A 230,686-nucleotide genomic window follows, 5' to 3' on the forward strand; every position below is an offset into this window, starting at 1 on the left:
ATCGATTCCCCGGGTTCAGGCGACAGCTGGCGACTGCTTGCTTCGGTCTGCCGCTCGTTCGTGAAACCTGCGAAATGACTTCTCCCCCAACCACCCTCATCGGCTGCATTGAGTCCGGCGATCTGGAACAGCAGTGCGTGTTGCTGTTGCAGTCCCTCCGCAAATTCGGGGGATCCATGTCGTCGGTTCCAGTCCGGCTGTACCGATGTCGTGGTGGCCATCCGTTGAACCGAGGGATCGTCGACACGCTGTTGTCGCTGGGTGCGGAGGTTTTCGACCGGCCGAAAGCCAACCCCTATCCGTGGTGGCCGCACTACAACAAATCCGCCGCGATGCGGATGGCCGTCGAGGAGGTGGACACGGAGTACCTCACCTTTTTGGACAGCGACATTCTGATCTCCGGTGATTTCTCGGACGTCGTTCCCGAGGACGCCGACTTCGCGGCTTGCCCGGAGGCGGTGATCGTCGCTACCACCGGGCCGGACCACGAGAATGAACCTTACTGGATCGCCTGTTCCGAACGGATGGGCATCGGTCTGGATCGTCTGGGGTGGGTCGACAGCGTGCCCGAAGGCGTCCGCATCCGTCGCTACTGGAATTCGGGCGTGTTCAGCTTGCGGCGTGAATCGAGAATTGCTTTCGATTGGGACCAAGCATGCCGGCAGTTGCATGAATCTCAGATTGCTTCGCCTCGCTACCGTGCATTCTTTACCGATCAAGTCGCTCTGGCTTTTGCGGTCAGCCAAACAGACCGGACGAAAACGCTTCCGATTGAATTGAATTGCCAGGTCAACACGCTCAATCGTGATTTCACTGATCCGAGCGCTATCCCGAACGCGATCATCGTTCACTATCACAAGTCGATGCGACCGGAAGGGTTCCAACAGTTGCTCGAAGACCTGAGCGGCAATTCGCAGCCTCTGGCGTCCATGGTGCAACAACATGGCCCCCTCCGTTCGGCGCCCCGCACCCTGCATCACCGGATCCGCGATCGATGGGTTCGAAAAACCCGTTCAATCCGGAAGAACCGCTTTTTTGAAAGATTGGCGTCGGCAAAGACGGTCTGAGCTGCGATGCGTGTGAATTTTCTCTCCCCGCCGCCCAATCTGTTCGGCGGTGAACGTGTGATCGCAATCTACACGCGCGAACTGGTTCGATTGGGACATCAAGTCGAAATCGTCTGCTGCCGTCCCGAGCAACGTTCACTACGCGGCAAGGTCAGTTCTCTGGTTCGCACCGGACATTGGCCGAAACCCAAGTCGATCGGTCCCTCACACTACGAAAACTACGGCGTTCCCTATCACGTCATCGACCACGACGGTCCAATCGTCGACCAGGACCTTTCAGACGCGGACGCCGTGGTGGCGACCTTTTGGAAAACCGCCGAGTGGGCCGCAAAGCTGTCTCCCAGCAAGGGACAAAAATACTATTGCGTCCAACATGATGAAGGGACGATTCATGGACCGCAGGCGGATCAAACCTACGATTTGGCTCTGCAACACATCTACGTTTCCCAATGGATTGCCAACCGAGTTCGTCAGCGTCACCCCGGTGCCAATGGCATCGTGATTCCCAACGCGATCGATGTGGATGACTTTGATCCTGGACCTCGTTCTCGTCCGCCCAAGCCGCGTGTCGGCGTGATGTATTCCGCGGACTTTGAGAAGAAGGGAACCGACGTGGCGCTTGCCGCCGTCGGCGAAGCCAGAAAACGCCTTCCGGATTTGGAGCTGGTCGCCTATGGAACCCAACCACCGTCAAGCGATGATCAACCCATCATCGATCAATACCTGATCCGTCCCGATGCAGAGCAGCTGGCACAGATGTACGCATCTTGCTCCGCATGGCTGTTTCCAAGTCGGTTTGAAGGCTTCGGACTTCCGATCCTGGAGGCCATGGCAAGTCGCACTCCCGTGATCGGGACGCCGACCGGTGCCGCACCTGAACTGATCGCTGGCGGTGGAGGAATCCTGGTCCCGATGAAGAATGTCGGGGCAATGTCCGATGCGATTTGCCGGGTTCATGCATTCGAGGGCGCCCAGTGGCGGCAGATGTCGGAAGCTGCCTTCGAAACGGCTCGATCCCACCGCTGGAGCGACGCTGCGCAGCGGTTCGAGGACTTTTTGCAAACGCATCATCCAGCCTCAACCACCAGCTTGACGGCATGACCAGCCTCTCTGAACCGGCGACGCACGCAGATTCGATCAGCACCAGCCCAACCCGGCTGCGGATGCTGGTTGTGATGATCAATTACCGCACCGCAGAATTGACGATCGACTCGCTGCGCAGCATCGCCGATGACCCCGATCGCCCGGGCATCCGCGTCGTCGTGGTTGACAATGCGTCCGGTGATGACTCCGCCGACCGGATCGAACAGGCGATCGAACGGGAAGACTGGCAGTCGTGGTGCCAGCTGGTCCGATCTGAGACCAACGGCGGGTTCTCGGCTGGTAACAACTTCGGAATACAGCGGGCTGACGCGGAGGCATACCTGCTTCTCAACAGCGACACCTTGGTCCGCCCCGGTGCTTTTCGGACCTTGCTTGAAACGATGGAGCAATCGCCCGAGGCTGGGCTGGTCAGCCCCAGGTTGGAATGGCCCGACGGCACACCGCAAGTGAGTTGCTTTCGATTCTTTCGGCCGTCAACCGAACTGATTCGTTCCGCGGTGACCGGACCGGTAACGCGTTTGTTCTCGGGCTCGGATGTCCCCTGGCCGACCGATGAGAACGGTGGACACCAGCCATGCAATCCCGACTGGACCAGCTTCGCGTGTGTCCTGATTCGTCGTTCAGTGATCGAAGACGTCGGACTGATGGATGACGGATACTTCATGTACTACGACGACGTTGACTATTGTCGCTTGGCAAAAGACAAAGGGTGGACGGTCGCTCATTGTCCCGGCGCGCACGTCGTCCACCTCCGCGGCGGGTCATCCTCGGTGAAAAGCTTGAAACAAAAGCGTCAACGGCGACCCCGCTACTACTTCGCCGCCCGCACCCGGTACTATGCCAAACACTTTGGACGGTTGGGTCTGTTGCGTGCGAATCTGTATTGGACGCTGGGTTTTTTGATTGCGAACTCGCGCCGCGTGCTGGGAGGACGTCGCTCGCCGCACTGTGTCGCAGAATGGCGGGACATATGGACCAATTTCTTGCATCCGATGACGGGGCGACATCGATGAATCACCATCCCGATTTCATCATCATCGGCGGCATGAAGTGCATGACCAGCACGCTGCATTCGCAGTTGGAATCGCGATCGGGATTCTGCATGTCGGAGCCGAAGGAGCCTTGCTATTTCAGCGATGATCCTGTCTTTCAACTCGGCCCCGAATGGTACTCCCAGTGTTGGAGTTCGCCAAATCCGGGAGACCTGCTGGGCGAGTCGTCGACGCACTACACAAAACTTCCCACCTACCCCCAGACCATCGAACGGATCCGACAGACTTGCCCCGATGTCAAATTGATTTACGTCATGCGGCATCCCATCGACCGACTTGTCTCGCAGTACGTGCACGAGTGGACCGTGGGGCAAGTGACCGACCCGATCGATCGCGCGATCGAAACGTTTCCCGAGCTGATTCAGTACAGTCGATACGAATATCAAATCGCTCCGTTCATCGAAGCCTTCGGTCCGACTCAGGTGTTACCGATCTTTTTTGACCGGCTACGCCGGCATCCCGAATCTGAACTGCAACGGATCTTTGCATTCTTGCGAGCCCCCGGGGTGCCGATTTGGCGCCGCGATCTGCCATCGCAAAACATCGGTCACGAACGGATGCGCACCAGTCCGTGGAGAGATCGTATCGTGTATGCGCCGGGAATTAGCTGGGTTCGCAAGTCATTGATTCCCCGTCCGGTTCGCGAACGCGTCAAGGCGCTGTGGCGGCTGCGCGATCGCCCGAAACTGAGCGAAGATTCGGTTGCCAAGCTGACCGAGATTTTCAATCATGACTTGGATCTGCTTTCGCAGCGGCTGGGCATTGACCCTGCGCTGACTTGCCGGAACTTTGAACGTACCGCCGAGTTGGATCTTCCGCTCGGGTTCTGTGATGGTGACGGATTGACGGAGCCCGCAAGCGGGACTGCGGTATCCGATCGCATCTCTGACTCCACCTGGGATTCCAAATGACACCGTTCTTTGTTCTCGGCTCGGTGCGTTCAGGAACAACGCTGCTGCGTTTGATGTTGGATCATCATCCCCGCCTGCGCTGCTTCGGTGAATTCGAGTACGCGATCGATCTGCTGGACGATCCAAACACCTGGCCATCGGGTGAACGCTTCGCCGAATGGCTTTCGACGGAAAGGCGGTTCGTTGCAAGCGGGCTTTCGGTCGATCCTTCATCCGACTATCCCACCATCGCCCGCGGAATGTTCGATGCGATGATCAGTCAGAGTGACGATCAACCGCTGGTTGCCGGCGGAGCCTCGGTCCATCGACATTTTCAACGTTTGAGTCGGCTCTGGCCCGATGCCAAATTCGTTTACTTGTATCGGGACGGTCGCGATGTCGCTCGATCTTGCATGCAGATGGGATGGGCAGGCAACGTTTGGTCCGGTGCCAGCTTCTGGGAACAAGCCGAACAAGACTGGGAACGATTCCGCAGCGTCCTCCGGGACGATCAATGGATTGAAGTCCGCAACGAGTCCCTGGTCATTGATACGCCGGGTGAACTTGCCCGGATTTGTGAGTTCCTGGGGACTCAATACGATCCGGACATGCTGAGCTACGCGGACGAGACCACTTATTCTCTGCCAGACCCCGGTTTGGTCCACCAATGGCGCAAGAAGCTGACGCGTCAGGAACTGCAGCTGCTGGAGGCCCGGATCGGAGCCAAATTACGCGCCCGTGGCTATGAATCGAGTGAGGTGCCCCCGTTGACGACCGGGGCGCTGACGCGAACGCGGTTGCGAATTCAGAATGCAGCCGGCAAACACCGATTTCGGATCAAACGCTACGGTGTGCGATTGTGGGCAAAAGAACTGGTTGCCCGAAAACTGCATCTGACTGCGGTGGCAAAGTCCGCAAAGCGCGAAACGCAAGCAATCACAGTCAAGTACCTGAAGTAGTGCTCCGGACTTTGTTGGAACCTTCCGCCGAAACGATGCGCGCCCCCCATGAACCGGAATTGGTTCAGGATCGAGCCGTGCAACCTGATTTGGGAAAGCTGCCGCCTCTGCAGGACGCACCGAAGCGCGTCGGCGTCTTGCTGACGGAGTTTCCTAACCAGACATCCGTGGCAATGTGGCGTGTGGCGGTTGCGATGCGCCAGCTGGGCCGCACCGTGTCTGTGGTCTCGACCCGGCGCAATGACCAGCCGGGAAAATTCGACCGAACCTTCGGCCAGGATATCTCCGACGCCTTCTATGCCTGGCCACCACAGATTGGTTCCGCGCTCTCTTGTTGCCTTTCGCAACCCGGAAAAGTGGTCCAATGCCTTCGCTACATAGCATCGCTGCGCGACGAGCCGATCCGCGGCCGGCTAAAGCTGGTCTTGATGATTCTGGGAAGCGCTTCCTTGTCACGTTTCTGTCGACAGCGCGACATCCAACACCTGGTGGTCCACTCGATGGCCAATGCCGCCCACCTGGTGACGATGGCAAAGTTGCTCGGCGGACCGCGTTTTAGCCTGCGATTGGGAGGCGATCTGGAGGTGTACGGCGGAGACCATCCTCAGAAAACGCAACACGCGGATTTGATCATCGCAGCGGCGGAAAACAATCGCCAGCAAGTGATTCAAGAGCTGAAGATTTCGCCCGATCGGGTCATGCAATCCTCGCTGGGTGTCGATACCCAGCGATTCACCCCACCCGCGGATCGCGCCGCGCTGCAGACGCCGGTCCGGTTGCTGACCGTCGCTCGGCTGAACAAAACCAAAGGCCACGCCTTCGCAATCGAAGCCATCGCGCTGCTCCGTGATCGCGGGATCGAGTGCAGCTACACCCTGTACGGTGAGGGGCCCTACCGCTCTGCGATCGAAGATCAAATACGCTCGTTGGATCTCCAGCAACAAGTCAAACTGGCAGGTGTCGCAGACGAAGCGACCGTGATCGAATCGCTTCGGCAGGCGGATCTCTTCTTGTTGCCCAGTGTCGGACTGGGCGAAGCGACTCCTGTTTCGGTGCTTGAAGCAATGTCGTGTGGGCTTCCCGCCATCGTCTCCAGAATTGGTGGCACGCCCGACATCATCGATTCATGGCACGACGGTGTGATCGTGCCCCAAGCCGATTCGACCGCCATTGCCGAGTCAATCGAACGACTGGTGAGCGATCCGGCTTTGCATACACAGATGGCGGATGCAGCGCGACAACGGGCCGTGAACTCGTTTGATAGCCGGCAAGTCGCGGCGAAGCTACTGCATCGAATCGCTTCCGTTTCAGACGCCGATCGCCCTTCCCAAGATTCATCGCCAGTTCAATGAACGTTGGCGTGATCGCAATCGCCCGCAACGAGGGCCAGCGGCTGAAGGATTCTCTCCATTCGGTCGTTGGGGCGGTGCCCAAAGAAAGCATCGTTTACGTCGATTCCGGATCGTCCGACGGCAGCGTCGAATTCGCGCGCTCACTTGGCGTTCACGTCGTTGAATTGGATCGGACGGTACCGTTTACTGCCGCACGGGCGCGAAACGCCGGCTTCGAACGGCTTTTATCGGCGTGCCCCGGGGTTGAATATGTGCAGTTCCTGGATGGTGATTGCGTTCTGCGTCCCGACTGGATCGACCGCGCCGTCACGGCGATGGACGCGGATGACCGATTGGCGGTGGTTTGCGGTCGGCGTCGCGAATTGCATCCGGGTGAATCGATCTACAATTCTTTGATCGATCGCGAATGGGACACCCCCGTCGGGCCGGCCGATGCCTGCGGCGGCGACGCCTTGTTTCGCCGTTCGGCGGTGGAGGCGGCGGGCGGTTATGACGCAACCATCATCGCGGGTGAAGAACCCGAACTTTGCTTTCGCCTTAGACAAGCCGGCTGGAAGGTCCAGCGGCTGGATGCCGAAATGACGCTCCATGACGCGGCGTTGACTCGATTCGGTCAGTGGTGGAAGCGTTCCAAGCGATTCGGACATGCCGCGGCCGAAGCGTTGCAGCGGTATGGAAGCCGGGCGGAATCTCTTCCCGGACGGCAGGTCCGCGGGATTGTGGTCTGGGGAGGCGTCCTGCCGGCCCTGTTATTGATCTTCATCGCTCTCGCTTGCTTGGGAGTGGTCTCGCCGTTGGTTCCCGTTGCCATCGTGGCGGTCTATCTGTTGCAGTGGGCGCGGCTGACCCGGCAATTCTCTGCGGAGGACAACATCGGGTTTGCGCTGCGAAGGGCCGCGTTGATGCTGGCATGCAAACCCGCTGAATTCCGTGGGTTGATCCAATACTGGTCCAACCGCATCCTTCGTCGCCGGCACACCTTGATTGAATACAAGCGGATCACCGATCCCGTCCGCCCCCGGGGGGCTGCTGATGTCGAGTGACGGTAATAACCGGTCTGGATCGATTGCGTACCTGACGAACCAGTATCCCATGACGTCCCACAGTTTCATTCGACGCGAGATCGCCGCGTTGGAAGAACGGGGAACCAGAATCGTGCGATACTCCGTCCGCTCCACAACGGGTTCCTTGCTGGACCCCCGAGACCGAGCGGAAAGCGAGCGCACGGATTCGATCTTGGATCATCCGGGCGGAATGCTTGGCTCTGCCCTGACGACGCTGCTCGGCAAACCGCTTCGGACGTTTCGGGCATTGGCTCTCGCGATCCGTTTGGGAAAACGGTCCCGCACGGGAGTGCTGAAACATCTGATCTACCTGGCCGAAGCCTGTTGGTTCGCCAACCATGCCCGCCGGCAGGGTGTCGATCATGTCCACGTCCACTTCGGCACCAACTCGGCAACCGTCGCACTGCTTTCAAAAGTGCTGGGCGGTCCCCGGTACAGCATGACCTGTCACGGCCCGGAAGAGTTTGACTACCCGCTCGAGATCGCGCTGCGGGAGAAGATTCATGAGGCCCGCTTTGTTGTCGGCGTCTCCAGCTTCGGTCGAAGCCAGCTGTACCGCTGGTGCGATCACGAGGAATGGCCCAAGATCGGCGTGGTCCACTGCGGGCTGGACGACCACTATTTGAACGATGACACGCGTCGCCCCTACCACGATCGGCGTTTCGTTTGCCTGGGACGATTGTGTGAACAGAAGGGCCAGATCCTGCTTGTCCAGGCTGTCGGAGCGCTTCGTCGCCGCGGCGTGGCTGTCGAGCTGGTGTTGGTGGGCGACGGCGAAATGCGTCCGCAAATCGAAAAACTGATCCGTGACGAAGGGCTTCACGATTCCGTTCAGATCACCGGGTGGCAGAATGGGGATCAGGTCAGCGAGTGGCTGCAAGATTGTCGCGCGATGGTCCTGCCCAGCTTTGCGGAGGGGCTACCAGTTGCGATCATGGAGGCGTTGGCATTGCGACGGCCCGTCATCTCGACCTACATCGCGGGGATCCCTGAGCTGGTCGATGCTTCCTGTGGTTGGCTCGTTCCGGCTGGGTCAATCGAGGCCCTCGGCGATGCCCTCCACGATTGTCTCAGTCGGCGCGAGGACGAATTGGAACGCATGGGGAACGTTGGTGCGGAGCGTGTTCGTCGGCGACATGACGTCCGAAAGGAAGCGAGAACACTGTCGTCCCTGCTTGGTCTGAGTGCGGAATCCGACCGACCTGCTCTCGAGCCGGCCAAATGACCACGGTCGTGATCATGATGGTTTGGTTGGTCGCCTTAGCCGTCTCGCTTCCTTTGCTGGTCGTGACGGTCCAATGTGTGTTGGCGATGCTTCCGGGACGGTCGTTGCCGAGGGGCGAACGCGATTCAATCGGTGTCCTGATTCCGGCACACAACGAAGCCGGTGCCATCCAGAGAACCGTTCAAAACATTCGCGAACAAATGCTGGCCGATGATCGCCTGCTGGTGATCGCCGACAACTGCTCCGACAATACCGCGCCACTCGCTGGCGAAGCGGGAGCGGAGGTGATCGAGAGAAACGACCCGGACCGGCGGGGCAAGGGATTTGCATTGGATGCAGGAATTCGAGCTCTCGCCGGCTCACCGCCTGGTACGGTGATCATTGTCGACGCGGACTGCCAAGTTGGAAGCGATGCATTGGATCGTCTCGCGCGCAGCGTGACCGCGACCGGCCGTCCGGTACAGGCTCGTTATTTGATGCGGATGCCCGCCGACAGCAGCCCAGAATCCGCGGTGTCGGTATTCGCATTTCTGGTGAAGAATTGGGTGCGTGCCCGAGCGATGCAGCGACTGAACCTGCCGATCCTGTTGACCGGGACGGGAATGGCTTTCCCCTGGACGGTCATTGAGAAAGCTCCGTTGGCCTCGGGGGAGATCGTTGAGGACTTGGCACTCGGACTGTTGCTGACTCGACGCGGATCCGCTCCAAGCTTTTGCGAGGAGGCTCACGTCTGGAGCGAGTTGCCGGTTGGAGCCGCCGCGGCCATTGAACAGCGGACGCGGTGGGAACATGGCTACCTTGCATGCATGATCCGCGAGATCCCTCGCCTGCTCCGCGATGCCGTCGTCCGTCTCAAGCCCCATTTGGCGTTGGTCGCCATTGATTTGATGGTGCCGCCGCTGTCACTGCTCGCAATCGTTTCGCTTCTCGGCTGGGCAATCACGGGTGCGTTGTTCATCTGGGCCGGAACGTCTGCCCCGTTTTGGATTCTCACCACGATTGGATTTGCGGCGGTCCTCAGCATCTTGATGGCCTATTTCCGATTCGGAAAGCACATCGTTTCCGTGGAAAGTCTTCGACGAACCCCCGGCTACGTGCTTGGGAAACTGGGAATTTACCGACGGCTATTTGGTCGCCGTCAGACGCACTGGGTCCGAACACAACGGGAAGCGGAGCGACACGGCGAAGGTGAACTTTGAACGGTCAAAATCCGCCCCCGACCGCACACGCCCCCAGGGCATTTGAATCGAAATCGATGACACGCGTTTTATTGATTGCCGAAGCGTGCAACCCGCAAATGGTCAGCGTCCCGTTGGTCGGCTGGTCGCATGTCGACGCGGTGCGAAAGCTGCCGGATATTGATGCGTTGATCGTGACGCAGGTCCGTAATCGGGAAGCACTCCTGCAAGCAGGACTTCGCGAGGACACCGATTTCGTCGCCATCGACTCGGAAAGAATTGCCAAACCGGCGTGGAAAGCCGCCTCGCTCTTACGCGGAGGTTCAAACAAGGGTTGGACGACGGTGACGGCGATCGCAACACTCACCTATCCGTACTTTGAGAATCTGATTTGGAAGCGTTTTGGGTCGCAGATTCAGGACGGATCGTTTGATCTGGTGCATCGCGTCACTCCGCTTTCGCCGACGGCACCCAGCCGATTGGCCCATCGTTGCAGACGCGCGAAGGTGCCATTCGTGCTGGGCCCGCTGAATGGCGGCGTTCCGTGGCCAAAACAATTTGATGCGGCGCGGCGCCGGGAACGAGAATGGTTGTCCTACGTCCGCAGCGGTTACAAGTTGCTTCCCGGCTACCGACAAACACGTCGCGACGCGGCCGCTTTGATGATTGGATCGCAAGACACCTGGCAACAGGTCCCGCAGGAGTATCGCGAAAAATGCGTTTACATTCCGGAAAACGGCATCGATCCGGATCGATTTAGCGGTCGCAGGAACCGTCAAGCGGAGCAACCGTTGCGTTTGGTGTTCCTGGGCCGGTTGGTACCTTACAAGGGCGCCGACATGGTGATCGAAGCTGCTGCCGATTTGATTCGCAGCGAACAGGCCGTCTTGACCATCGTCGGCGACGGGCCAGAACGCGAGACCCTGGAACGACAGGCAGAGATGCTAGGAATCGGAAATGGGGTCCGATTTGTCGGCCGCGTGCCCCACGAAGCCGTCCAACAGCATTTGATCGAATCGGATCTGTTCGTGTTCCCAAGCATTCGAGAGTTTGGGGGCGCCGTCGCGTTGGAAGCCATGGCCGTGGGCTTGGTTCCGCTGGTCGTTCGGTACGGCGGTTTGGCGGAACTTGTCACGGACCAAACGGGTTTCACCGTCGAGATCGGATCCCGACAGGAGATCATCCAGCAACTCCGACCGGTGCTGGAGCGGGTCGCGGCGGATCCTTCCTTGATCGAAACACGTTCACAAGCTGCTCACCAACGTGCGATGGAATGGTTTTCCTGGGAGGCGAAAGCGCGCCAGGTCCGGGAAGTCTATCGCTGGGTGCTGGGACAGCGGTCGGAAAAACCCGACTGGGGCATGCCGTTTCCGGATGTGGAAAACGTCTCGTCGCCGAAAGCGGTCCGACAGCAAGCATGATCGTCTGTTGCGGTCCGTTACTATCATCCGACGATTCCGGCACAGCGCGGACATCGGTTGGCGTAGGGGGATAGCGTGTCGGCCCTGATGATCGACGAAATCTCCTTGGTAACGGCGGCCTGGATCGCCTGGATCCTGCTGGGCATCGTCTGGTTTTTCACGATGCGTGCCAGCTTGGCGGTCCCCGTTTGTGTCTGCGGAGCGATGGTGTTTCTGCCAAACCTTTCGACCGGGTTGGTGGTCGCCCCGCAATTCTTGGACTTCGAACTGACCAAACCCCATGCCGGATCCCTGGCAGTTCTTCTGGGGTCGGGATGTCGTGCGTTGTGGAACCTGCTGGATTCGGACCACACACCCGAACCGCGTCGAACGGTTGTAAAGTCTTCCTGGCTGTTCGACCTGCCCATGGTTGCCTGGGTGTTAATGCCCATGGTCACCGCGTGGCACAACGGTTCCCCGTTCGGTTCCACCGGAGTTGCTTTCTCAATCGACCACGCGTTGCACTGGGGGGTTCCGTACGCGAGTGCTCGACTGACATTTCGCGACTTCCGATCTCAAATCGATCTGCTGATGGTGATCGCCGGACTGGGCGTTCTGCTGGTCCCGATGTGCTTGTACGAGATGATTGTCGGACCGGAGCGGTACCTGCAAGTGCTGCTGTTCGGTGCCGACGTCCCATCGGAGGGACACGCCTGGCGACTGGGTGGTTGGCGTCCTCACGTCATGTTCGGCAACGGGATCCGCTTGGGGCGATGGATGTGCGTCGCGACGTTGGCTTGTTTGACGCTCTGCCTGACGTTGAATCGTTACCGGCTAAGATTCCTGGGCGAGTCATTTGATCTGGGCACCAGGAGTGGCTGGATCGCCTTGGTACTACTTGCGCCAACCACGCTGCTGTGTCGGTCATTCAGCTGGATCTATTTGGGCTTTGCGGGGGCACCCATCCTGCTGGCCACTCGACGACTTCCTCGGTTGGTCGGCGTTCTGCTTCTGTGCGCAATACCGATAGCGAGCTACGGCGTGATGGCAATCCGATTGATGGATGCCGTTGACGTGCAACCGATCCTGTCCACGGTCGAACGAGCCAATCAGCGGATCGCCAAATCATGGGCGTTTCGATTGCAGAGCGAACGGGTCTACATCGATATGACACTGGACTCGCCCTACCGTTGGTTCGGTTCAAACACGCTGCCGAACCGCAACAAGTATCCGTACTACAGCGACCAGCGTTACATGATGGCCCTGCGGAACTTCGGCCTGGTCGGACTTGGGACCTGGTCACTCACCCTGATTGCACCGTTTGTGGGCGGCGTGATTGCTTTGCTTCGCATCCCGCCCGGTGAAGGAGCGCACCAGTGCGTGCTTTCCTACTTCTTGCTGATCGTTGCGCTCGTCTTCTGGGATTGCTTACTGAATGCGTTCGTCAATCCCGTCTTCTACCTGTCCGCGGGACTGCTGGTGTCTGCCTACGCCAGCAGCTTTGTCCGGGCCCGCTAGAAATCCGCGGCTAACGCCACGCACCTCACGCAAAGTCTCGCTGTCCAGCGGGTACATCGTGCGTCGGCGCGGCGAGTAACGCCCCGCTGTTTCTAGCGCTGGTTCTCTTCTCCAGCCCGCTTCGTTCGTTGCAAAATGATCGCCAAGCCGACCACGCCGATCAGTGCGGCGGTCGCCAGGACGATCGGCAACAGCGCTAGGTCACCTTCCAAGCCCGCAGCGTGTTGATGCGGCAGAACACTCGAATGCGCGGAAGCCGTGGCGGGACAGAGGCAGGCCATGACGACGGAAAGTCCTGTCGCGGTGCGGCTGATTCGATTGGACGGCGATGAAGTGGCGGATGGCTTCATGGTGCGATGATCTAAGCGATGTTGAGGTGATGTTGGATGGGACGCCCAGGTGCACTATACAGCATCCCCGTCACCTTGATCAGTCCGCTTGAACCTCTCGGGAAGGTTGATTCGCAACGCCTTTCACGGCCGGCTCCGAAACCGACGGGCCCGGTGGTCCGTCCAATTCTGATGGACGTCCTGCGATCTGGCGAAGGATTCGTTGAGCCGCCATCGCGGCGCCGCAGCCATTGTCGATATTCATCACCATGATGCCGGAAGCGCAACTGGCCAACATTCCATGCAGTGCCGCGTGGCCTCCGGCGGCAACGCCATAGCCCACACTGGTTGGGACCGCAATGATTGGTTGCGGCATCAACCCACCCAGGACGGACGCCAAGGCACCTTCAAATCCCGCGCAACAGATCAAGACGTTGCAAGCGGTCAGGGCATCCCGATGGGCCATCAGACGGTGTATCCCCGCCACGCCGCAATCCCCAAATTCTCGAGTCTGGCAACCCAGGAACCGTAGCGTTACAAGCGACTCCTTTGCGACCGACGCGTCCGAACTACCCGCGTACACGACGCCGATCAAACCGGCGATCGGCGACTTGGGACGCTGCATGCGCAGCAGGGTGCGGGCAACCGGATCGTACTCACCTTCGATTCCCCGCACCTGCTCGGCTTGGCAACGGGTGATCAACAGATTGACGCCCCGGGATTCGTACTGACGCGATATTTCCTGGAGCTGCGTCGCAGACTTACTCTCGCCATACACGATTTCCGGCACGCCGATCCGAGCGTCACGGCCAAAATCCAAGTCGATATCGTGCATCTCAGTTCGACGCCTTGCCGATCTCGCGGTTGAGCTTGCCGGAAACGAAGCCTTCCGGATCCAGCATCGCTGCGGTGAATCCGAGACCCAGCAGCTTCCGGTGAATTTCGGACCAGCACGCGACCAAGTCGCCCATTCGGGTGCTGGGGACTTCGACACTTGCCGCCGTTCCCTGATGTCGAACGCGACAAATCGGGAATCCCGCCGCGGCCAAGACATCTTCCGCAGCTTCAATACGCGCGAGCTTTTCCGGCGTGACCGGTTGGCCGTACGGAATTCGAGAACTCAAACAGGGACTGGCCGGTTTGTCCCACACCTCTAGCCCGTGCTCTCGGGCAAGTTCACGAATCAATCTTTTGCCGATCCCGCATTCCAGCAATGGGTGTCGGACCGCCGCTTGCTCGGCGGCCAACAATCCGGGACGGTAATCGCCTCGATCGTCCAAGTTGGCTCCGCTGCAAATCCAAACGTCGCGCGGGATCTCCACCAATTTCGAGATCAAGGTTTGGTAGAGCGTCTTCTTGCAGTGGAAGCATCGGTCCGGCGAATTCCGGACGTAAGACGGGTCTTGAATCTCCTGAGTTTCCAGAATTTGCAAGGGGATACCGTGCTCTGCACAGAATCGCTCCGCAATCTGCAAGTCACTCCTCTTCAGGCTAGGCGAATCGGCAACCCAAGCGGTGCAGCGCCCCGGTCCCAACACCCGCCGCGACCAAAACGCCACCAACGCCGAGTCGACGCCGCCAGAGAATGCGACGGCCGCCTCCGGACAGCGGTCAAACCACCGGTCCAAACGTGCGCAGGCTTCGCGTCGATCTTGCGAAGGGATCGTGAGTGACAGGACAACCGGGTTCGACACGGCAGCAACGTTTGGAAGGGAACACGCCGACAATCCGGCGGCAAGCGGGGCGAGGCACGCCCACAGAGAGCATCTCACACACCCAAAAAATGTCAACCAATCCGGCGTCTTATCAAGTCAGTCGTTATTCGTCGAATTTCCCGGGTGGCACCGCTGCCATCGATCCAATTGGTGGATGGCACCATCTGTAGACTGGTGGGTGGCACCATTCGACTGCACCATTCGTCTCTCGCGATTTCCTCTGCCCAACGGATGACCAAGCTCAATCCCTATTCGCCTCCGCGGCAGGTTGAATCGGCCGCGCCGCCGGTCCCGGAAACCTCGGTGGTTCCACCCTATCGGGGACTGGCACTCTGCTTCCTGGCGGCTTCCGTCGTCTTCTCGCTCACCTACACCTGGGTCGATGAAGTCACCGCCAAGACATCCAATGGAGCCTGGCCGATGCTGTTCATCACCTGCTTCTTCGCGGTGCTGGCCGGCTTTTCCACCCGTGATCGCATCATCGCGCCACTGACCTGTTTCGCCGGCGTCATGTCGGGGGACGTTTTGGCCGGCTTGATCCGCGGATGGGCCTACGCGCAATTGCACCTTTGCGTCCCCTTAGCGACCGCGTTTTCCGTCCCGGCGCTGGCATCGGCGATCATCGCTCACATGATGGAGCGAAAGCGTCACCAAGCGTCCAAGTGACGGTGAGCGATACGCTAAACTGTCCGCATCAACACTTGCTGCCCGGCCCCTCATCCCGCCGTCCGATCGGAAATCCGCCCCACCCCGAAACCCTTATGAATAACTTTCTCCGACCACTTTCACATCGACGTGCTCGATGGCTGCTGGTGTTGTTCCTGATCGTCTCATGGCAGGGCAGAGTTCTGCCCGCCGCACCTGCCGTTCGCAATGTGGAGGGTTGGACCGTACGCATTGACCCGGAACTGTTGGCCGACATGCCAATGGCAGAGCGTTGCCTGAAAGCACTTGCCAATCATCTGCAACGCGTCACCTACATCCTGCCGGACTCGAAAGTCGAGCAACTTCGAGACTTCCCTATCTGGATTGACCGGCACAACGAACGCTTGGGCGCGATGCAGTACCACCCGAGCGAAGATTGGTTGCGAAACAACGGTCACGATCCGGCGTTGGCAAAACACATTCACATCCCGCGCGCCGCTGACTTGCTGGATCGTCGGACTTGGGAAAAACATCCTTATTGCATCCTTCACGAGCTGGCGCACGCCTACCACGACCAGGTACTGGGATTTGATGACCCAGAAATCATGCAGCTGTTTGATCAGGCAAAGGCGCGTGGAGGATACGAGGATGTCTTGCTGTTCGATGGCCGCAATGTTCCACACTACGCCCTGACCAACCACAAGGAATACTTTGCGGAGTCGACGGAAGCTTTTTTGGGGGTCAATGATTTTTATCCATTCGTCCGAGCCGAACTGCAGAAGCATGATCCCAGGATGCACGCGCATCTGGTCAAGCTTTGGAGCGATCCCGCACTACCGACGGAATCCGCCGAAACACGCGAGCAATCCGTCGATCAGTTGCTGCGCGATGCGATTACGGACGGGCAGATGGCTGGCGCGGTGGTGATGATGTCCCGGAAAGACAAGGTCATTTTCTCCACCGCCGTCGGGGACGCCCAGACCGTTCCGGTCCGCCGGCCGATGCGTCCCGACACGGTGTTCGACCTTGCCAGCCTGACCAAACCGGTCGCGACCGCGACATCCATCATGTGCTTGGTCGATCGTGGCCTGGTGGACTTGGACGCGCCGGTCGCCAACTACCTGCCAGAATTTGCGACGAATGGAAAAGAGTCCATCACCGTGAAAGACCTGTTGCTGCATCGCGGCGGTTTGATTGCCGACAATTCGCTTTCCGACTACGTCCCCGACGCGCAACAAGCCTGGGAAAACCTTTGCAAAACAAAACCCTTGGCGGATCCCGGTCAACGCTTCATTTACTCCGATGTCGGATTCATCGTGCTGGGAAAACTGGTTGAAAAGGTCAGCGGTCAACCGTTGCAACAGTTCGCCGATGAACAGATTTTTGAACCTTTGGGAATGCAGGAAACGGGATACCTGCCGGAGGAGTCGTTACGGGACCGGGCTGCAACGACCGAAGAAGTTGACGGACGCTGGTTGACCGGCAAGGTTCACGATCCCCGCTCCGCCAGAATGGGCGGCGTGGCGGGTCACGCGGGACTTTTTTCCACCGCGGAAGACTTGCTTCGCTACGGACAAGCGATGTGTCATCAAGGTCAGTGGGAAGGAACACGGGTCTTTTCCGTGCAGACGTATCGGACAATGGTCGCGCCGCGCGACGTCCCGAGGGGCCAACGCGCGTTGGGCTGGGATGTCGAATCCCCCTACTCCTCGAACCGACCGCAACAATTTTCCCAAACCGCCTTTGGACATGGCGGCTTCACGGGGACCGTCCTGTGGATTGACCCACAGCAGGACTTGGTGTTCGTGTTCCTGAGCAACCGGCTGCATCCGGACGGAAAAGGCAGCGTGAACCGTCTGGCCGCCAAAGTCGCCGACGCGATCCTTCAAAACGATTCCGCCGACAAGTAGCAAGACTCAGTTCGGCGTGCAATCTTCGTCGGCAGGGCGCAGGTTGACCGCTCCCCGGCGCGTCTGCTCCCCATCTGGCGCCCTCCACCTGGCCCCACCCCAGCTGGCCCTACCCCAGCTAGCACTGTTCGGTCACTCGATCGTGACCGATTCTACGCCCTCTTCGAAGTAATAGTCCTGATTCGGCTTGCTCTTCGATTCATGTCGCCCGCAACCGACGGCGCGATTGTTCCGGAGGGTGATCTCATGCGGAAAGACGCCTTCCCAAAACAGGTCCGACGCATGTTGACTGACCACGGCGTGGCTGTAGCAGTTTTCAAAATCGTTGTCTTCGATCAGCGCATCCGATGCGTTCATTTTCACACCGCTCCCGCGCGTCCCGATGAAGCGGTTGTCGCGGATCACTGAACCGCTGGAGGTACGATCACGGTTGACGACCAGCGTTCCCGGCTGGATGGCCTGGACCGATTCGGTGAAGAGCAACTCGTGCCGTTTTCCTGACAATTCCGTCGTGGGCATGGAAAGCGTCCAAGCGCGATCTCCGATCGGTTCGAAGGTGTCGGTCGAGAACACCACGTCATCGCCGACGTCTCCCCACTTGCTGATCGATCCCGGTCGATCGACCGGTCCAACAATCATTCGATTACCTGATACCTCCTCCACCATCCAGAAGCGAGAATTCAGATTAACTTTATCATCACCGCTGAACTCGATCGTGCAGTTTGAAATCGTGATGCCGCCGCCACTGTGATTGACATGGATTCCGTCACTGGCCACGGCCATCACCGCATCGTCGTGCGGAAGCATTGCGACGCGGTCGATGGTCAAACCTTCGTCGACTTCTCCGACGATGCCCATCCCCGGAATGTTGACCAAGACCAATTCCGAAAGCGTGATGTTGCGACAACGCTTTTCGGCATCCAGCTTGATTGCGTGCCCCTGATTGTTCTCGTGCTGCAGAATCACCCGCTGTCCGTCCGGCCAGTCAGGAAAGGGGCCTCCACGATAAACAAATGCGTGCTTTCCTCGATCGTATCGCCATTGCACGTCTTTACCGCGATTGACAAAGATCTCGCGGTACAGCTCGCCAGCTGCGGGGACCGTTCCCACCGTCACCAATTTCTCCACCGGAACGTCGTGGTCGGTGATCACAAAACAACGTCGCCGCTTGTCGAACTCCGCCCGCGAGGCCAGACGGCCGGCACCAACAATTGTTCCGTTTCGAATCGTCAAGGATTCACAATCGTCGATCAAGATTCCCAGCGATACCTGATCAAACTCGATGGTCGATCCGTTCAGATCCACCTCACAGTTCCGCAGGCCTTCCATTTTGATATGTCGAGCACCTGTTCGGCGAGGACGGACAGGAATCAGGGCATTTTCGGGAAATCGTACCGTCGCGCCGCTCTGACCTGACGCCTCCTCAAGTGCGTCCTTTACGACGTCGTGATAGTTGTCCGTGTCGGTCAGTGGCACGTCGATGACCGGTCCATCGGATGCGGCCGCGAAGCCATTCTGTTCATCCAACAGGTTTTTCATCTCGCGAAACTCATCGCTGACGGGAACCCCGTCGGCGGAGGATGGTGGCTGCACCGCTTGGCCGACCGTCGTCACACACCAAATCGCAACCAAACACACCAGGCGACCGTTTGCCCCAATCAGACTGGACCCCATCAATTCACCACTGGATAAAGAGAACCATGGAGCCCAACGATGGCGATGCGTCGGCCGCCGATCCCAGATTTCATCTCCCAGGAACACATCGAGCCACGCATTGTCATTCGCTTCCTCGCAACGCAACCGACCGAAGGTTGGCGCGGGCCCCGAACAGCGTCATTCCTACGAGGCGAAGGATTGGGCATCAAGTGAACGTTTGCAGTCTGAACAAAACTGCGGCGTGCCCACGGCAACGCAATCTTGCCAGTGACGCAGCGAACCAGACTCTCGGGCGCGACCGCTGAAGTGAGATCGACGTGACGGACAGCGCCAATTCCCGTGAGCCACGTGGAGCTCGCCGCGGGTTCCCTCGCCTCAACCGGCGGCGAGCGTCTTGCCGCTTATGGCACTGCAAATCTCAGTAAAGAGTAGCTACGCTCGCCAGAGCGTGGCTTTCCGCCGGGAAGCGCCACTTTGCGTGAGCCGCGTGGCGCTAGCCGCGGGTTCTGACGCCTCAACCGGCGGCTTGCGCCTTGTCGCTTATGGCACTGCAAATCACGGCGTTGTCGATTGAAAATGGTGCTGTCCGGCTAACGCCACCACCCAAATGATCGTCCCACCGTCAAACCGGCCCACGTCGCGGCACGTGATCGGACATTGCTAGGGGCGAGAGCTTGGTTCGAGCGGCAGGTCCTCTCGATGCAGGACGCCAACCATCCGCTGCACGATTTTCGGATGCTTTGCGGCGACGTCGTTGGTTTCCCCCACGTCTTGGCTGAGGTCGTACAGTCGAAAATCAGGCTGTCCGTTTCGATCCTTTCGATAGCGCACCAGCTTCCATTTTCCCATCCGGACGCCAAGCGAAGTGTCTCCCTCCTGACTTGCCCAATACAGGTATTCATGTTCTTTCTGGGCGTCGGTGTTTCCCAATAATGTCGGCAGGTAAGAAAGTCCGTCCAGACCGGTCGGCGGATCGATTCCGGCGACGTCGCAGGCGGTTGGAAAAAAATCCCAGAACGCGCTCGCATGATCCGAGACAGATGCGGCAGCGATCTTGTTCGGCCAGCGGGCGATCATCGGCACTCGAATCCCCCCCTCATGCATCGATCGCTTGTATCCGGTCAGCGGACCGTTGGAATCAAAGAATTCGTGGTCATGTTTCCCTTCGCGATGCGGACCATTATCGGAGGTGAAGAGGACCAGGGTCCGGTTATCGATCTTCAGCTCCCCCAACAGCGCAAACAAGCGGCCGACATCGGCATCCATGCGAGTGATCATCGCGGCAAAACCCTTCTCGGGGTTCGGCCAATCCCGGTCCGCATAAATTCCATAGTCCGGGACCTCCATGCCGTCATTGAGTACCCGACCGCCCTCGTTGTTGGCGTGGGGAATGGTCCAGTGGATGTGCAGCAAAAATGGCCGCTCGTGGTGACGTCGAATAAAACCGAACGCCGCCTCGGTCAGCTTGTCGTGTGAGTAGGTCACACGCTCCTTCGAAACGCGTCCCCTGGCGTTCGGGGCCTCCATCAACACGTTACCGTCCAGAAAGTCCTGCCGCCGATTCTCCCACAAGTACGGTGGGTAATAGTTGTGCGCATTGCTTTGGTTCATGTAGCCGTACCAGAAATCGAATCCGTTGCGGTTCGGATGGCCTTCGTTGTCGATTTCCGACGGCGCGTCAACGTTGCCCAAAGCCCACTTGCCGACACCGCCCGTCGCGTATCCAGCTTCCTGCAACCGCTTGGCCACGGTCAGTTCCGTTCCGGTGAACGATCGCGGTCGGTTGCCCATCAGCCCGGTATGGCCAACGTGCAACCCCGTCCAGAGAACCAAACGGGACGGACGGCAGACGGTATGTCCGGCGTAGTGATCGGTAAAACGCATCCCTTCGCTTGCCATGCGATCCAAATGGGGCGTTTGAATCGTCTCCTGGCCGTAGCACCCCAGGTCTCCGTAACCCAGGTCGTCCACCATGATGTAAATGATGTTGGTTTGGTCCGCGGCGTCGGCCACAAGCATGCCGGTTGGGGCAAGGATGAACAGTGCGGCCAGCGCGAAGGTCGATAGCGAGGGGAGTTTCATCGGTGCGGGGGACGGTGGGAGAAGCGGGATGGAAAGCACGCGATTCTAACGCTTCCGATAAGCGTGGGGGTGCGGTCGGGGAGCGACGACCAACGGCGACGGTGTTGCTCGGCCGCCGCCGCATTTGGCTCGCTTGCCCTGAATCCAGGCCTGAGCCGGCCACCACCTGTACTCGTCTGCTGCCCCTTCGGCATGCTGCCCCTGCGGCATGCTGCCGGATGGCTCCGCCAATTCCCGACCTGGTCCTGCGGATTCTGCACGACGTCCCAGGCGACGGCGTCGCTCAGGAAGTCAGGAAGAGCGTTCGCGATACTGTTCGCGTGCCTCGGCGTAGGATTGCGCATCCGGCAAGGTTTCAGACTCCGGCGACTCCGAACTCCACAACTGCTCCAGATAGGGACGACACCAACCGCACCCCGTTCCCGCCCCGAAGCAATCCGACAATTGCGATACGGCCCGTGGGCGGCGGGTGCGAATGAACTGCACCAACTTGCGTCGACGCACCCCAAAGCAAAGGCAAACGATTTGATCGTCGTTCATGATGGCCCGTGAGAACCGATCAAGTGCGTGGCGATTCGGCACGCGTCGAAATAGTCAGGGATCTGCAGCCGTTCATCCGCGGTGTGAATGTTTTGCTGTCCGCACCCGACGGTGACGGCGTTGATTCCGTGCTGGGCCAGCCAATTCGCATCCAAGCCTCCGCCGGCCAACTTCTGGTAGGGTTCTCGCCCCAACCCGCGGATGGCATCCTCCAGAGCGTCGACCGAAGGATCGCCCTCCGGCAACCGGAACGCCTCGTAATCCACGTGCGAACGGAACTGACATTCACCGCCAAGGCCTTCGGCGTTCTGTACCGAGGCGGCAGCGGATTCGAATGCGGATCGCAATTCCGACACGATCTTGGTACGCATCGCCGGGTCGTGACTCCTTGCTTCGGCGCGCATCACGACCGCGGGCGTGATCACGTTGGTTGCTTCACCGCCTTGGATGACACCGACGTTGGCCGTCCCCACTCCTTGCTCTTTTTCGACTCGCCCAAGCCAACCTCGCGCATCCAGATCGGCAATGGCCCGCGCCGCCATCACGATCGCGCTGGCCCCGTTTTCCGGTGCCACACCGGCGTGGGCGGGGATGCCGGTCAGCGTGATTTCCATCCGCTCACCACCGATTGCACCGATGGTGACTTTCTCAACGGGACCACCGTCGAAGTTGAACGCGCGGTCAACCTTGCCGATTCGGCTGACATCCAAGTGCCGTGCCCCTTCCAGACCGACCTCTTCCTGGATGAAGAAGGCCAGTACGGCGGGCGGCAGCGAGTCTCCGCCGTGACGCAGCCGAGCAATCGCGGCGGTCAGAATCGCCGCACATCCGCTGCGGTCGTCGGCCCCCAGGCCGGTTGCACCGCGGCTGCGAACCTGATCGCCATCAACGTAGGGTTCCGATCCGAGACAAATCGGGACGGTGTCCATGTGCGCGCTCAGCAGCGTCCGCGGGCCGTCTCCGGATCCTGGAAGATGGACGATCAGGTTACCGCAGTTGCCGGCAATCCGCGTTCGCCGCTCCGCCCCGTCGAACTGCAGATGATCTGGATCCAGGCCGGCATCGACCAGTCGATGCACGATTTCATCGGCGACGTCCTTCTCCTCGCCACTCCGGCCGCGGATCGCCGTGAGCGCCAAATATCGTTCCAGGGCTTCGGATTCGTCGACTTCGAAATTCTTCATCGGAACGTTAAACTGCAGGATCGAAAAGAGGTCCGGGGGGCGACGCGGGGCCGCATCGGAACGGATGTTTAAGATTACGACGTTTCGCCTGGCGTTGTCGAGTCCGCCCCCCGCCGTTTCCCGCCCTCGCCACGAGTCCGCTCCGCTCGACCGGTAGGTCCTCGGTCGCCCTTCCCATTTAACCGCATCTGATCGCTCGTGAGTCTTCCCGTCATTGGATCGTCGACCGCCGCAGACGCCGCCCCTCGGCCCGCGGGAAAACGCCACTTGCTGGATTGTTCGCTGGAACAGTTGCAACAATGGCTGGTCGACCAGGGGCAACCCAAGTTTCGTGCCAAACAGATCTTCGGATGGGTGTACGAAAAACGCCAGCCAGATTTTCAGCAGATGAGTGACCTGCCGAAAGGGTTGCGGGATCTGCTGGAGCAGCATTTCGACGTCTTCCTGGCCAGCGAAGCTGCCGTTCAGACCAGCCGGGACGGGACGGACAAACTGCTGGTGCGGTTGGCCGATGGTGGCGAAGTCGAGTGCGTTCTGCTGCGAGATGGGAACCGGCGAAGTATCTGCGTCAGCAGCCAAGTGGGCTGCGCGATGGGATGTGTGTTCTGCGCCAGTGGTTTGGACGGCGTCGACCGCAACCTGACCCGGGGCGAGATTGTCGAGCAGATGCTGCGGCTGCAGGCGCGGCTCGGCGAAGGCGAACGGCTGAGCCATATCGTGATGATGGGAATGGGCGAACCGCTGGCCAATTTGCAGAACGTCCTGGGGGCATTGGACGCGGCAAAAAGCCAAGAGGGATTGGGGATCAGCCCCCGCCGCATCACGATCAGCACCGTTGGACTGCCGCCGGCCATCGATCGGCTGGCGGCCAACGGAGTCCCCTACAATTTGGCGGTCAGCCTGCATGCCCCAAACGAGGCGCTGCGGGACCAATTGGTCCCGGTCAATCGCAAGATCGGTATCGATGCCGTGTTGGACGCCGCCGATCGCTACTTCGACGCCAGCGGAAGGCGATTGACTTTCGAGTACGTGCTGTTGGGCGACGTCAACGATCGTCCCGAGCACGCCCGCCAACTGGTCCAACGATTGCGCAAGCGGACCGCGATGTTGAACGTCATTCCCTACAACCCGGTTGCGGGGCTGTCCTACCAGACGCCGACCAAGTCGGCGATTCAAGAGTTCCGTCAGATCTTGGAGTCCGGCGGAGTGAATGTGAAGTTCCGGCAACGCAAGGGTGATGAAATCGATGCCGCCTGCGGCCAGCTGAGACGAAACCGCAAACCGGACTCGGAATCGTCACCAACCGGCTGAATCCATCCGGCAGGGACTTTACGCGGTTTCCGCTCGCGGGGTGAAGCCCAAGCGGTCGATCGCGTTCTTGGCGACCGGATGCTTCATGAACGCATCCCAAACGCTCTCGCGCATCAGGTTCTCGGCCATCAGCAGGCTGATCCCGGTGTCGATCCCCACCACGTCGGGACCGATCCATCCGGTCGCCGGGTTGAACGCGTTGGTGAACCCGTAGCGTCCGAAAATCGCGTAACCGTACATTTCAAATTGGTGACGCAGCGTTTGCAACGCCAGCTTGGGAACCATCGGCAACGCGCCGGCCGCAGCGCTGGGCACGACCGTCCCATCCATCCCGCGTGCCGGTTCAAAACAACCGTCCCGGTAGGGGCCGCCCCAGTCGCGATAGCCGCTGGCGCTGTCACTGCTGGTCACGCCCCACAGAGATTGGTCGTAGTGGCCGAATCGGTCCGGGTATCGCTGTCCCAAACCTTTCAGGTATTCGATGTGCGCCCGATGCGCGAGCACGGAGTTTTGCCACGGATCAAAATCGTCCGGCAGCACCCAACGGCGAAAATCGAAAAAGGCGTGTGAGTACTGGTGAACAAACAGCGGAGCGTAGGTCACAAACGGTTGACCGTTGCAATGCAACGTCTCCGAACGGTTCCAGGCGTACCAACATGCGGGGTCAATCGGCGAACGACGAGCACCAATGGCAATCAGTAGCATCACCATCAGCTCGCTGTAGCGATCCCAACGCGATGACAAAAATCCGTCTTCCGGCGTCCACCCCATCGACAACGTGTCAGATCCGTTCAGCATCCACTGCCAGTCAATCCGATCGATCAATTGATCCGCCAGCTCCGCGATCCGGCCGCCAAAGACCGACCCGGCAACCATCGCGCCGGCGGCAGCAAGAGCCGTGTCGATCGAGGAAGCTTCGCTACGCCAACTTCGACGTCCCGTGCGCCGATCGACGAAGTGATAGAGAAAACCACGTTCGTGTTGAACCTTGTCCACCAACGTCCGTAACAATCGCTCGCAGCGTCGCCCAGCATCCTCAGGCGACTCCCAACCGTTTTGCATCCCAACCGCGTAGGCAGCCAACCCGAATCCACACGAAGCAGAACTGGCAACCCGATAACGGTCCGCAATTTTTCCGTTGCCAGAATCCTTGAGGGGCGCACGGTCCGGGATCAGACCCGACACGCCATCGGCGGCCTCACAGAAGAAGCGGTAGCAACGCTCCTGCATCAAGTTCAACAACCGCGACTCCGCGTCGCCTGGTCCATCTGACAACAAACCATCCACCTGTTTCGATACCAAAACACGCCCGGTGGCATCCTCTCGGTCCCCCGCCATCGAAGCTTGATCCGGACGGCCCCGTAGAGCAAATGTCGCGCCCGCACCGGCGAGCGATGACAAGAGGAAGTGGCGGCGATGCATCCGGACTCTTTCCGTGTGCGAGGCGAGGGAACGATGCCGGGCCTTTGGAACGACGTGCGTCCGTTCGGTTCCGGCGGATGGAAGGCAGTTCGATGGGGCGGGGGGATCGGCGCAGCGAATTCGCGATGCGTCGCGGTAAAGCGACCGCGGTGCAACCACAACTCGCGAATTGCCGACCGATTGCGGAATATAGCCCGCCTCTAGAGACACCAAAAGGCCATCATCCTTCCTATACGCTCAGTTCGGTGCGTCGGTTCCCGGCAACCGCAGTGCTGCAGCCAGCCCCGCAACCAAACTCTAGCCCGCACTACGGTATCCCTCGCGAAAAACGACGCCGCCCCCCGCTTCTGAGCCATGCCCCGCCTGCCACACGGCCGCGACGAAGTTCCGCACGTCGCTGCTGCGGAACTGCTGTCGCTGTTGGTAATGGGTCGCGCTAATTGCTGGGCCGCACGTGGAAACGATCCTTCGACCAACACCGAACTCGGGTGGGGTTGCAACCACCGCAGACTGATGGCCGGGCGCACGCGACGGACGTCGGCGAGCAGAGAAAGGACATCGACCGTTGCAATCGATGGAAGGACCGCGGCCGATCCGGTGGTGCACGAAAACCGTCCTCTCCTGAACGATCTTCGAGCAGGCGCGAAACGGCAGGATTGGGCCTGTCATGGTCCCGCGAAAAAAGATCACGAAATCCAAACATCGCTAGGGGCGGATTGCGATCCAAAAATCCGCGGCAGCGACTGATGTCGTGCCCGCTAGCTTTTTCATGTTGATCCGATCCGTCGACAGATGCCGACGGATCCTTATGGTTCGATCAGTCGGCACACCGATTGCCAATTGCGCTTCCGCTGTGCAGAGCTCGACGATCATCAGCGAGTTTGCTCGGTCTCTTCTCTTCGTTGTTTCTTTTCACAACCTGTACCCAGTTGAAACACATGAACACGCAAAACGATTTGCAAACCATTGCCGACACGGATGTGGCCGTCAGTGTGAACGCCTTACCGGAATCGGTTTGGCGCTTACCTGAAATGAAACGTGTGGAGATGGGTCATCCCATCGAACTTCGGCTGATGGGGCCATTGCGAATGGAATGGTACGCGGACCAATGGAAGATGATGGCGGAACGCTTGCGGCGTGTCTTCTCTCCAAGCGGCGTCCTAACGCTGACTCGAGACGCAACCACCGACTGAAGATCGTTTCCGTTTTCGTCCAATCAATTCCGCGCGTTGCACTGCGCGTGGACCGAACATCTGTTGTAAACCCCGTCGATCGGACCTTCGCGTAAGCTCCGACCGTCGATGGAGAATCTACCGATGCGCGCAGAACGTGTCTTTGTCTTTGCCGTTACCCTAACCGTCTCCGTCGCCGCGTTGATGATGTATCAATGCGTGTTGCGAGCGGATAGCCTGGTCAGTCCGATGGAGTGGGTGTCTGCCGTCTTGTTCGCGATCCTCGCGGTGTGGCTGTCCTTTTCGCTGGCCATTGCGATTCTCGGGTTCGTGTCATTGTTCCGCGACCGAATCACGATTCAAAAACAGGAACGGTTACCCAATATCGCTCCGCCGGATCCAAACAAGCGGACCAGCGTCTTGGTGCCGATCTACAACGAGTCGACCAGCGACGTGTTCGCGGGCGTGGAGGCGATGTATCGGTCGTTGGCGGCGACGGGCATGAGTGACCGATTCGATTTCTTTGTCCTCAGCGACTCCCGCGAAATCTCGATCTGGTTGGCCGAAGAGGCAGCCTGGAAGAAGTTGGTCGCCCGATTACGGCGTGAGTTTCCCGAAAGCCGGTGCGGAGTTCATTACCGTCACCGCAGTAACAATGTGGCTCGCAAAGCCGGGAATATCTCGGAGTTCTGTCGCAAGTGGGGCAGCCACTACGACTACATGATTGTCCTGGACGCCGACTCGCTGGTCGAAGGCGAGACGATGCTGGCGATGGTCCGCCGAATGGACCGTGACGATCGGTTGGGGATCTACCAGGTGCCGCCGGTTCCGATCGGACGGGATTCTCTGCTGGCCAGGATCCAGCAATTCTCAAGCGACGTCTATGGCCCGATCTTCACGGCCGGGTTTTCTCGGTTTTCCGGCCCGGACGCGAACTACTTTGGTCACAACGCCATCCTCCGAATGGCGCCATTCATCAAGCATTGCGAACTTCCCCGATTGCCGGGTGAAGCGCCGCTGGGAGGTGAAATCCTCAGCCACGACTTCGTCGAAGCCGCCTTGATGTCGCGGGCCGGTTACAAAGTCGAAATCGCGGACTCCCTGGGCGGCAGCTACGAGGAATGTCCGACGACGCTAGGAGATTTCGCGAAACGCGACCAAAGGTGGTGCCAAGGCAATCTTCAACATGCCTTCCTGTTGATCAGCGAAGGTTTCCGTCCGCTCAGCCGACTTCATTTCTTGACCGGAGTGCTTAGCTACTGCGCATCACCCATTTGGATCTTGTTCCTGGCCACGACCCTGGTGATTGCGTTCGGCACTGAGGCAATCGGTCAGCCCTGGCCCGACTATGGTCTCGCATTGTTTGTCGCAACCATGGTGGTGCTGGCCACGCCGAAACTACTGGCTCTGGCGATTTGCTGTCTCGACCGACCGGCGATGCGGCAACGAGGCGGGTTCTTTGCGGTTCTCACCGGAGCCGTCACCGAAACGTTGATCTCCATCCTGATGTCTCCCATCATGGCGCTGCACCACACGCGTTTTGTCGGTTCGAACCTGGCCGGCTTCAGCGTGTCGTGGGATGCCCAACAACGCGGAGAACATGGAATCACCTGGCGCCAGGCGTTCGCCGAATCGCGTCCCGCCCTGTGGGTGGCCGCCGGGCTGACCCTCTTGCTGTCCATCGGGGCACCGCATCTGCTTCCCTGGTTCGCTCCCATCCTATTGGGGTTGTGGTTCGCACCGGCGCTGACCGTGTTGATGGGAAGTGCAGCGGTTGGCAGGCGTCTGAGACGTTGGAACGTTTTGCGAACGCAATTCGAAACGTCTCCACCGGCAATTCAGCGACTGCGCGATGAAATCTTTGACCGAATGAATCACGACTCGGCCGTGCAACCAGAGACGGCTTTGACCTTTGAATCCGTCATCCGCAGTCACGACTGGATCGATTTTCACGCGGGATTGCTGCAATCGACCGAGACTTCATCTCCGGCCGACGACCAAGCAAGGCGAATCGCGAATTCCATTCGGTTGATCGGCCCGATTGAAGACATTCCGCCGACCATCCAATTTCAATTGCTGTCAGACCACGAATTACTACTGTCCATCCGAAATTAGCCTCGCGTCAGCCGCGTAGCACCAAGCTCTGTCTGAATGCGAGCAGCTACGCTCGCCAGAGCGTGGCTTTCCGACGTCGGGCGACGGCTTTGATCAGGTTGACCGTTGAATCGCGGTCGGGGGCAGCCGACGCAAGCTTCAAAGACCGAACAGCGGTGTCAATTTGGACTCCAGGTAGTCCATCAGATGGTCCGCGGAGAGTTCGTCGCCGGTGGCGTTCTTGATCAACTCCGCTCCGCTGTAACAGCGTCCATGTCGGTGAACACGCTCGCACAACCAATGCAGCAGGCGTTCAAACTCGCCGCGGGAAAAGTCGTGTTCCAAATCCGGCATGTCGGTCACCGCGGCCGCATACAATTGTGCCGCAGCCAGATTTCCCAGCGTGTATGTCGGAAAGTAGCCAAACAATCCCGCACTCCAGTGCACATCCTGGAGCACTCCTTCGGCATCGTTGCTGGGCTGAATCCCAAGACAGCGTTGATACTGTTCATTCCACGCCATCGGAAGCTCGTCCACCGACAAGTCACCGGAGATCAGTGCCTGTTCCAGTTCGAACCGGATCAAGATGTGCAGGTTGTAAGTTGCTTCATCCGCTTCCACGCGAATCATGCTGGGACGCACGTGATTGACCGCAAAGTACAACTCGTCCAGCGAGACCTCATCCAGTGCGTCCGGGAACGCGGATTTGGCCGACGGATAAAGCCACTTCCAAAACGGCAGGCTTCGCCCGACCTGATTCTCCCACAATCGTGATTGCGATTCGTGGATCCCCAACGACACGTAGCTGCCCGGTGGAAGACCGAACCAATCGTCGCGGAGCCCCTGCTCGTACATTCCGTGACCGGCTTCGTGTAACGTGCCGAAGAATCCCCCCGGGAACCAATTGGCTTCGTATCGGGTCAGGATCCGACAGTCCTGGGGACCCAAGGTGGTGCAAAACGGATGACTGGTTTCGTCCAAGCGTCCCCGGTCAAAATCAAATCCGACCGCGTGGGCGATTTGCGCACTGAATCGGCGTTGAGCATCGATGGGGTATTCGCGGCTGAGAAGTTCGACGCGCGGCTGCCGAGGCGCGTCGGTGATCCGTGTGATCAAGTCGGTCAGTCGCTGTTTCAAGTCGGCGAAGACCGGCGTCAAGGCAGCGACTGAGGCCCCCGGTTCGTACTCGTCCATCAACGCTTCGTAAGCACTGGAGGATGTTCCCTCGGCCAAACGCTGTCCGACATCGCGTTTGAGCGTGATGATCTGTTCCAGGGCGCCGCGAAAATCTCCGAATCGATCGTTCTTTCGCGCCGCATCCCAGGCTTGTTGACCTCGCACGGTTGCCACGCTCAACCGCGCAACCAGATCGACCGGCAGCCGGCTGTCCCGACACCAGTCGCGATGCAACTCCCGGATGGTGGTGCTGATGTCACCATGCGGGTCCTCGTCGTCCAACTGGTCCTTCAGCGTCGCCAGAGCTTCGCCGTAAGCGGCGCCCGTCTTCAACGCATGCGCTGCCGACCGCAATTCTGCCACCTGGTCGGCGCGGTACTCTCCCGCTGCAGCGGGCATGCCCGTGCGTTCGTCCCACTCCAATGCATCGGCGGATGAGGTGTACAGCGCCGCTTGACGCATTCGCTGGCAAACAGTTTCAAAAGTGGTCAGATCAACGGTCATTGCATCGAAGTGGGTGAAGTCCCAAGGAGGTCACGCGGAAACGGTCTCCGCACCGATCAAGTTGTTGGCCGAAAAACCGGCTATCCCGCGGCCGGCGCCGCGTTCCTTTCCGCGCGTTCATCGGTCGTCCCGGTTGCATCATCATCCGGCGAAGCCATCGAATCCACTCGGTCGCGGGATTCAAGTTCATGGTTCAAGATTTCCAGCAACGTCTGTAAGAACACGACGACCATCGGCCCGATCAAGATTCCGATCGGGCCGAATACGGGGACACCGCCGAGCACGCTGAGCAGAGCAATCAACGGATGCAATTGAGAGTGGCCGTGCAGAATGTAGGCCTTGATCACGTTGTCGATCGACGAAACGACAACCGCTCCGTAAATGGCCAACAGAATCGCGACACCGTAGCGTTGTTCGACGGCGCCAATGTAGACCGCGCAGGGGAGCCAAACCGAGGCCGCCCCGAGAAAAGGAATCAACGCCATCACGGTGGTGATCATGAACAGCAAGATGATGGACTGCAGGCCGCACAGATAAAACGCAATGGTCGCGAGCAGACCCTGAATCACCGCGCTGAGCACACTTGCCAGCACCACCGCCCGACTCGTTTTCTCAAATTCACCCAACAGTCTCAATTCATAAGCATCATCCAGCGGGCTCAAACGCATCAGCGTTCGAATCATCGCGGGTCCATCGACCAGGAAAAAATAGATCGAAATGACCATGATCAGCATCCCGATCAGCAGCTGAACCAGGAACTGACCCGTGGCACTGGTGAAATTGACAAAGCGCGGTTGCAGGTATTCACGCACCGCCCGCACCGTCAACGCCACATCGCGTTCGCTGGGATTGGTCAATAGCTTCGCTTGCGTTCGAAAGGATCCGCCCAACTTGGCGTTGATCCAGGCTCCAATGGCTGCCGAAGCCACCACCGACTTCCGGTGAAACTCTTCCTCAATGGCGATCCGGTCGACCGGAGTTTCAGACTGCTTGGAGTCGCTCAACTCTTGCGCAATCTCCCGGAACTGGCTCAGCTGTTCCATGGCAGCCTCGCGCTCGTCATCGGCCGTGACGGCGCCGTCGACATTGCGATCCAGAAAAACGATCAACTCCCTCGCCTCGGCAATCTCCAACAACACGGTGTTGGGATTCTTCACGTCATCAAGCTTCGCGATCAACTCGTCCAGCCGGCGAAAACGATCTGCATGTGGCAGGTTCAGCCCCAATTGAACGCGTCCTCGGTCCAGTGCCGACTTCAAATCATTCAAGTCGGTGCGACTGACCAGCCCGGTCAGTTGACCGATCGCGATGGACACCAACAGTCCCACGGGGACCAGGACAATCGCCAGAATCACACCGGTTGTCCCAGCGGCAGCCAGAGATCGCCGGCCCTTCAAGCGTTTGAGGAACCATTCGTTGACCGGACGAAAAATCACCACCAACGCTGCCGCCATGAACAGGGGAATGAAAAACCCCACCATGACTTTGTAGAACAAGAGCCCAACGACCAGAATCCCCACCAGCAGCATGATCACCGAAGTGATCCGCGAGAGGGACGGCAACTTGCCGGCGAACAATGGGCTGGCGGACACCGGGCTGGCGGACATCGTTTCGTCCGTGGCGGAGTCTCCCGGAGTCGTTCCGTTCGGTTCCGCAGAAGAGTTGGCAGACCCCGATTCCGCCTCGGATACCGGATCGGAAGCAGAGGATGAGTCCGATTCACCTGGAGTTTGGGACGACACTGGTTTCACACCACCGGACTTCTTGCTGCGTTTTCGCCGTGACATGTTGGGCAGTCTACCACCGACCGGTGTGGTTGTCCGAGGCCACGATTTGTCTCGCTTCGTCGCTGATTCCGTACGCCAGGTTGGGCTCGTTGAGCTCCAAAAACACGGTGTACTTTTGGTGCACCGCGTCGCTGTAGACGACAGGAGCTCGAGTCAGACGCATGAAGTGTGTGGGGCGTCCGTTCCAGCGTTTGGTAAACACTCCGGCATCCAGCGAGGGCTCGCGCTGCAGACCGTAGTGCGCGACCATCAACCCGGCGAATCGCGACGGATCTCCGGTAAATCCGTGAATGGTCAGGCGTTGCAGGCGGCCCGACTTGTCAAAATAGTAAGTCAGGGTGCCGGCGAGGTCGTCCGCCCGAATTCCGGTCACGATCGGGACCCGCATGCCTTCCAGTTCCAAATTGGCCAGGACGGTGCTGACCCGCGAGAACCGTTGGATCACCCAATCCGCCGTGATGTCGAACCGCAGGACTTCCCCCAGATCTCCGACGTGGTATCCGCTTAGCGTGGGCATGGCGTTTGGGTCGGCCGGGATCGCCCCAAGTTTTCGCGCCAAATTCTCATCGTAGCGATAGCGTTCCGGATCCAACCGGCGCAACTGCTCCACCTCGTACAACGCATGATGTGCGTAGTCGTCGCCAGTGGCCGGCGGCAAGGCGGCGGACGGCTCAACCGTTGCATCCCCACTGAATACGGAACTGACCTGGGAAACGGCATTGCGCCCCATCTCCGTCTCCGTGGCCACGTAGGGCCCCAAAGCGGTCGCAGCGATCAATCCGGTGATACGAATCGGATAGGTATTCATGGTCGACATTCTCTCGATCTCGAGGGGCACACTAGGTCCTATTTCGGAGCGCGCTTCCACGAAACTTTTCCGATCCCTACGGATTAACGATCGGGAGCAACCTAGCGATCGCACCGCCAGGCAATCTGTCGGCCAACTCAGAAATCAACGACGCGTGTTGACCGGCGCGTTGACGCAGTTCCGCAACGGCTCACCCAACAGCCCCCGCAGGACTTCCTGGGCGCCCTTGGTTCGGAACTCGGCGCATCCTTCTTCGCAATAGAAGGCGGTGTGGGGATTCAGCAACAAGCGATCGTGGGCCGGATGCGTCGGATCGCGCCAAGCCGCCAGGACCGGGCTGTCAGGCTCCGGCGGTTCCTGCTCCAGCACATCGATGGCTGCACCGGCCAAGTGGCCTTCACCGAGCGCGGCAATGACGGCCGCCGTATCGACCACGCCGCCCCGCGAAGTGTTCACCAGAATGGAACCCCACGGCATTTCACGGATCTGCGGTCCGCCGATCATCCCCCGTGTTTCAGCGGTCAGGGGGCAATGCAAACTGAGGATGTGTGAGGCGGAAAGCAATTCTTCCAGCCGATCAAAGCGCTCGACCCCGAGCGCTTTATCGATGCCGTCCGGCAGGTAGGGATCATAGAAAGCGACGTCCATCCCGAAAGACTTTGCCCGCAGCGCCGCGGCGGTACCAATGCGTCCACACCCGATGATCCCGAATCGCCGACCGCGAAGCCGCCACAGAGGGGCCGCTTGATCGACGTTCCAATCCCCAACACCCCGCTTCAACCTGCTGTTCAGAAAGTGTGATCCTCGCGCCAATGAGATCGCCATGGAAACTGCCGAGTCCGCGACTTCTTCGGTCCCGTAATCAGGAACATTGCAAACGGGAATGCCTTGAAGGCGAGCCGCTTCAATATCGACTCCGTCGTATCCGACCCCCGGCCGGACGATCACACGACAACGCTCCAGACGTTTGATGGTTGCATCGGTGAAACGAAAGTAGTGGTAAACCATCACCGCATCGGCATCTTCCACCTTTCCCTGCAACTCCGACTCCGACATCGCTTGCAAAGCCACCACGTCGGCAACGCCGTCCAACACCGACCGTTCGTATTCCAGTGGTTCGGTGATCAAGTCGGTGATGACCACTTTGAAACGAGGACTTGTCATTGCCGTCGGTTTCCGCCGGTAACAGGGGAGAAGCTTGCCGCCAAGATCCGCCGAACCCGCTCCAAGCGCCCTGTCCGGTGCGGATCGAAAAGGGCGCTTGCCAAAATCACGCCAACAGGTCGCGGATGACCCGACCATGCACGTCGGTCAACCGAAAATCGCGTCCGGCATATCGGTACGTCAACCGTTCGTGATCGAAGCCCAGCAGATGAAGCATCGTCGCATGCAGGTCGTGCACTGAAACCGGATTCTCCACCGCCCGAAAACCGAACTCGTCGGTTGCGCCGTACACGGTGCCTCCGCGGATACCGCCCCCGGCCAGCCACAGGGAGAATCCCCAGTGGTTGTGATCGCGTCCCTGCGAGGCGCCGGCACCGTTTTGTCCCAATTCAACCGACGGCGTTCGCCCGAATTCCCCGGTACACAGGACCAGCGTTTGGTCCAAAAGTCCGCGGGACTTGAGATCCATGATCAGTGCCGCCAATCCCTGGTCGCACTCTCCGGCGACGCGACGGTGTTCGTTCGCGATGTTGGCATGGCTATCCCAAGGCTGCCCACCACCGTGCCAGGTTTGTACGAAACGCACGCCACGCTCGACCAACCGCCGAGCAATCAAGAGCTGACGGTTTTGCGGTCCGTCGCCGTAGAGTTTCAGAATCGATTCGGGTTCCTGGCTGACGTCGAACGCGTCGGTCGCTTCGACCTGCATCCGGTAGGCCAGCTCAAACGAACGCAAACGCGCCTCCAACGCCGCTTCCCCGGGCCGGTCGGCGAGATGCCGCGCATTGAGCTGCTGTAAGAATTCAAACTGTTGCCGCTGCTGATCCTCCGGCATTCGCCCATTGCGGACGTTTCGAATCAACTGAGTCGGATCCTGCTGGGACGTGTCGACGTGGGTTCCCTGGTAGACGCCGGGTAAAAACGCCGATCTCCAATTGGCGGCGCCCCCGACCGGCATGCCACCGGGACACAGGGCAACGAACCCAGGAAGGTTTTCATTCTCACTGCCCATCCCCCACGTCAGCCAGGAACCGAAGCTGGGCCGGACCAGTCGCTGGTCGCCGCTGTTCATCAGCATCAGCGACATCTCATGGTTCGGCAATTCGGCGTGCATCGATCGCACGACGGCCATTTCATCGACACACTGGGACAGATGGGGAAACAGATCACTGACCGGAATCCCGCTTTCCCCGTGTTGCTTGAATTGAAAGGGGGACGGCAGCGCCACGCCCGTTCGCCGCTCGGTTTGCAGATTGTCAAACGGCAGCATTTGTCCGCCCCGGCGCGTCAATTCGGGTTTCGGATCGAACGTGTCGACCTGGGACATTCCGCCGTTTAGAAAAACATGGATGACATGTTTGGCACGGCTCGGAAAATGGGGTTCGACCCCAGCAAAACTTTGGCGCGATAACAGATCAGCCAGGGCCAGAGAGCCGAATCCCATGCCGCAACGTTGCAGGAAGTCCCGCCGGCCGAACGAAACCGGATCCGCCGCGCGAGCAGCACCTTGCCGATGATCCATCGCCGACGGATCGGGCATCGGACCAGCGTTTCGGACTTCGTGGTTCACGTTGCGATTCCTTGATCAATCAGTAAAAACAAATTCGTTGGACGCCAACAACACGTGGGCCAACTGCTGCCAGCCCGCGTCAACCTGCCCGCCCGAGTCAATCTGGTCGTCCCCGCCGGCGATCGAGTTGGCCGCCCGAACGAACTGCAAAGACGACTCCAATTCCTGATCGGTTGGACGCCGAGAGTAAGCCCGTCGGTACATCCACCGAACCCTTTCGGCCGGTTCGGATGCGACCTCTCGTGATGCCAAGACCGCGAATGCGGCCGCCCGATCTTGAATGAATTCGGAATTCAACGCAAAGAGTGTTTGCTGCGGAACGACGGTTTCGGGCCGCTTGGCGGTGCAAGCACTGGCATTGGCACCATCGAACGTGCTGGTCAAGCTGGACGGAACGTCTCGATTGATAAACCCATACACACTCCGTCGCGGTACCGTCGGCCGGGCCAGAAAGTCAAACGGACGTCCACCCGTCGCCGTCGTGTCCAGTTCCCCGGAAACGGCCAACATCGCATCCCGCATCGCTTCCAAATCAAGCCGTCGTCGCGGCATCCGCCACAAAGATCGATTGTCAGGATCGTTGGAGCGAGCGGCAGGTCTCTCCATCGCCGCCTGACGGTAGGCGCGAGACAGCAAAATGCGCCGGTGCAACGACTTGATCGACCAACCGTCTTCCACCAAAGCGTTTGCCAGGTGATCGAGCAGCTTCGGGTGCGTGGGAGACTGTCCGCGTGTTCCAAAATCATCCGGGGTTCGAACCAGTCCTCGTCCGAAATGGTGCAGCCACACCCAATTGACGATCACGCGGCGCGTCAACGGGTTGGACGGATCCGTGATCGCATTGGCAAGTGCCAGCCGCCGCCGACCGGCGGGGAATGCTGGCGGATTCCCGGACGCCAGCACCGTCAAGAAATGAGGCTCAACCGGATCTCCGCGATCCACCGGATTGCCTCGGCGGAACACATGGAAGGCTCCCGGATGCTCTTGTTCACTCAACAACATCGGCCGGGGCGGCGAAGCTGGATGGGTCAAATGCAGGTTTTCGATCGCTCCTTCTTTCCCACCCAGGCTGTCACGGACCGTGCGATTGAGAAGCCGGGCGGCGAGCTCGTCCGGCATCACGGTCGGTGTCCCCGGCGAATACAAGTGACGCCGCAGTTGGGAATCGATGGCACTATTGATCGTGGCGTGCCGCTGATCCTGATCGGTCACGATTTCTCCATCCACCGCGGCTTCTTCGGAGGCGGCCAACAGAGATTTCAACCATTCCCGGTGGACGTCGGCGAACAAATGTCCGTACCCAGCAGCCAACTCGGCGAGGTTCTTTGGGGCTCGGTCCTCCAGCATTTGCAAGACCCGCGGATTCCAGCGCGGCGCCACGGTCCCCAACTCCCAAACCTTGGCGAAAGTCGCAGGATCGCCATTCTGCTCTCGCATCCGCTGCAGCAACTCCTGGCACGCTTTGCCGAAGTCCCCCGATTCCACCTCTCGCAATTGCACCCACGGACCAAACACAGGATCCTCCGAAGGCATCTCCAACAGATACTCCCGCCAGCGATTGAGCACGCGGGGCCGTTGGTCATCCGTCCGGTATGACAAAAAGGCGGAAGAGAGGTCCTGTTCGGTGGCCCCCTCGGCAATTTCAGTCAAGTACATTCCCACCTGCATGCGCAGTCGACTTGCCATCACGGCCGTCTGGTCCCGGCGTGAATCCTCGAAGCGAGTCCGGCGGAGTTCCAATTCGTTCCGATACTGTTCGTATTCCGGCGTCGCCGGCGGCGGCCCCAAAAGAGGCGGCTGTTCCGGCCGTTGGCTGCTGGCAAACGTTGCATACAGCGCGTAGTAGTCTGCCGTCGGAATCGGATCGTACTTGTGGTCATGACATCGGGCACATGCCACCGTCAGCCCCATCAAGCCTCGCGTCACCACATCGATCTGGTCATCGATCACATCGTGGGGGTTTCGGTACTGCATCCCGATCGTCAGGAAACCGAGCGCCGCCAAGGCGGGATCGTGCTCATCCAAGCCCAACTGGTCGGCCGCCAACTGTTCACGAATGAATTGATCGTAAGGCAGATCCTGGTTGAACGCTTGAATGACGTAGTCGCGATACGTGTACGAGTAGGGAAACTTGGTGAACCCGATCGCACTACCGCCATGCGTATCGGCGTAACGAGCCAGATCCAACCAATGACGTCCCCACCTCTCGCCGTAGCGGGGCGAATCAAGCAGCCGATCGATCAGCTTGGAATAAGCCTCTGGAGATTCGTCGCGGACGAATTCCTGGACTTCTTCCCAACGCGGTGGCAATCCGGTCAGGTCAAACGTGACACGCCGGATCAAGGTTTGTCGGCTGACCGTTTCACTGGGCGTCAGGGACTGTGCTTCCAGACCGGCTTGGACAAAGTCGTCAATCGTCGATTCTTCCGAATCGCGAATCGGCGTGAACGCCCAATGAGTGTCATAGTTCGCCCCTTGGCCAACCCATCTTCGCAACAACGCAATCTGATCGTCCGACAAACGCTTCTCCGACTCCGGCGGAGGCATCCGCAACTGGTCGTCATCGGACTCGATTCGTTCAATCAGCGTGCTGGCCTGCGGGTCGCCGGCGACGACGACCTCCTGGAGAGAGTCACCCGATTGATCGAGCCGCAATCCGGCCTGCCGCTGGCTTTCGTCCGGACCGTGACAGTGCAGACAGTGCTCCGCAAAGATCGGTCGGATTTGGTCGTTGTAGCGAATCGGTTCGTCGCCGATCGGATCGGCCGCAGCCACACCGGCGGAAACACCGATCATGAACATAGCGACGACGGCACCCTGCAAACCGATCTGGCCAAGTCTGCCAAGCTGAATCTCGAAGGCCGCGCGGACCAGACGTGAGGCGTTGCAGCGCGGTGAAATCCGTGCCATGCGGTGCTGGGCGCGAGCGTTCAAAGTGCTTGTTCTGGGCAGACGCATCATGGGCTCAACGATGGCCGGTTGCAGTCGTGCCGGTGCGGGCACGCGCTGGTTTGCGAGCCTCTGGGACTTTGGACTTCAAGGCCGAAGATGCCAGAGACAAATCGCGGTGCCGGCTTTGGCGGGGTGGGGAACGTCATTCGAGGGCGGGAACTGCATTCTAACCTTCCGGAACGGCCCGTTCGCAACAACCCACCGGTTCGATTTCCAGATTCACATTTTTCAGCCTGGTCTTCGCAGCAATTGACGCCGATCACGCCCCCGATCCCTCCCTAACGCCGTGTTACACTGACCGCCCGTCATCAATGCCAAATGCGCGGAACGCCTTCTGCCCCGTGCACCCGCCCCCAGTCGGTCATCACCGACCTTCACGTCTCTGCATGAAACCTCCAAGTCTCTGCATTAAGCTGACCATGGAATCACCCTACCGCTGCGCGTCGTCGTTTCGTGACGCGGCCTGCCGTGCTCCTTCTCAGACCACACGTCCAATCTTGGTTCGCACCAATCGCGCGACGGTCGTGCTTTGGATGGTCCTGTCGGCGTTTGCGGTGATCGGCATTGCGCCCGCAATGGGCTCATCCGAGCGTCCCAACATCGTGTTCATCATGGCCGACGATCTCGGCTGGGCCGACGTCGCGTTTCACGGCGGCAACGCCCCCACGCCCAATCTGGATCGACTTGCCGAACAGAATCTGGAACTGCGTCAGCACTACGTCGCGCCGGTTTGCAGTCCCACGCGAACCGGTTTGCTGACCGGTCGTTGCTGGAGCCGCTTTGGTATCACGACCCCGACCAATTCCCAGGCGTTGCCGGAAGAAACCGTCACGCTGCCGCGGGCGCTCAGCAGCGTCGGATATGACACCTGTTTGATTGGCAAATGGCACCTGGGTTCATTGCCCAAATGGGGCCCGGGGCATTTCGGTTTTGACCATTCGTATGGCTCCCTGGCGGGCGGAGTCAGCCCCTGGAATCATCGTTACAAGAAAGGTCCTTACAGTGTGACCTGGCACCGCGACGAAGAACTGATCGAGGAATCAGGCCACGTCACGGACCTGTTGACGAACGAAGCGGTGCGGTGGATTCAGTCACGCGGCGATTCCCCTTTCTTTCTTTACGTTCCATACACTGCGATTCATCTGCCCCTAAAAGAACCGACGGTCTGGTTGAACCAAGTGCCGGAGGCAATTGAAGGCGACGTGGCGAGGCACTATGCCGCCAGCATCATGCACCTGGATGACGCAGTGGGGCAGATTCTTGCCGCCCTGAACGAAAAAGGAGTTCGCGAGCGGACACTGGTCGTCTTCACCAGCGACAACGGCGGCAGCACCGTGGAGAACAACGACTCAAAGTACCCCGACGATGATTGCCCCAGCGGTCGATTGACCGGAGACAACCACCCGTTGCGTGGCGGGAAAGGCGACGTGTACGAAGGAGGCACGCGGGTGCCGACGATCGTCTCGTGGCCCGGCCGCATCCGCCGCGGACACGTCGACGACCCTGTACAAATCATCGATTGGATGCCCACCTTCTGTGCCCTGGCGGGTTTTCAGCCGGAGTCAACGCTGCGTTGGGATGGAACCGATCTGTCGGCGTGGTTGCTTGAAGCGGAACCGATACCAACCCGTTCGATCTACACCGCCGGCCCCCGATGGCGCTCGGTTTCCTTGCGACACGGACCGTGGAAACTGATCGAAACGCAGAACGGCAAAACGACAACTCATCAGTTGTACAATCTTGGCGTCGATCCGACGGAGTCGAGCGATCTGGCATCCGAGGATCCAGCAACGCTCCGCCAGATGCTGGAACGATTGCGGCATGCCCAGCAAAAAGACCGCGATTCGGTCGTGGAATAAACCGGCCCCGAGTTGGCCTCCTGCTTTCCCTTCCCCACTGAATAGAGACGATCACCATGCGAAAACGAGCCCTCCTTCCGTCCCTCGTCGTGATGCTGTTGATGGCGTCCGGCTTTTTTAGCGACCGTGCGGCCGCACAGGAACTTCCGTTTGTCCACCCGCTGTTCAGTGATCACATGGTATTGCAGCGGGATCTGAAGACACCGGTTTGGGGCTGGGCACACCCCGGCCAAAAGGTCACCGTTTCCGTTGCAGATCGTTCGGGCACGGCGGAAGCGGATTCATCCGGGCGTTGGATGGCCTGGCTGGAGCCGTTGCCCGCGGGAGGACCGCACGAGCTAACGGTGACCGGGCCGCAATCGGTCACGATCAGCGACGTGCTGGTCGGAGACGTCTGGATCTGTTCGGGTCAATCCAACATGGAATGGCCGCTCGCTGCGGCGAACGATGCCCAGCAGGAGATCGCCGCCGCGCATCATCCCAAGCTGCGGCTGTTCAGCGTTCCCAAACGAATCTCCGCCGAACCGCAACAGACCGTTGCTGCCCGCTGGACGACGTGCACTCCCGAGACCGCGCGCGGTTTCAGCGCGGTGGGCTATTTCTTTGGCCGTGATCTTCAGCGTGAATTGGAAGTGCCGATCGGATTGGTTCACGCGTCCTGGGGTGGCACGGTGGCAGAAGCGTGGACCAGCGCGGGGTCGCTGCGAACCATGGACGACTTTGCCCCGGTCGTCGAATCGTTTCAACAACAGGCGGCGGCCAAGCGATCCGGAGAGAACGGCTTTGAAGCCATGATGGAACGTTGGTGGAAGGACAACGATCCGGGAACCCGCGAGAACTGGCAAGACGGTGCAGACGAATCGGAGGAATGGTCTTCGATGGAACTGCCGGGCAATTGGGAAGACCGCGGGCTTTCGAACTACGACGGCGTGGTCTGGTTTCAAAAAGAGTTCTCCGTCCCGGAGCAGGCTGCCGGAAAGCCAGCCGTTGTCCACCTGGGGCCAATCGACGACCGTGATACGACCTGGGTCAACGGGCATCGCGTCGGCGGGCAAGCGGAATGGATGCGTGGCCGCGATTATCAAATCCCCGCGGAGTACCTGAAGGCGGGACGCAATGTGATTTCCATTCGTGTCTTGGATACCGGCGGCGGAGGAGGCTTGTACGGGAATCCTGACCAGATGTCCGTGCAGGTTGAAGGCCAAACCTCGATCCCGCTGGCCGGGGCCTGGAAGTACCAGGCGACGACTCCATTGGCCAAAGCCAAACCGACGCCCCAGCCACTGAACTCCAATCCGAACGTGGTCACCGTGTTGTACAACGGCATGATCGCGCCCTTGGAGCCGTTGGCAGTGAAAGGCGCGATTTGGTACCAGGGCGAATCCAATGCGGGGCGGCCGGTGCAGTACCGAACGCTGTTGCCCACTCTGATTGGTGATTGGCGTGAAAAGTTTACGTCGGACCAATTCACGTTTCTGATCGTGGAATTGGCAAACTTCATGGCCGTGCAAACGCAACCGGTCGAATCAGGTTGGGCGATGCTTCGCGAAGCCCAACAGATGACGGCCAAGAACGATCCGCATGCCGGGATCGCATCGGCAATTGACATCGGCGAAGCCAATGACATACACCCCCGAAACAAACAGGAGGTGGGCCGGCGACTGGCTTTATCAGCGCTGAAGATCGCCTACGATCGCGACCTGGTATCGCGCGGTCCGGAATTCGTCTCCGCCACCTTTGACCCGGGCCAGGCGACCCTGCGTTTCGAGCACGTCGGAGAGGGGTTGATGGCCAAGGGCGGAGAACTGAAAGGCTTTGCGATTGCCGGAGACGACAAGCAATTTGTCTGGGGAAATGCGAAAATCGAAGGCGACACGGTCGTCGTGAGCGCTCCCGAGGTCAAACAACCCACCGCAGTGCGATACAGCTGGGCGAACAATCCGATTGGCACGCTTTACAATCGCGCCGGATTACCCGCCTCACCGTTCCGCACCGACGAAGATTAGATCGACGGCGCCGCTTTGCATTGAATAGCTTGTCGATCGCGGATTCCGTGTAGCTGCCGTCGCCAGACAGTGGCTGACGCGCCGCTCCCACGCCTCGGAGCGTCTTGCCGGGCGTTTTGAACAATCGAAAGGGGGCGGGAACGAACCTCGCCCCCGCAATTGTTTCCCTCCCCCACTCGCTCGGACGTCGAGATTCGATTCGAATGTCGGCATCCCAACCCGTTTGCCGCCGCGCCGGAAGCGTGTGCGATGGAGAGTCAATCAATGAAGTCTGCTGCCGTGGTCAATTATGCGCCGGAAAAGGGATCGGTCGAGATCCGGGAGTTTGAACGGCCGGAGATTGGATCTGACGATGTATTGCTGGAAGTCGCCAACGTCGGCGTCTGTGGCAGTGATTTGCATCAATGGACCGCCGATCATTCCTGGCCGGTCAACTACCCCGTTGTCCTGGGGCATGAATTTGGCGGCACCATTGTCGAACTCGGCCGAGACGTCCAAGGTTGGAAAGAGGGAGACCGCGTGGTCAGTGAGACCGCGGCAATCATTGACCCCCAGAATCCGATGACTCGACGCGGTCTGTACAACCTGGATCCGACTCGCAAGGGATTCGGGTACGGGGTGGACGGAGCCATGACGCGATTCGTTCGAGTGCCGGAGCGAATCCTTCATCGCGTCCCTGATGAGTTGCCCTTTGAACGCGCCTGCCTGACCGAACCGTGCTGCGTCGCCTACAACGCCGTCGTTCGCAACGCACGGATCGAACCCGGTGACCGTGTGGTTGTGCTCGGTCCGGGTACCATCGGGATTCTGTGTGCTGCGATGGCAAGGCTGTGCGGTGCAGAAGTCGCACTGGTCGGACTTCCGTCCGATGCCCGACGACTGGATATCGCCAAGCAATACGGTTGTGAAGGCATCATCGGGGATGCCAAGCCATGGGCGTTGCAGCGTGACGGTCTGGGATGTGACGGCGTGATCGATGCTGCGGGCGCGAGCGCGACACTTAAAATTGCGATCGACTTGGTGCGTCCGGCCGGATGGATTAGCAAAGTCGGTTGGGGGCCACAACCCCTGGGATTTAACTTAGATCCATTGGTGCAGAAGAACGTCACGCTGCAGGGAAGCTTCAGCCACAATTGGCCCATCTGGGAGCGTGTGCTGGCGCTGCTTGCCAGCGGAGCATTAGACGTCCGTCCGATCATCGGGGGTGTTTGGCAGATTGAACAGTGGCACGACGCCTTCGAAAAAATGCATCAAGGCGAGGTCGTTAAATCGGTGCTGACTCCGGTCTGATCCTTCATCTGACAACGGCACCAGGCAATGGCGATCACGCCGGTCGCCACTCTCCCCGATCACCCTCCACACGCAAGTTCTGACCATGCCACGACTGGCCGCATTTCCCAAAGCCTACATGCAGGCGCTGTGCAAAGACGGCAGCATGACTTTGTCCCAGTGGTTTGATCTGGCTGAGACCTTGGACATCGATGGATTGGAATTCTACGCCGGCTTCCTGGAAATGCGCGACGAGTCGAATTGGCCTGGGTTCCGCCGCCAGGTTGAAGACCGCGGGATGGTCATCCCGATGCTTTGCTGCAGTCCCGATTTCACGCATCCGGACCGCTCGTTCCGCGAATCGGAGATCGAAAAGCAGAAGGGCTGGATCCGGATGACGCATGCGTTGGGCGGTCGCTATTGCCGCGTGTTGAGCGGACAGCGGCGTCCGGAGTTGAGCACCACCGAAGGCGTCCGATTGGCCGCCGAAAGCATCCAGTCGTGTTTGCCGTTCGCGGCGGAACACGACGTGACACTGATTTTGGAAAACCACTACAAAGACGATTTTTGGGAGTACCCCGAATTTGCTCAAAAGATCGACGTCTTCTGCGATTTGGTCGCGGCCATCGATGATCCCAATTTCGGCGTCAATTACGATCCGAGCAACGCTTTCCTGGCCGGCGATGACCCGCTGGAACTGCTGCGGCGGGTATCGGACCGAGTCGTCACGATGCATGCCAGTGATCGGTACCTGTTGGAAGGAACGCTGGAGGACCTGCGACGCGAAGAAGGCGGATCGGTCGGCTACGCAAAACGGCTCAGCCACGGCGAGATCGGCAAAGGACTCAATGACTACGATGCCATCTTCAGTGAACTGCACAGCAAAGGGTTTGACGGCTGGATCAGCATCGAAGACGGTGTGGAAGGGATTGATCAACTGCGTCGCAGCGTGCTGTTCCTCCGCCGCAAAATTGCCGAACACTTTCCGCCGGCCGGCTTTGAAGACGCTTGAACCGTACCGAATGATTCGCTTCGTCTAGGCCCGCTTCGCTTCCCCATTTTCTATCATCTAACGATCACCGCATTGCATCGAAGGAAAACCTGATGTCACCTATTTCGACCCGTCGCGTCCTGTTTCATGTGGTCGCTTTCGCCTTGACGGTCGGCAGCGTCCCGACGGCCCAAGCTGAAGACTGGACTCAATGGCGCGGCGCCCACCGGGACAATCGTTCGCCGGAGACCGGGTTGTTCGGTCAATGGAAAGCAGGCGGCCCGCCGCTGGTTTGGACCGCAGAGGGTCTGGGCGGTGGGTATGCCAGCGTGTCCGTGGTCGGCAATCGCATTTACACGACCGGCAACTTTGACGACAACCAATCGGTGATCGCCATCGATGCAACCGATGGCAGCGTGCTGTGGAAGCAACCGGTGACCAGCGGAGCTCCCAAACACGGATACGAAGGAAGCCGATCGACGCCGACGATCGACCAGGATCGACTGTACGTTGTCACCAGCGACGGACGAATTGTTTGTCTAAACACCGCGGACGGATCCGAACGCTGGAGCCGAGACTTCGACGATTGGAATGGCAAAATGATGAGCGTCTGGGGATTCAGCGAATCACCGCTGGTCGACGGAGAGCGTGTCCTCTGTACCCCCGGAGGCCCCCAGGCGTTGATGGTTTGCTTGGACAAGTTGACCGGTCAAGAGATTTGGAAGGCCAGCTTGAAGTCCGAAGACACGCAGGATGACTTGAAGGCCGGTGCGGGCTATTCGTCAGCGGTGATCTCCAATGGCGGAGGCGTCAAACAATACGTGCAGCTGGTCGGAAAAGGCCTGATCGGTGTGCGCGCCGACGACGGGCAAATCCTGTGGCGCTACAGTCGCGTCGCCAACACCACCGCCAATATCCCAACGCCCATCGTCGACGGTGACTTCGTTTTCACCAGCACCGCCTACGGCACCGGATCTGCCCTGCTGAAATTGGCCGCCGATGGCCGGGGCGGCGTGACCGCCAATGAAGTTTACTGGTTGGACGCGGGCGAATTGCAAAACAAGCACGGCGGGATGACCCTGGTCGACGGCTACATCTACTGCGGTCATGGCAACGGAAACGGGTTGCCGATCTGTGTCGAAATGGCGACCGGGAAGACGGCTTGGGGACCGGAACGCGCCGAGGGAAAGGGTGAAACCAGCATGGTTTACGCCGACGGTCATCTGGTGATGCGCCGCCAAGACGGAACAATTATGCTGGTCGAAGCGACACCTCGCGGGTTTACGTTGGTTCAATCCTTCAAGCCGGAGTTCCAAGACAAGGAAAGTTGGGCCCACCCGGTTATTGCCAATGGCCGATTGTATCTGCGAGAGCAGGCCAAGTTGATGTGTTATGATGTGAAGTGAGGGGCGGCTCTCCCCCACGCCCGCCTTCCCGCTCCCTGTCCCACCTGTGCGAATTCCCCGGACCGCGAGCGGATTGCCGACTCGCGACCACCCGCCGATGAACGATTTCCCCCACCACCGACTTTCTTTCGGACGTCCAGTCACCGGTCCCTCCACGGCCGCGGCGGACCGCTTGGCGCAGCCGTCGGTTCGCTGCAAACGGCTGGCCACGTCGGTGCTGTTTGGGCTAGCGGTTGTACTCGCGGTCGGTCTGGCAGTCGGCGTGAGCAGTCCAGACGCCGATGCCCAGGAACCGAGTTCGCAAGGATCGAGCACCGCAACGCAGCAATCGTCCGACGCGACAGCAGACCAGGCCGAATCAAGAACGCCGCAGACGTCCAATTTCGTCGCCAATGTGGCCCCGTTTCTCGCCACGCACTGCCTGGATTGTCATTCCGAGGGTGGTGCCGAAGGCGGTGTGGCGTTGGACAAGTACGAAGACTCGGCCAACGTGCAATCGGATTACGAGTTCTGGGAAAAGGTGATTCGGCTGATCAACGCCCATCAGATGCCGCCGGCCGATCATCCGCAGCCCAGCGCTGACGAAGTGGCCAGCGTCTCGTCCGCGATCGAGGCCGAGTTGGCCACGTTTGATTGCGGTGCCGAGAGTCACCCTGGCCGAGTGAGCATCCAACGGCTGAACAAAGCCGAATACGACAACACCATCCGAGACCTGGTTGGTCTGGATCTACAGCTCGCCAAAGACTTCCCCTCCGACGACGTTGGCAACGGCTTTGACAACATCGGGAGCGTCCTGACGATCCCGCCGATCTTGTTGGAAAAATACTTGGACGCCGCCACCGTGGTGGCCGATCGCGTGATTGAGAATGAATCGGCTCGCGCGATGGTCTTCCCCTACACCCCGGCCTCGGATGAGGAGCGAGTTGAAACCGCACAGCGCAACGTTCGGTCCTTTGCCGAGCGGGCGTATCGCCGACCTCTGAAGGAAGAGGAGTCTGACCGTCTGTTACAAATCATGCGTTTGGCCTGGCAACGAGACCTTGGCGAGGAAGAGATTCTGAAAACCGTGGTGGCAGCAATCCTGTCGAACCCGAATTTCATTTTCCGCGTCGAACAGGATCCGTCGCCCGAGGACGAAGACGGCATTCGGGCCTTGGACGGCTACGAACTGGCGTCTCGGCTGTCCTACTTTCTGTGGAGCAGCATGCCGGACCAGCGGCTGTTCGAATTGGCCGCTAGCGGAGAGCTGACCCGTCACGAAGTTCTGGCTGCGGAAGCCAAGCGGATGCTGGCCGATCCAAAATCGCAGGCATTGGTCGACAACTTTGCCGGTCAATGGTTGCAGCTTCGTGACGTGTCACGGTTGATGCCGGATCCGAACAAGTTTCCCGACTTTGACGGAGAACTGCGGGCGGCGATGCGTCGCGAGACCGAGCTGTTCTTCCAAACGATGATTCAGGAAGATCGCAGCGTGCTGGAGTTTTTGGACGCCGATTTCACCTTCGTCAACGAACGGCTTGCCCGGCACTACGGGATCCCGGAAGTTGCGGGAGAGGATTTTCAACGCGTTCCGTTGGCCGATGGGCGTCGGGGTGTACTGACGCACGCGAGCATCCTGATGTTGACCTCCAACCCCACCCGCACTTCACCGGTCAAACGCGGCAAATGGATTTTGGAGAACATCCTGGCGGAACCGCCGCCGCCGCCGCCGGCAAACGTGCCGGAGTTGGAAGAGGGAACGGAAACCCTGGGCACGTTGCGAGAACAGATGGAGCAACACCGGGCGAATGAATCCTGTGCCGTTTGCCACCGGACGATGGACGCACTGGGCTTCGGTCTAGAATCTTTCGATGCGATCGGTGCCTGGCGTGCGAAAGACGGCGAATTTGACATCGACACGTCGGGCGAACTGCCGGGCGGTCGTCAATTCGACGGGGCGGCGGATTTGATGCGGATTCTGCTAGATGAAAAGAAGGACCAGTTCTGTCGCTGCTTGTCAGAAAAGATGTTGACGTACGCACTCGGACGTGGGTTGCGATCGTATGACCGCTGCACTGTCAAGGATTGTGTGGCGACGCTGAGAGCACAGGACTATCGATTCTCCGCATTGGTGACAGCGATTGTGACCAGTGACCCGTTCACGTTAAGAGAACTTGCGAGGGAAGAATGAGTATCCAAACCAGCCGACGGACCCGCCGAACCGTGCTCCGAGGGCTGGGCGTCTCACTGGCGTTGCCCTGGATGGAATCGCTTGCCCCGCGCGCGATCGCCGGCGCCGCGACGCCCTCCGCACCGCCACGGCGGATGGCCTTCATGTTCGTCCCCAACGGGGTCCATCTTCCCGATTGGACGCCGCATCGCGAAGGCTATGGATTCGACCTGCCGCATATTCTTTCGCCCCTGGCCTCGGTCCAGGACGACGTGATGGTCCTAAGTGGACTGACCCACGACAAGGGTCGGGCCAACGGTGACGGTGCCGGTGACCACGCCCGCAGCGCTTCGGTGTTCCTGACCGGGGCTCAACCACGCAAAACGGCCGGAGAGAATATCCGGTCGGGGGTGTCTGTCGATCAGGTCGCCGCTCAAGCGGCCGGGGCCGCCACCCGTTTCGCTTCGCTGGAGCTTGGCTGTGAAGCCGGGCGTAGCGCCGGTAACTGCGACAGTGGCTACAGCTGTGCCTACTCCTCCAACATCTCATGGTCATCCGAATCAACACCGGTCGGAAAGGAAACGAACCCTCGACTGGTCTTTGAGCGTCTGTTCGGTGACGGCACGCCCAGAAAACATGACAAGCATGCCGCCGCTCGCGAGGAGATGAAAAAGAGCATCCTGGATTTCATTTCCGATGACGCCCGAAAATTGCAGAACCAGTTGGGACGTAACGACCAGCAAAAGCTGGACGAATTCCTTTACGGGGTCCGCGAAGTCGAGCGCCGGATCGAGCGCAGCGACGAGGACCCGAAAATCTCCGTGGACGTCGAGTATCCAATTCCCAAGGGTACCCCTAGCGACTACGCAGAGCACATTCGGCTGATGTGCGACATGATGGTGTTGGCGTTTCAGACCGATCGGACGCGAATTGCGACTTGCATGTTCGCCGACGCCGGCAGCAATCGCAGTTATCGACACATCGATGTTCCGGACGGACACCACGACCTTTCCCATCACCGCGGTGATGCCGCCAAGCATGCGAAGATTCGCGAAATCAACCGCTTTCACGTCGCCCAGCTGGCCTACTTCCTGCAACGGCTGAAGGCGACGCCCGAGGGCAACGGCACCCTGTTGGACCACTCGATGATTTGCTATGGCAGTGCGATCAGTGATGGCGATCGTCACAACAACGAGAACCTGCCGGTGTTGCTAGCCGGCCACGGCGGCGGATCGTTGGACATGGGACGTCACGTCCGCGTCCGCTCCGAGACGCCGATGTGCAACCTTTTCCTGTCGATGCTGGACCGGTTCGGGACCCCGGTCGATTTCGTCGGCGACAGCACCGGACGAATTTCGGAGTTGCAGATCTGATGCGAGCGCGATTCGTTCTGGCTCTCTCCCTCTGTCTAACCACCGTCGATTTTGCTCCCGCGGACGATCCCCCCGAAACCACAATCGAATCTCTGGCGGCGGATCTAGAGAGCGTCGAATTGGAAACCCGCCGCGACGCGGCTTACTCGTTGGCAAAGCTGGGTCCTGATTCGCGACCGGCCCTGGACGCGTTGATTCACGGGCTGGCCGATCGTGACGAGCAGGTTTGGATGCAATCCGCCATGGCGATTGCCCGGATTGGCCCCGGAGCCGACTCGGCAATCAATTCGCTGATCGAAAATCTGGCTGACAGAGATGAACAACGACGCTACCGGGCGGCGTGGGTGCTTTCCCGCATCGGTTCGGCTTCCATCGATCCTCTGATTTCCGCCGCCCAGGACGAGTCCACGCAACGACGCGTTGCGGCGTTGGATGCGATGGGCTGGATGGCCGACGACTCCCGCCGAGTGATCCCCACGCTAGCGGCCGCACTGAATGACGATCAGGACGAAATCCGCCAGCAGGCCGCGCGATCATTGGTTCGGTTGGGCGAGTCCGCTTGTGACGTGCTTGCGACAGCCCTCACCAATGACGACTCGCAAGTCAAAACGATCGCCGCAGAAGGGTTGGCGAATTGTGGGCCGCTGTCTGAATCGACGCGGCAGACCTTGTTGGAAATGACCGCGGACGAAGATCCCAACCTGCGAGCGGCTTCGCTCACGGCGCTGGCTGGCTCTGGAATCTCTGAAGCACGGCTGGTCGATTTGTTGACCACAGCGGTTGCCGACTCGCAGCACCAGGTCCGCAGCGCGGCGATCGCGTCCTTGCATCGCTTGGGACCGAATGCTTCCATCGCGATGAACCGCCTGCGGAAAATGCTGTCCGATCCAGATTCAAGCATTAGATCCGGAGCGGCGTTCGCCCTCGGTTCGCTGGGCGCGGGAGCCCTCCCCGCCAGCGATGCGCTGATTGAAGCGTTGAAAAAGGAATCGTCACCGAATTCGGAGGTCGCGCGGGCGCTCGGACGAATCGGACCGGGCGTCGTTCCCGCGTTGCTTCGCGCTGCGGCGGATCCCGAACAATCCGCCGACCGGTTGGCGGTCGCTTTGGCGAACATCGGTCCGCTCGCGACCGAGCCACTGATCGACGCATTGCGCGATGCGTCAACGGAAGCGAGGGTCAGTGCCGCCCAGGCTCTGGCGGAGATGTCTCCGGTACCGGCCGACGCGTTGCCCGAACTGGTGAAATGTCTTGACGATCCCTCTCCGGAACTTCGCCGCGCGAGTCTGGTCGCGATGGGTCGCGTGCGTGTCGTGCCCGACGCGACCACGGTGCGGTTGGCCAAGCTGGTCGAGGACGCCGACGACCGGGTCCGTTCGGCCGCTGTGTTCGCGGTCGCCACCCACGGGCCCGCCGATACGACCCTGCCGATGTTGATTCGGGCGCTCGAAGACGACAGCCCGAAGGTGCGTCGTCGCGCGATCGATGGTTTGCAGGCTCTCGGCGAAGCCGCTGCCCGGGCGGTGAAACCTCTCCGCGTCGCTTTGAAAGATTCGGATCCAGGCGTTCGGCAAAGTGCCGCCGGCACGCTTGGTAGCCTGGGGGACGCTGCGGAGGACGCTTCCGACGATCTGCTGAACTTGCTTTCCGATCCCGAAATTGAAGTTCGAATATCGGCCGCAACGTCACTGGGGCAGATCGGGACACATTCGCCGGAGATCTGCCAGGCACTGGGCGAGCTGCTGGACGACCAGGAAGAACTCGTCTTGATGGCCGCTTTGGGGTCGTTGTCTGAAATTGGTCCTGACGCGGCGGACAGCGTGCCAACCGTTTTGCCCTTGCTCCGTGATCCCCGCCCTTCGGTTCGCTCGGCCGCGGTGAAGTGCCTGGCTCGGATCGAATCGGATCGGTCAAAGTCGGTCACGCACTTGATCACCGCGCTCGAGGACGAGGACTGGACCGTGCGACGGGACGCGGCCGGAGCTCTCGGGGAACTCGGATCAGACGCGCGTGCAGCGGTTCCGACGTTGTTCGAATTGCTGGCTAGCGAACAGGACGAAGATGCCGCGCGCGGGGCGTTGCGCTCCATCGACGATGCCGGACCGGAGGCTGTGCCGGTGCTGATCGACGGTTTGCAATCCGAAGACCGCCGGCGTCGTTATTACGCCTTGTTCTTGTTGGGAAAGGTCGGTCCAGATGCCAAAGAGGCCCTTCCAATTCTGAAACGGTTGCGTGACGAAACCGATAGTGAACGTTTCCGCGGCTCTTACCAGCGGGCCATCGACGCGATCGAAAAATGATCGCAGAGTCGATCGAATCGGCCGCGGATGGTTCGCGCGGAAAGTCGGTCAAGAGACTTGACGATCCAGCGTCAGCGATCGTGCCCGATCAAGGTGAAAGATCGGCCAGCGATTCGATCGGATGCGCCGGCCAAACGTGCGTGTCGGAATAGCCGCCGCCGGTCAGTAGCTGCCGGCGGTGGGCGTCGAAAAACAGACAGGCGTGATTGTCCTTGGCAACCTCCAACGCGCCCATTTCTCGACCACTTTCCACGTCCCAAAATCGCATGGTGGCATCGTCGGCAATGGTCACCAGCGTCCGATCGTCGTCGATGAATTGACAATCTTCCACACGCGCCCGGTGCCCGCGGTACCGTCGAATCGGATCCCCACCGATCAGGCTTGGGTCGGAGTGGCGCAAAGTCACCAGACCGTCTTGGTGTGCCACGGCCAGGATTCGGCCGTTGTTCGAGTACGCGATCGCCGGGGACATCTCCGCATGCATGCAAGGCACGCGGGTGATCAGCTCATGGTTCGTCGCATCAAACAACAGGATCTCTTGAAAGGTCGTGACCGCCAGTGTCTGACCGTCCGGTGACAGCACGAAGCGATGTGCCCCTTCCCGCGGCAGCAGCATTGTTTGCTGGAGCGTCCAGTCTTCCGTTTCGAAGGCGAGAATCCGATCATTGAACAACGTCCACAAGATCGTCCCCTCGGCGTTGAACAGCACCGATGCGATGTTTTTCTCGGCGTAGTCCGTGGGAATGGATCGCGTCTGTTTGGTGTTGTCCATCGAAACCACCACCAGCTCACCTCCGGAACCGGCCACCAGGACGCGGTCATCCGGCGACACCGCAAACGCGTTGGAATGATGGCGTTGGACGCTGGCCAGAGTTTTGCTCTGCAACGTTCTCAGATTCAATCGGTCCAATTGCCCACCGTCTCGGCGGAGGTACAACACGTCGGCGTTGGAAGCCGGCTGAACCATCGCAACGGCGGACGGTGAAACCGTGCGTTGTCGGTCACGAATCTGGGCTAAATCCCATCGTTTGGCGGTTCCGTCCTCCGATGCCGCGAGCAGCCAGTCATCGGTAAACCGCACACTCGTCAAACGCCGGCCACTGGTCACGATCACAACGGGATCGGGAAATGCGTCTTTTTCAATCTGCTTCCAGTTCAGACCCCGCAGGTTCCAGTAGTACAACAGTCCACAATCGCATCCCAAAGCAATCTGGTCACCGGCGGCCGACATCGCGACGCAGCGTACACGCCCCCGGGTCTGATTCCAAAAGTATTCCGCATGACCGGTTTTCACATTGACCAACGCAAAGTCGTCGCCGCTAACGGCAACGGCTTTGTCTCCGCTGGCGGAAATCGCGAACGTATCGAGGGAGAACCGAAGATCCAATCGCTCGACTTCCTCCAGCGACGGGACGGCCCAACGTGCCAGGTACTGTCGATGATCACGTCCGTGAATGATTCGCAACACCGCAAAGAGCTGCTCACCGTCAGCCGAAAAAGCCAACGATTCATTCCTGGACCCGGTCGGGATGGTCCCCAGCAGTTTGCCATCGGCGGCATGCACATGAACGTCGTGATACCGCGATCCGGTCGCGACCCAACGTCCGTCCGGTGAATGAGCGATGGACTCGACCGTGTCGTTGTGCCAGGCCAGTTGGTGGACACACTCTCCCGTCTCCACATCGCGCGTCACGACGGCATTGATGCCGACCAACGGCTTGGGGCTGATCGTGAAGGAAGTCCCGTCAGGCGAAATATCCATTCCATCCAGACAGCCGGCAAAGGGCAGCACGTCCACCGATTCGCCTGTGTCGGGATTCCAGCGACGGACGGTCCCGTCGCTGCCCACCGTGACGATTTCGTTCCGGGACGACGAATAGCGAACCTCGTTGACCGGGCCTTCGTGTCCGACCATCTCAACCGCCTCAGGCGGCCGAACCAGGTGATACAACAACCACCAGCCGGTTCGGCGCCGATCCTCACCGCCAGCCCACGGAAGCTGCTGCGCAAGGAACTGCTGCGCGATATCGAAATCTCGGTCGTGGTACGCGTCGAACGCGTCGGCAATGTCGGCCAGATACAGCTGGTTCATTGACACCCAGTTGGTTTGATCCAGCTCCGCGAGCGCCTGTCGCTCGGCTTGGGTGGCACGTTCCGTCTTGACCAACAGCTGCGCAAGCCGGTTATTCATCGCAGCCATCTGGCGGCCGTACAGAAACTGTAGCGAAATCACGCTACTGATCAGGAACACGGTCCCCAGCAAACTGACCAACGTCCGCCGCGGGTGCCGGGCGACCCAGCGCACCACGCGATCCGCCGCACCCGGCAATCGTGCATGAATCGGGACACCGGCAGCGAAGCGGCGCAAGTCTTCGGCCATTTCGTGAGCGGTTTCGTATCGATCGGCGGGCGAATATGCCATCGCCTTCAGGATGATCGCCTCCAACGATCTGGGAATGTCGTGACGGATCCGCGATGGCGGCGTGACCTGCCCCGCCGCGATTTCCAGCAAGACGCGAAAACGATCACCCTGGTAAGGACGCCGCAATGTGACCCACTCGTACAGGGTCGCGCCGAGGGAATAGATATCGGTGTGGTGATCAACCTTGTCGACCGAACCGGTCGCCTGTTCGGGACTCATGTAGTTCGGTGTCCCGATGATCTGGCTGGTTTTGGTCAACACCGTCTGTGTGTCGGTTGCGGATGCCAAACCGAAATCCGTCAACCACAGTTTGCCAGAAACGTCGATCATCAAATTCGACGGTTTGACGTCCCGATGGACAACTCCCCGGCTGTGCGCGTGGTGCAACGCCTCGGCAATCGTCGCGATTCCCGAAGCGATCTCCGTCAAGCGTTGGTAGCGGTCCGCCTTGGCGTCGACATGGAACGCCAGTTCCTGATCATCGGCGTCGCTGTTTTCGCGGCCCGGAGCTGTGACAACCGTGGCGACCGAAATCTCCGCGTCCTTTCTCCACTTGCGAATCCGCTCGGACAGCGACCGCCCCTCAATGCGTTTCATCGCCAGGTAAGGCGTTCCGTCGTGGGTGCCATAGTCACAAAGCGGAACAATGTTCTGGTGATCCAACGATCGAATCGTTTCAGATTCCCGGCGAAACCGTTGGCGGATATCGGGTTCATTCGCAGCGGCGGCGTTAAGAATCTTCAGCGCAACCGTTTCTTGGGCTCCTTCGACCGCGGCTTCGTAGACAATCGACATGCCCCCCTGGCCGATGCGTCGGACGATCTGATAAGGCCCGATCCGTGTCCCCTCGGGATGCGAGTCGCTATCGGAATCCGATCCCGTTTGGGACGGAGTGAGCTCAAACTGAAAATCCATCGAATCATCCGCGCCCCGGTCAGTCTCCTGAGACTCGAATTCGGAGGAACCAGGTCCCCGAAGATCGGGCGAGATTTCGGCGCCGCCGGGGTCATCTTCCTGGCGTTCCAGATCGGGGCGTTCCCGTTCGGGGCCATCGGTTTCGGGGCGATCCAACTGGTGGCGCTGCATGTGCTGTGGGTCGGCACGGTGAATTGGCGTATCCGCCAATTCGCTCTCCCGGTGCGATTGCCGGTAGGACTCCACAAACCTCAAGAATGCGTCGCGATGTTCTGGAAATTTCGAAACCATCGCCTGGGGCACCACGTGTTTGCCATGGTGCTCCGACTCCAGAAACCCGGCAATCAGTTCATCAAGCGTCGTCGAATGCTGCTTCTTCATCGGTCGGTCCAATCAAGCCTCACTTAGACGAGGGCGATCGGTCGATTCGTCGAACGTTCTCAAAGGTGCCAATCAGAGAAATCGGGGCGGTGCCACTGTACGATGAATGCGGTCGTCATGAGAGATAAGAATGACAAGTTCGCGCTCGATTTGCCGCTGCGGATTCCCGATGGCGACCAGATCCGGCGCAGCCCCGCGATTGAGCACCTGCGATCTTATCGGATCCGCCTGAATGCGGCCTCTGACTCGAGCGTTCAGCCTACTACTGTACAGATAATTCCACCGGAGAAAATGAAAAAAACTGGAATCGGCCGCCATCCAAGGTTTCGCCGGCCCGGTTGGGCGAGTGAAACCGAGATGCCGTGAATCCGTTCAAAAATTTGTGCCGTTACGCACACAGGTGTAAACTGCATCATCCCACCCGGACGCCCGCCCCCTGCCCCTTTCAGAGCGTCCACCCAAAAGCCACTACGTGGCAATGAGGCAACCACGTCCGCCGTTAAGCGTCGCACGTCCCGCTTCACCCCCGCCCGCACTGCTGCCCCACACACATGACTCGAACGTCCACCAGCCGCTGGTGCCAGCCCGCGAACCGGAAAGCGATGCTAGCGAACGCGTCGATCATTCTGTGCGTCGCGGCTGTGGTTGCACTGGACACCTTCCGGGTCGATGCGGGCGAACCACCGATCGAACTTTCCGAGCGGGAATTCTTTGAACGTGAAATCCGGCCCCTGCTGGTCGAACACTGCGATGCCTGCCACAACCAGCAGGAGCAGCGTGGGGGGCTTCGCTTGGACGTTCGACAAGGCTGGGCCACTGGCGGCGATTCCGGTCCTGCGATCGTTCCGGGTGATCCGGAGTCCAGTTTGCTCATCCGAGCGGTTCGCTACGGCGATCCTCATTTGCAAATGCCGCCGGATGGAAGGCTGTCTCCGGACACCGTGGCCACGCTGGAACGCTGGGTGACCCGAGGTGCTCCGGATCCGCGTTCTTCAGAAGTCAGCGAGCCGATTGGTGAGACCGACGCCTCTGCAATCACGCGGAGCAAATCGTTCTGGTCCTTTCAACCGCTTTCCAGTCCGCCGGTCCCGACCAACCGCGATTCGTCATGGCCGACGACGCCCGTCGACCAATTCATCCTCAAGCAGTTGCAGGACCGAGGCCTTGCTCCAGCGCGCGCGGCGGACAAGCGGACGTTGATTCGCCGGGTCACCTTCGACCTGACGGGACTGCCCCCGACATCCAGTGAGGTCGAAGCTTTTGTTGCCGACCGATCTGAGCGCGCCTACGACAAGGTGGTCCACCGGCTGCTTTGCTCGCCCTCTTACGGCGAGCGTTGGGGCCGGCATTGGCTGGACGTGGCCCGCTATGCCGACTCCAACGGATTGGATGAAAACCTGGCGTACGGCAATGCCTGGCGTTATCGCGATTATGTGATCTCTTCGTTCAACGAGGACAAACCGTTCGACCAATTCTTGATCGAGCAGATCGCCGGGGACCTGCTGCCGCGAGCCGATCGGGAAACGCGGACCGCGACGGGCTTTCTGGCGTTGGGCGCCAAGGTGCTTGCCGAACCAGATCGCGAAAAGCTGGTGATGGACACCATCGACGAACAGATCGACACGACCGGAAAAGCATTCTTGGGAATGACGCTTGGCTGCGCCCGCTGCCACGACCACAAATTCGATCCGATCCGGCAACAAGACTACTACGCACTGGCTGCGATTTTTAAAAGCACCAAGACGTTTGGTGATACCAACCAAGGCGCCATCCGACACTGGTTCGAACATTCATTTGCGACCGACCAGGAGCGTCAGAAGATCAAAGAAGTCGATGACCGCATCGCGCAAGCCCAACGCGCCGCGACGGCATTCAAGAATCAATCCATGTCCGACGTGCGACAGCAGGCGGTGGAGCGAGCCGCTCAGTATCTGGGCGCAGCGGCCCGTTTCGAGCCTTCGACATCGCTTTCCCAAGTGGCGACGATTGCCAAACGCGATGGGCTGCATCCACGCATCCTGCATCATTGTCGACTTCATCTGCAATACCGTGAAAAGGATCCGATCGTTGCGAAGTGGCGAGCACTTGCCGCGACGATGTCACCGGAACAGTTGGAATCCTATTTCACAAACCTCTTTCGCATTGCCCGGCAGGAGCCTGACGACCGCCAACGGGCGGAGCAAGAAACCGAACCCGCGGCGCCGAAGGAAAAGGCTCGAACCGACCCGAATGACTCCCCTCCCGACTTCGATTCGCAACTGATCGCCCAGGCCCACGCCGCATTGAAAGATCCATCGGGGCTGATCAGCGTGCCGCCGCAGCCCGAACACGCGTTCGCCCCCGAAACGCTTGCCGAGTACAACCGTTTGATGGAGAAGGCGCGACTGATCGAGAGCGGAGCGCCGGATGAAACCGCTGCCATGGGCGTTTCTGACGCATCGGTCTTTGAGGAATTGCCGGTTCATATCCGCGGCAGCCATCACAATTTGGGCGCTCCGGTTCGCCGTGCGTTCCCCCAAGTGATGCGCACCTCCGCCGTACCGCCGGTGTTGCCGCGTGGTCAAAGTGGCCGGCTGCAACTGGCGCGCTGGATGGCCGATAGCCGACACCCGTTGACCGCAAGGGTGTACGTCAATCGGATCTGGGGTTGGCACTTCGGAAACGCTATCGTGCGGACCACTGAGAATTTTGGGAAATTGGGCGACCGTCCCAGTCACCCCGAACTTTTGGATTGGCTGACACGTTTCTTTATCGAATCCGGGTGGTCGACCAAGGAACTCCACCGCGTGATTGTGCTCTCAAGCACCTATCGGATGCAGAGTCGTTCGGATCTTGAGGAAGCGGCCGAGTCGTTCGATCCGGAGAACCGTCTGCTTTGGAAATTCCCACGTCGACGATTGGATGCGGAACAGCTTCGCGATGCGTTGCTGATGGTCTCCGGCCGTTTGGACCGTACCCCGGGTGGAAAGTCCGTCCCGTTGCGAAATCGCCAGTTCGTCTTCAACCACACCTCGGTCGACCACACGAAGTACGACAGCCTGCGCCGCGCTGTCTATCTGCCGGTGATCCGCAACAACCTGTATCCGTTCTTTCGGCAGTTTGACTTTCCCGATCCGACGATGCCCACCGGTCGTCGGGCCGAAACGGTGGTCGCCCCACAGTCCCTGCTGATGATGAACGATCCGCTGGTACTGGACGCGGCCCAGGGATTGGCCGAACACATTCTTCGCGCGGCCCCCACCGATGAAGCCCGAATTGCGGCGGTCTACCGCAGAACACTGTCGCGGGAACCCGAAGCGGACGAGATCGAACAGGCCAACCAATTCTTGGACGATGTGGTCTCACTCGAACCGACAGCACGCTGGACGTTGTTTTGCCAGGCGTTGTTGATTAGCAACGAATTCCTGTACCTGAGATGAATCACGTGAGCGGATCTCAAGTTTCCTCCGATCAACGGCTGTTGGCGGCGCAACACCGTCGCCAGATGTTGAAGACGTCGGCGCTAGGATTTGGACAGTTGGCGTTCTCGGCATTGCTTCGTGATAGCGTGGCGGCGGAGCCCTCAGCGGCGGGCCGCGAGAACCCGTTGGCGGCCAAGCCCGCTCACTTTCCGGCCCGGGCCAAGCGGATTCTGTTCCTGTTCATGAAGGGGGGGCCCTCGCACGTTGACACGTTTGACCCCAAGCCGGCGTTGGATCGGTACGACGGAAAACCACCACCGTTCGCCCTTCCGGAAGTGACCTTTGCGAAGCAGGGGCATCTGTTGAAATCGCCCTGGAAATTCAAGCAATACGGCCAGTCGGGATTGCCTGTCAGCGACCTGTTCCCACATACCGCTCGCCACGCCGACGACCTCTGCATCCTGCGTTCGGTTCACGGAACCAACCCCGCGCATGGCGGAGCGTCATTGAAACTGCACACCGGCTCGGATCAGTTTGTTCGTCCCAGCCTCGGTGCCTGGCTGACATACGGGCTTGGCAGCGAGAATGAGAACCTGCCAGCGTTTGTCACGATCTGTCCCACCCTGGCGCACGGCGGCGTCAACAATTGGGGCGCCGCGTTCCTGCCGGCTCATTGCCAGGGGACGCCCATTGGGAACGCCAGCCTGGACTCCAAGCAGGCCAAGGTCAAACATGTTCGCAATCCGCGATTTCCCGCCGACGTGCAACGAAAGCAGCTGGACCTGCTGAAACGGATGAACCAGGACGACCTGAAACGGACGGGGCCGGACCCGACGCTGCAGGCCCGCTTGGATTCCTTTGAGTTGGCTTTCCGGATGCAAACGTCGATCCCACAGTTGCAGGACCTGAACCGAGAAACTGAATCGACGCGACGCGCCTATGGTGTTGATGATCCGGTGACCGAGGACTTCGGACGGCAATGTTTGATGGCGCGGCGATTCCTGGAAGCCGGTGTGCGGTTCGTCCAGGTGACGCACAGCGACAGTGAAGTTCAATGGGACCAGCACTCCAATCTGTACCGCGGTCACACCAAGAACGCAGCCGAAGTCGACAAACCCATTGCCGGATTGCTTCAAGATCTGAAGGAACGCGGACTACTTGATGAAACACTGGTGCTGTGGGGCGGAGAGTTCGGCCGCACGCCGACCGCTCAGGGCAACAACGGGCGCGACCACAATCCTCACGGTTTCACTCTGTGGATGGCGGGCGGCGGTGTCAAAGCCGGCTACGCTTACGGCGCGACCGACGAATTCGGGTATTACGCCGTCGAGAACAAAATGCACGTTCACGACCTGCATGCGACGATTCTGCACCTGATGGGCATCGATCATCGTCAGCTGACCTACCGTCACGCCGGACGGGACTTTCGCTTGACGGACGTGGCCGGCGTGGTCGCGGAAGAGATACTCGCTTGATCGGCCGTCGCAACGCTCTCGGCCGGATTCACGTGCGGAAGATTTGGAACTGCTGATGCGGCTTCGTACCGCGTCCGAAACGGAGCGCGGGCAACGCGTCAAACTTTGCTGCCACCTGCTGAGCCTGGGCAGGATTGCACGCTCCCGGGTGCACCAGCAACAGATAGCGGCATCGCAAGGTTTCGCCGCGCGTCAATTCGATGCCCGAGTGCCGTGAAAGCGACGGACCGATCCATCCGTCATCGCGGACGTGCCAACTTGCCGCGGAGTCCGAACCGTGACCGGGGTTCTCCGCGTGGTCGATCAGTGTCAAACCTTCGATCACTGCCTGGCCCTGCGCATCGGTTCCGATCGGTCCGCTGTAGTCGACCCAACGGTTGGGGCGTCCAAAGAGTTGCTGTTCGCCCTGTCGACCGTCCGCACCGGTGATCGTTCCCTGACCAAACACGACCGACAGCGTTTTCGCGACGCGGAGCCCCAGAATGCCGAAATTGCTTTGACGAAATTCGACTCCCTCAGCGTCGGACCGAAAATCACTCTGCAGTTCAAGCGTCCAGGCGTCCGGGCTTCCATCGACCGACAGCTGAGAATCGGAATCGCCGGGCCGGATCGTTGCAAACACATCCTGTGTCAACAAAGGCGACGGATCATGGCCGTCCCGCCAAACCAACCGAAATGCCACCGTGGCCGACGCATCGTCTTCTTCAATCGCGTGCCATTGTGTCTGTTCAATCACCGCATCGGTGTTCTCTGACCAGAAGTCAATCCCCAACAAATCGTGATGGGCAAACCAGAACGAACGGTGGTGATCATGGTTGGGCGCGCCGGGATGCCCCATCCGAGTCAGACTGACGTTTCCCGGCCCGTTGATCGGATAAAAGTAGGGTCGCGGCACATCACTGGGGAAATGCCAGCGAGTCCGCTCGTTTCCATCGATCAACAGTTGGAACTGCCGCCCTGGGAGCGGCAAGATCTGGCATCGGGTCATGGGACGCAGATGTTGCGACGGCTGCGCAGTTTGGTTTTTGTCGGCCATGATGTTCACTGGGGGTTCGCTACGGCTGCTCCGGTTTCAAGGCAACTTTTCCGTCTTTGGCAACCGGATAAAGTGCCTGATGAGATTCCAATTGATCCGCCAGCCGCCCCATCATCCGCCGAAGCTGCTCGGGCTCCGATTCGGACAGGTCCTCGGACTCGAAGGGATCATTCGCCAGATTGAACAGTTGGTAGTGCGAACCGCCGGACTGCTGAGAAGGGAAATAGTGGTAGATAACCTTCCAGTCGCCGTCGCGATAACAGGTGAAATAATCGCTGCGATGCGGCGAATGCGGGTAGTGCATCAAAAAGGTTTCGGGTCTCTCCGGATCGCTTTGACCGATCAACAAACGCTGCAGTTCTCGACCGTCCACCGGGTGGGTCTCCGGAGCGTCGGCGCCCGCGACACGGATGATCGTCGGAAACAAATCGTGGACGGCGGCGATTTGCGTCTGAAGCGCCCCGGCGGGAATCGGCAGATCCCTTTGGTTTGGATTTTCGGGGGACGGCTTTGCCCAGGCTGCGATGAACGGCACTCGCATCCCGCCTTCGTAGTGAGCCCCCTTCTTGCCGCGCAACGGCGCAGCACACGCGACTTCGTGCGGCCCGCCCAGGGGCGCGTCGGACCCGTTGTCCCCCAGAAACAGAATCAGGGTGTTTTCAGCGACACCCAAACGTTCCAGATGATCCATCAAATCCCCCAATGATTTGTCCATGCCTTCGATCAGCGTCGCAAAGGCCTGGGCATTCGCAGACAGACCGGAGTCCGCGTAGTGCGTGGCAAATCGGGGATCCGATTGGAATGGCGCGTGAACGGCGTAGTGGGCCATGTACAAATAGAACGGCTGTTCCGCCTGGACGCACCGGTCAAGCCGTTCCTGGGCTTCCAGCGTCAAAGCCTCGGTCAGAAAGGTTTCCGTTCCGTGGTATTTCTGCAGGTGGGGGACGGCGTGGTGGCTGCGACGGCTGTGCAAACCGTATCCCTCCTTCGCGTAATAGCTTCCCGGTGCCCCGAACGAGGCCCCCGCGACGTTGATGTCAAACCCGAGATTGATCGGATCCGCCCCCTCGGTGTCCGTCGGACCGAAATGCCCTTTCCCCACGTGGATGGTTTGGTAGCCGGCCTGTTGCAGCAGCTTCGGTAGTGTGACGCTGTCACCGCGAAGTCCTTCCCAATTCCAGTTCGGCGGTCCCATCGGCCCGCGATTGTTCTGACGCGGATTGATCCAGTTGGTCGCGCCGTGACGCGCCGCATTCTGCCCCGTCATGATGGAGATACGCGTCGGCGAACAAACACTCATCGCGTAAAACTGATTGAACCGGATTCCCTGCTCAGCCAGACGTCGCATGTTCGGAGTCCGGTAAAGTTCGTTGAGCGGGTAAGCCTTTGGCTGCCCCTGGTCATCGGTCAAGAAAGGGACGGAAGTGTCCATCACTCCCATGTCGTCGACAAGGAAGACGACGATATTAGGCCGCTCGGATGAAGCACCCGACACTGACGCAGCGGCGGCGATCACCGCGAGGAACCAACATGCAAAGGCAGCGAAACGGGCGGTCATCGGCAAATTCCCTGGGATCCGGTGGTGTTTGACGCGTTCTTCAGCGTCGGCGGGCATTTTGAGGTGGGGTGGAACGCAGGCGAGCATTGTAGTCCTTTCCCTGGGCACCTCGCAGGCCGCCGTTTCCCGGGGGGAATCCCTGGTGTTGGCTACTTGGGGCGGTCGAGAACGTTTGCTGCGATTCCAGCGATGCGATTCCCTTGTCCAAATTCGCGATCTGCGTTAGCTTTCTTGGGACTTTCCCCCGCGAAACTCGACGCCCCCGCCGCAATCTTTGTTGCGGCACCGACACGCCCCATTACCGTCCTCCCGTGATGCCGATTGCTTCTGATCTCCGTGGCTCCCAAGTCGGTCCCCCATAGCACCGAAATACATTCCGCGGTCGAGAAGGCATTCGACCGGAAGCGAGATTTGGTTCGCGACGTCGGCCGTCGCCAACCTGCTCGTTCCCGCCAGGAGCTCGTGGCTTAATATCACCCTCCCTCCGCGAGGGTCGCGGAGGAGCCCCGCGACGACGCGGGGAGGGCACGACCGTCGCGAATGATTTCAGCTGGTTGTCGAAGACACCCTCCCCAAAGGCTCGTGCCTCGCCTTTGAACCTCCCGGAGGGAGGGTGATTTTTGAAACGCAAGTCTTTTACTGACTCGGAAAGCTGCATGACCTCGAAGCGGAAGCGTGAGGTGACTTTTGTCGATACCAATGCCGTAGGCGGCGGCTGCCACCGGGTGCGGGCCTCGCAGATTTCCGACGAGCAGATTTCCAATGATCTTCCACACTTCGTCCTTATCGTTATCGAATGAACACTGCCAAGCTGGATTCGCACGTCGAACAGGAACGCAAACGCCGGCGGACCTTCGCCATCATTTCGCACCCCGATGCCGGGAAGACCACGCTGACCGAAAAGCTGTTGCTGTTCGGCGGATCGATTGAAATCGCAGGCGCTGTTCGGGGCCGCAAAAGCCAACGCACCGCCACCTCCGACTGGATGGACTTGGAGAAGCAACGTGGGATCTCGGTCAGCTCGACGGTGCTGACGTTTGAGTACGACGATTGTCAAATCAATTTGCTGGACACTCCCGGGCACCACGACTTTAGCGAGGACACCTATCGCACTTTGATGGCAGCCGATGCCGCCGTCATGGTCATTGACCTGGCAAAGGGGATCGAAGCCCAGACGGAGAAGTTGTTTCGCGTTTGCGCGCTCCGCAAAATTCCGGTGCTGACATTCGTCAACAAGGTGGATCGTCCGGGACGCGACCGGCTGGAGATCCTGGAGGAGATTGAGCGGAAGTTTTCGATTGAGGCAGTGCCCCAGAACTGGCCGCTGGGATCGGGCCGCGATTTCTCGGGCGTGGTGGATTTGGAAAGCGATCGGATCCATGTCTTTGATCCGAACACGCAGGCACGCCGACTGGGGTCCATCGAAACCGATTGGCAAGCGGTTCGCAATCATGTCGCGGGCGATCAGCTGCTGCGGAATGACGCCGGCGAACCGCTGGTGCTGAACGGATTGACCCCCGAATTGGTCGACGAAGTCCACGAAGAAGTGGAACTGGTGCGGATGGCCGGGGCAACGCTGGAGGCGGACCGTTTCTTGCGTGGCGAGCAGACTCCGGTGTATTTCGGCAGCGCCCTGACTGACTTTGGTGTGGAACACTTCTTGAAGGGCTTTATTGATCTTTGCCCGCCTCCCGGAAACCGGCTCAGCAACATCGGTCCGGTTCCCGCTGGTCGCAAGGACTTTTCGGGGTTCGTCTTCAAGATCCAAGCCAACCTGGATCCACGGCATCGCGACCGCGTTGCCTTCATGCGGATCAGCTCGGGGAAGTTTGAACGCGACATGGAAGTGACCGTTGCCCGCAGCGGAAAGCGATTGCGGCTTCCGCGGGCGCTCCGAATCTTCGGACAGGAACGCGAGACCGTTGACTTGGCCTATCCCGGCGACATCATCGGCGTGGTGTGCCCCGGCGAGTTTCGGTTGGGCGACACGCTGTGCGAGGGCGATCCGGTTCACTACGAACCGCTGCCCCAATTCTCACCGGAGTTCTTTGCGGTGCTGGAATGTCCCGACACCTCGCGTCGCAAGCAATTCGATCGCGGGATCGAACAACTAGTCGAAGAAGGAGCGATCCAGATGTTTCACGATGCCCGATCGACGCGACGTGAAATGATTCTGGCGGCGGTCGGTGAATTGCAATTCGATGTCGTCAAGTTCCGTTTGGAATCGGAATACAACACATCGACCAACATTCAGTGGCGGCCCTACAAAATGGCCCGCTGGTTCAACCTGTCCGAAGAAGAGAAGGGCCAGCTGAAGCTGCCGTTTTCGTCAAAGATCGTTCGCGATCAGTTCGGGCACGACGCCGTGCTTCTGCAGTCCGAATGGCACGCGCAAACCATTCAGAGGGACAATCCCGGCATTGAGTTCCACGCCATCCGAGTTTCGCCGTTCGAGGGTCAGTCCCAAACGTCGTCTTCGACCGAAGCAGCGCTCTAGTGCCCGGTTCGGTCGACGGGCCGTCAACGTTCGGAAGGCGGAGCCTTCCGTCCAGCCGGTTCCAAGGCGGGAGCCTTGGAACCAGGGGTCATGGAGCTGCCGTCGCCAGACGGCGGATGAGCTTCGTATCCCCGCGACCTTGTCGATCGGAAACTGACCTTCGACAGGCGGGAGCCTTCCGTCCAGCCGGTTCCAAGGCGGAGCCTTGGAACCAGGGGTCACGTCGCTGCCGTCGCCAGACGGCGGACAGCCACGCTCTGGCGAGCGTTGCTACGTCGAATGAGGGACGTCCGGTGGGATGCTGTTCTGGACCCTTAACGGCGTCGATAGATCTGGATCTCGTCAAATCGACCTTCGTATTCCTGCGCCGTCCGTTGAATGGTTCCCCGGACGATAGGACCGCGTCCCATTTTACTGACCATTCGATTGCGCCCGTGCACCTTGGCGATCTTTCCCAGATGAACATACTCATCGTCTTTGCCATGCGTCGCGAACACGACCACGTCGTCGTCACCGAGCGACTCGAGGGTGTCAAGCTCATCCCACTCAACGGCGGCAAGCGGATAGGTCTCCAAACGATAAAAGTATTCTTGCAGCAAAACGCGGGCAGGATTCTGCATGTTCGTGAACGCGACCGCCCGCGGATTGATGAAATCAGCCCGTGAAAGCCCGATCACGTCGCCAATTGCGAAGCTGGCGCAATTAAAGGTCGTTTGCTCTTCAGGACGACTCGGATCGGTGTGCCAGCGGTTTCCCGGCGAGAGCACTTGTCGAACCAAGTCGGTTTCTTCATCAGCGCCGAGGTATTGCTGCCGTTCGACTTCGCCCACAAGCTCCACGGGAGGACGGATGACGACACATTCATCTTCACCAAAGCGAAACAACCTCCGCCCGGAAACACCGATCGGAGTCGGGATCGGAGCCAATGTCTCCGGTACCGGATACCTCCGCTGGCGACCGGCGATGGCGCTGTTTACGGCCAACACGACAAAGACGATCATTCCCAAAAAGGCGAACCGACGCCCGCCGAAATGTCGTTTCCAACCCCTGATGGTCATAGCTTCTCCTGTTGACGCAGCAATGATGAAAGAATTCTCAGATACAGTTGGGCATCCTCTGCGTCCTGAGCCAACGCAGCGTCGTTCGGAGATCGATCCGTCAGAACTTTTGCCGAGAACGCAAACCGTTCGGCGACTTGCATGGCTTCTGCGTAGAGCTTGAGTTCGATCCCGAGTTCGGCGAGCGCTTTCAGCTCCAACATCATCGACTTGTGGTAGTCGAAATCCTGGGTGAGCGCCGGCTGTTGCAACGCGCCCACCGCGATGTGGTACTCGTGTTTTGCCGCGTCCAAGTCTCCGCGTGTCAGCTCCACATAGATGATCTGGGTGTGGGCATTTAACCACAGGGAGTAAAGATCGATCGCATGGGGATCTGCTTGCAAACAAGCAGCAAACAGATCACGAGATTGTCGATAGTACTCGCCCGCGTCTTCAAGTTCCCCAAGCGCCTGACAGCCATGCCCCAACCGTCGTGCGGCATACGCCTTCGCAAGTTGCGTCGCCGGATCGACACTCGGCTGTTGGACGTACAGACGATCGTAAGCCTGAAAGGTATCCAACAGCTCTCGATGGGATGCCAGATTCGATGCGTCCTCTTGCAGCTGTGACTCGACGACGCGAAAAAGCGAGTCCAGCTGTTGTGTCACCAACAGACCATTGTCGAACGATTCCTGGCCGGCATCCGGTTCGCTAACCATCGGCTTGGCGAACAAGCCAATCATGGCACCCAGCAGGATGCCCGCGCAGAGCGGAAGCAGCCAGCGGCCGACCACGAGGGAAGCCGCCGGCGCTTGCATCATCGACGGCGCATCGGGTTGATGCAGGGTGATGGCGGAAGAACCATCAGTGCATTTCGGACGGGGGCGCCGCCTCGCCGCCATTAATCCGGCCATCCTGGGGGCGAACCTCGAAATGCAAATTCCATCAAATCAAGCTCAAGTGCAGGTTGGACGAATCAATCCCCGTTTCGGACATGCGCCCCCGGGCGTCGATGCGGTGTCAATCACGGACGAAGGCCGCAAGCTTGGACGTGCGTCTAGCACGTGAACCCCAAGCGAAACTTCGCGAGCACTCCCCCGGGCGACGCAATGAGAGGGAAATGGAACTCGCGTTGATAAAAACCCCGCAGCTGACCAACGGGGTCCGGTGAAAACCGGAAGAATCCAAAGTTTTCTAGGGATGTCCCCGGCTACCGCAAATGGGTGCTCGGAACGCCCTGCGTCGCACCAGGGTTTGCCGGGGAAGGTGTCGTGACGCTCGCCAGAGCGTGGCTGTCCGCCCTCTGGCGACGGCAGCTACAGGGGAGAATGACAGGTTTCAGACAGCGTGCCACCGGACCTCCCCAATTCGACGTAGCCACGCTCGCCCAGAGCGTGGCTGTCCGCCGTCTGGCGACGGCAGCTACGGGAGGGATGGACGTCCACGCCGTCTGGCGACGGCAGCGACGGGTGGAATTACTCGGAAACGTCTAATGCAAGGCAGAGAACGTTCTCGTCGCCCCGGATCAACATTCGATTTCCGACGACGATTGGGGCGGCCCAACAGTAGTAGCTCAGTCGGTCACGGAAATCGTATTCCGCCACCACATCCAACCGCTCGGGGGTGGGGCGAACAATTTGCATTCGCCCCTTTTCATCCCAAACCACCAGGTGATCTCCCGCCAGGGTCACCGAAGTACGAATGCGACGCTCGTCGTTCCAGGCGACTTCTCCCGTATCCCAGCGGACGCAGCGGAAGTCACTGTCCGGGTTGTTTCGTCCGCTGCAGCCGTACAGATAGCCGTCAATGAGAATCGGCGTGGACCAGTGACAACGCATCGCCTGGTTCCGCCGCGGTTTGCCGGCGTCCTCCCAAATCCTTTGCACGCCGTCCAATGTGACTTGCAACAACGCGCCCCCGATGTCATAGCACTCGCTGATAAACACCTGGTCTCCCCGAACAACCGGCATCATGGCGTTGACACTTTCCAGCAAGTCAGCCCGGTGTCGGTGTTCCCAAAGTACCTTGCCCTGTTCGGGATCGATCGCCAGCAGATGGTTTCGGGCGAACATCAGGACGACCGTCTGCGATCCGATTTGCAGCGTCCGGGGGCTACTGTAGCTAGCCAGATCCTGCCCGCACCGCCAAACCTCCTTGCCACTGTCGCGGTCAAAGGCGATCACTGCGGATCCGTTGGGGATCACACGATCCAATCTTCCCGGAGCGATGGCCTGGTCTTCCGGCGGACTGCCACCCACCTGCACGATCACCTTGTCCTCGTGAATCAACGGTGAAGATCCGACACCGAAAAAGTTTTGCACGACGCCGTAACGCTCGTTGGTGTCGACGCTCCATTCCAGCTTGCCATCCTCCACGCGCCGACAGCAGAGGACGCCGTCGACCCCCATGGTGAAGACCTTGTCTCCGGCGACAGTGGGCGTGCCTCGCGGACCGGCTTCGTATCCGTACAGATCACGGTAATCGAACGGTTGTTGGACCGACCACAACGGCTGACCGGACTGTAAATCGAAGGCTCGCAACCGTTGCACGCGGCCCTCGTCCGAGTCGGCCGCATCGAAATGAAAGTAGCGGCCCTCAGCAACACTTCCCAGCCCGTAGCCGGGCCCCACCGGAATGGTCCACACGGCCTTGGGACGCTGCGACCAATCGAATCGCAGCGGACCGCAGTCGCCCACGCCATCGAAACGCACATTCAGCAAACGAGGCCATTGGAATTCCCCTTTGGCCATCGGCGCCGCCGCGGCGTCTTGCGTCGAGTTCGATGCTTCGGCAGGTTCTGGTACGGATTGTGCGGTACAGGATGTTGCGCTGAGCAGCAGGTAGGCGGCAACCATGACCGAACTTCGACGGACGAATAACTGTCGGAGACTCATGATGAAATCGTGGGGATTGCAAGCGGTTAGATGAAACTGTCGTCTAATGTACCAACCGGTACACTGAAGCGTTGCCCAGCGGCGGTTGCCGACTCAAACGACTCAAACGAGAACCCAGGGAATGAGTGATTTGTACGTCAGCCAGAAGCTGACGATTCCGGCCAACGAACTCAACACCACCGCCAGCCGCAGCAGCGGTCCGGGCGGACAGAACGTCAACAAGGTCAACTCCAAGATCACCCTCCGCTGGTCACCTCATGAAAGTGCGGTCATTGATCCGGCCTGGCGAGACCGTTTCGTTGAACGGTTCGCCAATCGGATCAACCGCGAAGGCGAACTGGTGCTGCACAGTGACCGTTTTCGCGACCAGGCGCAGAACCTGTCGGACGTTCGGTATCGGTTGACGGAAATGCTGTTGGAAGTCCGACGCCCCCCCAAGCGGCGCAAGAAAACGCGTCCGACGAAAGGCAGCCTGCGACGTCGGCGGGAAGCGAAGACGCAGCTGAGTCAAAAGAAGCAGCGGCGACGAGAGCGCTTTGACGCCTGAGAGTCGCTCGGCTGATTGCACCACCGGGTACGTCCGGGGTGCCGTCACGGCGGCAGGACGAGCCGGAAACAGCATCCCACGCCATCGGGCGGATCCAGAATCTTGATCTCACCGCCGTGTTCTCGCATGATCTTCGCGCTGACCGGCAATCCCAAGCCGGTCCCGCGGGCGCCTTTGTTGGACTCGAACAACGAAAAGATCTTCTCACGATCTTCCGCCGAGACGCCTCGACCGTTGTCGATCACGTCGACAAACCATCCCAGATCCTGCCGATAGCCGGTATGGACGTCGACTTTGGGCGAAGGGGCCTCGCGAACTTGATCGGCCGGAGCATCGGAATCTTGGTCGCGAGATTCAGAAACGGCATCGATCGCGTTGGTCACCAGATTCAAGATGGCCTGATGCAGCGCATCGGGATCGAAATGCGCCGTCGGCAGGTCCGGGTCGGACCGGAAGGACAGTTCCACGCCGGACTCAGCAGCGCGCGTCGCCATCAATTCCACAACGTCTTCGGTGGTCTCGGTCAAATCGGAATCGACTTTCTGGGGCTCCCGTTCTTTAGAAAACGTGAGCATGTCCAATACCAAGTTGGAGATTCGTTCTTGGTTTCGGTCCACCATCCCCCATCCGCGCCGCACGGCGTCGGTGTCGTTTCGCTTCAAACCGGATTCGATCAAATAGCTTCCGCCGCGAATCCCCTGCAAGATATTCTTGATGTGATGTGACAGGGTTGCGATCGTTTGCCCCATCGCCGCCAAGCGTTCGCTCTGCAACAACGCGGAGTAGTAAAACGTGTCTTCGATTGCCAAAGCCGCCTGATGGCCGATGGCCGTGATCAACCGCAGGTGTTCATCGGTAAAACGATGACTCTTGCCGCGGCGAACCATTTGACCGGGCGACGTGTAGGTGTCGATGTAAAGTGCGCCCACGATGTCGTACCGCCCCTGCAGCGGAACGCACAACGCCTCGCGGACACCGCCCTGGACGATCGACGCCGCCGCATCAAATCGCGCATCGTCCGTCGCGTCACTGGTCCGAACGCCCTCGGCACGCTGCAGCACGTATTCCAGAATGGTGTGGCTGATGCTGATCGGACTCTCCGGCTTCGAATCGTCGGCATCGGCCGGGGCGGACTGGCGGTCGCAACGCGCCGCGGGCCGCAACTGGTTGGTTTCATTGTCCCGCAGCATGATGCAACCACGATCGGCATCGACCCAGTCGAACACCAACCGCAGCACCCGGTTCAGCAATTCGCCCAGGTCATCGGTACGGCCGACGGCCAACGCGGTCAGGTACATGACCTCCAGCGACCGATCGCTGTCGGTAAGCGTCTTCAGCGGGGAGTCGGCGAGGACGGACGAGGCTTCGAAAGCATCCGACGGCAGCGACAAGGCCGTTTTTCTGGGGGACGCGTCTTCGTCCTCGGAATCCCCGGTACCGGTACCGGTACCGGGCAACACCGGACGTTGGGATAGACTTCCCGAGTGAGAAATGGGACGTGCCAGGGAGGACACGATCCGGCTGGCTTCACCGCCGGTGGTCTGGCGAACGATGTCGACGCCGTGGGCCGCTTCGATGGCGGTCGGTTGTCCGGTTCCGGTGAAGATCAACAGGGTCCCGCCGATCTCGATCCGGTCGCCGCTGGCCAACAGTTTTTCGGCGACTTCCACCCCATTGATCTGCGTGCCGTTGCTACTGGACAAGTCCACGAACAGACATTCCCCGTTGTCGTGGACCCGGATTTCCGCGTGACTCCGCGACGCTTCGCTATCGAGTAGCTGGACGTCGTTCTGCGTGTCACGTCCGATGCGCACGACGGGACCGCCGAGCACAAAGTGCTTGCCCTGATCTCTCCCCCGAACGACATATAATGAAGCCATGACCCAAAGATACGCCAGCGCCGTGTATGATGAAACTGTGGCGGGAATTGTCCCATGGAAACCTTGTCGCCGCCACCGGACCGCGCAGCCACCGGACAGCGCAGCCGCCCGCCAGCCCCGCTGGCCTGACCGTTCCGCCTAAATCCTGGCACGGCCGTGCAGAGACCGCCTGGCCGATCTTGCCCCTTCTTTGCGACTTCCAAAGGTACATTGCCGCAATGGTCCAACCGCCGCCGATCGAACCGAATTTGAACCAGTTGGGTGAAGATGACGCCGCCAAGGCGGCGCAATTGGTCAAGGCATGCAGCGCGATCCGCGAACAGGTGGGCCGCGTTGTCGTCGGTCAGGACGAAGTCATCGAACAGTTACTGATCGCGATCCTTTCCCGCGGACATTGTTTGCTGGAAGGCGTTCCCGGTCTGGCCAAGACCCTGATGATTCGGACCTTGGCCGATTCGATGCACCTGCGTTTTCACCGAATCCAATTCACACCGGATTTGATGCCCGGCGACATCACGGGAACCGACATCATTCAAGAAGATCCGGAAACCGGAAGGAGAAAGCTGCTGTTCGAACCGGGACCGGTCTTCACGCAAATGCTGCTGGCCGATGAAATCAACCGAACCCCGCCCAAAACGCAAGCGGCATTGCTGGAGGCGATGCAGGAGCACGAAGTCACCGCGGGCGGCAAGACGTACGCGTTGGAAGAACCCTTCTTCGTACTCGCGACGCAAAACCCGATTGAACAGGAGGGCACGTACCCGCTTCCCGAAGCGCAGCGCGACCGGTTCTTGTTCCACGTCGTCGTGGACTATCCCAGTCGCGAGGAGGAATCGGAAATCGTCGATCGCACCACGTCCACGTTCGACGCCGCGGTCGACGCGGTCGTCAGCGGCCAGCAGATCATCGAGTTCCAGAAACTGGTCCGCCGCGTCCCCCTGCCACCACACGTGAAGGAGTGGGTCCTGGACGCGGTCCGTGCCGTTCGGCCCGCCGATCCGCAATGCGCCAGCTGGGCCAAGGAACTGGTGGAATGGGGTCCCGGCCCGCGGGCCAGCCAACAGTTGGTGTTGGCTTCCAAGGCCCGCGCGCTGATGCACGGACGGCCGCACGTCAGGATCGACGACGTCCAGACATTGGCCTTGCCCGTTCTGCGACACCGCATTGTGCCCACGTTTGCCGCAGAAGCCGACGGGATCACCGTCGACGATTTGATCAAGCGATTGGTGAAAGATTTGACGCCCAAACCTTCGTCAAAACTGTAACCCGCGCCACTCGCATTCCGGTGGGCACACCGGATTTTGAATTGCTGGGCGTCACTTCGAGACGGCATTTGGCCGTCGATCGGCCGAGCGAAAATGCTCCGCCACGCTGTTCTGATCCGGACGCCGGATCACGCCCCGCTCGGTGATGATTGCCGCAATCAGCTCCGCCGGCGTCACATCAAACGCCGGATTCAGGACGCCAGCGGCGTCAGGGACGATCTGCACGTCGCCCACACACGCCACCTCGTCGCGATGACGTTGCTCGATCGGGATTTCGTCGCCGGAGGGCAGCGTCAAATCGAACGTATTTGTTGGGGCGGCAACGTACATCGGCAGGCCGTGGTGCTTTGCCAGGACGGCGACCGAGTACGTACCGATCTTGTTCGCCACGTCCCCGGCTGCTGAGATCCGATCGGCACCCACGATGACGGCATCGATCTTTCCCTGACGCATCAACGAACCGGCGGTCGAGTCGGTGATGACCGTGACCGCGACGCCGGCCTGGGATAGTTCCCAAGCCGTCAAGCGACCGCCCTGAAGCAACGGACGCGTCTCGTCAGCAAACACGTGGGGCGCCTTCTGATCGCGATGCAGATGATAGATCGGCGCCAACGCGGTACCCCAAGTCGACGTCGCCAGCCCCCCGGCGTTGCAATGGGTCAGCACGTTGCGGCACGCTGCCAGCAAGGGTGCTCCGTGCTCACCGATCTGGTGGCACATCTGTCGATCCTCTTCGTGGATCTGGTGCGCCTCGGCCCGCAAAGCCTCTTTCAGATCCGCCGTTTCAGTGTCGTCGACGATCCGCCGCATGCGATCGAGGGCCCAAAACAGGTTGACGGCGGTTGGACGGCTGGTCGCAAGATATTCGATCGCCTGACGGTAGCGTTCCTTGTCGGCCGGTTCGTCCTGCGGCACGGCCAGGCAGACGCCGTAACCGGCCGCGATACCAATCGCGGGAGCCCCGCGGACCACCAGGCGGCGGATCGCGTCGTGGACCTGATCGACGTTCGTGCAGGTCAGCTCGGTCAGCGTATCCGGCAGTCGCGTCTGGTCGATCAGAATCAGCGAATCACCGGCAAAGCGGAGGGTTTCGGGCGCGGCCATGGGATGCATTCGGCAAGTGGGGGTTCCTGTTTCGTCCCGTACATTAAACAATGTGCGGCCGGTGGCGCTAATGACGTCGCGGGTCAGCCGCTCCGCCGCCCGCGAAACCGCGACGAATGGAACTCCCGTTCCCTGCCCCTTTTCTGTTCTGTCTCGAGTGAAGAATCGTTGATCAACTTCTGGATTTCGCTGCCGCTCGAACTGCGATTGGCCTTGCTGTCCATCATCGGGATGGTGCTGGCAGCGGCATCCAACCACGCGATTTACCGATACTGCTGGTTTCCGCGACCGATCGATCCCTGGGGAAAACCGGACGCTCAGGCCGCCCCGCGGAAACCGACCGATCGCGTGCCGATCCTTGGCTGGTTCGCCTTGCGCCGTGAATCGCCAGTTCACGGCCGCGGATTCTGGATCCGCCCGATGTTGATCGAGGTCGCGATGGCGATCGGGATCCCTGCGCTTTATTGGTTTGAGACCCAAACCGGTGCATTGCTTCCGATCGGCATGCGAATCCCGGCGTCGATCCAAGCGTTCGAGCCTTGGGCGACAACCATCTTTGCGTCGCACCTGGTGCTGGTCACCCTGATGGTCGTCGCGACATTCATCGACTTTGACGAGCAAACGATTCCGGACCTGGTGACTGTGCCGGGCACACTGATGGCACTGACCTTTGCCGCCGTGTCAGTCTTCGTGTTTTTGCCCGCGACCACGTCCACCGGTTCCCGTCCGGTCACTTTTGAATTGCCCTTTTTGCTCGCACCGAAATGGTTCGGGCCCCAGGGCTGGTGGACCGGTGCGGGGATTTGGACCTTGTGGTGTTTCGCGTTGGCCGACCGCCGACTGATTTTGCGACGCGGGTTGGCCAAGGCGATTGAATTCTTCTTTGCCGGACTGGTCCGACACCGTACCTGGATGCTGCTGCTTGGCATGTGGGTCGCCGGATTGGTGTCGATCCGCGTCGTGTTCGGCATCGGTGGCCAGCCTTGGTTGGGCCTGCTTTCGTCGCTGATCGGACTCGGGATCGGTGGCGGCGTCGTGTGGGCGATTCGGATCGTGGCCAGCGCAGCGATGCGGGTTGAAGCCCTGGGTTTTGGCGATGTGACGCTGATGTGCATGATCGGAGCGTTTCTGGGCTGGCAGGGCGCGATCTTGGGATTCTTCCTGGCCCCGATCGCGGCCGTCCTGATCGTCCTGGTTTATTTCATCATCACGCGTGAGTCTCGGGTCCCCTTCGGCCCCTATCTGTGCCTGGGCACCCTGCTGACGATTCTGATGTGGGATCCGTTGTTCAACGGCTGGTTTCTGACCAGTTTGGCGATTTTGGGACCGGTGCTGCTGTGGTTGTTCGTCGCGTTGACCGGAATGACCGGAGCGATCTTGTTCATCTGGCGTTTGATCAAGGAGCGATTCATCACCGGATGATCCGGGGGTGTTTGCGTTACAATAATGTCAGTGCCGCAACGGAGAATGAGGCCGATCGCCGGCACGTCTTTCCTACGAATTCGAAAATGGTTGATTTAGCAATGAAGCGTTTCAAACCGTGTTACACCCGTCACACCGACCTCTCTGGCCTGGCCGCCAGATCGCTTCGCATTTTGTTCTGCGCCGGATTTGCGATGCTGCTCGGGTGTTCCGAAGTCAACATTGAGAGCGATGTCCCGGTGACGCAAGCGGCTGCGGGGGTCGATTCGTTGGAAACTCCGGCGACATCGGCGACCGCGGAAGGGGAAACGACGTCCCAGCCGGAGGCCGAAGCAACCGCCGCGACCAAACCGGCTGGCCCCAAAACGGATTCGGCCGAGTCCGAGAAAGAACCAAGTCCGACCGCGAACAAGGAGACCAAGTCGATGGCAAGCGATGCGAAACAACAGGAATCCCAGCTGGTCGAAAACTACAACGAGCTGACACGCGACGCGGCCTACGTGATCTTGAACAAGGGAACCGAACCTCCGGGGCCCGGCGGCTACACGATGACCAAGGACCCGGGAACGTACATCTGTCGTCAATGCAACGCTCGGCTGTATCGCAGCAAAGACAAGTTTGAAAGTCACTGCGGCTGGCCGAGCTTTGACGATGAGATTGAGGGGGCGGTTCGTCGTGAAACGGATGCCGACGGTTTTCGCACCGAAATCCTGTGCGCCAACTGCGGGGGACACCTCGGGCACGTTTTCGAAGGCGAGAAGTTTACTGCCAAAGATACTCGTCACTGCGTCAATTCGATTTCCATGAAATTCATTCCCGAGGGAAAAGAATTGCCGCCCAAATTGGTCCTGAAAGAAAAGGCGAAGGAAGAGTAGCGGCCGCTTTTTGCCGCAAACGCTGCGGTTTTTGACCCCGACGGCGTTCCGCCGGGGCGCGCCCCGTTGTGGGGACCGATGGTGCCTGGACGTTTGGGCCGGCCTCTTCCGGCATGCTAGGATTGGTAGCGCGTCGATCGTTTCGTCGCTCGCCCGATCCGGTATCTGCAATCGTCCTCGCCCCCGGAGCCGAAATGAAGAAGCGTTTCGACAAATCGGCTTGGTTGCGATGGTTCGCCGGACGCAACGAAGTGTTGATGTTCACGCTGTCGGTGCTGTACCTGGCAGGCGTGGCGTTTCTGATCGTCTTCTGGGTCGATGTCCCCGCGCTTCTGGAGCGCGCCCGCGGACTGGTTGATCCAAAGCACTTGGCCGACAGCGACTGGTTGCTGGACATGCCAAGTCGATTGGACCGGGTGGTGCTGGTCATGATGGCCGGCATCTGGCTGGTCGTGATCGCCGAAGCGGTGGCCCACTGGTTGACGCGGCCTTGGAATCGATCCACGCGACGACAGCATTGGTGCAGCCTGCTGTTCTGCCTGTGCCCGGCACTTCGCATGGGGGCCAGGAGCCCCGAAATGCACGGGCGCATTTGGCTTCCCGGGTTGGGTTGGCGACAAAGTGGTCAACGGTTGCAGCGACAGCTGGAACGTCACTTCAGCGTCCCAATGATGGCCATCGCGTTGATGATCATGCCGATCCTGATCATCGAGTTCTTCTTGAAAGACCAGGTGGCCGCCTACGCTTGGCTGCGCGCTCTGCTGCACTTCGCGACAGGACTGATCTGGTTCGCCTTCGCCGCTGAGTTCATTCTGATGATCTCGGTTGCCGAAAAGAAACTCGACTATTGCAAGCGGCATTGGTTGGACCTGGCCATCATCGTGCTGCCGTTTGTCTCGTTCTTGCGATCGCTCAGCCTGGCCCAAACGATGCGGCTGACCCAGGTGATGCGGATCCAACAGTTGACCAATCTGGCCAGAGCGTACCGGCTGCGGGGGACAGCACTGAAAGCGTTTCGCGTCTTGGTGCTGTTTGATTTGCACGAGCGGATTCTCCGCGTCAGCGACGAGAAACGCATCGAAAAGCTGGAGAAGAAATTGGGTGAGCTTGAAAGGGAGCGTCGAGTCCTGCGACAGAAGATTGCAAAGCTGAAACTGAAATCCGACGATCCTTCCGATCCGGGGGAGCAGGCTTGCCTGGTACCGGACGGCGTTTCAAACTCCGCCGACCAGCGTAACGACCAGCCGGATGACCCGACGGTGACCACCCGCCAGGTGAGTCCAAACTCTCCCTGCCTGAATCAATCCACTGCCTGAAATAGCGTGACCGGCCACCGCCGCTAGCTGGCTCATCCAGTCAGAATTTGTGACCCGCGTTTCGCCACTTCACCCTCCCGCTCGGAGGTCGTGCAGTTTTCTGAGTCGGCAAATGACGTGTTTTTTGAGATCACCCTCCCTCCGGGAGGGTCAAAGGTGAGGCACGAGCCTTTGGGGAGGGTGTCTACGACAACCAGATGAAATCAAGCATGTCCGCAATGCCCCTCCCCGCGTCGTCGCGGGGCTCCTCCGCGACCCTCCCGCTCGCGGGAGGGTGAACCAGAGAACGCCTGACATTGGACATTGATCGCTAGATCGAGCTCTGCGGAATTGTCCCACAAAAGCAGCTCACGCCGATCGCCGTGTCGTCGATTCGCTCGGTTCCCACTGGGTGCCCTGGTCTTGCCGGTGGGTGGCACGTCGCCTGAGTGCGGTTCGCAGCAGCAGGTACACGGCGATCGCCGTCACCGTTCCCGCGACGTCGGCAAGAAAATCTCGCACATCGGTCGTTCGACCGACTGAAAACGCCTGCGTCAATTCATCGATCGCCGCATACAGGGCCAAGCCACCGGCGATCTTGGCGAATCGGCGGACCGTTCCCCGGCGATCGTTGGGTGAGGACTGGGTGGCATAGCAGCAAAGCAAAGACAGCAGAAAGAAACCGCTGAAATGCAGGACTTTGTCGTTGATCTGCGGTCCCACGGCACGTCCGGCCGGCAGGTGCGTCCCGACGAAAAGCGTCAGCCAATACAGCCCGACCACGATGACGCCGAGGCGAATGCCGAGTATCGTGATGCCTGTGATGGGACGCATGTGCGAGCCTGAGTCCGCGTGATCAGAATGGCCGTGACCGTCCACGACACTATGCAATCTGTCGGCAGTCTGAGGAACCCACTGTGAATCGTTTGCCCCGCCCCCGGACCGTTTTTTTCTTCATCAAGCTGACGCTTTTGGGAACCGTGGTGTGGTTGCCCCCAGGGCGTGAAAGCATGGCGCAAGCCCCCGCGACGGGCGAGCAAGTCGCCGAACCGGCCGATGACGCCTCCACCAAATCGGATTCCGACGCCAAGGATGCAAAAAAAACCACTCCGGCCAAGACACCCTGGCGATCGCTGAAAGATCACTGGAAGCCGTGTGAATTCGGAGGCGACGGAGAGATCAAAATCAAAGACGGCACAATCACCTTGGGATACGGATCTCCCCTGACCGGCGTCGTCTGGTCCGGTCCGGTGGGAAAGCCGGACGCCACCGATCAAACCGACGTCAAACCGGTCCCTCGCGACAACTACGAATTGCAGTGGGATTGCCGCCGTGACAAGGGCTTCGATTTCCTCTGCGCCTTCACCTTCCCGGTCGCCGACGAACACGTCAGTTTGGTTCTGGGCGGCTGGGGTGGCGGCATCACCGGCATCAGCAGCATCGACGGCCGCGATGCGAGCGACAACAACACCACGATGTTCCAGGCGTTCGAGAACGAACGTTGGTACCACGCCCGGGTGCGGGTGGAAACAACCAAGATCACCGTCTGGATCGACGACACGCTGATCTTTGATCATCCCCGCGAAGGACATGATTTTGATATTCGATTTGAAATGGATCCCTGCACGCCCCTGGGGATCGCGAATTTTGAATCCGATTCCAGAATCCGCAACATACAGATCCGCAAGCTGGATCCGTCCGAACTGGCCAAGGCGGAGGACGCTCCGAAGTGATCTCGCAGCAGCAGGTTGATGAGCACTTCATGGGGCGGGCTTTGGAACTTGCCCAACAAGCCGTCCAATCCGATGAGGTCCCGGTGGGAGCGGTGGTCGTCCACCAGCACCAGATCATCGCAGCGGCGGCAAACCAACGTGAATCTCTGAAGGATCCGACCGCCCACGCCGAGATGATCGCCATCACTCAGGCCGCGGCGTCGCTGGGCGATTGGCGTCTGGAAAACACCACCCTGTACGTCACGCTGGAACCGTGCCCGATGTGTGCCGGGGCGATTCTCCAGGCGCGAGTGCCCCGCGTTGTTTACGGGGCAACGGATCGCAAGGCGGGGGCCGTCGCCAGCCTGTACCAGTTGCTTGATGACCCCCGACTGAATCATCGGGCCGAGGTGGTCGCCGGAGTGTTGGCGGCCCCGTGTGGCCAAATCTTGACGGACTTCTTCGCCTCCAAACGGGCCCTGGGCAAGAAGTAAACCGCGAGAGTAGCGGCTGCCGTAGCAGATAGGAACGCCTGGATTCGAGTCCAGTTTGGCGTGACCGCGAGCGAACCTTTCAGCCCCAAATCCCTGTCATTTGCGGCCAAAACCGCCTTTGGGCGGCCATGTGAAACTGTAACGGTTCGAAAGATTCTCGGACTTTTGCCACTTCTGGCGATAATCGGACTAAGCCCCGGTAACCGCCCCGTCCGATAAGACCGTCACGACCGAATCTTTGTGGACAGACACGCGGAAATTCGGCACATGCACCATACGAAGGTTGTTGGCGGGCTGGCTCCAGTCCTTCCCGGCAACCGATACGGACGACTTCATTAAGACGGTGGACCAGCGATGTCGGTACGGAAGCTGACGGCTAAGATTTTCGGATCCCTCGTGATGCTGTGCGGGATGGCTTCGGCCCAAGCCCAAGAGCACGTTCCTCCGGCGGATCCATTTGCGTTCGACCCCGATTGGCGTTGGTTCGAGCCGATCTACGACATGGATTTGGCGGACATGAAGCCAAAACATCGTGCCAACACGGGCTGGTTCGCAACCTACGACCGGTTGAACCTGTACGGCTCCCGCCCGGAATTGGCGGATCCGAACCACGGCGAAACCAAGATGGACAGCGGTTGGGGTCACCGCTATGAAATCGGTTACATGCTGCCCGACGAAGACAACGGCTGGTTGTTCAGCTGGGTCGACGCCGACGTCGGCCAGTTCTTCACGGTGCGTCGAGAACGCTTGAACCGAGCCAACCTGGACGAGTTGGACGGCGGCGCGACCAACCCCGCCCCGCCGTTCGGCTTCGAGGCGATTCCGGGCGACGCCAACAACATCGGCTACAACCGGCGGTTCATCGACATTCAGGACACCGAGAACGTGTTCGACTTTGACAGCTACGAATTGAGCAAGACGTGGCGGTTGGAGCCCTACCACTATGGTGGGATTCTGGAACCGATGATCGGCATCCGCTGGTTCCGCATCGAAGACCTCAATGCACGTCAAACGTTGATCAGTTCCAGCGATCCGCCGCTGATTCCCGGCGGCGACCCGCCGCTGATTGATATCTACGGATCCGCTGCCGAGCAACTGACCACGGCACAGGCCCGGACGGACAATGAAGCAATCACCGGCCAAATCGGCTTCCGCTACACGAAGTTTCGCGACCGGTTCATGTTCTCATCCGACTTCCGCGTCTTCAGCGGTGCGAACTTTCAGTGCAGTCGCACCAACACCACGCAGGAAATCACGGTCTACCAAGACGATGATCCGGCGATCGGCGACGACGTCGAACGAATCATCAACTACGGAACCGAGCCGATTTACACCCGCAACGAAGAATTCCTGCTGGGCTTTGACGTCCGCGGTGAAATCGCCTACCAACTGACGCGTTCGATTTCGATTCGCGGCGGGTTCCAACTGATCGACGTCGCGGACGGACTGTGGCGGGGTGGCCCGCTGGACTTCCGCAATCCGGTCGCGGGCGGCGACAACGATCAGGACCTGCTGCTCTTCGGAGCGACATTCGGACTGACACTGAATCGCTAAGCGATTCGGCAAATCCATGGTGCATGAGAAAAGCCGCGGCGGACTCGTTCCGTCGCGGCTTTTTTCGTGTTGCGACCTCAGCCGCGAATTTCATTTGGCCCCGAAAGAGCGGCTACGACTTCTCAGCAAGCTCGCGCAACTCTTCCAGCTCTTGACTCAGGCGGTGCCGCAACGGGCTTTCCGGCCGGAGCTCTTCGTCAAGCAGATCCTCCGCTTCATCAAATTTCCCTTCCCCACGGTTGGGGTCACTGATCAATTTGCGGAACATCTTCTCAACGGTGGCTTCAGTAAGCAAAACGGTAACCTCGCAAAGTTTCAAACGCGATCGCGTGTTCATCCGGGTAATCACGCCGCGCGGGAGCGGCCCACGCGTTGTCCTCAACTTTGATTCTAAGATCGCTGCGGTCTGCTGCAAGTGCTACCGGACATTCGCGTGGGTGAATTCATCGGTACCACTGGTGCAGCCGCTGCTCGGAAACTCCGCAGGCGTGAAACAGCTGAATTCCCCAATTCTGCAACGTTTGACGCACAATTCCTCGCTTTTCCCAGCGACGAGCGCTGGTGTGGACTGGACCAACAAGCAACTGGGGCCAGGCGGAACGACGCAAGCGGATCGATAAATCCACGTCCTCCATCAGCGGTAGATCGGCGAAGCCGCCGACTTGATCGTAGAACGCTCGCGAGACGAACATCGCCTGATCCCCCATCGGCAGCCCGCGATAACGCACCCGGGCCGCGTTGCCGCGCTCCAGCGCCCGATACATCCACCCGTCCGCTCCGATGCGTTGGCAAAATGCGCCCCAAAACCGTTGGCCTTCCTGCCCAACACGCGACGGTTCCATCGAATTCGCCCGTTGGACCAACTCCGGCAGACACGCGTCTGACAACCAACTGTCGGCGTGCAAGAACAGCAGGAATGCCCCCGTCGACGCCGCAGCACCGGCGCGCAGCTGTCGTCCGCGACCGCACGGCGAGGTGATCACCGTGCCCCCGGTCCGCCTGGCGGCTTCCATGGTCCCGTCACTGCTGCCGCCGTCACACACAATGATCTCGCCCGCACCGTTCTGCCGCGCCGATTCGATCGCCCGCACCACGTTCTCAGACTCGTTCAACGCCGGGATCACCACCGACACGTCTTCGGGGCTCATACCGTTTCGACTTCGCGCAGGTGCACGTAGGCGAACGGTCCCAAAATCAGCAGCGGCATCCAGGCCGCCATCGGAGGAGAGATCAGGTATCCGCCGCTGCCCATGGCACCGGCGATGGTCTTCAACGCGAAAAAGAAAACGACCGTGCCCAGGGCGGCGCCAATCATCATGAACAGATTGCGTCCGCGTCGATTGACCACCAATGGCAATCCCAGCAGGAACAGGGCAAAGTCCAGCGGGACACGGACGATCCGCTCATGCAACAAAACACTGGTGGCGGTGCTGTTGTGCACCGCCGGGTTGGTCAACCGGCGATACAGTTGCGCGCTGCTGCACAACCGCGTCGATGACTGGTCGGTCTGCAGGATCTCGGTATTGATCGTGGTCGCCACAAAGCATTCCCCCGGCTGGATCCAGTCATGGTCCCGGCTGGTCATCAGGACCACGCGGTCAGCCATCTTTTTCGAAGCAAGCTGATCGACGCGTTCGGGCAAGCGAACTCCCCGCATCAGATAGCCCTGCGGATGCGTCGAATCGGCGGAAAGCCACTGTGCCGACTTTGCCGCCAGGATCTCACCGAATTCTCCGTAGTCTCCGTCCAGCCTGAAATGCGGTGCGACAATCAGATTACTGCGGGGACGGATCGCTTCGCCCTCCAACAAGATCCCGCTCATCCGGTCATAGCTGGGCAGAATTGGTTGGGGGTCATCGCCGGACAAGTCTTTGCTTTTCAAGGCCAGCGCGTCGCGCATCGTCGGCAACAAAAACTCGCGGCTGGCCAACTGCACCAGCAAGATTAGCAACGCGGCAACGATCATCGATCGGAAAATGCGCCCGTGTGAAATGCCGGCGGACAGCGTCGCCGTCAGCTCGCCGGTCCGCCGCAGCCATCCGACGACGAACAGCAAGGCCATCAGCGAGATGATCGCCCCCGTCCAGTCGAACAACAGCAACAGATAGGGACCGTAGAAACTGGCCATCACGGAAACCAATCCGGTCCGCCGTTGGGCGGCCAGATCGACCAGATCGTTCATGTTGGTGAACGCGTGAAAAACCACAAAGATGCCGGCCAGTGACGCGAAACAGACCGCGACGGTCCGAACAAACAGCACCAGGATGTAGCGATCGATCTTCGTCACGGGGCAAATCAACGCGTCGGAAAGTGGTACCCAGCCTTGCCGGAAGATCCCAATTTCCCCCTTCAGAACGCAAGATCGAATGCCGGCCGAACTGGCTGCTCGCGGCAACGGACTGGGGACGCTTCCGGCATCCGTTTGCCTCGTTCCCGGGCTCCCGCCTGGGAACGCGCTGAGAACTGGCTCCGCCAGCGTCCTGTGCTGATCTCACCGCACGCACTGGTCGACGGGCGTCAAAACAGCCTTCGTGCCGGGGCGATCCTGCGAAGATTTCAGCCTCGCCCGCTGCGTTGCCCGTCTCTGCCCAGCGGCTATCGCTGCTCGCGGTAGGTGGACCAGCTGAGATAGATGAGGATGCCCCCCAGGACCACAAACGTGATGTCCATCATCAAACTCGCGTAACCCAGCGGGGCAAGCGACGTCATTCCCGCTAGTCCGGCGACCGCGTCAAGAAGAAACAGACTGACGACCAAGATCGACGCGACAAGGCTAAAAAGACAAAGTGCCTTGGGCATCAAGCGAACCTCGAATACAGTCGGTGAAGGGGAAGTTTGCATCCGCGAGCATCCAATCGCGGGCATTTCGGGCCCGCAGTATAGTTAGGAAGTCTGGTCTTTCCCAAGCCTACGCTATATCGCTAGTTTACCGGGACCACAGATCGCCTAGCTTTGGCTCAATTTTTCTGTAAATTCCGTTTGGAGGGGCGTTTCGTCCACCCCACATGACCTCGACCACTGCTCAGCAGGGCTCCGACCCGCTGCTCGCGGCCGATCCCTGGCTTTGGTGGCGTCGCCAGATGCCGGTCACCGAAAAGTGGGCTTACCTGGATCACGCCGCCGTGGGACCGTTGTCGCGGCCCGCCGCCGATGCGCTCCGAACCTATGCCGCCCAGGCGGAGACCGAGGGCGATACCGTGTGGCCCCAGTGGGCCCGACGTGTGGAAACGCTGCGGGGCCAGTTTGCCGAGCTGGTGGGGACCGCCAGCGAAGAAATCTGCCTGGTCCCAAACACCTCGACCGGCATCAGTCTGGTCGCCGAAGGCTTCCCCTGGAAGCCAGGCGATTCGGTGGTGATCCCCGACGGTGAATTCCCCAGCAATCTGTTCCCCTGGCAGAATCAGGGATCCCGCGGCGTCCAGCTGCGGGTCGTGCCGCGTCGAGACGGACGTGTCTTAGCCGATGACCTGTTTGCCCATGTCGACGACAGCACACGGTTGATCGCGCTGTCTTGGGTCGGCTATGGGAGCGGATTCCGCGCGGACTTGGACGAAATCGTCCGCCGCGCCCATGCCCGGGGCATTTTGGTCTTTGTCGATGCCATCCAAGGCTTGGGCGTTTTTGACCTGGATCTGGGCCACACCGATGTGGATTTTCTAGCCGCCGATGGTCACAAGTGGATGCTCGGCCCGGAAGGTTTGGGTGTCGCGGTGATCCGCAAACGGCACCTGGATACCCTGCGGTGCGCGACGGTGGGCTGGAACAGCGTTCGCAACACGTTCAACTACGCACAGCCGGAATTCACGCTCCGCCCGTCCGCGGCCCGATTTGAACCGGGTTCGGCTAACATGCCGGGATCGGCCGCGTTGAGCGCCAGCCTGGGAATCATTTTGGCGATTCGTCGGGCCCACGGTCCCAAGGCGATCGGCGATCGGGTGGTCTCCCTGGCATCGGGACTCACGGATCGATTGGCCGCCATCGGCGTGTCAACCCGGATGCCCGATGCCGACGCCCAACGGTCGGGGATCGTGACTTTCGAAGTCCCTGACCGAGACCCGGCCGAGGTCCGGCGACGCGCGCTCGATCAGGGTTGCGTGGTCAGTTGTCGCGATGGCGGCGTCCGAGCGGGAATCCACGCCTACAACGACTCAAGTGATTTGCAGCGCCTGGTCGATGCCGTTGCAAGTACCCCCACCGAATCATCTCCCGGACGAAGTCCATGACTGTTCCCCGCATCGCGGTTTACACCGGTTCCTTCGATCCGATTACTTTGGGTCACCTGCACATCATCGATCGTGCCAGTCGCCTTTTCGATTCGTTGGTCATCGGCATCGGCATCAACGCCGCTAAGCAGTCCCTGTTCAGCCCCGACCAGCGACGTGACCTGGTGTGCGCGGTCACCGACGATCTGGAAAACGTCAGCGTTCAATTCTTCGACGGGCTGGCGGTCGATTTCGTCCGTTCGCTGGGATCGCGAACCATGGTCCGCGGCATTCGACCGCTGACCGACATCGCGGGCGAATTCACGATGATGATGGCCAACCGACAATTGGACGAAGAAATCGAAACCGTTTTCTTGATGGCCGACGAGCGATTCGCCCACGTCAGCAGTTCGCTGCTGAAGCAAATCGCCCGGGTCAGTGACGACGATTCCCAATTGGCAAAGTTCGTTCCACGAGAAATCATCGCCCCGCTGCGCGAACGCATGCGTGACTGCTCGTGATTGCCGTTGCCGTCGGTTTGCGCCGCGGACGGCAGGGTGCTGCCGTCGCTTCGCCACTCGAGGGTGGGCGTCGCGATCCGTCTTCAGATCTGCCCTGTTCTGGCGACCGACAACAACCTCAGCCCAGGTATTGCGTCCGCAACGCCTCAAGCAACTCCACCGCCTGGCCAATCTCCTGTTTCTGACGCACCGGGTCTTCGGGGATCTCACGTTCGATCGTCAGCGGACCGGTGTATCCGATCTCGAACAGGGTTTTCAGGTACAGCGGAATGTTGACGTCGCCCTTGCCCAACGGGACCTCCTTGCCGAAGGTCACCCCGGGCTCGTCGCTCCAGGTTCCGTCTTTGCAATGCACGCTGCGAATGTGGTGAGAAAGTTTTCGCAGGGCCGCAATCGGTTCCCCGGTTCCATAGAGAATCATGTTGGCGGGGTCGAAATTGATCTTCAGATTCTCGCAACCGACCGAAGCCATGAATTCCAACAGTCCCTCGGCGGTTTCCTGGCCGGTTTCCAAGTGCAGGAACTGATCGTTGCCGGCGCAGTGGTCACACAACTGACTGGTGGCTTTGACCAATTGGTCATACAACGCCGTCGACGCGTCTTCGGGAATAAAGCCCAGGTGCAGCGCCACCGCGTCGCAACCGAGATGCTTGGTAAAGTCCGCGATCTGCCGCATCTCGTCCAACCGGCTCTGACGCGTTTTGTGCGGCACCAAACCGATCGTTTTCTTGACCGTCGGAATGTCCGCATAGCTTTCGCCATCGAAGCCGCCGAAGACGGCGGTGCAGCGTACGCCCAGATCATCCAGTTGCTTGCGAAGACCTTGCGCTGTTTTCTGATCGCGTTTGTCCCCGTGGGGAGCATGCAGCTGGATGGTCGGTAACCCCAGTTCCTCGATCACGTTCCATTTCACACCCAGTCCGGCATCCACCGACGCAAAAACACCAATCGGCCAAGCTTCCATTTGTCTATTCCGTGAGAGGACCTGTGCCCAAATGCCGAAGCCGCCGACAAGGCGGGTCCGTGGCATGGGGCGAGATTCGAATCAATCAGATTGCCGCGAAGTCAAACGACATAGCTTCGCAAGAAGTTGTAACTTTGCTGGAGCGCACGAAGGCAATTCTGGTCAGAACCCTCGTAGGCGCGATCTTCCACTTCGACGCATACCGGTCCGTCGTACCCCGTATCGGTCAGGGTGGAGAAAAACTTCCCCCAATCGACGTCTCCCATTCCGGGCAGCTTGGGCGAATGGTATTCGTTGGGGTTGGCCAGAATCCCGACACGATCCAGCCTCGCGCGATCGACCCGCACGTCTTTGGCATGGATGTGGAACAGTTTGTCGGCAAACTCACGCATCGGTGACAGATAGTCCATCTGCTGGAAGATCATGTGCGACGGATCGTAGTTCAGTCCGAAATGGTCGCTGTTGATGTCATCGAACATCCGTTGCCAAATGGCCGGCGAATGCGCCAGATTCTTCCCCGCGGGCCATTCATCGTTGGTAAAGAACATTGGACAGTTTTCGATTCCCACGCGGACCTGATGTTTCTCCGCATGCTCGATGATCGGTTTCCAGACCTCCAAAAACCGTGGCCAGTTGTCGTCGACGTTTTTCGTCCAATCACGCCCCACAAACGTGTTCATCTTGCCGATCCCCAGCTTCGACGCGGCTTCGATGACCGCCAGGATTTGAGCCACCGAACGCTCAGACTCCTCCGAATCGGGCGTCAACGGATTCGGGTAATATCCCAGGGCACTGATCCGAACCCCGGCTTCGTCCTGCCGGTTGCGGATTTGGTCGACGGTGGTGGGATCCAGCGAAGCGACATCGATGTGAGTGATCCCGGCGTACCGCCGCGTCGCCTTTCCCTTCGGCCAACACATCACCTCGATACACTCGTAACCGATCTGTTGCGCCGTCCGCAGGACGCCTTCAAGATCCAGGTCGGGCAAGATCGCCGTCATGAAACCAAGTTGCATCGGTGCTCACTCGTCGAATGAAGAATCTGGGAATGTCTCTCCGCTGCCGTCCCAGCGGGGCGTCGGATACTGCGTCACTTGCGGGCGGATCTTCGCCTTATCGGTCAACACGCGCATCTGATGGGCGGCCATCAACTTGGCGACGACCTGATCCCCCCGCCTTAGTCGGTAAAGGATACAGCCTTTTCGCCGGACGTAGTACATGCCCCAAACATGGGCAACGAAGCGATCACGCTCCAGCCCCAGTCCGACGGTTTCCACCTGGTCACCGATGTCGATGCCTTCGAAACGAACGGGCAACCACATCACGGGGCGCAACCGAAACCGTTGCTGGCCATAGGTGTAGTGATAGTAAACCTGATCGAACCGCACCCGCCTGAAAACCCGTGGGCTGGGAATCAACTGCGTCGCCACGGCCACGTCGTCCGGATGGATGAAGCCCTGGCCGTTCTCCGGCCACCGCAACAGACATCCGTAATCGGGCAACTGGGGCCATTGCATCGGGGGCTGGTCAGGGGGTTCGCGGAAGCGATGCCGCTGGACTTTGTCTGAAAACTATCAAAACCCCGTCGCGGAAAGCCACGCCCTGGCGAGCGTCGCTACCCATTTTCAGACAAGCCCGAGACGGACGTCGCAGGATCGGTTGGGCGCCCCATGGTAACCGAATTGTCCACGCGATTCGAAACCCGCCGAACCTCGCCGCTTCAGCTACGCCAGCGTTTCCATCGCCGCGTTGAAGGTTTTGCTGGGCCGCATCGCGTCGGAGGCCTTCTGGCAGTCCGGCTGGAAATATCCCCCCAGGCTGACGGCGTGGCCCTGAGCCTGGTTCAAGTCCTGGACAATCTGATCTTCGTTTTCGCGCAAGGCCTTCGCGACCGGCGCGAACTGAGCCGCCAGGGCCGCATCGGACGTCTGCGACGCGATCGCTTCAGCCCAGTACAGAGCCATGTAAAAATGGCTGCCTCGCGTGTCCAGTTCACCGACCTTGCGTGACGGGGACTTGTCGTTGGTCAGAAAGACTTCGGTGGCCGCATCAAGCGATTCGGCCAGCACGCTGATTTTCTGGTTGCCGGTCTTTCTTCCCAAATCCTCCAGGGAAACGGCCAGCGCCAGGAATTCACCCAGCGAATCCCATCGCAAGTGTCCTTCGGAAACAAACTGCTGGACGTGTTTGGGAGCGGAGCCACCGGCCCCGGTCTCAAACAACCCTCCGCCGGCCAGCAGCGGAACGATCGACAGCATTTTGGCGCTTGTCCCCAATTCAAGGATCGGGAACAGGTCCGTCAGATAGTCTCGCAGCACGTTGCCCGTGACGGCGATCGTGTCCTTTCCTTCCCGCGCCCGCTGGCAGGCGTGCAACGTCGCGTCGACCGGTGACAAGATCTGGATTTCCAGTCCGTCGGTGTCGTGATCCTTCAGGTACTCGTTGACCTTCACGATCAACTCCGCATCGTGGCCACGATTCTCATCGAGCCAAAAGACTGCAGGAGACCCGGTCAGGCGCGCCCGCTCGACGGCCAATCGCACCCAGTCTTGGATGGCAACGTCTTTCGTTTGGCACATCCGCCAGATGTCGCCGGCTTGGACGTCGTGAGCAAAGATCAGGTTCCCGTCGGAATCGGTCACAACGACGGTACCGTCTTTCGGGATTTCAAACGTCTTGTCGTGCGATCCGTATTCTTCGGCCTTCTTCGCCATCAGTCCGACATTGCTGACGCTTCCCATCGTCGCCGGATCAAATGCGCCGTGCTGTTTGCAAAACTCGATCACCGCCTGATAGACACCGGCGTAGCTACGATCAGGAATCATGGCTTTGGTCGGATGCAATTTGCCGTCGGGCCCCCACATCATTCCGGATGAACGAATCGCGGCGGGCATCGAAGCATCGATGATCACGTCGCTGGGCACATGCAGGTTCGTGATCCCGCGGTCGGAATCAACCATCGCCAGATCCGGACCGTGCTGATACGCGGCGTCCAGGTCCTGGCGGATCTCCGCTGCTTCTGACTCGGGAAGCTCGTCCAGTTTCGCCATCAAACCGCCGACGCCGTTGCGAGGGTCGACGCCAAGCTGCTTGAAGGTCCCGGCGTGCTTCTCGAAGACGTTACCGAAATACACGCTGACGGCATGTCCGAACATGATCGGATCGGAAACCTTCATCATCGTGGCTTTCAGGTGCAACGACAGCAACAATTCGGCGTCGCGTGCTTTGGCAATCGATTCGGCAAAGAACTGACGCAACTTGGCGACGTTCATGGTCGCCGCATCAACCACCTCGCCCTCGTCGACCGAAACCGAATCTCGCAGTACCGTGGTTGTCCCGTCGCTGGCGCGGAGCGTGATCTTCAGGTAGCCGCCACTGGAGAGCGTCGCCGATTTTTCCGAGCCATAAAAGTCTCCGTCGCTCATGTGGGCAACGTGCGACGGCGAATCCGATTGCCAGGCGCCCATCGAGTGGGGATGGGCTTGGGCGTACTTCTTCACCGGTGCGGCGACCCGACGGTCCGAGTTGCCCTCGCGCAAAACCGGGTTGACGGCGCTGCCCAGGACGCGAGCGTAGCGGGCGCGGATGTCTTTTTCCGCATCGGTTTGCGGATCCGATGGAAAATCCGGGACCGCGTAGCCGGCCGCCTGCAACTCTTTGATGGCCGCGGTCAATTGCGGGATCGACGCGCTGATGTTTGGCAACTTGATGATGTTCGCCTCGGGGCGTTTCGCCAATTGGCCCAGCCAAGCCAACGCGTCTTCACGTTTCTGATCTTCCGAAAGCGACTCCGGGAAGCTGGCAAGAATCCGACCGGCCAGCGAAATGTCCTTGGTCATGACGCTCACACCGGCCGCGGAAGTGAACGCCTGAACGACCGGCAACCAGGAGAAAGTCGCCAGCGCCGGAGCTTCATCGGTGAAGGTGTAGACGATGCTGGGTTCGGAGTCGCTCATGGTCGTTTCGGCTTCGTTGGTCGAGGTGACTTGGATCCAAATGGTCGGCGATTTTGCCGGAAAAGAACCTACCAAGGTCGCGGCGGGTTGTCACCCGCACCGCAGCGGCAATCGTGGCGCACCGGGACTCGGACCAGCGCACGTCAATGCGACAGCCCGCAACCCCATCACGAGTCGTTCGCCGCAAGGAACTCCGTGATCGGGAGATCAAAGTTTGACCAGACTTTCCCCGGTCATTTCACTCGGCTTCTCCAATCCCAACAGGGCCAGCAGGGTCGGGGCAATGTCCGCCAACCGTCCCCCTTTGCGGAGTTCGTGGCCTTCCAATCCCGGTTCGACCACGATCAGCGGCACGTCGTACGTGGTGTGCGCGGTGTGAGGCCCGCCGGTCTCCGGATTCGTCATCTGTTCGCAGTTTCCGTGATCGGCGGTGATCACCAGCGAACCGCCCGCCGCGAGTGTGGCATCGACAATCTGCCCGACACAATGGTCCACGGTCTCGACCGCTTTGATCGCCGCGTCCAACACTCCGGTGTGTCCCACCATGTCGCCGTTGGCAAAATTGACGATCAAGACATCGCTCCGTCCCGATTCAATTTCCTTGAGCACATAGCCGGTGACTTCCGCAGCGGACATCTCCGGCTTTTGGTCGTACGTGGAAACATCGCGGGGCGATTGCGCCATTTCCTGGTACTGGCCGGGAAAGGGATCATCGCGGTAGTCGTTGAAGAAAAAGGTCACGTGCGGGTACTTCTCCGTTTCCGCACAGCGAAACTGTGTCAGCCCCTGATCGCTGATGTACTGCCCCAAGATGTTCGGCATCTTCGGCGGCTTTTCGAAAATCACCTTCACCGGCAAGCCGGTTTCGTAGCCGGTCATGGTGGCGAAATACAGATCGTCGATCTTTTTCCCGCGGTCGAACCCGCCGCCGTCAATTTCAGACCAGGCCTGATCGTCAAAGACAAAGGCTTTCGTCAACTCGCGCGTCCGGTCACCTCGGTAATTGATGAACACGACCGCATCGCCGTCGGCAACGGTCGAGGCCTTTCCGTCGGCATCCAAAATCGACGTGGCTTCAATGAACTCGTCACCGCTGCGACTTGGCTCGGTGGGATGTTCGTAGTATTCCTCGATCGCCTCGGCCGGACTCTTTGCCGTTCGCTCCGCACCACGGGTCAGCGCGTCATAGGCCGACTTCACACGGTCCCAGCGGAGGTCGCGGTCCATTGCGTAGAACCGGCCCACGACCGTCGCAATCCGACCGACACCCTCGGCGTCCAGCTTCTGCTGAATCTTCTTGACGTATCCCAGACCCCCGGTCGGCGACGTATCGCGGCCGTCGGTGATGGCGTGAATCACCAATCCGTCGGCCGGAAGGTCCGCTTGTTTGTACAGATCGACGACCGCGAGCGCGTGATCCAAATCGCTATGGACCCGACCGTCCGACATCAATCCCAACACGTGCAACTTGCCACCGGTTCGGCGCACATGCTCTAGCGCCCCCAGCAGCACCTTGTTCTTAAAGAACTCGCCTTCGCGGATTGAACGCGTGATCCGCATGACTTCCTGGTCGACGATCCGACCGGCACCAATGTTTTGGTGGCCGACTTCGCTATTGCCCATCACGCCGTGGGGCAACCCGACATCTTCCCCCGACGTCTTGATCAACACATTCGGATACGTCTTCATCAACTTGTCGGCGACCGGCGTCTCGGCCAGCACGATCGCGTTGGCCTTGTCCCATTCCGGATACGGGTTGTGTCCCCAACCATCACGAACAATCAGAACAACGGGTTTTCGTCGGAGCTGGCTCACAGGTTCAAAACTCGTCTGCTGGAGGAAGGAAGTGGGGGACGCAGCCTGCGAACATGACTGCGTCGGCAAGCGGGCTCACCGCGTGGCGGTCAACCGCCGCAGCCGGCCGGCATTTGAGGCCTTTGGCCCCCTGCATTGGTCACCGGATCGCCGCCTTTCCGTAGGAACCGAACGTTGGCGGTGCGACATTTCCCAATCGCCCACCGGGACGCGCCGCATGGCGGACCGACTGCCGGAGACCCTCGATGATCACCCGGGGTCTTCTGGTCGACCGCGGTGGGGGTACGCCCGAAATGTTAACGCCAGCCGCCGATCCTCCAAAGTGCCTTGACGTCGGAATTGGCTTCCGCATCGCGAATAGGGTTTGAATCTGCCACTCGATGGCCACAATACCGGCCGAACCGGCGAACACCGTCGGACGAACGGTCCCCCCACGGCCTCCAACCTCCCGCCTCCATCGCCGGCGAATAACGCGTGCCGCACCGAATTTGCGAACCCCGATGCCACTGATTCCATTCAACTGCGACCTGGCCGGCCCGAGCGGCGACGGCCTGGAGATGCTTTGCCGGTCACTCGCGCCGCTGCGCGATGAACTGGTCGACGAATTGGCGTATTCCGCTCGCCCGGAGGAATCCCTCCAAGGCAGGTTGCCCGCGGACACCACCTTCGCGGCGCTGCCGGAACAGCTGTTGCTTTCCTACGAAGCCCACCGTGAACGAAGCGAATTGGGAGAGGTCTTTCGGATCGCCAACGGCCTGCACGATCAAATCGATGCGGTCGTTGTGCTCGGACCACCCGAAGTCTGCCTGCCGGCGCGAGCACTATTCCAAGCCAGTTGTGATCCGTACCACAACGAGCTTTCGCGGGCCGCGCGCGGCAGCAAGCCGCGTCTGTACTTCGCCGATGACGCATTGGACAACGACGCCATGCAGTCGCTGCTGGAGCGGCTGCGGGCGGGCGGCTACGGTGACAGTCCGGCGGAAAGCCGGTGGGGGATGATCGTCATCGATCCCGAAGGGGAACATGCCCCGACCCAGCTCGCTTTGCAGACGTTGCTCATCCACCTGCCGGAAGCGGAACACGGCCCAGACGCCGCGACGCAAATGCGGCATGTCTTTCCGATCACCCGTCACGGCTCCCCGCTGGAACAACTGACCGGTCAGCTCGGCTGCGAAGTGCCGCTTCACATTCCCGACGGAATCGATGGCCCCGGGTCGATGCTGACGCCGGCGGGCCTGTTGCCGGCCGCGTTCCTGGGCCTGGACTGCATCCAACTGCTGGTCGGGGCCGCGCACATGAACGATCATTTCCGCCAGGCATCGCCCGGCGAAAACGCGGTGATCCGCTATTCGGGTTTTGCGCAATGGACGGGGCCGAAGCAACAAGGTGAAGGCGCCACGGTCATCTGGCAGCGCTCGCTGGAATCGTTGGCCGCCTGGATCCGCCAGGTCTGGCGTCGGGTTCCCGGATCGGCAGCCTCGCGGAGAAGCGATCCGATTCTGTTGGGGCAGCGCGACTTGATCGGTATCGACCTCGATCCGGCAAAAGGCAGCATCGAGGAGGGTGGCCCCACGGCCTTTCATCACCTGCTGGTGAAATCGATTCGCACCGACGCCCTGATTGCGGAATCACTGCAGGCGCTGCCGGACGAGCCATCGAATCCCGTGACCGGCGGGCCGTCGCGCCAAATCGGCGGCAAGCGCCCGTCCGCACCGCATCGCCAAACCGTGCCCGACATCCATCTGGAACAGATTCAATCGGAGCTGGATCGGCAGCGTTGGAATGGGCACGGGGTTGCCGTTTCGGAACTGCCGTCGCTGGAACCACACGTGCTGGGCCAGTTGATTCAAATGACTTTGCTGGCAGCCACGCTGACGTCGCGGGTGGCGGAACGCTGACGACGCGTCCGGTGCGGGAGTGTGCAGGGTGCCCGATAGCGACGCTCGCCAGAGCGTGGAAGCATGCTGTTCACCGTAGCCACGCCTCGCCAGAGCGTGGAAGGCGCATGAGTGCCGCCGTCTGGCGACGGCAGCTACGAGGATGCATGAGTGCCGCCGTCTGGCGACGGCAGCTACGGGGATGCTTGAGTGCCGCCGTCTGGCGACGGCAGCGACGGGGACTCGTGTTTGGCGGCGGTTCGGACGACGGCTAGTCCACTAAACCGCAACCATGGAATGGGTTACGCTTGCCGGCCGATTGACGCCCCCATTTTCATCGAATTCCCCGTGCCCTGATCATGTCCGCCATCGACGACCTGTTCGCCCGGTTAAAGAGTCAGCAAAAGAAAGCTTTGATGCCGTTCATCACCGCCGGCGATCCGAATCTGGAAACGACCGCGGCCGTTCTGCAGCGGTTACCCGAAGCAGGAGCCGACTTGTGCGAGGTCGGCATCCCCTACAGCGACCCGATTGCCGACGGACCGGTCATCCAAGCGTCGTATCAACGGGCTTTGGAACACGGTTTTCACTTGAATGATGCGATGGAATTGGGCAAAAGTCACGCATCCAAGGTCGCAATCCCGCTGGTCACGATGGTCAGCTACTCGATCATTTTTCGCGTCGGACTGCGAAAGTACGTGGATCTGGCCAAGCAGGCCGGCTACGCGGGTGCCATCGTGCCGGATCTTTTGGTCGAAGAGGCGGCGGAGTTCTCTGAACTCTGTCGGGCCAAGGATTTCAGCCTGGTTCAATTGGTCACCCCGACGACGCCCCGCTCGCGCCAGATCGAAATCGCCAACTCCTCTTCCGGTTTCCTGTATTACGTCTCGGTGACCGGAATCACCGGGGAGCGAAAGGAACTGCCGAGCAACTTGCAGGAGAACGTCCAATGGCTGCGTGAGCAAACCGAGCTGCCCATCTGCATCGGATTCGGAATCAGCGGCCCGGAAACCGCGGCCAAGCTGGCCCCGCACGCCGACGGCTTGATCGTCGGATCGGCCATCGTGCGACGGATTGCCGAAGCGGCCGAGAGCGGACCAGAACAGGCGGCCGAAACGGTTGGCAGTTTCGTCCGTCAGCTCCGCCAGGCGATTGATTCGGCGTGATTTTTCCGGGCTCCGTGAGGGTCTGGCAAACTGGGAAATCTCTACGGCTTCTCCGTTTTGATTCGGCGGCAAAATCCGAAAAAACCTACCTTGCCGCAACGGCAATCGCCGAAACCAACAGCAACACCGGTCCGAAAAGGATTTTCCGGAGACGTTGTGCCACCCGTGATGGAGAGTCCCGCGATCGTCGCGGGCGGCTCTTGTTGGCGTTTCCGGCCGGAGCGATTTGGAACTGTAGGAGGCATTCCCATGCGACGAAAGTATCTTGGATTGGCGATCGCCGCGATCACCGCCTTGGGGCCGACATCGGCCTTCGGCGGCGACCGTGAGATTGCACAGGAAATCATGACCCGATTGAAGAGCAACCGCGACGCGGGGGCTCTCAAGGATTTCACACTGGACATGAAGGTGGATCAGGGCATCGTCCTGTTCCGCGGAACGGTCAGTGAAACCGCTCAAAAACAGCTCGTCTTGAGCGCCGCCAACGGCGTCGACGGCGTGGCCAAAGTTCTTGACGAAGTCAAAGTCAAGACCGCGGCCGTGGCGTCCGAACCCGTGACGACTTCCATCGAAGCACCGACAAATGGCCCGTCGCTCCGCGACATGCTCTCGCAGGCTAAAGCGACGGCTGCCGAAAAGGGAGTCAGCAACGCCACCCTGGAGATCGCTCCCGGGACCGTCCAACCGACCGCCGCGGTCGAATTGGCTCAGCCGATTCACGCCGATGATCAGCAAGTGGTCGCCGGTGTCGTGGAGGCCCTCGGAAGCGCCCAGCAAGCCGGCGTGCTGAAGGGCTTCGGCGTGGACGTGCAGTGCAATGACGGCATCGTCAGCCTGAAAGGGCTGGCCGGATCGCCGCAACAACGCGACGAAATCGTTCGCATCACGCAGTCGGTTCCCGGCGTTCAAGGCGTCGATCACACGATCACCGTCGCCGGACACCCCCAAGCGGCTCCGATGCCGATGCAGTCCCATGTGCCGGCCCAGCTGGCCAGCAATCGCATGACCCCGGTCAGCGTGGACCAGGTACCGGCGATGGCAACGCCCCGCAACCGGAACCTGGGTGTTCCGGTCGCTCAGGTAGCCGCTCCGATGGCAAACAACGGCACCGTCGCGGCTCCGACCATGGGAGCTCCCGTGTCCGGCACTCCGGTTCCGATGGCCTACGGTGCAAGTGCCGGAGCACCTCGTTACGACACTCCGAACCTGCCCAACTACGCATGGCCCGGATACGCGTCGTACCCCAACTATGCGGCTTTGACGTATCCCCAGCAGTACAGCCCCACGGCTTGGCCCTACATCGGCCCCTTCTATCCTTACCCGCAAGTCCCGCTGGGATGGCGTAAGGTGTCGTTGGAGTGGGATGACGGCTGGTGGTTCCTCGACTTCACCGACCGCTGATTCCAACCGAATCGGCTCACAGCCACAGTTCTGAAAATCGCTGCCGCGGAGAGCTTGATCGCTCTCCGCGGTTTTTTTGTGAAACATTGCCCGCTGTGAAACTGCCGCAGGCGTCGGATTCTGCAAATCTCCGGAATTACCCGCAAGATCCGCACAACTTCACACGATAACTTCAGTACAAAGCGGAACCTGCCCGCGCTCAAGCGTGCGGTATTGTTATCGAACACCACGGAAGGTTGCTCGGATGACCAGCAAGACGAAACGTCAACAAGAACACGCCGCCTCGAACGCGGCTCGAAGCGAGGCGAGTGTGTTTTCGTCTCTGGCACGCAAAGTGACGCTGGCCACCATGGCCTGCGTTGCGGTCAGCACGACCGGCTGCCTGGGCTTCACCGACAACTACAACCTCGGCTTCCTGGGATTTCCGATCCCCGTGAGCCCCTACTACCAGCACAAGGCCGAAGAAGACTTCTGGCGTCACGAACGGTACGATCGCGTGCCGATCCTGGGCCCGACGACTTCCGGCGGTCCTCCGGTGGCCCTGGATCCTCCCAGCGACGACGAAGTCATGCTGGCCCTGGAGAAGGCCCGTCCGGTCGAAGGCGGCATCCCGCTGATCTACGAGAAGCAACGCAACGACGTGCGAATCATCAAAGAGAAGATCGCCGACTATGTCGATCCGCCGCGCTTCTACCCGCTGATCGGCCCCGCCCAACTGCACCACGCCCACTACAAGTGCTCGATCTTCTTCGAAGAAAAGACCATCATCGGGTACCCGGTTCCTCACACCCTGCATGACCGCGAAGCTGTCGAGGTCGTCTACATCGACCACAACCACATGCACATGGTCGGCGACGTCGAACCTTACACCACCCCGAGCCTCTAGGCTCCATCACCCCAGCGTTCCGCTCAAAGGATCCGGGCCTGCCTCTGGCACGCCCGGATTTTTTTATGCGCCGACGGAGCCTGGACGGGACGGCGATGCAAGCGGAACGCTCGCAACGGACATTGTCCCGAAAAGACACCTCCGCGCATCCGCTGGGCATCGGTGTCGACACTCCGGTGAGCACTCGCGGGAGGATTCCATTGGGCCGGCGAGACAGCCCGTTCCGAGGCAGGAGACTTGGACCCAGATTTGGTTCGTCTGTCATTCTGTCCGACTGCGCATTGACGGCTGGCTTCGCCAACTCCCGGGCGGTGCCGCAGGGTGTAAAATCTGATTCCTTCTTCCGTTCCCTCCCGAACCTCCCGCCCGACTTCTGTCATGAATCGATCCCCCGCCCTGCTTTCCCGTCCACTTTGCTTACTGACATCGCTGTGCTTGCTGAACTTTTCCCTGCTGGCCGGCAAGTGCCTCGATGCTGCCGAAGCGAAACCCGAACCCGATCAGAAGGTCGTCTACAAATCCGTTGGTGACGTGGACTTGCGACTCCACATCTTTCTGCCGCCAGATTCGAGCGACGAAACGCCGCGCCCCGCGATCGTGTTCTTTTTCGGTGGCGGCTGGGTCGGCGGGTCGCCCAGTCAGTTTTATGGGCAAAGCCGGGCATTGGCCGATCGTGGAATGGTTGCGATCTGCGCCGAGTACCGTGTCAAGAAAACGCACGGCACGTCACCGCAGGAATGCGTCGCTGACGGAAAATCGGCCATGCGTTGGGTGCGCTCCCACGCGGACCGATTCAACATTGATCCCGAACGCATCGCAGCGGGTGGAGGCTCCGCCGGCGGGCACGTGGCCTCGGCGACCGCCACTGTCGCCGCGTTTGACGCCCCGAGCGACGATTTAGCCGTCTCCTGCCTTCCGTCCGCTCTCGTGCTCTTCAATCCGGTCTTTGACAACGGACCGGACGGCTGGGGACACGATCGCGTGAAGGATTACTGGAAAGAGATCTCTCCTCTGCACCGTCTGACCGACTCGGTTCCGCCAACGGTCATCTTCCTGGGAACGAAAGACAAATTGATTCCGGTTGCCACGGCCAAAGCGTTTCAATCGAAGCTTCGCGACCTGGGCGTTCGCTGCGACTTGCATCTGTACGAAGGCGAGTCCCACGGGTTCTTCAATCGCGGCGAACCCTACCAAGACACGCTGGACAAGACGATTCAGTTTTTGGATTCGCTCGGCTACGTTAAATCCAGCAAGCCGTCGCTGGTTCCGAACTGATCGACGGACACGCCCATCCGCTGCATCATGGCGCGGTACAGGTTGCACAACGGCGTTTTCTCCGGAGCGGTCAGCCGTCGCCCGGTGCGAATCGTGCCACCGCCGCGTCCCGCCAGAATCAAAGGCAAGTTTTCGACGTCATGGCGATTGCCGTCTCGAATCGTGGTACCCCAGAACACCATGCAATGGTCCAGCAACGTCGCGTCGCCCTCCGACAACGACTTCATTTTTTGCAGAACGTAGGCCAACTGGGCAACGTGCCAGGTCCCGATCTTTTCGTACTCGGCAATCCGATCGGGCTCGTTCCGATGGTGGCTGATGCCATGAAAAGACGACTTGACCCCGTCGATGAATGAAAAGTTCCTGCCAGTTTGGGCGTTGCCCATCATGAACGTGGCCACGCGGGTCGTATCGGTCCAAAACGCCAACACCATGATGTCCAACATCAATCGGACATGTTCAATGTGTTGTTCGGGAATCCCAGGTCCTGGACGCACGACCCCAATCTCGCCTTCGTTGATCCACCGCCGCTGCGGCTTCATCGCGGATTCGATACGACGTTCAACGCTGCGAACCGATTCCAAGTATTCATCCAGCTTGGTGCGGTCGTCGCGACCAATCTTTCGCTCCAATCCCTTCGCATCTTCCAATACCAGATCCAACACGCTGGTTTCATCGGTTTGAAGCGATTTGATCACCTCGGCCTGATCCGGGTTGAACCCACTGACCGGCGTGGTTCGACTGCCTCGGAACAAGCGGTCGAATGCCAATTGCGGAATGATCTCTTTCGGCACCGGCGTGGACGGATCCCGCCAGGCGATGTGCGAACCGTAGATCCTCGTGAATCCGCCGCCGACGTTGTCCACGCCGGTGTACGCGGCATCAACCCCCAGTTCCAGACTTGGCAATGGCGTTTGAGACCCAATCTTTTGCGCCAACAACTGATCGGCCGAAACGCCGCCCGTGTTCATGTCCCGCCCCGATGTCCGCAACACGTGGCCTCCCGACAAGAACGCCGGAACCTTGGGCCAGTGACCGTTGCCCATGTTCAGATTCGGATGGTACAGGTTTTCCAACAGAATGCATTCATCCTTCACGTCCGACAGCGGCTGCAACATCGGTGACAGCGTGTAACTCTCGGGAGACTCCGGATCGACAGCCGGCGTCCAATTGGATGGATTGACTCCGTTGGGCATGAACAAAAACGCGGTCCGCACCGGAGGTTGATCAAGCCGGGTATCTGAATCGGATTCCGCAGCCTGTGCCTGCTGACCACGCGCTAAGGAATGCATCCAAGGCAGCGCCATCGCGACACCGCTGCCACGCAAAAACCGTCGACGCGAGGGGTTGGAATGGCTCATGACAGCTCGTTTGGAAGGCGGGAAACAGAAGGAGGGAGTTCGGAGAGCGAGCAAGCGCTGGCCAAACGGTGATCCGCCGCAAAGGCCAGCGGATCAATCCACCGGTGGATCGCGATGGGTGAACGGGTAACTGGTGGCAATGGCTTCGACAAGCGACAGAATTCGGTCGTCCTGTTTCCGCAAGCGTTCGGCCAACTGTTCAATGGTGCAGGCGTCAGCGTCCGTCAGGGAGCGTCCCAGGGCGTAGCCGAGCATTTTTCGACACATCTGTTCGCGAAAATCGTGCTTCCGTTCCACCAGCACTTTCCGCAAGGCTTGGGGACCGTCAAAGGTTTCGCCACTGGGTAGTTTACCAGCCGCGTCAATCGGCTGTTTTCCCTCCTGGTCACGCCATCGCCCCAGCACATCAAAGTTTTCCATCGCGAATCCGATTGGATCGATCAGGTCGTGGCACGCGGCACACGTGGGGTTGGCACGATGCTGTTCTAACCTTTCCCGCACGGTCTTGTCTTTTGATTCCTTCTCACCGCCCGGCAGTGTTCCGGCGTCGGGAGGAGGCGAAGGCAGGTGCACCCCAAAAATCGTCTCCAGCACCCAACCGCCACGAAGCACCGGGCTGGTTCTGCGGGAATAGCTGGTCAACATGTGGACCGCTCCCATGCCGACGATCCCGGTTCGCGGAGAATCATGCAGGGGGACATGCTGGAACTCCTCATTTGACGGCGGCATCGGCTCGATCCCGTAGTGCTTGGCCAAACGCCGATTGATCACAACGTAATCGGCATCGATCCAATCCGTGATCGGCCGATTCTCGACCAACATCCAACGCATCGTCTCGGTCACCTGGCGACGAAGATCACTGACCAATTCACTGGTGTAGGCCGGCTTGAAGAAATTCGTGTCGGGTATCTTCGTGCGGCCCACGGCGTTTGTCCCCAACCACTGGCCGGCGAATTCTTTCGCAAACCGGTTGCTGCGCGGATCCGCCACCATCCGCTGCACCTGTCGTTTCAATTCGTCGGGATCGCTCAATTTTTGCTCGGTCGCCAAACGCAACAAATCGTCGTCGGGAAGGCTATGCCACAGAAAAAGCGACAAGCGGGTCGCCAGTTCGAGGTCCGAGACGGCAGCCGCCTGCGTCCCATGAACCTCCTGCTCGGTCACGAACAAGAAATGGGGTGAGACCAACGCGGCCTGGACCGGCAATTTGATCGCTTGGGCAAACGGCTCCCCTCGGCCAATCCCGCGTTCGAAAAGCGCCAGCAAGCGATCCAATTCCGCATCGGTCACGGGGCGACGCCAAGCCAGCCGAGTGAACTTGGCCAAGATCTTTCTGGCCGCCTGTCGGTCATCCTTGCCAATCCACGGGGCGCCTGGAGCAAACAACCGTTCGGTCGCCGAGCTTCTTCCCGCAGGGTCTCCGCCTGACATCTGGTTCACACGCACCCGATCAATCCGCATCGGCGACAATCCTTCTCCGACGCGGTACTGCAACACGTGCGCTCCCCGGCTGAGCCTGACTTCGACTTTCGATTCCCCCACACCACTGGCACCCTGGAAATCCATCGGCGCGAGCTTTTGGCCATCAAGTGTGATAGCCAGTTTGCCCCCCTGCCCGGGCTCTTTCTCAATCCGCGTTCGCAACACGTAGTCGCCGTCTTGATAGACGATCAAGGAAAGGCTCGCCTTCCGACCGACGCCGAAGCGACCCACGCTTTCTCCCGCAGCCGACGTCTCAGCGACACCGCGTTCGACCAGTCGCAGGTCGACCGCATCCGATTCCGATGCCGTGATTGGGAAAAACTCTTTGTCGTAAAGCGGCACATCGATCACTCGCTCGGTGATCTGCTCGGCGACTTCCAAATACCGTTCCATCAACAGCGGAGGAAGGAACAACAATTCGCCGTTGTTGTTGAATCCTTCACCGCCACCGCCATCGGAAGGAAACGTTTCCACGAAGTCGAATTCGACCCCGGTCAGATCTTCGATCGCGTATTCGTATTGTTCGCGATTCAGCCGGCGTGGGACCGGCGCGCCCGCAAACGGCCCCTGATCGCACGCAGTGCGTTTGAGATGTTCATCGATCCATTGCGTGACTCGCAATCGTTCCGCCTCGGCCGGCTGCGGCTCGTCGGCCGGCGGCATGGTTCGGTTGGACAACTGTTCGGCGACGCTGGCCCAGATGCCCCGATCGTTGGCGACGTCCGCCGCGGTCTCCGCCCGCAACAGTCCTACCGGGTCCGATTCGTCCGCCGGATCGTGGCACTTTGCGCAGTACTCGACCAACACCGGTCGCACTTCGTCTTGGAAATGCGATTGGGAAACCGGTTTTTCCTTAGCCAGATCGCCGGCCTCGTCCGCGAGAAGGCTGACGGCCGAAAACCACACCGCCAGAAAGACGACCGCTGAGCCTGACCGAACGAACAGACGGCGAGTCAGAAAAACAGTCATGGCGGGTGCAGCGGGAGGCGGGCGGGAAGGCGGGCAGCCGAAGCGATCCGTTCGGGTTGACCGCCGGCGATCAAAGCCGGGCGGCCTGGAAAATCATCAGTCCGACCTACCCTTTTTTCTTTAGCGTGGTCATGTACTCGACGATGTCGATCAATCCTTTCTGGCCGGTCAACTGTTGCAGGTCTTCTGGCATGATCGATTTCTCACTCTTTTTGATTTCCACCAGTTCGTCGAGCGGAAACTTTCGATCGATCGCTTCTGCGGTCCGGATCACGATCTCGTCTTCCGTCTCGGAAACCTTTAACCCGGTGACCACTTGGCCCTCCTCGGTCAACACGACGTAGTTCTCGTAGTTGTGGCTGATGCCGGCGCTGGGCGCCAGGATTGCCGTCAACATCGCTTCACGGGAGAGTTTGTCGCCGATTTCGGACAGATTGGGCCCCACATCTTTTCCAAACTGATCAACGATATGGCAATTGGCGCAGGTCGCTTTCCCGCGAAACAACTGCATCCCGGCCTCGGCATCTCCGGTCAATTTCGCCATCTCGTCAATCGGCGGTAACGATTCGGAGGCAATCTTGGGCAATTCCGGCAACACCTCGGCTGCTTGGCTTCGAATCCCTTGGTCTTCACTTCGCGACAACAACGTCGCGGCGACCAACAACGTGTCACCGACAAGCTCCGAGTTTTTGGCCAACTCGATCACTCGCTGCTGCCCCGCTTTGGATCTCGCCAAACCGGCCACGGCAGGACGGCGTTGCGCATAGGGTCGTTCGGGATCCGAAGCGATCTCGGCCAGAAAATGGTTGGCTCGGCCGTTGCCCAACAACCCCAGAATCTCGATCACACCTGGCACGTCCGTGTTGGACGATTCCTGCGACAACAGCTTGCGCACGGTTCGCCGACCCTCGTCCATCGACAGCAGCATGTCGGCGGCCTCGACCGCGGCGGAGCGATCGGCGCCGGTCAACATTTCGGCAAGCTTTGGCTCGATCCCCGGAGGCTGAAAACGCTTGACCAGGGAAACGAACTCCGGAGTGCCCTGAGCCCTTGCGATATGACGCAACACTGCTTCACGAACCTTCGGGTCGGCGCCGTAATCGTATCCGGGAATCCGTTCCACCGCGCGAACCACAATTGCGTCCCGTCGCGCCAGATCTTCCGAGTCCGCAGCCCCGGCGGTTCGGGGACAAAGCATTCCAGACACGGCCAATGCCAAAACGGTCAGCGGGCCGAAGAGAGCAGATACAAGTTTCATCGTGAAAGTCGTTGCGTGGTGATGAAATGGAAAGGCTGGTGGGGAACGCGTGTTGGGAAGGAGATCAGCTGGTCAGCGTCACTTTCAATCAAAAGCACCGATGATTTTCAGTGCAATCAGCGGCAAGGCGCTGGCCGCCGGTTGAGGCGAGAAAACCCGCGGCTAGTGCCACGCGGCTTACCCAAAGTGGCGCTGTCCAGTTAGGGCAATAGCCGTTTCAGTGCCTCGGCTCGCACCTGATCGTTGTGGAATTCCAGACTGCGAAAGTAACGGTCGGTCTGCTGCAACGGCAGATCGGGGTCCGCGATCAGAGAAACCATCGCGTCGGCAGCCGCGGGAGCGCGAACGCGCCACACCAGATCACGCCCGGCTGGCGTATCCCACCGTCCGTCGACCTGATCCAGATAGGCATCGAAACACTCCTCCGGACGGATGTCGCTGCCGATGCCCAACGCCTCCAGGTACCAACGATCCTTGCCGTCGTACGCGGCGGCCAATTTGGCCCACAACACCGGCATGTCTTCACTTTCGTCATAGCGCAAGGCGATCGCCAATTCGCGGCGGACCGCCGGTGCAGGATCTTGGGCGGCTGATGCCAGCCACCGCGACGGAGTGTCGGTCAACTGCTTGGCCAATCGGATCGCCGTGATTCGGATATCCGGGTTCTGGTCCGACAGTGCCGTCTGGACGTAGTGTTCGCCGCGGCCGGGAATCTTTCCCAACAGCCACAAGGCGCGGGCCCGCAGACGCGGATTGTCGTCGTGATACAGCGTCAGCAATTCCTGCTCCGCGTCAGCGCCCATCGAGTGCAGGGCCTGCCAGGCACGATAGCGAACCGCCAGGTTCGGATTCCGCAATGCTTCGACGGCTCCTTTGGCCGAAGAATACTCGAAGCTCGGCACCTTGTACTTCGTGTTTGGCGGGGCGAGCCGGAATAGACGGCCCCGATCGGTATCACCCTGGCGATGCCCCCCCACACCCGGATCGTACCAGTCGGTTACAAACAGCGACCCGTCTGGCGCGACGCAGACATCCGCCGGTCGAAACCAGCGGTCGGTCGTCCCGGTCATCAGGGGTTCGATCCGGGCGGTGTACCCCGCACCATCGGGCTCGGCCGGATAGGCACGCACCACGTTCGGACCCGGATCGCAGTGAATGATCTGGTCCCAAAACCGCTCGGGCAATAAACGGCCTTCATAGGTACAAATACCGCTGGGGGACCCGGCCCCGGTCTGCAACATGTTTGGCACGACGCCCGGATCGTTCAGGTGCCAATGCTGGTACATGATTTCATCTTCCATGTTGATCCGCTCGGACCGCCAGGATGCACCGGTTCGCTCGTCCAGGTATCCGTAATTGCCCTGCTCCATCACAAAATTGATCCGCGTCCCCCGATTCCCATCGTCATCGTTGTCGCTTTGCCACAACGTCCCGAACGAATCGACCGTGGTTTCCCAGTTGTTGCGGAAATTGTGTGCCAGGACCTCGAAGTTGGAGCCATCCAGATCACAGCGAAACGGCATCCCGCCGAACAACGGGTTTCCGTCGTCGACGACCGGGCGGCCGTGAATGTCGATGACCGTCTGTCCGTTGGCATCCTTCACCTGCCCCCCGGTGTTGCCAAAATTCCAGTACAGCTTGCCGTCAGGGCCAAACAGAAACGAATGGCCTGAATGATCATGTTGTTCCTGGCCGGTCTCCGTGAACATCGCAACCTTTTGATCCGGTTGGTCGTCGCCGTCACTGTCAGTGAATCGCCAGACATTGGGCGATGCAGTGACAATGACGTCGGTGCTCTCTCCGTTCTCCAAGACACAAATCCCCATCGCCGAATCGATGTCACGTCCCTGATAGAAAGTGGTGAACTGATCCATCACCCCGTCACCGGTGGTATCTTCCAGAATCAGAATTCGGTCCCCTTCCGGTCGCGATCCGTTGTTGCGTCGATAATTCATCACGTCGCAAACCCAGACGCGGCCGCGAGAATCGATGTCCAAATTGGTCAGGCTTCGCAGCTGGGGCTCACTGGCCGACAGGGTCGCTTGCAACCCCTCGGCCACCTCAATTCCTTCTACGGCATGCTCCGGATCGCGCTGATCGCCGTCGGCCGAATTGTCTGGTGCCTGACCGATCCGGCGCGGCGCGGCGCCCGAGTAGACGGCGAACTGCACGCTGGTGGATTGTCCATTGTTTTGGGAGGTGCCGCCGGTGTCCAACGCCCCCGTCACGGTCAGCCGATCGTAGCCCTCGGGGATCTTGAAATGGATCACGCTGGGTGCGTGCGCGCCGATTGCTTCGCTGCCGATTTGCTGGCCGGCAACCGACCACGCTTGGCCGGCGCAATTCAGATTCTTCTGCACATCTCCCCATCCGGCCGTCGCCGATTTCCAGCCCAGTTCGACCAGCGACTTCGAGCCGGCCGGCCCATGAATCTTGGGGTCCACCCAGTCAACCCAGTCACAAGCAAAACCGTCCTCGGTTTCCGCTGCGACCAGAAACAAATCTCGAACGCCCTTGATCGACGCATCGATCTCAACGCGTTGCCGTTTCGTTTGTGACGTCACCGTCTGGGAGACGAAAATCTTCTTCGGCTTGGCCGTGTCGGACGACTGAGAATCGGTTGCTTTGGCCGCGTCGGATCCGGTGTCGCTCAAATTGAATCGCTTGGCGGTCTCTTCCGGATCGAACTTGTTCGGCCGATCGTAGTCTTGATCTTTCAGCAGTTGATCGATTCCCACCGGCTTTTGTCCCATCGACGATCCGTCCTCTTCGATCTCTTCTTCGGCGGTCCAACGGATGGCGTTGGTGACCAGTCGGCGGACGTCGTCGTTGCCCCAGTTCCAGTGATAGTGTCCGCCGGTAAAGCCGAACGACCGGCCTCCGTCAGGGCGTTCATAGGCCCAAGCGACCGTTTGGGGCTCGCCCGCGGCAACGCTCTTCCGGACGTCCGGATTTCCACTGTGTGCCCCGTCCGGACGCTTCATCGTGTGTTCCGGCGCAACGGCGGAAAGGATCGGCGTCACCTTTCCGACATCGGAAAACCGCATGTGAAAGTACCACTCGTCGTCCGTCGCGAAGGGTTTGACGCCTCGCGTGATCGGATGCTCGGGCAGTTCCGAGAACTCAGCCACCCAGTGTGGATTGACGCTGTAGTTGATCTCAAAGTGTCCGCCGAGTAATTCGACCCAATCCTTTCCCGGTTCACCGGGCGTCATTTCGACGGCGTAGTGCAAACAGACCAGTCCACAGCCATCGGCCAACCGTTTTCGGAGTTGATCGCGGTGATCCATGGCAATGTGTCGACCGCCACCGTCACAGTAAATCACGATCGTATCGGCCTGATCGATCTGGTCTTGCGACGGCCACCCGCGAACGATGGTGACTTCGTTTTGCGGTTGGCTTTCGCGCAGCGACTGTTGCAGAATGCGCAATCCGGCGAAATGCTCGTGCGCCCCGTAGCCGTGCGATGGAGAGCCGGCAACCATCAGGATGTTTTTCCCGGGAGCGGCATCCTGGGCCTGGGCTGCGGAGGTCAGGGGGGGCAGGACCGCGGTGGTCATTGCAACGACCAGGCCGAACAGAATCGTCGCGACCCGTGGGGGGGAAAGAATGGTCGCACCGCCGGCGGGTGCGCTTCGATCAAGACGCTGCATCTTCGATGGCCTATGCTTGGTGGGAACCGACTGGGGACCGGAAACGTATTGCCGGACACCGCGGTCGTCAGAGGATCAACCCGAAAGGTGGGCCCTAGAGTCCTAAAGGTGGGCCCTAACGGTGGGCACCAAGCCCTAGTTTAGCACCTAAGGCATCCGAGTCGTAGCCACGTCGTCCTGACCGCGGGTGGGTTTCGGCTGATTCCGATCGGTCCGCTCGTAGCGATCCGTATCCCCTTTCCCGCTTTCGCTCGCTTGACGTTCAGCCGCATCGTCGTGGCGGCTCAATCCCGCCCGTCGAAACCTTGAATCCCCCGCTGCAGCCGGTCCGCCCCGGCCAACTTGACCAAACCGAGCCGATGGAGTCGAACTAGCCGGATGGAGATCGATCGACAACGAATTCAAGACGACCTGCGGGGGATCGTCCGGGGCGACGTGATGTGCGACCCCATCTCGACCACCCTGTATGCCTCCGACGCGAGCGTCTACGAGATCCAACCGATCGGCGTGGTCCGGCCTCGTTCCGATGCCGATGTCATCGCGGTGGTCCAATACGCCGCCGAACATGACCTTCCGCTTCACCCGCGGGGCAGCGGCAGCGGTGTTGCAGGTGAATCGTTGGGCCCGGGGTTGATGCTGGATTTTTCGCGTTACATGCGTCGGATGCAGATCCACGGGTCCGACGGATTGGTCACCGTTCAAGCCGGTCTGACGCTGGCCGAAATGAATCGCAATCTGAGGCCGTTGGGACGATGGTTTGGGCCCGACCCGGCAACCCGCAGCATCACAACAATGGGCGGTGTGCTGGCGGTCAACGCATCCGGAAGCCACTATCTCCGCAGCGGCGCGGCCCGAGACAACGTGTCGTCAATGCGAATCATCACGGTCGATGGCGAATGGCTGGACGTTTCCAAGCATCATCCGGACGAACCCGGAACTGCCGGACGTCTGGCGCGGGGGCTTCTGGAGATTCGCTCCAAATTTGAGTCTTCCCTGCAGGCGTTGGAACAAGCGCCCCCGGCGCGAGGCGGTTATCGGCTGGACGGGATCGTTGATAACGAAGGACGCGTCGACCTGGCCAAATTTCTGACGGGGACCCAGGGCACGCTGGCCGTCGTCGCCAACGCCACCGTGCGAACCGAAGCGATTCCGGGACACCGGGGCGTGATCCTGCTGTTTTATCACCGCTTGGAATCGGCCGCCCGATCCGCGGTCCATTCCTTGGAATACGGACCGGTCGCCTGCGATTTGATGGGCCGACGTCTGTTGGATATCGCTCGTGAAACGGAACGGCAGTTCGACGCGCTTTTGCCGCGGGCTTCCGAAGCCATGTTGCTGTTGGAATTGCAAGGCGATTCCCTGGAAGAACTTGAGAACAGGATTCAGATCGTTCGTCGCGAACTGTCGCGCGGCGACGATGCAGCCTTTTCCAGCGTCGCCACAACGGACCAGCAGACACGGGATCAATACTGGTCGCTCTGTCGGCGCGTCACGCCACGATTGAGTCGGCTGAAGGGGTCCGGGATGCCGATCCCGTTTACCGAAGACATCGCGGTTCCCGCCGAACGATTGCCCGAGGCCTTGGCGGCGATTCAGGGCAATTTGCGTGACAATGAATGCACGGCAACCATCTTCGCGCACGCCGGACATGGCCAATTGCACCTCCGTCCGTTCCTGGATCTGTCCCGGGCGGAAGACCGGCAAAAGATGAACCGGGTGGCGTATGAGATTGCCGAGGTCGTGTGGACTTTCGGAGGCCAGGTAGGCGTCGAGCACGCCGCCGGACTCAGCCGAAGTGCCCTGCTGCCGACTCAGTTCCGGGAGTACTGGTCGGCGATGGGTCAGATCAAGCGTCTGTTTGACCCACAACACCGATTGAATCCGGGGAAGCTGTTCGGCGCGGTCTTGCAACAGCCCAACGATAACCTGCGGCCGGTCGGCGAGACCGTCGAGATCTCGTCGGAAACCCGGACTCTGGTGCCGGCCTCGGAACGGGTGGTTCAAATGGCGCGACTCAGCCGCGCCTCGGTCCCCGAACTTCCCGTGCTTCAACACTGGCCGCCCAACGAGATGATTGATGACGTGGTGCAGTCCTGCAACGGTTGCGCCCGTTGCCGCACCACCGCGGACTCGGAACGCCAGTGCCCGGTGTTTCGAACCATGCGAACCGAAGAGGCCACACCACGGGCCAAAGCCAACCTGCTGCGCGGCGTTCTGAGCGGAAAGGTGTCGGTCGAGTCGCTGGCCGGTGACCGGGCCAAGGCGGTCGCCGACCTCTGTTTCAACTGTCACCAATGTCGACTGGAATGTCCCGCCAGCGTCGACATCCCGAAAATCGTTGGCGAATTGAAAGCACAATACGTCGCGACCAACGGCCAACCCGTCTCCGATCGGCTGCTCGGACGACTGGACACCGTGGCCGCGATCGGATCTCGCATGCCCTGGCTGTTCAATCCCCTGCTCCGTAACCCGCTGGCGCGTTGGTTTGCTGAAAAGCTGTTCGGGATCTCATCGGCGCGAGAGCTGCCCCCGATCGCGTCGGGAAGCTTCATGCGATACGCGGCGCGCCGTCGTTGGACCAAACCGCCCGCCGGCGACGGCGCCAAAGTCTTGTACTTTGTCGACCACTATGCCAACTACCACGATCCCGACTTGGGACGGGCCTTGGCCGAAGTTCTGCAGCAAAACGGGATCGCGATCTACGTCCCGACGGCTCAATCGGGAAGCGGCATGGCACGCATCACGGCGGGCGACTTGAAGGGCGCCCGGCGGATCGCGCGTCGCAATGTCCGCATGCTGTCCGACGCCGTCCGCAGCGGGTACAAGATCGTGGCGACCGAACCCGCCGCCGTCCTGTGCCTGAAACACGAATACCCGAACTTGCTGGACGATGAAGACGCCCACTTGGTTGCGAAGAATTCGTACGAAGCCTGTGAATACTTTTATTCCCTTCAACGCGACGGAAACCTGGACCTGGATTTGCATCCGGTCGAGGTGGAGTTTGCCTATCACCAACCCTGTCACTTGCGCGTCTTGGATCCGGACGTCTCGTCGGTGCGGCTTTTGCAATTGATCCCCGGGCTAACCATGCGGCACATCGAGGGCGGGTGCAGCGGCATGGCCGGCACCTGGGGGTTGCAGCGAAAGAACTATCGGAACAGCTTGCGGATCGGCTGGCCGATGATCTCCGCGATGCGGGGCAGCAATTTACCGCTGTCGTGCACCGAGTGCAGTTCCTGCAAGATGCAGATCGAACACGGGACGGAAAGCCGGACCCTGCACCCGATCAAAATTCTCGCGTACGCCTACGGCAGATTGCCAAAAATCGCTGACCAACTGGCATCGACCGTCGACGCGTGACCGGGAATCCGACGTGGACGGGACATCTTTCAAGATCAACCGTCCTTTTCAGCCCCCTCGTCGTCTCGAACCTTCCTGCCCGAAACCAAGCAGCCTCTTGAAACTCCAAATCCTTCTTTTCGCCGGTCTGGGAGAACACGTCGGATCCAATTCCGCCCAGATCGACGTCGACCTACCGTCCACGGCATCCGACGTGCTGGCGACCCTGCAACGTTCTTTCCCCGACGCGGCACCCCTGATTTCCTTCAGCCGTCTGGCGATCGATCAGGAATATGTTGAAATGGATTACCAGTTGGACGGAACCGAGTCTGAAATTGCACTGATTCCTCCGGTAAGTGGCGGCTGATGTCTGATTCGCAATGCATCGTCTGCATCCAATCGGAACCGATCGAATTGTCCGAATGGCAACGTCACCTGTCGGACCCCGATAGCGGCGCGCAAGCCTGGTTCCTTGGCTGCACCCGTCGGACCACGATCAGCAAAGCGGGTACGGTGCATCGAACACGAACCCTCTCGTACCAGGCCTACACGCCGATGGCTCGGCGGGAATTGGAGTCGCTTGCCGAAGCGGCTCGGGAGCGTTTCTCGCTGTCGCGGCTGATCATCGTCCACCGCTTGGGCGAGGTTCCGATCGGACAGGCGAGCGTGTTGATCGCCTGCAGTAGCGCCCATCGTCCCGATGCATTTGCCGCCCTTCCCTGGATCATGGATCGCCTGAAACGCGACGTCCCGATTTGGAAACAGGAGTGGTTCGAGGACGACTCCCGCCAGTGGATCCACCCTACCGAACCAGATCCAGGTTGAAGTTTCGCGCATCCATGACCCAACGAATTTACCTTGACCACGCCGCCACCCGTTTTCCGAAGCCCGCCGTGGTGCTTGACGCCATGCGGAGCTATTCACAAACGGAAGAAGCGGCCGCCGGGCGCGGCGCCTACCGCCGGTCTCAGGAGGCGTCCCAGTTCATCTGGCGGCTGCGACGGGAAATTGCGGAATGGATCGACGCCGAATCCGAACACGAAATCTCGCTGCACAGCGGTGGAACCGCCGCATTGAACGCCGCGATTTTGGGGTACCTGCAACCGGGCGATCATGTCGTGACGACGGCCGCCGAGCACAACAGCGTGCTGCGGCCTTTGCATCACCTGGCGGGACAAGGCACGATCCAGTGGACGGTCGTCCCGGTCGACGCCAGCGGACGCGTGGAGCCCACCGAACTCCTATCAGCGGTCCGATCGGACACGCGCATGGTCGCCGTGCTTCACGCCGGGAATGTTAACGGGATCGTGCAACCGATTCGTGAGATCGGGACGCGGCTCCGCGAAGAACATCGTGGCGACCACAAACCCGCGTTCCTGTGCGACGCGGCCCAAACTTTCGGACACCTGCCGCTGTCGGTCCGGCAGTGCCACATCGACCTGCTGGCCGCCCCCGGCCACAAGGGAGGATGTGGTCCGTTGGGAACCGGATTCCTGTACGCCTCACTGAACGTGCATGCCCATCTGCGCCCGACCCTCTTCGGTGGCACCGGAAACAATTCGGAATCGCTTGACATGCCGCTGGAGTATCCGATCGCGTTGGAAGCGGGAAACATGAATGTTCCCGCCTTGGTGGGCTGGCTGGCCGGATTGCAGGACCGCCGCAGTGAAACGCCCGCCGCGGAGCACTTGGAGGCATCGTCGGCAAGACTCCGCGGCTTGGCTCAACGGCTGTATCGCGAACTCCATGAGATTCCTGGGATCCGATTGATCGGACAGCCCGAACACGTCCAACTGCCAGTCGCCAGCCTGTGCATCGACGGGATCGCCGCCGGCGAGCTGGCAATGATTCTGGACACGGAATTCGGAATCGAAGTCCGATCGGGACTGCACTGTGCGGCGCTCATCCACGCCGCATTGCAATCTCCCGATGACGGAACGCTGCGGATCAGTTGCGGCGAGGAAACGAGCGATGAAGAACTGCGGCGATTGGTCGACGCCCTGCGGGAAATCACGGCAGGCGATTGAGGTGCCTGGCGAGCGCGGCGGAGCAGCACACGCACGTTGAATTCCCACGGTCGCCACCGTCGCCAGACGGTGGTGACACGCGCGATCGGCACGCTCTGGCGAGCGTGCCTACAGAAGAAAGGCCATCACTTCCCGTAGACCACCGCGTGGTTCAGGTGGAACGTTCCTTTGCCATCCAATCCGATTCGAATGAACTGGACTTTGGTGTCATCCGGAAAATCGACCATCCACTCCGGACCCATCTCTTCCGCTTGCCAGATTTTCCGATACGACTTTCCGTCCTCGCTGACCCAGACGGTCAATCCCTTGGCGCGATCATGAAACTGGCGATTGACTCGGTTGGACAAGTACAGATGGGTCACGACCCTCGGTTCCGCCAAGCGAATCGTGATATCCGGTGAATCGACGTCATGCTCCGAATGGAACGTGAAGTCAAAGCTATCGCGATCAACCGGCGCCAAAAGCAAATTCGCCTCGCGATTCCACTCCGAATTGGTGAAGTCTTCGCCAAGCTTGACGGCGGCGTCCTGCGACACTTCCACGGACCCTTGGTAGGTTCGCGGCGGGGGCGCTTGTCGATACTTGGATCTGACCCAACCGTCGCGCGAAACTTTCTGGATGTTCTTTTGGGCGGAAAGAAACGCCACCAGATCCAAGAATTCGATCGGCGCGATTTGCTTGATCAGCCCCTCCGGCATCGAACTGGCCTTCATCTCACGTTCCAGTTCAATGTCATCGATCGGGATATCCACGCGCTTTCCGTCGGCGATGCCCAGCGAAAGCACGTCGTCGGTGCGTTCGATGACAAAACCGTTCTGAACGTCGCCGTCAACGGTCAGCACATTGATGGTTTCGTATCCCTTGCTGATCTCGTGGTTTGGCATCAGGATCGAACGCATCAATTGCATCGTGTTCATTCGCATGCCGATGTCCGACAGATCCGGGCCGAACTTTTTGCCCAGGTCGCCGACCTGGTGACAGCCGGAACACACCTGTTTGAACACCGGTTCTCCCCGACGCGCGTTCCCGCCGCGAATTCCGGTCAACCGCCGGATCGCCGCCATCCGCTCATCTTCCGGAGCGTCCACGTCGTCGGCGATCTCCAACGGAACCACGGCTTCACCACCCGGTCCGCTGAGTCGTTGGAATCGCAGAAAGTAGTTCTTTGCCTGTTCGGTGCTTGAGGCCAGGAAGGTCTCCGGATTCTTCTGAGCTTCGGACCACATCGGTTCGAGCGCGTACAGCGTGTGCTCCAAGGTGTAATCCAACCAGTAATCCATCGGGTAGTTGGTCACCGACAGGGCCAACTCCACCGCGTCGGGGGATTCCAGGAAACTGATCCCGCGAACGGCTTCCAATCGAACCCGGGGGTGCGGATCGGAGGTTGCCGCGGCGATGTAATCGTGCGCCGCCGGGATTCGAGTGCGTTCGTTGATCACCGTCCGGATCGCAGCGGCCCGAGCGCGGTTGTCATCGCTTTGCAGAATTCGATCCACCAGATTCGTGTCCACATCGCGAAAACTCTCCTGAATCCAGAGTGCTTCACAAAGTCGTTGTGGATCGTCCGTGTCGGCGATCCACAATTTGATCGCCGCATCGACCGCTTGCTTGGGGCGATCCCGCAGCACGCGGCGAACCCGATAGCGAGTCCGCAGTTCCGGGACCAGCAACTCGCTGAGCAACTCCGCCTCGCTCAACGGAGTCAGATCCACCATCGGCAGCAGCGGTCGCTCCTTGTTGATCATTCGGTAGACGCGACCGTGCGTGTGGTCACGATTCGGATCTCGCTGCGAATACTGCATGTGACCGATCAACGCGTTGCACCAGTCGCCGAACCAGATTGCACCATCCGGACCAATCTTGGGATCGACCGGGCGGAAAATCATGTCGGTCGAGGACAGCAAGTCTTCCACGCGTTCCCCTTCAAACCCGGCGCCTTCGGTCTCGTAGCGTAGATTGAAACGGGGCATGCCGTGCATGTTGATCACGCAGGCGTAAATGAACTGGCCCTGCATGTCATCCGGCAAGTGACGCGAAAGCAGAAATTCGTTGCCGACCGCCGGACGCATGCCTTCGTTGTCGAACACCGGTTGCAACGTTTTGCGGGTCCGAACTTCCTTGCCAGCCAGCGGTTCAATCCAGTGCTGCTTGGCGTTCGTTCCGTCACCAATGATCCCGTTGCCCCAGTTATCGAACACCAGACACCAGGGGTTGCCGTATCCGGGCGTGCGGTAGTGCGAAAAGCTCAGCGAACGCGGGTCAAAGATGTACGCGCCGCCGGTGTCTTTGTTGCGGAACGGCCCCCACGGAGTCTCCAGCGTGGTCGACAGCGCGATGCCCTCCAACATGTGAAGACGTCCACCGTGAGAAAACTCCCACGCCCCCATGGTGTGGTGCGTGTCATCGGTGGCGATCCCGTCAATCAGGTGGACCACCTGGTCGGCCTGGTCATCGCCATCGGTGTCTTTCAAAAACAGGATTCGGGGTTCGTCAACGACCAGCACACCGCCGTCAAAGAATTCGAAACCGGTCGGGCAGATCAGTTTGTCGTAGAACGTGGTGCACTTGTCGGCTTTGCCGTCCTGGTCGGTGTCCTCCAGGATCAACAACCGGTCATCCGGCGGCGCCGCACCCGGCTGCCACTGGGGATAATTCGCCATGCAGGAAACCCACAGTCGCCCCTTGGCGTCGAACGCGATTTGGTTCGGATTGGCCAATTCGGGAAACTCTCGTTCCGAAGCGAACAATTTGACTTCCATGCCTTCGGGGACCGACATCATGTCAATCGATTCTTCCGGCGTGGGATAAACCAGCTTTTCCGGTTCACGCATCTTGCGGAAGTTGTCGTCACGCGTCCCGAACATCGTTTCGGGGACCACGACCTGACCGGTTTTCGAATCGTCCGGTTGGTCGGGCACCGGATTTCCGGCTACCAGATCCCAGATGTATTGATCCCGCACCCGGACCATTTCGCGAATCTTTCGATACTCGCTGGGAAACGTTTCGGTATCCCACGTCCGACGTCCGCCATAGACGTACCAACCGTTCAGCATCCGATAGTCCTGGAGGTGCAGCCAAGACTTGTCGTTGACCCAACGGCGAACGGTATCCATCTTTTCCGAATCTGCGGTTTGAGCGTTTCCGAATAATCCACGCTCCAGGATTTCAGCCAACGCTTGATCACCCTGTTCGTTCAAGTGCAAGCCGTTGATGGTGTATTGCATCCCCGGCTGGGCGTCGAACTGCTGCTTGGTTTCGGTGTAGACGTCCACAAACGGGACATTCATCTCGTCGGCCAGACTCTCGATCGCGTCCCGATAAACCTTCAACGCGGCATTGCGTGACTCCGCTTCTGGCAACAAGGCATTGCCGGTCGACTCGAACGCGATCGGGCTGATCAAGACGAACTGAGCTTCGCCGCCCGAATACTTCGATTTCAACTCTTCCAAATAGCTTCGATAGGCGTCCTGGAAGGCTTGAACCGTTTCCGGGTCGGTGCCGGCGTAGGATTCATTGGCGCCGAAAAAACAAAGGTACGTTTCCGGGGCGAAAATCTTGAGCGGATCATCGATCGTCGTGTAGTTGCTTGGACGTTGTCGCTGACCGACTTCGTCGGCGGGCCAAGCGAAATTACGGAATTGCAGTTGCTGGTCTCCGTGTCGCAGGTGCAACCGCGTTTCGAAATGACCGAACAGGTTCATCCGCTCGCCCAGCGAGTTCCCGACCACGGCAATTTTCTGCCGTGGATGAAGTTCCAACCGCGGCTCTTCCGCCCGCGATTGGTTGATGGTGAAAAAGCCCGTCAGGGCGGTCACGATAAAAAAGAAGCGAAATCCAAAGCGTTCCATGAAAAACCTGCGCTGCAGTCGACGGAGGGAGACTCGGGGGGGGACGCTCGTTGACGCCGAGGTCTTTTGAAGACCAGATCTTCGCGTAACGGGCGGACCGGGTGGCGTGGGGAGTGGTGGGGGAACCGGTCGAAAACGTGGTGGCAACGCTAGAGTATAGATGGTTGCGTCCGCTTCGTCACTCGCGCGTGGCTTCGCGAGTCAGCGGATCCACCCCGTCCATCCGGGCTGCGGCGGGCAAATGGTTTTTGCCGGTTTTGCGTGTCACCTTCGCCCACCCCAACGGACGGCCGCGATGCCGCACCACGCACCACCCATTGCCGCCGCATTCGATCGGGTGTCCACCGAGAAACAACACCGCCTGGTCGGCCGAAACGTCCACCGACCCGACGGCCCGCATGTTGCCGGTTCGACGCAACGCGGCATCGTACGAAGGCTTCCATGTGCGACCGGTTCGGTAGGCGATCTCCGGCCCGGCAACCGCCACTGACTCGGTCCATTCCGGCGCATCGTCGGGCCAGCCCCACGCCACGGCGCCGCGGACGCAACATCGGCGCGGCGGATCCTCGTACCACTCCGCCAATCCATCCGGAATCGCTTCCGATGGGTCACGGCGACGGCCTCGCCCGGCCGTTGACCTCGTCACCGCGGACGTTTCATGACGGCCGTCCGTCGCCCCCGACACACGCAACGATGCGGCAAAACCGCCTGCACAATCATGCAGATGCGGCCAAAGTCGCCACGCGCAATCCAGTTCGCTGCTGCGGTACGCCAACAACCGGTCCAAAGGATCGGACACTATCTCGGGTTGCCCCAACAACCAGCGGACCTGCGACTCATTCTCCTGCTCCGCGAACGTGCACGTGCTGAACACCAATTGCCCTCCGGGACGCAGCAACCGAACCGCCGCTGAAAGAATTCTGCGGGCTCGGCCGGCGCTGTGTTCGATCTGCCGGGATGACAACGCCGCGACACTTTGCTTCCCCCGCCCCAACAACGCTTGTCCGCTGCAGGGCGCATCAACCAACACCAAATCGAATTGTCCCGCCAGTCGGTCGGCCAACACGTCCGGATCCGAACTCGAAATCGCGTACCGTGGATTGCCGGTGCGCGCCAGATTGAACGCCAGGGGTGCCACGCGCGACCGGATCGGCTCATTGGCCAACAAAAAACCACTACCGATCGATTCCAGCAACGCACTGGCTTTTCCGCCAGGCGCGGCGCACAGATCGCAAATCAGCCGCGGCTGCTGGTCCGCAACATCCGCCCGGCACGCCGCCAGGGCCAGCATCGATCCGGCATCTTGCAGAAAAAAATCGCCAGCCGCGTAGTCAAGCATCCGGCTGGGACGACGACCTGGATCCAGGTTTTTAAACCCAAGCGAATACCAGGGAATCGCCTGGACCGGAAACGGCCACTCCGTCGGATCCACTCCGTCGCGACAGCGTAATGCACTGCGGTGATGACGGAGGAGCGCCGCCGCGAACGCCTCCAGACAATCGGGCCGCACAGTTTGGTCGGCGAGGGCGTAACGAATCGCCGAAATTGCTTCCGACTCGCCGCTCACGCGGTCTCTCGGTGAAAGTGTTTCATGATCGACAGCGCCGTCGACAGCAGCCCGGCCAGCAGGAGCGGCGACGTGAACGTGAACAGAATGAAGGCCCGGTGGGCCGCGCGGCCCACGTCCTCTTCCCCGCCCTTGGCCTCTCCATAAAACAAAACACTCAACTCTTCCCGGATCGCCGGAACCTGCGACGCATAAAAGAAGGCTGCCGAGATGAACGCGAACACGACCATCAACAGCAGCATCACCGTCAAACTGATTTGGAAGCGAGGACGTCGCAGGCTGTTGCCCGACGGAGCACCGCCAACACCACCGTCACGCGGCGACGTATCGTCGCGTGACGTGCGAGAATGAGAAGGTGGCGTGACGTTCACGATTTGTAGGCCTGTTCGGGGAGTTCGGGCAACGGTTCATCCACTTCCGCGGGAGGAAACCACAAATCCTCTACCTCCTGCCCGCCCGCATCGCGTCGCAGCAGCAAGTAACTGGCGCCCAGCAAAGCGATTCCCAGTGTGATCAACCAGGCAACGTGGATCGCCTCCACCAATGTCCGAGTGGTCATGATAAAGGTTGCGTCCGGTGAAAACAGGGTCCCCACCATGGAAGCCAGAATCATCGTCGCTGTCACCACACCACCAAGCAACCGAGATGCGACGTAGATCAGGGCTGCCGAGACGATCCAATACCACACCAACGACAGCGGTCGCCGGACCAGGTACTCATAGCCTCGGCTTAGCGAATCGATGGGATCCGGATCAGGTTCGTTGATCATCGCGGCCAGTCCCAAGGGGGTCGCGAACAACGCCCCGAACGCCAGAATTCCAGCCGGCAGCAGGAGCACCGTCGCTATCGCGCCGGTCACCACCGACAACCAGGGCGCTGCCACCCACAAACTGGGCAGACGCAACACGAAGACAGCGATCGAAAACGCCAACACGCAGACCCAGGGGACCAGCGGCAGCAGTAGCGATTTCGCCAGCCGCCGCCGCACCCATCGCAACGTGGTCCCCATCTCGGGAAGCGGGCGACCGGCTGCCAGCACAGCACCGGAACGGGAGATCGTTAAAACCACCGGGACCCAGATCAGCAGCATCGAACTCAGAAAGATCGCCAGCGGCAGGACGCGTTGCTGTCGCAGCGTCGCGAAGATCGGCGGCAACCCGGCAAACAGCTCGTCCGGTTTTGCCAGGGCAGTCATCACGACATCGTCTTCCGGCTGCTGCGGAGTGAGTCGATTCTCAGCGAGCAGCGGCGAAACCCCGCGCCCGCGAACACTTCTCGCCTGCTGGAAAGTCGTGGGAAGCGAGACCGAACCGCCTGCAAGGTCCGTGGGAACTGGCTGCAACAGTTGAGCAGTCGTCAGAACGGTCGCGGCCCAGGCGACCAACACGATCGCGACGTGCACCGGCGCAGCCAAGATCCGCAGCGTGGGAAACAGCCGAATCCAGGGGGCCACATCCACCCAGGAACGGAAATGCTGAAACATGCCGGATTCGAACTCGTACCCCGCATGGATTTGCTCGCCCTTCGATCCACTGTCGTCCAATCCAACACTCCGGTGGGCCCAACACTTTGGTGGGCGTATTCAAACTGACGCAGTCAAGCTCATGTCTCCCTGGAGAGCGTGTCTACAACAGCCTCTTCACCCTCCCGCTCGCGGGAGGGTCAAAGGCGAGGGACCAGCCTTTGGGGAGGGTGCCTCCAACTTCTACCATGCCCTCCCCGCGTCGTCGCAAGCTCCTCGGCGACCCTCCCAAGGGGAGGGTAAAGTCAAACTGCACGATCCGCATTCAGGACGGTGAAGCAGGATTTGCAGGCCATTGAGCGAGCGGCGCACCACCACACCGCGACGGCACGACAGAAAAACCACGGCATCATTATCGGGTCCGCCGCACATTCGCGAAAGCCCGGCAATGGGATAGACCCGATGCTAAACCGCCGCCGGTTCCTTGGCCGACTTGTCGGCACGGTCTCGATTCTGGGCTCGCCGCCACAGGGCGACCAACTCCTTGGTCAATGACGTCGCAATGGTGTCATGATAGGGCGAATCGGGAGGAAGCCCCTCCACCAACCGACGATGAGCCTCCGGCAGATGGTGATAAGGCAGACGGGGAAACAGGTGATGCAGGGCGTGATAACGCGTCCCGATCGGTCCCCACAACTCGCTGATCCAGGCGTGATCCGGGTAGTTGACCGAGTCGAGCAGTTGTTCCTCGAAAGTCATTTCCTCCCCTTTGCCCGTCCAGCGGTGCGCTCCCAACGTGCGAACTTCGTTCAACGTCAACAGCCCGATGGCAACCGCGTACGCCACGATCCAGAGCGGATCGAACCATTCTCCCGTCACGATGCGTTGCCGGAACAGGAGCATGCACCCGGCGACAAAACACCCGAATTCTTGCAAAAGGACAATTCGCATCAGCTCGGGCGACGCGTCGTTTCGCTGATAAAACGGATCGACCAACATCGTGGACGCATGCCGGTGAACCCATTGCCGTGCGCCCGGGATGAACCAGCAAATCGGACTCAGGACGACGAAGCGAAACAGTCCCAAGAACGGGATCACCATCGCTTGCACGATGAACCCGATGATCAACCATCGGCTGTGATGGCTCAGCGCCAGGTACTCGCCATCATGGTCCGTCCCGTAGTGCTTGCGTCGATGGTGATCAACGTGCGGGTAATACAGGAACGACGGAACGAAAAAGGGGATTCCACACAGCAGGTTCCAGGCGATTCGAAAGCCTCGAAACCCCTTTTTGGGCAGGTGCACCAGTTCGTGAATGAACATCACCGACCGCATGAACAACGCAATCGTGATCAAGTACGAAACGATCACCACCGGAATCACCCAAGGGGCGGGCCAGAACAGACGCGGAACGTGCAAGGTCGCAGCGAACGCGAGGTAGCCGCCGAAGATCGACAGCAGGAAGTCCGTCCAGTAGATCCGGGGGTTCGGCGCCGTGAGGTCTCCGATCAACGTCCGTGCCTGGGCAAACGAAAACGACCGCGCGGCCCGACCGGGCTCGGCGACCGGGCGAGACGGCAGGGGGCCGCCCGTGGTCCGGTTCCCACTCGCGGCTGAAACTCCGTCGACGCGATCGTCGCGGGAAACGCTGGAGGTTGAAGTGGTACTATCGACAGACATGAGAGCAAATCTGGAGGTGAGCCGGTAAGCAAGCCAAGCGGATGGAAGCCGTCAGGCCCGACCGTTGACTCCGTTCGCACGCACGGCAAGTCGCACGCACGTGGAAGTCAATGGTCAACCGCAACATTCAGACCGCAGCGTCCGAGACAGGCGAACACCCACGGCGGGGGTTTCGATCAAGGCAAGTTCAATTCGGGGTGACGTGTCAGGGCCAACAGGGTGTGGCCGCTAGGTGGGACATCGGTTGGCGAGAAGGGGCCACCGGTGGGCAGGGGACACTGGCAGGATTATCGTCAACCGAATCGCGAATTCTTCGCCCCTAGCATTCTGTTTTACTCTGATTCAGTTTATTAGCCCGCGGCCCGATTGGAACGACTTTCCGTCAAACACCCGCCGGGAAATTTAAGCCATTTCGTCGCACGCCCCCTCATGGAACGCCCTAAAATCGTCGTCATCGGAGCCGGCGCCGCCGGCTTGATGGCCGCAGCGGAAGCGGCCGAACGAGGTGCCGACGTGTTGCTCCTTGAAAAAAACACCAAAACGGGCGTCAAAATCCTGATGTCCGGCGGAACGCGCTGCAACATCACGCAGGACACGGACGCCCGCGGAATCGCCTCCGCCTTCGGCAAGGCAGGCCGATTCCTGCAGAAATCGGTGGGGGCATTCGGCCCAGCCGACGTGCAAACCATGTTCCAGCAAGCCGGCGTCGCGACCAAAACGGAAGCCACCGGCAAGGTCTTTCCCAAATCCGATCGGGCCTTGGATGTTCGCGATGCTCTCCAAAGGCGTGCGATCCAGGCGGGAACCCGATTGCGGCTCCGCAGCGGAGTCCAGCGAGTGCTTCCGGACGGCGAGCAGTGGGTCGTGCAGACCGAATCGGAGTGGCTGCGGTGCGACCGCGTGATCGTCACGGCCGGCGGCCAAAGCTGGCCCGGATGCGGAACCACCGGCGATGCGTATGCCTGGCTGCGATCCCTCGGACACACGATCGTTCCCCCCCGGCCGGCGCTGGTCCCGCTGGTCGGCGGCGATCGCTGGACGCACGATCTGTCCGGTCTGACCCTGGAGGACTGTGTGGCCTCGGTCCATTCGCGCCACCCATCGGGGACCAAGTCCAAACCCCTGATCAGCCGCCGCAGCAGCTGGCTGTTCACTCACTTCGGATTCTCCGGGCCCGCCGCAATGGACGTCAGCGGGACTTTGACCGCGGCGGCAAGCCTGAGGGATGTTCGCTTGAGAGTGGATCTGGTCCCGGAACTGGCCCCAACCGAAATCCAGAGTCGATTGACCGATCGCAGCGACGGCGGTCGGCGAGGCGTGGTCTCAATCGTCAACGAGTGGTTGCCATCCCGCTTGGCCCAGCGGCTGGTCACCGCCGCCGGTGCAGATACCACGGTGGCACAACTCTCACGCCCACAATTGGAATCGATGATTCAGTGGCTGAAACAGGCGGAGTTTCCAGTCAGCGGGACACGCGGGTTTGCCAAAGCCGAAGTCACCGCCGGCGGTGTGCAATTGTCGGAGGTGGATCCCCGGACAATGCAAAGTCGTCTGGCCCCGGGGCTGTACATCGCCGGTGAGGTTTTGGATGTCGACGGCTGGATCGGTGGCTACAACTTTCAGGCCGCCTTCAGCACCGGCCGTGCGGCGGGCATTCACGCCAGCGGACACTGAACCGCAGGCACAACGAATGATCCGTGCGGAACAATCACGCCGGCCGCAGCTAGGATCACCAGAACCTAATCACCAGGACCTGGCGGCCTCGTACTCGGAAATTTTGTCGTCGAATTTCAACGTCTGGGCGATGTCGTCCAGCCCCTGCAACAGTTTCTCCCGCCGACTGGGATCCACCTCGAATTCTCGCTGCCACCCCGATTCGTCTTTGACAATTTGCTGTTCCAGATCCACGGTCAAGCGGTAAGGTCCCTTGGCTGCCGCCTCGAACAGGTAGTCGATGTCGGCTTCGGGCAGCGTGATTGGAAGCACGCCGTTTTTGAAGCAATTGTTGAAAAAGATGTCGGCAAACGACGGCGCGATCACGCTGCGGAATCCGTAATCGTCCAGCGCCCAAACGGCGTGTTCGCGGCTGGATCCGCTCCCAAAATTTCGGCGAGTCACCAGAATCGAAGCCCCCTGCACCTCTGGCTGGTTCAGCTCGAAATTCGGATTCGGTGTTTCACCGTCCTCTCCAAACCGCCAGTCGTAAAACAGGAACTGTCCGAAGCCGGTCCGTTCGATCCGTTTGAGGAACTGCTTGGGGATGATTTGATCGGTGTCCACATTGGCGCGATCCATCGTCACCACGGTGCCGGTGTGTTTGGTGAAGCTTTGCATGGGAATCAGAAGAAGGCGTTGAAACGGAAGGCCGACGTCGACCGGAGATGCGAAGAAACGGAGGGCGAGACGACGATCACCTGCCTCGGCAGGGCGTCGCGGCCAGCTGACGGTTTAGCGGTCGACTAGCTGGACTGGTAATCCCACTCACGGATATCGACAAAATGGCCTTTGATGGCGGCAGCGGCGGCCATGGCCGGGCTGACCAGGTGCGTTCGACCGCCCTTGCCTTGCCGTCCTTCGAAGTTGCGGTTGCTGGTGCTGGCACACCGCTCACCGGGCGAAAGTTTGTCGGGGTTCATGGCCAGACACATGCTGCATCCGGCTTCCCGCCAATCAAAGCCGGCTTCGCGAAACACCTTGTCCAATCCTTCCTTCTCGGCGTGCAACTTGACCTTCCCGCTGCCGGGGACAACCATCGCATTGACGTTGCCGCTGACCCGGTGCCCTTTGACGACCTCGGCCGCGGCTCGCAGGTCCTCGATGCGAGCGTTGGTACAGGAGCCGATGAACACGCGATCGATCGCGACATCTTCCATCGCGGTGCTGGCGTTCAATCCCATGTAGGCCAACGCGTCGCGGGTGGTTTTCTGGTCGGTGGGATCATCGAAATCCGTCGGATCCGGGGTCTTGTCTTTGACGCCGATCACCTGTCCGGGGTTGGTCCCCCAGGTCACCTGCGGCTCGATTTGTGAACCCTGGAAGGAAAGCGAACGATCGTAAGTCGCCCCCGGATCGGTTGACAGCTGATTCCAACGCTCAACGGCGGCATCGAAATCCTCAGGCGACTCCGGCAGTCCACGCAGGTAGTCGTACGTCGTCTGATCGGGAGCGATCATCCCGGCGCGGGCCCCCGCTTCGATGGACATGTTGCACACCGTCATTCGCTCTTCCATCGTCAGCCGGCGGACACAATCCCCGGTGTATTCCAGCACGTAGCCGGTTCCCCCGGCGGTTCCGATCTGACCGATCAGGTACAGGATCATGTCCTTGGCCGTGACTCCTTTCGCCATCGTTCCGTCGACACGCAGCTCGAACGTCTTCGGCTTGAATTGCAGCAGCGTTTGCGTCGCCAAAACGTGCTCGACTTCGCTGGTGCCGATTCCGAACGCCAATGCGCCAAAGGCGCCGTGCGTCGCGGTGTGGCTATCGCCGCAGACGATCGTCATGCCCGGCTGGGTGTACCCGTTTTCCGGACCGATGACGTGCACGATGCCCTGGCGGACGTCGTTGATGTCGAACAATTGGACGCCGAACTCCTTGCAGTTCTCGCGGAGGGTTTCGATCTGCTTTCGGCTGATCGGGTCGGCAATCGGCAGGGAACGGTCGGTCGTCGGCACGTTGTGGTCGGGGGTCGCCAACGTCCGCTCCGGACGCCGCACGCTCCGGCCGTTCAGACGCAACCCTTCGAACGCCTGGGGACTGGTGACTTCATGCACCAGGTGCAGATCGATGTACAAAATCGCGGGGCCCGAGGCGGGCTGATGGACGACGTGCTGGTCCCAGATTTTGTCAAGCAAGGTCCGCGGGGCGGACGAATTCGCATCGGTCATAGGTGGGGGGGAAGATGTCGGAGGAATTCCTGAATGTCTGGCACAACTGTCCGCGGAAATCGCCGAATTGTCAATGAGCGGCGGAGCACGGAGAGGGCGGTCGGTAACGAATCGCGTTCAGGAGCCGACACACGACACGGGTGCGAGTTGCGGACCGGACCGACGGGTGCCGTCGTCACGTCAAAACGCCTACGATGGCGGCTGACCGCGGGGGGTCGCAGCGTCTGCGAATCCGCCTGCAATCTCGGTTCCCTGAACTCAATGACGGATTGTCATGTCCCGTTGGATCGATCGACTCCTGGTTGCGGCTTTGGTGGTCGTGGTCGCCGTCCTGTGCCTGACCGCGTTGCCCTTCCTTGCCGGTCACACCCTGGGCGGCCCCGGACTGCTGACCCACATGTTCGCCAGCGGCGCGCTGGTGATCGGACTGCCGGTCTTTGCCCTGGCGTTTTTGCGACACCTGCCCTATCCCTCCCGGGCCGGTCGGCTGTACTCGCTCGGCTTTCTGGCGACGGTGGCGTTGGGTTTCCTGACCATCGCCACCGTTTTTCTGTGCATGCTGCCCGTGCCCGCGACCGAACAGATGCACGCCCTGATGACAGCCCACGGCTGGATCGGGTTCGCGATGGTGCCCGCAATCGTGCTGCTGCTGCTGGGCATGCTGCGATCTAGACGAACAGCATCGCATCTCCATAGCTGAAGAACCGGTACTCGTTCTCGATTGCCTTCGCGTAGGCCTCCAGCACCAAATCCCGACCGGCGAAGGCGCTGACCAGCACCAGCAGCGTGCTCTTGGGAAGATGGAAATTGGTCATCAACGCATCGACGACCTGGAACCGGTAAGGCGGCCGAATGAACAGATCGGTGGTCCCCGTCCAGGGCCCCAGAGTTCCGCCGAGTGCGTTCGCGGCGCTTTCCAATACCCGCACGCTGGTCGTTCCCACCGCCACACAGCGTCCGCCCTCACGACGGCGCTCGTTGATCAGTTCGGCGTTCTCTTCCGTGATCTGCCCCCACTCGGTGTGCATCGTGTGGGCGTCCAACGTCTCCGTCTCGATCGGACGAAACGTCCCCAATCCCACGTGCAGGGTCACCGACGCGGTCTCTGTCCCGCCGGACGTGATTTGCCGCAACAATTGTGAGGTGAAGTGCAGACCGGCCGTCGGTGCCGCGACACTGCCGGGCGCCTTGGCGAACACCGTCTGGTAGTTCTGCACATCGGCGTCCACCATGTGGCCGTCGCGAATGTAGGGCGGCAGCGGCACGCGGCCATAGTGAGTCAACCAGTCCGCCGCGGTGTGCATCTCCGGGATCTCGTCCAATTCGGACGCGGGCGGCATAGGGAGCACCAACAGATGGCCCTCCTCGGTCTTGCTGACGACTTGCAACCGCATTCCGGGAAGGCCGTTCCGGTCCTCCACCGTGATGGTTTCTTCAGCCACCAGCTTTCCGCGCGTCTTGGTCAGCAATTCCCAAACGCCCGAAGTGGGGTCTTCACGCAAAAAGAGTCCCTGCCAGCGGCCACCGGTCCGGGTGCGAAACCCGACCAGCCGGGCGGGGATAACGCGGCTGTCATTGAGCACCAGCGTGTCGTCGCTGAGAAGCAAATCGGGCAAGTCGCGGACGTAGTGATGTTCAATGCTGCCCGACTTCCGGTTGACCAGCATCAATCGCGCATCGCTGCGAGTCGCGAGGGGTTCCTGGGCAATCCGTTCACGCGGCAATTCGTAGTCATACAGGTCGATTTCACTCATGCCGGCAGAGTGTATCGTTTCCCGCCGCCGAATCGCAGGGCCCGATCGGACGTCTTCGGATTCGCCGCCGTCGACGCCAAACCACGGGTGAGATCCGAACGCTTTCCACCGTCTGGCGACGGTGGCTACCAACTGGTTCCAAGGCTCCCGCCTTGGAACCCACGGCACCGAAGGCTCCGCCTTCTCCACCAACGGCCAACGCCAAAGCTCACGGCCCCTCCACCGTCTGGCGACGGTGGCTACGACACGTAACTCCTAGCTGGCCGTCCGACACCTCTCCTGGTTCCAAGGCTCCCGCCTTGGAACCCACTGCACCGAAGGCTCTGCCTTCCCCACCAACGGCCAACGCCAATGCTGACGGCCCCCTCCACCGTCTGGCGACGGTGGCGACGATGCGTGGCCTGCAACTGCCCACCAGGGTCTGGCCGCTGAGCGACGAAACGCTCTACAGCGAGGCGGCAGGCACGTTGGTCGGCGCGACCAGGGTCTTCAAAAAGGCGATCACGGCGCGACGATCACTGACGGACAGGTCCAAAAAGCGATCCCGAGTCCCGGACGCCTCACCGTCATGCATGGCAATGGCCTCCAGCAACGTCTCGGCGCGGCCGTCATGCATGTAGGGTGCTGAGTCGGCGACGCCCCACAGCGGCGGCGTCCGCCATTCCTGGTTGAAGTTCGTCCGTTCGATGTGTTGCCGCAGGTAGCGCGTCTGCCGCACCGTTCCAGATTGCGTCTCCGTGATGTCACCGGTGACCAGTGGGTCCGAACTGATTTCATCGTCAGTCAGTCGTCGCGAATTGGAGACCTGTTTGTCGCTGTGACCCAACGTAACGAACTCAATCGTCTCGGTCGGAACGGTCGGGGCTTGGAATTGGTACCCCCGCTGCCTGCCCAAGCGGCGTCCTCCGCCGGTCCCACGGGCATTGGATCCGGCGGACCGCGCTCCCCGACGCACCGTCGAAGTCGAGGAAACGTTTGACGTCATGGTCGCCCCGGATCCGTAATACCCGGTCTGAGTCATCGTCCCCGATCGACTCAGTTGCCCCGCGAAGCTGACTTGCGTCACCGGTGTCATCCGCACGATGTAGGGTTCGGCGCGATTCAGGTCCATCAGTTCATAGCCCATGTCGTGCAACAACAAATCGCTGTAGACATGCGTTGCCGGTCCCAGACTGGGAACGTGACAGACAGCGCAGCCCACCGCCTCGAACGCCTGCTCTCCGCGTCGCACCGCTTGCAACCGTTCCGGATCGCTGGGCAGAACCTGCTGCGGGGCCGGAAGCGCCGCCGTGAACGAAGTCATCATCTTGATTTGCTCGTCCGAGATGTCCTCGCGCGGATTCTTGTAGCCTCGCATGGTCGGATCGGCCGGCTGCAACAAGCGTTTGGTTTCCAGCCCCATTTCGTTCGCACAGGCCTGGTCATTGAATTCAAGCAACGAAGCGACGTTGGCGCGCCAGCCAAACTTGCCGTACCGACCGTCGCGGAGAGTGCCCGGACGCCCACTGATCTCCGGGTGCCGTTGCTGAACGCGAACCATTCGGTCCAGATCTTCGTCGCGGACTTGATCGATCAATCCGGCTCCAAACAGGGCGGTGGTGTTGCGTTGAAACAGTCGGGCCCGCAACGTCATCGTGTAGCCGCCCGAATGAGCCGAGTACAGCAACGGCATCGAAGAGCCCGCGCGAACCTCATCGGCGTTCAACGGCCCGCCACTGCTGGAGAACTCCGCCGGCAATTGGTCAAACAAAGACTTTCGCGACGCCGTGAAGAACGGGGTGCCCCCGTGATGCGGCAGGGCCAAGGTGTTGCCGACGACGCCGTTGCTGGCCACGAATCCGGGATGAAACTGCGTGACCATCCGGGCGATCACATCGTCGGAGACGTCGCCACCGGTGATTTCAAACTCTTCAATCCCCACGGAGTGAGCGTTGAACGGAGCTTCACCGCCGCCGCCGACACCGCCCTGGTGGTGACAGGCGACGCAGGAGGTGGCGTTGAACAGCGGCCCCAGTCCGTCGCTTCGCAACGCCGGGTTCTGGGGCGACCAATTCTTTTCGAACAGCTGCCGGCCCTGTTGAATCTCCAGCGGAGAAACCGCTTCGGCAGCACCCGAAAGAATCCATCCCCCGATCAGGACCGCAGCAAGCGATCGTCTTGTGAAGGTGTTCATACGGTTTTTTTCGCCTCGGTTTGGATGGGAACGGAACGCTGTGTCATGACCAACACGTTCACGGATGACGCTCATTGACTTCGCCGGAGTAACGCGATGAAACGGCCCGGCAGCTCCGTTTCGCGAACAATCACGGGGTCCCGATTTTTGGCGGGGATGATCACGTAACGAACCGGCGGTCCCAGGACGTTGATCGGTTTCAAATCCAAATGATGAGTCAGTTGTGACAACTGCGACAAATCGACGGAATAAAAGCGTTGCTGTTGGACAAGATCGTGCAGGCGTTGCCAGGCCTCTTGAAGGTTCGTTTGCCCGGCCGTGGAAACCGGTGTTTGCAGGTCCGGCGAACTTTGCCCCGAATTTACTGAGAGAACCACGGTGCTGTGCTCGAGTTCAGCGGAGATGCGTTCGGCCAATTCGACCGTGTCGCTTTGATCCGGCGAAAAGCAGACCGGCGGAAATCCCCACACGCCGGCAATCAACGTCGGGCACAGGGCCGGCACGTCCATTTCCGCAACCAACGGCAACAAAGAATCGCACCAGTCGCGACGCGTCTGCGGATGTTGTTCCAAAATCAGTAACCGCCGGGCATCGCCCGCACCGGTGAGTCCAAATCGCAGCCGGGCGTCGGCAAAATAAACCGAATCAAACGGTTCGGTGGCCTGCCTCAATTGGTCGGGCGATGTCACCCAGGACAGTTGTTCCGATGCCGCGACCGGCTCGGCAGGCTCTTCCAACCACGCACCGTTCGCTTGGGCCAGGGCTTCACGGTAAACACGGCTGACCCGTTCCTTGGCGCGTTCAACCAGAGCGTGCCGGAAGCCACTCGGATCGTCGGCCCAGTGCTTTTGAAGCAACCTCGTTTCATCGGCGTCTTCGATCATCGTCAGCAGCGTTTCCTCATCGGGAACGCCCACCGAAAACGCGAGCAGTCGGTAGTCACGGTCACACAGGAAGGTAATCGCCCGCGACGGCTGACCGTGCGGTTCACCCCCGGTGACCTCCTGCGGCAGACCAACCGGCAAGCCTTGAAATCGAATCGACTTCGCGATCCCGGGTCGCTGCTTCAAGGCAGACCGGTAAGCCTGGGTGACCAGCTCATGGCACCACAACTCCTGCGACGCAACCGACTCTTCATCGTCGCGTTTCATCGCATTGGAGTGCAGCGTCCGATACGGATCATCGTCGGTTGCCAAAATCAGCACCGACGAGAGCGCGGCATCCGAATCGGACAACGGCTCAAATGCTGTGCCCAGGGACAATTCCGGCGGCGGCTCTTCGCCCAACAGATCGCTGGTTGGCCCCAATGCGATCGCAAGCCAAGTGATCGACAGCAACGCGCGGCTTGTAAAGAAACGATGAGCAAAACAACTGGCATTTGCCACCAAGTCTGCCCGCGTCGTGAAGCCCCGATCTGACATCCGAATTGCCGCCCGCAAAAGATAAGAAGTTGGCGTCGCCCATCATCTAAATTACGTGCCGCGCACCCCCCGTGTCAAATTTTTTGCTTTGCGGTTCCGGCCGCCAACGGGCCCGAATCGGCTCAACCCCGTTTGGCATTGGCGCGCCCAGCCACCAATTCAGCCCGCTGCCAACGGGCATCGATCGAACGCCGCGGCAGCAAAAACACCGCGACGCCCGTCCAAACGAACGCGAATCCGATCAACGCGGCAGTTGACAACGGTTCACCAAAATAAAAGGCACCGACAGCGAACTGCAGCGTCGGCCCGATGTATTGCAGGATCCCCAACAAGGACAGCGGGGCCCGATGCGCTGCGCCGGCAAACAAAGCCAAGGGGGTGATCGTCAGCAGTCCGCCAAACACCAACAAACCTTTCGTGGTCGCGTCGACGCCGCCGAACACACCCGAGCCGGCTGGCTGCACGCAGGCCAGAAAGACCAGGGTTGGCAGCAACAACACGGTGGTTTCAATCAGCAAGCCGTTGAGCGCATCCAGCTTGGCCTTTTTCTTTACCAACGCGTACAAGGCGAACGAGCTGGCCATGACGAAGGAGACCCAAGGCACTTCGCCACCGGCCAATGCCATCACCGTGACGCCCACCGCTGCCAAGGTGATTGCAAACCACCGCAACCCGGATAACCGCTCGCCCAAGACCAACACGCCCAACAGCACGTTGAAAAGAGGGTTGATGTAGTATCCCAGCGATGAAAAAAGCACCCGATCGTGGTTCACCGCCCACAGGAATGCCAGCCAGTTCGTTGCCACCAACGCTCCGGCCGTTCCATAAGTGATCCACGTCCGGCGATCGCGCAAAGCAGCCAGCAGCGCCGCACGACGGGAGACGTCGCTGAAAAAGAATCGCACCGCAGCGATGAGCAACGAAAACACAAACGCCCACAGGATTCGGTGCGCCACCAAGTGCGTGGTGGCCATCTGCCCGAGCAGATTCCAGTAGATCGGAAACAGTCCCCACAGCACCTGGGCCGCGATGGCGAGCATGGCTCCGAAACGCGTCGAGGCGGACATGGGGATTCCGGAAGGGGTGGCGGGTCGGTGCGGAAACATTGTGATGGCGGATTGTCGGATCTCGCCAATTCCGCCTAACTTCGCGGATCTGCGGAAATACGACAGTGGGGGGCGGGTATCGATCGGAACATCCGGCGTTTTAATGCGTACAATGAGCCAGTAACGACGGCTGTGGCCCCGCTGAAACCGCCCGCCTTGATCAGCGGGGCGCGACAACCAACCGGAAAGGTATCCTGGCAACATGTCGCCGGGCGCAGGCGATCGAATCGCCCAGGCCACTGCTGCCGGCGTGCCAACCGGCAACGCACCCGCTGGCGGAGGACGCGGGCAACCAGATCGTTGCCCAATCGCCACCCCCACATTGACCGGCTCCCCGCCGACGATTCAGCGTCAAACCGCCCCCCCGCCGACCGCTTCCAACTCGCCTGTTCCCGATCGTTCTGACGCCCGCCTCCGCCACCTCCCCGCACGCACCGTTTGTCTGCCGAGTCGCGTTCATGCAAATCCTGGACTTTATCAAACCGAAAGACCTGTCTCGGGTCGCGCGGCTGCAGGTCCTGGCGCGGGAGATTGTCGAAGGCTACTGTAGCGGCAGACACCGTTCACCCCACAAAGGGTTCAGTGTCGAATTCAAAGAACATCGCCAATATGTCCAAGGCGATGAACTGAAGAACATCGACTGGAAGGTTTTCGGCAAGAGCGATCGGCTGTACATCCGCCAATACGAAGAGGAAACGAATCTGCGGTGCACGCTGCTGGTCGACCAGAGCGGTTCGATGAACTACACCGGCACCCGCAGTGTGGACGCTCTGAGCAAACGCGACTATGCCGTGCGCCTGTCGGCCGCGTTCGCGTACCTGATGCTCGGACAGCAAGACCCGGTGGGATTGATCACGTTCGACAATCGGCCTCGGCGGGAGGTTCCACAACGGAGCCGTCCTTCCCACCTGCGCCCCCTGCTGGAAGCTCTGGTCGCCGACGCGACCGATCGTGAAACCGATCTGGGAGGCGTCTTCCGCAAGATCACGCCCAAATTGAAACGTCGCGGGCTGGTCGTGATCGTTTCCGATTCGATGGGCGACGTGGCGTCGATCGCCAAATCGCTCGCGGCCTTGCGCGCCAACAAACACGAGGTGATCTTCTTTCAACTTCTGGATCCCGACGAAGTGGAGTTTCCGTTTGCCGGCCGAGTCCAATTTCACGATTTGGAACACCGCCTGGGCGAACAGACGGTGGATGCCGCATCGATCCGCCAGGCCTATCTGGATCGCCTGGCGGAACACAATGCCGACCTCCAGGAAGCCTGCCGCCGAAACCGCGTGGATCTGATCCCGGTCACGACCGACCAGCCCTTTGTCGACGTCCTGCACGAATACGTTTCGGCAAGGAGGCGGGTGGTCCGATGAGTTTTCTGAACGCGGCCCTGGCCGCCGGCGCGCTGGCCTTCACCATTCCGTTGATCATCCATCTGTTCTTTCGCAGCCGCTTCAAACGCGTTGATTGGGGAGCAATGCACCTGCTGGAAAGTGTGTTGCGCGTCAATCGACGGCGGATGCAGATCACCAATTGGCTGCTGTTGCTGCTCCGCTGTGCGATCCCGATCCTGCTGGCACTCTGTCTGGCCAGACCGGTATTGACCGGATTTCGCGCCCTGGCGGGCGACGCCCCCAAAACGCTGGTGATCGCGGTGGACGACTCGCGGAGCATGTCGGTTACGCCTCCGGGACAGCCGTCGCGGATGCAACAGGCCAAAGCTCAGTTGGAAACGATTCTGGGCGATCTGTCACGCCGCGACGAAGTCATCCTGATCCGCGGCTCCCGGCCGGGGGCCGTCGCTACGAAGATGGGCGTGGCCGATGCCAGCACGGCCCTGCGAAAGGTCACCGCCCAGGCCGGCCCCGTGTCGATCGGTCAATTGATCGAATCGGCGGTCGCGGCTGCCAGTGAAGCAACGCACGCGCGCCGCCAGTTGTTGATCGTTTCCGATTTTCAAAGTGACGCCGTCGGCACGTCCAGCCTGGAAACGGCCCAAAACGTCGCCGAGTCCTTTCGCAGCGATTCGGAATCCAAGCTGAACCGGCCCGTGATTGATTTCCTGAACGTCGGTGGCGACTCGGACACGCTGTCGAATGTTTCGATCGATTCGATCTCCGTCGACAGCCCGGTCGTTGTCGCCGGTCGGTCCGGCGTCTTTGCCGCCACGATTCGAAATGACTCCGACCTGGCGGCCCGTGACCTGCGTCTGGTCTGGGCCATCGACGGGCAACCGCTGGAACCGCGCACGGTTTCCATCGATCCGCGATCGACAGCGACCAACCGCCTGACGCACACGATCCCCCAGTCGGGCATGCATCGCGTGACCGCGACGATCGGGAAAACCGATGTGCTACCTTCGGACAACCGTCGCAGCGTCGCCGTCGAAGTCATGCGGGAGATCAACGTGGTGTTGGTTGACGGTCGCCCCAGCAACCAAGCCTTGCAAGGTCAGGCCGACTTCTTGGCAATCGCGCTCAGCCCGTTTGCTTTTGGCGGCGACGACCGTCCCGATCCGGTCAACGCCACCGTCGTCTCCGAACGCCGGCTGGAAAAAACGCTGGAGGAAACCGATGCCCGGGTCGTGATCCTGGCGGACGTCGGGCGATTGTCAGAGTCCGCGCGGGATTCCTTGGCCCAGTTCGTCCACAGCGGCGGCGGGCTGGTGGTTTTCGATGGACCGGATGTGCGACCGGCTTTGTACAACCAACCCTGGGGAAAGGGGCCGAACGAATTTCGTTTTGCCGCCCCGCTGGGCGAAGTCATCGGACAGACCGATCGAAACCAGGTGGACGCTGCGGCCGCCTTCACCATCGACACGCCGCCACGGATCTACGAACCTTGGCGGGTGCTGTCGACCGGCGAGGCCAATCCGCTGTCGGACGTTCGCGTTTGGGCCTATCGCGACTGGGGTTCCGAGGAGTCTTCCTCCGCCAAGGCCGACGATTCACTCGGCGGCGCGATGGTGCTGCTGAAGACGAACGGTGGCGAACCGCTGGCGATCAAGTCCGCCGTCGGTTCCGGTTCGGTCATTCAATTTGCGATCCCCGGAAATGATTCCTGGACCAATTTTCCGCTTCGCCCGATCTTCCTGCCCATGATTCAGCAACTGGTGCTGGAATTGGCCGGCAAGCGAGCGGAGCCGGCGGTCGACGTCGGCCAACCGTTGGTGATCTCGCAGAACGATTGGCCTCCGCTGACCAAAGTCACTGATCCGGACGCACGAAAGTCTTACTGGGTGCAACCGCCCGACGGTGAAGAGTCGGAATTGCAGCCGGAAAACGACAATGACTCGCTGCGATTGACATCCACCTTCACCCCCGGCACCTACCACTTTCGCAAAACCGCCGTCTCTGCCGGTGATGCAAAACAACGCGAATCCGTCCATACGCTCCGGATTGTCGAGGTGCCGCCGTCGGAGTCCGTTTTGGTGGACGTCAACGAAGAGCGATTGCAAAAATTGACCGAAGCGTTGGATGCGTCCGTGTACCGCACCGCCGATTCGCTCCGATCCGCCGACCGCACGCGATCGTTCGGACGTGAAATCTGGCGTTGGCTGTGGGCGGCACTGGTCGCGGCGTTGGTGGCGGAGTTGTGGTTGCAACAGAACCTGGTTTCTCGCCGCGCTTCGCAGGAGGCCGCGGTATGAACTTTGGCCCACCACTCGCTTCGATCCGATTCGCCGGCGACCTGCCGTTGTGGCTGGTCGTTGTGATCGCAGCCCTGGCGATTGCCGCGGTGTGTTTCCTGTATTGGCGCGAAGTCCGGACGGTGGCTGCGCCCTACCGATACTTGCTGCCGGCGTTGCGTTCGGCAGCCGTGTTGTTGGTCATCGTGATTCTGGCCGGTCCGATCTGGCATCGCCGCCAAGTGATCGGAACGCTGGGTCGTGTGATCTTCGCGGTTGATACGTCACGCAGCATGTCACTGACCGATACTCAATCGGACGTGGCGGCGGACAACCGCGTGGCCCGCGCCACGCGACTGCTGCTGGGCGATGCCACTTCACCCGGTTGGCTTGAATCGATTTCCCGAACCCACTCCATTGACGTGATCGCGTTCAGCGACGGACAACCGATCCGCCTGTGGTCTTCGGAAGAGGGCACGCCCATCCCCAATGCGCTGGAAGTTCCCGCCGACGGCCATCAAACCGACTTGTCCTCGCCGCTTGCCGACGCCCTTGCGGAATCCAATTTGGGCGGCAGGTCGTCGGATTCCGAACAAAGCGACGGGGCCGATTCGTTGCGCAAGTCCGCGGTGGTCCTGATGACCGACGGACGTGACAACACGCTCCGGCACCGATCCGGACGTCCGGCAACCCGGCTGGCACAGCAACTTGCCTCCCAGGGGACGACCGTGAACACGCTCGGATTTGGATCGGCCGACGAACCGCCGGACGTCGGAGTGGTTGAGGTGGTGCGGCCCCAAACGGTTGCTGCCGAAAGCAAGCTCGCCGGTCAGGTGGTCGTCAAACAATTTGGCCAGTCCGATCAACCGGTGACTGTCCGCATCGATTCGGCCGGAGAAACCGTCTGGCAGGAAACCGTGCGGGTTCCGGCATCGGGCCAGTTGGCGGTCCCATTTGAAATCGACGTCCAACCGCTGGTGGATTCGCTCCGCAACCAGGCCCCGCACGGGATCGATCGCAACAACGAAGTCCTGCAGCTGGTCGCCCGCGTCGAAACCGACGGCGCGGATTATTCTGCCGAGAACAACGCGTCCGAATTTCGTGTGACCGCCTCAACGCGGGACCGACGGATCTTGATCGTCGACAGTTCCAGTCGTTGGGAGACTCGCTACCTGAAAAATCTGTTCGGGCGGGATCCCGCCTGGCAGACCGATCTGGTTCTGTTCGGCCCCGGCACATCCACACCACGCATCGAACGCGGAGAAACGCCCGGAACGTTCCCGAGCACTCCGGCAGCGATGGCACGCTACGATGCGGTGATCCTGGGCGAAGTCGACTCGGCGCAATTGACGACCGCTGATCGCGACCGCTTGATTCGCTTCGTCGCGGCGGGGGGCGGGCTGGTGATCATCGACGGACGGCACGGTTTGTTGCGTCCCATGGCCCGCGCCGAATTCGCCGAACTGATGCCGGTCCGGTACCGCGGCACGGCAACCGATTCCTTCACTCCGCCGAACCGGGTGGACGCCACGGCGGAAGGCCTGGAGGAACCGGCGTTGGGTCTGATCGATCAATCGGATCAGTTGAAAACATTCTGGCAGGCCCTACCGCCGCCGCGGTGGAGCGCCGACGTGGAATTGTCCGAAGGTGCGGAGTCATGGGCAGAAGCGGTGTTCCCCAACGGCAGCCGTTCCCCCTGGTTGGCAACTCGCATGTATGGTGCCGGGCGCGTGTTCTATTTTGCGTCCGATTCGACCTGGCGGTGGCGATACAAGGTCGCCGATCGATTCCATGCGCGATTCTGGAACCAATTGATGATCGCCGCCATGGAGCCCCCGTATTCCTCCAGCGACCAGTTCGTTTCCATCGGAACCGACCAGGTCGACTATGGAACCGATCAGTCGATCACCGTCCGGGCTCGGCTCCGCGATACTTTGGGAAACCCGGTGCCGGGCGCGACCGTCGACGCCGTCGTCGAACAGGAGGGGCGGATGATCGCCACCGTCCCGCTGTCGGTCGATCAGCCGACGCGCGGCACCTATGCCGGCGACGTGCCACCGCTTCCCGAAGGCCGATACTCGATCCGGATCCGTGCCAGCGGGTTTGACGAATCCGCCCTGTTGGCCTCCACCCCGGTGTGGGTCAGCGGCGGCGAGAATCTGGAACTGCGTCGGATGAGCCTGGATGAAGACGCGTTGCGGCAAGTCGCAGCCGCTGGTGGCGGGCAGTATGTCCACGAATCGGATGCCGGCACGATGTTGGAATCGCTGCGCCCGCTTTCCAGTGGCACGGTCGTGGAAACGGACACGGTGATGTGGCAAACGTTCCTGTGGTTCTGGGCCATCATCGCTTTGTTGGCCGCGGAATGGTGGTGCCGAAAACGCGCCGGATTGGTCTAGCGGAAACAAGAAAAGAGAGTTTGCACCATGGCAACTGTCCCAGAGAACACAATCACCGGCGCCGACCTGGATCCCATCACCCGCCAGGCGCTCGAAGCGTTTCGCCGTCGGCGTGGAACGCTGCTGTTGCTGCGCGCCGCCGGTGTCGCCTTGCTGGTGTTCTTCACCCTGACCACGCTGTTGGCCGTGGTGGACTTCCTGTTTCTGATTCCGGACGCGCTGCGCTGGTGTCTCAGCATCGGCATCTACGTCGCCGTCGGCGTTTCGGCATGGCGCGCGGGCATCGCACCGCGACGAGAGCGGGATCCACTGTCGCTGGCTCGGCACGTGGAGTCCGCTGCACCGCTGTTGCGTGAAGACTTGTTCTCGGCGGTCGAGTTAGCCGACCCGCGATCCAGCAACGGGTCGCCCGCATTTCGCAAGATCTTGCAAACTCGCGTGGCGCGACGCATCTCGAAATTGGACTTCGATGACTTGCTACCGTTGCAGCTGGTCCGCCGTTGGCTTCTCAGCGGGGGCGCATTGGCAGCGCTGTGCCTGGCCCTGATGCTGATTCCGTCGGCTCAATTCGGCCGCCGTTTCGCCCGAGCCGCTCTGCCGGGTGTTGCCATTGAACGCGCGTCGCGGACTCGGGTCCGCATCATCGTCCCCGCACCGGCTTCCGGCTATGTCGCCGAGCGGGACGCCGTTGGCGTGATCGCCGACATCAGCGGCGCCGCACCCGAGGAGGCCAGCCTGCAATGGCGTAGCGTCGACGGTGCCACCGGCTACACGCCGATGACGCCGCGGATGGACAACAACTTGCCTGCCACAACGACCGACTCCGACGACCAGGACGCGGCGCAAACCAAGATCGCCGGTCAGCTGTTTGCCGCCAATCTGTCCGTGGGATCCGTGCCGGTCGAGTACCGGATCTTGGCCGGCGACGCGATCACCCTGTGGCACAAGCTGAAGCCATTGCCGCGACCCCACGTGACGCGTTACCAAAAGACGTACCACTTCCCCGAGTACGCAAAATTGCAGGACCGCACCGAGGACGACGAGCATGGGGATCTGAAGGCGTTGCAAGGCTCCACCGCCGACGTGACCGTGACGTTTGACCAACCGGTCGAATCGGCGGTCGTGCGATTTGGCGTGCGTGGCACCCGCATGCAGATGGAGCCGGTCGATGATTCGGGACGTCACTTTCGCGCCCGCATCTCGGTGAAAACCTCCGGCCAATACCAGGTCGATGCGGTCAGCGTCGAAAGCGGGCTGAACAACCCCTTCAGCCCCAGCAATGTCATCGCGCCGATCCTGGACACACCACCCATGATCCGCTGGTCCGACGAGATTCCGGACAGCCAATTGGTGTCCTCGCTGGACGTGTTGGAATTGCAAGCGACGGCCGTCGACGACTTGCCGCTGGACCGAATCGTGCACCAGTTCCAGATCAACGGCGGCGAATTCCAATCCGTCAATGTGACACCCGACCATGCGGACCGAAAGTTGGAATTGGATTGGAAATGGGACTTGCTGGATCGCCGGGGCGACGGGCCGGAAGCCGATGCTGCGGACGATGTCAAACTGACCGACGGCGATTTGATCCGCACCCGCGTCGTCGCGATTGATCGTCTTGGCGCCCAAAGCGAATCCCGCCTGATCGAACTGCTGGTGGCCGGCGACGGCTTCGACGCAAGTCGAAATGATTTTCTGAAACCGATGGCTCAACGCGCCGAAGCGTTGATTCAATGGGCCAGCGACGCTCAAACCGTCGCGGATTCCCTGCAGGACGCGTGCGAACAGAACCAACTGGATCAGATCGCACCGCTCCAGGAAGACTGGCGCGAATTGCAGCGTCAATCGGTTGAGTTGATGCGTTCAATCCAGAACGCATTAACGGAAACGCAAAACGCGGGTAACGGATGGCTGACTGAACGACTCGGCCGCGCCGTTTTGGATGTCGAAACCAGAATCAGTGGCCAGCTTGCCTTGGCGCAGACATTGAAATCGGCCAAAGACCCGGATTGGAAGAAACAGTTCGACCGTCACCGACAGGAGTTGCAACGGGATACGAAGTCCACCGGGTTCCAGTGCGAACGATTGCGGGAGTTCGCGCGAGCACAATTCTCGCTGGCCTTCACGGCGGCCCTGCACGCCGACGTGTCGGCGTTGCGATCCAGTGTTGATCGCCTGGTCGAGGACTTTCCCGACCAACGGCTGCCACGACACCTGACCTTGCTGCAGGGACGATTCGCCGAGATCGATCGGATGATCGATCGCTACACGCCAATTCTGAGCGACCGGACGGTGCAACATTTGACCGGCGAGAGCTGGTTTCGTTGGTCGCAACGTTGGGCGATTCAGATCGAAACCTTGCTGGAGGACAACCCCAGCAAGGACCAGGCGTTCGCGGTGATCGAATCGCTTCACGACCAGGTCCGCGACAAACCGCAACATGTCATCGACGCGTCCGTCCATGAATCGCTGCTCCGGTGGGGGCGTGACCTGCAACGGGAAATGGGTTCGCTGGCGGATTTGACACGGCAGACGCGGGAAGCCGGTGAGGCGTTGCGCAAATCCACCGACGACGAACAGAAGGATCGCAGCACCCAGGCAGCCGTCCAGGCCGCTCTGGAATCCAAGTGGTGCCAGGCGGTTTGGGATGCCAGGCTGAACCGCCTGCTGGTCCGCGCCGCTGGCCAAGAGAACCTGAATCGGGACAAAGCAAAGGTGGATCTGAACTACGCTGCCGATCAACACCTGTTTCGCAAAGCCGTCAAGAATGTCAGCTCCGATGGCTACCGGGATTACAAAGACGAATCCGCCGGAGCCGCTTTCAACGCAATCGCCGATGCCATCGCCGTGTTGCAGGCTGCCGGCGACCTGTCCAGCCTGCAATCCACATTGGCTGATCTGTCCGAAGGAGAACGTCAACCCGATCGTTCACCGCTGCGGAAGGTGTTTCATCCCAGCTGGCTGGCATTGACCGGTCCATCGATCGAATGGTCGGTTCGATCGCTGCGGCCAGCCGGACAAGCGTTCCAAGACGTAGTCAACCAAGTTGACCAAGCGCGGTACAGCGAAGCCTACCAAAGCGCAACTCGCCGCATCGATCCCCGCCGCTGGGAACTGGACGAAATGGTCTCGGCGGAAAAACCGCTGGAATCCGTCGCCCGAGATCTGCAGGATGGCCTGGAGTCGCTGGAGCCGGCAAGAGAAGCGGCCCGTCAAACACTCCGACGCTACATCCTGATGCTATCCGAACAGGCGCGACAGGCTGCCGAAGCCGCCCGGAATGCCGAACAAATCACGGACCGCCGCGACGATTCCGAGCAGCCTGCCGAGGATCAATCGCCCGCGGAACCGAAACGCGATCAGCAGGAACAGACCGCCTCGATGCGCGAGGCCCAGGATCAGGCGGTGGAGAAGGCGACCGAGACGATTCAGTCGCTGATCGATCGGGCCAACACCGCCGAGATCACCGACGGGCAAGAACGTGAAATCGCCCGCGACGCCGACGCGGCGGCTGAGTTGATCGCACAGGCGGTTCGCGAAACCAAACAACAACTCGCCCGAAGCGAAACCGCCGCGACCGCGGAGCAGCGAGATCAGGCCGGCGAAGCCAGCGAACAAGAGCTTCGCGAACTGGCCGAGCGGTTGGAGCAAACGGCGGAGCATTTCGAAAAAATCGAGAACGGAGAGGACGTCACCACGTCGAGGGAGCAATTGCGTCGCGACGAACAAGCGTTGCAACAAGATCCCGGGTTGGAACAACGATACGAGTCCGCCGAGGCCATGGCGGAAGCCGCAAAGCAGAATCCCCGCGAGTTGCTGCGGCAGCTGGAAGAGGAATTGAAACGCAACCCACCGATGCAGGAAGCGCTCAGCGAGATCTCTGAACGCACGGTCCGCGAAGCGGCCAAGACGTTGCGACAAGCTGCCGAAGAAGAAGAATCGCTACAACAACAGCTGGAATCCGAGGATGACGGATTTGCCGAGCAGAAACGTCAACAGCGGCTGATGCTCAGCGAGTTTTCGACCCGCATGCGAACCCTGAGAGATCGCACATTGGGAACCGCATCCCATGCGGCAAGCTGGGCAAACGAACCCCAGCTGCGCGAACAGATCGAACAGGCACAGCAGCAAGTGACCCAGGCGATCGAACAGGCCGACCAGACTAATTCGGATTCGGCCACCCTGGACGAACTGCAAAACGCCATTGATCAGATGCGGCAGTCCGTGCGTCAAGCCGCGGACACCGCAACCGACATCGCCGATCAAATGAAGAAGAAAACCGAACAGGACTTGCACGGTGATTCGCGCAAACGCGAGGCGACGGCACGCCGCGTCCAGGGCATGGCCAATCAGTTGCGAAACGAAGAATTGAAATCGCTGGATCAACAACGCAAGCAGTGGAGCTCCGCCGAAACGGATGCCGGTCGCCGGATCAAATCGGCCGAACAAAACCAACGTCAGGCGGACGCCTCCCTGCAACGCGCCCAAGATCAATTGAAGAACAACCCGGACAATGAATCTCTGCAACGCGAGGTCGATCGCCAGCAAGACCGTCGGAATGAAGCCGAGCGGTCTTCGCAACAGGCGCGTCGCACCAAAGATCTGGCCCGAGAGCGACGTGACCTCGCAACCGAACGGGCCAACAACATCAACAAGTCCAAAGCCAATCCGTTTGAGAAGCCAAACCCCGCCGCTGAGTTGGCCGAACAGTCGGCCCGCGACGCGGCCGAGCGGATGCGGCGACTTTCCGACGAATTGGAGAAGTTGCAATCGGGATCGGAGATCGCGTCGGAACTGCGTGCCACCACCGATTCCGCCGAACGTCTCTCACGACAGCAGAATCAAGTTGAATCGGACGTCCGTGATGTCGGGGAAGATTTGAGCCGCGCCTCCCGCCACGAACAGCGGTTGTCGAAGCCGCAAACGGCCGAAGAACTACGCCAAGCTGCGGAACAAACGGAGCAGCAAGCCAGGCAACCGGCTCAACGCGCCGGAGAGGAACTGGCCCAGGCTGCACAGGAAGCCTCCAACGCTTCCCAGGCCGGCGCCGCGCTGCGGGAAGCCGCCGACAAGATTGCCGAACAGGCCGAAGCGATCGACCAACTGGCCGGACCGGCCCCCGAAACGTCTCCCTCGTCCGCACCGAGCGCTGACCCCGGCCAAAATCCGTCCCAACCATCCGGTTCCCAATCATCGCCTTCCGGATCCCAGCCTTCCGGATCCCAGCCGTCTGGAACGGTCAGCGCCGGCAGCCAACCGAGCGAGACTCCAAACGCCGCACCCTCGCGGGCACGACAAATGGCACAAACCCTGGACGAACTGGATCGCTCCCTTGCGGCGCAGGGACAGCAGGGTGCAGGGGATTCCGAGACTCCGTCGCAGCCCGGCCAGGGCCAGAGTGGGGCGCAAGGCCAACCTTCGCAGGGCCAGCCCTCACCGGGACAATCCGGTCAGGGTCAGCCAGGGCAGGGTCAACCAGGGCAGGGGCAGCCGGGGCAAAGCCAAAGCGGTTCGCAACCGTCGACATCCGGCCAGGGATCAGCGGCCGCTGGCAGTGAAAGCAGCGCCCAAGACTCGACCGCTTTGGACGCGTCGCCCACGCTGGCCGAGATGTTGGATGCCCAAATGCAGCGCGCCGCCCGTGAACGGATGCAAATGTTGCAGCAGGCGCAGGCCGGGCAGCAGGCCGCCAGCTCGCAGGCCTCCAGCTCCGCCGCTGCCAGCGAATCGGGACAGGGTTCTCCACCGGCCGGCTCTGACGATGTGGATTTGATCGACGGACAGGCCGGTCGCGGCGACTGGGGCCAGCTCCGCGAGCGGGGCGTGGACGATGCCGCACAGGGACGCGGGTCGCAGATTCCGCGTGGCTATGCCAAGGAAGTCCAAGCGTACTTCAAGGCGCTTTCCAAGCGTTCCGCGGAGGGCAAGCCATGATTCGGTCCCGACCATCGGCCGGCGTCGAGCAGTGTCCTCGGACGCGATCCACGGAGGCGTTTCGATCACCGGACGCAGCAAACTTCGCTCCCCGGATCAGCCGGCGTACGTTGCTCGGCACGCTGCTGGCAACTTCTGCTTTGGGAGTTCGATCCGGGAACCTTATTGGCCAGGAGCCGTTATCGGTTGAGAACCTGTACGTCGATGACAACTTGGACCGAGCCTGCCAGCGGGCGATTGACTTCTTGATGGCCCAGCAGCGGACCAACGGTTCGATCACCGACCGCGGACACGAACTTGCCTTGACGGCGCTGGCGATCATGGCATTCGCATCCATCGGGATCGAACCCTCCGAATCGACGCCGCAGGGTCAAACACTTCAAACCGCGCTCGATTTCGTGCTCGACCCAAAGCATCAAAACGAATTCGGGTACTTTGGTTCCCACGACGGTTCGCGGATGTACGGGCACGGCATCGTCACCCTGATGTTGACGGAGATGCTGGGAATGGGAGCCTCGGTCCAGCAGAACCGCATCACACACGAGCGATTGGACAAGGCGATCGCTTTGATCCTGTCATCCCAAGCGATCCGCAAGGAACCCAAATTGAACGGCGGATGGCGGTACTCGCCGGGTGCCCGCGATAGTGATTTGTCCGTCACGATTTGGCAGTTGATGGCGCTACGCTCCGCCAAGAACGACGGCATGGAGGTGCCGGCCGAAGCCATCGAAGAAGCGCTCGGCTACCTGCGCAACTCGTTCACCGGGCGACGCTCCGGCGACGAGGTCACCGGCGAAGGCGGCTTCAGCTACACCCCCGGTCAAAGTCGGCCCTCGTTCACGATGACCGCAGCGGGATTGCTGGCGATGCAGGTGTGTGGACAATACGACGCCCCGGAAGTCGCCGCGGCTGCCGATTGGTTGTTGGGACACAAGCCCACGCCGACGGAGCGTTACCTGTTTTACGGTTTGTACTACTACGCCCAAGGCATGCACCAGATGGGCGGAACTTACGCGGACCAATCGCAACAAATTGTTTCCGACTTGCTGCTTTCCCGGCAGCGGAGCGACGGATCGTGGATGGCGCCCGGTGGCGAAGAGCGCAACGTCGGCCTGGTCTACTCGACCTCCCTGGCCGTGTTGTCCCTCTCGGTTCGCTATCACTACCTGCCGATCTACCAAAGATGACCACGATCCACACCGACGGTCCCGAATCAATCGTCCAGACCGAACCCTTGGACTTTCTGGTGGTCGCCCCGCATCCGGACGATGCCGAACTGGGAATGGGGGGCACCATCGCCAAAATGATCGGCCAGGGGATGCGGGTCGGCGTCTTGGACCTGACCACGGGCGAACCGACGCCCCATGGCAGCGAATCGATTCGCCGAGCCGAAACGCGACGGGCCAGCGAAATCCTGAATCTGACCTGGCGCGGCAATGCGGGGCTGCCCAATCGCGAGCTCCAACACACGCTGGAATCGCGAAAGCTGATCGCCAGCTACTTTCGGATGCTGCGTCCCCGTTGGGTGTTTGCGCCGTACTTTCACGACGCGCACCCCGATCACGTCGTCGCGACCGAATTGATCGAAGCGGCGCGGTTCTGGTCCAAGCTCAGCAAAACCGACATGCCGGGTGACCGGTTTCACCCCGAGCGCACGTTCTACTACTTTTGCATCCACCTGCGGCTTTCCGTCCGACCGGACTGGATTGTCGACATCAGCGACACGTTCGAGCAAAAGATGCAGTCCATCCAGGCGTATGAAAGCCAGTTCGTTACCGGACGGCCCAGCGAGCCGCCGACCATGCTCGATCGCCTGCGAACCGACGCCGCCCACTACGGGAATCTGATTGCGCGGCGCTATGGCGAGCCCTTTGCAACCAAGGAACCGCTGGCGCTCAGCTCGCTTCGCGATGTCTTCTGACCTGCGTCGGATCAAGAAGGTTTCAAGATCTGTGCCGCCGCTTGTCGCACCAGGGCGCCCGCGTTCTCCATCGTGTATTCGATCGAACTTCCCGGCTGATGAATCTGGAGGACGTTGGACAACCCCAGATCCTCAACCGACTTCTGCTTCAGATCCAACTGTCCACAGATGGCGACAACGGGGACGCCATAGGACGCCCCGGCTTTTGCCACACCGCGCACCAGCTTTCCGTAGGCCGTTTGGTCATCGATCCGGCCCTCGCCGGTAACGATGTAGTCGATCTGGCCGCCATTGAGCAACGCTTCGATCTCCGACTGCGAAAGCACGAATTCGATTCCGGACAAAAACTCCGCGTTGAGAAACGCCTTCAATCCATAGCCGGCTCCGCCGGCCGCTCCGGCGCCTGGGACCGACGCCACCTCCACATCCAGGTCACGCCGGACGACACGCTGCAAACAATCCAGCCCGGCCTCCAGCTGCCGGACCATCTCCGGGTCGGCGCCTTTCTGCGGTGCGTAAACCTGCGCGGCCCCTTCGGGCCCCAGCAACGGGTTGCAGACGTCGTTGATCGCAAAAAAGCGGACCTGCCGCAGCAGCGGCTCGATCGGTGAGCGTTCGATCCGTTCCAAGTGGGTCAGATGGCCGCCGCCGGGAGGCAGCGGGCTGCCGTCGGCATCCAGCAATCGGTAGCCCAACGCGGACGCGATTCCAGCACCACCATCGTTGGTGGCGCTGCCGCCCAAGCCGACGAACACCGACCGCGCGCCGTGATCGATCGCCCGCCGGATCAACAACCCGGTTCCAAGGCTGGAGGTTCGCAGGGGATTGCGTTCTTCGGTCGTCAGCAATTCCAATCCCGACGCCCGCGCCATTTCCACGTACGCGAATTCCCGCTGCGGATCGAACAGAAAGGACGCTTGGATCTCGCGGCCCAACGGATCGGTGGTCTGGCAATCGATCCACTTGGCGTTCTTGATTGTTTGCGCGATTGACTCCAGAAAGCCGTCACCACCATCGGAACCGCTGATTGCGTGCGTCTCGATCAGGTCGTCGAAATCATGCAATCCGTGAACGATTTGCTCGGTGACTTCTTTGCCGGACAACGATCCTTTGAACTTGTCTGGAATGATCAATACTTTCATCGGATCCACCGAAACTGAAAGGGTTGCAAGACAAGGTCGGACGGCACACTTTCCCCGGTCAACACATCGGTTGCCCCGGACGGGATCCCGCCGACCCGTGCTTCGGCATCCGAAAAGTTGTGCGCCGCAATCAAACGCTGTGAACCGGCCCCACGCTCAATCACGAACACCGGTCCGTCATGGCGGAACTCTGACCCGCTCCAGGGATCGAATGCCGGCTGCTGGCGTCGCGTTTGCAACATCTGTTTGTATCGCGTGAATACGGCGTGCCGGATGGTTGCGGGATCTGCCAACTGCTCCGCCAACGGCTCATACCGCAGCTTCTGCCGATTGATGCGCCGATTGATCCCGGATTCCAACGCGGCTTGACGGTCGTTTTGTGAACCGACCAGCGAATGGTAGTAAATCCCCGGGACTCCCGGCATGCACAACATCACCGACTGCGTCAGCAAAAATCGCTGCACGCGAAGTTCGTCGGACGCTTCCGGATGCGTCGCAAAGTCCAAGTAGTTGCAATTGATCTCGTACGGCGATCTTGTTCCGTCGCCATTGTCTTTCATCGAAACGAAGCCGCCGTGATCGCTGGCGATCTTGGCCAGATCCATGATCTCCTGATCGGAAACGATGCCCTGCAGCGGCCGCACCCCGACACCGTCGTGGCTGGCGGTGAAATTAAAAAAGCAAGCCTGCTCACCCGGTAGCGTCAGTTGCTCCGCCCACCGCGTCAGCGTTTGAACATCCTGGCGATGCAGCGAGTACATCAGCAGCGGCGGCAACGTGAAGTTGTAAACCATGTGGGCTTCATTGGTGCCGTCGCCAAAATACGAAACGTTCTCCGCGTGCGGCACATTCGTCTCGGTGATGATCACGACGTGCGGCGCCACCGTTTCGATCAGTTGCCGATACAGCTGGATGATCCGGTGCGTCTGCGGCAAATGAATGCAGGTCGTCCCAATTTGTTTCCAGATGAAGGCAATCGCGTCGAGTCGAATGTACCGGGCACCGCGTGAGACATAGAACAGCAAGACGTCCAAGACCCGCAGAAACACCTGGGAGCTATGAAAATTCAGGTCGATCTGGTCTTCGGAAAAAGTCGTCCAGACGTACACGGTTTCGTCGCCCTTCTGATAAGGGTGCAACAACGGGAGCGCCCGCGGACGGACCACTTGGCTGTAATCCCCGTGGGGGTCAGCGACAAAAAAGAAATCCTGGTACTCGGGATCACCCGCCAGGAAGGCTTGAAACCAACGGGATTGTTGTGAAATGTGATTGACGACCGCGTCAAACATCAGTTGGTAGTGCTGCCCCAATCGATGCACATCATCCCAGTCCCCGAGGTCTGGATTGATTTCGTAGTAATCCTGGACGCTGAAACCGTCATCGGACGTGTAGGGGAAACAGGGTAGCAGGTGGATCGCGCTGACGCTGTCGCCCAACTGCTCGCAAGCAAACCTGCACAGACAGTCCAACGGAGATCCCTGGTCGGACTGAAAAGCGTCCCCATAGGTGATCATGATGGCGTCTTGCCGGGACAGGGGACCGACGTCGCCGGGATCGATCGCGTACTTCTTTAACAGCCGGTCCACGCCCTCCTGAACGGCGGAGACGTCGCGCGGATACAGCGATCGGATCATGGCTTGGACGTTCATTCATCACCTGCTGGCGCGTCGGTCGCGATTCCTGCGATCCCCCATTGGAGCGGCCAAGTTACCGGATGCGAAGCAGACCGCGGCCGGCGGGCGCCGCGGCACAAAAATACACGCCTTTATTGGGCCCTAAAGGAAGCCATCTCGATTTCCCGGGCCATCGGCGGTAGTCTGGACTTGTATCGCTTTCCGGAATGTCCTCGACCGCGCCGCATGCAAGTCAATCCTTACCAGCCGTCGTCGATCGACTCAGCCGACACCGAAGTCGGTCCCGAACGCGATCGGGCCTTGGCATCCTTGCGGCTTGCGTTTTTGATTCTGTTGGCCCCGGCGCTCATGAATTACTACGCATTCGACACCTACGTCGTCTCAGCCGGGGGGCTTCCTCGATCCGTCGAGATGCTTTCCCGAGCCGTCAACCTGTCAGGATTTGTGATTGGAGGGGTCCTGATTTGGCAGTACGGGCTGAGTTTTCTGGAACGCATTTCGCACGGCATTCGAGCCGTTTTTGCCGGCCACTGCAGGATCGCCACGTGGGACGGTGTGTTGTACCAGTCACTGGAGAGTTCGACCGTGCTGGCCATCGCGGGTGCGGCGTTGTGGTTCGTGTGGGTGGTTGGTTTTTACTTCGTGCAGATCGATTTCCAAACCATCTCTTGGTGGGTCGGTGTCCCGGCGCACCTGTTGGCCGCCATGCTTTACGTTCCCCTGCTGTATCGCTGGTATTCGCTCGCAAAGCGATCTCCCAAGCACGATCCGCAACGGCAGGAGCATTCGGACCCGGTATGAATCGTCAGTTGGAACACGGAACCGTTGAACTGGTCTTGGGCAACATCGTTGACCAACAGGTCGACGCGATCGTCAACGCGGCCAACACCGGGTTGCTAGGGGGAGGCGGCGTTGACGGCGCCCTGCATCGCGCCGCGGGCCCCGAACTATTGGAGTCCTGCCGAGCCCTGCCGGTCGATCGCGAAGGCCGGCGTTGTCCCACCGGAGCCGTTCGGACGACGCCAGCTGGGGCACTGGACGCGCGGTACGTGATCCATGCCGTTGGACCGTTTTTCAACGAATCATCCGCTCAAAAATGTGAACGCCAATTGCGTGACGTGCACCAGGCGGCACTTGCCGCCGCAGTTGAACACGGGTGCGAATCCGTGGCGTTTCCGGCGATTTCCACCGGTGCCTATCGGTTTCCGATCGATCGAGCTGCCTCGATCGCCGTCGACGTCGCCTGTACGCATTGCCAGTCGCCGTCGTGCATCAAGCTGATCCGCTTCGTTCTGTACCAAGAATCACAGCTGGATGTTTTTCGGACCGCGCTACGCTCATGGAGCCCAGCAGTTTGAATTCCCCACTCGGCTGCAAAATGGCCCCCCTGAACGAAGTCTTCAGAGGGCGAAACAAAAAACCGCCGTCCGCCGGCGAAGTTTGAACGCTTCGCCGCCGATGGACATTTCCCGCAGCGGCCCGAATCATGCTTTACAATGGCGGGCCGCGATGATCAACGACTTTGGACCCGCTTTTCTCTTCTCGACAGCGTTACGTTTGCATGACGAATCACCGCCGCTTTTCTCCACGCACCCTGCTGATCCTCTCGACCGTCGCGGTCCTGTTCTTCACGTTCTATTTTCGCGTCCGGCACCTTCGGAATCAGGCGGGAGAGCATCACTTTGCGGCGTTGGACAGCGGCTATCAGGCCGCTGCGATTCAACGCCCGATTGATTTGGCCAGCGAGGGCGCGCACCCCGCACCGATTCGAATGGATCATGAGACCGTGGCCGAGGCGGCGCCGTATTGGCAAAAGTCGATGCATCACGCGCGACTGCGCGACCACTACCTGGCCGCGGCCCGCCGCCCCTGGATGCCGGTGTCCTCGTTGCCGGCCCAGCCGTCGCCGGTTTCCGTCCCCGAGTCGGCCAGAGAGATCGAACCTTGGTGGCAGGCGAAGTTCGGCGACTACCTTGCAAACAACAACTGCTTTCTGAGCCCCTACATGGGCTTTTCCACCGAGGACCGGAATCTGGTGCTGATCCACGACCTGCTTAGCGAAGCGGAGTTCGGCGAGCTGGCCAAGCGTTTCCAGGAACGTTTGGCGTACGATGAACAGTTGGACCGACTGTTCGCCGATTCGGACTGAACGGCCACCGTCTGGCGACGGTAGCTACCCCAAATCCGTAGGCACGCTCGCCAGAGCATGGGAACCGCCGGAGACGTTCAAGCCGGGACGGCCGGCAGAGCCGGCATTGCAGCGCGTTCCCAGGCCGGAGCCTGGGAACGAGGACGGAATCTGTAGGCACGCTCGCCAGAGCGTGCGAACTGCCGGCGACGTTTCAATCGGGACGGCTGGCAGAGCCGGCATTGCAGCGCGTTCCCAGGCCGGAGCCTGGGAACGAGGACGGAATCCGTAGGCACGCTCGCCAGAGCGTGCGAACGGCCAACTGGCAAACATCAGAAAAACGCTCCAAAGACTGGACCAGCCACCCCCCGCAGGGTAGATTGTCGCCCGGATGAACTGTCAGGCGGACGGACAATACCTGCAATTCAATCGATCGAGGGGGGACGCCCATGGTGTCTCGAAGACGTCAGTGTCCAGCAAGCATTCGCCGCCGACTTGGGCTTGCCGCCGTATCTCTGCTGCTGTTGTTTCCTGTCTCGGCCAGAGCACAAGAACTGGTCGGAATCACGTTCGACGGCGACCTGTATTCGATTTCAACCGTCGACGCTTCCGTTTCGCTGATCGGAACGGGGACCTACGAAGGAATTGTGGGTGGCCTGGAATGGGACCCGATCAACGGACGCCTGCTGGCACTTAGCGCGAGCATTGATTCCCCCACATCGCTCTACGTCGTCAGCTTGGACGATGGCTCTGCTACCCCGATCGGCACCACGGGGCTGGGAAACACGATCGAAGGCGGCCTGCAGTTCGCCCCCGACGGGACACTTTATGGCGCCTACACGGAGATCGACGCCGAGGAGTATCTGCTGGAGATCAATCCCACGACCGGCGCCGCGACCACCTTGGCATCCTTGCCGGGGGATCGCGACATCAATGGTCTGGCGTGGAATGGATCCGGCTTGCTGGGGCTGGACGATAACAGCGATTCAATCGTCCAGATCGATGTCACGACCGGAAACATCACGACGTTGGCCAGCATCGATGAGGCGGTTGGGACGATCGGAGGCATGACCAACTTCAGTGATGATCAAGGGTACCTGGTTGTTGGCAGCGGGAATCTCTACTCGTTCAATACCGAAACGGGTGCCCAACAGTTGGTCGGCAACGTCGGGGGAAGCGGCCGATTCTTCACGGGACTCACCGCGCCGGTGGCGATTCCCGAACCCAGCGGACTGATTGCCCTGGCAGTGATTTCGGCATGCGGTGCATTGCGACTTCGACGCCGTGAACATCGGACGTCGACACGTCGCTAACCCATCGCCGCAGTCGCAAGAGCGTTCGAACTGCCGGCGACGCATCGATCGGGACGGCCGGCGGAGCCGGCAAGCAGTGCGTTCACAGGCGGGAGCCTGGGAGCGAGGGAGGAATCCGTAGGCACGCTCGCCAGAGCGTGCGAACTGCTGCGGAGACGTTTCAAGCCGGGACGGCCGGCGGAGCCGGCAAGCAGTGCGTTCCCAGGCTGGAGCCTGGGAACGAGGGCGGAATCCGTAGTCACGCTCGCCAGAGCGTGGGAACCGCCGGAGACGTTTCAATCGGACGGCCGGCGGAGCCGGCGAGCAGTGCGTTCCCAGGCTGGAGCCTGGGAACGAGGGAGGAATCCGTAGGCACGCTCGCCAGAGCGTGCGAACTGCCGGCGACTCATCGATCGGGACGGCCGGCGGAGCCGGCAAGCAGTGCGTTCCCAGGCGGGAGCCTGGGAACGAGGGCCGCCACCGTCTGGCGACGGTAGCTACCTCACCGTAGTCACGCTCGCCAGAGCGTGCGAACCGCCAGATCGGCAGAGGATTCCGTGACGGATCTTAGCGGTAACGCATGTCGCAGGTCACACCGCCGGCGGCCCACACGTACGACTTGCTGGTGTAATCGGCAACCATGCGATGGCTGCTGAACCGCCAGGCGAGCGTGCTGATGGAGTGCATCATGCGCTTGATCCAATCTTTTGGCAGGCCGTCCAGATCCCGGTCGTAGAAACAGGGAATCACTTCATTCTCCAGCGTGTCGTACAACGCCTCGGCGTCGCGTCGGTCGGTGATCTCGTCGCTGACGTGCGACCGTCCGTGCCCGATGGCAAACCCGTTGACCCCGTTGTAGGCCTCGCCCCACCAGCCATCCAGAATGCTGCAGTTCAGACCGCCGTTCAGAACGACTTTCTGGCCGCTGGTTCCACTGGCTTCCAAAGGACGTCGGGGATTGTTCAACCACACGTCGACGCCTTGGATCAGGTGCCGGCACACATTGATGTCGTAATCTTCGATGAAAGCGACCCGACCTGCGAAGCGCGGATCGTGGCGCATGTTGGCGATCTCGCGGATGAAGCGTTTCCCGGGCTCGTCCTTGGGGTGCGCCTTTCCCGCATAGATCAGTTGGACCGGACGGTCCGCGTTGCTGACGATCTCGGCGATTCGGTCCAAGTCACCGAACAACAAATTGGCGCGTTTGTAGGTGGCGAATCGGCGTCCAAATCCAATCGTCAGGATCCGGGGATCCAGCATCCGACGTGCCGCTTCAACGACCGCGTCGTCTTCGCCGCGCCGGCGGCACTGTCGGCTGATACGGCGTCGCACAAACGACAGCAGGTGGTTTTTCAACGCGTTGTGAGTTTCCCACAACTCGCCGGGATCGACGGCGTGAATCGACTGCCAGGCTTCCGGTTCCTGGATCCGTTGTTTCCAGTCGGTTTCGAAGTGCTTGTCGTACAGTTTTTGCATCTGCACTGCCAACCAGCTGAACACGTGAACGCCGTTGGTGATGTGACCGATCGGCACCTCGTTGGTGGGACGGTCGGGCCACATTGAATGCCACATGCGCCGCGAAACGATGCCATGCAGGTTGCTGACGGCATTGGCACAACGGCTCATTTTGAACCCGATCACCGTCATGCAAAACGTCTCTTCGACGTCATCCGGATCGACGCGACCAAGCGCCATCAGTTCTTCTTCGCTGATCCCCAAGGAATCCCGCAGCGGCCCCAGGTGTTCCTCGACCAGTTCCGGCGGAAACCGGTCGTGGCCGGCGGGCACCGGCGTGTGCGTGGTGAAACAGGTCGCCCGGGCCGCTTGCTGAACGGCGTCATCAAACGTCATGCCGTCGTTTTCCATCAACTGCTTGACGACCTGCAAAGCGCCGAACGCCGAGTGGCCTTCGTTCAAGTGGTACACGCCGGGATCGATCCCCAGCGCGGCCAGTGCCTTCACACCGCCAACGCCCAGCACCAGTTCCTGGCGGATCCGAGTTCGTTCGTCTCCACCGTACAAGCGGCTGGTCAACTCGCGATCTTCCGGCTTGTTGCCGTCGATGTTGCAGTCCAGCAGGTACAGCCGGACGCGCCCGACCTTCATCAACCATACCTTGGCCAGCAGTTCGCCGGTTCGGGTATCAATCGAGACGGTCAGCGGATTCCCATCCGCGTCCAAAGCGTCCTGCATCGGCAGGTTCTCGATCTTGGTTTCCAGGTAGTCTTCGCCTTGGTATCCGTCGTCGTCCAAATACTGACGGAAGTAACCTTGGCTGTAGTACAGCCCGACACCCACCAACGGCACGCCCAACCCCGAGGCACTTTTGATGTGGTCACCAGCCAACACGCCCAAACCGCCGCTGTAAATCGGAACCGATTCATGGATCCCGAACTCGGCCGAAAAATAAGCAACCGGCTTGGCACCCAAAACTCCTGAGTTGGTCGCCGCCCAGGTCTGCGTCGAGGTCAGGTACTCTTGCAACCGCCGGTAGGCGTAGTTGATCCGACTGTGCAACACCAACTCGCCGGCACGATCTGCCAGACGCTCCGGAGTCATCTCACGAAGCAGCGCGATCGGATTGTGGCCCAGCTGTCGCCAGCGGATCGGATCGATGTCGCGGAACAGCTGGTCACACTCGGGTTGCCAGCTCCACCAAAGATTGTTGGCCAGCGCCCAAAGTTTTCCATAGATATCGTCGGCATGCTGCAAGTCGCTGCCGGAACGTGATGGGGGCAAGTCCAGTTCGACCGGCGGGGTATGAAGTTGACTCATAACTGAAGGATCAAGCCTTTTTCGATTAGGACGATGGCAAAACACTGCACACCGCCGTGTGCACCGCCATGTTTTCGACAACTTTCGCCACAGAATCAAGCAAACAAAACGTCACGGAGCGTCAAACCTGCAAAGATTGCCTCTAACGTCCTGCCAATGGGCACTAGTTTCGGGCCCACTTGGCCCGCCCTCAAGAAACACAAGACTTCCCATATTTTGCCCAGCACACCACTTTGACGCAATTTCGCGGTCTTCCCATGGATCACGCATTCGAAGACGCTCTCGAACCGACCTGCATCGGCATGCGCGACCGCGCTGCCCGCTGGCGTGGGACCAGTGACTGGCCGGAGGAGTCCCTGACGCTCTGTGGCGAGGCCGGGCTGTTCGCCGGCCTCAGTCTCTCCAACGCCTCTCCAGAACGATTTCGGCGACCCTTCGGATCGCGCGTCTGGTCACCATCGCAGCAAGTCGAATGCCTGGTTCGTCTGGCCGAAAGCGATCTGTTGACGACCTTTGTGATCACCCAACATCTGGGCGCGATCAAACACCTGTTGCGTTCGGACGCCATCCGCAACGCCACTACCGATTCGCGGACGGACGCCGAGCCCGTGTTGATGGACTTGTTGGCTGGGAATCGCTTTGGTTCGGTCGGCATCAGCCACTTGACCACCAGCCGTCGGCACCTGGGACACCCCGCGGTCACCGCAATGCGCGTCAGCGGCGGTTTCCAACTGAGCGGAACGGTTCCATGGGTCACCGGCGCGGCACACATCGACCAGGTGGTCATCGGCGCCGTGGTGGCAGCGGATCAAACCGAACTCCTGGCGTTGCTGTCCCCCAACACGCTCGGCGTCACGTCCGGCCCCGGGACCGAGATGATCGCAATGTCGGCCAGCTGCACCGACGCGGTGGAACTGGCCGACGTGTTTGTCCCCGACAGCCACATTCTGTCCGGACCGCGCGCCGACGTTCTTTCCGGCGGCGGCCAACCGCAGGCCAAATCGGGGGGAACCGGGGGAATCCAAACTTCGGCTTTGGCGTTGGGACTGTCACAAGCTTCCTTGAACTACCTGCGCGAGCAATCCCAGCAACGGGCCAACCTGGTCGCGATCGTCAATCAGTTCGACCGCGAGCACCAGAGCCTGCACGAGCAATTGATGGCCGCCGCGGACGGGGAATCGACGGTGGACGTGGCGACAATCCGCAGCACCGCCAACCGGCTGGTCCAACGCACGACCAGCGCGGCCATGACGGCCGCCAAAGGTGCCGGTCTGAAGGTCGATCATCCCGTTGCACGTTGGTGCCAGCAGTCGTTCTTTTTTCTGGTATGGAGCTGCCCCCAACCGGTGGCCGAAGCACACCTGTGTGACATGGCCGGCTTGGCCTGACGCCAACGATCAACAAACCACTGCCGACGTTGCCGATTCGGCTAGAGGGTTGAGCAACCCTCGCCCCGGCTTTTCGACAACGAAGACCTCGCACCGGCCGATCAAAACTCCGCGCTGCCCGGCGTCCTGGGAAACGGCACGACGTCGCGGATATTGGCCATCCCGGTGACGTATTGGACCGCTCGTTCCAATCCCAATCCGAACCCGCTGTGGGGAACCGTCCCAAAGCGTCGCAGGTCGATGTACCACCAGTATTCCTGGGGGTCCAGCGACTGGGCCGCCATCCGCGTCTGCAGCACCTCCAGCCGTTCTTCACGTTGACTACCGCCGATGATTTCTCCCACTCCGGGGACCAGCACGTCCATCGCGGCAACGGTTTTCTGATCGTCGCTCAGACGCATGTAGAACGGTTTGATGCTCGCCGGATAGTCGGTCAGGATCAGCGGCCCCCCGACGTGCGTTTCGGTCAGATAGCGTTCATGTTCTGCCTGCAGGTCGCTGCCCCAACGGATCGGAAAATCGAAGGATTCACCGCAGGACTCCAACACTTCAATCGCCCGCGTGTAGGTCATGTGTTGGAACGGCTTTTCGATCACGCTTTCGACTTGGGCAATCTTTCCTTTTTCGATCCGTTGATCAAAGAACTCCATGTCCTCGCCGCACTTCTGCAACACGTCCGAAAAGACGCGTTTCAAAAAGTCTTCGGCGAGCTTCATGTTGTCAGCCAGATCGAAGAACGCGGCTTCCGGCTCGACCATCCAGAACTCCGCCAGGTGCCGGCTGGTGTTACTGTTCTCGGCGCGGAACGTCGGGCCGAACGTGTAAACGCGTCCCAACGAGGTCGCGTAGGTTTCCGCCTCCAGCTGTCCGCTGACGGTCAGAAAGGTCGGCTTGTCGAAAAAGTCTTGTGAGTAGTCCACCGGACCGCCGGACTTGGCCAGTCGCTCCAGATCCAGTGTGGTGACGCGAAACATCTCGCCGGCGCCCTCGCAATCGCTGGCCGTCACGATGGGCGTGTGAACGTAGAAGAATCCATGCTGATGGAAGAATTGGTGAATCGATTGGCTGATCTGGTCGCGCACCCGCATCACCGCACCCAGCGTGTTGGTCCGCGTCCGGAGGTGCGCCCACTCGCGGAGCTTCTCGAAGGAATGCCGTTTTTTCTGCAGCGGATAGGTTTCGGGATCCGCCCACCCCAGGACCCGCACAGCGTCGGCATGCAGTTCCGTCGCCTGACCCTTGGCGGGCGACTCCTGCAACGTCCCGGTGATCACGACACTGCAACCGGCGGTCAGTTTTTGTACTTCACTGGCATAGTTGTCCAGTTCGCCAGGAGCAACGACCTGCAGATTCCCCAACGAGGACCCGTCGTTGATCTCCAGAAAGCTGAACCCGCCTTTGCTATCACGTCGAGTGCGGACCCAGCCCCGAACTTCGACGGACGCGGCCGCGCCTGAACGCTCGGTCGAATTTGCCAGACGTGCCTGCTTGACCGATATCCACTCACTCATGTTGTCATCCTGCCGTCGTAGGGCTCGATTTCAAAGGCATCGCGCAAGTCTCCCTCGCGCCGGATCGACCGTATCGGCCAACCGGGATCGACGCAATCGCGAGTCGATCGCTGTACGAGGTCGTGCAGTTTAAATCACCCTCCCTCCGGGAGGGTCGCGGAGGAGCCCCGCGACAACGCGGGGAGGGGCACGGCGGACCTGATCGATTGCATCTCATTATTGAAGACGCCCTCCCCAAAGGCTCGTGCCTCGCCTTTGACCCTCCCGGAGGGAGGGTGAATCCCGAAGGCCCGTCCTTTCCTGACTCGGCGCAAACGGTTGTCGAGCGTTCGCGCTGTTGCCGGCAACGCGCGAAAAAGCCACCCAAGGTCCAAATCGATCTTGCAGCGGGGGTGCCCGTCCGCCTAGGTTCCGGCGGACATTTTATCGACCCCTTTCACAAGATGAATGCGCCATGGACGGCAAACGGTTCGACAAACGGGCTCTTTTCTCGGTCCGTCGCGGCACCCACCGCTCGCGATACTTTTCCATCCGCTCCCTGCTCGCCGGATCCGCGGTGTTCATCTTGACGATGGCCGCGGCCAAACCGTCCAGCGGCGACGAAGCCGAATGGATCTGGGCGACGAACACATCGGCCGAGCAGTCGATCCCGGTCGGACAACGCTGCTTCTTCCGCAAACCGATCAACCTGCGCGTCCCGGCGTTGGCAAAAATTGAAATTGCCGCCGACGATGAATACCAATTGTTCATCAACGGACATGCCGTGGGCGTCGGGAAATCATCCCGCCAAGTGGATGAATACGACGTCGGCGAATACTTCGAAGTCGGACGCAACATCGTCGCGATCGAGGTCACCAACCGTCGCGGCGATACCGCTGCTTTGGCCGCACGCGTTTCCGTTCGGCCCGAAAACAGCGACAAATGGTACACCTTCAGCACCAATCCTTCGTGGAAGACGACAACCGAACCGAGCGAACTGTGGGAAACGGTCGTTTTCAATGACCGGCTGTGGGGCTCCGCTTCGTCATTCGGACCGCTGGGCGACACCGTGCCGTGGGACCGCACCGGGCCACCGGAAACGCCCGCCCCGGAAGCGATGGCCGACGCGCCACCGACCGATCATCCGCAGGACGGAAAATCGATCGTCGCCAACGACGCCCCTTCACCGTCGCCGCAGAACGCTTCCGCGGATACGTCCGGCCAGCGAGAGAGGTTTCAAATTCAAAAGGGATTCGGCGTCCAACGCGTGTTGGGTGACGACAAGGTCGGATCGGTGATCGCCATGACCTTCAACGAGTTCGGCCACCTGTTGATCTCGCAAGAAAACGGTCCGCTGCTGTTGGCCTACGATGACAACGGAGACGGCATCCCTGAAACCGTTCGCACCTATTGTGAACTGGTAAAGTCCTGCCAAGGCATTTTGGCGCTCAACGGCGATGTGTTTGTGACCGCCGACGGCCCGGAAGGTGCCGCGCTTTACAAATTGGTGGATGCCGATCGCAACGGCACCCTGGAAAAGGCCACCGCGATCGTCAAGTTTGTCGATTGGAAGAATCGACCGGCGCAACCGGGTGAGCACGGTGCCCACGGTTTGCGACTGGGCCCCGACGGAATGATCTACGTCGCACTTGGAAGTCACGTCCAAGCGGTGGGCGAAGTGGGTGACGGCCAAACCTATCGCGACCCGTATGAAGGTGACCTGCTGCCACGTTACGAGGATCCGGGCGGACATGGACGCGGCGTGAAGGCGCCCGGCGGAACCATCGTTCGGACCAATCCCGAAGGTTCCGTGGTCGAGCGTGTGGCCGGCGGATTGCGCAATCCCTACGACATCGTGTTCCATTCCGGTGGAGCAATGTTTGTCCACGACGCCGACATGGAATCGGACGTCGACACCGCCTGGTACCGCCCCAACGCGATCTTTGACGTCACCGAAGCCGGCGAGTTCGGTTGGCGAAGCGGATGGGCCAAATGGCCGTCGTATTACCTCGATCGCTTGCCTGACATGCTGGACACCGGACGCGGCAGCCCGACCGGCGGCGTCTGCTACGAACACTTCGCCTTCCCAATTCGATACCAAAACACATTGTTCATGGCGGACTGGAGCGAAGGCCGGATCTTGAACGTCCGGATCAAGCCCAGCGCGGCAAGCTTCGATGCTGACAGCGAGGTCTTCCTGCAGGGCCAGCCACTGAACGTGACCGACCTGGAGGTCGGCCCCGAAGGAGCGTTGTATTTCTGCACCGGCGGTCGAGACACCGCCGGAGGAATCTATCGCGTGATCTACAAGGGAGAGATTCCCGAGCGGATGACCAAGTTGGGCACCGGGATTGCCGAAGCCGTGCGTCAGCCCCAAATCGAATCCGCCTGGACACGCCAAAAGATCGCTTCGATCAAGGCAGATCTGGGTGACCAATGGAATCGGCTGGTCGCGGGCGTTGCTTACAGCGATGACAATCCGCCCGACTACCGCGTGCGGGCCATGACGCTGATGCAACTGTTCGGCCCGGTTCCCAGTGAAGAACTGCTGCTGGAGTTGAGCGAAGCGGAAAGCGAGCTTGTGCGTGCCAAGGCCGCGTCCATGCTCGGTCGCAACCCTGGCCCGGAAGGCAAACGACGACTGATTGCCCTGTTGGAAGACAACGACCCGGCAGTCCAGCGTGCCGCGTGCGAAGCGATGCTCCGCGGCAACCTGACGCCCGACGACACCGCTGCGCTGCTGGAAATTCTGAAAAGCAGCGATCGCACTCTGGCTTTCGTCGGCTGCAAGCTGCTGCAACGGATGCCCGTGGCAACCTACCGAGATCAAGTGGTCGACGCCGAGGACACGCGTGTCGCCATCGTCGGAATGCTGGCACTGGTCTCGGCCGATCCCACCGAAGCCAACGCCCTGGCGGTCCTGGCCCGAGCCAGCGAGATGATGTCAGGCTTCCTGAGCGACGCCGACTTCATCGACCTGCTGCGGCTATGCCAGGTCGCTCTGCACCGCAGCGGTGTGGACGCCGAGAAGGTTGCGGCACTCGGAGATCAAATTGCCGAAGAGTTCCCCGCGGGCGAACCGCGAATCAATCACGAAGTGATCCGCCTGGCAACTTACCTGCGGGCCGAGTCGCTGGCCGATCGGGCACTGAGGTACCTGGAGTCCGATGCGCCGCTGGAAAGCCGCACCTTGGTTGCGATGTGTCTGCAATCGATGTCCGAAGGCTGGACCGCAAAACAGCGTTTCGTGATTCTGAAGTTTTTTGAAAAGACGGCAAATCGATCAACCTCCGGCGCCCTGCCGATGTACATGACCAACGTCACACGCGATTTCGCTTCGGTGCTTTCCAAAGACGACCTGCATGCGATCCTGGAACAGGGACATGTCTGGCAAAACGCCGCGTTGGCCGCGATCTACAAAATCGATCGACCGATCGACAAGAAAACGACCGGAACCTTGATGGAACTGGATCGCCGATTGCAGGAACAAACCGAGGTCCGCGACGTCCAACGCCGCCTGCGAACCGGGATCATCGCCCTGCTGGCCAGCTCGGAAGAAGCGGAAGCCTCCGACTACCTGCGGCAATTGTGGCGAGACGAACCCCAACGCCGATCGGTGATTTCCATGGCTCTTTCGGTGCACCCCGAAGGCGATAACTGGGACTACCTGGTCCGCAGTCTGAACATTGTCGACGCCGACGCCGCGGAAGAAGTGGTTCGGGCGCTCCGAAAAGTCCCCGTCGCCACCGACGATCCGATGGCGCTCCGTCACCTGATCCTGCTGGGCGTTCGCGCGGAAAAGGACAAACGCGCATTTGAAGATGTGCAACGGTTGCTGGAACACTGGACCGGCGTGGAACATTCCGCTGCCGATCAACAGTCGATGCGACCGTGGCAGAAATGGTATTCCAAGGTCTACCCGGACCGGCCCGCCGCCGTCTTGCCAAAGGCAGATCAATCACGCTGGGACTTCGAGCAGTTGGTCGGATACCTGGAAAGCGACAAAGGACGCACCGGCGATCCGGAACGGGGCAAAATGGCCTACACCAAGGCCAGCTGTGCACAGTGCCACCGATTCGGCAACTACGGCGAGTCGATCGGCCCGGACCTGTCCGGACTGGCGCGGCGTTTCACCAAACGTGAAATCGTCGAATCGATCCTTTATCCGGCCCACGTCGTCAGCGACCAGTACGCCAGCAAGAAAGTCTTGACCCTGGACGGCAAAGTGCTGGTCGGCATGGTCAGCGAGCAATCCGATGGCAGCTTGATCGTGCGGGATTCCCGAAACGACACGAGCATCGTCGGAGCGGAGGATGTGGACCAGATCCTGCCGAACACCAGCAGCATCATGCCCAGCGGCCTAATTGACGAGCTCTCGCTGCAGGAAATCAGCGACATGATGGCCTACCTGGGGGTAGTCCCGGCCGCCGAAATTGCCCAGCGCCCCTAGCTTTGGCTTAAAACGAGTAGCTACGCTCGCCAGAGCGTGGCTGTCCGCCGCGGACGCGACGGCTTCGCGGAGTGCCAGGCGACGCAAGTCTATCAATCATCCGTCCGCGGAGTTCTGCTCCGGGACGACCTGTCCCTTGCGGTCCGCCGCCAAACGCGGCAATTCCCGTCCCGTTCGCGGATTGCCCTTCGCGGAAAATCCGAACGGGCTCGCCGCTGAGTCAAAGCCGCCGTTTTCATCGGCACCTCCGGCAAAAACGCTTCCCGCACAACCGGTCTGGCAGAATCTCGGCGTCGGCATTGCCGTGCTTCGCCTTCCCAAGATTCCCGCCGGCGGACAGAATAGCGGCCCGGGTTGCAGTCACGACGCCCCGCCCAAACGCCACCGCCTTCGTCATATCGCGCTCCGCCTCCCGCAACGCGTCCCCGGTGGTCCTCCCCAAAAACTTTCAAAACCGGATCGATCGTGGATCGCCGAACTTACACGTTTCTCGTCGCCTCGGCCGCGTTTCTCTTCTTCTACTTGTCTCTGCGTGCCCTCGTCGCTCCCCCGCAGCCGGCCCCGGTCGCCAACCAACCGGCGGAGTTAGAAGACGACGCACCGGCGCAACCAGAACCGCCAGACGGCGCTGAGCCTGAATCGGCATCCGAAAACGAAGACCCTGCGAACGCTGTCGCGTCCACGTCGGGTTCGACCGAGTGGTACACGCTCGGTTCGATGGCTCCGTCGGACGGATACAACATGCTGATCACGTTTCGCAATCGCGGAGCCGGGATCGAGCGAATCGAATTGACCGCGCGGGACCCGAACGGTCGGTTGAGCTACCGGCGGATCGACACGCGAAGCGGGTACCTCGGTTATTTTGCCGGCCAACTGGCCGACAACGTCGACGGTGTTTTGGTCAACGTCGTGGGACCAGGAACGCCGGCCGATCTCGCGGTTGCCAAGTCCGGCGAGGTGGGGCTGGAGGTCGGGGACGTGATCTTGGCCGTGGCGGGATCTCCGGTCACCAGCGAGTCCGAGATCAATGACGCGTTGAAGGAAACCAACCCCGGACAAACGGTCACGGTGGAAGTCGCTCGCGGGGGAGCGGTCGATGCGTCGGCATCGCCACTGTTGTTCGAAGCCAAGTTGACCGAACACCCTTTGGACTTGGTCCGTCTTGCCGAATACGGCGGCGACGATCAGATCAAAGGCAACCTGTCTCGTCTTTCCTGCTTGATGACTCTGGCCCGCGCCGGACGCAAGAGCATCGACGCCGCCAGCCGTTGGCTGCCGCCCGTTGGAGACCCCGCCAAACAAATCTGGACGGCCAACACGCAAGCCGAGCAGAGTGTCGCCAACACCATTCGGTTTGAAACGACGATCGGTTCTGACGTCATGGAAAAGGTCGGTGGACAACCGGTCCGATTGGCCCGCACCTACCGCATCACGCCGGGCACGTACCTGGTCGACATGGATTTGGAGCTGACCAATCTGGGCGATGCCCCGCAAGAACTTGCTTACCGGCTGGAAGGCCCTAATGGGATCACCGCCGAGGGCTGGTGGTACAGCAACAAGATCAGCCCAAACCTTTTTGAAGGGGCTGCGGCTCGTGATGTGGTCTATCAAACGACCTCCGCCGGCCATGAACTGGTCAGCGGGATGCAGCTGTTGAAGCGAGCCAAGAAGACGCCCAAGGATCCCGACCAGGGCCTGTTCGCCGAAGGCGGTGAGGCGGGAACGAACGAGCTACGGTACATCGGCATCGACGCACAATACTTTGCCGTCACCTACCTGCCTCAAGAGGCGGAGCCCTACTTCCAGAATATCGGCCGCGCCGCCGCGGAGTTGGTGGCCGACCCGGAGGAAGTTGAGCGTCACAAAGAACGCGCGGTCAACGTGTCGTTTTTCGTGGATAGCGAAGTCAGCGATGTTCCGCCCGGTGAATCGCTGACGCAATCTCTGCGGCTGTATGCCGGCCCCAAGGAACCGGAGTTGCTGGAGCAATACGGGCTGGGGAACTTTATCTACTACGGTTGGTTCTCGTTCTTTTCGCGGCTGCTGTCCGGGCTGCTGCACTTCCTGCAAAACATCGTGGGAAACTACGGCGTTGCCATCATCCTGCTGACCGTGATCGTCCGCGGTTGCATGTTCCCGCTCAGCCGAAATGCTGCGGTCAACGCGCAGAAGATGCAGGAGCTGGCTCCGGAGATGAAAAAGATCGCGGAGAAGTACAAGGACGACATGGAAGGGCGGCTGAAAGCCCAGCAAGCCTTGCAGAAACGCGTCGGGTTCAATCCGCTGGCGGGTTGTTTGCCGATGTTCCTGCAATTGCCCATTTTCATGGGGCTGTACCGCGCCCTGTCCGTCGACATCGACTTGCGTCAAAAGCCTTTGGTGTCGGCCAACGGATGGGCATCCAACTTGGCCGCCCCGGACCAGTTCCTCTACTGGGGCGATTGGTGGGACTACTTCACCGGCCGCGGTAGCGGTTGGCTGGGACCTTATTTGAACCTGCTGCCGATCATCGTGGTGGTGCTGTTCATCACCCAGCAAAAGATGTTCATGCCGCCGGCGACCGATGAGCAGACTGCGATGACGCAGAAGGTCATGACGGTGATGACTCTGTTCATGGGACTGTTCTTCTTCCGGGTCCCTGCCGGACTGTGCATTTACTTCATTGCCAGCAGTTTGTGGGGAATCGGCGAACGAACGTTGGTCAAGAAGACGCTTCCGAGCGGCAAGCACTTTGACCTATCCGACGACGTCATCGACGCCAAAGCGACACGCAAAGCGGGTGGCGGCGAAAAACTGACGCTGACCGAGCGTTTGCTGCAGCAAGTCAATCAGAAAGAACCGGAGCAACCGGCCGACCGGCCCAACAAACGGAAACGTCCGCCCAGCAAGAAGAAACGCTAGGGACGCGATCAAGCTTCCGCCTAGACTTTGGCTCAGAATGAATAGCGACGCTCGCCAGAGCGTCGCTAACCTCGTGATCGCGACGGTAGCGACAGGGTGTTGCGAGCTTTCCTATGGGGCCTAGCGACTTTCGTACGTCTTCTCGGGGATGTACACGCGTTCGTCCTCTTGCAGGATGATCCAGAATTCGACGGATGCCGCCGCGATCGCACCGGCCAGAATAATCCCTGCCAGCTTCCAGTAGTTGCGCTTCGACGACTTCCTGCGGCGGCGGTGTCGCTCCTTGCGTTCCAGCCGCTTGGCGTTGGAAAGATCGTATTCCGTCTTCGTGCTTTTGTTCAGAATGTCACGAGCGAGTTCGCTGGCCGCATCGCTTTCGTCCTTGCACGACGGAGCCCGACTGGATCCCACCGGCCGTCTGGCACGTTCTTCCAACGCCCGACGCAACTCCGGCAGAATCCTTCCGGTCGACAACACCTTCGACTTGGACCGGGCGTAATTCCGCATGTCGGCGAGCAACTCGACCAACTCGGGCGGCGCGCCGTCGACACGCCTGAGATCCAACGGGATGCGTTGCCGATGCCGATCGATCTCACGGACCAATCGCTGGCGAAGGTCCGCGACGTCGACCTCGGCGCCCGCAGGCCAAACAATTTCCACCGGTTCTTCGCCGGAGATTTCATCCAGTTGGATGTCCAAACGAGACATTTCTGTAGGACCGTTCGCAAAGTTGGGCTGATCGGTGCCATCGTGGAGGAATTCACGGTATCGATCTTTGGGTATTCCAGCGTTCACAATCCGGCGGATACACCAAATTTTCAAACGCCAGTCACCAAGCCTTCACATAACGAACCATCTGGTTCCAAGGCACCGGCCTTGGAACCGGATGCATGTCGCCGGCTCCCGCCGGCGGACCGGATCGGAGAAGCTGGCGGAGCCAGCAGGCAGTGCGTTCCCGGGCGGAGCCAAGGAACGAGGGGAAGTGCTCACATCGCTCCCGGAGCTGCCGTCGCGATCGCGACGGAAAACCCGCGCACTGGCGAACATCTGGTTCCAAGGCTCCGGCCTTGGAACCGGCTGTATGTCGCCGGCTCCCGCCGGCGGGCCGGACAGGAGAAGCTGGCGGAGCCAGCGGGCAGTGCGTTCCCGGGCGGAGCCCAGGAACGAGGGTCCGCGAGATTCCGACACCGACCGCTCAGAATTTGACCAGCAGCAACAACGAGTAGTAAATGTCGTTGGGACGCGCGCCTTGCGGTGTGCTGTCGTACCGGTCCGTTGCCGCCAGTTTGAGCGACAGGTTTTCACTGTCGTCCAGCAGAATCTCCCAGGCCAGATCGGTCACGACACGGTAGTCAGAGAAATCTTCCCAAGCCGGGAAGTAATCCACCTTGCCCTTCAACTTGTGATACCGGTTCACCTGCCGCTCGGCTTCAATGCCGAAGACAGCTTCCGGCTTCCATGAGTCATCCGGCGCACCAATCTCCTTCGAAGCACCCGCACCGAAACGGGTCACCAGCAGCGCGTCGTCCGTACGGATCCAGTGGTAGCCCGCACCGCCGTTCAAGTTGATGCGGGAATCGAAAGCTTTGAATTGGTCCCACTCGACTCCGAACTTCCCAAATGCCGACCACTGGGATTCCCCCAGCAATCGATCGTAGTCTGCATTGAATCGGCCATTGTCTTCGGTGGTGACCCCACGATTGGTCGCCTTGCGATAGTCAAAGTCGAACGCGAGCGTGTACAAATCGGTTTTCCGCCGCATTTCCAATCCGGTCTGCAATGCCAACGTGCGGGCGTTCCCGCTGCTACCATCGAGCCCAAATTCGGCATGGTTCTTCCACCCCTTGGAAATCCACATCCAGGGGATCTCGTACCAAGCCGTCGTCTCCTCCTCCAACGGCGGTGCTTCCGGAACGATTCCTTCTTCCAGCACGGCTCCCAAAGGCAAGGCGCCGGCTTGCGGGTCCGGAGACGCAATGCCCGCACCCACCATCTCCGGCTCCAGCACTGCCGATGGAACGCCCTCCGGTAGGGAAGCCCCAGGCGGTGTCGGAAGCGCAGGGACAGGCAGTTCCAGGTCTTGACCCGCGAGGGCGGCGGCAATCCCCGGCTGAAAATCGGAGCCACCGGCCGAGTTCAACTGCAGGGGATCCAGCTGGTAGGTGACCTGCTGCAGTTCGTCGGCCGGCGAGGGGAATGATTCTTTCACCGCGGCATTCCGACGACGAAGAATCTCCCGTCCGTCGAACGTGGGAATTCCACGCTGCCATGAGGAAACCGGTGAATCGGAATTCGTGCCGGTCGAATTCGCGTCGAATTCCTGCCCCCCAACCAAAGCCGCGTTGCAAAACCAGGCCAACGCGATGGCCCCCGCGAACCAGCGGCAAAGCAATGGTTTCGGTCGTAGGGCGGGTTTTGATCGGCGACTGGGGCCGAACCACCAAGCGGTCGTGTGGAAAAACGCGAACAATTCAGTCCAGCGGGAATGGGAAATCGGGCGGACTGTTGAGAATTAGCAGATTCCGATCGCCGCTGTCCAGCATCATTCCCCCGCCCCGCCTCCCACTCTCGCGGCTGAAATAAACAGGGACGATCCGTTACGGGGACCAATCCCGGCCCGGGGACAGAGCACCTGCGGGGAGCTGGCAGGCGGAGCCTGCAAAGCAGGTTGTTCCAAGGCGGGAGCCTTGGAACAAGGGCGTCACCGCCAGCCGGGTAGACCGGCATGACCACCGGCCGCCGGCGGGGCTTCCCGCTGGCCGATTTCGGTGCGTTTGGTTACCCTTCCGTGCATGGACGAATCTCCGCTCAGCAATCGAATTCGACAACTTCGCAACCTCGTCGTGATGGCGATGGCGGACGGATCGATCGGGCAGCGGGAGGTCACGTTGGTTGCCCAACGATGCCACGAACTCGGGCTGGGCGAAGCGGATTTGCAGGATGCTTTGCGATACGGCTTGGACGACGCGGCGGCCTTGGACTTGCCGACCGATCTGCATGAACGGCAGGTGCTGATGACGGATCTGATTCGGATGATGGCCGCTGACGGCAAGCTGGACGAGACGGAGAAGCGACTGTTTGCACTGGCTGCTGCAAAGATGAAGCTGCCCGCCGATCAGCTGAATCGCTTGATTGATCAAACGTTGGGAACGTAGGTGTGGCAAGAATTCTGATCACGTCAGGACCGACACGGCAGTACCTTGATCCGGTTCGCTACCTGTCGAACGCTTCCAGCGGTCGGATGGGCGCTGCACTTGCCACCGCCGCATTGGAGCTGGGACACGAGGTTGTGGTGATCAGTGGTCCGGTGCAAATCGATTACCCGCCCCGCGCCCACGTCGTCCCTGTCGTCTCAACGGACGACATGTTGGAGGCCAGCCAAGAATGGTTTAAGAAGTGCGACGGAGCGATTGGGGCAGCGGCCCCCTGCGACTACATGCCGCGATTCGTCGAATCACAGAAAATTGCCAAGACGGGTGCCCCGCTGACACTGGAATTGATCGAAACGCCCGACGTGGTCGCGACCCTTGGCCAAACCAAACTTCCCGGGCAATGGGTCGTCGGATTCGCATTGGAAACCGAAGACCGCAGATTTCGGGCAACTGTCAAACTGGAAAAAAAACATTGTGACCTGATCGTCAGCAACGGACCCTCGGCCATTGATTCGCTGGACAACCACGTTGAATTGCTGGATGCGGCAGGCGACGTCGTGGCCAGCGTTCATGGCAGCAAGCAGCAAGTCGCCGATGTCCTGTTGGATCACATTCAACAGCGACTGATCGGCCGGGTTTCCGGCACCAAAGCGCCCGGCTGATGTGGGGCTGATTGGAACCGCCGGCGCGCCTCGCCACGCTGCGTCTGCCAGCGTTGGACGGAAAAGACCGCCCGCACCGTGGCCCAGTGCCGCCGCCCTCACGTTCCGACACCGCCTTTGACCGCGAACTTGATTCCCAACTCTGTCCCCGCAAATTCATGTCCACCGATACGCGAATCGATCTGTCCACCACCCTCGGCAGACTGGAATTGCCCAATCCGATCATGGTCGCCTCGGGAACCTTCGGTTACGCGCGCGAGATGCAACAGGTCGTCGACCTCTCCCGACTGGGCGCCGTGCTACCGAAAACCATCACCGCCGAACCACGCATCGGAAATGCCCCCTGGCGAACGGTCGAAACCTCGGCCGGACTGTTGAATGCCATTGGCCTGGACAATGACGGCGTGGAGGCGTTCATTGAACATCATCTGCCGTACCTGCAATCGCAGTCGGTTCCGATCGTAGTCAGCGTTGCGGGACGGACGCGTGACGAGTTCGTGGCCCTGGCCCAACGAATCGGTGAATTGGGCGTGGCCGCCGTGGAACTGAACCTGTCCTGTCCGAATGTCAGCGGCGGAGTCGATTTTGGTACGAACGCGACGTCTTGCTATGAAGTGGTATCGGCTGCCAGGCAAGCCTGCGCCGTCCCGGTGTTGGCGAAATTGACTCCGAATGTCACCAGCATTGCCGACATCGCGCGGGCCGCCGCGGAGGGTGGGGCCGATGCCGTCTGTCTGATCAACACCGTGCTGGCGATGGCGATCGATTGGCGCAAACGCAAACCCATGCTCGGCAATGGTATGGGCGGGTTGAGTGGCCCGGCGATCAAACCCATCGCGCTGCGATGTGTGCACCAGGTCGCCTCGGCCGTCGAAGTTCCAATCGTCGGCATCGGGGGCATCGCATCGATCGATGATTGCATGCAGTTTCTGGTCGCGGGGGCGTCGGCCGTCCAGATTGGAACGGCCAATTACTACGACCCCACCGTGTCGGTTCGAATCATCGACCAACTGCCCGACGCGCTGGCGGAGCTGGGTGCGTCTTGCGTGCGAGAAATCGTCGGCACACTGGAGGTGTAATCAGAATGGCTTTGTTGACGATTGCCGATGTGACCATCGGCTTTGCCGGCCCAAGTCTGCTGGATGGCGTGACGGCACAAGTTGAACGTGGACAGCGGATCGGATTGCTGGGACGAAACGGCGCCGGCAAGACCACCTTGTTGAAACTGTTGGCAGGTCAGCTGCAACCGGACAATGGGGAGATCATTCTGGACGACCAAACCCGTGTCGCGCGGCTGATCCAGGACGTCCCCGCGGACCTTCACGGCAGCATCGGTGAGATCGTGTTGAGTGGCGTTCCCAAGGCAAAGGTCGACGATCCGACCACCCGCTGGGAAGCCGAACACGATGTGGAGATCACGCTCTCGCAAATGGCACTCGACGCCGACACGTCCTTCGATTCGCTCTCCAGCGGGATGAAGCGGCGGGTCCTGCTGGCGCAGGCCATCGTGTCCCGGCCCGACATCCTGCTGCTGGACGAACCGACCAACCACTTGGACATCGCATCGATCCTGTGGCTGGAAGACTTTCTCTCACGGTGGCAGAACACCCTGATCTTCATCACCCACGACCGTTCGTTTCTTCAGCGTCTGGCGACACGGATTTGGGAGATCGATCGAGGTCGTTTGTTCGATTGGAGCTGCGACTATCAGACGTTCCTCGTCCGCAAGGAACAGGCGTTGGAGGCCGAAGAGAAGCAGAACGCGCTGTTCGACAAACGCTTGGCGGAAGAAGAAGCCTGGATCCGCCAGGGAATCAAGGCACGACGAACACGAAATGAGGGACGTGTCAAAGCCCTCAAAGCCATGCGTCGCCAGCGTCAAGAACGCCAGGAACGCGAAGGCACCGCCAAGTTGTCTTTGCAGGATTCACAGCGGAGCGGAGCTCTGGTGGCAGAACTGAAGGACGTTTCGTTTTCTTACCAGGACCAACCCATTGTCGACCAATTCTCCACGACGGTCATGCGGGGCGACAAGATTGGCATCATCGGTCCCAACGGGGCCGGCAAGTCGACCTTGTTAAAGTTGTTGTTGGGAAAACTGCCGCCCGATTCGGGCCAAGTGCGTTTGGGAACCAAACTGCAAATCGCCTACTTCGACCAGCTCCGCGATACGCTGGATCCCGAAATGACGGTCCAAGAGAACGTCGGAGAAGGCAGCGAGCAAATGCAGCTGGGCAACAAGAAGAAACACGTACTGGGGTACCTCCAGGATTACTTGTTCACGCCCGAGCGGGCCCGTACCAAAGTCAAGTTTCTCTCCGGCGGTGAACGCAACCGAGCTCTGCTGGCAAAGCTGATGAGCAAACCGGCCAACGTGCTGGTCATGGACGAACCGACCAATGACCTGGATGCCGAAACGCTGGAACTGTTGGAAGAACAACTGGTTGAGTTCGATGGAACGCTGCTGTTGGTCAGCCACGACCGAACCTTCCTGAACAACGTCGTCACCAGCACCATCGTGTTCGAAGACGAGACGATCCGACAATACGTCGGCGGCTACGACGAATGGCAAGCCGCTGTGGCGCGGCGTCCCCAGGAATCATCCAGCGACAAGAAGACTCCGTCCAAACCCGATTCCTCCACAACCCCGTTCGAACCGGCGAAGGTCGCGGAATCGACTTCGGCTTCGGATTCGAATTCGCCGCGAAAACTTTCTTACAAAGAGAAACGCGAGCTGGATGCGTTGCCCGAAAAGATCGAATCTCTGGAACAGCAGATTGCCCAGTGGCACGCCGTGATGGCCGATCCGGCCTATTACCAAGGCGGCGGCGACAAGATTGCGTCTGATGCCGCAAAACTGGCCGAGGCCGAATCCGAGCTGGCACAAGCGTTCGAACGTTGGGAACAGCTGGAATCTTGATCGCATCAGGTTAATCGATCTCGACTCCGGTCGTGGCTACTTCGCCTGCTCTTGCAACATCCGTTTCACCCGCTCTCGCTCTTTTTCCAATGCGGCGGACGGAATCGGCAGGGGCCGGAACGTCGCCGAGGCCACGACCGGCTCATCTTCGGGAATCTCTCGCCACGCGAGTTTCCGGAACCACACCGGCTGGCCGTGATCTTGCAGCCAAAGCTCCCCGCCTCGACCACTCAGATCGCCGCCGCGAATGGCCAACAAATGCACCATCGGCGCCCAACGTGGATCGGCATAGTCAAAATCGAGCACCTTTTCTTCGTTCAGCCAGTGCTGGATGACGGTGCCTTTGCAAACGATGCGGGCAGTATTCCATTCTCCAAACGGCTTCGTCGCATCCTTCGACGGCGCCATGCAAAAGAACAGCGACGCGGCGGACTGTCGGGGGTTCTCTCCGTAGGAACTGTGTTGATTGTCCAGCACCTGGTACTCGACTTGCCCTGGACGGTAGTAGACACCACTGTTGCACCCCTTGGAAACCTTCCACTCGAATCGCAATTCGAAATCGTCCGGAACCTTGGCCCGCGTGAAAGTCAGGGAGCCACCCGACTCCGAACGATAGAACGCGCCGTCTTGAATGATCCAGTTTCCGCCATGCCGCCAACCGTCAAAGGTTCGGCCATCGAAAAGCTGGGTGAATTCAGGCTCCTCGTTCGAGGACGTCTTTGCCGCCCCTTCCGTATCCTTTTGTTGGATCGCGGGCGGCTGGGCCCGCACCACCGAAGTGGAAAACACGAACAGGAGAATTACACCGCTTCGAACCAGCGTCAGTTTCATCAAGTCAAGATTGGGTTGGTGGCGACAACATCACCTTCGTCAATGCAAATGGTCCGGCAACGAATCTTCGAATTCGATTTTGACCGGTGAGAACGGAACATGTCGGATGGTGGCGCCGCCATTGTAGAATCGCACGCCGTCGACCCACAGGCCGTGAATCTGTCGGTGAGTGTGGCCAAAGACAATTTGCCGAACTCCCTGGACCCGATCTTGGGGTTGGCGATGCATCCAACGGAGCAGCCGCAAACAGGTCCGTCGTTTCCGGTGCGCCGCCGTGGCAACCGCACGGTGCAGCCGTGCCGCGACCGCGGCGTCGTAGGCTCGATGCTGTAGCGGTCCAGCTTCCGGCTTATTGCTCCATCGTTCCCGGTATTGATCGAACGCTTGCGCCGATCCGTCCCCCTCGATCACGTCCCCGTGCACAAACAGCGTGTCACGGATCCGGACTGAGTCGACACCGCCAAAGAACTTGGGATGATCGGCAAACCGTTGCCGCAACGCCTCACCGAACGGCGCGTGTGCGTCGTGATTGCCAAGCAGAAAGATGAACTGCTTGTCGGGAAAGCGTTCACACCAGTCGCCCAGCCAACGCAGCGCCAGGTTGATCGTCGCCTCGCCATTCCCCGCTTGGCTCCAGCGAAAATCGAACAAGTCACCTCCCCACACGCACAAGTCGCTCCAGTCAACCGATTCTTCGATCAGAGATTCGTATTGGCCGGCATTGCTGCGGGATGAAAACAGATGCAGATCCGAGATGAACGTCAATCGCTCCGGTTCGGCGTCCTCGGGCCACGTGTGAATCATCGTTTGTCTCGGTCTTCGTGAAGTTTCATTCACCCTTCCGCTTGGAGGTCGTCCAGCTTTGCTTCACCCGCCCTCCGGGAGGGTCGCGGAGGAGCTTGCGACGACGCGGGGAGGGGCATGGCGGACATGCTTGATTTCATCTGGTTGATGAAGACACCCTCCCCAAAGGCTCGTGCCTCACCTTTGACCCTCCCGGAGGGAGGGTGATCTCAAAAAACACGTCTTTTGCCGACTCAGAAAGCTACACGACCTCCAAGCGGGAAGGCGCAGGTTGTTCTCATGCGGTCGCACTTGTCATGCCCCAAGGGCGAGTGTGGAGGCCGACATCCTACCAAATCACGGCCGGTCGCCGGTGTTTTCAGGATGGTCGTATTCAGGATTGTCTCTCATCGGATCCGCCCCCACTTCGCGCTGCCAGTCATGCAGCTTTTTCGTCAGCTCGGCAACCTTGTCGGGCCGTCGATCCGACAAATCATCGGTCTCACCAAGGTCACGATCCAAGTCATAAAGCGAGACCTCGCCGGTTTCGTAGTTCTCGATCAGCTTCCAGCTTCCGCACCGCACGACCCCGCTGGGAAAACTTTCCGGATGTTGGTTGTAGTGGGGGTAATGCCAGAAAAGTGCTTGTCGTTGAATCGATCCGTCTGCTTTCAGCAATGGCACCAGGTTTTTTCCGTCGACATGTTGATAGGGCCGAAGCGGTTGTCCCGTGGCCGCCAAAATCGTCGGATAAAAGTCCGTGCTGATAACCGGCTCCGAACAAACCCGTCCCGGGGAAGCATGTCCCGGCCAGTGCATGATCAAGGGGACTCGAATGCCGCCTTCGTAGTTGGATCCTTTGTTCGCCCGCAACGGAGCATTGCTGGTCGCTTTGGCAAACCCGCCGTTATCGCTGGTGAAGATCACCAGCGTTTCTTGGTCGATCCCCCGATCGCGAAGCGTTGCCATCACCCGTCCCACGCTTTCGTCGACGCTCTCCACCATCGCGGCGTACTCGGCCGACCCCTGCCGCTGCTTCTTCGGAATCTCGCGGTAGTGTTTGACCTTCTCAGGTTTTCCTTGGAGAGGCGCGTGAACGGCGTAATGGGAAAGCATCAAGAAAAAGGGGCGACGGTCAGCATCACGAATGAATCGCTCCGCCTCTTCCGCCAACCGGTCGACCAGATAGTCCCCCGGTTCTCCGCCGACAGGCGAATCCTTGTGCAAGGTCTGCCCGGTCGTCGGAATCTTCCAACTGCCGCGGAAGGGATAAAAGTAGGCCCCCGGCGCCCCGTAGTCGCGCCCGCCAACATTGACGTCAAAACCCTGGTGCTCGGGATAGTAATACGTCTCCGTTCCCAGGTGCCATTTTCCGATGAAGCCCGTGCGGTAGCCTGATTCTCGCAGAGCCTCGGCAATCGTGACCTCCTCCAGCGGCAAATTGGACAGGTAACGCCCTTCGCGCATGCGATGATCCGTTGGGCTCCAGCGTCCCGAAGGCAGCCATTGGGTCAGCATCAGTCGGGCCGGGTACTTGCCGCTCAAGACCGCCGCCCGTGTCGGGGAACACACGTTGCATGCGGCGTAAGCGTCCGAGAATCGGACTCCCTGTTCCGCCAAACGGTCGATGTGGGGCGTCCTGTAATAGCGACTGCCGTAACAACCCAGGTCGGACCAACCAAGGTCATCGACCAAAATCAAAACAACGTTGGTGGCTTTGTGATCGTTGTCGAGTTCCTCATCAGAACGAGCAACCAGTGCTGGAAGCGTCAGCAGCATCGCCCACAAAACGTATCTCATCTTCAACACTCTTCGTTGATTCGGTGCCATTCAGGTCGGTTCCAGCGATCACGGTCGCCTAAAAAGATTGCCGGCAAGGGCGCAGAACAAACATTCTATTGCGCTGCGTTGGCAGCGGACTTCGGCTTCAGATCCGGCACCGGTGCAGCCTCGGATTGCGGAATCCAATGGCGGTGCCACGCCAGCACTTCTTCCGATTCGGGCCGGTCAGCCAAGTTGTGCCATTCCAGTGGATCCACGCGGTGGTCGTACAGCTCTTCCGTTCCATCCGCGTACTGAATGAATCTCCAGTCGTCGCTGCGAACGGCATGATTGCCGCGACTATATGTCATCAGCGCCGGTTGGTCCCAATCGGAATTCGGATCGCGGAGTAATGGCACCATGCTGCGACCGTCACATTCGGCGTCCGGCTCCAAGTCGCACAACTCCAGCAGCGTCGGATAGAGCACCGACAAATCGACGGGACGCGGGCAACGACTGCCGGCGGACGTCACGCCCGGAGCCACCACGATCAACGGAATGTGGTTCGTTTTCTCCCACAACGCAAATTTCTCGATGTGGTTCTTTTCGCCAAGATGGAACCCGTGGTCGGACCACAAAACGACAATGGTCCGATCACGACGCGGGCTGCGGTCGAGCGCGTCGAGCAACCGGCCGACCTGTGCGTCCGCGAACGCCGCACAGGCAGCGTAAGCCCGGAAAAACTGCAACGTCGATCCGGGGATTCGGGCCTCCAATTCCTGCATGCCCTCCCAAAACCATCGCTTCTTCCGCAACAGCCGTTCAGCGCCGGACGGAAGATCGCTCCAATCATCCGGAAGTCTTGGCGGCGCAGCCATGTTTTCAAACGGAGCATGGAACTCGCCGGGCGAGAAAAAGGGCGAATGGGGTTTGAAGATGCCGCACGCAAGAAACAACGGCGCGTCCCGCTGCGAATCAGCAAGTTCCCCGATGCAGTACTCGACGGTCTTAAAATCGATGGACTGCTCCACGGTCGCCGGCCAGCGCCCCCAATCCGTATTCCGCGACCCGTACTCCGGCGCACGATTCAACTTTTCTGGCGGATAGGATTGCGGACGCATGGGTTGGAAATCGTCGAATGAGGCCTCGTCGTGAAACGCTCCGTCCAGATGGTGATGAAAGATCTTTCCAGCACCCACGACGTCGTATCCGGCACGTCGAAATCGCTGGAAAATCGTGGGACGATCCCCGACCGCCCCCCGCCAATCGCTCTTGTTTCCGTAGACACCCGTCGTCGATGGCCGCAACCCGGTCAGGGTCGCCGACCGCGAAGGATTGCACGCCGGCGAAATGCAGTACGCCTTTTCAAACAGCATCCCTCGATCAGCCAGCCGCCGGAGGTTGGGCGTGGGAATCGGCGATTCCGCGTCCAGCAGCGAAATCCAGTCGTTTAGATCGTCGACCACAATGAACAACACGTCCGGCCGGCGCAAATCGTCCGCGGCCCGTCCGGTATTGATCATCAAGATCCCCGCCATGACGCCCCAAAACACCAGTCGGGCCAGCCGTCGCCAATGCTTCCGAAGACAGCATTTCTCGAACTGGAGCAACATCGATCGGCTCAATGGATTCCACATTTCTCTACCTGGTCGTGCAACTGAACCGAGCGTCCGAACGCGTCCCAACCACCCCGGTGTTCGGATCCGAAACCCGCCGGACATCAATCGCCGACGCACTCCGGATCAGGGATCTTCGTCGATACGCCGGCCGCCCGCAACAATGTCCAACAATTCCTGTGTCGAGGCCTCACTGCGAACGCCCGCGAGTCGTCGGGCGGTGGTGGAGGAAGTGTTTTCCAGCCATTCCATGGCCGACTCCGCCGCCATCAACCGCATCCCATGCTCAGCGGCGACGGCATCCAGCAACACCTCGTACAACGTGATGTACAGGAATTCTCGGATCGCCGACGCTACCAGGTGATCGGCGTCGACGTAGGGGGACGGTGGCAACGGCGGCATCGATGTCACCGGATCAATCGGCAGCACTTGGATCGACAGCGGTTGAAAGTGCCCGACCCCCTCGAACGCTGCCGACACGACCCGCAGGGTGTGGATCCGCCGTTCGCTGTAGTCGTCCAGAATGTTTTGCGCCAGTTCCAGCAGCAGTTGGGGAAGCCCGGAAAGGCTGGCCGGCGAATCGTAGACGCGTTCAGGGACAAAACCGTGGCGTTGCAGTACCGCGCGAGCCCGCCGTCCCACCGAATAGATGGTCGCAGCGTGAAACTGATTTGCTTCGCTGACGGCCAGTTCGGAGATGCGTGTGTTGTAGTCGCCGCACAGCCCCAGATCGGAAGCAACCACCAACAGCCCCGTCGCTCCATCTACGTGCAAGGGCGGACGAATCCCAACTTCCGCGACAATGCTCTCAGTCGCTTTGCGGTACTCGCGGGCCGCCGGCAGGGCTTTGCGAGCGAGCCGGAAGTGGTGAGCCGAGAGGGACCGCATGGCGCCGACGGCTTCGTGCAATGCCTCCAGGGTCTGCAAACGATGCCGAAAGGCCTGCTCGCGTTTCATTCCGGTTGCTCCTTGGCAGGCGCCTCGGAGGCATCTGACTCGGCGGGCTTTGGTGGTGATCCTTCGACCAGAGACCTTGCTTGTCCGGCCAAATCGGCCAGTGTCGTTTTCCAATCGCCTTCGGGATCTGTCCCGGCGTTCAATGCCGCAACAACATCACCCGCCTGGCTGCGAGCCAATTCCATCAGCCGCTGTGCCACCGCCGTCGCTTGTTCAGGATCCAAACCTTCAAGCCAATTCTCCGCGGCTGCCGTCAGCCAGATCACCTGGTGGGCCAGACTCCGCGAAGCAAATCGCCCCTGCCGAAGCAGTCCACGAAGGATCTTTCCCTCGTCCAGACTCTTCCGGGTGGACAGATCGATGTCCAAACCAACCCGCGAGAGCTTTTCCAGCGATTCGAACCGTGAAATTTGGATCTTCAAGTTCTTGGCGGCCGCGCGCATCGGCGGTGGTTGAGCGACGGCGCCGATCCGAGACACGCTGCGTCCGATATCGATGGCCGGACGCAAATCACGCTCGAACCTGCCCGTGTCCAAATAGATCTGGCCGTCGGTGATGGAAATCAGGTTCGTCGGAATGTACGCAGAGATATCGCCGTCGGTCGTCTCCACCAGCGGGAACGCGGTCACCGAACCGGCCCCCAAGTCATCCGAGATGGCGGCCGCCCTCTCCAACAGTTCCGCGTGCACATAGAAAATGTCACCCGGATAGGCTTCGCGTCCGGGGGGACGATCCAACAACAAGGCCAACTCGCGATAGGCGTCGGCGTGCTTCGTCAAATCGTCATAGACCACGATCGCGTGCTGACCCTGATCGCGAAAGGATTCCGCCATCGATGCCCCGGCCAGCGGCGCCAAGTACTGCATTCCCGGGCTGTCCGACGCGTAGGCGGCAATCACCACCGTGTTGGATAACGCGCCGACACGCTCCAGAGAATCGCGCAGCGCACGGACTCGCGACATCGGTTGCCCAATCATCACGTAGACGTTGCTGACGTCTCCGGAAGTCTGTGCGGCGATGAAGTCCATGGCCAGCGCGGTCTTTCCGACGTTACGGTCCCCGATGATCAACTCACGCTGTCCACGGCCGATCGGGATTGCGGCATCCACTGCCATGACGCCGGTCAACAGCGGGCGGTCGACGCTGCGGCGCTCGATAATTTCCGGGGCCTGGCGAAACAGAGGCAAACGCTGGGCGCCCGCGAGCGGAGGCCCTTCATCCAACGGGTTGCCCAGCGGATCCAAGACTCTCCCCAGTGCTTCGCGACCGACCGGTAGATCGGGCAACCGTTGCAGCCCCACCACGCCGTCGCCTTCGTGGACCTCCGAGGCCCCCGCCAGCAAGATCACGCCGATCGTGTCGCGGCGCAAATCGAAAGCAATGCCTTGGGCACCGGAGTCGAATGCGAGCAGTTCTTCAAAGCGGACATCCGGCAAACCCGAAACGGAAGCGACACCGTCGCCGACACGCCGGACAACGCCTCGCGGCTCGACCGCCGTCGACAGCCGAATCGAGTCCACCGCTCGAGATAACTCCTGTTCGATTGTCTTCGTGGGATCAGGCATCGGATACGTCTTGCAACACAGCAGGATTGTTGGCCCGATCTTGCATCTCTTTGACCAGAGACCGCCGGGCGAAGGTGCTGATTCCGGCAGTTGAGGCGTCCACCAGACCTTGGGCCGTCAACACCCGGACCCCCGCGCCGAGTCCGTCGACGGTGTGAAATTCTGCGGTCTCCGCCGCCTTTCCCGCCGCTTCTTTCAAAGCTTCGACCTGCGTCTCCGACAGCGGCAATGAGTGTTCGACCGACACCGGCGCCAGACCATCTTGCCATTGGCGAAGTTGGCGACAAGCCGATTCGACTAGCGCATCGTGAAGCCGTTCACCGGAAAGCTCTTCAAGCAGGCGGCCGACGGATGCGGCGGCGGCAGTCGCCGCGACTTCCGCCAAACGGTCACGTTGGGAGTTGGTGATCTGCGCGGCCTGGTGATGGCTCAGTTTCAACTCTCGGTCGGCGACTTGTCGCGCCTCGTCGAGAATCTTTCCAGCTTGCTCTCGGGCCGCTTCAAGTTGCTTCTCACGTTCACGAGCAATGTCTTCGTGAAGCCTGGCGTAGGCCTGGTCCACCTGATCGTGCCGTTTTCGGGCTTCTTCCAATTTGGTTTCCGCGGCACGCTGATCGGTTTCGATTTTGCTTCGATACTCGGCAATCGCGTTGCGGACCGGTCGAAAGAAGAACCAGCCCAGCGCAGCGGCAAGCACCAGGAAATTGGCCGCCTCGAACAGAAACGTTGTCAAGATGGGTGACACGCTCAGCCGGCCGTCGTCGCGGTGAAGGGGTTGGCGAACAACAGGATCAACGCGATCACCAGACAAAAGATCGCCGTCGATTCGACCATGGCCAGACTGACGAACAGTGTCCGGGTGATGGAGGACGCTTCGTCGGGCTGTCGCGCCAAAGCGTCCATCGCCGCCGCACCGATCCGGCTTTCGCCAAGCGCCGCCCCGATCGCCCCCAAAGCCATCGTGACGGCGGCAGACGCCATCGCGGTGACGGCAATGATCAATTGGTCATTCATCTTGATTGGTTACTCCTCTCCGACGCTCATCGCGGCGCCGATGTAAACCGTGGATAGAATCGCAAAGATGTACGCTTGTAGCAGCCCGATCAGCAGATCCAGTGCCATCATCGGTGTGGGAACCAGGAACCCGGCCAACGCCACCAACAGCCCCACCACCAGATGGCCGGACATGATGTTGCCGAACAGCCGCACCGACATTGCCAAGGTCCGCGACAGTTCGGAGATCACGTGAAGCGGCATCAGCAACGGGTTCGGACGGAAATAATGCTTCAGGTATCCCCACAGTCCGTTGGACCAAATTCCCGCGATCGGCACGCTGAAAAACACCAGCACGGCCAATGCCGACGTCGTCGCCAGACTGCCGGTTGCCGGATGCACGCCCGGCAACTGTCCGGCCAGGTTGCAACCGGCGATGAATAAAAAGAACGTCGCTGCGATCGTCGCGACCACAGTTTGCCGCCGCCCCACGATGTCCTCGACCAACCGATCGAAGCTTTCCACCGTCATCAAAGCCAGCGTTGACAACAGGTCGGATCGACCGGATCGCACGCGGCTTCCCATCACCGCCCCCAAGCCGATCAACACCACCGTCACGATCGCCGATGTCACCATCGTTTCCGTGATCGGGACGGGCCCCAGCCGCATCAACACCGGATCGTCAAAGATATGCAATTCCATCAATCCGGTCTCCGTGAGGAGGGCCATGCGTGTCGCATCGACATCTCGTCATCATTCCCGCGCCAACGTCGGCCCCCGAACCAGCCAACCGAAATGGCAAAGCCGATCGCCCACCCGGCAGCCGCCCACAACACCTCGCCGCTGATCGCCGCGACGACCAACACCGCCGCGACGGCGGCCAACCGCAGCAGGCCCCACAGCGGCGAGTAAACCGTGGGGTGGTGAACGGACCGCCACAACGACACCGTCTGCAGCATTCCGACGGCCGCGCCGGCGGAGATCCAAATCCAATCGGTTGCGTCAATCATTTTTCTGCACCACGGTTCGCCATGCCGCCAGGCAGCCAAGCAACAGACCGACCGACATGATCATCAACGTAAAATGAATGCCACTGTCATAGCGCTGGTCCAAGACTCTGCCAATCCAGGCGCCGCCGGCCGATCCGATCGCGATCGGCCACCCGACCATTCCGATCACGCTAAGCGACCGCCAAAAATGTCGATTCGACTTTTCGCGACGCGCCAAACGTTCGCCGTCGCGTTTGACAGCACGGCGGGGATCGGGTCGCTTGAATCTTGTGGCGTGTTGGCCCATCAGCGTTGCCCTCGTCCGGATTCCCCTGCCTCGTCCTGCCCACGCAGCTCTTGCAGCAGTCGCGTTTGCAATCGATCAAGCGTTCGACGCACTTCCAGTTCTTCGCTCGGTTGCGACAACAAGTGGTCAAGCTGTTCGGCGACCGCGCCAACGTCGTCGCCAATCACGGCCAACGGCGACAGCAATTGAGCCCTCTGGCGATCGACCCGAAGCAGCCCGCCCGCGGTCCCCGCATAGCGTTCTTGGTCGTCGATCCGCAACGAAATCAATCCGGGTTCCACGGCCAACACGCCAGGCTCCATTCGCGGCCGGAGCCCGACCTGCCCGGATTCCGTCGGGACGCGCATTGCCGAGACGTCTTCCTGATACACCGTCTCCAGCGGCGTTCGAATCGTCACCGTCAGGGTTCGTGTGCTCATTTCGGCCGCCCGCTCTGTGGCTTGGCCTCAACCAGATCCTGCAGCGACCCGATCATGAACAACCTCTCTTCGTCCACGTCATCGCAATCGCCTCGCAAGATTCCTTCAACGCCATCGACGGTCTCCGGGACCGAGACATTGCGACCGGGTGCTCCGGTAAAGGACTCGGCGACGAAGAACGGCTGAGTCAAAAAGTTCCGCAGCCGCCGCGCCCGATCGACCAACTGACGATCCTCCGGCGAGAGCTCGTCGATTCCCAACATCGAGATCAAATCCTTCAATTCCTCGTAGCGTCCCAGAACACGACGCGCTTGCTGGGCCACGTCGTAGTGCCGCTGCCCGACGATCGCCGGATCCAACGCTTTCGAGGATGATGCCAGCGGATCCACGGCGGGATACAGACCTTCCGCCGCAACATCGCGCGACAACACCAGAGAGCTATCCATGTGCCAAAACGCGTGCGTGATCGCCGGATCCGAGTAGTCGTCGGCCGGAACATAGATCGCCTGGACCGATACCATGTCGCCTTCCTGCGTCGCGGTGATTCGCTCTTCGAGCGCCGCGATGTCCGCGGCCAACGTGGGTTGGTACCCAACGCGCGATGGCAAGCGTCCCAGCAAGCCGGAGACCTCCATCCCGGCCTGCACGTGCCGGTACACGTTGTCCACCAGGAACAACACCTTCTTCTTTTCCACGTCACGGAAGTACTCGGCAACCGAGAGCGCCGCCAAGCCGACCAGAAAACGGGCGCCCGGCGGCTCCTTCATCTGTCCAAACACCATCGCCGTGCGATCCATGAAACCGCGATCCTGCAGTTCCTGCCACAACTCCAAGCCCTCTCGCGAACGTTCCCCGATTCCGGCGAAGACGGCGATCCCTTCCAGATTCTCCACCGCATTGTGAATGAATTCGGTCAACACCACGGTCTTGCCAACCCCGGCGCCGCCGAACACGGCCACTCGTCCCCCATGGGTGAAGGGACAGAATAAATCGATGACCTTGATTCCCGTGGGATAGACGTCTCCCAATCCTCGGCAGGAAGACGGCGGAGGAGGCGGTCGATTCAAGGGCAAGGACTGGTCCCATGACAATTCGTCGCCTCCGTCCAGCGGTCGGCCGTGCAAATCGATCAGCCGACCAATCAATTGCTTGCCCACCGGGATCCGCAACGCCGTGCCGTCGCAGCACACCTGTGCACCACGGCGCATCCCACGAGTGCTTCCGGTCGCAATCGCGCGCACCGACGATTGCCCCAAGTGAGAATGGACCACGGCGGTCACGGGTGGCTTCCCATCGAGTTCGCACGACAGCGCCGCGTCGATTCGCGGCAGGTCACCGTCAAAGACGGCATCGACCACCGTCCCGCGGACCGCGGTCACACGGCCTTTGATTTCTCCGCCGGGTTGAGGGTTCAGTTCGGATGCCGACATCGCAGTCCAGATTCGTCCAAATTCAGATGAGGACGCGTCGGGTGCAGCTCCTGTTTGCCGCTGGCGAGGTCGCGTCCGCGTCGCCGCCAGTGCAACATCTGAGCCAAGCGAGATCCGGCGGATGCGGAAGAGGCTTTTGGGAATTAGTGCTCGCGGTTCCGAATCGCGTCCGGCAACGATTGCGTGGCGACCGGCGCGTTTCAAATCGATTAGACTGAAGGTCCCGCCCACCGACTCCTTCGTCGCAATCCTTCCCGCCCAATCGCCTTCACGACCTGTTCATGCGATTTTTCTCGCCCTGGCATGTGCTTTTTCTGCTGGCAGTGATGTTGATATCAGCTGCTTCCCCAAACTTGGCCGGTGCCCAGAATGCATCGGTCGATTTCGAACGCGACATCGCGCCAGTCATCCAAACGCATTGCATTCGCTGCCACCATCCCGGCAACCCGAAAGGCGATGTCTCGCTGGCCACCGCCGATGACTTGACGGAAAACGGCTACCTGATCGCCGGAGATCCCGACTCCAGCCATCTGATCGAACTGATCCTGGCTGACGACGACGGGGAAGCCGAAATGCCAAAAGACGGCAAGGCACTGAGCATCGAACAGACGGCCTTGATCCGGAGGTGGATTGATCAAGGTGCGAAGTGGCCAGACGCCGTCATCGTTCGCGAAAAACCAAAAGCCGATGCATCGTGGTGGGCCCTGCAACCGCTTGCAGCTGACACGGACCGGACCATTGACGACTACGTTTCGGCACAACTTGCCGAGCACGGTCTGGAGCTCAGTCCCCGCGCCGACCGACGCACGTTGATTCGGCGCGTCACCTATGACCTGACTGGACTGCCACCGACACCGGAGCAGGTGCAGGCATTCGTCGATGATCCCGATCCGCAAGCCTACGAAAAGCTGGTCGACCAACTGCTGCAGTCCCCACGCTACGGCGAACGTTGGGGCCGGCATTGGCTGGATGTCGTTCGGTTTGGCGAAAGCAACGGATTCGAACGGAACGTGATCATCAACGATCTGTGGCCGTTCCGCGACTACGTGATCCGATCAATCAATGCGGACAAACCGTTTGACCAGTTCATCCGCGAACACATCGCCGGCGACGTGATCGCACCGGACAATCCCGATGTCGCCGTCGGTTCGGCTTTCCTGGTCGCCGGCCCTTACGACGACGTGGGCAACCAGGACCCCGTCCAGGCCGCTCAAATTCGTGCCAACACCCTGGACGAAATCATTCGTGCCACCAGCGAAGCTTTTTTGGGCCTGACCGTCGGTTGTGCTCGCTGCCATGATCACAAGTTCGATCCCATCACGCAGGAAGACTACTACGGGTTGTACGCGTCCTTCGCCGGGATTCGTCATGGCTCCGTGCCGCTGGCGACGCCCCAGGAGAAACATGAACGCTCCCAGAGTCTTGAGCCGCTGGAAAAGCAGAAACGAGACATTGAAAAACAACTCGGCGCGCTCGACAAACAAATCCTGCAGCGAGCCAATTCACAACGCGAAGCGTTTCAGCAAGGCTGGACGCGTCCGCCGGTTGATCGGACGGGTACGGAGGAGACTTTCGACCCGGTGAATGCCAAGTTCGTCCGCCTGGTTTGTCTCTCACAGGACGGCAATCCGAACGCCGCAAACGGATTTCGCATCGATGAGATGGAGGTCTGGTCCGACGGTCCGGACCCCCGCAACGTTGCGTTGGCACGCAACGGCGGGAAGGCAACCGGCCCGGCCCGCCAGATTGAAGATTTTCCCGACGCCTACGGTCCTCAGCTCGCGATCGATGGGAAGGCCGGTGCACGATTCATCGCGACGGGAAACCATTTGACGATCGAGCTGGAGCAGCCCACGATCATCCGACGGGTCATCTTTTCGAGCGCTCGGGGAGAATCCAATCCGGATCATTCCAAATTCCGATTCGTTGCTGAGTACCGGATCGAGGTCTCCGAAGATGGCGAGACCTGGAAGCAGATTGCCAGTGGCGACGATCGCCAGCCGATCGACCAGCAAGCATTCCTGGAACACCGTCTGCGTCGCCTCGCGACCAGCGAAGAAGATCGGCAAGCTCGAGCGAGCTTGCAGAAAGAGCTGAATCAAATCAAACAAGAAATCGCCAAGGTTCCGCCGCTTCCATCGGCCTGGATCGGGCGGCGTGTCCCCGCTGATGCCAAGGGACCGTTTCACGTGTTTCTAGGCGGCAGCCCGCAAAAGAAAGGTCCTGTCGTCGTCCCATCCAGCCTCTCGGCCCTGGACCGCGCCGCCAACTCCGCACACCAGCCCATGGCCGGCGAGGATCTGGTCTCGACGGGATCGTCCCGCTTGGCCGAAGGGCCGAAAGAGTCTCCTCAGAAACCGGATGCGGCCTACCGGTTGGAGCCCGGGACGGAGGAGGCCGAACGGAGACTGGCATTGGCGAATTGGTTGGTCCATCCGAACAATCCGTTGACGCCACGGGTGCTGGCCAATCGGCTTTGGCACTACCACTTCGGGACCGGGATCGTTGACACCCCAAGCGATTTTGGATTCATGGGTGGCCGGCCGACGCATCCAGAACTGTTGGATCTGTTGGCGATCCGATTGCAGGAGAATGGCTGGCACCTCAAGAAGCTGCATCGCCAAATCCTGCTCTCCGCAACCTACCGCCAATCATCCGGCTACCGACCGGACGCGGCCAAGATCGATGCGGATGCGCGTCTGCTGTGGCGGTTCCCGCCGCGCCGGCTATCGGCCGAGGAAATTCGCGACACCATTTTGCAGATCAGTGGCAAACTGGATTTGACGCCCGGCGGGCCGGGCTTCCGCTTGTATCACTTCATGCAAGACAACGTTTGTACTTACGTGCCTTTGGATGAACACGGTCCGGAAACCTATCGACGCGCCGTCTACCACCAGAACGCTCGCGCCTCCGTGGTCGACTTGATGACCGATTTCGATCAACCGGACTGTGCTTTCTCCACGCCTCGCCGAGCGGAAACCACCACGCCGTTGCAAGCGTTGACGATGCTGAACCATCAATTCACCTTGGACATGGCCGATGCGTTGGCCAAGCGGTTGGAATCCGATTCCGGAAACCAATTGGATGGACAAATCGAACGCGCCTACGCGCTTTGCTACGCACGTTCGCCGACGCAAACCGAACGACAGGCTTGCCGCGAACTGGCGCGATCCCATGGCCTGTCCGCTCTGTGCCGCGTGTTGCTGAACTCCAGCGAATTGATTTACCTCCACTGATCCATGTCAGCTCGGTGGCCCCTCATTTTTCACTTCATCCCACTCCGCTCCGATCATGTCCGCTGCCGTCCGCCCTCTCTGTGACTTGACACGCCGGTCGTTTCTTGGCGACGTCACCACCGCGCTCGGCGGGGTTGGGCTGTTGCATTTGCTTTCCGGTTCGGCGTTGGGCGAATCGTCGACGTGGCAGCCCGGTCAAGGTCAGACGCACCATCCGGCCAAAGCGAAACGGGTCTTGCAAATCTTTTGTCCCGGTGCCGCTTCGCACATGGACCTGTGGGAACACAAACCGGCCCTGGAAAAGTACCACGGTCAGCCGTTGCCCGGCGAAGAAGACATGGTCTCTTTCCAGGGAAAGAACGGCAACCTGATGAAAAGCCCTTGGGCGTTTGAACGGTCCGGGCAAACCGGCAAACCGATCAGCTCAATGCTGCCGAACATGGCCCGTCACGTTGACGACATCGCCTTCCTGCATGGGATGCACAGCAAAACCAACACGCACGGCCCGGGTTGTGTCTTCATGAACACCGGCCATGCAACCGAAGGATTCCCCAGTGCGGGTGCCTGGATCAGCTATGCGCTGGGCAGCGAAAATCAAAACCTGCCGACGTACGTTGCCATCTCAGACCTCCGTGGCGAGCCGCCCAACGGCAAAGCGAATTGGTCCAACGGTTTTTTGCCCGCACGACACCAGGGGCTGATGATGAGCGACCAAAAACCCATTCGCAATCTGGCTCGGCCGGAGAGTGTGACGCCCGCCGAGGAGCTCGCGGCCCGCGACCTGCTCCAGCAATTGAATCAGCGGTTTGCCTCATCGCACCCGGCCAACAGCGACCTTCAAGCCCGCCTGGCGGCGTACGAGCTGGCCGCCCGGATGCAAATGTCGGCCCCCGAAGTCGCCGACTTGTCGCGTGAGTCCGACGTCGTCCATGAATTGTATGCGACACGCGATCCGAACCACTTGAAGGCCGCGTACGGACGCAACTGTCTGCTGGCCCGGCGGTTGTTAGAGCGTGGTGTCCGATACGTCAATCTTTATTGCGCGTCGCGGGCTTCGGGAGTCGATGGCTTGCTGAATTGGGACGCTCACAAAACTCTGAAAGCCGACTACGAACGGCACTGCCCCATTTTCGACCAACCCACCGCAGCTCTGCTGACGGACTTGAAACGGACCGGACTGCTGGACGACACCTTGGTGTTGTGGACGACGGAATTTGGCCGGATGCCGACGCATCAAGCCGGAACGGCCGGGAGAGATCACAATCCCGATGGTTTCACGTGTTGGATGATGGGTGCCGGGGTGCGAGGCGGCGTCTCTCACGGTGCAACCGATGAGTTCGGTCGCAGGGCAGAGCAGCATCCCACCACCGTATGGGATTTCTATGCGACCGTGTTGCATCTACTTGGCTACGACCATGAACGGTTGACTTGGTACCACAACGGACTCGATCGACGTCTGACAGACGTCCACGGCAACGTGATCAAGGAAGTGTTGGGGTGAAATAGCATTCCGTCGTAGCATTCTGTCGTAGTTACGTTCGCCAGAGCGTAGAGATGCCGTAGTCACGCTCGCCAGAGCGTGGAGCACCCGCCCCAGCCACCATCTGGCGACGGCGGCTACAACGATCCGAAATCTAATCGCTGTATCTCAAAGTCACCCGTCCCTGATCGCGTCGAGCGTACAGAATCGCGACCAACAGAATTGCAATCCCGGTCAACTCCAGCAGGTCCACCCACCAGGCGTCAGAGATCCACGGGGCGAGCAGGCTGATCATCACCACACGCAGGCAGACAAAACCGATTTGCGTCACCACGGCCAGCCATAGCAAACGGGTCACAAGAGAACTCTTCTGGTGCATCGCCTGACGCAACAGCTTCCAGGAAGGTCGCGCCAAAATCCCCACCACGGCCAAGACCAGGACCGTGAATGCGGCTCGTAAAGCCAGTTTGTGATCGTACAGTCCCGATGCTCGCGCCAGCCACTTGCCACCGTCGATCACGAACGTCTGCAGATCGGCCTGCTTGTTGATCCCGAGGACCAGGAACAAGATTCCGACAAGCATCCATTGCCGCGACGAGGGCGCGATCGATGGTCGTCCTGCACTCCGCCTGGACTGCACCAACGCCATCGTCGCCACCGCTAAATAGGCAAACGTCACGAACAGACTGATGGGATCCGGATCCCCGAGAATCCTCCACCCATCGTCGACGGCGGATAGCGGCAGAGGCAACAGCGACGTGCCGCACCACCGCATCTCGGTCATCGATCCCATGGTGCTTGAAACGATTCCCAAATCGGCTGCTCCAATGGATGCAGTTCACCGGATGTCAGTCCTCGCCCTGCGGCTCGGTCAGCCAGCTCTCGCGCCTGGTTGGTCATGCCCTTCTCTCGCGCCGCCCAAGCAAGGTGGAACAGGGTGACCGCATTCGGATACAGCTCACCGGCCCGCTCAAAATCTCTGATGGCGCCATCGACGTCGCCGGCTTTCAGCCGAGAGACCCCTCGGGTATCCAACAGGAAGAACTTCTCGCCCTGCTTATCGATCGCCTTGCTACAAATCTCGACGGCCAGGGGAGCATTCTTCTCGGTCAACCCGAGCAGCGTCGCAAGGTTATTGATCGCGACGACTTGATCGGGATCGTCCAGCAAGATGGACTCGTAGATCGAGATCGCACGCTCGAAGTCACCACGCTTCTCATTCAGCCGCGCGACGATCACGGCGATGGTCGCGTCCGTCGAGTTTTGTTTGAGCAGCGGCTTGTAAACCGATTCGATCGCGGCCAGCGATTTGGCACTGCAAACGTCGCCGGCGAACACGGCATCGGCGAACGCAACCAACTCCTCTTCGGATGCAGATGCAGCAGATTTCTGAAGCGAGATTGCCGCCTGATCGCAGTGCCCCTGTTGCAGCAGACGAAGCGCATTTTCGACCTCTGGCGTTTCATCACTCTTGGCCAGACGATCCGCCATCGACTCCTCAGCGGCACGAAAACGTTGCGCGGCCGTCTTCAGGCGATTTGTCAATTTCCCATTGCTACTGCCGTCATTCTGGACAACCCGCAATTGCTTCTCCAATTGATCGGCGTATTCGGCGACCATGGCATACCGCTTGGCAAGGGTGGTCGCCCCGACAAACCATTCGGTTTCACGTGCCTGACCGCGGGAAGCCGACGCGGCCGAAGACGCCGTCAGATTGGACAGCAGTTCGTCGTACTGGCTACGCTGGAATCGGATGTCCGCCAGCAGCTTGGCGGTCGCCGCATCTTGAACGTTCTGCTTGACCAGCCGACTGACCCACAGATCCGCCTCGGTCGGTTCCCCACGATCCAACAGCAGTTTTGCATAAATCTGTTCGTACTTTGGCTCGCACAGCTCTTCATCCAGAAGCAATGGCATCATCAAGTCACTGGCCTTTTTCGTCTGCTTGTCCGCCGCATACAACTGTCCCATCATGAACTTTTCGTTCAAAGTTGGTTCCCAGTCATAGTTTTCGAGAAGTTCTTCAAACTGCTTTAGTGGCTTCTCCGGATTGCTTTTGCCTAAGTAAATCGCATCCACAATGGCTCGGGCGACAAGATCATCTTGCGACTCTGGCTCGTGCGACAAGTTACGCGAGATCAGACGCTGAGCGCGAGCGTAATTGTCGGAGGCTCTTGATTCGGCTAGTGTCAATGCCAGCGTGCGACGGGCCCACTTTGCCACCTTGCTTTGCTCACCCTGCGATTCCCCGGACACCTCAATCAGCCGCTGCAAAAACTCCACAGCGTCATCGCGTGACTTGATGGACGACACCAGGGCGAAGGCCTCTTCGTTGCGTTTGATCCCCTCCAACGTGCTCAGGTCGATTGCACTCAAGACCCGCGCGGCCTCCGCCTTATCTGGAAGTGCCAGATAACCCTTGGCGACGTTGATCAGGCTGCCGGGATCGGACGGTTCCGCGGACTCTTCAGCTTCAGCCAACGCCTTCCGCGCCTCACCAAGTCTTGCATTGCGATTCAAGTACCCGATCCACGCGAGCCGAGCGGACGTCGGATCGTCGGCGCTCTGAATGGCGTTTTGGTACGCCGCGTCAGCCTCAGACGAGTGCTTCGTCAGCTCTTCCATTCGAGCCAACCACAGATAGTCGCCTTCCGATTTCGATTGACTCGCCGCCTCACGAGCATGCACCAAAGCACGACGCATGTCCGCATTCCGGTAGCTGACCACCGAAGCATATCGAGCCATCTCGGCACTCACGGATTTTCCACCCTGCAACAACTGGCGGATGATTCCGTCGGCTTCGGCAAAACGTTTTTCCTCCGTCAAGAGTGCAAGAAGATGCTGCAGGGTCGCCGTTTGACGCCACCCCAGGCTTATCGCCCGTTGGTACGCCTCGATCGCTTTTTCCGACTCGCCGGCCCGCTCGTAGATCGACCCCGACAATGCGGGAATCAAATCCAGATTCGGCCGCTGTCGGGCCGCGTCGGACAAGTGCTTCTGCGCTTCCCCTGACGTCTCCTGGTCCAGATCCCACGACTCCGTTTCCATGACCTTCTGCAATGCCGTCCCGCAATTCCAGAGCGCACCTTCACCCACCGTTTGACGCAGATCGCTGGTGACGGATCCCATCTCGCTCACCAGCCGATCCCGATCTGCAGGGTCAATCGATTGTTCGTTCTCACTGCCCTCTTGAAGCTTGACTTGGTACTCACGATAGACGAGTTCCATCTTCTGTTTCTGTGCATTCAGGTCGCTCGGGTCTTTCTCTCGTTGACGGTCGACAACCTCTTCCGCCAAACGAGACTCACCGGATGAAACCAGCAAAGGGATCATTAGACTGGCAAAATCATCTTGTTGATCTTCCGACCAATTCGGGGTCTTAGTCGCGAGCTTTGCAAGTTGCTCCGAAAGATCCTGCTTGCCTTGATCGACAAGCAATCGCGCCGACGCGTATCGCAAGGTGGGCGTTTCTCCGATCTCCGAGACCGCCTGATTGAGTAACTCTTCTGCCCGCTCCCATTCCCTTTCGTCGATCTCAAGCAAAACGCGGTCGGACCAAACGGCCGCCTGATCCGGAGCCGACTGCAAAACCGATCTGGCTTCATCCCCTTTGCCTTGTACCAGCAACATTTTGGCACGGAGCACGGCCACGTCCGACGCACGCTTCGGATCCTTGCTCATCGCGTCCAAAACCGTTTCGAATTGGCTCCAGTCCCGACTCTCCTGTGGCCGACCAAGGTTCTGCGAATACAGCAGCCAGGCAAAATTCAGGGGCGCGGTGATGGAACCGTTCGGCCGATTGGCCACGACTTCGTACTGCTGGACGGCCTCGTCAAGTCGCCCCAACTTCATGTAGGCAGCCGCCAGTCGTTCGTGACCCGGCAACCACCTGGGATTCGACTCGACGACCCGCCGCAGCGTGGAAACTTGCTCGTCGAATTGTTCTCTTTCTTCGTAAATTGCTGCCAGAGTGAGATCCACCAGACGCAGGAGCTCTTTACTGTCTCGCAATCCACTGCGAGATTTCTCGAGCTCTTCGATAGCCTTCTTCGAGTCGCCGGTGACGGCCAGCAACTTTCCCTTTAGGAAGCTCTGAAGCGGCTTCGAAAAGTTGGTGTTCTCAAGCTGATTGATATGTTTGCGTGCAGCTTCCGGGTCGCCGTTTTTATCGTCCAACAGTTGATTGGCGAGATTCCATCGCAATTCCACTGCCCCCGGAAGCCGAGCGATGCCTGATTCCAAGTACCGCTGACTTTCGGCCATCAGCTTCTCTTTCTCGGCAGTGGAAATCGACGAATCCTCCGCCAACTTCGCCGCAGCACGCGACGCGACTCGGTAAAACATCGCCGAATCTGGGAACAACTGGATCCCACGCTGCGATAATTCCATCGCTCGGCGGAGTTCTTCCCGTTGCATCGCAACCGTCACCGCAAATTCCAACGATTCACGTGATTCCGGTGCCAGCTCCAAAGCCCGCGTCGCGGATTCCTCCGCTCGATCGAGATTCGCCTTGAGGGATCCGCTGGTGTCGGTCGTCACCGACGGAGTGAGGCCGCCGGTCTGATCCAGGAAAAAACGTCCACGTGCGACGTGCGCATCGGGATCCTGCGGATACTGCTTCAGCAGGAGGTCCAGCACCTTGAGTCCTTCCTGGGGGCGTGCCACCGAATCGGTCAGCACGGTCGCCAGTTTGATGTAGGTTTCGATCGGTGCTTCGCCCGTTTCGATCGCTGCCCGATAGGCCGAGATCGCGTTGTCGCCGGCTGCAATTTCTGACGCGGCCGTGACATCTTCCGTCCCGGACGCGTCACTTGCTTCGTTCGAAGATGCCTCTTCCGGGGAGAAGACTCCGAATCCAAATTCGCGAAGTCCAACCAGCGCGTCGCCCTTGAGTGTCAGCAAAGTAGCGCGATTACCCTGCCCGTCTTCGAGCAAATCGTTGATTCGTTCCAGAGCGTCTGCGTACCGTTCCAGTTGAACAGCCAGACGTGCCAATCGCAGTTCATTCTGGGCATCACCGGGTTTCAATCGCTCGGCACGCAAGGACGTCAAAAACGCATTCCTTGTATCGCCTAGCGTTTCCAGTATTTCGGCCAGCTCGAGCAGTGCCTCCGCATCGTTGGGCTCCATCCGTAGCGCGCGGTTGTAGAACGAAACCGCTTCGGGCAAAGAGCCCTCTTCCACGGCACGGCGGGCTTGTTGGACGAAGAATTCTGACTGCTGGCCGACCTGGTAGCGGTGCAACATCAGCACCGACAACGCGGCAACAACGACCACGAGCAGGCTGACAATCAAGACGCGCCGGTTGATTCGCGGCATGAGATTGAAGATGGAGAATTGAAAAGGGAGGGGGAGGGAAACCTGACCACGCAGTTTAGCAGGATGTTTCGTCAAAAGGGCAAAACTCTGAACGCACTGCGTGACGGAGTCCGCGTCCGGTCAGATCGACAGGCCGCAAGATCTCCGTTTGAAAACAACTAGGCTGGATTCCCTTCCAGTCGGGTAACTCGATCGAACAACGGCATCCTGGGCCCGCGGTCTGGTGGAGATCAACGGGACAGCGCCACTTTAGGTGAGCCGCGTGGCGCTAGCCGCGGGTCTACTCGCCTCAACCGGCGGCTAGCGCCTAGCCGCTCATTGCACTGCAAGACGAATTCTCGAAGCTTCGCTTGAAGACGTGCGGTGACGCCCGGCAAAGCGAGGCTTTCCGCCGCGACCGCGACGGCAGCTACGGCGCTTCGCGACCTTCCAGCGGTGGCATCGCACCAATCTGCGCGACCCGCGGGTTACTGCGATCCAAACCCGCTTCACGGACCGTCTTGGCGTGCCACTCGATCATGCCGCCCAGCAAAGGCTCAATCACGGGGCGTGCGTCTTCGATGGACGCCGCGGAAGTTTGCACCAGATATTTGGTCACCACCGGCCAAGTCGGGCGTCCCAGAAGTTCCAGCTGGACGAGTCGGGCACCGCTGTCAGTAATGTAATGTTGGTCGCCAACCTCGTAGGTGAAGCCGAGCACCACGCGTTGATCGCCTTGCTGCATCAAAGTGAATTGCACGGGCAGCGAATCGACACCGTCAACCTCCAGTTCTGCCGTTTGCTTGCCGACCAACTTCCAGCCGGTATTGCGATAACAGACCTCTGGATGGTGCGGACACGTCTCGGCCACATATTCCGGATTGTTCCAGACGGCCGCATGGACATAGGCAACTCGTCCCAGGTCATCACTGAATCGTAGACTTGCCACGTCGATCGCATCGAGCACTTCGTATTCTTGCTCGCTGAGCGCCACCGATTGACCTCGCCAAGGTCCAATCTCCTGCGGCAGATCTTCCAGCTGGAACTTCGGTTTTTCGATCACGGGGGGCGCACCGACGCCCGCTAGCGTCAATCCGATCATCACGACCGAAACCAGTGCAACAGCGACGACCCCGATGGTCGAGCGTGTTTGCGTCGAAAACTTCATTCATGCGCCCTTATCGGCGGTAGTAATAACTGTTGTCGTTTGAACCATCGTTGCATCCGTTGACGACGACGCCCATGATCGGCGTTCCGTGCGCCCGCAGGGTTTCCGCTGCCGCGATCAGCTGCGGCGTCCGGCTGCGATCACGCATCACCGCCAACACACAGCCGTCGACATGTTCCCCGATCACACGGGTGTCAACGACCGGAAGAATGGGCGGCGTGTCGACGATGACAAAATCGAAATGAATCCGCAGCTCATCAAACAATCGCGGAATCGATTCTTGGGCCGCGGCCGCGAGGTTAACATTCTCGACCGACCCGGCCGACATGTAGTAGCGGAGCTGACTTTGACGGCGAACGCATTCTTTCCAGTTGGCCGATGCCGCGACGATGTCGGACACGCCAATGCCGGGCTCGCAGCCGAGGTCCACGTGCAGGGAGGGCCGGCGAAGATCAAAATCAACAATGACGGTCCGGTACTTTGCTTCGGCCAACCCGCGCCACAAGCTGCGTGCCAGTGTGCTTTTCCCTTCTCCGGAAACTGCACTGCTGACCATGATGATGTTGGCATCTTCAAACTTGGCCTTATTGACCAACATCGCCACGATGGAATTGACGGAGTTTCCGAACGCCCCGTGGACAAAGTTATCGTCGTTGAATTGCGCAGAAATCTGCCGCTCGCGCGGGACGCTGCCAAGAATCGGTAGCCCCGCCTCCCGGCTGACGGACTCCGAATCGTTGACCAACTTGCTGCGGACATCCAGGCCGATGAATCCCAGCAGGGGCAAACACAGACCGGCAAACCCCATCACGCCGCTGGCCAGCACTCGTTTCTTGCTGCCGCTGTTCGTACGAGCCCTCGCATCATCAACGACGGTCACGCGAGGCTGAGCATTCAATTCGATCGAAGTGCGTTCGATCTCCGCGGCGAGTCGAGTGAGAACATCGCTAAGCGACGCGATTTCTGATCGCTTCATCTCGATTTCCATCGAACTCTTACCAAGTTCTTTGACCTCCTCGTCCATTTTGACCAGATCGTCGTTGATACGCTCCGACTGTTGCTTCAGGACGCCGGCGGCGATCTTGCGGCTTTCGATCGCTCGTTTCTGCGTCTTGATCTGTTGGTCCAACTCTTGAATTTGCAACGCCTTGGCACGCTGTTCGCCGGTCAGGTTCGCGTAGCCAGCAATCTGTTCGCCTTCTGGATTCATCTCCTTGTATTTGCGCGTTTGGGCGATCCGTACCAGATCCTCCCGGCGGCGTTCGAGTTCTTTTTCCAGACGCTCTAGTCGGCCCACTTGGTGACGAACCATGCCTTCACCATATTCCAACCGGTAAAGTTCGATCTCGTCTTTGACCTGCCGACTTTCGTTGTAAAGCCGCTGGTAGATGTTGTCGGAGGCGAGAATGGTGGAAACCTCCACTTCGGTCAGCCGCATCTCCTCGGGGATCTGATCCATGGGCGGGACGGAATCCGCAACCAGTTTTTCGGAATCAGCAGCGGAAGATTCCCCATCCTGTTTGGCGATGTTGGATCCCTTCGATTCGGCCTGCTCCCCTGCGGCATTGGACTTCCGCATCGCATCCAACTCTTTCTCCAACTTCGCTCGCGTTGCCTCCATACCAGCCAAGAGCTGTTGGTAAGCTTCCAGCTCACCCTCCGCTCGCAACAGATTGAAGTTGACTTTACCCAGTTCCGATTGGATTTGGCCGTACCGTTGCACCGACATCTGTTGGGCGATACTCAGTGATTCACTGTCGCTAGTTCCCAAACTTTCTGCGCGTAGCTGCAAATCTTGTCTCTCGCGGCGAATGGCTTCAGACCGCTCATCGTAGATTTCTCTCAACTCCTTCAAGCGACTATCACGCTGCTTGCGTTCTCCGTTTGCGACTTCGCTCATGTAGGCCTGCACAACCGCGTCCAACACGACAGCAGCAGCCTTCGCGTCATCTGCGCTCAAGCTCACCGCCATCAATTCTGAGCGGCCTGGAAAATCAACTTGCAACTCTTCTGCCAACCACTGCTCGGGGTCAGGTTTTGAGCGAATGAGAGACAGTCGTCGAACTTCCTCATTCTTTAAGGCAGTCGCCAAAACCTCGCTCGTCTTGATCAACTGACTTTGAGTGTTCTTGTACAATTCATAAGAGCCGCGTCCGCCGCCACTCTGGTCGGCTGTCTGAAAAATCAGCGGTGCGGCGACCGAATCGATTTTCAAAACCGCGACCGCCATGTCTTTCGGTTTCAGCGCAATCCAGGCAGCACCCGCCAGAAGCGGCGCCAACATCAATCCAAAGATCAGCGCCAGCGGCCACCTTCGCCGCACCGAGTGCCGAATGACGGCCGGATCAAACTGGGGCTCGTCGTCATCGATCGTTCCCTGAACGACCGGGGGCGGCATCACCGGGGAGCTGCCGTTGACACGAGGACGCGACGTGCGAAGCGAACGCGGCTCGGTCAACAAGCCACGGTCATCTCCGTCACCACTTCCGTTTCCGTTGATGAATTCCATGAAATCAATCCCTCTTGCCGACCATCACGGGCGGTTCAATATCAATCTTGTGTACGACGTGTGCGGGTTCAGTGACTCTTCGACCGGATCATCTACGCGGGACGGACCGAAGCGGACCAGGTCGACGACTCAGCCGAGTCAAACAGCAGATCCATGAATTTGATCAATCCCCACAAACAACCAACGGCCACGACCATCATGGTCGCGCCGGCGATATCGTGAATGCGATCGGTCCATCCGGGTTGATACTGCTGCGCCGCCGCGACCAAAACGATTCGCCCCGCATTGATCAGCAGGGCAAGTGGCAGAATCGATAGCAGCAACACGCTCTTTTCGATCCAACCGCGGTCGATGAACATGGTCACCGCCACCACCACGGCGGCAAAGGAAACCAGGATCCGCAAACCGGAACAGGCTTCCTCCACTCCGACTTCGGTATCCGGAAGCACAATCACGTTGCCCCGCGACATCACCGGCACCCCAGCGGTCTGTAAACCGAAAACGCTGATTTGGGTCGCCGTCGATTGCAGTTTTTCGCGGACCGGATTCATGACCGCACCGGGCAATGGGATCATGAACAATAGAAACAGGAAGGCTGGCGCGAGCGAGACTGCCGACCGGTATCCACAAAACAGGATCGTCAAGCCAACCAGCAAGGGAACCAGCGACAGCAGTTCCAAGGCAAGCACGCGGGTGTACATTCCAATCGCACGCATCCCCAGGGCGACCGCAATCAACGCGATGCCGACGACGATTACGCCCAGACCCTGAGAACGTGCAAAGGATTCCGCCAGGCGATCGCGACGTTGCCAAATGAAGTATCCGGCGACCAACGGAACCAGGAACCCGTGGGAGTAATCCGGATTGTGGCTCCAGGATTGAGCGGCCTGCCAAATCACGCCCCCGTAAGCCACCACCAACAGGGCCGACAACAGGCCCAAAATCGTCGACGGATCCGCAAGCCACGCGCCGGCAGCAGACGAGTCGACGGCAGACCGCTCCCCTGCTGATTTGGACGTTTCGATTGGATCGGTTGGCATGAACTAGCGTTCGTGGCTGGCGTGAGAACGATGGCAACAATTCGTCACGGGCTGCGAAAGGAGCTTCATGCCATATTTCAACTCGCCCGATCGGCGCAAGTTCGGGCCGGCATCGCCACGATCGAGATCTTCCCGATCCGGGACCCCAGGGCGCGCCGGAGTAACTTTCCGAATCTGGCCGCCCATTTTGGCCAATCCGGTACCCCGTGCGGTTGAAAAGGTATTTCGCCTCATGGGCGTATTGTTAACCGGTCTCCCCGCCCTTGGAACCTTTTAATTGGCTATTTGGGACTCCGCTCCCTTGCCAGGGCGTTCCGTTGTCGATCTCGCCACTATCGATCGCGGACACCTCACGCTTCAGGCACGTAACCCACAAATTCGACGTAGCTACCGTCGCCAGACGGTGGCAGGTAGCTACCGTCGCCAGACGGTAGCAGGTAGCTACCGTCGCCAGACGGTGGCAGGTAGCTACCGTCGCCAGACGGTAGCAGGTAGCTACCGTCGCCAGACGGTGGCAGTGCTGCATCATCCACGCTCTGGCGAGCGTGGCTACCTCGATGGGTGGCTCACCGCCGTGATCGCGTCGGCAGCCACGGAATGATCGAGGTCACAGACAGGGACTCGCCGGTCCACGCGACAGACGTTCAGGTACGAGACTCTGCCCGTCGGCTGGGCGACTGACGCAACAAATTGCACCTGATAACACAATTAATCGTGCCGATCGAATCGCCGCCCGTCGCCGGGCCCCTTCGCGGCCGTTTAGGGGTCAGAAATCACCTTGTGTCCTGCCGATAGGCTTAGGTAGTGTCCCGCGGATCGTTGGTCCTAAGGAAACTCCGTGGCTTGACGGGTCTCGGGCGCATGCAAGCTTCCGGAGGTTCTGGCAGGAACCCCATTGGTCAACGATTGAGCTGACGTCAGCCCCCCGGCGGGCGTATACCCTGTCAAACTCTTCAACCGCCAAGTTTGAGATCGTGCTTTACCCGAGAATTCGATCGTCCAATCGAGGCGGACATTTCCATGGATCGAACTCAGAAATCGCTTCCCGTCGAAGAACCCTTCGTTCTGTCGGCCGCTCGTCAACCGATCGGGATTTCGGAAGACGGCCGGATCAGTGTCCGCATTGCGCGGCACCGTGCTCAACTGCGTGAAGCCTTTCAATTGCTTCAACGCAAGTATTGCGAAGCCGGGCTCTCCCGAGCAACGCAGTCGCTCCGCGTGCTCCCCTACCACCTGTGGCGTGAAACACAGATCTTTGTCGCCCAGCATCGCGGTCGTGTGATCGGCAGCATCAGCTTGACCCGCGACGGCAATGAAGGTGGGATTCCGATGGAATCGACCTATCGTGACCAGGTCCGCCAATTGCGCGACACCGGGCGACCGTTCGGTGAAGTGTCATCGCTGACCGTCGAGTCACCCGAAGACCAATCGACCGGCGAAGTCTTCGGGCAACTGACTCGATTGATGATGTTTCACGCCCGTTATGTCGGACTGGAATACATCCTCGCGGTCGTCCACCCTCGCCACGCCCGATTCTACGAGCGGGCGATGGGTTTCCAGGCCATCGGCGGGCTGTCACGTTACCAACAAGTCGGTGGACAACCGGGGATCGCGATCCTTGGACACGTGAACGACCGCACCCGCTACCGCTCCCGGTGGCAACGCTTCTATTTCGACGGGGACTTTTCCGATGCCGACCTGGCACCGAATTCCCTGAGTGAAGCCGAACGCAGCTACTTTGCCCAGTTCCTGCCCCAGACAGCCGACACCGGTCGCAAAGCCGCCTAGGCTTTGGCTGAAACCAAATAGCTACGCTCGCCAGAGCGTGGTTTTCCTAGCTGTATTGGGCGCTCGACTTTCTTGAATTTCAGCCGCGAAGCGGCGACAGCCCCGTGCCGTCGGCACGAGCCGACGGAATTGGCGTGCAGCCTTGTGCTTCACCCTCCCCCCGGGAGGGTCGCGGAGGAGCTTGCGACGACGCGGGGAGGGCTGTCCGGCGGAATTGATTTCAGCTGATGCTTTAATTCGCCCTCCCCAAAGGCTCCTGCCTCGCCTTCGACCCTCCCGGAGGAATGGTGAATAGACCTGCACGACCTCCGTGCGGGAGTGGACCGCCGGCAGGGGCGATCGCCCGCAGAGTCGCGTTCTGCCGCGCGATCGACAAAACCCTCAAAACCGGACTCTCCCGGTCAGGTTCTCGCCGATTGGAACCGTCACCGGCGCGGCGATACTCAGGGTCGCCCAAAACCAACCTAGTTTTGAGTGGCGAGTCAGTCCGGGGCTTACTTCGTCTCGTCGAACACTTTTCGTCCTGGACCACCGATCGAACACGCGAATAATCCCGATCTTTCTGCGTCATGTTCCAATCTGCCACTAGCGAAGCATCTTCTGGCGTCTTCGATCCACGCATCAAAATCTCCATCGCCCGAACGCGATCCGATTTGGAGCAAGCGTTCCGCCTAGTCCACCACTCCTACGTGCGTGCGGGATTGGACGGCCCGAATGAAACGGGAATGCGTCTGTGCCGACACCATTTCTTGGAATCGACCGAAGTGGTGATCGCAAAACTGGAAGACGTGGTGGTGTCGACGGCTTCGGTGATCGTCGACAGCCCCCTTGGTTTGCCCGCCGAGTCGATGTACGGCAAGGAACTTCAGGCACTCAAATCACGCGGACTACGGATCGCCGAAGTCGGCTGCCTGGCGGACCGCCGCAAATCGCCGGCCCGATTCATCCAGATGTTTCGGCGTCTATCGACTCTGATCGCCCAAGCGGCCGAGGCGCGGGGCTGCAATGCCCTGATCGCGGCCACCCACCCACGCCATGCCCGCTTCTACGCGCGGTACTTGGGTTTTGAAACGTTCGGCGAGATCCATGAATGTCCGTACGCCAACGGCAACCCGGCGATCGCCCTGCTCTTGGACTTCGAAGCCAAACGTGGAACGCCACCGCACGACCATCTGTTTGGACAAAAGTATCGCGACCGGGAGCTAGCCCCGTTTCTATGGGACGCCGATACGCAATCGCACTTCCTGAACGTGATGCGGCAAATCGAATTGGGACGAGCCGTCGCCGAAGGCACACAAACCTTGCCGCCCATCGTGACCGGCCCCCCGACGCCCCCCTGGTTGGAAACCAATTCCGACCAACCCTAGCGATCCACTCTTGGGGGGCACCCCTTTAACCCACTCCCCCTAAATAGTATTAATTTCCCAAAATTCCCATCCTTTCTCTGTGGATCTTTTCGTTAGAATCCTCGCGTTCCATACACGCCTTTCTTTTTTTCTAACGCCAGCAGCGATTCGCGCTTCCGCCCGCGACACCGCGATGGATTGCCCGCAACGGTTGGCCCCGGCCTAAAAAATCCGAACCAACCAGTGCGGGTTCAGCGATCCGACTTCGCGTCCTGTTTTGCACGCACGGGGATTTTCTAGTCGCTGCTCTTTTCGCACTCGGGGATTGGGTACTTATGGATTGCATTGCCCAAAGCAATTTTCGGCAATCATTTCGTCCTGCCGCACGTCCGACCAGGATTGCGATCCGGTTGGCAGTGCTTTCTTGGCCGACTTCCATGGCCCACACATCTGCGTGGCGTCCCGCTGCGCCCCGTAGCGAAAACGACTCTGACAGTCCGAATTGAATCGCACGTTTGACCGGCCTTCGGTCGAGCTTTCTATCCCAATTCAATTCGGCTGATCGTTTCTTTTCTTTTTCGTTTTCATCTGGGGCACATGGAGTCTTTGCATGACTGGAGCTAGCGGATCGTCTTCGGTTGCGACTGAGCAAACTGCCATCAATCATCTTTCCCCCGTCCGGCCGAACGGACCGACAAATCGGTTGTCGGAATATCCGGCAGCGATTTCGGAATCGACGGGACCGACGACGTCTCGCCTGACCCTGAAGGTGTCCGAAAGCATGCATGAACGCATGTCGGCCTTCGCATTGGTTCACCGCATGTACCAACGTGCCGGCCTGACCTCCGAAAACCCGCTGAAGATGCGTGTGCTGAAGCATCACGTGCTGGACACGACCGATGTCATGGTTGCCAAGCGCAACGACAGCGTGGAGTTCACGTCGACGCTTGTCCGTGACGGAGTTCATGGGATGCCGTCGGAATCGCTATTTGCCGACGAGATTCGTGCGATGCGTCTGTCCGGTCTGCGTCTGGCAGAAGTCTCCAGCTTGGCCAGCGGATGCGAGTTGGGCGATAAGAAGCAACGCGTCGAAACTCTGATCTCGATGATCTCCTTGACGATCCACGTCGCCCGACGTCGGGGCGTCGACCGATTGATTCTGGCGGTCCATCCCCGGCACGCCAAAGTGTATCAACGCATGTTCGGCTGCGCCCCCTGCAGCGACGTCCGCCAATACGAAGCCGTCCGAGGCAACCCGGCCGTCCTGTGCATGCATGACTTCCGCGAGTTGGATGTCCGCAAGTACTCGCTGTACAACCGCGTTTATGGCGAACAGTACAGCCCCTGGGCGATGGACGGCACCCGCATGTCCGACGCTGAGAAGCGATTCTTCAGCCAAGCGATCTCCGTCAACCAATCGGAATGCATGCCAATGGCGGCGTGACGCGCGGCACTGCAACGGTCCCGCCTGACAGCGCGACGGTGACAAATTCTCGATAGCGTGGACGACGCAGATCAGCCACCGTCTGGCGACGGTGGCTACATTCAATTGTCCTCAGGCCCGGAGGGCCGAAAGTTCCCTGTCGGTGGGCTCGCCCACCGGTTCCTTTGCCCCTTCCATCTTCAGCCCCGAAGGGGTGACAGCAAACGCAGTATCCGAGCGGTCCTCTCAAGAATAGCAAGATACAACGGGAACTCTCCACGCAATCTCGCTCGGCACCTCACTTCAACCAGTGCGTTTCCGTACAGCCCCCATCGGCCCGCACAACAGGTGCAACCCTTAAGGTTGGCTTGGGTCCGACCGGATCCTGACGGCGGGCAGCGGAATTTGATTTCCCGCCACTTGGCAATCCACGCGGCGACCTAAATTTCCTTGTCATTCCATTTCATTGACGGGGAATTCATTGATGCGCCGAGTTGTGATCACAGGTCTGGGAATCGTTGCTCCGGGAGGATGCGATCTTGCATCCGCATGGAGCACCGTGGTTTCCGGCAAATCGGCGATTCGGCCCATCGAACGGTTCGCCACGGACGAATTGCCCGTTCGGATTGCCGGCGAGATCACGGAGTTCGACGCCAGTGAATTGCTCGGCGTCAAGACGGCTCGACAGTCATCACGGTTTGTCCAGATGGCCTGCCAAGCCGCGGACGAAGCCTTGAAGGACGCGGCCTACAATCGAGAAACCCTGGCCGACGATTGTGGCTGTTTGATCGGTGTCGCCATCGGCGGGCTGGGCGAGATCGAAGACTGCTCCCTGGTGCTTCACGAACGCGGGGCCGGCAAGGTTTCGCCGCTCACGTTGCCCTACGCGATCCCCAACATGGCGTCGGGGTTCGTTGCCATCCAGTACGGCATGAAGGGGCCGAACTTGTGCGTCGCGACCGCCTGTGCCAGCGGAACGCACGCGATCGGTGAAGCCGCACGAATGATCCGTGATGGTCAATGCGACATGATGTTGACCGGCGGCGCGGAAGCCGCGATCTGCCCACTCTCGATCGCATCGTTTGCAAAGATGCGGGCACTGAGTCGGAATAACGATTCACCCGAATCTGCCTCGCGTCCCTTTGATGCGGATCGCGACGGCTTCGTCATGGGCGAAGGCGCCGGACTGTTGGTGCTGGAGGAGTATGAACACGCGCTGGCCCGAGACGCCAAGATCTACGCCGAACTGATTGGCTATGGATTGACCGGTGACGCCTACCACCTGACGTCACCCAGCCCCGAAGGCGATGGACTCGCGCGGGCGATTCGTGGAGCCCTGCAGACCGCGCGTCTGACACCGGACCAGGTGGATTACATCAACGCCCACGGAACCAGCACACCGACCAACGACACGTTGGAGAGTCAGGCGATCCAATCGGTTTTTGGCGACGCCGCTCAAGACGTTTCCGTTTCATCGACCAAGGGCGTCACCGGGCATTGCCTCGGGGCGGCCGGTGGAATCGAAGCCGTCTACACGGTGATGGCCGTGCAGAACGACTTGGTCCCACCAACGGCGAACTACCAAACGCCGGATCCGACCTGCCCACTGGACTACACCGCCGGTGAAGCCCGAAAGCGGACGGTCAACGTCGCGCTCAGCAACTCCAGCGGATTCGGCGGCCAGAACGGATGCCTGGCATTCAGCAAACTGACCAATCCGTAGGGCATGACCGCATGCCAAAACAACCGGCATTGAAACCTCTTCCCCGATTGAGCCTCATCTTGATGATCCCCCCGGAGCCCTTGCCATGACCCCCGAGTACCGAACTGACCGCGATCAGACCGCTCGCCTTGCCGAATCCCGACTGCCCGCCCGCAGCATTTACCTGACGCGTGACCAGGCCGTCCGCTGGCTGGAACAACTCAATCGCCTGACCGCTTCGGACCGAACCGCAGCCGACTTGCGCGAGATGCGAAACTCGCTGGAAGAAGCCTGTTGGCTGGCGCGTTGGAAGCGGGAAGAAGTGATCCTGGAGATGTGCCCATCAACGCTGGCCAGCGTCGCTCAAAGGCTGATGCAAATCACCCACGGGGAATCCAGGATCGGCGACCTGCATGTCCTGGAAGACATGATCGAAGCGCTTTCCTGGTTCGATCACCACGGCGACCGCTAGGCGGACATTGCCAGTTTGCGTGAGCCACGTGGCGCTAGCAGCGGGTTTCATCGCATCCACCAGCGGCTAAGCGCTGTGCAGCTAGGCTTTTTTGGAGAACGCTCACTGTCCCGTAGCTGCCGTCGCGTTCGCGGCGGAAACTTGTCCGAACCAAACGCTGAACATCGGCGTGTAGGTCATGCTGTGCATGACAGCGAACAGAGCTTCGCGTAGCGCTCCGCGTCGTCACGATCCGAATCCGGGCTGCGAAAGCGAGATTAGCCCCCTCCATCAGATTTACCAGAAATGGCCAGTGCCACACCCCCCGGCACTACCCCCAGTCGAATACAATGCGGCGATGCCAAATGCTTTCAGAACCCCCACAACTTTTCGGCGGAAACATCGGGGAATCAACCATCGTGTCTGGTCGCTCATCTCAGCCGACTGAAACACGAGACGCCTGGAATTATGAGGAGGCATTTTCCAGGAATCTCGGACTCATCGCCCCTGACGAACAAAGCCAACTGCGCCATTGCCGCGTCGCGATCCCGGGGATGGGTGGCGTGGGCGGACTGCACTTGATGACGCTTGCACGGATGGGGATCGGCAAGTTCCGAATCGCGGACGCCGACACCTTTGGCGTGGGGAATTTCAATCGCCAATTCGGCGCCACCGTCAACACGCTCAATGAGCCCAAGGCAAAGACGCTCGCCCAATCAGCCCTGAGCGTGAATCCGGAACTTGAGATCGACTCGTGGACGGACTTTGTCGATCCGTCCAACGTCGATCGATTCTTGGATGGCGTCGACCTGCTGGTCGATGCGGTGGATTTCTTCGCCTTCGATGCACGTCGGTTGCTATTTCGCGAAGCCCGCCGACGAGGTATCTGGGCCGTGACGGCCGGCCCGATTGGCTTTAGCACCGCTTGGATCAGCTTCGATCCCAACGGAATGTCCTTCGACGAATACTTCGACCTCAGCGACGACATGGACGCGCTGGACCGCTTCGTCGCGTTCGCGCTTGGCCTGGCGCCGAAGGCAACGCATGTCCCCTACTTCGACTTTTCGTATGTTGATCGCGAAACCGCCCGAGGCCCCTCGGTCGCGGCGGCGTGCCGCTTGGCCGCCGGAGTGGTCGGAGCGGAAGCAGTGAAGATCTTGCTCGGCCGCGGAACGATGAAACCGGCGCCACACTTTCACCAGTTCGATGCGTACCGATATCTGCTAAAACACGGCAAGCTTCGCAAAGGAAACCGAAGCATCACGCAACGATTCAAACGCCGCATCATGCGTCGCAAGATGATCGACCTGGGCTTCAAAATCGACTGACCGCGCTGCCGTGGACACTTCAGCCAACCGCCCTACACTTCCCAGCTGGTGTGGAGGCTTCAGCCGACCGCCCTGCTTTCCCAGCTGGTGTGGAGGCTTTAGCCGACTGGTAGAATTCCCGCGCGGCAATATGCCTCACATCGCACGTGCAAAACCTCCCCCAACACGACCACCTTTCACCCCAAGCGAAGCGATCTCACACCCGTTCGGCTAAAGCCTCCACACCAGCGAAACCCCAGGCTTGCCCCCGCACCGCGTCTCCACACGGCGACTGCCCAAGACGCCCGAACTCCTTAACTCGAACCTCGTGGCGTCATGACCAGCGAAGCACGTCATCAAACCAAACCACCCTCCTCCATCATCGAGGCAATGCTCGATGCCGCGGTGTTGGCCCCCTCGCCGGACAACAATCAGCCATGGCTGTACCGCAAACACGCCGATCGAATCGAAGTTTTCTTGGACACGGCTCGGTCACTCCCATCGGACGAATCTTCCATGTTCGACCTGACGGCGATCGGCGCGGCGGTCGAAAACGCGGTCATTGCGGCGTCGCACCATGGCCAAGCGACCGAGGTTATCTGGCAGGGTTTCGACGGTGATCATCCTGATCCAACGAGTTGTGTCTGTGAAATCCGTTTAACACAAGATAGGACTTCCGCGGTCACACAGGATCCGTTGTTCGACCAGATTCCCCTTCGGTGCACCTGCCGAAAGCCGTACTCAAAAGCACCACTCGAAGAGGCCACTCGAAAACAGTTGGAAGCGGCGATTTCACCCTTTCCGGAGGTTCAGATCGACTGGGTTACCGAACCGTCCCAAAAGTCAAAGCTGGGAAAGATCGTCGCCAGCACCGACGCGTTGCGGTTCCGTCATCAACCATTTCACGAAGAACTGTTCCGCCAACTGCGGTTCACTCCAGAAGAGGCGGAACGAACACGTGATGGACTGGATGTACGAACCTTGGAGCTGCCACCCGGAGTCGCAACGGTGCTGAAAAGCCTAAGAAGTTGGAAGGTCATGCAGGCTCTGCACACACTGCACCTGACACCGCTGCTGACCGCGCCGTCTGCCCAAGCCATCAAAGCGAGCGGAGCCATCGCCTTCCTTTCCGTCCCAGAAAAGTCCAGCGAAGCTTTCTTCCGGGGAGGACGAGCCATCGAACGCTTCTGGCTCGAGGGAACGGCCGCGGACCTCTCCATGCACCCGGTCGGAAGCCCACCCATTTTCCTGCTTCAATCCAATCCCAAGCCGGGGTTCGGCCCCATCATCGATCGAGCGAGGGCTGGAATCATAGAACTCCTTCCAAATCTTCGAACCAGAGCCCTTCAACTCGCGTTCCGCGTCGGCTCCGCACCACCGCCGACCGAACGGTCGCTACGATTGCGTCAGGCGGATCGGATTCGGTAGCGTTCCCGTTACCCAACAATTAATTGCCGACGCATTCATTGCTGATTGAATTGGTCGGTGATATTCCGGAGAAGACGCCAGCGTGATTACTGCGTTCAGTCTTTTCCATCAACGACAACCGAGGCCCAAGCATGCCTTCTGTTTTTCAATTCTTACCGTTGATCATCGGACAGAACTTCGGGGCTCAACAATTGGAGCGAACGCCCGAACCGGAATCCGTCACGGACCAGGACGACAACGTACTACAGTACGACCGCGTGATGGAAACCAAACTGGCAATCTCCTACGCCATCGCGATTGAGACAATTTACCGGGCAAGAACCGAACCATTCGGCGGACGCGCACTGGACCTTTGCTGTGGTCCGGGTCACATGTCCATCAACATGGCGAAAGAGCTGAAGCTCGACGAGTTGATCGGTGTCGACTTATCGGCACCAATGGTATCGACAGCTTCGTCCAACGCCTCGCAACAGGGCCTAGACAACCTTCGTTTTCAAACGGGTGATGCAACATCGCTGCAAGGCTTTGATGACGGCACATTCAATCTGTGCACGATGATGGATGCGGCTCACCACATGCCGACCATTGAGGTAGTCACCAAAGTCCTCGAGCAGATGGAACGAGTCACACAACCCGACGGCTTGATCGTCGTGATGGACCTGGTCCGATTGCGGACAAGAGTTCTGACCGAGAAATACGTTCAGATGCTGGGACACGACTACGTTGAACGGGGACTCCCCAACTTCTTGCAGGACTTCCGCAACTCCATGTTCGCTGCCTGGACACCAGACGAACTTGCGCAAGCGGTTCCAGAACGTACCCACCGTAAATGGACCCTTGTCGTTCCCAGGGGCGTGCCCTTCGCGCAATTCTTAATCGGCAGCCCAAAAGATCGTGACGCCTTGTTCGTTCGATCCAAATGCCTTTGGGAAAAAGGTCAGGCCCCTGTCGCCAGGGCAGACCGAGGTGATCTAAAAATCGCTCGCTTGACCATGCAGCGAGCTTCACGAAGACGGATTTGTTGATCGCCTGCGAAGTTCGGACATAACCGTCCACGGTGCAGAGTTAGCATTAAGAGAGCGAGCGACACTAGCAGAAACATGTTAGCCGAGCGTCCTGGGGCTGCAGCTAAAAGCGTCGGTCAGGCCATCACCTACACTGCCCGATGCTAGCATGTGTCGCACGAGGTGCGTTGCTTGATCGGCAGTCGTCCAGCCGTGGTTGCCGAGTTTGCAAAGTGCGTCCGAAACGACTGGAGCATTGAATCGATGCATTGGGTTTTGGACGTGTTGTTTCACGAGGACGCCAGTCGACTCGGAAGCGCGACAGCCAAAATGAGTTTTGTCAGACGGTTTGTGACGACACTACTCGAACGAGACACCTACAAGAGAAGCCCGAAAGGCAGAAGAAAAACGGTGGTGAGAAACACCGGATTGCTTGAAAACGTTCTGTTTGCGTAAAGGGTTGATGCGATCGTCGTGATCACATTAGCTAGGGGACTTACACCCTTAAGTCGGCAAATATGCCGGGCAAACACAAAAAAGCTCCGTCCGGGGACCGGACGGAGCTACTAAGCCAACCTTAAAAGTCAGGTGACGACAAACTGCGGCTACGCTTAGACGCGGCGACGTCGGCGACTAACCATACCAGCAACTCCAACCGCCGCCCAAATGCACATCGATGATGGCTCCGGAACAGCGTTAAGCTGCACGAATGCGTTGTCGGCGAATACATACCCAAGATCGATCTGATTTTGGGTAGGCTGATTGAGAGTAGTTGACGAGGTCAACCAAATCTGACTCGGCCCGCGAGAAGTGAAGGCAAGATCTGCAGTGTCTACAAGGAGATAGTTCCCCGCGCCCGGTCCAGAGAAATCTCTGATGACGCTAAATCCTCCAGACTCGCTGCCAATCTGAGTCTGTGCCGGCACACCTCCACTCGCAACACTGCCAAGCGGATACTCGGTGCCGTCGTTGCTAATCACACCGTCACCGTTGAAATCGGCTAACTCCGCTTCAAAGTAATTGTTCGTATTGGGAAGAATCCCGAACTCAAAGTCCAAAGCATAAGTTGAATCTATCAACCCCAAGGACTGCACAAGGCCGAGTGTTAGCGGATCTGTACCCCCGACACCAGATAGCGTAACACCAACCGTTCCGGCAGAAAACCCACCGACAGAATTGGAAAGAGTCGGCAGAAGGCCGTCGAGCGTTGCAGTAGCTGCGCCGAGGCTGAAATTGTATACATCTTTCCCTCCAAGCAACGTGTTGCTGCTCAGCACACCGTCGTTTGTGACTTGGGCGGCAAAAACCGAGATCGCGAAATCATCGAAATCCCCGCCTCCTGCCGAATTATTCAAGTCCCATTTCAGAATGCCCGCAACGATATCGCCAGTGTTCACAATACCGTCATTGCCCGAATCGAAGACGGCAAGTGAAACACTGTTATCCTGAATCTCATCCACGATTCCGTTGTACGTTATGTTGTCAGTCCACGCACCCGCGTTGGCAATGCTGCCAACGGCCAAAGTGGCTAATACAGCTGAGACAAAATATTTCATTGAACCAATTTCCTAAATAGCTAAAGTACATAGTCTAAAAATCAAGTTTTTGACTTTAACCTTAGGAAGGCTTGAGAATTCCAGCGAGGTAAGGGTTGCGAGGGATTGTCGCGTTCGTCAGATAAGAGATCCCTGTTGAATCGCGATCGATCCAGTCGGACCGTTGCGTGCGCGCGAGCGCAATCAGACCTCCGACTTGGACCACACTGACGTTCGCCGTCATCCCTCCTGATTCGCTATCGCGGATAAAGCGGACACAAGGTAGGTCTTCGTGCCCAAGTTGAAGAGCGGAAAACGCCTCTACGGAGTGGGCCCCAAAACCGTCATCCGCAACAGAGTCAACAATCACCCCCGCCGAGGCGCATTGCGTCCCAATCAGTAGAAAAATCGCGGCGAGGTAGATTCGAGAGTTCATAGCGAAGATCCTAGTCTGCCAGCGGGGGGCAATCAATCGTTTTCGATCTTGGTGAATGATTTTTTCGAAAATGGTTGATGCGGTCTGAAATGCCCCCCCCCGAACCGAACCGCAGCAGGTGACACCGGAACCACCACTCCGGAGGGTGTCTTGGGCGTGGGGTGCCCCCCAAACTTGGTCCAGCGCTATGAAAGTATCGGTGAGAGTTGAGTCGCTACCCTTTTCTGTACCATTGACCGTGAGAATTTCCCGGGTCTTCATCTGGCCAGGCTAGCCTGGCCAGATGAAGCAAATTCTCCGGGGGCCAGGTTACCCAGAGCGCTATGTGGTCGGTGCTGGTTGTAGTCCCTGCGCCAGGTTTCTATCTTCTCCCGCGCATCCTCCAAAGACAAGAACCAATTTTCGTTGAGGCATTCGTCTCGAAGGCTACCGTTGAATGATTCGATGAATGCGTTGTCAGTGGGTTTTCCCGGTCTGCTGAAGTCAAGCGTGACACCGTGTTCATAGGCCCAATGATCCAAAGCTTTGGAAGTGAACTCCGGGCCGTTGTCGAGGCGGATGGTTTTTGAGAGCGTGCGGCTGCCCCTGATCTCGTCCATGACGCGTACGACATCCTTTCCGCGGAATCTGGCCTCGACGCCTATCAAAACACTCTCACGGGTAAAGAGATCCACTATCGTCAAAAGCCGAATTCGACGTCCGTCGAACAGCTCGTCGCTCATGAAATCCATCGCCCAGCAGTCGTTGATGCCAGTCGCTTCGACGCGCGCTCCACGGCTTTGGCAACTCACCCGACGCTTCGACTTTCGCGCCCGCAGGGCCAGCTTTTCTTTGGCATACAGCCGATAGACCCGCTTGGCGTTCACCTTCCAGCCTTCACGGCGAAGCAAGATGTGCAGCCTCCGGTAACCGAATCGGACGCGAACCGCGGCCAGGTCCTTCAGCCGCATTCGCAGGGCGGCCTGCTCGTCCTTGGTGGACTGGTAACGGCAAGTCGATCGTGCCAAGCCCAAGATCTTGCAAGCCCGACGCTCACTGATCTTGTACGCTTGGCGTGTGCCCTCGACCGCCGCACGAAGACGAGCAGGCCTCAGAGCTTTTTTGACAGGACATCCTGTAGTATCTGTTTGTCCAAGCTGAGATCAGCGACCAGCGCCTTCAGTCGCTTGTTCTCTTCCTCCAAAGACTTCAGGCGGCGCAGTTCCTCCACGCCCCTTCCCTCAAACTTCTTCTTCCACCGGTAGAATGTCGGCTGGCTGACACCCAGCTTCCGACAAACTTCCTCCACCGGAGTCCCCGACTCCGCCTGCTTGAGCGCAAAGGCGATCTGCTCGTTCGTGAACCGCGACTTCTTCATGGCCATCTTCTCCCTGGAAATGACGGCCAGATTCTACCCGGTTTTTCTCGTTTTCAGCGGACCAGTTTTTTGGGTGCAGGTCAGTGCCGTGGCACCGATCCGGCAGGTCGACGGCCCGACAGGGGTCTGGCGGGCGCCAACCGGTTGGCTAACAGACGTTCCATCTTCTAGCGATCTATCGGTTTCACTACCATCCACGCTTCACGGGTCGAGCAAATCGTTTCGAGGTTCCCCATCAAATCGATTGCTCCGGCGGTTCTCGCCTTCGGCCCCGTGAATGCTCTTTTCAAGCCGCTCCGTTCAGCGGCGTCCCACTGGATAGTTGCCACCGGTATGAATTCGATCCAACGTTCGGGAAAGCAACGCGGTTGCATCCGTCGTCTTCGCGCCGAAAGCTTAGAGTCGCGCCGACTGCTCGCGAGTTACTACATCGATTCGGCACTGGGAGACAACTCCAACGCCGGCACGGACTCGGCGGCCCCCTGGCAAACCCTGGAACAGCTTTCCATCGCGACGCTGAAGCCCGGCGACGAGGTTTTGCTAAAGCGAGGTTCGTCTTGGGCAGAGTCGCTACGGATTGACGATGCTGGGACCGAGGGGTCCCCGATCACCGTAGGGGCCTACGGCACGGGGGCCGAACCCATCGTGCGGCGACTTGAGGTGCGCGGCGGATACACGCACTTCCAAGATTTTGTCGTCGACCGGAACAAGCAGTCCGGTGACGCGGTCACGATCAGGAGTTCGCCCGCGGTCGTGTTGCGCGACCTGGAAATTCGCAACGGGACTAGTGACGGAATCGACGCGTCGTCCGCGGACGGGTTGCTGATCGAAGGCCTAACGATCCATCACTTCCTGGCCGGCTCGTTCACGAACCAAGCCGACGCGCACGGAATCGTTATTGCCGACACCCGCGGAGTCACCGTTCGAAACACGGAAATCCACCACGTCTCCGGCGACTCTTTCCAAGCAGACCCCGATCGCGACCAAAATTTCACCACGGACATTCTGATTGAACAGTCCCACTTCTGGACCGGGCCTCTCGCGGAGGACTTCAACTCGTCGTGGCTGGCCGGTCAGCGCCCAGGTGAAAACGCCATCGACACCAAGGTCCTGAAGGACGGCTGGGAAACCGCGGAGCGAATGAAGATGACGGTCCGCGATGTGGTCGCACACGGTTGGGTCGCGGATGGATACATCGGCAACCGCGCCGTCTTCAACATGAAGGAAAAGATCGACGTGACCTTCGACGGCGTGACCGTCTACGACAGCGAGATCGGCTTTCGGTTGCGAGGGAGCCTGGGGAATGCCAATGTTACGATGAAGAACGTCGTGATGCACGACCTGGAAAAAGCCATCCGTGCCGAAGACGACCTTAGCAACCTGACCGTGTTCCATTCGACGTTCGGCGACAATATCAATCAAGTGATCCAGTTCGCCGGCGGAGACGGCGGCAAAGGAACCTGGGAGTTCAAGAACAATGCCTTTGTTGGAAGCGTTCCCAATGTCGCGTCCGACGTCAGCAACCGGTCGGCTGACGCGTCAGAGTTTGTTGACGCCGTGATGCGGGATTACCGACTATTGGAAGGATCTGATCTGATCGACGCAGTCCCGACGATTTACGCCGTAACATCCGATCGAGTTGGAACCCTAAGGCCGCAAGGCTCTGCTTCGGACGTTGGGGCATATGAACTGAGCCGCGAGCCGCTCTCGGATTCCGATTACATTGACTTCGGTTCGCACAATGTCGGTTCCTACGGTGGATCGCAAGACGAATCTGCGGTTGCGACGGTCGAGGACGGCGGAGCGACGTTGCACCTGACTGGAAACGGCTGGAAGCAGGTCGAGCTAAATTATGACATCACCGCCGACACCGTGATCGAGTTTGATTTCCGCAGCCCGGTTGCCGCTGAAATCCAGGGCATTGGTTTTGACAACGACCTGGGATTGACGGAACAGTACGCATTCCAGGTCAACGGGAGCCAGCCTTGGGGAAACCAGGGCTTCGTCCAGAGTTCAGCAACCAATAGCGACTGGACCCACTACAGAATCCCGGTAGGCCAGTTCTTCACCGGGCCGTTTAAGTACCTGTTCTTCGCAAACGATCACGACGTCAGCAATGCGGATGCCGAGGCGTACTACGCAAACGTGAAGCTGTATGAAGCAGGTGCGGTGAACCACCCTCCGATCGCCACCGATGACGCCTTCACGGTGACGAATGATGGCAGCGTTCACACGCTGGATGTGCTAGCAAATGACAGCACGCTTCCCGATAGCGGCGAGACGTTGACGATCGCTAGTGTCGGTTCAAGCTCCGCGGGCGGTGAAGTCTTGGTCCAAGGCGGAACGATTCAATATCAGCCTGCCGCAGGGTTCTCCGGCACCGAGACATTCAGTTACACCCTTCACGATGGAGATGTCGGCAACACGGCAACGGGCATCGTCAGCGTCACGGTAGAGCCGGTTGCTCCGGCTGGATCGCTCGATTTTGAAGCCTTAGCAGTTGGCTCCTACGGCGGCTCGCAAGACAAATCTGCGGTTGCGACGGTCGAGGACGGCGGAGCGACGTTGCACCTGACTGGAAACGGCTGGAAGCAGGTCGAGCTAAATTATGACATCACCGCCGACACCGTGATCGAGTTTGATTTCCGCAGCCCGGTTGCCGCTGAAATCCAGGGCATTGGTTTTGACAACGACCTGGGATTGACGGAACAGTACGCATTCCAGGTCAACGGGAGCCAGCCTTGGGGAAACCAGGGCTTCGTCCAGAGTTCAGCAACCAATAGCGACTGGACCCACTACAGAATCCCGGTAGGCCAGTTCTTCACCGGGCCGTTTAAGTACCTGTTCTTTGCAAACGATCACGATGTCAGCAATGCGGATGCCGAGGCGTACTATGCGAACTTGAAGCTGTATGAAGCAGGTGCGGTGAACCACCCTCCGATCGCCACCGATGACGCCTTCACGGTGACGAATGATGGCAGCGTTCACACGCTGGATGTGCTAGCAAATGACAGCACGCTTCCCGATAGCGGCGAGACGTTGACGATCGCTAGTGTCGGTTCAAGCTCCGCGGGCGGTGAAGTCTTGGTCCAAGGCGGAACGATTCAATATCAGCCTGCCGCAGGGTTCTCCGGCACCGAGACATTCAGTTACACCCTTCACGATGGAGATGTCGGCAACACGGCAACGGGCATCGTCAGCGTCACGGTAGAGCCGGTTGCTCCGGCTGGATCGCTCGATTTTGAAGCCTTAGCAGTTGGCTCCTACGGCGGCTCGCAAGACAAATCTGCGGTTGCGACGGTCGAGGACGGCGGAGCGACGTTGCACCTGACTGGAAACGGCTGGAAGCAGGTCGAGCTAAATTATGACATCACCGCCGACACCGTGATCGAGTTTGATTTCCGCAGCCCGGTTGCCGCTGAAATCCAGGGCATTGGTTTTGACAACGACCTGGGATTGACGGAACAGTACGCATTCCAGGTCAACGGGAGCCAGCCTTGGGGAAACCAGGGCTTCGTCCAGAGTTCAGCAACCAATAGCGACTGGACCCACTACAGAATCCCGGTAGGCCAGTTCTTCACCGGGCCGTTTAAGTACCTGTTCTTCGCAATCGATCACGACGTCAGCAATGCGGATGCCGAGGCGTACTACGCAAACGTGAAGCTTTACGAAGCAACGAACCTTTCCTAACTTGTCCTGGTCCTTACATACCCTTCGTCGTGTCGTGGCGGAAGTCGCGGAGACGCTCCCGCGGAGAGGCTGTGAATTTATCGGCCGCTCGATCCGAGACGCGGAGTTGCTGTCGCTCCTTCGGAGCTTTCGTCCGAAAGTGCACCGGATCCGGTGGGCTGGGCCCACCGGCAAGACGCTGTCGGTCCTCCGGACCAAGGCCCACTCCTTAGCCGCGGAGCGGCGACAGACTTCTGCCGGCGGCCCACGGCCGCCGGTAAGAGTCGAAACGCGTTTCAAAAGCTCCGAGGGAGCGACAGGACACGACGAAACATGCGTGCCGGTTTTAGTCGATCGAGACGTTGGCCGGCCAAATGCGATGTGCTCTTACTGGTCCAATGATGGCTCACCCCGGCGGAGCGCTGTGGCCTATTCAGGGTTCACCACGCGGGAGCGTTAGCTGGCAAAGCAAGGTTGTTGGAGCTCACTGCAAACGATGCGAACTGCTCTCAATCTGTAGCGGAAGTCGTTTAAATCGCAATGCGCTACAGTTATGCCGCGAAACTTGCATTGAGTTCCGCTACTCTCAGAATCCGCTACCGATGACCCGAACCAGCCGAGCCGATCACGTCTTCACAAATGGCGTTGAACTGCCCGGCAACTTTCTCAGCCGTATGCCTGGCACCGATGACCTGCAATGCATGCTCGGCGAGTGTTTGACGACGTTGATCATCTTGCAGTAGGTCAATCACGCCCTTGGCGAATGCTTCGTCGTTGTCACAAAGCAGGATCTGCTCTCCATCTCGGAGACCCAAACCCTCCGCACCGAGTGAAGTACTGACGACCGCTCGTCCCATCGCAATCATTTCGAAAATCTTCAGCCGCGTACCGCCGCCCGCGTAGATCGGAACCACACCGACGCTCGCCCGAGTCAGGTAAGGCCGCGTGTCATTGACGCTCCCGGTCACACTCACGCCAAGGCGTCCCTGCAGCCGACGGATTGATGGCGGCGGATTGCGTCCCACGATGGTAAAGCTGGCTTCAGGAATCCGGGCCCGAACCAGCGGCCAGATCTTCCGCGCGAAGTGCTGCACGCCCTCAACATTAGGTGCCCAATCCATCGATCCTACGAAGACGACATGGTTGGGTTTGCTGTGCGTCTCGGGCGTGGGCAGGAAATACTCTGTGTCAACGGCGGTGTCGATGACCGAAACATGCTTCCACCCGTAATCCGACTCGAACAGCTGTCGATCGCGCTCGCTGACGGCGATCACCCGTGAAAAGGCGGCGCCAGCATCGCGTTCGAATCGCCGCATCTTGGCCGCCTGATGCCCCAAATACCACCGCATCGGCCCTCGACGCCGCTGGGCTTGCCGCAGGAACACTTCCGCCTCAACATTGTGCTGGAACAAGACCGAAGGGATTGGCAGGTCGATGGCATTGCGAGCCATCTGCACAAAGTCGCATACCAGCAAATCAAACGGTTCTGATTTCAAGAGTTCTTCAGCCCGGCGCCGGAGACGCGGGTCATAGTCTTTATCAACATTCAGCGGGTAACGTGAAGCCAGATTGCGCGTCGCCAACATGGCGAAGCGAAGACTCTTCCGCGACGCTTCACGCCACGGAATCGACTCCAGACGCAATCCCAACCCGCGCATCGAGTTAAGATACGGTTGCTCCTCCTCCAGGACATTGCTGACGTAGGTGACGTCGTGCCAGCGAGCCAGATGCCGCACCACATTCAGCGTACGGATTTTGCCTCCCGTGTTGGCCGGCAAAAGCAATCGCTTTTGCATGAATAGAATTTTCATTGCGGCGTCGGTCCAGGCCGCACGATCAACCACGCGACCGTCAAGCCGGTCCACATCCCGAGCAATCGCGAAAGGGCACCGAGCGCACCGCCGCTATGCGATGCCTCCAAAAGTTGCCCCAATTCAATGCCGAACGCGAAGCCGACCGAAGCGCAACCCGCCGCTGACATCATCCACCGCCTCAGGTTTGACGCGTGCAGCAATCCAATGCCAACGCCCAGCAATGTTCCCCAACCGGTCCCGAGCAACGCTGTTCTCAGCGTATTGAAGAACAGTTTCAGATTGGAACCGCGGTAGTCTCCGAAGGGACGGGCGGCAACCTCCCGCAGCGTTCGCTTCACTTCCTGCGGATCCGTCACGAATTCGAATGGGATCCATGAGAGCGCGCACAAGAATAGAAGATAAGCCGCAGCCAACACAAACCACAGCGACGGATCGCGCGCACGCCAGGCCAGGGAGGAGTGTTGCGTTGACGCCTCTCCACGATGCTCCCACGCAAGGCCCGCGACGGCGTAACCCGCCGCGGTTCCCAGGATCATGAAGAGGGCGTCGGTGGCGGAGGCGAACCGGCGGGCCACCGGTATTTGAAGCAATTCTGGAAGGATCCCCAGCCCCACGAGCCAGAGCAGAACGGTCGGCCCGCTCGGGCTGCCTGCAGAGCCGCTCCGGCGACAGCCTTGCTCCGGCGAAGGAACTCGCAACATCGAGTATGCCCAGAGACCGAGTGGCAATCCCAGAAGAATGGTCCAGCCCCACTGGAACGCGGCCTCGCCAAGATCACGGATGGGGCGGCTGAATGGAATCGGTTCGATTTGCCCTCGCGTCCACTTTCGCGCGTAGTCGGCCGGCGAAACGAGGATCTTTCCTGGGAGAATGGACCACACGAATACGGTGCCCGCAGCGATCCCCAGCGCCGCCTTCACTCGCCCCCACCGATGCGTTCCTAACACCATTCTGTCTAATTCGCCGGCACAGGCGGGTCCAACAATCCACCAAGCGGCGATACCGACCACAGCCCCTCCCAACTGCGCTCGCGTGTCGGCAATCGAGGGAACACGGTCGACCAACCAGCCCTGCGGGATTTCGCAGGCGAGGCTGATCACCGCTGTCGTGAGTAGGGCAAGAACGCTGGCAAGGCACCGCCAAGCCAGCGAAGCACGAAGCGTGGCCAGGAATCCCGTGAACGTAAAAGCAAGAGGAATTCCAAGGACCGTATTGGCGACCGTGTCGGAACGTGACAAGTGCCCCGATGCGGCCGGGTCGAGAAAGGCCGAAAGCACATCCGCAAATCGTGCGGAACGAAACTCAAGCGGCGCCCAAGACCCAAACATCATCGCCGCCGCAACCACAGCCGAAGCGGACGCCAAGATTTTGCTAGAGGCTTTCATCGCGCCGTTGATATGCTTTGCTTTCTAGTTAAGACACAAGTCACATCACCTCCCGAATGACGCCGATACAAGCGGCGCCGACGTCTTGCCAAGACCTCGGTTGAAATGTGCGGTTCTTGGACGAAGAATTTGACACGGAAGAGCAGCGCTGAAACTCCGTCGCATTGGTTGTGACTGAGGGACAAATGTCCTGCGGAAGTGCTGCAACAGACGGCATGCGCGGATCCGCCGCGTCAAATGCTGGTTTCGGATCGTTTATCAGGCATGCCATGAGCTCTTTGAAAAACGACTCCGGAACATCCGCGTCGGCGACACGGATGCCGTCGAACCGGCTTTCCAGTTCCCGATTGTCGCCGACCGGTGTCGCCACGACGGGCGTCCCGCAGCTCATTGCTTCCAAAATCGCATTGCAGCTTCCTTCCCTGCGGCTTGCCAACAGAAAAAGATCCGCCGCGCGAAGGTAATTGCTTACCTGATGTGGCGGAAGAGGGCCCGTGAACAGGACCCGGTCGCTGATCCCGGCAGCTGCGATTTGGTCCCGAAGACCCTTCGTAAACCCGCTATCGTCGGTGTCGCCGATGCAAATCCAGCGAAAGTCGAGGTGTTCACTTAGACGCCGCAGCGGTTCGACCAAACGGTCGTGTCCCTTGACGTGTTTCAGTGTCGCAACCGTCACCAGCAACGGCACGCAGTCCTCAATCCCAAGCTGGAGTCTCGCTTGTTTCCGATCACCGGGTCCAAACATTGACGTGTCACAGCCATTGGCGATGACCCGAATCCGCTCCGGATCCGCGCCCGCCCGCGCCGCGGCCTGACGCAGCGATTCGCTGACGGCGATCACCGCCGAGGCGTCCTCCAACGCTGAAAGCATCTGGTCCCGTACCCGCGGCTTCTGCAGCCACTCCTCCTCGACGCCACGGAGCGTGATCAGAAAGGGAACTCCCAAACGACGGGCGACGCGGTGAACGGCGACGCCTTCGGGATAGCCAAAGTGCGCATCAAGCACCGTCCGCTCCGGTTTGGGATCCATTTCTTGGACCCAACGCCGGATACAGCGCTGCATCCATCGGCCATCGAGTGACTTGGCGATTCCCGGAAGGTAAAACATCCGGCGACAGTCGATTGGCATGCGGGCATCAGCGGGAGCAGATGGGATCGAGCCGCCCTTGAGTCCGGGAAACCACGGCACCGGACAGAGTGCCCGAACCGGAAGCGTGCGAGAAATCGCTTCCAGCCGGCGATAGACAAACAAGCCTTGCTGCGGCTTCGCCGAGGTCGGCAGCGTCATGCAGACGCTCAACAATCGGGGAAGGGCCTGATCTGGCATCAGCGCAAGTTTGCGGTGATTAGCCGGAGCGCGTCCGCCAACGCCTCCAGCTCGGCGCTGGTGTTATAGACTCCCAGGCTCGCCCGCACCGTCGGTCGCCAGCTGAGAGATTCATGGGCCGGCTGTGCACAATGAAATCCGCTTCGCACACAAATGCCGGCGCGATTCGACAGCATCCTGGCAACGGCATGTGCCTCCAGTCCGTCGACGTGAAATGGCACGATCGCACCACGCTGGGCGAGTCCTTCGGGACCCATAATGGCCACCCGTGGCACCGATGACAGCAGCTCGATCATTTCACCTAGCAGTTTACCTTCCCAGTAATTGACCGCCTCCATTCCCAGCTCGTCGAAGTAGTCGCACGCAGCTGCCAGACCGATGACCGCTTCAAACGCGGGCGTTCCAGCTTCCAGCCGCATCGGAACATCGGCCAAAACGTGTCCGTTCATGCCGACGGACTCAACGACCCCTCCGCCGAGCAGTGACGGTCGCAGACGGGAAAGCCGATCACCCTTGGCGTACAAGACGCCAACACCCGTGGGGCCGCCGAGCTTGTGTCCGGAGAAGCATAGGTAGTCGCAGTCCATGGCACGGACATCCAACGGCGCGTGCGCGATGGACTGGTTGACGTCCAAAAGCACTTCACTTCCGGCTGCATGAGCCAAGCCAATGATCTGCTCGATCGGATGGATCACGCCAAAGGCATTGCCAATCGAGCTGACAGCGACGAGCGCTGGCCTGCGGCGCAGCAACGCCGCTTCAAACGCTGAAAGATCGATCGTGCCGTCATCCTGCAATCCGACCGGATGAAAGGAGGCGTTTTCACTCCAGGGCAGCAGATTGCTGTGGTGCTCGCCGATGGAACCGAGCACGACGGCATCGCGAGCAAGGCTCTTCGCCACCAGGTTCAGAGCTTCGGTGGCATTCTTGACGAAGATGACTTCGTCGGGATCGGCGTTGACGAAGCTCGCGATGGTGGTCCTCGCTTCCTCGTACCGCTGCGAAGACTCCTCGGCCATCTGGTGCACGCCACGCCCGACCGTACACGCCAATTCTTGATAACAGCCGAGAACGGCATCAATCACGGGCTTTGGTTTCAGATAGGTCGCAGCCGAGTCAAGATAGACAACCGACCGTCCATTGACCCTGCGTTTCAGCACCGGAAATGCCTCGCGCACGGTATCGCTATCGATCGCCATTCGCCTCAACTCCTGGATTGCATTGTTCCCGTCTTCGATAACCTCCGCTCATACGGCCCGGTCCGCTGCCACTGGGATAGGTTCTTGCTCCGCCAAAAGTTTTCCAAACGATAGGCTCTTACAGTGACGGTACTTACCGGAAGACTCGGGGCGAATGGCGGTAGAAGATCTCACATTGATCCGCCGCGACTCCCCAGACCAGGTGACGAAGCGGTCACCGATTTGCTGTAGGTCCAATTTCGCCAAAGGTTGGGGCACAACGCGAAGCGCCCACTTGTTTCCACGCATCTCGGTCAGCTCGAAGTCGCGGATCTCGGGAAGTTCGGCGAAATGATTGGATACATCCTCGGCCGTCAGCACGCGACCGCCCGAGAGCACGAACGCGTCCTGCACTCTTCCTTCGAGCAATAGTCGCGGAGAGGTCCTCCCGCAGGCACAGGGAGCGTATGTGATACGTGCCAGGTCGCCGATGTCGTAGCGAATAAGCGGCATCGCAAAATTATTGAGGTCCGTTACCAAGACGCGTCCGAGTTCTCCCTCACCAACGGTGGCCCCGTCACGGACGACTTCGATCAGATGTTGGTCCATCATCACGTGCAGCCCGTTCGCTTGGCCACAGTCGAACGCCATCGGCCCCATCTCGCGACTGCCGTAATGCTCCCGAACACTGCCACGAAACGCGTCGGCGATGGCAGGTTTCCACGAAGCCGGAAGATTGGCGCCCATCGGCCGGACAACGGGAATGTGTGGAGGATCTTCTCCGCTTCGATCGAGATAATCGGCAAGTGCCTTGAGGTACTCCGGCAGCGCCGTCAACTGTGTTGGTTTCGCCTGCCGCAAAGCCGCCACGCATTCGGCAAGCGGTAGGTCACCTTCGTCGAGGGACAGCGGAGGCCAGATCGTCGTCGGCTGGATCCATTTCTCCATCACCAACCCGCGAAGATCGCTGATTGCCGCCCGGTCCCGCTTTATCCGCCCCGAGGCGATCGCCCACAGATGCCCAGAAACCGAGTCTGCACGATTGCCTTCCAATCCGCAATGAACGCTGCAGGCATCGGGAGGAATGGAGAACTGACCGGCCCCGTAGCGATAAGGACTGTCCTCGGTGAGCGCCACCATGATGGCTGCGCGTTGAAAGTCTCTGCGCTGAAAATCGTGGACAACCATCACGCGGCGCGTCGTCCCGCGCGTCCCCACGTACTGCCAGTCATCGCTTCTGCGGGAGGCGATCACCATGCCGTCTGGGAAATTGGCCTCGACGTCGTCCTTCGTAGTAACCGGAACCCGCTGCAAGTCATCAAGCGAACCGAGCATCTCGGCATCAAAGCCATTGGCACGGAACAGATCGCTGTAAAAAGGAGATTCCGCCGCTGCCAATTCAACCAACTCGCGGAGTCGGTTAAGTTGTAATCCGCGGAGCTTCTCCAGAGGCATCCGCTGGCACTGGCGGATGCGACGCGCATGCTTCATAGCCTGGCTTCGGGTCGGCAGGAGCATCAACGGCAATACGCACTCTTGCATCAACCAACCTAAATTCATGCCATCATCCCCCTTTGCAAGATGTCGTCAGGCATTTGAGTGCTCGTCCAACAAGTTTCAATACTAAGAGTTTGGCTCCCTTCGCGCCCCGGCTCTCATGATTGGTCGCGGGGCTCGACCCTTCTGAGCCAGGAGGGTGTTGAAGAAAAGGACGAGCTTGCTATATCGGTTTGCTGGAGATTGGTGAAGTCAGAACATGACGTAAACCGACTCCGAGAGGTGCTCCGTTTCCTCAGCAGAACTACGATGCTTCAGCCCGACAGCTATCGCGTCACGAACGGCAGAAGCCAACTCCTGCGCGGCCTCTTTTCCCTGCCAGCGGCTCAGGACCGCATCCGCAAAGGCAACAGGATCAGGCGAGTCTGCCTGTACAGCATCACTCACCTCAAAAATGTCCGCCCAGTCTTCTGGCTCGGCTACCGGGACCCAAGTCGTCGCCCGTCCTTCCCCCGTGGATGCCGCCCGGATCAGTGTCTTTCCCTCGCGGCTCAATTGCTCTGCGATGGGCCAAAACGACTGCTCAAAGACTCGTTTAAGCTTCAACTCTGCCGACCCCGCCTCGCGCCGGCGCACGTTCGCTTCGACGTCTTCGTTTTCCAACCCCTCACCGCGTGGCTCTGGCCACTCCGGTTGATCCTGTTTGACCAGGATGCAATTCCCCAGCGCCAGCACGTCCATCTCCGTACGCATGAAGCAACGATAGGCGTCAAACGGTGTACAAACAATCGGTTCTCCACGGACATTGAATGATGTGTTCACCACGACACCGCAATCGGTGATCTTTTCGAATTGTTTGACAAGCTTATAAAACGTCGCATGGTGCTCAGGGCGGATCGTCTGCACGCGTGCCGAATAATCCACGTGAGTGATCGCGGGCAGGTCGGACCGGGGCTCTCGTACGATCGGCAAAAGGTCTTCGCTGTTCGCCAACAGCGAATGATCGAACGGCAAACGCCGCTCTGCTTTCACGGGAGCGACGATCAACATGTAGGGACTGTCACGGTCCAATTCAAAATAATCCGACACGCGATCGCGGAGCACGGCTGGCGCGAAGGGCCGGAACGATTCACGGTATTTGATCCGCAGGTTCAGGTTCACCTGCATCTCGGTGTTTCTGGCGTCCCCGACAATGGAGCGAGCCCCCAGTGAACGCGGACCGAACTCGAGTCGATCCGCAAAGTGTCCGATCACCTTTCCATCAACGATCTGTTCCGATAGAAATTGTTGACGGTCAGCATCGTCCATGTGCCGATAGGGATAGCCGTGCGTGTCCAAGAATGCCCGGATCTCGTCATCGGAAAAGGCCGGCCCAAGATAGGAACCCGACTGCTGAGATCCCGCCACATCCGCTTCTCGGGGCTCGCCAAAATAAGTGTGCCAAGCGTCCAGCGCGACTCCCAGCGCGCAACCGGAGTCGCCTGCCGCAGGCTGAATCCACAGATCATCAAAGATGCCTTCACGAAGCAACCTTCCGTTGGCCACACAGTTTAACGCCACACCACCAGCCAAACAGAGATTGCGTTCACCGGTCAGCTCTTGAGCATGTCGGGCCATCTTCAGAATGATCTCCTCGGTGACCGCCTGAATAGAACTGGCAATGTCGATCTCACGCCTTGTGATGCGACTTTCTGGCGCCCGCCGCGGACCGCCAAACAACTCGTCAAACTTTTCGGACGTTGTCTTGGTATCCTTTAAGAACGAAAAGTACTCCATATTCAACTCGATCGAGCCGTCTGGATTGACATGCACGACGTTGTCCAGAATCTTCTGGGCATAGACGGGCCGGCCGTAAGGGGCGAGCCCCATCATTTTGTACTCGCCCGAGTTCACCTTGAATCCGGTGAAGTAGGTGAACGCGGAATAGAGTAGCCCGAGAGAATCCGGGAAGCGCATCTCCTTCAGGATCTCTACGTCGCTTCCCTGCCCCCGGCCAATCGTCGCCGTAGCCCATTCTCCCACTCCATCGACGGTTAGAATGGCGGCTGACTCAAATGGCGACGGATAAAAACAGCTTGCGGCGTGCGAACGGTGATGAACTCCCTGTAGTAGCTTGCCCTGATACTGCAGGTGCTCACGCAACATCCGAGGGAATTGCAGCTTATGGCATACCCATTCGGGAACGATCGTATCCCACATGCGGCTCGCCGACTCTCGATCCACCGCCATCACCGAATGCACCAAACGCTCAAATGTCAGTGCGGAGTCGTCATAAAACGCGACCGCGGAAAGAGAATCCTGATTGATACCTGCTTCCTCCAGGCAATAGTTGATCGCATTCGCAGGGTACCGTCGATCATTCTTGACCCGCGTGAAACGCTCTTCCTCGGCCGCCGCTACGACTTTTCCATCGCGTATCAAAGCGGCCGCCGAGTTGTGGTAGAGCGCGGAAATGCCTAGCACGTAGCGATCGCTTGGCCCGGCGGATCGCACCGCGGAGTTACTGTTCACACGTGGTTTGGCACCGTTGCGATCCGCGGCCCGGGGAAGCAACCGGCGGGACTGCAGGAAGCGGTGCATTTGTTCGGCAACGATCTCATTCGCTTCCGGCGTGAAGTGACCGCCGACCTTGTGCGTCAACCGAGTTCGTGTCTCGTAGGGCAGGGAAACCAGCGCGTTGGAAACGTCACCGACATGCACATTGTTTGCCGGATCATCCAGCGTCTCAAATAGCGGCTGGTACACCGGCTTCATGCCGATTTCGTAAAAGTCTCGCGTGGGAATTGGAAAGATGACCACCGGCAGCGGATGCAGATCCTGAACAAATTGTTTCAGGATCGCACACATCAGTTTCCAGCCGGGCGTGTCGTCCGAGAGAATGTCCGGGTAAGGGTGTCGGCCACGAACCCGGCGAAACTCGGTAAGCAGACGCGAGACAGAATCGGACACCCGCTCCGATTCGCGAAGCTTCTGTAATCCGGGCACACGCTGGTAAACATCGTGAAGTGTTTCCCACAGCGCGTCGTCTCGCTTTCCCGCTTTGACCGTCCCCTCGGTATCCTCCGACGGCCGCTCCAACGGAACCGGGACTTGGCGAAGAACCAGACTGCCTTCGTCCAGTTCGAAAAAAGGTTTGGGAACAAGAATGCGATTTCCGGTCACGCGATCGATCGCCGGGCGGTGCGAGACTTGGATGCGGTGGAAACTGTCGATGTAAACGCAGATCACCGCCAGGTCAGCCTGGACATCCGATGCAAATTTGCGGGCGATCAATAGGTGTTGATCCGTACCCGTTCCGGAAACGCCATAGTTATAAACCTCTGCGCCACTATGGACCGCCAGCCGGTCAGAGTAGCGATCCTGATTACTGACGTTGTCACCGGCGGTATAGGAATCGCCAAACATCAAAATCCGCGGCCGACCACCATGAGCGTCCTGAAACTCGAAATCAGAGCGAAAGCCTTGGCCGTTGGTGACGACAAAATAGCCGCCCCGCTCATTGGGCAATCGGGCCCGCAGATTGGGGACGAATCGATGACCGACATCCGCGTCGTGCTGAAGCAACATGCGGTGGGTGGTCTGTTGTAACAAAAACATCGTCGTTTTCCTTGAATCCGTTAGCAACCGTTCATCAGTAACCAGTTCCGAGTCGTAGCCGTAGTCGATTATCGATTCTGTCAGCCAGCTCCTGCCAACGCTCTTGCGGCGTCATTCAGCTGTCCATCCTTAGCCAGTTCCCCAGCAACCGCCGTTAACGTCGCAGGAGCGATGCCGTGTTCGGTGACCGCGTGCGTGATCATTTGGTTCAACCGCTGATAAAACAGCTCGAGGTCTTCTTCGGTCGCCGTGTATGGCGATAAGCCGGCTCGCAAGGAACTGCTGTGCAGCATCAGGACAAGACAATTCAAACCATCGGTAACGCAAGCGTCGATTAGCGCCCTAACGTTTGCGATCCGCGTGCCCTCGGGCGTCAACTTCACTCGCCGCGCGAAACCGAGTCGGTCGGCCACCCCGGCAACGCGTAACCGCCGCAAAGGTCCTGCCCGAAGGCCGATCCAAAGCTTGCGACGGCGATCATAATCTGGACGGCTAAAACCGGCAGTCACGGGTATCTCGATTATCCCACTTGCCGTGGATCCGGTATGGATCCGATACGGGTCACGTCGGCAGTAACGGAAATCCGGCCCGCCCTCAGCTAGGTACTCGTACATCGGCAGCACGCTGGAGTCGACTTGGTACCCGAGTTCGGCGAGCACCGCGGCGCTACTGTCGTTAAAACCGTAGCGCCCGGCGCGATACGACGTCGGTGTTCGCCCCATCTCCGACGCAATGCGATCGGTCAACCAACTCAGCTTCTGATGCTGCACTTCTACCGGAAGGTTACATAGATAGGTTTCGGCGGATGTGGGAGGACAATCCGGCAGTGGAGGATTGCACCAAGGATGACAATGCGCCCCCACCTCGCACGTTCCCGCCTCCTGCCACCGACGTAAGTCCCGCATCGCCTCTTGGTCGGCTGTCACCGGCGCATCGATCAAATACGTCGGTGGTACGCCGAGCCGTTCACAAACCGCCTGGAACCGCGGTAATCCTCGCAAATTGTCCGTCGTGTTTCCTGTGACTCGATAATTGCCTCCCCAGAGACCTTCCTCTTCGGTGTCGACGGTAACGATCAGCCGTTTCATTGTTGCTAGTAGCTCGTTGCTCGTTTCACCAAAACACAGTCGACCACAGAAGTTAGAAACTCCCGGCTCCAGCGTCCATGCAGAAACCTGGCGGCGCGGATCGGGCGCAGGTGCAATCGCTCCAGCGTCAAAGGGCTCTCCGCGACAAGTCGTTCAAAACGTCGGATCGTCATTCGGTTCAACCCGCCTTCGACCTCCGCAAATCGCATCGCGCCGTCGCTGCGGAAGTCACGTCGCCAGCGGCACAGTGCAGCTTCCGAAAACAACAGGTGCGCCCAAGGAAACACCGAGAACAAATGTCCGCCGCGAGGGTGATACCAGGTTGGACCAAAGGATGCGATCACTCGCCCGCCAGGAACGAGCGTATTCGCCATGGTTTTCAGCACCGCCGCGGGCTCGCTGAAGTGCTCGAAAGCGTCAATCGACACAACGTAGTCCGCCAAACGAGAAGGAGCATGCGCGGTGAATTCACAGCGGTCTGCCACACCGGCCCGCGACGCCCGCTCGCGGGCCGGAACGAGTACCTCGGGACGAATATCGATGCCGATCACACGACCGGCACCCCGACGCGCTAGCTCGATCGTGCCTTCTCCATACCCACAGCCAAAATCCACCACCGTGGCGTCAGCGATCGCACTCCAAAACCCCGGATCCAACGCTCCAGTCAACCGACTCGCGCACGACTCCAGATGCTCGCCTCGCCTCGTCTCACTTGACGGCTGACGAGAAAAGCAATGTCGCAACAACCGATATTCCGGCTCGCCCCGAAACACAGAGCAGTTAGTGATTACAAACCATTCGGGTTAACCGCATCAGCCGCCACGCGTGAGCGTCCGGTTCTTACGCGCCGTCACGACAGGGAAAACCCTGAGTGAGTGTCTGCGGCAGATAGAGGTGGGGATCGTCGGTATCCGCGCCGCATGAACCCCAGAGGCGCGTGCAAATCCGCTGAGCGACGACGGTCCGAAATCGGTGGCGTGGGACCTGTACTCCTTCACTGACGCACCGGATCACTGGTTCGGCTGAGTGCCCGTTCACCGCGTTCCCATGTCGCCGTTTGGCGGTCGAGCATGCCACGCATCAGCCCCAAGCCCATGGCGACCTGACTGATGCCGAAATAAAACATCACCGCACCGACTGCTGTCTGCCGAAGCGGTGCTAGCTTCCAGGCGGCTAGCATCACGACGCCAACCAGCAACTGCGCGATAAAGAGCACCTGGTACACTGGGGCGTCGTTCAGCAATGCCGCGTTACTAAGTAATAACGCGGCGAACAGCAAGGGCGATCCCCACCTGAGTAGCTTGTGCGACAGGAACTGTAGCCAGAGGACGGGTTGGTTCCAGCGTGGCACCATGCCGCGTTTGAGCAACTGCACGGCGCCCGCTGCGATCCGTACCCGACGCGAGAATTCCTGTCTTGCCGACGGCGTGCCGCTTTCAGTCGCCTTGGCAGCGCTCTCATAGACGACGCGGCGACGGGATCGCATCACATGCATCGAGACGGCGAAGTCGTCGAGGATGGTGTTGGCTGGCAGCGAGGGAATCAGTTCACGACGAACGATGTACATGCCACCGTCTACGCCCATCACGCTGGCTAGTCGTGACTCGGCGCCCTGGATGCGACGTTCGAACCAGTAGTAAAGCTGTTCGCCAGCGCCAAACTCTTGACCGCTGTCGACCAGCCGCACCTCGCCGGTGACTGCTCCGACAGCGTCCATCGCCAGGTGGTCGACCAACCGCCGCACGGCGCTGGAAGCGAACATCACGTTGGCATCGGAAAACAATATCAGCGGGTGCTTAGCCGAACCGACAAGTCGGTTCATCGCCGATGCTTTGCCCGCGCGCGTGCCCAGGTCGACCAGATGAACACGCTCGTCCTCCAAGCTTCGGACAAGATCGGCGGTGCCGTCGGTGCTGCCGTCATCAGCGATCACCAGCTCGATCAAGTCGCTGGGGTAGTCCAGGGAGCGAAAATTCTCGACTTTCGCCGCGATCACGCCAGCCTCGTTGTGCGCCGGCACCAGTACACTGACCGCGGGCAACTCGTCAGACGCCTGCTCGACACGTCCGGCACCAATGATCACGGCAACCGCCGGATAGATCGCGTACGTGTAGACCAACAGAGCAAAAGCGATCCAGAAAATGAACTCCACGATCAACGCTGGGGCT

The 230,686-nt window shown here is 60.0% G+C and carries 162 protein-coding genes (2 of these 162 cut by a window edge); 78 read left to right on the plus strand and 84 right to left on the minus strand.

Annotated elements, in window-relative coordinates; genetic code table 11:
* The 12 genes from FYK55_RS04345 to FYK55_RS04400 form a co-directional block, all read left to right on the plus strand.
* Positions 1–78, plus strand: the 3' end of a protein-coding gene (locus tag FYK55_RS04345; protein ID WP_150075138.1) for a glycosyltransferase family 2 protein. 846 nt of this gene lie to the left of the window's left edge; 78 of the gene's 924 nt are visible here — the last part of the coding sequence; its start codon lies beyond the left edge, outside the window; it ends in the stop codon at positions 76–78.
* The gene (locus FYK55_RS04350) at positions 75–1,067 is read left to right on the plus strand and encodes a glycosyltransferase family A protein (RefSeq protein ID WP_150075139.1); all 993 of its coding nucleotides are present in this window, start codon (positions 75–77) and stop codon (positions 1,065–1,067) included. Before FYK55_RS04345 ends, FYK55_RS04350 begins: the two co-directional genes overlap by 4 nt.
* Positions 1,068–1,073: 6 nt before the next feature.
* Positions 1,074–2,168 carry a glycosyltransferase family 4 protein gene (locus FYK55_RS04355; RefSeq protein WP_150075140.1) on the plus strand — a complete coding sequence of 365 codons (1,095 nt, stop codon included), beginning with the start codon at positions 1,074–1,076 and terminating at the stop codon, positions 2,166–2,168.
* Positions 2,165–3,184 carry a glycosyltransferase family 2 protein gene (locus FYK55_RS04360; protein ID WP_201743616.1) on the plus strand — a complete coding sequence of 340 codons (1,020 nt, stop codon included), beginning with the start codon at positions 2,165–2,167 and terminating at the stop codon, positions 3,182–3,184. Before FYK55_RS04355 ends, FYK55_RS04360 begins: the two co-directional genes overlap by 4 nt.
* Positions 3,181–4,134 (plus strand): sulfotransferase family protein, encoded by a 954-nt coding sequence (locus FYK55_RS04365; protein WP_201743617.1) that lies wholly within the window; start codon positions 3,181–3,183, stop codon positions 4,132–4,134. The genes FYK55_RS04360 and FYK55_RS04365 overlap by 4 nt, the downstream gene beginning before the upstream one ends.
* Positions 4,131–5,072: a sulfotransferase family protein gene (locus FYK55_RS04370; RefSeq protein ID WP_150075142.1), complete on the plus strand. Its 942-nt coding sequence runs from the start codon at positions 4,131–4,133 to the stop codon at positions 5,070–5,072. The genes FYK55_RS04365 and FYK55_RS04370 overlap by 4 nt, the downstream gene beginning before the upstream one ends.
* Before the next feature lie 35 nt (positions 5,073–5,107).
* Positions 5,108–6,424: a glycosyltransferase family 4 protein gene (locus tag FYK55_RS04375; protein ID WP_161604302.1), complete on the plus strand. Its 1,317-nt coding sequence runs from the start codon at positions 5,108–5,110 to the stop codon at positions 6,422–6,424.
* 8 nt (positions 6,425–6,432) lie between these two features.
* Positions 6,433–7,467 (plus strand): glycosyltransferase, encoded by a 1,035-nt coding sequence (locus FYK55_RS04380; RefSeq protein ID WP_201743618.1) that lies wholly within the window; start codon positions 6,433–6,435, stop codon positions 7,465–7,467.
* Positions 7,468–7,516: 49 nt separating this feature from the next.
* A complete protein-coding gene (locus tag FYK55_RS04385; protein ID WP_201743619.1) occupies positions 7,517–8,713 on the plus strand; it encodes a glycosyltransferase family 4 protein in 1,197 nt (398 codons plus the stop codon).
* The gene (locus tag FYK55_RS04390; protein ID WP_150075146.1) at positions 8,710–9,912 is read left to right on the plus strand and encodes a glycosyltransferase family 2 protein; all 1,203 of its coding nucleotides are present in this window, start codon (positions 8,710–8,712) and stop codon (positions 9,910–9,912) included. Before FYK55_RS04385 ends, FYK55_RS04390 begins: the two co-directional genes overlap by 4 nt.
* A gap of 56 nt (positions 9,913–9,968) precedes the next feature.
* Entirely contained in the window at positions 9,969–11,312 is a 1,344-nt protein-coding gene (locus FYK55_RS04395; RefSeq protein WP_150075147.1) for a glycosyltransferase family 4 protein, read from the plus strand.
* Between the two features lie 87 nt (positions 11,313–11,399).
* Positions 11,400–12,809, plus strand: a complete 1,410-nt coding sequence (locus FYK55_RS04400) for a hypothetical protein (protein WP_150075148.1) — start codon at positions 11,400–11,402, stop codon at positions 12,807–12,809.
* A 92-nt stretch (positions 12,810–12,901) separates the two neighbouring features.
* On the opposite strand, the gene FYK55_RS04405 is transcribed toward FYK55_RS04400, so the two are convergent.
* From FYK55_RS04405 to larE, 3 genes are all read right to left on the minus strand, one after another.
* On the minus strand, positions 12,902–13,159 hold the full coding sequence (locus FYK55_RS04405; protein WP_150075149.1) for a hypothetical protein: 258 nt from the start codon (positions 13,157–13,159) through the stop codon (positions 12,902–12,904).
* A 79-nt stretch (positions 13,160–13,238) separates the two neighbouring features.
* Entirely contained in the window at positions 13,239–13,973 is a 735-nt protein-coding gene (gene larB, locus FYK55_RS04410) for a nickel pincer cofactor biosynthesis protein LarB (protein WP_150075150.1), read from the minus strand.
* A 1-nt stretch (position 13,974) separates the two neighbouring features.
* Positions 13,975–14,832, minus strand: coding sequence for an ATP-dependent sacrificial sulfur transferase LarE (gene larE / locus FYK55_RS04415; protein ID WP_235908410.1), 858 nt, complete (start codon positions 14,830–14,832; stop codon positions 13,975–13,977).
* A 144-nt stretch (positions 14,833–14,976) separates the two neighbouring features.
* On the opposite strand from larE, the gene FYK55_RS28930 reads away from it, so the two are divergent.
* Together FYK55_RS28930 and FYK55_RS04420 are read left to right on the plus strand one after the other, a co-directional pair.
* Complete coding sequence (locus tag FYK55_RS28930; protein WP_161604303.1) at positions 14,977–15,519, plus strand: hypothetical protein; 543 nt, start codon at positions 14,977–14,979, stop codon at positions 15,517–15,519.
* A 95-nt stretch (positions 15,520–15,614) separates the two neighbouring features.
* Positions 15,615–17,408: a serine hydrolase gene (locus FYK55_RS04420; protein WP_161604304.1), complete on the plus strand. Its 1,794-nt coding sequence runs from the start codon at positions 15,615–15,617 to the stop codon at positions 17,406–17,408.
* 132 nt (positions 17,409–17,540) lie between these two features.
* Here FYK55_RS04420 and FYK55_RS04425 read toward each other — a convergent pair whose 3' ends face one another.
* From FYK55_RS04425 to FYK55_RS04440, 4 genes are all read right to left on the minus strand, one after another.
* Positions 17,541–19,082: a hypothetical protein gene (locus tag FYK55_RS04425; protein ID WP_150075152.1), complete on the minus strand. Its 1,542-nt coding sequence runs from the start codon at positions 19,080–19,082 to the stop codon at positions 17,541–17,543.
* Between the two features lie 642 nt (positions 19,083–19,724).
* Positions 19,725–21,146 (minus strand): arylsulfatase, encoded by a 1,422-nt coding sequence (locus FYK55_RS04430; protein ID WP_150075153.1) that lies wholly within the window; start codon positions 21,144–21,146, stop codon positions 19,725–19,727.
* 291 nt (positions 21,147–21,437) lie between these two features.
* A complete protein-coding gene (locus tag FYK55_RS04435) occupies positions 21,438–21,686 on the minus strand; it encodes a (2Fe-2S)-binding protein (RefSeq protein WP_150075154.1) in 249 nt (82 codons plus the stop codon).
* Entirely contained in the window at positions 21,683–22,870 is a 1,188-nt protein-coding gene (locus FYK55_RS04440) for a M20/M25/M40 family metallo-hydrolase (RefSeq protein WP_150075155.1), read from the minus strand. The genes FYK55_RS04435 and FYK55_RS04440 overlap by 4 nt, the downstream gene beginning before the upstream one ends.
* A 198-nt stretch (positions 22,871–23,068) precedes the next feature.
* On the opposite strand from FYK55_RS04440, the gene rlmN reads away from it, so the two are divergent.
* Positions 23,069–24,181, plus strand: coding sequence for a 23S rRNA (adenine(2503)-C(2))-methyltransferase RlmN (gene rlmN / locus FYK55_RS04445; RefSeq protein ID WP_150075156.1), 1,113 nt, complete (start codon positions 23,069–23,071; stop codon positions 24,179–24,181).
* An 18-nt stretch (positions 24,182–24,199) separates the two neighbouring features.
* Here the strand turns inward: rlmN and FYK55_RS04450 are convergent, their stop codons facing one another.
* A complete protein-coding gene (locus tag FYK55_RS04450; RefSeq protein WP_235908411.1) occupies positions 24,200–25,456 on the minus strand; it encodes a glucoamylase family protein in 1,257 nt (418 codons plus the stop codon).
* A gap of 1,085 nt (positions 25,457–26,541) precedes the next feature.
* On the opposite strand from FYK55_RS04450, the gene FYK55_RS04455 reads away from it, so the two are divergent.
* Together FYK55_RS04455 and mdoH are read left to right on the plus strand one after the other, a co-directional pair.
* Positions 26,542–26,796, plus strand: a complete 255-nt coding sequence (locus FYK55_RS04455) for a hypothetical protein (protein WP_150075157.1) — start codon at positions 26,542–26,544, stop codon at positions 26,794–26,796.
* 123 nt (positions 26,797–26,919) lie between these two features.
* The gene (mdoH, locus tag FYK55_RS04460) at positions 26,920–28,890 is read left to right on the plus strand and encodes a glucans biosynthesis glucosyltransferase MdoH (protein WP_161604305.1); all 1,971 of its coding nucleotides are present in this window, start codon (positions 26,920–26,922) and stop codon (positions 28,888–28,890) included.
* Positions 28,891–29,028: 138 nt separating this feature from the next.
* Here mdoH and FYK55_RS04465 read toward each other — a convergent pair whose 3' ends face one another.
* The 6 genes from FYK55_RS04465 to FYK55_RS04490 form a co-directional block, all read right to left on the minus strand.
* Positions 29,029–30,549, minus strand: coding sequence for a carboxypeptidase M32 (locus FYK55_RS04465; protein WP_150075159.1), 1,521 nt, complete (start codon positions 30,547–30,549; stop codon positions 29,029–29,031).
* Positions 30,550–30,629: 80 nt separating this feature from the next.
* Positions 30,630–32,156, minus strand: a complete 1,527-nt coding sequence (locus FYK55_RS04470) for an AI-2E family transporter (RefSeq protein WP_235908412.1) — start codon at positions 32,154–32,156, stop codon at positions 30,630–30,632.
* A gap of 190 nt (positions 32,157–32,346) precedes the next feature.
* Positions 32,347–33,144 (minus strand): DUF6690 family protein, encoded by a 798-nt coding sequence (locus FYK55_RS04475; RefSeq protein WP_150075161.1) that lies wholly within the window; start codon positions 33,142–33,144, stop codon positions 32,347–32,349.
* Positions 33,145–33,288: 144 nt separating this feature from the next.
* Positions 33,289–34,308: a C-terminal binding protein gene (locus FYK55_RS04480; RefSeq protein WP_150075162.1), complete on the minus strand. Its 1,020-nt coding sequence runs from the start codon at positions 34,306–34,308 to the stop codon at positions 33,289–33,291.
* 106 nt (positions 34,309–34,414) lie between these two features.
* A complete protein-coding gene (locus FYK55_RS04485) occupies positions 34,415–35,752 on the minus strand; it encodes a DUF1501 domain-containing protein (protein WP_201743629.1) in 1,338 nt (445 codons plus the stop codon).
* A gap of 141 nt (positions 35,753–35,893) precedes the next feature.
* Positions 35,894–38,788 carry a PSD1 and planctomycete cytochrome C domain-containing protein gene (locus FYK55_RS04490; RefSeq protein ID WP_161604306.1) on the minus strand — a complete coding sequence of 965 codons (2,895 nt, stop codon included), beginning with the start codon at positions 38,786–38,788 and terminating at the stop codon, positions 35,894–35,896.
* Between the two features lie 461 nt (positions 38,789–39,249).
* On the opposite strand from FYK55_RS04490, the gene FYK55_RS04495 reads away from it, so the two are divergent.
* The 8 genes from FYK55_RS04495 to FYK55_RS04530 all read left to right on the plus strand — a co-directional run bounded on the left by FYK55_RS04495 (position 39,250) and on the right by FYK55_RS04530 (position 52,183).
* On the plus strand, positions 39,250–40,689 hold the full coding sequence (locus FYK55_RS04495; RefSeq protein ID WP_161604307.1) for a sulfatase-like hydrolase/transferase: 1,440 nt from the start codon (positions 39,250–39,252) through the stop codon (positions 40,687–40,689).
* A 56-nt stretch (positions 40,690–40,745) separates the two neighbouring features.
* On the plus strand, positions 40,746–42,695 hold the full coding sequence (locus FYK55_RS04500) for a sialate O-acetylesterase (protein WP_150075165.1): 1,950 nt from the start codon (positions 40,746–40,748) through the stop codon (positions 42,693–42,695).
* A gap of 264 nt (positions 42,696–42,959) precedes the next feature.
* Positions 42,960–43,985 (plus strand): zinc-binding dehydrogenase, encoded by a 1,026-nt coding sequence (locus tag FYK55_RS04505; protein WP_150075166.1) that lies wholly within the window; start codon positions 42,960–42,962, stop codon positions 43,983–43,985.
* Between the two features lie 85 nt (positions 43,986–44,070).
* Positions 44,071–44,976, plus strand: coding sequence for a sugar phosphate isomerase/epimerase family protein (locus FYK55_RS04510; RefSeq protein WP_150075167.1), 906 nt, complete (start codon positions 44,071–44,073; stop codon positions 44,974–44,976).
* Between the two features lie 92 nt (positions 44,977–45,068).
* Positions 45,069–46,361: a PQQ-binding-like beta-propeller repeat protein gene (locus FYK55_RS04515; RefSeq protein ID WP_150075168.1), complete on the plus strand. Its 1,293-nt coding sequence runs from the start codon at positions 45,069–45,071 to the stop codon at positions 46,359–46,361.
* A gap of 97 nt (positions 46,362–46,458) precedes the next feature.
* The gene (locus FYK55_RS04520) at positions 46,459–48,531 is read left to right on the plus strand and encodes a DUF1592 domain-containing protein (protein WP_150075169.1); all 2,073 of its coding nucleotides are present in this window, start codon (positions 46,459–46,461) and stop codon (positions 48,529–48,531) included.
* On the plus strand, positions 48,528–49,883 hold the full coding sequence (locus tag FYK55_RS04525; RefSeq protein WP_150075170.1) for a DUF1552 domain-containing protein: 1,356 nt from the start codon (positions 48,528–48,530) through the stop codon (positions 49,881–49,883). Before FYK55_RS04520 ends, FYK55_RS04525 begins: the two co-directional genes overlap by 4 nt.
* Positions 49,883–52,183 (plus strand): HEAT repeat domain-containing protein, encoded by a 2,301-nt coding sequence (locus FYK55_RS04530; protein WP_150075171.1) that lies wholly within the window; start codon positions 49,883–49,885, stop codon positions 52,181–52,183. Before FYK55_RS04525 ends, FYK55_RS04530 begins: the two co-directional genes overlap by 1 nt.
* Positions 52,184–52,271: 88 nt before the next feature.
* Here FYK55_RS04530 and FYK55_RS04535 read toward each other — a convergent pair whose 3' ends face one another.
* Positions 52,272–55,901: a WD40 repeat domain-containing serine/threonine-protein kinase gene (locus tag FYK55_RS04535; protein WP_150075172.1), complete on the minus strand. Its 3,630-nt coding sequence runs from the start codon at positions 55,899–55,901 to the stop codon at positions 52,272–52,274.
* 602 nt (positions 55,902–56,503) lie between these two features.
* On the opposite strand from FYK55_RS04535, the gene FYK55_RS04540 reads away from it, so the two are divergent.
* Positions 56,504–59,320 carry a PSD1 and planctomycete cytochrome C domain-containing protein gene (locus FYK55_RS04540; RefSeq protein WP_150075173.1) on the plus strand — a complete coding sequence of 939 codons (2,817 nt, stop codon included), beginning with the start codon at positions 56,504–56,506 and terminating at the stop codon, positions 59,318–59,320.
* A gap of 65 nt (positions 59,321–59,385) precedes the next feature.
* A complete protein-coding gene (locus FYK55_RS04545) occupies positions 59,386–60,777 on the plus strand; it encodes a DUF1501 domain-containing protein (protein WP_150075349.1) in 1,392 nt (463 codons plus the stop codon).
* Positions 60,778–60,805: 28 nt separating this feature from the next.
* Here the strand turns inward: FYK55_RS04545 and FYK55_RS04550 are convergent, their stop codons facing one another.
* Together FYK55_RS04550 and FYK55_RS04555 are read right to left on the minus strand one after the other, a co-directional pair.
* Complete coding sequence (locus tag FYK55_RS04550) at positions 60,806–61,813, minus strand: DUF6807 domain-containing protein (protein WP_150075174.1); 1,008 nt, start codon at positions 61,811–61,813, stop codon at positions 60,806–60,808.
* A gap of 19 nt (positions 61,814–61,832) precedes the next feature.
* Positions 61,833–63,371 (minus strand): sulfatase, encoded by a 1,539-nt coding sequence (locus FYK55_RS04555; RefSeq protein WP_150075175.1) that lies wholly within the window; start codon positions 63,369–63,371, stop codon positions 61,833–61,835.
* A gap of 620 nt (positions 63,372–63,991) precedes the next feature.
* Here FYK55_RS04555 and FYK55_RS04560 point away from each other — a divergent pair.
* Together FYK55_RS04560 and FYK55_RS04565 are read left to right on the plus strand one after the other, a co-directional pair.
* Positions 63,992–64,171, plus strand: a complete 180-nt coding sequence (locus FYK55_RS04560; RefSeq protein ID WP_150075176.1) for a hypothetical protein — start codon at positions 63,992–63,994, stop codon at positions 64,169–64,171.
* Positions 64,168–65,868, plus strand: coding sequence for a peptide chain release factor 3 (locus FYK55_RS04565; protein ID WP_150075177.1), 1,701 nt, complete (start codon positions 64,168–64,170; stop codon positions 65,866–65,868). The genes FYK55_RS04560 and FYK55_RS04565 overlap by 4 nt, the downstream gene beginning before the upstream one ends.
* Positions 65,869–66,182: 314 nt before the next feature.
* On the opposite strand, the gene FYK55_RS04570 is transcribed toward FYK55_RS04565, so the two are convergent.
* The 3 genes from FYK55_RS04570 to FYK55_RS04580 all read right to left on the minus strand — a co-directional run bounded on the left by FYK55_RS04570 (position 66,183) and on the right by FYK55_RS04580 (position 69,799).
* A complete protein-coding gene (locus FYK55_RS04570) occupies positions 66,183–66,926 on the minus strand; it encodes a hypothetical protein (protein WP_150075178.1) in 744 nt (247 codons plus the stop codon).
* A complete protein-coding gene (locus FYK55_RS04575) occupies positions 66,923–67,726 on the minus strand; it encodes a hypothetical protein (protein ID WP_150075179.1) in 804 nt (267 codons plus the stop codon). The genes FYK55_RS04570 and FYK55_RS04575 overlap by 4 nt, the downstream gene beginning before the upstream one ends.
* 654 nt (positions 67,727–68,380) lie before the next feature.
* On the minus strand, positions 68,381–69,799 hold the full coding sequence (locus FYK55_RS04580; protein ID WP_235908413.1) for a PQQ-binding-like beta-propeller repeat protein: 1,419 nt from the start codon (positions 69,797–69,799) through the stop codon (positions 68,381–68,383).
* Positions 69,800–69,920: 121 nt separating this feature from the next.
* Between FYK55_RS04580 and arfB the strand changes: the two genes are divergently transcribed.
* Entirely contained in the window at positions 69,921–70,346 is a 426-nt protein-coding gene (arfB, locus tag FYK55_RS04585; RefSeq protein ID WP_150075180.1) for an alternative ribosome rescue aminoacyl-tRNA hydrolase ArfB, read from the plus strand.
* Between the two features lie 44 nt (positions 70,347–70,390).
* Here the strand turns inward: arfB and FYK55_RS04590 are convergent, their stop codons facing one another.
* Positions 70,391–72,226, minus strand: a complete 1,836-nt coding sequence (locus FYK55_RS04590) for an ATP-binding protein (RefSeq protein ID WP_150075181.1) — start codon at positions 72,224–72,226, stop codon at positions 70,391–70,393.
* A gap of 218 nt (positions 72,227–72,444) precedes the next feature.
* Between FYK55_RS04590 and FYK55_RS04595 the strand changes: the two genes are divergently transcribed.
* Entirely contained in the window at positions 72,445–73,491 is a 1,047-nt protein-coding gene (locus FYK55_RS04595; protein ID WP_150075182.1) for an AAA family ATPase, read from the plus strand.
* A 51-nt stretch (positions 73,492–73,542) separates the two neighbouring features.
* On the opposite strand, the gene mtnA is transcribed toward FYK55_RS04595, so the two are convergent.
* Positions 73,543–74,595, minus strand: coding sequence for an S-methyl-5-thioribose-1-phosphate isomerase (gene mtnA, locus FYK55_RS04600; RefSeq protein WP_150075183.1), 1,053 nt, complete (start codon positions 74,593–74,595; stop codon positions 73,543–73,545).
* 168 nt (positions 74,596–74,763) lie between these two features.
* Here mtnA and FYK55_RS04605 point away from each other — a divergent pair, with 168 nt between their 5' ends.
* The 3 genes from FYK55_RS04605 to FYK55_RS04615 all read left to right on the plus strand — a co-directional run bounded on the left by FYK55_RS04605 (position 74,764) and on the right by FYK55_RS04615 (position 78,208).
* Positions 74,764–76,017 carry a prepilin peptidase gene (locus FYK55_RS04605; protein ID WP_150075184.1) on the plus strand — a complete coding sequence of 418 codons (1,254 nt, stop codon included), beginning with the start codon at positions 74,764–74,766 and terminating at the stop codon, positions 76,015–76,017.
* A 101-nt stretch (positions 76,018–76,118) separates the two neighbouring features.
* A complete protein-coding gene (locus tag FYK55_RS29580; protein WP_235908414.1) occupies positions 76,119–76,892 on the plus strand; it encodes a methionine-R-sulfoxide reductase in 774 nt (257 codons plus the stop codon).
* A 194-nt stretch (positions 76,893–77,086) separates the two neighbouring features.
* Positions 77,087–78,208, plus strand: a complete 1,122-nt coding sequence (locus FYK55_RS04615) for a prefoldin subunit (protein ID WP_150075185.1) — start codon at positions 77,087–77,089, stop codon at positions 78,206–78,208.
* Between the two features lie 348 nt (positions 78,209–78,556).
* On the opposite strand, the gene FYK55_RS04620 is transcribed toward FYK55_RS04615, so the two are convergent.
* Positions 78,557–79,021: a VanZ family protein gene (locus FYK55_RS04620; protein WP_150075186.1), complete on the minus strand. Its 465-nt coding sequence runs from the start codon at positions 79,019–79,021 to the stop codon at positions 78,557–78,559.
* A gap of 83 nt (positions 79,022–79,104) precedes the next feature.
* On the opposite strand from FYK55_RS04620, the gene FYK55_RS04625 reads away from it, so the two are divergent.
* The 3 genes from FYK55_RS04625 (at position 79,105) to FYK55_RS04635 (ending at position 81,947) form a co-directional block, all read left to right on the plus strand.
* Positions 79,105–79,920 (plus strand): 3-keto-disaccharide hydrolase, encoded by an 816-nt coding sequence (locus tag FYK55_RS04625; protein ID WP_150075187.1) that lies wholly within the window; start codon positions 79,105–79,107, stop codon positions 79,918–79,920.
* Entirely contained in the window at positions 79,917–80,393 is a 477-nt protein-coding gene (gene tadA, locus FYK55_RS04630; protein ID WP_261344945.1) for a tRNA adenosine(34) deaminase TadA, read from the plus strand. Before FYK55_RS04625 ends, tadA begins: the two co-directional genes overlap by 4 nt.
* 354 nt (positions 80,394–80,747) lie before the next feature.
* Positions 80,748–81,947, plus strand: a complete 1,200-nt coding sequence (locus FYK55_RS04635; RefSeq protein WP_150075188.1) for a hypothetical protein — start codon at positions 80,748–80,750, stop codon at positions 81,945–81,947.
* Between the two features lie 112 nt (positions 81,948–82,059).
* Here FYK55_RS04635 and FYK55_RS04640 read toward each other — a convergent pair whose 3' ends face one another.
* The 4 genes from FYK55_RS04640 to FYK55_RS04655 all read right to left on the minus strand — a co-directional run bounded on the left by FYK55_RS04640 (position 82,060) and on the right by FYK55_RS04655 (position 84,788).
* Positions 82,060–82,284 carry a hypothetical protein gene (locus FYK55_RS04640; protein ID WP_235908415.1) on the minus strand — a complete coding sequence of 75 codons (225 nt, stop codon included), beginning with the start codon at positions 82,282–82,284 and terminating at the stop codon, positions 82,060–82,062.
* 106 nt (positions 82,285–82,390) lie between these two features.
* A complete protein-coding gene (locus tag FYK55_RS04645) occupies positions 82,391–83,095 on the minus strand; it encodes a TIGR04283 family arsenosugar biosynthesis glycosyltransferase (RefSeq protein WP_150075189.1) in 705 nt (234 codons plus the stop codon).
* Positions 83,092–84,234 (minus strand): LptF/LptG family permease, encoded by a 1,143-nt coding sequence (locus FYK55_RS04650; protein ID WP_150075190.1) that lies wholly within the window; start codon positions 84,232–84,234, stop codon positions 83,092–83,094. The genes FYK55_RS04645 and FYK55_RS04650 overlap by 4 nt, the downstream gene beginning before the upstream one ends.
* 308 nt (positions 84,235–84,542) lie before the next feature.
* Positions 84,543–84,788 (minus strand): hypothetical protein, encoded by a 246-nt coding sequence (locus FYK55_RS04655; RefSeq protein ID WP_235908416.1) that lies wholly within the window; start codon positions 84,786–84,788, stop codon positions 84,543–84,545.
* Between the two features lie 164 nt (positions 84,789–84,952).
* Here FYK55_RS04655 and FYK55_RS04660 point away from each other — a divergent pair, with 164 nt between their 5' ends.
* The gene (locus FYK55_RS04660; RefSeq protein WP_235908417.1) at positions 84,953–86,170 is read left to right on the plus strand and encodes an aminotransferase class V-fold PLP-dependent enzyme; all 1,218 of its coding nucleotides are present in this window, start codon (positions 84,953–84,955) and stop codon (positions 86,168–86,170) included.
* Positions 86,167–86,670, plus strand: a complete 504-nt coding sequence (gene coaD / locus FYK55_RS04665) for a pantetheine-phosphate adenylyltransferase (protein WP_150075192.1) — start codon at positions 86,167–86,169, stop codon at positions 86,668–86,670. Before FYK55_RS04660 ends, coaD begins: the two co-directional genes overlap by 4 nt.
* A 118-nt stretch (positions 86,671–86,788) precedes the next feature.
* Here coaD and FYK55_RS04670 read toward each other — a convergent pair whose 3' ends face one another.
* From FYK55_RS04670 to gpmI, 5 genes are all read right to left on the minus strand, one after another.
* Entirely contained in the window at positions 86,789–87,634 is an 846-nt protein-coding gene (locus FYK55_RS04670; protein ID WP_150075193.1) for a sugar phosphate isomerase/epimerase family protein, read from the minus strand.
* 101 nt (positions 87,635–87,735) lie between these two features.
* The gene (locus tag FYK55_RS04675) at positions 87,736–88,650 is read right to left on the minus strand and encodes a sugar phosphate isomerase/epimerase family protein (protein ID WP_150075194.1); all 915 of its coding nucleotides are present in this window, start codon (positions 88,648–88,650) and stop codon (positions 87,736–87,738) included.
* Positions 88,651–88,656: 6 nt separating this feature from the next.
* Entirely contained in the window at positions 88,657–89,151 is a 495-nt protein-coding gene (locus FYK55_RS04680; protein WP_150075195.1) for a hypothetical protein, read from the minus strand.
* A 207-nt stretch (positions 89,152–89,358) separates the two neighbouring features.
* On the minus strand, positions 89,359–91,590 hold the full coding sequence (locus FYK55_RS04685; RefSeq protein WP_150075196.1) for an NADP-dependent isocitrate dehydrogenase: 2,232 nt from the start codon (positions 91,588–91,590) through the stop codon (positions 89,359–89,361).
* Between the two features lie 207 nt (positions 91,591–91,797).
* Entirely contained in the window at positions 91,798–93,405 is a 1,608-nt protein-coding gene (gpmI, locus tag FYK55_RS04690) for a 2,3-bisphosphoglycerate-independent phosphoglycerate mutase (RefSeq protein WP_150075197.1), read from the minus strand.
* Positions 93,406–93,905: 500 nt separating this feature from the next.
* Here gpmI and FYK55_RS04695 point away from each other — a divergent pair, with 500 nt between their 5' ends.
* The 5 genes from FYK55_RS04695 to FYK55_RS04715 all read left to right on the plus strand — a co-directional run bounded on the left by FYK55_RS04695 (position 93,906) and on the right by FYK55_RS04715 (position 100,010).
* On the plus strand, positions 93,906–95,303 hold the full coding sequence (locus FYK55_RS04695) for a hypothetical protein (RefSeq protein ID WP_150075198.1): 1,398 nt from the start codon (positions 93,906–93,908) through the stop codon (positions 95,301–95,303).
* Between the two features lie 338 nt (positions 95,304–95,641).
* Positions 95,642–96,448, plus strand: coding sequence for a tryptophan synthase subunit alpha (trpA, locus tag FYK55_RS04700; protein WP_150075199.1), 807 nt, complete (start codon positions 95,642–95,644; stop codon positions 96,446–96,448).
* 249 nt (positions 96,449–96,697) lie between these two features.
* On the plus strand, positions 96,698–97,849 hold the full coding sequence (locus FYK55_RS04705) for a BON domain-containing protein (protein ID WP_150075200.1): 1,152 nt from the start codon (positions 96,698–96,700) through the stop codon (positions 97,847–97,849).
* 244 nt (positions 97,850–98,093) lie between these two features.
* Entirely contained in the window at positions 98,094–98,735 is a 642-nt protein-coding gene (locus FYK55_RS04710; protein ID WP_235908418.1) for a hypothetical protein, read from the plus strand.
* A gap of 378 nt (positions 98,736–99,113) precedes the next feature.
* Positions 99,114–100,010, plus strand: coding sequence for an alpha/beta hydrolase (locus FYK55_RS04715; RefSeq protein WP_150075201.1), 897 nt, complete (start codon positions 99,114–99,116; stop codon positions 100,008–100,010).
* Here the strand turns inward: FYK55_RS04715 and FYK55_RS04720 are convergent.
* From FYK55_RS04720 to FYK55_RS04735, 4 genes are all read right to left on the minus strand, one after another.
* Entirely contained in the window at positions 99,971–101,371 is a 1,401-nt protein-coding gene (locus FYK55_RS04720; protein ID WP_150075202.1) for a DUF1552 domain-containing protein, read from the minus strand. The genes FYK55_RS04715 and FYK55_RS04720 overlap by 40 nt on opposite strands.
* Before the next feature lie 93 nt (positions 101,372–101,464).
* Positions 101,465–103,822, minus strand: a complete 2,358-nt coding sequence (locus tag FYK55_RS04725; protein WP_150075203.1) for a DUF1592 domain-containing protein — start codon at positions 103,820–103,822, stop codon at positions 101,465–101,467.
* 106 nt (positions 103,823–103,928) lie between these two features.
* A complete protein-coding gene (locus tag FYK55_RS04730; protein ID WP_150075204.1) occupies positions 103,929–105,080 on the minus strand; it encodes a c-type cytochrome in 1,152 nt (383 codons plus the stop codon).
* A 200-nt stretch (positions 105,081–105,280) separates the two neighbouring features.
* Positions 105,281–108,733 carry a PVC-type heme-binding CxxCH protein gene (locus FYK55_RS04735; RefSeq protein ID WP_235908419.1) on the minus strand — a complete coding sequence of 1,151 codons (3,453 nt, stop codon included), beginning with the start codon at positions 108,731–108,733 and terminating at the stop codon, positions 105,281–105,283.
* A 378-nt stretch (positions 108,734–109,111) separates the two neighbouring features.
* Here FYK55_RS04735 and FYK55_RS04740 point away from each other — a divergent pair, with 378 nt between their 5' ends.
* The 4 genes from FYK55_RS04740 to FYK55_RS04755 all read left to right on the plus strand — a co-directional run bounded on the left by FYK55_RS04740 (position 109,112) and on the right by FYK55_RS04755 (position 114,099).
* Positions 109,112–112,093, plus strand: a complete 2,982-nt coding sequence (locus tag FYK55_RS04740; protein WP_150075205.1) for an anaerobic glycerol-3-phosphate dehydrogenase subunit C — start codon at positions 109,112–109,114, stop codon at positions 112,091–112,093.
* Positions 112,094–112,190: 97 nt separating this feature from the next.
* The gene (locus FYK55_RS04745; protein ID WP_161604308.1) at positions 112,191–112,439 is read left to right on the plus strand and encodes a MoaD/ThiS family protein; all 249 of its coding nucleotides are present in this window, start codon (positions 112,191–112,193) and stop codon (positions 112,437–112,439) included.
* Complete coding sequence (locus FYK55_RS04750; protein ID WP_150075207.1) at positions 112,439–112,897, plus strand: molybdenum cofactor biosynthesis protein MoaE; 459 nt, start codon at positions 112,439–112,441, stop codon at positions 112,895–112,897. Before FYK55_RS04745 ends, FYK55_RS04750 begins: the two co-directional genes overlap by 1 nt.
* Positions 112,898–112,911: 14 nt before the next feature.
* Entirely contained in the window at positions 112,912–114,099 is a 1,188-nt protein-coding gene (locus tag FYK55_RS04755) for an aminotransferase class V-fold PLP-dependent enzyme (protein WP_150075208.1), read from the plus strand.
* A 125-nt stretch (positions 114,100–114,224) separates the two neighbouring features.
* On the opposite strand, the gene FYK55_RS04760 is transcribed toward FYK55_RS04755, so the two are convergent.
* The 5 genes from FYK55_RS04760 to FYK55_RS04780 all read right to left on the minus strand — a co-directional run bounded on the left by FYK55_RS04760 (position 114,225) and on the right by FYK55_RS04780 (position 122,656).
* Positions 114,225–117,947 carry a PVC-type heme-binding CxxCH protein gene (locus FYK55_RS04760; RefSeq protein ID WP_150075209.1) on the minus strand — a complete coding sequence of 1,241 codons (3,723 nt, stop codon included), beginning with the start codon at positions 117,945–117,947 and terminating at the stop codon, positions 114,225–114,227.
* A gap of 178 nt (positions 117,948–118,125) precedes the next feature.
* The gene (locus tag FYK55_RS04765; RefSeq protein WP_150075210.1) at positions 118,126–119,514 is read right to left on the minus strand and encodes a methyltransferase RsmF C-terminal domain-like protein; all 1,389 of its coding nucleotides are present in this window, start codon (positions 119,512–119,514) and stop codon (positions 118,126–118,128) included.
* A complete protein-coding gene (locus tag FYK55_RS04770) occupies positions 119,511–119,759 on the minus strand; it encodes a hypothetical protein (RefSeq protein ID WP_150075211.1) in 249 nt (82 codons plus the stop codon). Before FYK55_RS04770 ends, FYK55_RS04765 begins: the two co-directional genes overlap by 4 nt.
* Positions 119,760–119,881: 122 nt before the next feature.
* A complete protein-coding gene (locus FYK55_RS04775; protein ID WP_161604309.1) occupies positions 119,882–120,997 on the minus strand; it encodes a hypothetical protein in 1,116 nt (371 codons plus the stop codon).
* Between the two features lie 444 nt (positions 120,998–121,441).
* Positions 121,442–122,656, minus strand: a complete 1,215-nt coding sequence (locus tag FYK55_RS04780; protein WP_150075213.1) for a fatty acid desaturase family protein — start codon at positions 122,654–122,656, stop codon at positions 121,442–121,444.
* Positions 122,657–123,085: 429 nt separating this feature from the next.
* Here FYK55_RS04780 and FYK55_RS04785 point away from each other — a divergent pair, with 429 nt between their 5' ends.
* Entirely contained in the window at positions 123,086–124,330 is a 1,245-nt protein-coding gene (locus FYK55_RS04785; RefSeq protein WP_150075214.1) for a BaiN/RdsA family NAD(P)/FAD-dependent oxidoreductase, read from the plus strand.
* A 69-nt stretch (positions 124,331–124,399) separates the two neighbouring features.
* On the opposite strand, the gene leuD is transcribed toward FYK55_RS04785, so the two are convergent.
* The gene (gene leuD, locus FYK55_RS04790; RefSeq protein ID WP_150075215.1) at positions 124,400–124,990 is read right to left on the minus strand and encodes a 3-isopropylmalate dehydratase small subunit; all 591 of its coding nucleotides are present in this window, start codon (positions 124,988–124,990) and stop codon (positions 124,400–124,402) included.
* A 125-nt stretch (positions 124,991–125,115) separates the two neighbouring features.
* A complete protein-coding gene (gene leuC, locus FYK55_RS04795) occupies positions 125,116–126,543 on the minus strand; it encodes a 3-isopropylmalate dehydratase large subunit (RefSeq protein WP_150075216.1) in 1,428 nt (475 codons plus the stop codon).
* 274 nt (positions 126,544–126,817) lie between these two features.
* Here leuC and FYK55_RS04800 point away from each other — a divergent pair, with 274 nt between their 5' ends.
* Positions 126,818–127,243, plus strand: a complete 426-nt coding sequence (locus tag FYK55_RS04800; RefSeq protein WP_150075217.1) for a hypothetical protein — start codon at positions 126,818–126,820, stop codon at positions 127,241–127,243.
* Here the strand turns inward: FYK55_RS04800 and queA are convergent.
* The 4 genes from queA to rarD all read right to left on the minus strand — a co-directional run bounded on the left by queA (position 127,212) and on the right by rarD (position 132,958).
* Positions 127,212–128,297: a tRNA preQ1(34) S-adenosylmethionine ribosyltransferase-isomerase QueA gene (gene queA / locus FYK55_RS04805; RefSeq protein ID WP_150075218.1), complete on the minus strand. Its 1,086-nt coding sequence runs from the start codon at positions 128,295–128,297 to the stop codon at positions 127,212–127,214. The genes FYK55_RS04800 and queA overlap by 32 nt on opposite strands.
* 445 nt (positions 128,298–128,742) lie before the next feature.
* Positions 128,743–130,470: a di-heme oxidoredictase family protein gene (locus tag FYK55_RS04810; protein WP_150075219.1), complete on the minus strand. Its 1,728-nt coding sequence runs from the start codon at positions 130,468–130,470 to the stop codon at positions 128,743–128,745.
* A gap of 71 nt (positions 130,471–130,541) precedes the next feature.
* Complete coding sequence (locus FYK55_RS04815) at positions 130,542–131,807, minus strand: hypothetical protein (protein WP_150075220.1); 1,266 nt, start codon at positions 131,805–131,807, stop codon at positions 130,542–130,544.
* Positions 131,808–132,013: 206 nt separating this feature from the next.
* A complete protein-coding gene (gene rarD, locus FYK55_RS04820) occupies positions 132,014–132,958 on the minus strand; it encodes an EamA family transporter RarD (RefSeq protein ID WP_150075221.1) in 945 nt (314 codons plus the stop codon).
* 497 nt (positions 132,959–133,455) lie between these two features.
* Here rarD and FYK55_RS04825 point away from each other — a divergent pair, with 497 nt between their 5' ends.
* Genes FYK55_RS04825 through bshB1 form a run of 6 tightly spaced genes read left to right on the plus strand, consistent with a single transcriptional unit; the run spans position 133,456 to position 146,870 of the window.
* Positions 133,456–134,364 carry a DUF58 domain-containing protein gene (locus FYK55_RS04825; RefSeq protein ID WP_150075222.1) on the plus strand — a complete coding sequence of 303 codons (909 nt, stop codon included), beginning with the start codon at positions 133,456–133,458 and terminating at the stop codon, positions 134,362–134,364.
* The gene (locus tag FYK55_RS04830) at positions 134,361–136,640 is read left to right on the plus strand and encodes a BatA domain-containing protein (protein WP_150075223.1); all 2,280 of its coding nucleotides are present in this window, start codon (positions 134,361–134,363) and stop codon (positions 136,638–136,640) included. Before FYK55_RS04825 ends, FYK55_RS04830 begins: the two co-directional genes overlap by 4 nt.
* Positions 136,637–139,018 carry a hypothetical protein gene (locus FYK55_RS04835; protein WP_150075224.1) on the plus strand — a complete coding sequence of 794 codons (2,382 nt, stop codon included), beginning with the start codon at positions 136,637–136,639 and terminating at the stop codon, positions 139,016–139,018. The genes FYK55_RS04830 and FYK55_RS04835 overlap by 4 nt, the downstream gene beginning before the upstream one ends.
* Positions 139,019–139,045: 27 nt before the next feature.
* Positions 139,046–144,949 carry a hypothetical protein gene (locus tag FYK55_RS04840; protein WP_150075225.1) on the plus strand — a complete coding sequence of 1,968 codons (5,904 nt, stop codon included), beginning with the start codon at positions 139,046–139,048 and terminating at the stop codon, positions 144,947–144,949.
* Positions 144,946–146,136: a prenyltransferase/squalene oxidase repeat-containing protein gene (locus FYK55_RS04845; protein WP_235908423.1), complete on the plus strand. Its 1,191-nt coding sequence runs from the start codon at positions 144,946–144,948 to the stop codon at positions 146,134–146,136. The genes FYK55_RS04840 and FYK55_RS04845 overlap by 4 nt, the downstream gene beginning before the upstream one ends.
* A complete protein-coding gene (gene bshB1 / locus FYK55_RS04850) occupies positions 146,133–146,870 on the plus strand; it encodes a bacillithiol biosynthesis deacetylase BshB1 (protein WP_150075226.1) in 738 nt (245 codons plus the stop codon). Before FYK55_RS04845 ends, bshB1 begins: the two co-directional genes overlap by 4 nt.
* An 11-nt stretch (positions 146,871–146,881) precedes the next feature.
* Here bshB1 and FYK55_RS04855 read toward each other — a convergent pair whose 3' ends face one another.
* Both FYK55_RS04855 and FYK55_RS04860 read right to left on the minus strand, forming a co-directional pair.
* Positions 146,882–148,012, minus strand: coding sequence for a glycerate kinase (locus FYK55_RS04855; protein WP_150075227.1), 1,131 nt, complete (start codon positions 148,010–148,012; stop codon positions 146,882–146,884).
* A complete protein-coding gene (locus FYK55_RS04860; protein WP_150075228.1) occupies positions 148,009–149,661 on the minus strand; it encodes an alpha-amylase family glycosyl hydrolase in 1,653 nt (550 codons plus the stop codon). Before FYK55_RS04860 ends, FYK55_RS04855 begins: the two co-directional genes overlap by 4 nt.
* Positions 149,662–149,871: 210 nt before the next feature.
* Here FYK55_RS04860 and FYK55_RS04865 point away from each other — a divergent pair, with 210 nt between their 5' ends.
* The 4 genes from FYK55_RS04865 (at position 149,872) to FYK55_RS04880 (ending at position 153,087) form a co-directional block, all read left to right on the plus strand.
* A complete protein-coding gene (locus FYK55_RS04865; protein WP_150075229.1) occupies positions 149,872–150,447 on the plus strand; it encodes a hypothetical protein in 576 nt (191 codons plus the stop codon).
* Entirely contained in the window at positions 150,444–151,004 is a 561-nt protein-coding gene (locus FYK55_RS04870; RefSeq protein ID WP_150075230.1) for a macro domain-containing protein, read from the plus strand. The genes FYK55_RS04865 and FYK55_RS04870 overlap by 4 nt, the downstream gene beginning before the upstream one ends.
* 203 nt (positions 151,005–151,207) lie before the next feature.
* A complete protein-coding gene (locus FYK55_RS04875; protein ID WP_150075231.1) occupies positions 151,208–151,795 on the plus strand; it encodes a hypothetical protein in 588 nt (195 codons plus the stop codon).
* A gap of 428 nt (positions 151,796–152,223) precedes the next feature.
* A complete protein-coding gene (locus FYK55_RS04880; protein WP_150075232.1) occupies positions 152,224–153,087 on the plus strand; it encodes a DUF6923 family protein in 864 nt (287 codons plus the stop codon).
* Positions 153,088–153,633: 546 nt separating this feature from the next.
* Here the strand turns inward: FYK55_RS04880 and glgP are convergent.
* Entirely contained in the window at positions 153,634–155,841 is a 2,208-nt protein-coding gene (gene glgP, locus FYK55_RS04885; RefSeq protein WP_150075233.1) for an alpha-glucan family phosphorylase, read from the minus strand.
* Between the two features lie 257 nt (positions 155,842–156,098).
* On the opposite strand from glgP, the gene FYK55_RS04890 reads away from it, so the two are divergent.
* The gene (locus FYK55_RS04890) at positions 156,099–157,229 is read left to right on the plus strand and encodes an acyl-CoA dehydrogenase family protein (protein ID WP_150075234.1); all 1,131 of its coding nucleotides are present in this window, start codon (positions 156,099–156,101) and stop codon (positions 157,227–157,229) included.
* Between the two features lie 101 nt (positions 157,230–157,330).
* Here FYK55_RS04890 and asnS read toward each other — a convergent pair whose 3' ends face one another.
* The gene (gene asnS / locus FYK55_RS04895; RefSeq protein WP_150075235.1) at positions 157,331–158,740 is read right to left on the minus strand and encodes an asparagine--tRNA ligase; all 1,410 of its coding nucleotides are present in this window, start codon (positions 158,738–158,740) and stop codon (positions 157,331–157,333) included.
* A 454-nt stretch (positions 158,741–159,194) separates the two neighbouring features.
* Here asnS and FYK55_RS04900 point away from each other — a divergent pair, with 454 nt between their 5' ends.
* The gene (locus FYK55_RS04900) at positions 159,195–163,169 is read left to right on the plus strand and encodes a HEAT repeat domain-containing protein (RefSeq protein WP_235908425.1); all 3,975 of its coding nucleotides are present in this window, start codon (positions 159,195–159,197) and stop codon (positions 163,167–163,169) included.
* A 465-nt stretch (positions 163,170–163,634) separates the two neighbouring features.
* Complete coding sequence (yidC, locus tag FYK55_RS04905) at positions 163,635–166,070, plus strand: membrane protein insertase YidC (protein WP_150075236.1); 2,436 nt, start codon at positions 163,635–163,637, stop codon at positions 166,068–166,070.
* A gap of 120 nt (positions 166,071–166,190) precedes the next feature.
* On the opposite strand, the gene FYK55_RS04910 is transcribed toward yidC, so the two are convergent.
* Both FYK55_RS04910 and FYK55_RS04915 read right to left on the minus strand, forming a co-directional pair.
* Positions 166,191–166,778: a hypothetical protein gene (locus FYK55_RS04910; protein ID WP_150075237.1), complete on the minus strand. Its 588-nt coding sequence runs from the start codon at positions 166,776–166,778 to the stop codon at positions 166,191–166,193.
* Positions 166,779–167,265: 487 nt separating this feature from the next.
* Entirely contained in the window at positions 167,266–168,279 is a 1,014-nt protein-coding gene (locus tag FYK55_RS04915; protein WP_235908426.1) for a DUF481 domain-containing protein, read from the minus strand.
* A gap of 583 nt (positions 168,280–168,862) precedes the next feature.
* Between FYK55_RS04915 and FYK55_RS04920 the strand changes: the two genes are divergently transcribed.
* From FYK55_RS04920 to FYK55_RS04935, 4 genes are all read left to right on the plus strand, one after another.
* Positions 168,863–169,225 carry a tellurite resistance TerB family protein gene (locus FYK55_RS04920; protein ID WP_150075238.1) on the plus strand — a complete coding sequence of 121 codons (363 nt, stop codon included), beginning with the start codon at positions 168,863–168,865 and terminating at the stop codon, positions 169,223–169,225.
* A gap of 2 nt (positions 169,226–169,227) precedes the next feature.
* On the plus strand, positions 169,228–169,884 hold the full coding sequence (locus FYK55_RS04925) for a phosphopantothenoylcysteine decarboxylase domain-containing protein (protein WP_235908427.1): 657 nt from the start codon (positions 169,228–169,230) through the stop codon (positions 169,882–169,884).
* 158 nt (positions 169,885–170,042) lie between these two features.
* Positions 170,043–170,963, plus strand: a complete 921-nt coding sequence (locus FYK55_RS04930) for a dihydroorotate dehydrogenase (protein WP_150075239.1) — start codon at positions 170,043–170,045, stop codon at positions 170,961–170,963.
* 11 nt (positions 170,964–170,974) lie between these two features.
* On the plus strand, positions 170,975–172,804 hold the full coding sequence (locus tag FYK55_RS04935; protein ID WP_150075361.1) for an ATP-binding cassette domain-containing protein: 1,830 nt from the start codon (positions 170,975–170,977) through the stop codon (positions 172,802–172,804).
* Positions 172,805–172,840: 36 nt separating this feature from the next.
* Here FYK55_RS04935 and FYK55_RS04940 read toward each other — a convergent pair whose 3' ends face one another.
* From FYK55_RS04940 to atpD, 13 genes are all read right to left on the minus strand, one after another.
* A complete protein-coding gene (locus tag FYK55_RS04940; RefSeq protein ID WP_150075240.1) occupies positions 172,841–173,635 on the minus strand; it encodes a 3-keto-disaccharide hydrolase in 795 nt (264 codons plus the stop codon).
* Between the two features lie 39 nt (positions 173,636–173,674).
* The gene (locus FYK55_RS04945) at positions 173,675–174,439 is read right to left on the minus strand and encodes a metallophosphoesterase family protein (protein ID WP_150075241.1); all 765 of its coding nucleotides are present in this window, start codon (positions 174,437–174,439) and stop codon (positions 173,675–173,677) included.
* A gap of 336 nt (positions 174,440–174,775) precedes the next feature.
* Positions 174,776–176,218 carry a sulfatase gene (locus FYK55_RS04950; protein ID WP_161604310.1) on the minus strand — a complete coding sequence of 481 codons (1,443 nt, stop codon included), beginning with the start codon at positions 176,216–176,218 and terminating at the stop codon, positions 174,776–174,778.
* Between the two features lie 95 nt (positions 176,219–176,313).
* Positions 176,314–177,792, minus strand: coding sequence for a sulfatase (locus tag FYK55_RS04955; protein ID WP_161604311.1), 1,479 nt, complete (start codon positions 177,790–177,792; stop codon positions 176,314–176,316).
* A 129-nt stretch (positions 177,793–177,921) separates the two neighbouring features.
* Positions 177,922–178,752 (minus strand): F0F1 ATP synthase subunit gamma, encoded by an 831-nt coding sequence (locus FYK55_RS04960; RefSeq protein WP_150075244.1) that lies wholly within the window; start codon positions 178,750–178,752, stop codon positions 177,922–177,924.
* Positions 178,749–180,317, minus strand: coding sequence for a F0F1 ATP synthase subunit alpha (locus FYK55_RS04965; protein ID WP_150075245.1), 1,569 nt, complete (start codon positions 180,315–180,317; stop codon positions 178,749–178,751). Before FYK55_RS04965 ends, FYK55_RS04960 begins: the two co-directional genes overlap by 4 nt.
* Positions 180,310–181,062 carry an ATP synthase F0 subunit B gene (locus FYK55_RS04970; RefSeq protein WP_150075246.1) on the minus strand — a complete coding sequence of 251 codons (753 nt, stop codon included), beginning with the start codon at positions 181,060–181,062 and terminating at the stop codon, positions 180,310–180,312. Before FYK55_RS04970 ends, FYK55_RS04965 begins: the two co-directional genes overlap by 8 nt.
* 2 nt (positions 181,063–181,064) lie before the next feature.
* Positions 181,065–181,331, minus strand: a complete 267-nt coding sequence (atpE, locus tag FYK55_RS04975) for an ATP synthase F0 subunit C (protein ID WP_150075247.1) — start codon at positions 181,329–181,331, stop codon at positions 181,065–181,067.
* A gap of 9 nt (positions 181,332–181,340) precedes the next feature.
* On the minus strand, positions 181,341–182,039 hold the full coding sequence (atpB, locus tag FYK55_RS04980) for a F0F1 ATP synthase subunit A (protein WP_150075248.1): 699 nt from the start codon (positions 182,037–182,039) through the stop codon (positions 181,341–181,343).
* Positions 182,012–182,320 carry a hypothetical protein gene (locus FYK55_RS04985; RefSeq protein WP_150075249.1) on the minus strand — a complete coding sequence of 103 codons (309 nt, stop codon included), beginning with the start codon at positions 182,318–182,320 and terminating at the stop codon, positions 182,012–182,014. Before FYK55_RS04985 ends, atpB begins: the two co-directional genes overlap by 28 nt.
* A complete protein-coding gene (locus FYK55_RS04990) occupies positions 182,313–182,606 on the minus strand; it encodes an AtpZ/AtpI family protein (protein WP_150075250.1) in 294 nt (97 codons plus the stop codon). The genes FYK55_RS04985 and FYK55_RS04990 overlap by 8 nt, the downstream gene beginning before the upstream one ends.
* A complete protein-coding gene (locus FYK55_RS04995; RefSeq protein WP_150075251.1) occupies positions 182,606–183,025 on the minus strand; it encodes a hypothetical protein in 420 nt (139 codons plus the stop codon). Before FYK55_RS04995 ends, FYK55_RS04990 begins: the two co-directional genes overlap by 1 nt.
* Positions 183,022–184,455 (minus strand): F0F1 ATP synthase subunit beta, encoded by a 1,434-nt coding sequence (gene atpD, locus FYK55_RS05000; RefSeq protein WP_150075252.1) that lies wholly within the window; start codon positions 184,453–184,455, stop codon positions 183,022–183,024. Before atpD ends, FYK55_RS04995 begins: the two co-directional genes overlap by 4 nt.
* 281 nt (positions 184,456–184,736) lie before the next feature.
* Here atpD and FYK55_RS05005 point away from each other — a divergent pair, with 281 nt between their 5' ends.
* Positions 184,737–187,691 (plus strand): DUF1553 domain-containing protein, encoded by a 2,955-nt coding sequence (locus FYK55_RS05005; RefSeq protein ID WP_201743622.1) that lies wholly within the window; start codon positions 184,737–184,739, stop codon positions 187,689–187,691.
* A gap of 55 nt (positions 187,692–187,746) precedes the next feature.
* On the plus strand, positions 187,747–189,192 hold the full coding sequence (locus FYK55_RS05010; protein WP_150075253.1) for a DUF1501 domain-containing protein: 1,446 nt from the start codon (positions 187,747–187,749) through the stop codon (positions 189,190–189,192).
* Positions 189,193–189,325: 133 nt separating this feature from the next.
* Here FYK55_RS05010 and FYK55_RS05015 read toward each other — a convergent pair whose 3' ends face one another.
* The 6 genes from FYK55_RS05015 to FYK55_RS05040 form a co-directional block, all read right to left on the minus strand.
* Positions 189,326–189,964 carry a hypothetical protein gene (locus FYK55_RS05015; protein WP_150075254.1) on the minus strand — a complete coding sequence of 213 codons (639 nt, stop codon included), beginning with the start codon at positions 189,962–189,964 and terminating at the stop codon, positions 189,326–189,328.
* Positions 189,952–194,490 (minus strand): tetratricopeptide repeat protein, encoded by a 4,539-nt coding sequence (locus FYK55_RS05020; RefSeq protein WP_150075255.1) that lies wholly within the window; start codon positions 194,488–194,490, stop codon positions 189,952–189,954. Before FYK55_RS05020 ends, FYK55_RS05015 begins: the two co-directional genes overlap by 13 nt.
* 409 nt (positions 194,491–194,899) lie before the next feature.
* Positions 194,900–195,637 carry an exosortase C-terminal domain/associated protein EpsI gene (locus tag FYK55_RS05025; protein ID WP_150075256.1) on the minus strand — a complete coding sequence of 246 codons (738 nt, stop codon included), beginning with the start codon at positions 195,635–195,637 and terminating at the stop codon, positions 194,900–194,902.
* Positions 195,638–195,647: 10 nt separating this feature from the next.
* Positions 195,648–198,146, minus strand: coding sequence for a nucleotide-binding protein (locus FYK55_RS05030; protein ID WP_150075257.1), 2,499 nt, complete (start codon positions 198,144–198,146; stop codon positions 195,648–195,650).
* Positions 198,147–198,238: 92 nt separating this feature from the next.
* Complete coding sequence (locus FYK55_RS05035) at positions 198,239–199,186, minus strand: exosortase/archaeosortase family protein (protein ID WP_150075258.1); 948 nt, start codon at positions 199,184–199,186, stop codon at positions 198,239–198,241.
* A gap of 350 nt (positions 199,187–199,536) precedes the next feature.
* On the minus strand, positions 199,537–199,719 hold the full coding sequence (locus FYK55_RS05040) for a hypothetical protein (RefSeq protein WP_150075259.1): 183 nt from the start codon (positions 199,717–199,719) through the stop codon (positions 199,537–199,539).
* Positions 199,720–200,206: 487 nt separating this feature from the next.
* Between FYK55_RS05040 and FYK55_RS05045 the strand changes: the two genes are divergently transcribed.
* The 8 genes from FYK55_RS05045 to FYK55_RS05080 all read left to right on the plus strand — a co-directional run bounded on the left by FYK55_RS05045 (position 200,207) and on the right by FYK55_RS05080 (position 209,656).
* Positions 200,207–200,974, plus strand: coding sequence for an N-acyl amino acid synthase FeeM domain-containing protein (locus FYK55_RS05045; protein WP_150075260.1), 768 nt, complete (start codon positions 200,207–200,209; stop codon positions 200,972–200,974).
* Positions 200,975–201,543: 569 nt separating this feature from the next.
* Entirely contained in the window at positions 201,544–202,341 is a 798-nt protein-coding gene (locus FYK55_RS05050; protein WP_150075261.1) for an N-acyl amino acid synthase FeeM domain-containing protein, read from the plus strand.
* Between the two features lie 589 nt (positions 202,342–202,930).
* Complete coding sequence (locus FYK55_RS05055; RefSeq protein WP_150075262.1) at positions 202,931–203,764, plus strand: N-acyl amino acid synthase FeeM domain-containing protein; 834 nt, start codon at positions 202,931–202,933, stop codon at positions 203,762–203,764.
* A 463-nt stretch (positions 203,765–204,227) separates the two neighbouring features.
* Positions 204,228–205,466: a beta-ketoacyl-ACP synthase II gene (gene fabF / locus FYK55_RS05060; protein WP_150075263.1), complete on the plus strand. Its 1,239-nt coding sequence runs from the start codon at positions 204,228–204,230 to the stop codon at positions 205,464–205,466.
* Between the two features lie 85 nt (positions 205,467–205,551).
* Positions 205,552–205,917 (plus strand): hypothetical protein, encoded by a 366-nt coding sequence (locus FYK55_RS05065; RefSeq protein ID WP_150075264.1) that lies wholly within the window; start codon positions 205,552–205,554, stop codon positions 205,915–205,917.
* A gap of 344 nt (positions 205,918–206,261) precedes the next feature.
* Positions 206,262–207,224, plus strand: coding sequence for a ThiF family adenylyltransferase (locus FYK55_RS05070; protein WP_161604312.1), 963 nt, complete (start codon positions 206,262–206,264; stop codon positions 207,222–207,224).
* A 315-nt stretch (positions 207,225–207,539) separates the two neighbouring features.
* Positions 207,540–208,631, plus strand: a complete 1,092-nt coding sequence (locus FYK55_RS05075) for a hypothetical protein (RefSeq protein ID WP_150075266.1) — start codon at positions 207,540–207,542, stop codon at positions 208,629–208,631.
* A 131-nt stretch (positions 208,632–208,762) separates the two neighbouring features.
* Entirely contained in the window at positions 208,763–209,656 is an 894-nt protein-coding gene (locus FYK55_RS05080) for a class I SAM-dependent methyltransferase (RefSeq protein ID WP_150075267.1), read from the plus strand.
* Positions 209,657–210,246: 590 nt separating this feature from the next.
* On the opposite strand, the gene FYK55_RS05085 is transcribed toward FYK55_RS05080, so the two are convergent.
* Positions 210,247–211,191, minus strand: a complete 945-nt coding sequence (locus FYK55_RS05085) for a PEP-CTERM sorting domain-containing protein (protein ID WP_150075268.1) — start codon at positions 211,189–211,191, stop codon at positions 210,247–210,249.
* 672 nt (positions 211,192–211,863) lie between these two features.
* Positions 211,864–212,963 (minus strand): IS3 family transposase gene (locus tag FYK55_RS05090; RefSeq protein ID WP_150075363.1). Its coding sequence is split into 2 segments (ribosomal slippage): positions 211,864–212,711 and positions 212,711–212,963, totalling 1,101 coding nucleotides; the frame shifts between segments, so codons are not numbered across the junction.
* 333 nt (positions 212,964–213,296) lie between these two features.
* Between FYK55_RS05090 and FYK55_RS05095 the strand changes: the two genes are divergently transcribed.
* Entirely contained in the window at positions 213,297–216,653 is a 3,357-nt protein-coding gene (locus FYK55_RS05095; protein ID WP_150075269.1) for an Ig-like domain-containing protein, read from the plus strand.
* A 575-nt stretch (positions 216,654–217,228) separates the two neighbouring features.
* Here FYK55_RS05095 and FYK55_RS05100 read toward each other — a convergent pair.
* The 10 genes from FYK55_RS05100 to FYK55_RS05145 all read right to left on the minus strand — a co-directional run.
* On the minus strand, positions 217,229–218,443 hold the full coding sequence (locus FYK55_RS05100) for a glycosyltransferase family 4 protein (RefSeq protein WP_150075270.1): 1,215 nt from the start codon (positions 218,441–218,443) through the stop codon (positions 217,229–217,231).
* Entirely contained in the window at positions 218,440–219,831 is a 1,392-nt protein-coding gene (locus FYK55_RS05105; protein ID WP_150075271.1) for a hypothetical protein, read from the minus strand. The genes FYK55_RS05100 and FYK55_RS05105 overlap by 4 nt, the downstream gene beginning before the upstream one ends.
* A gap of 40 nt (positions 219,832–219,871) precedes the next feature.
* The gene (locus FYK55_RS05110; protein ID WP_150075272.1) at positions 219,872–221,158 is read right to left on the minus strand and encodes a glycosyltransferase; all 1,287 of its coding nucleotides are present in this window, start codon (positions 221,156–221,158) and stop codon (positions 219,872–219,874) included.
* On the minus strand, positions 221,158–222,357 hold the full coding sequence (locus FYK55_RS05115) for an aminotransferase class V-fold PLP-dependent enzyme (RefSeq protein ID WP_150075273.1): 1,200 nt from the start codon (positions 222,355–222,357) through the stop codon (positions 221,158–221,160). The genes FYK55_RS05110 and FYK55_RS05115 overlap by 1 nt, the downstream gene beginning before the upstream one ends.
* Positions 222,358–222,405: 48 nt before the next feature.
* Positions 222,406–223,896, minus strand: coding sequence for a phenylacetate--CoA ligase family protein (locus FYK55_RS05120; protein WP_150075274.1), 1,491 nt, complete (start codon positions 223,894–223,896; stop codon positions 222,406–222,408).
* A gap of 189 nt (positions 223,897–224,085) precedes the next feature.
* Positions 224,086–227,430 carry a carbamoyltransferase N-terminal domain-containing protein gene (locus FYK55_RS05125; protein WP_235908428.1) on the minus strand — a complete coding sequence of 1,115 codons (3,345 nt, stop codon included), beginning with the start codon at positions 227,428–227,430 and terminating at the stop codon, positions 224,086–224,088.
* Positions 227,431–227,510: 80 nt separating this feature from the next.
* The gene (locus FYK55_RS05130; RefSeq protein ID WP_150075275.1) at positions 227,511–228,518 is read right to left on the minus strand and encodes a polysaccharide deacetylase family protein; all 1,008 of its coding nucleotides are present in this window, start codon (positions 228,516–228,518) and stop codon (positions 227,511–227,513) included.
* Positions 228,519–228,523: 5 nt separating this feature from the next.
* The gene (locus tag FYK55_RS05135; RefSeq protein ID WP_161604313.1) at positions 228,524–229,186 is read right to left on the minus strand and encodes a class I SAM-dependent methyltransferase; all 663 of its coding nucleotides are present in this window, start codon (positions 229,184–229,186) and stop codon (positions 228,524–228,526) included.
* A gap of 326 nt (positions 229,187–229,512) precedes the next feature.
* A complete protein-coding gene (locus FYK55_RS05140) occupies positions 229,513–230,670 on the minus strand; it encodes a glycosyltransferase family 2 protein (RefSeq protein WP_235908440.1) in 1,158 nt (385 codons plus the stop codon).
* A 2-nt stretch (positions 230,671–230,672) separates the two neighbouring features.
* Positions 230,673–230,686, minus strand: partial view of a glycosyltransferase family 2 protein gene (locus tag FYK55_RS05145; protein ID WP_161604315.1) — the end only. It continues 1,063 nt past the right edge of the window; only the last 14 of its 1,077 coding nucleotides appear in the window; its start codon lies beyond the right edge, outside the window; it ends in the stop codon at positions 230,673–230,675.

The sequence above is a fragment of the Roseiconus nitratireducens genome (assembly GCF_008629675.1).
Classification (GTDB): Bacteria; Planctomycetota; Planctomycetia; order Pirellulales; family Pirellulaceae; genus Stieleria; species Stieleria nitratireducens.

What these genes read in the sequence shown, in the direction of transcription:
- FYK55_RS04350 (WP_150075139.1), top strand. Translation starts at nt 75, where the DNA reads ATGACTTCTCCCCCAACCACCCTCATCGGCTGCATTGAGTCCGGCGAT.
- FYK55_RS04355 (WP_150075140.1), top strand. Translation starts at nt 1,074, where the DNA reads ATGCGTGTGAATTTTCTCTCCCCGCCGCCCAATCTGTTCGGCGGTGAA.
- FYK55_RS04360 (WP_201743616.1), top strand. Translation starts at nt 2,165, where the DNA reads ATGACCAGCCTCTCTGAACCGGCGACGCACGCAGATTCGATCAGCACC.
- FYK55_RS04365 (WP_201743617.1), top strand. Translation starts at nt 3,181, where the DNA reads ATGAATCACCATCCCGATTTCATCATCATCGGCGGCATGAAGTGCATG.
- FYK55_RS04370 (WP_150075142.1), top strand. Translation starts at nt 4,131, where the DNA reads ATGACACCGTTCTTTGTTCTCGGCTCGGTGCGTTCAGGAACAACGCTG.
- FYK55_RS04375 (WP_161604302.1), top strand. Translation starts at nt 5,108, where the DNA reads ATGCGCGCCCCCCATGAACCGGAATTGGTTCAGGATCGAGCCGTGCAA.
- FYK55_RS04385 (WP_201743619.1), top strand. Translation starts at nt 7,517, where the DNA reads ATGACGTCCCACAGTTTCATTCGACGCGAGATCGCCGCGTTGGAAGAA.
- FYK55_RS04390 (WP_150075146.1), top strand. Translation starts at nt 8,710, where the DNA reads ATGACCACGGTCGTGATCATGATGGTTTGGTTGGTCGCCTTAGCCGTC.
- FYK55_RS04395 (WP_150075147.1), top strand. Translation starts at nt 9,969, where the DNA reads ATGACACGCGTTTTATTGATTGCCGAAGCGTGCAACCCGCAAATGGTC.
- FYK55_RS04400 (WP_150075148.1), top strand. Translation starts at nt 11,400, where the DNA reads ATGATCGACGAAATCTCCTTGGTAACGGCGGCCTGGATCGCCTGGATC.
- FYK55_RS04405 (WP_150075149.1), bottom strand. Translation starts at nt 13,159, where the DNA reads ATGAAGCCATCCGCCACTTCATCGCCGTCCAATCGAATCAGCCGCACC.
- larB (WP_150075150.1), bottom strand. Translation starts at nt 13,973, where the DNA reads ATGCACGATATCGACTTGGATTTTGGCCGTGACGCTCGGATCGGCGTG.
- FYK55_RS04420 (WP_161604304.1), top strand. Translation starts at nt 15,615, where the DNA reads ATGAATAACTTTCTCCGACCACTTTCACATCGACGTGCTCGATGGCTG.
- FYK55_RS04425 (WP_150075152.1), bottom strand. Translation starts at nt 19,082, where the DNA reads ATGGGGTCCAGTCTGATTGGGGCAAACGGTCGCCTGGTGTGTTTGGTT.
- FYK55_RS04430 (WP_150075153.1), bottom strand. Translation starts at nt 21,146, where the DNA reads ATGAAACTCCCCTCGCTATCGACCTTCGCGCTGGCCGCACTGTTCATC.
- FYK55_RS04435 (WP_150075154.1), bottom strand. Translation starts at nt 21,686, where the DNA reads ATGAACGACGATCAAATCGTTTGCCTTTGCTTTGGGGTGCGTCGACGC.
- FYK55_RS04440 (WP_150075155.1), bottom strand. Translation starts at nt 22,870, where the DNA reads ATGAAGAATTTCGAAGTCGACGAATCCGAAGCCCTGGAACGATATTTG.
- FYK55_RS04455 (WP_150075157.1), top strand. Translation starts at nt 26,542, where the DNA reads ATGAACACGCAAAACGATTTGCAAACCATTGCCGACACGGATGTGGCC.
- mdoH (WP_161604305.1), top strand. Translation starts at nt 26,920, where the DNA reads ATGCGCGCAGAACGTGTCTTTGTCTTTGCCGTTACCCTAACCGTCTCC.
- FYK55_RS04465 (WP_150075159.1), bottom strand. Translation starts at nt 30,549, where the DNA reads ATGACCGTTGATCTGACCACTTTTGAAACTGTTTGCCAGCGAATGCGT.
- FYK55_RS04470 (WP_235908412.1), bottom strand. Translation starts at nt 32,156, where the DNA reads ATGTCCGCCAGCCCGGTGTCCGCCAGCCCATTGTTCGCCGGCAAGTTG.
- FYK55_RS04475 (WP_150075161.1), bottom strand. Translation starts at nt 33,144, where the DNA reads ATGAATACCTATCCGATTCGTATCACCGGATTGATCGCTGCGACCGCT.
- FYK55_RS04480 (WP_150075162.1), bottom strand. Translation starts at nt 34,308, where the DNA reads ATGACAAGTCCTCGTTTCAAAGTGGTCATCACCGACTTGATCACCGAA.
- FYK55_RS04485 (WP_201743629.1), bottom strand. Translation starts at nt 35,752, where the DNA reads ATGGGATTCGGCTCTCTGGCCCTGGCTGATCTGTTATCGCGCCAAAGT.
- FYK55_RS04490 (WP_161604306.1), bottom strand. Translation starts at nt 38,788, where the DNA reads ATGGCACGGATTTCACCGCGCTGCAACGCCTCACGTCTGGTCCGCGCG.
- FYK55_RS04495 (WP_161604307.1), top strand. Translation starts at nt 39,250, where the DNA reads ATGGAATCACCCTACCGCTGCGCGTCGTCGTTTCGTGACGCGGCCTGC.
- FYK55_RS04500 (WP_150075165.1), top strand. Translation starts at nt 40,746, where the DNA reads ATGCGAAAACGAGCCCTCCTTCCGTCCCTCGTCGTGATGCTGTTGATG.
- FYK55_RS04505 (WP_150075166.1), top strand. Translation starts at nt 42,960, where the DNA reads ATGAAGTCTGCTGCCGTGGTCAATTATGCGCCGGAAAAGGGATCGGTC.
- FYK55_RS04510 (WP_150075167.1), top strand. Translation starts at nt 44,071, where the DNA reads ATGCCACGACTGGCCGCATTTCCCAAAGCCTACATGCAGGCGCTGTGC.
- FYK55_RS04515 (WP_150075168.1), top strand. Translation starts at nt 45,069, where the DNA reads ATGTCACCTATTTCGACCCGTCGCGTCCTGTTTCATGTGGTCGCTTTC.
- FYK55_RS04520 (WP_150075169.1), top strand. Translation starts at nt 46,459, where the DNA reads ATGAACGATTTCCCCCACCACCGACTTTCTTTCGGACGTCCAGTCACC.
- FYK55_RS04525 (WP_150075170.1), top strand. Translation starts at nt 48,528, where the DNA reads ATGAGTATCCAAACCAGCCGACGGACCCGCCGAACCGTGCTCCGAGGG.
- FYK55_RS04530 (WP_150075171.1), top strand. Translation starts at nt 49,883, where the DNA reads ATGCGAGCGCGATTCGTTCTGGCTCTCTCCCTCTGTCTAACCACCGTC.
- FYK55_RS04535 (WP_150075172.1), bottom strand. Translation starts at nt 55,901, where the DNA reads ATGAAGAAGCAGCATTCGACGACGCTTGATGAACTGATTGCCGGGTTT.
- FYK55_RS04540 (WP_150075173.1), top strand. Translation starts at nt 56,504, where the DNA reads ATGCTAGCGAACGCGTCGATCATTCTGTGCGTCGCGGCTGTGGTTGCA.
- FYK55_RS04545 (WP_150075349.1), top strand. Translation starts at nt 59,386, where the DNA reads ATGTTGAAGACGTCGGCGCTAGGATTTGGACAGTTGGCGTTCTCGGCA.
- FYK55_RS04550 (WP_150075174.1), bottom strand. Translation starts at nt 61,813, where the DNA reads ATGGCCGACAAAAACCAAACTGCGCAGCCGTCGCAACATCTGCGTCCC.
- FYK55_RS04555 (WP_150075175.1), bottom strand. Translation starts at nt 63,371, where the DNA reads ATGACCGCCCGTTTCGCTGCCTTTGCATGTTGGTTCCTCGCGGTGATC.
- FYK55_RS04565 (WP_150075177.1), top strand. Translation starts at nt 64,168, where the DNA reads ATGAACACTGCCAAGCTGGATTCGCACGTCGAACAGGAACGCAAACGC.
- FYK55_RS04570 (WP_150075178.1), bottom strand. Translation starts at nt 66,926, where the DNA reads ATGACCATCAGGGGTTGGAAACGACATTTCGGCGGGCGTCGGTTCGCC.
- FYK55_RS04575 (WP_150075179.1), bottom strand. Translation starts at nt 67,726, where the DNA reads ATGATGCAAGCGCCGGCGGCTTCCCTCGTGGTCGGCCGCTGGCTGCTT.
- FYK55_RS04580 (WP_235908413.1), bottom strand. Translation starts at nt 69,799, where the DNA reads ATGAGTCTCCGACAGTTATTCGTCCGTCGAAGTTCGGTCATGGTTGCC.
- arfB (WP_150075180.1), top strand. Translation starts at nt 69,921, where the DNA reads ATGAGTGATTTGTACGTCAGCCAGAAGCTGACGATTCCGGCCAACGAA.
- FYK55_RS04590 (WP_150075181.1), bottom strand. Translation starts at nt 72,226, where the DNA reads ATGGCTTCATTATATGTCGTTCGGGGGAGAGATCAGGGCAAGCACTTT.
- FYK55_RS04595 (WP_150075182.1), top strand. Translation starts at nt 72,445, where the DNA reads ATGGTCCAACCGCCGCCGATCGAACCGAATTTGAACCAGTTGGGTGAA.
- mtnA (WP_150075183.1), bottom strand. Translation starts at nt 74,595, where the DNA reads ATGGCCGCGCCCGAAACCCTCCGCTTTGCCGGTGATTCGCTGATTCTG.
- FYK55_RS29580 (WP_235908414.1), top strand. Translation starts at nt 76,119, where the DNA reads ATGAAGCGTTTCAAACCGTGTTACACCCGTCACACCGACCTCTCTGGC.
- FYK55_RS04615 (WP_150075185.1), top strand. Translation starts at nt 77,087, where the DNA reads ATGAAGAAGCGTTTCGACAAATCGGCTTGGTTGCGATGGTTCGCCGGA.
- FYK55_RS04620 (WP_150075186.1), bottom strand. Translation starts at nt 79,021, where the DNA reads ATGCGTCCCATCACAGGCATCACGATACTCGGCATTCGCCTCGGCGTC.
- FYK55_RS04635 (WP_150075188.1), top strand. Translation starts at nt 80,748, where the DNA reads ATGTCGGTACGGAAGCTGACGGCTAAGATTTTCGGATCCCTCGTGATG.
- FYK55_RS04640 (WP_235908415.1), bottom strand. Translation starts at nt 82,284, where the DNA reads ATGAACACGCGATCGCGTTTGAAACTTTGCGAGGTTACCGTTTTGCTT.
- FYK55_RS04645 (WP_150075189.1), bottom strand. Translation starts at nt 83,095, where the DNA reads ATGAGCCCCGAAGACGTGTCGGTGGTGATCCCGGCGTTGAACGAGTCT.
- FYK55_RS04655 (WP_235908416.1), bottom strand. Translation starts at nt 84,788, where the DNA reads ATGCAAACTTCCCCTTCACCGACTGTATTCGAGGTTCGCTTGATGCCC.
- FYK55_RS04660 (WP_235908417.1), top strand. Translation starts at nt 84,953, where the DNA reads ATGACCTCGACCACTGCTCAGCAGGGCTCCGACCCGCTGCTCGCGGCC.
- coaD (WP_150075192.1), top strand. Translation starts at nt 86,167, where the DNA reads ATGACTGTTCCCCGCATCGCGGTTTACACCGGTTCCTTCGATCCGATT.
- FYK55_RS04670 (WP_150075193.1), bottom strand. Translation starts at nt 87,634, where the DNA reads ATGGAAGCTTGGCCGATTGGTGTTTTTGCGTCGGTGGATGCCGGACTG.
- FYK55_RS04675 (WP_150075194.1), bottom strand. Translation starts at nt 88,650, where the DNA reads ATGCAACTTGGTTTCATGACGGCGATCTTGCCCGACCTGGATCTTGAA.
- FYK55_RS04680 (WP_150075195.1), bottom strand. Translation starts at nt 89,151, where the DNA reads ATGCAATGGCCCCAGTTGCCCGATTACGGATGTCTGTTGCGGTGGCCG.
- FYK55_RS04685 (WP_150075196.1), bottom strand. Translation starts at nt 91,590, where the DNA reads ATGAGCGACTCCGAACCCAGCATCGTCTACACCTTCACCGATGAAGCT.
- FYK55_RS04695 (WP_150075198.1), top strand. Translation starts at nt 93,906, where the DNA reads ATGCCACTGATTCCATTCAACTGCGACCTGGCCGGCCCGAGCGGCGAC.
- trpA (WP_150075199.1), top strand. Translation starts at nt 95,642, where the DNA reads ATGTCCGCCATCGACGACCTGTTCGCCCGGTTAAAGAGTCAGCAAAAG.
- FYK55_RS04705 (WP_150075200.1), top strand. Translation starts at nt 96,698, where the DNA reads ATGCGACGAAAGTATCTTGGATTGGCGATCGCCGCGATCACCGCCTTG.
- FYK55_RS04710 (WP_235908418.1), top strand. Translation starts at nt 98,094, where the DNA reads ATGACCAGCAAGACGAAACGTCAACAAGAACACGCCGCCTCGAACGCG.
- FYK55_RS04715 (WP_150075201.1), top strand. Translation starts at nt 99,114, where the DNA reads ATGAATCGATCCCCCGCCCTGCTTTCCCGTCCACTTTGCTTACTGACA.
- FYK55_RS04720 (WP_150075202.1), bottom strand. Translation starts at nt 101,371, where the DNA reads ATGAGCCATTCCAACCCCTCGCGTCGACGGTTTTTGCGTGGCAGCGGT.
- FYK55_RS04725 (WP_150075203.1), bottom strand. Translation starts at nt 103,822, where the DNA reads ATGACTGTTTTTCTGACTCGCCGTCTGTTCGTTCGGTCAGGCTCAGCG.
- FYK55_RS04730 (WP_150075204.1), bottom strand. Translation starts at nt 105,080, where the DNA reads ATGAAACTTGTATCTGCTCTCTTCGGCCCGCTGACCGTTTTGGCATTG.
- FYK55_RS04735 (WP_235908419.1), bottom strand. Translation starts at nt 108,733, where the DNA reads ATGCAGCGTCTTGATCGAAGCGCACCCGCCGGCGGTGCGACCATTCTT.
- FYK55_RS04740 (WP_150075205.1), top strand. Translation starts at nt 109,112, where the DNA reads ATGGAGATCGATCGACAACGAATTCAAGACGACCTGCGGGGGATCGTC.
- FYK55_RS04750 (WP_150075207.1), top strand. Translation starts at nt 112,439, where the DNA reads ATGTCTGATTCGCAATGCATCGTCTGCATCCAATCGGAACCGATCGAA.
- FYK55_RS04755 (WP_150075208.1), top strand. Translation starts at nt 112,912, where the DNA reads ATGACCCAACGAATTTACCTTGACCACGCCGCCACCCGTTTTCCGAAG.
- FYK55_RS04760 (WP_150075209.1), bottom strand. Translation starts at nt 117,947, where the DNA reads ATGGAACGCTTTGGATTTCGCTTCTTTTTTATCGTGACCGCCCTGACG.
- FYK55_RS04775 (WP_161604309.1), bottom strand. Translation starts at nt 120,997, where the DNA reads ATGTTTCAGCATTTCCGTTCCTGGGTGGATGTGGCCCCCTGGATTCGG.
- FYK55_RS04780 (WP_150075213.1), bottom strand. Translation starts at nt 122,656, where the DNA reads ATGTCTGTCGATAGTACCACTTCAACCTCCAGCGTTTCCCGCGACGAT.
- FYK55_RS04785 (WP_150075214.1), top strand. Translation starts at nt 123,086, where the DNA reads ATGGAACGCCCTAAAATCGTCGTCATCGGAGCCGGCGCCGCCGGCTTG.
- leuD (WP_150075215.1), bottom strand. Translation starts at nt 124,990, where the DNA reads ATGCAAAGCTTCACCAAACACACCGGCACCGTGGTGACGATGGATCGC.
- leuC (WP_150075216.1), bottom strand. Translation starts at nt 126,543, where the DNA reads ATGACCGATGCGAATTCGTCCGCCCCGCGGACCTTGCTTGACAAAATC.
- FYK55_RS04800 (WP_150075217.1), top strand. Translation starts at nt 126,818, where the DNA reads ATGTCCCGTTGGATCGATCGACTCCTGGTTGCGGCTTTGGTGGTCGTG.
- queA (WP_150075218.1), bottom strand. Translation starts at nt 128,297, where the DNA reads ATGAGTGAAATCGACCTGTATGACTACGAATTGCCGCGTGAACGGATT.
- FYK55_RS04810 (WP_150075219.1), bottom strand. Translation starts at nt 130,470, where the DNA reads ATGAACACCTTCACAAGACGATCGCTTGCTGCGGTCCTGATCGGGGGA.
- rarD (WP_150075221.1), bottom strand. Translation starts at nt 132,958, where the DNA reads ATGTCCGCCTCGACGCGTTTCGGAGCCATGCTCGCCATCGCGGCCCAG.
- FYK55_RS04825 (WP_150075222.1), top strand. Translation starts at nt 133,456, where the DNA reads ATGCAAATCCTGGACTTTATCAAACCGAAAGACCTGTCTCGGGTCGCG.
- FYK55_RS04830 (WP_150075223.1), top strand. Translation starts at nt 134,361, where the DNA reads ATGAGTTTTCTGAACGCGGCCCTGGCCGCCGGCGCGCTGGCCTTCACC.
- FYK55_RS04835 (WP_150075224.1), top strand. Translation starts at nt 136,637, where the DNA reads ATGAACTTTGGCCCACCACTCGCTTCGATCCGATTCGCCGGCGACCTG.
- FYK55_RS04840 (WP_150075225.1), top strand. Translation starts at nt 139,046, where the DNA reads ATGGCAACTGTCCCAGAGAACACAATCACCGGCGCCGACCTGGATCCC.
- FYK55_RS04845 (WP_235908423.1), top strand. Translation starts at nt 144,946, where the DNA reads ATGATTCGGTCCCGACCATCGGCCGGCGTCGAGCAGTGTCCTCGGACG.
- bshB1 (WP_150075226.1), top strand. Translation starts at nt 146,133, where the DNA reads ATGACCACGATCCACACCGACGGTCCCGAATCAATCGTCCAGACCGAA.
- FYK55_RS04855 (WP_150075227.1), bottom strand. Translation starts at nt 148,012, where the DNA reads ATGAAAGTATTGATCATTCCAGACAAGTTCAAAGGATCGTTGTCCGGC.
- FYK55_RS04860 (WP_150075228.1), bottom strand. Translation starts at nt 149,661, where the DNA reads ATGAACGTCCAAGCCATGATCCGATCGCTGTATCCGCGCGACGTCTCC.
- FYK55_RS04865 (WP_150075229.1), top strand. Translation starts at nt 149,872, where the DNA reads ATGCAAGTCAATCCTTACCAGCCGTCGTCGATCGACTCAGCCGACACC.
- FYK55_RS04870 (WP_150075230.1), top strand. Translation starts at nt 150,444, where the DNA reads ATGAATCGTCAGTTGGAACACGGAACCGTTGAACTGGTCTTGGGCAAC.
- FYK55_RS04875 (WP_150075231.1), top strand. Translation starts at nt 151,208, where the DNA reads ATGACGAATCACCGCCGCTTTTCTCCACGCACCCTGCTGATCCTCTCG.
- FYK55_RS04880 (WP_150075232.1), top strand. Translation starts at nt 152,224, where the DNA reads ATGGTGTCTCGAAGACGTCAGTGTCCAGCAAGCATTCGCCGCCGACTT.
- glgP (WP_150075233.1), bottom strand. Translation starts at nt 155,841, where the DNA reads ATGAGTCAACTTCATACCCCGCCGGTCGAACTGGACTTGCCCCCATCA.
- FYK55_RS04890 (WP_150075234.1), top strand. Translation starts at nt 156,099, where the DNA reads ATGGATCACGCATTCGAAGACGCTCTCGAACCGACCTGCATCGGCATG.
- asnS (WP_150075235.1), bottom strand. Translation starts at nt 158,740, where the DNA reads ATGAGTGAGTGGATATCGGTCAAGCAGGCACGTCTGGCAAATTCGACC.
- FYK55_RS04900 (WP_235908425.1), top strand. Translation starts at nt 159,195, where the DNA reads ATGGACGGCAAACGGTTCGACAAACGGGCTCTTTTCTCGGTCCGTCGC.
- FYK55_RS04910 (WP_150075237.1), bottom strand. Translation starts at nt 166,778, where the DNA reads ATGTCTCGTTTGGACATCCAACTGGATGAAATCTCCGGCGAAGAACCG.
- FYK55_RS04920 (WP_150075238.1), top strand. Translation starts at nt 168,863, where the DNA reads ATGGACGAATCTCCGCTCAGCAATCGAATTCGACAACTTCGCAACCTC.
- FYK55_RS04930 (WP_150075239.1), top strand. Translation starts at nt 170,043, where the DNA reads ATGTCCACCGATACGCGAATCGATCTGTCCACCACCCTCGGCAGACTG.
- FYK55_RS04940 (WP_150075240.1), bottom strand. Translation starts at nt 173,635, where the DNA reads ATGAAACTGACGCTGGTTCGAAGCGGTGTAATTCTCCTGTTCGTGTTT.
- FYK55_RS04945 (WP_150075241.1), bottom strand. Translation starts at nt 174,439, where the DNA reads ATGATTCACACGTGGCCCGAGGACGCCGAACCGGAGCGATTGACGTTC.
- FYK55_RS04950 (WP_161604310.1), bottom strand. Translation starts at nt 176,218, where the DNA reads ATGAGATACGTTTTGTGGGCGATGCTGCTGACGCTTCCAGCACTGGTT.
- FYK55_RS04955 (WP_161604311.1), bottom strand. Translation starts at nt 177,792, where the DNA reads ATGTTGCTCCAGTTCGAGAAATGCTGTCTTCGGAAGCATTGGCGACGG.
- FYK55_RS04960 (WP_150075244.1), bottom strand. Translation starts at nt 178,752, where the DNA reads ATGAAACGCGAGCAGGCCTTTCGGCATCGTTTGCAGACCCTGGAGGCA.
- FYK55_RS04965 (WP_150075245.1), bottom strand. Translation starts at nt 180,317, where the DNA reads ATGCCTGATCCCACGAAGACAATCGAACAGGAGTTATCTCGAGCGGTG.
- atpE (WP_150075247.1), bottom strand. Translation starts at nt 181,331, where the DNA reads ATGAATGACCAATTGATCATTGCCGTCACCGCGATGGCGTCTGCCGCC.
- atpB (WP_150075248.1), bottom strand. Translation starts at nt 182,039, where the DNA reads ATGGCCCTCCTCACGGAGACCGGATTGATGGAATTGCATATCTTTGAC.
- FYK55_RS04985 (WP_150075249.1), bottom strand. Translation starts at nt 182,320, where the DNA reads ATGATTGACGCAACCGATTGGATTTGGATCTCCGCCGGCGCGGCCGTC.
- FYK55_RS04990 (WP_150075250.1), bottom strand. Translation starts at nt 182,606, where the DNA reads ATGGGCCAACACGCCACAAGATTCAAGCGACCCGATCCCCGCCGTGCT.
- FYK55_RS04995 (WP_150075251.1), bottom strand. Translation starts at nt 183,025, where the DNA reads ATGAGCACACGAACCCTGACGGTGACGATTCGAACGCCGCTGGAGACG.
- atpD (WP_150075252.1), bottom strand. Translation starts at nt 184,455, where the DNA reads ATGTCGGCATCCGAACTGAACCCTCAACCCGGCGGAGAAATCAAAGGC.
- FYK55_RS05005 (WP_201743622.1), top strand. Translation starts at nt 184,737, where the DNA reads ATGCGATTTTTCTCGCCCTGGCATGTGCTTTTTCTGCTGGCAGTGATG.
- FYK55_RS05010 (WP_150075253.1), top strand. Translation starts at nt 187,747, where the DNA reads ATGTCCGCTGCCGTCCGCCCTCTCTGTGACTTGACACGCCGGTCGTTT.
- FYK55_RS05015 (WP_150075254.1), bottom strand. Translation starts at nt 189,964, where the DNA reads ATGGGATCGATGACCGAGATGCGGTGGTGCGGCACGTCGCTGTTGCCT.
- FYK55_RS05020 (WP_150075255.1), bottom strand. Translation starts at nt 194,490, where the DNA reads ATGCCGCGAATCAACCGGCGCGTCTTGATTGTCAGCCTGCTCGTGGTC.
- FYK55_RS05025 (WP_150075256.1), bottom strand. Translation starts at nt 195,637, where the DNA reads ATGAAGTTTTCGACGCAAACACGCTCGACCATCGGGGTCGTCGCTGTT.
- FYK55_RS05030 (WP_150075257.1), bottom strand. Translation starts at nt 198,146, where the DNA reads ATGGAATTCATCAACGGAAACGGAAGTGGTGACGGAGATGACCGTGGC.
- FYK55_RS05035 (WP_150075258.1), bottom strand. Translation starts at nt 199,186, where the DNA reads ATGCCAACCGATCCAATCGAAACGTCCAAATCAGCAGGGGAGCGGTCT.
- FYK55_RS05045 (WP_150075260.1), top strand. Translation starts at nt 200,207, where the DNA reads ATGGATCGAACTCAGAAATCGCTTCCCGTCGAAGAACCCTTCGTTCTG.
- FYK55_RS05050 (WP_150075261.1), top strand. Translation starts at nt 201,544, where the DNA reads ATGTTCCAATCTGCCACTAGCGAAGCATCTTCTGGCGTCTTCGATCCA.
- FYK55_RS05055 (WP_150075262.1), top strand. Translation starts at nt 202,931, where the DNA reads ATGACTGGAGCTAGCGGATCGTCTTCGGTTGCGACTGAGCAAACTGCC.
- fabF (WP_150075263.1), top strand. Translation starts at nt 204,228, where the DNA reads ATGCGCCGAGTTGTGATCACAGGTCTGGGAATCGTTGCTCCGGGAGGA.
- FYK55_RS05065 (WP_150075264.1), top strand. Translation starts at nt 205,552, where the DNA reads ATGACCCCCGAGTACCGAACTGACCGCGATCAGACCGCTCGCCTTGCC.
- FYK55_RS05070 (WP_161604312.1), top strand. Translation starts at nt 206,262, where the DNA reads ATGCTTTCAGAACCCCCACAACTTTTCGGCGGAAACATCGGGGAATCA.
- FYK55_RS05075 (WP_150075266.1), top strand. Translation starts at nt 207,540, where the DNA reads ATGACCAGCGAAGCACGTCATCAAACCAAACCACCCTCCTCCATCATC.
- FYK55_RS05080 (WP_150075267.1), top strand. Translation starts at nt 208,763, where the DNA reads ATGCCTTCTGTTTTTCAATTCTTACCGTTGATCATCGGACAGAACTTC.
- FYK55_RS05085 (WP_150075268.1), bottom strand. Translation starts at nt 211,191, where the DNA reads ATGAAATATTTTGTCTCAGCTGTATTAGCCACTTTGGCCGTTGGCAGC.
- FYK55_RS05095 (WP_150075269.1), top strand. Translation starts at nt 213,297, where the DNA reads ATGAATTCGATCCAACGTTCGGGAAAGCAACGCGGTTGCATCCGTCGT.
- FYK55_RS05100 (WP_150075270.1), bottom strand. Translation starts at nt 218,443, where the DNA reads ATGAAAATTCTATTCATGCAAAAGCGATTGCTTTTGCCGGCCAACACG.
- FYK55_RS05105 (WP_150075271.1), bottom strand. Translation starts at nt 219,831, where the DNA reads ATGAAAGCCTCTAGCAAAATCTTGGCGTCCGCTTCGGCTGTGGTTGCG.
- FYK55_RS05110 (WP_150075272.1), bottom strand. Translation starts at nt 221,158, where the DNA reads ATGCCAGATCAGGCCCTTCCCCGATTGTTGAGCGTCTGCATGACGCTG.
- FYK55_RS05115 (WP_150075273.1), bottom strand. Translation starts at nt 222,357, where the DNA reads ATGGCGATCGATAGCGATACCGTGCGCGAGGCATTTCCGGTGCTGAAA.
- FYK55_RS05120 (WP_150075274.1), bottom strand. Translation starts at nt 223,896, where the DNA reads ATGAATTTAGGTTGGTTGATGCAAGAGTGCGTATTGCCGTTGATGCTC.
- FYK55_RS05125 (WP_235908428.1), bottom strand. Translation starts at nt 227,430, where the DNA reads ATGTTTTTGTTACAACAGACCACCCACCGCATGTTGCTTCAGCACGAC.
- FYK55_RS05130 (WP_150075275.1), bottom strand. Translation starts at nt 228,518, where the DNA reads ATGAAACGGCTGATCGTTACCGTCGACACCGAAGAGGAAGGTCTCTGG.